Here is a 230,686-nt window from a genome sequence, read left to right as displayed (position 1 = left end):
GTGGGGCAGGAGTTCCGGGTTACTTTTGCAGACCTCAATTACGGGAATGATTTACGCAGAGCAATGTTAGGGCTGCTTCACCGGGTGCCAAGTATTCCGGTGATGGCGCTGGTGTCATCGATTCTGATTCAAAAGGAAACAGGTGGTGATCTGACCGAAATTCTTGAGCGGATTGGTAAGGTTATCCGGGAACGGTTTAAGTTCCAGCGACGGGTAAAAACCCTGTCAGCGGAAGGCCGGCTATCCGCCTGGATTCTGGCGCTGGTGCCCTTTGTACTGGTGGTGGTGGTGTCCTGGACCAGCCCTGATTATCTGCCTTTGCTGTTAGATGATCCGATGGGCATCAAGCTGATTGTCGTTGCCTTTGTTGGCATGGTGGTCGGTGTCTACTGGATTAACCGCGTATTGCGGATAGAAGTGTAGGAGGGTGCTGCTATGGATTATTTATATGGGATTATTAACAGCACGCTTGAGAACGCAACGGATGCACGGTTAGTGTTTCTTCTGCTTACCGGGTTAGCCGTGCTGGTTGTTTGTCTGGGGATCGGATTTATGGTGATGGGCCTATCGGACCCGTTACGCCTGAAAATGATGATGTTGCGTAAACAGGCCCACGGCAATGCAGGTAATTCTGCAAACGACCGGCTGATGGCAAAATCCTCGCGGACATCACTGTCAGAATCCATTGCGCCGAAAGAAGGTTGGCAGGATTCTAAAACACAGGTACGTCTGACCAATGCGGGATTCAGAAACTCCAGTGCCGTTGCTGACTACTATGCGATTCGTTTTTTACTCATACTGCTGCTGCCTACCATTGCGTTAGGGGTGACCCAGTTTATGCCGGAAATGGATGCCAATAAGATTGCCTCAGTACTGGTATTTGCCTTACTGATGGGCATTATTTTGCCCAGTTATGTTCTGGATAAACTGATTGCCCGGCGTCAGCGGGCATTGCGTAATGCCTTCCCGGATGCATTGGATATGCTGGTGGTCTGTGTTGAGGCAGGTCTGGGGTTACAGATGGCGTTACAGCGGGTGGCAGATGAAATTCATGTCAGCCATCCGGTGCTGGCAGACGAACTGCATCAGGTGAACAATGAAACCCGGGTCGGGATCGACCGGATCCAGGCGCTTCGTAATATGGCTATCCGGACGGGGCTTGAAGATATCCGCGGTCTGGTGGCATCACTGGATCAGAGTGTCCGGTTTGGTACCAGTATCGCCGATACACTCCGGGTCTATTCGGATGAGTTTCGGGATAAACGCCTGCAGCGGGCAGAAGAATTGGCTGCAAAAATTGCGACCAAGATGATTTTTCCGCTGACATTTTGCCTCTGGCCATCGTTCTTTTTAGTGATGGTCGGACCGGCTGTTCTGGGTGTTCTGGCTGTTTTAGCTACAAGATAACAAAAAAACAGCCATACTGATGTATACCGTCTGAAGTAACACGGCATTGGCATCAGCGACAAAGGGGGCTGAATCATGCGTACTTTTACCAGGCTGTACCGGAAGATCTTTAAGGGTGGTGTCTGTGCACTGCTGATACTTGGTGTTGCTGTGCTTACAGGCTGTGCTGGCAATCAGCAAAAGTCATCGGCAATGACCGAAGAGCAATCCGAATTATATGACGGCAAACCGATACTCGCGTATCTGGCTGCCAAACAGGCCAAAACGCCGGAAGAGGCGGTTCAGCGCGCCCGCAGTGCCATGGCGGAAAACAACCTTGATAAAGCGCTGTATGAATATATCCGGGCATATGAGCTGGATGGTAAACATACCCGGGCGTTGCTGGAAATCGGCAATATTCATTACCTGCGAAAGAACTATAAAACAGCCTATGTGGCCTTTCAGAAAGCACTCTCCATTGATGAAACTCTGGTTTCAGCCCATCAGGGAACCGGACTTATTCTGTTAAGGGAGAAGCAACACAGTGCAGCGCAGGAAGCCTTTCAAAAGGCGGTGAACTACCAGCAGGCATTAACCGCTGAACAGGACGCTGCCGGTGAGAATGCAACGGTTATTCGCCGCACTGCTGGTCTGGCACTGGAGTCTTATAATGGCCTTGGCATCATTTACGATATGCAGGGTAAGCTGGATGAAGCTCGTGAGCATTATCATGCGGGGCTTAAAATCTCCGGTAACAGTAAGGTAATACTGAATAACCTGGGGTATTCACACTATATGTCCGCCCAGTGGCCGGAAGCCGAAATGTATTTCAGTAAGGCATTGCAGACGGATAACCTGTATCAGCCGGCATGGAAAAACCTCGGTTTGGTATATGCCCGTCAGGAACGTTACCTTGAAGCGCTGGAAGCGCTTGAGCAGGTCATGGATACCGCACAGGCATATAACGACATTGGTTACATCTGTCTGTTATCGAAGCGCTATGTTGAAGCGGCAGATTTCTTTCAGAAAGCCATTACAGAGAATCCACGTTATTACAAAGTTGCACAGCAGAATCTGGTAAAAGTAAAACGTCTGCTGAAAAGCGGGCTGACACAAAATCAGGAAATCTGAAGAGCAGGCTGAGCAGCCTGACGACTGACGGTAAAAGCAGTGAGAAATGCGGTTCGTTTCTGACTGCTCTTAATGTTTAATCTTTGGGAAAAGGTGCGGGGTATTAAACCAGCCAGAGCAGTTCGGTTTCGCCCTCCAACTGACGGCCGGTTGGTGAAAAGTTTAATGGCAGGTAAAAGTTGAGCGCATTGCCTTCTTCCGAAGCCATGGTTGTTAAGCTCACGCCGCGTAATCCCAGAATGGTAGCCAGTTGCTGGCTGAACTGAACGGCATATGTGCCCAGCTGCCTGCCCTGATGAGCAGAATCAATCATCAGCCGGTATAGATACAGGCAGTCTGGCTGGAAGTGAGCATCTTCCTCATCCAGCGTGCGCGGATCGAAGACGGTGATCAGCCCCGCAGGTACATTCAGTTCATAGATGCCAAAAGACAGGCTGTCGCTGTCGGCAAGTACCTCGGCCAGCCAGAAGGCATTGGGGTCTATCAGGTGCTGTTGCTGCCAGTTAACTTTTAATGTGCTCAGCTCGCAAACATTGTGACTGTTTACTTTAATAAAGGATAAGGGATTCATGTGTACGTCCTTGTTGAGTTGCTTTAATCATCCTGATCAGCATTCAGGGTACAGGGGCGGATTTAAATAAGATATCCGCAATGAATGGCGGTTCAGACAGGCGCTTTGGCAGAGGGTATCGGAGATATTATGAGGTTTGATTGGGACGTGTTGAGGTGTCCTTTAGCCGCCGCAGGGTAAATGCGGCGGCTTTTTTATGGTTTATTCAGCGACTTGCCATTTCAGTTTCTTCTCTATCGCCTGAATCATCATCCCGGCAACATTTTTGCCGGTTGCCCCTTCAATGCCCTCCAGCCCCGGAGATGAATTCACCTCCAGTAACAGCGGCCCTTTGGCTGAACGGATAATGTCTACCCCCGCTACTTTCAGACCCATGCATTTCGCCGCTTTAATGGCGATGCGTTTTTCATCTGCCGTCGGGACAATAAGGCTGGCAGTACCGCCCTGATGGATGTTGGCACGGAACTCACCGGGTTCAGCTTCCCGCTGAATCGACGCGACCACTTTGCCGTCAACCACAAAGCAGCGGATATCCTTACCGGCGGCTTCTTTGATGAATTCCTGAACCAGAATGTCGGCCCGCAGGCTCTTGAATGCGTTGATGACCGACTCGGCGGCCTTTTTGGTTTCTGCCAGCACCACGCCACGGCCCTGAGTTCCTTCCAGCAGTTTAATTATCAGTGGTGCGCCGCCGACCATGTTGATCAGATCGGTGGTTTCCAGCGGAGAATTCGCAAAGCCGGTGATGGGAATTTCCACACCGCTTTCAAACAAGAGTTGAAGAGAATGCAGCTTATCCCGTGACTGGGTAATTGCTGCTGCAGTATTCAGACAGTAAACCCCCATCGATTCAAACTGGCGGGCAAGGGCACAGCCATAAAAGGTCATACTGGGCCGGATCCGGGGAATGACGGCATCCAGATCATTCAGCACGTTACCGCCCCGGTAGTGGACCTCCGGCGTATCCGCATCCATTTTCATGTAACAGTGCTTGATGTTAAGGAAGACCATTTCATGGCCGCGCTCTTCACCGGCTTCAATGATACGGCGGTTACTGTAAAGATTAGGGTTACTGGCCAGAACGCCAATTTTCATGCCCCGTTTAGGCGACTTTTTAGGGCGGTAAAGGTCCAGCAGTTCACTGTCTTCCAGTGTGCCGAACATGAACGACTCTTCCGGATCAACCAGCAAGCGGCCTTTCATTGCTTCCCGGCCCAGTAACATCCGGTAGCCCATGGCATCGCGGTTGGTGAGGGTCAGTTCTATATCCCAGCTCTGTTCTCCCAAAGCGATGCTGGTTTTGATGACGTAACGCTTTTCCGTGCTGCCACTGGAACTTTTAACGGTACGCCGGTCATGAATAGGCGCTTCACAGCTGATAACCGTTTTACGGTTGTCTTGCAGGGGATAAACATCGAAGCTGACCCATGAACTGCCGTTGCGCTGAAAAGTTTTGATATTGAGGGCGTGAATAGCAGACGTTCGTGCGCCGGAGTCAACCCGGGCTTTGATGGCAGGTATCGACAGGTCGATAAATTTGCACCATTCCTCGCTGCCTGTGATGAGTTTATTACTCTGATTAACCATAACAGGGTGTTCCTTATTTTTATTGTTATAGGGAACCCGGGGATGCAGCCGGCAGGCTTAAAATAAGGACCGGTTGCATTCGCTGATTCCTTAATCCTCTGGCTAAATAGTGTGCAGTTATTCGCGGTCTTATAGCAACCGTCCGTCGGTAACTGGCTGATAAATGAGCTGATTGTCGTAATAAGATAGTTTTTGTCAGTTTTTATTGAATAACGCTTGCCAACCCCCGATCTCGTATGTAGTATACGCCCCACGTTGATGCGGGGTGGAGCAGCCTGGTAGCTCGTCGGGCTCATAACCCGAAGGTCGTCAGTTCAAATCTGGCCCCCGCTACCAACGTAAAAAAGAGAGGCTTATCTTAAAAGATAGGCTTTTTTTATGCCTGAAATTTAAGATTTATATTCAGAGCAGCGTGGTAGCTCGTCGGGCTCAGCTCTTTATAACCCCGGGCGAAGGTCGTCAGCTAAGATCTGGCCCCCGCTACCAACGTAAAAAAGAGAGGCTTATCTTAAAAGATAGGCTTTTTTTATGCCTGAAATTTAAGATTTATATTCAGAGCAGCGTGGTAGCTCGTCGGGCTCGCTCTTTAAAAACCCGGGCGAAGGTCGTCAGCTAAGATCTGGCCCCCGCTACCAACGTAAAAAAGAGAGGCTTATCTTAAAAGATAGGCTTTTTTTATGCCTGAAATTTAAGATTTATATTCAGAGCAGCGTGGTAGCTCGTCGGGCTCAGCTCTTTATAACCCCGGGCGAAGGTCGTCAGCTAAGATCTGGCCCCCGCTACCAACGTAAAAAAGAGAGGCTTATCTTAAAAGATAGGCTTTTTTTATGCCTGAAATTTAAGATTTATATTCAGAGCAGCGTGGTAGCTCGTCGGGCTCGCTCTTTAAAAACCCGGGCGAAGGTCGTCAGCTAAGATCTGGCCCCCGCTACCAACGTAAAAAAGAGAGGCTTATCTTAAAAGATAGGCTTTTTTTATGCCTGAAATTTAAGATTTATATTCAGAGCAGCGTGGCAGCTCGTCGGGCTCAGCTCTTTATAACCCCGGGCGAAGGTCATCAGTGCATTTCTGGCCCCCGCTACCACTCAACGAAAGAGAAGGCTAACCGAAAGGTTGGCTTTTTTTTTGCCCAAAATTTAGGGGGCGTATTTGGTAGCTCGTCGGGCTCGCTCTTTATAACCCCGGGCGAAGGTCGCCAGCTAAGATTTGGCCCCCGCTACCAACGTAAAAAACAGAAGAGGCTAACCGAAAGGTTGGCTTTTTTCGTTTCTGGGGTAGGTGAAATTTAGAGAAGCATGATAGCTCGTCGGACTCAGCTCTTTATAACCCCGGGCGAAGGTCATCAGTGTATTTCTGGCCCCCGCTACTACTCAACGAAAGAGAAGGTTAACTGGAAGGTTGGCTGTTTTCGTTTTCGGTCTCTGTAACTGCGGTATTCAGCAGGTGGGGAGGCGTTTTTGTAGTCCGTAAAAAATGTTTTCAGTTTGGCAGGCTAAAAGGCCAGGTTTTTCAGGATGGTTTCAGGTTTCTTACTTACTCTCGGTGCGGATTTTGTTTGCCGGGCGAAATCGGTATCAGTTTCTGTAACTGACTGATTTATCAACAACCCGGTGCGACTGATATGACGGATGCTGTCACTGATGCTGAACCGATTAAACAGACTGATGATGCTTATATGCGCGCTGGTAACTTTGGTTGCCCAGACGTATAGCGTATCGTCTGTGGCCAGCATCACAGATTCGCCACTCAGGATGGAAACTGCCCACCATGTAAGTGCTGAGCCGGTGTCTAATCTGGCAATGCTTTGTCAGGATATGAACGCAGCCAACGCAATGGCATGTTGTGAAGACATGACAGCCGGCACATCCGCGCAATGCTGTGACTGCGATGCCAGCTGTGCATCGATGCAGTGTGCGTCTTCGGTGTTTACCGCCAGTTCGGCAGGCCTGAATATGATCAGGGAGCGTCAGCTATTGCCACAGCTTCGGCAGGATTTACCTGTTCAGGCATTAAGCTCTCTTTATCGCCCTCCAATAACTCACTAACGCTCAGGGTACCTCCCGGTACCGGTTGTTTAGTGAGTTGTCTCTGTCTGAACGGATTGTATAACTGTATCTGCTGTTATTACTGAGATTCAGCACAGCAGTTACCTAACGCCGTCAGGTGACAACTCCCGTGTTGGAATTACCCTTAGTGGGGGAGTTATGTTGTTAAAAAATAAACCTTTTATTTCTTCTTGTGGCACACGTTTTCTGTGCGGCGCATTGTTAAGTTTCAGTAGCGGTCTGGCACTGGCGGTAGACGCCGGCAATGTCACAGAAGATCGGTTTACCTTAGGTAAGGCGGTACAGATTGCCTTACAGCAGGATGCCTGGCAGGTGCAGAACCGTCTTCAGGAACAGGCCCTGATTTCCCAAGGTCAGGCGGCCGGTGAATTGCCGGATCCTCAGTTTTCTTTCGCGGTGGCAAATTTACCCACCGACAGTTTTGATTTTGATCAGGAGCGTATGACGCAACTGATTGCCGGTGTTTCTCAGATGTTGCCACGGGGGGAATCTCTGGCGCTGCGCAAACAGCAATTTCTTCAGCAGAGTGAACGGCATCCGTTACTGAGTCTGGACCGGCAGGCCCGGCTGGTGATGACGGTGAGTCAGTTATGGCTGGAGGCGTATAAAGTGCGTCAGAGCATTGCGCTGATCAGAAAGGACCGGGTGCTGTTTGATCAGTTGGTGGATATTTCACTGGCCAGCTATTCCGTCGCGCTGGGGCAGACTCAGCAGCAGGATGTGGTACGTGCTGAACTGGAGAAAACGCTGCTGGATGAACGTCTTACCGGGCTTTTACAGCGACAGGAGTCGCTGGAGAAGCAGCTTGATGAGTGGCTGTCGCCGAATATCCGTGCAGCCGCCTTTAATTATTCAGAAGATATGCCCAGGTTATCGCTACTGCAACCGGAGCTGGATGAAGCGGGAAACAATCCGGATAACGCAGAGCTTGGGCAGTTATTCCTCCGGCATCCTCTGGTGAAAACCCTCAACAAAAAACTGGCGATTCAGCAAACCGGTGTCGATCTGGCTAAGCAGGCATACGAACCGCAATGGGGTGTCAGGGCCAGTTACGGTTACCGGGCCAGCGACAGTAACGGTGCGGACCGGGCTGATCTGGTGACCTTCGGGGTCACGCTGGATATGCCGGTATTTTCTACCGTTAAGCAGGACAGCGGTGTGGAAGCGGCAGTTTACCGGCGTGAAGCGGTGAAAAGTGAGCGGGTTTTATTGCTGCGGAAAATGATCGCTGAATTCAGTGCTGCCCGGGTTCAGAGAGAACGCCTTGAAGAACGGGAAACACGGTACAGGAATCAGATACTGCCACAAATGCGTTTGCAGGCTGAGGCTGCGCTGAACGCTTATACCGCAGATAACGGTGATTTTGCCGAAGTCGTCCGGGCGCGGATTGCTGAGCTCAACGGCCGGATCGATGCGCTGGAAATTGCGGTTGATCAGCAAATACTGACCGCCCGGATGAACTATTTTCTGGCAACTGAAAAATTGCCGGTTCTGTTTGTTTTTGACGGAGCGTCCGCCGTCTCGCCTGTGGTACCGCCGGATTCAGATTTAGCCATTACTTTTTCACCCGCCAGTGTTTGGGAAGCAAAACTATGATGCGTGCAGTTAAAAATTTCAGTTTAGTGTTGGTGGGGGCGGTGCTCGGAACTGCCGCGGCCACGGCGGTGGTACCTTATGTGAAAAGTCAGTTCGGTATGGCTGATATGGCGGGAGATTCTTCCTCTGATACTCAGGAACCTTTGTACTGGGTAGCTCCAATGGACCCGAATTATCGGCGGGATAAGCCGGGGTTGTCTCCCATGGGAATGGAGCTGGTGCCGTTTTATGCAGAAGAGAAAACTTCGAAGCCTAAAGAGCCACTGTACTGGGTGGCGCCGATGGACCCTAATTTCCGGAAAGATAAACCGGGATTGTCTCCGATGGGGATGGATCTGGTGCCGTTTTACGGTGATGAAGGAGGCGGTGACAGCGGGCCGGGCACCGTCAGCATTTCATCTGAAGTGGTGAATAACCTGGGGGTGAGGACTGCATCAGCCATGGTATCGCCACTGGAGTTTAAGGTGAATACCGTGGGGTACGTGCAGTACAACCAGGATGAAATGGTCCATGTGCATCCCCGGGTTGAAGGCTGGCTGGAAAAAGTTTACGTGAAATCCGCCGGCGAAACGGTGGCAAAAGATCAGCCGCTTTATGAGCTGTATTCTCCGGAACTGGTTAACGCGCAGGAAGAGCTGCTGTTTGCCTTATCCCGAAAAGACCGGCGTTTAATCAGGGCTGCTGAACGGCGTTTAAGTGCACTGCAGGTGCCGGAGGCCGCGGTTAAGGTCCTGAAAAAGACCCGTAAGGTTGTGCAGACGGTGACCTTTCATGCACCGATGTCCGGTGTGGTGGAAAATTTTGCCATGCAGGAAGGCTTCTTCGTTAAACCCGGAAAGATGCTGATGTCCATTGCGTCACTGGATGAGGTATGGATTGAAGCAGAAGTGTTCGAACGTCAGGCGAATCTGGTGAAGCAGGGCGCACCGGTGACCATCCGGCTGGATTATCTGCCGGGTAAAATCTGGCAGGGGAAGGTGGATTACGTGTATCCGGCGCTGGATAAAATGAACCGGACCCTGCGGGTGCGGATTCGTTTCCCGAACCCGGACCTGCTGCTGAAACCGAATATGTATGCACAGGTTGTGATCGGAAACCTTGCGGATAAGCCGGTTCTGAACATTCCCCGTGAAGCGCTGATCCGTGTCGGGGACAGTGACCGGGTGGTGCTGGCGTTAGGGGAAGGCCGGTACAAGTCAGTGAATGTTGTCGCCGGTCGGAATGACGGTAACCGGGTAGAAATTCTGGAAGGTATCGGGGAAAACGAACAGGTGGTGACATCTGCACAGTTCCTGCTGGATTCCGAGTCCAGTAAAACCTCAGATTTCAAACGTATGCATCAGCCGGCCTCCATGTCGGCAGACATGAAAATGAACATGTCAAATGATGGCCAGACCATGCCAGTGAGCATGGTGTCTGAAGCGCCTGCCACAAAGATCTGGGCCACCGCCCGGGTGAATAAGCTGCTGGCGAACGGCCGCCGGGTCAATCTGAAACATGGCGCGGTTGAAAGCTGGGGCTGGCCGCCTGCCAACATGAATCTTGGTTTGGCTGAGACGGTGTCTTCAAAAGAGTTAAGTCCGGGAATGGACATCGCCATTGAGATTACCCGCACGGTCGCAGGGATCTATGTCATCACTGATGTTGAGCTGCCGGATAACATTGGCCTGCCAGTGGTTCAGGAGAAATAATGATGATAGAAGCAATTATTCGCTGGGCCGTGGGTAACCGGATGTTTGTGTTGCTGGCCACCCTGATGATTGTCGGGGGCGGTCTTTATTCACTGAAAAACACCCCGCTGGATGCGATTCCGGATCTGTCGGATGTACAGGTGATTATAAAAACCAGTTATCCCGGACAGGCCCCTCAGGTCATTGAAGATCAGGTAACGTATCCGCTGACAACGGCCATGCTGTCTGTGCCCGGGGCGGTTACCGTGCGGGGCTATTCATTTTTTGGCGACTCTTATGTGTATGTGATCTTTGATGATGATACGGACATGTACTGGGCTCGCAGTCGGGTGCTGGAATATCTGAACCAGGTATCCCTCCCGGAAAATGCCAAAGCGCAGCTGGGACCGGATGCGACCGGCGTGGGCTGGATATACCTTTATGCGCTGGTTGACCGCACCGGCCAGAATGACCTCAGCCAGTTACGCAGTCTGCAGGACTGGTTTCTGAAGTATGAGCTGCAAACCGTACCGGGGGTGTCGGAAGTGGCTTCACTTGGCGGCATGGTGCGCCAGTATCAGGTGCGGGTTGATCCGGATAAGTTACGTGCTTTCAATGTACCGCTGGCGCATATTCAGACGGCCATTCAGCGGGGCAATCAGGAAGTTGGCGCGTCGGTAGTTGAGATGGCCGAAGCGGAGTATATGGTCCGGGCATCCGGCTATATTCAGAACCGGCAGGATCTGGAAAACATTCCGCTGGGTATGAATGAGAACGGCACGCCACTGCTGTTAAAAGATGTGGCGGACATCGGTATTGGCCCACAAATGCGCCGTGGTGTCGTCGAATTGGACGGCGAAGGTGAAGTGGTGGGTGGCGTAGTGGTGATGCGCTTTGGCGAGAATGCTCAGCAAACCATCGATGGCGTGAAAGCCAAACTGGAATCCCTGCGTGGGAGTTTGCCTGAAGGGGTTGAAGTGGTGACCGTGTATGACCGTTCAGGGTTGATTGAACGGGCGGTGGATAACCTCTGGACCAAACTGATGGAAGAATTCGCCGTGGTGGCGCTGGTCTGCATGGTGTTTCTGTTTCATGTGCGCTCATCTCTGGTGGCCATTTTCAGCCTGCCGGTGGGCATTCTGGCGGCCTTTATTGTCATGTATATCCAGGGCATTAACGCCAATATTATGTCTCTGGGGGGCATCGCCATTGCCATTGGTGCCATGATAGACGGTGCCATCGTGATGATTGAAAATATGCACAAGCATATGGAGCGTACACCGCTGACGAAGGAAAACCGCTGGAAAATCGTGGCGGATTCAGCCAGTGAAGTGGGGCCGGCACTGTTTTTCAGCCTGCTGATTATCACGGTCAGCTTCGTGCCTGTGTTTACCCTGGAAGCGCAGGAAGGGCGGATGTTTGCCCCGCTGGCGTTTACCAAGACCTACGCCATGGCAGCGGCAGCGGCGCTGGCGATTACGCTGGTGCCGGTATTAATGGGGTACTTTATTCGTGGCAAAGTGTTGCCTGAGCATAAAAATCCGGTTAACCGGATACTCTCCGCGGTGTACCTGCCGGGGCTGAAAACCGTGCTTAACTTCCCTAAGCTGACGTTGCTGGTTGCGCTGGGCATCTGTGCGCTGGGCGTCTGGCCGCTGGATAAGATTGGCAGTGAATTTATCCCGCCACTGGATGAAGGGGACCTGATGTATATGCCGACGACCTATCCCGGGGTGTCTATCGGGCAGGCCCGGCAGATCCTGCAACAGACCGATAAGATGATCCGTACTGTGCCGGAAGTGAAGACGGTGTTCGGTAAGGTCGGCCGGGCGGAAACCGCCACGGACCCGGCACCGCTGACCATGATTGAAACCTTCATTCAGCTGAAACCTCAGTCTGAATGGCGTGAAGGTGTGACCACCGATAGCCTGAAGAAAGAGCTGGACAGCCTGATCAAGATACCGGGCATTACCAATGCCTGGGTGATGCCGATTAAAACCCGGATCGATATGCTGGCGACCGGGATTAAAACCCCGGTGGGGATCAAGATTGCAGGCCCTGAGCTGAGTGTGATTCAGGATATCGGCCAGCAACTGGAAGTGGTCATGAAGGACATCCCGGGGACCGCTTCGGTATATTCCGAACGGGTGGCCGGCGGCCGTTATATTAAAGTGGACATTCAGCGACAGAAAGCGGCCCGCTACGGGCTGAATATTGCTGATGTACAGCAGCTTGTCGCGGCGGCAATTGGCGGTATGAATGTTTCCCAAACGGTTGAAGGGCTGGAACGTTACCCGATTAATATCCGATATCCGCAGAGTTTCCGTGACTCACCGGAACAGCTGGCGTTACTGCCAATTGTTACGCCGATGGGACAACGGATTCCGCTGGGGGATATCGCCCGTATTTATATCGAAGAAGGCCCGCCGGGCATTAAGAGCGAAAATGCCCGCCTTAACGGCTGGACTTTCATTGATATTGAAGGCGTCGATGTCGGCAGCTATGTGGAAAAAGCCCGCAAGGTGGTTGCGGAAAATCTGGATTTACCGGCGGGTTATTCTGTCAACTGGTCCGGACAGTATGAGTACATGGAGCGGGCCAAGGAAAAACTGACCTATGTGATCCCGCTGACCTTGCTGATCATTGTGATTTTACTGTTCATTAATTTCCGTAACTTCGTTGAGGTGGCCATCATCATGGGAACCTTGCCACTGGCAATGGTAGGCAGTATCTGGCTGATGTATCTGGAAGGTTTTAACTTTTCAGTGGCGGTGGGGGTTGGCTTTATTGCGCTGGCCGGCGTCGCGGTGGAAATCGGCGTCATCATGCTGGTCTATCTGAATCAGGCGTATCAGGAGATGCTGGCTGACTGTCGTCAGCAACAGTGTATGCCCAGCGAAGCCTTGTTGCGCAGTGCCGTCATGCAGGGGGCGGGGCTGCGGGTCCGCCCGGTAATGATGACTGCTGCGGCGATTATTGCCGGCCTGTTACCGATTCTCTATGGCACCGGCACTGGTTCAGAAGTGATGAGCCGTATTGCTGCGCCTATGGTAGGAGGGATGATCAGTGCGGTTATCCTGACACTGATGGTGTTGCCGGTGGTGTATTTCCTGTGGCGCAAGCGGGCAGTGAACCGAATGCCGGCTGAGGCGTTTATCACAGATGCCCGCACGGCGGAGGTTACCGAGTCGCAATTGCTGGGTTAATTGCAGGGGAGATATAAAATAAAAACCGGGAGCAGGCTCCCGGTTTTTTTTGCTTTCGTTATGAAAAGCATCGCTGACGGTTATTCCGTTAACAGGTGTTCAGCAATCGCCCGGCGGTCTGCTTCACTCATAAAGCGGCTGCCGTACTTAATGACTTCACCCATTGTACCTCCCAGAGCATCACCGTCCGGTGTGAGGCCGGTTTTCAGGGCATAGGCGATGTCATCCGCTGTCCAGCCGTTTTCCCGTAACGCCTGAGCAGTAATGGCCGGAATGGCGTCGCTGTCATCCGTTGCTGCGGCCCCTGCTAACCAGCGGTCCTGTTGCAGCTCGCCAAACAGATTTCTGGGGGTGTGGCAGGCGGCGCAGTGACCGGCGGCTTCCACCAGATATTTGCCCCGTTCATTGGCAACATCTGCTTCCGGCGTTAGCTGGAAAAAGCGTTGCCACAGTGGCAATCCCTGTTTCAGGTTGTAGGGGAAGCTGAGCTGAGACGGCGGTGCAGGCTGGTTCACCGGCGGCACCGTCTGAAATGCTGCCCACAGGTCACGGATATCCTGGTCGCTTAGCTGAGCGAAAAACTCATAAGGAAACGCCGGATAATAGGTCTCTCCCCGGGGAGACACACCGTGGCGTACCGCCCGGTCAAAGTCATTCAGCGTCCAGCTGCCAATACCGGTTTCAGTATCGGTAGTCAGGTTGGGCGCATAGAATTGTCCGTACGGGCTGTCCAGTGGTGCACCGGCAACCAGCTTCCCTTTATTTTCGCTGTCGGTATGACAGGCAATACAGCCTGAAATACGGGCCAGATAGGCACCGTTGGCAACGTTGCCAGCCAGTGCAGAATCCTCTGCCAGTGTTTCGTCAGCAGCCATGGGTTGCAGCAGATAATAACCGGCCGCCACTGCTGCAAGCAGCAGTGCGGCAAGACTGATTGTTTTCATAATCAGGGGTTATTTTTTCTTTTTACGGAAAGTCGTATGGCATGACGAACAGGTGTCAGCCAGTTCCCGGAACAGGCTGTCGGCGGTATCGCCGGCGGCTGTTTCAGTCATCATGGCAGTATCCATCGTCATACTCATCGCGGCATCGCCGCCGTCGGATTCCCGGGAGTCCGCTGCGCGCTCCAGTGCTTCACTGATGCGTTTCAGTTCCGCGGAGAGAAGCTCAAACTTATCCCATTTTTGCCAGATTTCCGGTTTGGCTTCGCTGGCATGCTGCAGGCTGCCTTCAGGAAACAGCTTGGTCAGTGTCGTATCTGAATGTTTCGCAATGGTCCGGCTGTGCTGGCGGACAGCCTCGGCATCATAAGCGGTTTTTCCCTTGAACATGGCGGACATGGATTTCATGGATTTTTTCATAATATCCATCTGATCCATACGTTCCTTGACGATACCGGTTGCGCCCTGATGGGCAGAAACCGGTGTTGCCACTGTGATACCGATCGCTAATGCGGTGAAAAAAGATGTGATTAATTTATTCATAAATATCCCGTAAATACATCAAAAAAAGTGGTTAACTGTGTCGATCAGGCAATAACACTGTTTTTTCGGGGAGGCGGATTGTCCGGCGGGATATGCGGTGGGAAATATTGAATCGGGTTGTATTCAGCCGGCTCAGATGGATCGGCTTCAGGGCAGCAAAGGCGTGCCGGGCTGAGAAATAACTGGCTGAGGGTGCTGGCGGTGCCGTCGTGTAACTGTTGCAGATTCTGCAGGCTCAGATGATCGTTCCGGGTGTCTGAAATATCGTGACCATGGGCCTGATGAGATAGCTGATACCGTGTTTGGGATGTTTCGGAGAGTGCCGCAAGCGTACCGCCTGCCAGTGATGCCTGAGCAAACAGCACCGTTAAAACAGTAAAGATGATCAGTGGACTGATCAATGGCTGGCGTCGTTGGCTTTTAATCATAAGGAGATGCTAAAGAAACTGCATTTATAAGGCAACCGGGGCAGGTATCTGAAAGACAAGAAATTGGTTTCAATCAGAACAGCTCCAGCGTCCGGCCGGGCAGTTCAGCCCCTTCCAGTTTCAGCAACGTTTCTTTGGCCGGGAGGCCGCCGGCATAGCCGGTGAGAGAACCGTCACTGCCGATAATACGGTGGCAGGGGACGATAACGGATATTGCATTGGCACCGTTAGCGCTGGCCACCGCACGGATGGCTTTGGGATTGCCCAGTTGCTCCGACAGTTGCAGGTAGCTGTATGTTGTACCGTACGGGATGTTAATCAGTGCCCGCCAGACCTGCTGCTGAAAGTCGGAACCGGCCAGCAACAGCGGCAGATCAAACGCCTGGCGCTGATGGCTGAAATAGTCTTCTAACTGTTTAACCGTCTGATCGATGACCGGGTCGGCCTGTTCCCGGTATTCAGCGTTCAGGTATTTCTGCAGGCGGTTATCCACCTGATCCCGCATCCGCCGGTAACGCCAGTCACAGAGACATAACTGCCCTTCGCAGGCACCGATAATCAGCTCGCCAACCGGTGTCTCATAATACTGTGTGTGTATGGTTCTCAAATTACATCCCTGATATCCGGTTGATCAGCGTAACTGGCTGTCTTTACTGCCCCGGCGGTTGTAGCCTGCCGAGCTGGCCTGTTGCTTATCATATTCACTCTGGCAGTTAATGCACAGGTGCACCCCCGGCACGGCTTTGCGCCGTGCATCGGGAATCTTTGCATCACATTCTTCGCAGTATTCCAGGCTTTCGCCCTGATGCAATTGCTGACGTGCTTGAGCCACGGCGTCTTCGACGCTGGCATCAATCTGATCCTGAACGGCGCCGTCTTTTGCCCAGCCTCCGGCCATAGGTTTACTCCTGTTAATAATGCAGGCGGAATAAACAGTATAGATATCTGGTATTCGCCAGCTTGTGCGAACGCGTCACCGTTCAGCCTTTTTTATGATGACAGCGGCTGCCTTCCACATGACTGTTACTGGCTTTTGGCGTTTGCCAGTCACTGTTATCCGCTTCATCCAGTTTTTTCAGAATGCCGCAGTCACGGGCGGTGTGTACGGAGTGGCACTGGTTTCTGAGAATTTCCAGCTGGGACTCCAGTGCCTGTAATTCTTCAATGCGTGCCCGTACATGTTCCAGATGTTCGGCAATCAATTCGTTAATGCTGATACAGCTGTTATCCGGCTCTTCCCGGGCCTGCAGCAGTTGCTGAATCTCTTCGTGGGTCATTGCCAGAGCGCGGCAACGGCGGATGAACAGCAGCAGTTCCAGATGCTTCTGGCTGTAATAGCGATAGTTGTTTTCCTGACTGCGCATGGCTTTGGGCAGCAGGCCGACCTTCTCATAATAACGGATGGTTTCAACGGTACAGCCGGTTTCTCTGGCTAACTCACCGATTTTCATTTTTTTGATTCCAGTGTGTTGACCCTAAAGTCACTTCAGGGTGTTTAATGCCAAGCATAAGTTAAGTTCCGGAGAATCGCTATGACTAAATGCTGCGATCAAAACACATTGAATCCTGCGGCAGAAGCAGAAACTGCTGCAACTGTGCAGGATGTTTCTGCAGCTTGCTGCTCACCGGCAGCAGCGGCGAAGGTCGTCGCTGAAGAGCATGATCATGCCGGTGGGTGCTGCAGCGCGCCTGCGGTTGGCCTGACTAATGTTGGTGGTCAGGTGAAAGTGGAGGGGGGCGTTCAGACGTCGATGCGCATTATGCAAATGGATTGCCCAACCGAAGAGGGCATGATCCGTAAGAAGCTGGGGGCGATGGACTGTGTCAGCAGCATGGAATTCAATCTCATGCAGCGGGTACTGACGGTGGTGCATACCGAAGACAGTCTCGATGAGGTGTTGGCGGCGGTCCGCTCACTGGATTTTGATCCGGAGTTACCGGACGCCAGCGGCGAACTGGCCGCGGTTGAACAGGAAGAGAAGCCATGGTGGCCGCTGATTCTCGCCGGTATTCTGGCGGTTACATCAGAAGCAGTCGGCTGGACTGACAGCACACTGTTACCACAGTGGAGTGCTGCGGCACTGGCACTGGTTGCGATTGTTATGTGCGGTGGCACAACCTATAAAAAAGGCTGGGTTGCACTGAAAAATGGCAATATGAACATCAATGCGCTGATGAGCATTGCGGTGACCGGCGCGGCGATACTGGGTGAATGGCCGGAAGCCGCCATGGTGATGGTGCTGTTCACGATTGCTGAGCTGATAGAAGCCAAATCACTGGACCGGGCGCGCAATGCCATTGCCGGTTTAATGGAGCTGACACCGGAGCGGGTAACGGTCCGGCAGGCCGACGGCAGCTGGCTGGAGGTGGATGCCAAAGCAGTGGCCATTGGTGATGTGGTGCGGGTAAAGCCGGGTGAACGTATCGGCCTGGACGGTGAACTGGTTGCCGGCGCATCCAGTGTTAATCAGGCGCCGATTACCGGGGAAAGTCTGCCGGTGGATAAGGCCGTGGGAGATGCAGTATTTGCCGGCACGATTAATGCGTCCGGCTCATTTGAATATAAGGTGACTGCGGCGGCGGGTCAGACGACTCTGGCACGCATTATTCATGCAGTTGAGGAGGCGCAGGGGACAAAGGCACCAACGCAGCGTTTCGTGGATAAGTTTGCAAAAATTTACACCCCTATCGTGTTTATCGTTGCATTCGCCGTTGCTGTTCTGCCGCCTTTATTCATGGGTGGCGGATGGCAGGACTGGATTTACAAAGCGCTGGTATTACTGGTGATTGCCTGCCCCTGTGCACTGGTGATTTCCACCCCGGTGACCATCGTCAGCGGTTTGGCTGCGGCAGCCCGTCAGGGGATTCTGATTAAGGGCGGAGTGTATCTGGAGCAGGGGCGTTTACTGAAATGGCTGGCGCTGGATAAGACCGGCACCATTACCCACGGCAAGCCGGTGCTGACTGACTTCGAAGCCTGGAAAAACCCGATGCCGGTACAACAAATTCGCCTACTGGCAGCCAGCCTGGCGGGCCGTTCAGATCATCCGGTTTCGGTGGCGATTGCCAGTGATGCGGATATGCTCGGACAACATGCGCCGGTCTCAGACTTTGCCGCAGTACTGGGCCGGGGCGTACAGGGCACCGTTGACGGTGAACAGTATCACCTTGGTAATCTGCGTCTGATCGATGAGTTACAGCTTAACTGTGCTGACTTACAGTTCCGCCTGAATGAACTGGAGCAGCAGGGTAAAACCGTGGTGATGCTGGCGGATCAGAGCCGGGTTCTGGGGCTGTTTGCTGTTGCTGATACGGTAAAGGAATCCAGCCAGCAGGCCATCGCCGAACTGCATGCGCTGGGCGTGAAAACCGCCATGCTGACCGGTGATAATCCGCATACTGCCCGGGCAATCGCTGCCCAGGTAGGGATTGATGAAGCCCGCGGCAATCAGTTACCGGAAGATAAACTGAATGCCGTGAAAAGCTTTGCTGCAGACGGTGCGGTAGGCATGGTGGGTGACGGTATTAACGATGCGCCGGCACTGGCTCAGGCTGAAATCGGTTTCGCGATGGGGGCAATGGGCACGGATACCGCCATTGAAACTGCCGATGTCGCCCTGATGGATGATGATCTGCGCAAGATCCCGGCTTTTGTCCGCTTATCGCAGGGCACCCGCAGTATTCTGGCACAGAACATTGTGCTGGCGCTGGGCATTAAAGGCCTGTTTTTGGTGCTGACCATGATCGGACTGGGTACTATGTGGATGGCGGTGTTTGCCGATGTGGGCGCAAGCCTGCTGGTGGTGGCCAATGGCTTACGGCTGCTGAAAAAAGCATAACCGCCCGGGTGTAAAACCGGAAAAAATCACTGGCGAGGTGAACAAAGACCCTTTTGTGTGACGACTACAAAGGGGCCTTTTATTATCTGTGGCGGGTTATGTCAGAAACCTTGGCAAGTCTGCAATTGCCGGACAGCGTAACTGTTCCATTACCTGTTGCAGTTCACGCCGCAGCAGGTCTGCCGCATGATTAGCGCCGGCATTCCCTAAGCCCGCCACACCGTACATAAATGCCCGGCCGGCAAAGACCATATTGGCCCCGCAGGCCAGATAACGGGCAATGTCCACGCCGCTTTCCACCCCGCCGTCAACCATCAGTGCTGTATCCGGGCTGATGCTGTTGCGAATGCTTTTCAGGGCCTGCAGGCTGGGGACTGCCGCATCCAGCTGCCGGCCGCCGTGGTTGGAAATTATCAGCCCGTCGGCACCGGCGCTGATCGCCCGTTTGGCATCTTCAGCGGTCAGAATACCTTTAACAATAAGTTTGCCGTTCCACTGTTTGCGGATCGTTGTAAGGGTGTTCAGGTCGACCACTTTTTTCAGGGTGTTACGGATATAATGCGCGACGTTTTCCAGGTTGGCGTCCGCCGGTATATAGGGCTGCATGTTGGCAAACTGAGGTATACCGTGACGTAGGGTAGCCAGACTCCAGGCAGGCCTGCAGAGGCTCTGCCAGATATTCCCGGCGGAGATTTTCGGTGGCACCGCCAAACCGTTACGGATGTCTGCCGGGCGGTAGCCGGCGGTCGGTACATCAATGGTGACGACAAGATGTCTGCAGCCACTGTTCCAGGCCCTTTGCATTAAGTCGGTGCTGATCTCATCAACGGTCGGCGGGTAGAACTGAAACCAGAAGTTTTCCTGTGCCAGTTCCGCCGCCTGTTCAATGGAAATGCTGGCCAGAGAGCTCAGCACGAAGGGAATGTTGGCGAGTTTGGCGGCGTCTGCCAGGCTGGCGGATGCGCCGGGCCAGATCAGCCCGCTCAGCCCCACCGGCGCAACGCCGAAAGGTGCGGCATAGGTTTGTCCCATCAGTTCGCATTGCAGAGAGGTAGCGGGGCCGTCTGTGAGGTAGCGGGGATGCAGGTGCAGTGCGTCCAGAGCCTGCCGGTTGCCCGTGACAGCGCAATTGCTGTTACAGCCATTCACCAGGTACTCATAGGCAAATTTCGGCATACGACGCCGGGCCAGTTGTTTTAAATCCTCAATACAGGCGGCCTGTTCACTGAAGCTGCGGCGCATGGTGACTTCCCGTTTTAAGTGACTGTTTGTATTAGATGTTTTTAGCATTCTTAACCACAATTGCCAAAATCATAGTCGCCTGAATTACGTCTGCATGCAAGCAGGTCCAGCTATGCGAACAGGTCTCTGTGGCCCGGTGTTTTCATTTTTGTTTCAGGCTGACGTGCTGTAATTGACCGGCTAAGCTGCAGTTTCTGTGTGTATTGAATAGCGAGGCATGCCGGTGTCTGGCAGTTCAGCCGTCGCCAGACTGACCGGCATTCTCTAATCTCCGGGAGGGCAAGGTCATGAGGGTTAAACAACACGGATATCGCTGGTTGCTGGGAACAGTTGTGATGCTGGCAGGCATAGCAGCTCAGGCAGCCAGTTTTGGTCAGGAAGGCGGTATTAACTGGCAACCCTGGGATAAAGCTTCCTTTGATAAGGCCCGTGCAGAGAACAAGCTGATACTGGTGAACGTCGGTATGGAAGGCTGTACCGCCTGTAACCGTATGGAGCGGATAACTTATACCAACCCTGATGTCGTCGATGTGGTGAACCAGCATTTTGTCGCCATCGCTGTAGATGCTCAGGCGAGGCCGGATATCGGTGAACGGTATTCCGACTGGGCCTGGCCGGCAACGGCCTTTATGCAACCGGACGCCACCCAGGTGTTTGCCATGGCCGGCAACCGTTTGCCCCGCAATTTTATTCCTCTGCTAAATGATCTGGTTGAGAAGCAGGCCGCCGGTACCTTAAAGCCAGACCCGAATTCCCCTTATGCTGCAGCCCCTGAGCCGGTAGAAACCGAGCTGACCAGAATCCGTGATCAGGTGCGGTTACAGCTCGACCGGGCGCTGAATGATGGTTATGGCTGGTCCCGCTGGGGGCTGAATACTGAAATTGACGGGCCCCGTCTGGAGCATCTTTACTTCCGGGCACATCTTTATGATAACCAGAGTTTACGTGAGCTGGCACTGGCAACCAGCCGTGGATTCCTGGCAACACTGGATCCGGTCTGGGGCGGTGCCTATATCAAGAAAATCGTGGCGGGCAGTGAGGGCGTGCCGGCCCGTTTCAGCAAGCTGATGGCCATTCCTGAAAAGCGCATCAGTAATCAGGTGAATGCGATTACTGCCTTTGCCGAAGCTTACCGTATCACCGGGGATGAAGCGTTTCGCGACGGTATGCGCAATGTGGATATGTACCTGAATGACTGGATGCTGGACAGCAACAACGGCTATTACGCCAATCAGAAAGATGAGCCTGAAGGCTTACCTGAAAACTGGTGGCCACAGGATTACTGGTTACTGGATACCGCTGAAGAACGTCTGGCTTATGGTATTCCGCCAATTGATCATGCCATTTACACCGATAAAAACGGTGAGGTGATCCGGGCTTACGTTCTGGCTGGCCAGGCCTTTGGTAATCCTGAATATCTGAACAAAGCCATCGCAACTGCAGATTTTATTTTACAGGACCGTCAGCAACCGGAAGGCTGGTTACTGCAGTCCCGTGAAAATCAGGCGATGGCGGATGATCAGCGGGTACACCCGCATTCCGAAGAAGCCAGACCTTTCCTGCGGGCGCAGGCGAGTATGGGGCGGGCGCTGCTGGCACTTTACAGCGCCACCGGCGATGCGCAATGGCTTGATGCCGCGGTTGCGGTTGCTGACGGTACGCTGGCCACCTTGCTGGATGCGACCAGTAAAGGCTTTTACGGCACTGTACCGGACGCCACAGCTAGCCTTATTCCGCCCCGTAAACCCCTGGAAGATAATGCCCACGCCGCCAGCTTTTTCTATGACCTGTTTATCATGAGTAAGCTGCCACGGTTTGAAACGGTTGCCGAAGAGACGCTGCGGGCTGTTGCTGCGCCGCCAATTCTGGCCCGTGAAGGCCGGATAACCGGGCGTACCGGGCTGGCGCTGGAACAACTCACCGCGGCCTATGTAGAGTTTTCCGTGGTGGCTGAAAATGCCAACGAAGCGGCGCAGAAGTTATATGCCGCGGGAATTGATGCCTATCACCCCCGTAAGTTGCTGCACTTTGAAAAGCCGGGCCGCTATCCGCAACTGGGTGACGCCAGCATGTTTATCTGTAATCCGGATCGCTGTTCTTTGCCCCTGAGTAAGCCTGAAGAGGTGGCAGAGGTTGCTGAAGGTTTCCGGGAAGGGGCGGCGTCACTGTAAGATTTCCCTGCGTGCAGGTTGCACCGGCACCGGTTTCCGGTGTGGCCTGTTTGCTGTTCTGACAGTATCGGTGGGGACAGCGCCCGCAGCGGTTATTTGTGTCAGCAACATCAGACCTCCCAAAATGAGAGCAGAAGTGGTCGATTACGGTGACTTTTCATCGTAGCTTGTGGCACGTGTTTTATAAAAAGCGGCACGATTTTTTATAAAAAACTGTTTAGAAATATACTCTTAAACGTGACATGCCGGGCAATGTAAACGCTGCCTGTACGCGCGTTGAGATGCTGGCACGACAGGCAGTCGTCAATACTCAGGGAGCCCTGGAGGGGGAATATGGAACGTTGGAATCGCGTTAAGAGTTATCCGCTGCACATCCATATTTCGACTTTTGCACTGTTCCTGGTGTTTTGCCTGGGCGGTGTACTGACCTTCTATAACTACTATCAGGCCAGCCAGTTAATCCGCAGTGCCGCCAGCGACGTATTTGAACAGTCCCGCCAGAAAATAGAGCTGGATTTTCAGCGCAGTTACGCCCCTATTGCACAAACCGTTCATCTGTTAACCAAAACACCGCTGGTCAGCGCCACGACGTTTGAGCAGCGTATGGTGCAGTTACCGTTATTGATTACCGCCCTGCAGGACCAGCCGGAACTGGCTGCGCTGGAAGTGGCCTATCAAAACGGCGATTACTTCATTGTCCGGGTGATTAATGATCAGCACATGCGGGACGTTTTTGAAGCCCCGAAGGATGCCGCCTTTCTGGTGGATAATATTCAGTATGAAAACGCCGGCCGGGGCATTGAACGGGTATTTCTCAATGCCGATTCAGTTCAGGTCGGCAGCACACAGCTGATGCCGACGCAATATGACCCGCGGCTGCGGGACTGGTATACACAGGCGGCAAACGCGAATGCAGAAGGGCGTCTGACCGAGCCGTATCTGTATTTCTTTATCCGTAAAGTGGGGGTGACGTATTCCCAGTCCAGCCCGGACGGTAATGCGGTTGTCGCCGGTGATATCGCGCTGGATGTGTTGAGTGCATCGGTTCAGGAGCAGAAAATTACCCCCGGCAGTCATTTACTGATTCTGGATAAAACCCGCGGTGTGCTTGCCTATAACCGGCGGCCGGACCCGGTATACAGTGCCACCGATGAACGGGTCAGGCTGTTGCATATCAATGATTTACAACAGCCTTTACTGGAACTGGCAGCTACCCGTCTGGACGGTACTGAGAAACAGTTTGAGCTGACTTATCAGGATCAGACATGGCAGGGGTCTCTGAAGCTACTGGCGCCGATTCCTCAGGCACAGTTTCAGTTGCTGTTGCTGACACCTGAGCAGGAATTGCTGGCTGAGGCTTATGATATCCGCCGTTACAGCACCCTGATCGCGTTTGTGCTGCTGCTAATGTTTCTGCCACTGACCTGGTGGATTGCCCGCCGGGTAACGCTGGCGTTACAGCGGCTGGTCTGGCAAAGCCAGGAGATACAGCGTTTTCATTTGGGATATCAGATAGAAAACCGCTCCCGGATTAAGGAAATTGTTGAGCTGGCCACCGCCATGGGCGTGATGCAGCAAACTCTGCGCGTTTTCATTCGTCAGTTAGAGCAGCTTAATCAGCAGCGGCATCCGGACGGACTCACGGAGCTGCTAACGAAAGACTTACAGCAGATCACCGGGTATGAAGGGGTATTACTGTACCGCCCCCGGGATAAGCAACATATGTATCTGGCCGGAACCGGCTATAAAACCATTCCCAGTGCAGCGAACCTGCCGGTACAGATTCCGCTGGTGCTGGATTCAGTCATTGCCAGGGCGATCGACATGCACAGCAGCCAGTGTGCTGATTTGCGCACTGAAGATCCGCTGGTGTTCGGTGCGCTGTCGAATCAGTTTGCCGATGAGCTGCGTTTAACCGCGGTGCCTCTGATTTCCGGCCATATCCGCGGGGTGCTGGTGTTACTGGAAAAACACAGCGACAGCCGGGATCAGCAGCGGGCATTTGTGGAGGCACTGGCGGGTTTTGCAGCGCATTGTCTGGAACATGCGGATCATGAGAAACGGGTTACCGATTCGGCGTCATCCTGATCCGTTATACCGTTTCCTTTGTTTGTGTTTCTGGCGCGTTGTGATGGTTAACCGGAATACCGCAGGCGGGGGCTTGGCTGCTGTCTGATTGCGTACGGTTTCCCTCCCGCTGGCCTCATTTTGGGCAATACCTGACAGAAAAACTCTGATTTTCGACTACCTTTAACTAGCACGTTAAAAATACGTGACTAGAACCGTTGTTTGCCGGTCGGCCGGGAGCCTCTGGCAGTCAGTTTTACGGAAATAAGGGAAGAGATCTGTGCGCTGGGAATGTCGGGCTGTGATCTTCGATGAAAGGATTTCACCGCACGGGAGCACCTATATGAATTCCTGGCACAGGCTGCGACGCTGTCCTATACATTTGCATATATCCACGCTGGCTGTATTACTGGTGCTGATACTGGGCGGCAGTCTGGGGATTTATAATTATCACCAGACCCGTCAGTTGATTAACAGCGCCTCGGGGGACTACCTTGAGCAGCTCAGACTCAATGTGGAACTTGAGTTTCAGCGCAGTTACGCACCGGTGGCTCAGACGGTGAATTTACTCCTGCAAACCAAACTGACCACCGCCGGTAACATGTCTGCCCGGTTGCGCAGTCTGCCGTTGCTGGCCGCGGCATTGGAAAACCGTCCGGAGCTGACCGCCCTTGAAGTGGGCTATGCCAATGGCGATTTCTTCATTGTTCGGGTGATGAATGATGATCATATGCGGGATGTGTTCAGTGCCCCCAGACAGGCTGTCTATGCCGTGGACAACATTCGTTTCGCCCGCAGCCCGCGCCGCATTCAGCGGCTGTTTTTTGATGAAAATCTGGTGCCGCTCGGGCCGTCGGAATATTTACCCACTGAATACGACCCCCGTAAGCGGGGCTGGTTTGAGCTGGCCGTAGAAGGGCGGGGGGAAGGTAAACTCACAGATCCTTATCTGTACTTTTTTATCCGTAAAGTGGGTGTTACCTATACGCAGATTAATACGGTGGAGGCGGCGGTAATCGCCGGTGATATTTCCCTGGATATGCTCGCCAAGTCTGTGCAACAGCAACGCATCAGCCCTAATAGCCATTTACTGATTCTGGACAATAAGCAACAGGTGCTGGCCTATAACCGGTCAGATAATCTGATCAGCAGTGCCACAGATAACGAAGTGAAACTGAAGACTCTCGCAGAGTTACAGCATCCGTTAATGAGTCAGGTCAGCCATTTACCGGATGGTACTGACAAAATGTTCAGTGTCAGTTTTCAGGGGGAAACCTGGCAGGGGCAACTGAAGACCCTGACGCCGATTCCGGAGGCTGAGTTTCAGTTGTTGTTACTGACACCGGAGAATGATTTGCTGGCGGAAGCTTACCGGATTCGTAAAGAAGGCGGGGTGATCATTCTGGCACTGTTGCTGATTGCCCTGCCATTAACCTGGCTGATGACCCGGCGGCTGGCGTTACCGCTGGTGGATCTGATTGAGCACGGCCGGGAAATTAAGCGGTTTAAATTTAATAACCGTTTTTCGGATACAGGCATCGCGGAAGTGGATGATCTGCACCACGTGATGGATGAAATGCAGCACAGTTTTGATGACCTTTTCGGGTTACTGAAGCGAACCACCGCGTATCCGGACAGTAAAGTCCGCGCCGGTTATGTCTGCAGTGAATTACAGCGGCTGGTGCAGTGCGACGGTGTGATGATCTATCTGGCCCGTGATGAGCAGGATCTGACATTAGCGGCGGGGCACTTCCCCGGATTACGGGCCGCGCAATACCTTGAAACAGTCATTCCTTTACAGCTGGACAGCTTGCTGTCGCGGGTTTATTTGTCTGCAGGAACGCTGGAAGGCCCGTTGTCTGCTGAAGATCCGCTGGTGATTGGCGGTCTCAAAGCACACTTTAACTGTGAAATGTGCATGCTGGCTGTGCCCCTGTTAAATGTTAAGGGGGCGGCTGTCGGGGTGATGGCTTTACTGGCACCGCTGGATCAGGATACCTGTGTGGAAAAACTGTCGTTCTGTGAAGCGCTGGCAGGTTTTCTGGGGAGCATTCTGTTGCCGGAAAGGAGCCGGGATAAACCTGTTATTCGCCGTCGGTTAACCTCAGGATGAGTAATCGAACCGTTTTACCTGTCTATACTTAAATCAGCAGACGAAGGCTGATGAGACAACGGGGCAGTTTATGAAGCAGCAAACGGAGTATATCGCCAGACAACCGGATGATGCCGGCATTATTCATTACAGTGATGCTGAGAATGCCATCTGGAAGACGCTGATTACCCGTCAGATGGCCTGTATTCAGGATGCAGCCTGTGATGAGTTTTTATCCGGGCTGGAATTGCTGAACCTGCCGGATGACCGGATACCGCAGCTCCGCGAAGTGGATGAAGTGCTGGCGCCTGCAACCGGGTGGAAGACCGCGGCAGTGCCGGCGCTGATCGGTTTTGACCGTTTTTTTGAGCTGCTTTCTCAGCGGCGTTTTCCGGTGGCGACGTTTATCCGTTCCCGCAAGGATCTGGACTACATTAAAGAGCCGGATATTTACCATGAGATTTTTGGCCACTGTGCGATGCTGACTAATCAGCATTTTGCTGACTTTACCGCCCACTATGGCAAGCTGGGTGTGTCGGCAAGCCCACAGGAAAGGGTTTATCTGGCCCGGTTGTACTGGTTTACGGTTGAATTTGGCCTGGTACGTCATGGCAACAGTTTCCGGGTAATCGGTGGCGGTATCCTTTCTTCCCCCGGTGAGACCCGTTACGCCTTCAGCCAGGAAGCACAGATCAGCCCTCTGGAGCCTTTACAGGTGCTGCGAACACCCTACCGGATTGATATTATGCAGCCGGAATATTTTCTGTTGGATGATCTGGCGCATATGACTGCCCTGACCCGGCTGGACCTGATGGCGCTGGTGCATCAGGCCATGGAAATGGGGTTATTGCCGGCAAAATTCCCAGAGGCTGTGTGAAGATTTTAATACGTACTGAATATGTAATCTTTACTTTAAAAAATGATGATTTATCGACTTTAGAGTGAGTCGTAAACTGTGCAGCAGAATAAAGTAACTCCTTATTCTGATTATTTAACGGCATCTCTGTGCAGCAGAGGTGCCGTTTTTTTATCCGCTGAACGGTTTTGTCTGATCTGCCTGCGCTGCCATATGTTGCAGAAACGCTTTCAGCACCAGATTTTTGGGAGTGCTTTTGCGGGTAACGTATGAAAACCGTGTGTCGTAAAAATACCTCTGCGGTTCAATGGCGTGCAGGCGGCCTTCGTTCACCCAGGGCTGGGCAAAATGATCCGGCAGATAACCGATATAACGTCCGGTCAGAATCAAAAAGGCAATGCCTTCCCGGTCTGTGGCCGTCGCCGCCGCCTCAGTGCTGAGGCATTGCTGATGGGTTTTTATCTCGGCACTCTGTACGTAGGCGGGCAGTACGGCAGGCCACTGATCAAGCTGAGCATTGCCTTCAGCACGAAACAGCGGGTGGCTGGCTTCACAGTACAGTTCTGAACGTTCACTGTAGAGGTCATGATATTCCAAACCACTTATCTGCTTGGTTGTAGGCATAATTCCCACATGCAGGCGGCCTTTCAGAATGCCCAGTTCCACATCATTAGGGGGCATCATCCAGATATTGATTACCACATCCGGCCCCTGATCTTTCAGTAATGCCAGGCTGTTGGTAATAGTCATCTTTGGCATGCTCACCAAGGTATCAGTGATACCGATATTCAGCTCGCCCTTGAGCTGGGTATGTAAGCCGTTTATCTGGGTTTTGAAGTCTTCAATGGAAGAGAACAGCTGCAGGATATATTCATAGATTTCCCGGCCTTCTTCGGTCAGGGAAAAACCGGAACGGCCCCGCTGACAGAGGCGAAATCCCAGCCGGGTTTCCAGGTCGGATACGGCAACGCTGATGGCGGCGCTGCTGATATTGAGCACCACTTCCGCGGCGGAAAAACCGCCGGCTTCAACAATGACCCGGAAGATTCGCAGGAGACGAAGATCCACATCGCTTAACTGACCAATGACATGTTTATTCAAAGTAAATTTTGTTTCCTGTTAATTGTGTGTAACAAAAGCCGGATCTGATCACTACAGACCGGCCTTTTGCCGCTCAGTATCCGGCGGCAGATACCGCCGGATATCGGTGTATTTAATACAGTTTAGTAACCCAGCAGCAGTTTAGGTAAAAACAGCGACAGTTCCGGTATAAAGGTGACCAGCAAAACCATAGGTAAGTGGCCCAGGCAGAGGAATTTCAGCGTGGGTGTCAGGTACCTGTCCAGTGAGAGTTTACTGACCCCGCCTGCCATATACAGCATGGGGGCGCAGGGAGGGGAGACATTACCCAGCCCAAGATTCACCCCGACAATGGCGGCAAAATGAATCGGATCAATGCCCAGCGCGTTAACTACCGGCAGGAAGATAATCGCTGCGAGTACGCTGCCGGAAATATCATCGACAATCATACCGATCAGTAGCAGTAACAGGTTAATCAGCAGCAGAATCACGTACTTGTTTTCGGAGATCTGTAACAGGGTTTCTGCCAGTTCCTTAGGAATCTGCTCAAGAATCATCGCCCGGCTCATGATGAACAGGAAGAACAGTACCGCCATGATTGAGCCGGTCATGGTGACGGCACGAATCGTCACGCTGCCAAGGCTGCGCAGACTCAAACCTTTATAGATCAGCAGGCCAACCGGTATTGCATAAATGACGGCAATAGCTGCCGCTTCAGTAGGAGTGGCAATGCCACTGTATATAGCCCCCAGAATGATCAGCGGCATCAGCAGTGCGAATAACGCTTTGTAACCGGAAACAGCCACCTGTTTGGCGGCTGTTTTAAAAGGCACGGCTGGCGATGTCTGAATGTCCGGATTATCCTTCAGAAACCAGATGTTCAGCGCGCAGTAAATCAGGGTGAGCAGAATGCCGGGAATGATAGTCGACAGGAATGCCGCACCCACCGAGAGCCCACCGGTAATCGAAAAGATGATCATAGGTATACTTGGCGGAATCAACAGCGCCAGTACGGAAGAGCAGGCGACCAGAGCGGTTGCGTGGCCTTCCGGATAGCCTTCCCGGACCATGCGGGGAATCATGATCTGACCAACCGCTGCAATTGCTGCAGATGAGCTGCCGGAAATTGCGCCGAACAAGGCACAGGTCAGTACGGTGACAGCACCCAGCCCGCCTTTAATCCGGCCTACCAGCGAATTAACGAAATTCAACAGCCGTTCAGATATACCGCCTTCTGCCATCAGCAGGCCGGCCAGAATAAACAGTGGTAAGGCTAGCAGGGCAAAACCGCTGGCGGTTTTAAAACCATGGGGAATCAGAAATGAAATATCGTTACCCGTGCTGAAGACGAACAGCATTGCGCCAATGCCGAACGCGAAGGCAACCGGAATTTCAACCAGAATCAGGGCGACGATAATCAGCATCGCCAGTAAAAATAAAATCATTGTTGCGACTCCTGACGGGATGATTTCATGATCCGCAGTTCGCGGATCTGCCTGATAGCATTCAGCATGAAGTAACCCACCATCATGCCAAAGCCGACAATCATGCTGGTACTCCAGATGCCACGGGGCCAGCGCAGATTGATGCTCAGGCGGCCACGGTCAATTTCTTTCAGTGCGTATTTGCAGGCAAAGTAACCGAACACACAGGCGGCCAGCATGCATATCACTGAGCCAAAGAGACGGAATAACTGGGTTTTATAGGGATCTTTGACAACCAGAGAGAGGATGCCGCCATGAATATGTTCGTGTTGCCGGGTGGCATAGCCCATGCCAAGAAAGTACACCCATACGGCGAGCAAAATAGAGGCTTCTTCTATGCCGGTAAAAGGCGACTCAAGGACGTAGCGCATAATCACCTGAGCAAACATCAGCGCGGCGAGCATCAGGCCGGCGAAGAGCATCAGTGTTCTGAAGATATGGTTGAAGAGTGATTCAAAACCAATCAAACATTTTTTAAGGGGGCTGGGGGATTGGGTACCGGCAGGCTGGGGAGCCAGCGTGTCATTGCCGGACGACAGTATTTCGGGCGTTTGCATAACACTGATCCGTTCAGTTGGGCGTCGGTAACTACTGCCAGGCAGCTGGACCGGCGCGGCTGATCTGCGTCTCCGGTGCAGATGTGCCCCGGAGACTGTGTAAAAAAGCCCCGGACCCGGGGCAAGAAGTGCATGATCAGTTAATACCGGCGATCGCCCGCATCTTATTCATGATTTCAGTGCCAACAATTTCTTCCATGAACGGCCATTCTTTTTCATAAATGATACTTTTGGCTTTTTGCAGCTCAGCCGGTGACAGTTCGACCACGTTGATGCCATTTTCCTGTACTTTTGCCAGGAAGCCTTCATCAATGCTCTGCGCTTCAGCCCAGACCTTGGTCATGGTGACTTCTGCGGCATCACGGATTTTCTTCTGCTCTGCTTCAGGCAGGCTGTCCATCCAGGATTTATTGACCACCCAGAACGCATGTTCGAAGTAATCTTTGGTCAGGACGTAACTTTCCAGCACGTCACGCATCTGCCAGATTTCCACCGACGGACCGAATGCCCGGCCATCAACCGTGCCCAGCTGTAAGGCGGTGTAAAGTTCAGCAAACGGCATCGGAACCGCGGTGAATCCCCAGTTCTTGAAACGCTCGATGGCAACAGGTGCCGGCGGGACCCGCATTTTAAAGCCCCGGGCATCTTCCAGGAAGCTGGTCGGCACACGGTTGACCCCTTTACGGACCGCCAGGGAGCCGAAACCGGTAGGAATGGTGCCCAGGATCTCCAGATCCAGATCGCCGAGGATTTCGTTATAAACGTCAGTCATCTGACCGTTAGGGCCGTACACTTTGCGGGCATCGTCCCAGTTATCAACGACGTAGGCCAGCCAGGACAGATCCAGACGGGGATCATACTCAGAGGCACCGAAACTCATAGTCATCGGCACGACACCTTCCATGCTTTGCTCAAAAATGGATGCCCAGTCGCCCAGATCGCCACCCGGGTGATAGCTGACTTCCAGCCCGGAGTCATTGCTTTTCATTTCTTCAATGAAGGTTTCCGAAGCCATGTGGAAAATATGGTCGGCAGGGTATGCATGAGCCAGAATAAAATCATCACCGGCAGTGGCCTGAGTAGCCATTGGCAGTGATAAAACTGTTGCAGTTGTGCATGCTGCAACCAAAGACTTGATAGTAGTTTTTATCGTCATAACGACCTCTAATATTTTTTGTTGGTCTTGAAAAAGTTCAGACGTGTGCAGGACTGAACCGTCAGACGATTCTCAGTGATGACGGGAGCTGGATAAATTTCAAATAGGTTTAATTTAGTTAATTAAACGATTAAGTAAGGCGTAAGAGCGCCTAATTACAATGGTTTGGCAGGTCGCCTTTTGACAATTTTATTCTGCTTCGCAGGGCTGACAGTGATAATTACACCGGCAGAATGCCGGTGTGAAAGGGAAGTGAAGTGCTATTTTTCTTCAATTTGTTCGGCGTGGCTGTAAAGGCGGCTGATCAGTGTACTGAACTGTTGCTGTTCTTCTTCGTTAAAACATTCCAGTAACTTTTCTTCATAGGCAAAGGATACCGGCACGATTTCCCGGTAGACGTCCCGGCCGGTCTCAGACAGATTCAGCACTGAACGGCGCCGGTCATCGGCGTCGAACTCCCGCTCGATCAGCTTGCGCTGTAATAACTTGGCGATTGCCCGGCTGATGATCGACTTTTCAATCTGGGTTTTGACTGAGACAAAATCCGCCGATGCATCCGGGTATTCACCCAGTACAGCCATGATGCGCCATTCAGTGACGGATATACCGAACTTGCCCTCATAGGTTGCAGCGATGATGGTACTGACTTTGTTGGACAACACTGATAACCGGTAAGGCATAAAGTCTTCCAGCGTAATGATATCAGGGGTGTCGTGAGTATTTTTCATAGGCTCTTCCGGGTCAGGGCTTGACAATAGTTGCGCTCGCAACCAATAATTGTTGCATTAACAACTATTGATTCAGATCACTCTGTTTCAACTAATAATAATTATATCCGGAGCAAAACGCAGCGTCGCCGTACTTGTCGTTTTTCGTTCCGTTACCGGCAGGAGCATACCATGACCGATCTTTTTGAAAATCCTATGGGCCTGGATGGCTTTGAATTTGTGGAGTTTTCTGCCTCTGAACGGGGTCAGCTGGAACCGGTTTTCGAGATGATGGGCTTTACCTGCATTGCCCGTCACCGCTCCAAAAATGCGGTGCTGTTCCGTCAGGGAGATATCAACTTCATTATCAACTATGAACCGGGCAGTAACGCTCACTACTTTGCAGAAGAGCATGGACCGTCTGCCTGCGGTATGGCATTCCGGGTAAAGAACTCGCACCACGCCTACCATCGGGCGTTGCAGCTGGGGGCACAGCCGGTGGAAATTCCTACCGGGCCGATGGAGCTGCGTTTGCCGGCCATTAAAGGCATTGGCGGTGCGCCACTGTATCTGATTGACCGCTATCAGGCTGGCAGCTCAATTTATGATATCGATTTTGAATACATTGACGGTGTTGACCGCCACCCGGAAGGGTGTGGCTTTAAGGTTATCGATCACCTGACCCATAACGTCTACCGAGGCCGGATGGATTACTGGGCCGGCTTCTATGAAAAGATTTTTAACTTCCGGGAAATCCGTTACTTCGATATCAAGGGTGAGTACACCGGTCTGTTATCCAAGGCGATGACCGCACCGGACGGGCGTATCCGTATTCCCCTGAATGAAGAAGCGTCCCAGGGCGGCCAGATTGAAGAGTTTCTGATGGCCTATAACGGCGAAGGCATTCAGCACATTGCCTTTTCCTGTGACAACCTGCTGGAAGCCTGGGACAAGCTGAAAGCCCGGGGCGTTAGCTTTATGACCCCGCCACCGGCAACCTATTACGACATGCTGGAAGAACGTTTGCCCGGCCATGGAGAACCGGTGGATGAATTACAGACCCGGGGGATCTTGCTTGACGGCAGCACGGAAGGTGATGAACCCCGTCTGTTATTACAGATCTTTTCAGACACGGTCATCGGGCCGGTGTTTTTCGAATTTATTCAGCGTAAGCAGGATGACGGTTTCGGAGAAGGTAACTTTAAGGCCCTGTTTGAATCCATCGAACGGGATCAGGTTGCCCGCGGCGTGATCGATCAGTCAGACACCGCACCGGAACAGAAAGGAGCCTGAGATGAATATTCAGCGTATTCACCATGTGGCTTACCGCTGTAATAACGCCAAGGAAACCGTGACCTTTTACCAACAGGTACTGGGCATGGATTTCCAACTGGCCATTGCGGAAAACGAAGTCCCCTCCACCAAAGCGCCGGACCCTTACATGCATGTGTTTATGGACGCGGGTAACGGTAATGTTCTGGCATTTTTTGAAATTCCGAATTCCCCGCCAATGGGCAAAGATCCGAACACCCCGGCCTGGGTACAGCATATTGCCTTTGAAGTGGCAGACATGGATGCCCTGCTGGCGGCAAAACAAAAAGTGCTGGATACCGGGCTGGAGGTTATCGGCCCGGTGGAGCACACCATCTTTAAATCAATTTATTTCTTTGATCCGAACGGCCACCGCCTGGAAATTGCTGCCAATACGGCAAAGCCGGGCATGCTGGAAAAACTGCATGAAGTGGCCCCGGCTATGCTGGAAGAGTGGGATCAGACTAAACGGGCACCAAAACATGCAGCCTGGCTGCATGACGCTTCAGTATCAATGGATTAACAACAGGATAAGCTATGAAACTTGCATCTCTAAAGGGAGGGCGCGACGGTCGTCTGGTGGTGGTTAATACACAGATGGACCGCTGTATCGCCGTACCTGAAATCGCGGTAACCCTGCAGTCAGCACTGGATCACTGGAGCGAGTGTGCGCCGCAATTGGCTCGGGTATTTACCTCATTGGAAAACGGTGACATTCAGGGGGACGTTTTTCAGCCTGAAAACTGTGCATCACCTTTGCCGCGGGCGTTTCACTGGGCCGACGGTTCCGCCTATGTGAACCATGTTGAGCTGGTGCGTAAAGCCCGTAATGCTGAAATTCCTGACAGCTTCTGGGTTGATCCGCTGATGTATCAGGGTGGCTCAGATGCCTTTATCGGCCCGCGGGATGATATCGAAGTAGCGGATGAAGCCTGGGGTATCGATTTCGAGGCGGAAGTGGCGGTGGTGCTGGACGATGTGCCGATGGGTGTTTCGCCGGAAGCGGCTCTGCAGCACATCCAGCTGGTTATGCTGGTGAATGATGTCTCATTGCGGAATCTTATTCCGGGTGAGCTGGCGAAAGGTTTTGGTTTTTATCAGTCCAAACCGTCCAGCGCATTCTCACCGGTGGCGGTCACCCCGGGCATGCTGGGTGATGCGTGGCAGGCGGGCAAACTGCATTTGCCGCTGCGGGCAGTCCTCAACGGTGAGTTAGTGGGTGAACCTAATGCCGGTGTGGATATGACTTTTGATTTTGGCCAGCTGATTGCCCATGCCGCGAAAAGCCGGCCGCTGAGCGCCGGTACCATTATCGGTTCCGGGACGGTATCCAATAATGACCGTTCCAGTGGCTCCTGTTGTCTGGCGGAGGTACGCATGCTGGAAATTATCGCCGCGGGCAAGCCGGTAACTGAATTCATGAAGTTTGGCGACCGTATTCAGATTGACATGCAGGATGCTGCCGGGCATTCCATTTTTGGTGAAATTGATCAGCAGGTGAGCCGTTATGTTAACCCGTAACGGCCCGGAGCAGCCTTTTGCCGGACCTCTGCTGGGGCCTGCGGGAACGGTTGCTGAAGAAGATCCGATCTTCGCTCTGTTACAGGCCTACCGTCAGGATGACCGCACCGGCAAGGTGGATCTGGGTATTGGTGTTTACCGGGATTCGCTGAACCGTTCACCGGTGTTCCGGGCGGTTAAAGCGGCAGAGCAGTGGCGGGTGGATACCGAGGCGGATAAAGCCTATATAGGCCCGCTGGGGGATCAGGCGTTCTGTGAAGCCATTGCAGAGCTGGCGCTGGGGCAGCCGTTAGCGGATCAGCTGAGTACACGGCTGGCCTGTGCCCAGACCCCCGGGGGTGTGGGGGCCCTGCGGCTGGCTTTTGAATTACTGAAGCAGATGAATCCTGACGTTTGCCTGTGGCTGAGTGACAGCACCTGGCAGGTTCACCGTCCCATCGCTGAAGCCAGCGGTACCGGGCAGGGGACTTATGCGTATTATAATCCGCAGCAGGGGCGTCAGGGGTTTGATGTCATGCTGGCATCGCTGCAGGCGGCTAAACCGGGGGATGCGGTATTGCTGCAGGCCAGTTGCCATAATCCCACCGGGCTGGATTTATCCGCTGATGAGTGGCGCGAACTGGCGGTGTTCTGTCAGCAGCGTCAGTTGCTGCCCATCGTAGATATGGCGTATCACGGGCTGGGTAATGGTCTGGAAGCGGATGCAACCGGATTGCGGATTATGGCCCGGGAAATGCCGGAGCTGTTGCTGTGCTATACCTGCTCCAAGAACTTTGGCCTCTACCGTGATCGCACCGGCATGGTGGCGGCACTGGTGCAGAATGAAGCGCTGCGCCAACCGCTGATGCAGCAGTGGATGCAATTGGCGACCCGGCATTATTTTACGCCGCCAGCCCATGGCGCCATGCTGGTACGCCGGATCTTACAGGATGAAGACTTACGGGCAATATGGCAGCAGGAACTGGAGAAAGTAGATACCCGGTTACGCGGCGTGCGGGATGCGTTATACAGCGCCCTGAGTAAGGCAGTGCCACAACGAAACTGGCAATTCCTGCAGGACGGGCAGGGAATGTTTGCACTGTTTCCCCTCTCGGTCCGGGAAATTCAGCATCTGCAACAGGCGTATGGCGTCTATATTGTCAGTAACGGCCGGGTAAATTTATCAGGCTTTAACGACACCAATTTACCGACCATCGTTGCCCATATCGCTGCGACCGTCAGTGCGCTGGCATCCGGCAGTTATCAGGAGCAGGCATGTTAGAGCTTTACAGTTATTTCAGATCTTCCGCCGCATACCGGGTACGCATTGCGCTGGCCCATAAGGAGCTGCAGTGGGCGCAATTGCCGGTTAACCTGTTGCAAAGTGAACAGCAGGGAGCTGAGTTTCTGGAACTTAATCCGCAGGGGCTGGTACCGGCATTGCAAACCGGCCAACACCTGCTGACCCAGTCACTGGCGATTATTGAGTATCTGGAAGATGTCTATCCGCAGGCGGCGCTGTTACCGGTTGATCCGCTGGCAAAAGCCCGGGTTCGCAGTCTGGCGCAGCAAATTGCCGTCGATCTGCACCCGCTGAATAACCTGCGGGTGCTCAAATACCTGCAGAGTGATCTGAATGTGTCCGATGAGGATAAGATGAAGTGGTACCGTCACTGGATAGATGTGGGCTTCAGCGCGCTGGAGAAAAGCCTGCAGGCCGGCGACTGTAACGGTAAATTCTGTTTTGGTGACAATGTGACACTGGTGGACATTTGCCTGATTCCGCAGGTGTATAACGCGAAACGTTTTGAGTGCGATATGAGTGCTTATCCACTGGTTGAATCGGTTTGGAAACACTGTAACCGGCTGCCGGCTTTCAAGCAGGCCCGGCCGGAAGAACAGCCGGACTGCTTTAACTGATTAACATTGTGGTGGCCGTTTGTTTTTTCGATTAACGATAGGAAAAACCGTATCACTTGCAGTGCTAGTGTTTATGTCAGAATAAGTTTTTGTTTTCTAACAGCTCAGGCAAGAGGCGTTGTGCCTGAATACTGTTAAAACAGCCCTCAGGCAGAGGGCTGAATAGCTGAGTTATTTCGGACAAAAATTTATTCAGGCTACAAGCGATTGTGAATTAAATATTCTGGGCAATCATTTCTCCTGATATATAGTCGGCCTGTCGAATCGCCAAAGCAACGATGGTGAGTGTCGGGTTTTCAGCGGCGCCGGTAGTGAACTGACTTCCGTCAGAAATGAATAAGTTATCGATATCGTGTGTTTGGCCCCACTTATTCACAACGCCATCATTAGCATTTGCGCTCATTCGGTTGGTCCCTAAATTATGTGTGCTTGGATATGGAGGGACTTCGATGGTTTTTATTGCTCCAACTGACCGGTATACAGCGCTGCCCTGATTGTAAGCGTGGTCACGCATTGCGATATCATTTGGGTGGTCGGTTACGTGTACGTTAGCTACCGGGAGACCGTACTGATCTTTTTCCTCATGATTAAGAGTTATACGATTACTTGCCTGTGGCATATCCTCCCCAACTATCCACATTCCGGCCATATTTTCGTAACCATCAAGGTTGGCAGTGAATTCTTTCCCCCAGCCTCCGGGATTCAGGAATGAGGCGAGAAAGGGCAATCCAAGCGAGAGTGTTTCCATTTCATAGCCCCCCACAAAGCCCCGGCCAGGGTCATGTTTTGACTCGTCCTGTATTATGCCTGCCATTGTTGTACCGCGGTGCATGTTAACGGGGTTCTCGAATAATCCATATACTGAGCCTGTGACGTGCCGCATATAGTTTTTGCCAACTTCTCCGGAACTGTTGGCTAATCCGTCTTTAAATGCAGAGCTGGCTGAATTTAACAATAAACGGGGGCTTTCAATGGCGTTACCTGCGATGCAGACAATGCGTGCTTTCTGATGGTGTTGCTGACCTTTTGAGTCGGTATAAATGACACCGTCGACTTTGCCAGCCTGATTGTGAGTGATTCTCAGGGCATGTGCTTCGGGCCGAAGCTCAAAGTTGCCGGTACTTTCTGCTTTAGGAATTTCTGTGTATAAGGTTGACCACTTGGCCGCCAGCCGACACCCCTGAAAACAGAAGCCTAGCTGGCGACAGGCGGTCCGGCCGTCCCGGGGGACAGAATTGATTGCCATACGGCCGGTATTAACTTCTTTGTACCCCATACGTCTGGCACCAGCTTCCATGACCCGATAATTATTATTTCCGGGTAACCCCGGGATACCATTCGTGCGGGTTACTCCCATTTTGGTTTCAGCTTTAGCGTAGTACGGTTTGAGATCTTCCAGAGTTATAGGCCAGTCCAGAAGGCTCGCCCCCTTTATATGGCCGTACACTGATCGCGTTTTGAATTCATGCTCCTGAAAACGTAAGCTGGCACCAGCCCAGTGAAGAGTAGAGCCGCCGACAGTTTTACAAATCCAGGCGGGTAAGTTGGGGAAATCTTTTGCTACTTGCCAGCTTCCTGAAGATGTTCGTTTGTCTAGCCAGGCTTCTTTAAAAAACATCTTCCATTCGTCGTTGACGAAATCTGTTCTGAAATCAAGGCGTTTGCCCGCTTCCAGACAAACTACTTTAATTCCTTTCTGGGCTAGCTCGTTACCTAAAGTACCGCCTCCGGCACCTGACCCTATTATAACGGTCACACTCTCGTCATTAAGATTGAATTTTGTCATTGTTATTATCCTTGGCTTTCAGTTAGTGGGCAGCCAGCTGATGTCGTTGAAGCCACGGTCTAAATATCCGCCAAAAGGAAACGAAGGACCCTGATAACCAAAAAGTGGCCAAACTTCGGGATTGTTATATAAGGAAAAAACTACATGGCTTCTTATCGTGTTAAAGAAAGGTGTTCCCTGTATTTTCTCTACTGCCTTTAGTTGTTGTTCTGAACTGAGTTCAGTAAAAGGGGTGTTGAAAGCGGAATCTAACGTCATCACTCCATTGGCTAATAAGTTAAGAAGGCTTTTGTTATTACTGATTTTATTATCCAGAGTATCTATACAGGCATCATAATATTTGTCCGGTATAGTCTGGTGTGGGTAAAGTATCCGACTAAGTTGAGATAGTGATTTTTTGGTATGTTTATCAATTTTATCCGGTGATGTAGCCCAGGCATTTTCTCTGAGAGTGAGTCCTGAAAATAATAATGCAGCAGTACTTGCTACCGTTACTCCGCTGAGTTTAATAAAGTATCTTCGGTTTGAGTTTTTTATTAGCATTTGATACTCCAATATTTTTTAAATTATCTTATGAGTTCAGTAATATCATTACTTGTAGCGTCCCTGTTTTTCGAGAAACTCAATTTTGTAGCCATCGGGATCGGTAAGAAAGAAGAAGCGCGCCATCAGAATATTGTCTACATAGAATTCTTTAACAGCGGCAGGCTCAAATTTATTGGCTGTTAACTGCGCATGTGTGGCGTAAACATCTTCGACGCAGAACGCCAGATGTCCATATCCGGTTCCATGGGTGTAAGGTTCAGGCTGATTATGATTATGGGTTAGTTCCAGTTCGAAATCGTTTTCTTCGTTTCGAAGATAGACCAGCGAAAAGTTTTCAAAGTCGAACTGGTCTGCTATATCCAGGCTAAGAGCCTGTTTATAAAATGATATGGCCCGATTTAAATCGAATACCCGGATCATAGTGTGAATTGCTTTTGCCATTAAAAATTTAACCTTTCTTCGTGTGTCGGAGTACAGGTTAAATCTTTAAAAAGATAAGAGGTGGTACTGGAGTACTACATAAGCTAAGTGAGTCAGGCTGGGGGAGAAAACTGTTCGCTAACTGTTTTCATTACCGATTCCAGTTGTTCCATGTAGAGAACGCACGCGCAACGAAGCAATGAAGCAAAGTTCGGGACATCTTTATTAACCGTTAATGCTTCATCGTATATACAGGATAAGAACTGTGGTGTGCTCATCGTCTGTTCATGAGCTATTTTATCGAGTATTAGCCAGAATTTTGCTTCCAGCTTTACACTTGTTGAGTGACCGTCAAGGCGAATTGAACGGGTTATGAAGCGATAACTTTCAGGGTTTTGTCCTGCAAAAATGTGGCACATTAATAAAGTCCATTTTAAACATTTTTATATTTTTATAGTAACTTTAAGGTAACTTATAATTAATTTAGTCCTAAATCAAAAATATCAGCAGAAGGAAAAAAGGTGCTTGCAGGTTTTTATTAGCTGACGCTGGTTTTTAAACTTAATAGCTAAGAGCCCGCTGTCAGGTCAGGCTCTCAGTTATTTATATTAATTAACAGCAGGTACCGCTGGCGCAGGCGTTATCGGCGCTGTTGTTGCCCGGCTGGCACTTGCCCTGATTGCCCAGCCAGGTCTGGTCTGACAGGTAGAAGTCTGTGAATGCGGTTTCAAAGTCTTCTGCGACAGAGGCTTCCGCCAGCCCGGTTTTCATAACGGCTGTCTGCCACGCCTGTACCTTCGGGTAGCCGCTCAGCAGGTCATAGCCAGTATGTTCCCGGATAATGTCTGCCCGGTGCAGCAGGGGCAGCCAGGCAATGTCGACATTGCTCAGCCGGTCCCCTTTAAAGAAAGCACCGCTCCCCAGTTGCTTTTCTGCCTTGGCAAACGCCTTACCCAGCTTTTCAGTCCGCTCAGTCAGGGTGTCTTTATCACCGCTGCGCATGGTGCTGCACTGAACCAGATAGTGCTTGCTGGCCTGATAGCTCCAGGCACGGTCGAAGGCCCGCTCTTCCGGTGTCAGGCCAGCTTCCACCGGGGCAGAGATTTCGTCGATGTATTCGATGATCGCATCGGACTCAAACAGTGCCTTGCCTGATTCGGTAATCAGCATCGGTACCTGGCCGGTGGGTGAGATATCCAGAAACCATTGTGGTTTGTCTTTCAGGCTGATGTATTCCAGTTCATAAGGCATGTCTTTCGCCTCCAGTAAACCGGTGACGCGCTGAACGAACGGGCAGATTTTGAAGCTGACAATTTTGATCATGTGAATGTTTCCGTCTTGAATGAGTTTGCCTGTTAAGACGGAAGGGTTGTTGAAAAGACGATACGGCCTGAAAAAAACTCAACATTTTCTGCAGTGAGAGCCCTTCGGGGTGTATTCCATGATATTGCCCTGATGGTCCAGATTCAGGTGACAGCACTCTTCGAATAAGCCCCTGAGCAGGTTGCGGGATTTCTGCACCCGGGATTTCAGGGTGGAATAGGCAATGCCCTCTCTGGCGGCATAATCTTTCTGGGATTCACCCTGTATATCAATGGCCAGCAGCAAACGGGCGTTGTCTTCGGGCAGGGCCTTAATGAAAGGTTCAACGCAGTCTGCCATGGAAGGCTGGTCCGGGTGACTGTCTTCCGTTTCCCAGAGGTTTTCCAGATCGGGATGCTCTGCGTTGAATTCTTTACGGTTGCCTTTGCGGCGGTAGAAATCAATCAGGCTGCGGTTGGCGATCTGAAACAGCCAGGCTTTGATGCTGCTCTGTGACTGCAGTGAACTGAGGTTGCGGTAGCTCTTGATGAGAATATCCTGCAGCAGGTCATCGGCGTCTGCCGGATCATTAATCCGTGAATAAAGGAAGGCTTTCAGGCTGGCCTGATACTGGTTCCAGACGGTTTCTATATTCATACACAATTCCTGAGTGTGGGCTGCCGGGTGACACGGCAGCCTGATGCAATTTTCAGACTGACTATGTAGAGACGAAGGGTTTGCTGAAAAGACGATGATTTGAGAAAAACTTTGTTATAAAAAATACTAAACCTTTATTTTCAGCAAGATGTACCAAAAAGTACCCGGGTACTGAACAGTGCATACTTATCGTCGGCGCCGATAATGTTTAGGATAGCGGCAGATATGACTTGAGGATATATACATGCAGTTGAATGCCGATTTTACTCAGCCTGCCAGCGCCAGACCGGAAGACACGGACTGGATTGCATCACCGATGCCGGGGGTGGACCGCTGTATGCTGGACCGTCTGGGCCATGACGGTGCCCGGGCCACATCCATTGTTCGCTATGCGCCGGGCAGTGCGTTTTCAACCCATATCCATCACGGCGGCGAAGAATTTCTGGTGCTTGAAGGTGTGTTTCAGGACGAGCACGGTGATTATCCGCCCGGTACCTATGTACGCAACCCGCCAACCTCACAGCATACGCCGGGGGCGGCTGAAGGCTGTGTGATTTTTGTGAAGCTGGGGCAGTTTTCCCTGTCTGACCGGACATTTGCGCGTATCAGTACCGATAAAATTGGTGCCTTGCCGGATCCGCAGCGACAGGGCGTGACGGTGACCCCCTTATATAAAGACAGCCGTGAAACTGTACAGATGGAGTTCTGCGAATCGGGAACGGGTTTTGAGCTGGTGGCCGCAGGCGGTGTGGAAGTGCTGGTGGTGGAAGGTGATCTGACCTGTGAGACTGCCGGCGATGATTGTCATGGCCGTTATGGCCGCCACGGCTGGATACGGTTACCGGCCGGTCAGACGGCCCAGCTGACCGCCGGTGAGCAGGGGGCGAAACTCTGGGTTAAACGTGGTCATCTGACGGCAGCGGTTTTGCAGGATTCTGCTTTTACCCACCTGGAAGCCACCCGGAAAGCGGACCGGTGATTCAAACCGATATTGCCATCATTGGCGGTGGTATCAGTGGCTTGTATCTGGCGGCTGAACTGCAGGCTGCAGGGGCGGATTTCCGGGTATTCGAAGCCCGTGAACGCGTTGGCGGCCGGATTCTGTGTACCGGTGAGGCCGATTGTTTGCAGGGATACGACCTTGGCCCTTCATGGTTCTGGCCGGGTCAGCCACGAATGGCGGCGCTGCTCCGTGCCGCCGGTCTGAATGCTTATCCCCAGTACAGCCGGGGAGATCTGGTTTATGAAGAGATGCCAGGAGACGTCCGTCAGCTGAATTTTTCCACCATGGAAGGGGCCTTACGGGTAGAAAACGGAATGGGGTCGCTGATCCGTTATTTAAGTAGCCGGTCTGATACCCACAGGTTAACGTCCGCCACTGCCCTGAGTAAGGTTCGTCACCTGCCCGGTGAAGCGTATTGCTGGCAACTGACGCTGAACCGTGCCGGCGAGCAACAGTTGTTAAAAGCGAAAGCGGTGGTGCTGGCGGTTTCGCCCCGGGTAATTGCCAAAACCGTGCAGTTTGAGCCGCCGCTTGCGGCGCATGCTCTGCAAAGTTTGCAGGCAATTCCCACCTGGATGGGGCGTTTTACTAAGGTAATTGCTGAATATGAAACGCCGTTCTGGCGGGAGATGAACCTGTCCGGAGACGCAATCAGCCGGGCCGGACCATTACAGGAAATTCATGATGCCTCATTACCGGGCGCATCGGCGGGGGCGTTATTCGGTTTTCTTCAGCAACTGCCCCGTGACACTGAAAGTGAAGCACTGCAGCAGCAGGTGACCGGGCAATTAGTTAGGTTGTTTGGCCGGCAGGCGGCGAATCCTCTCAGCATCAGCTTCAGGGACTGGTCAGCACAACCGTATACCGCTACTGCTGAAGACTGGGCAGAAAGCCTGAGTGGCCATCCACAATACGGCTTGCCGGACAGCCTGAAAAGACTGTCCTCGCAGGGGCTGCTGTTCACCGCGACGGAGATGGCGCATCAGTCAGGCGGCTTGCTGGAAGGGGCGCTGGAGGCAGCTGATGCTGGACTGACGCACCTCAGAGCGCTGGGGCTGGTTAACTAAGTTATCGATTTTACTGGTGTTTTTGGGGAGCAGACCTAGCTGGGCTCTCTGCAGGAAGGAAGTTGATGGGCTACTGTGTAGAGCAGGACATCGTTGTGATGAATGCAGGCTACACGGAGCGCGTATATGAATGCAGACTTTCTGATGATTTTACTCGTGATTGCGATGGGGGCGGGGTTTGTTCTGGCTATCTTTAACCGCGGCCGCTCTGTTGGCAGGATCACCAACGCGGAGCACGAATATTTTACCCGCCTGTTTCTTCTGCCTCAGGGGGAACACACCCGCTGGGAAGCGGAGCAGGATGTGGTGTCCGGTCTGGCTGATGGTGTGGTCAGTGTGGTGGCGGAGGATAATTACCAGCTGATCCCGGATGCCTATCCGTCTGCCGCTGAAATTGCATTCAGTAAACGCTTTCTCGGCAATCTGAGTCTGTTACTGCCTTATGCGCAGGAAGGTGTCGCCCAGGGATGGCAGACCTGGTTTCAGGAAACGCTGCCGGATGACTGGCAGCGGTACTTTATTGTCGATGGTTTTACCGTGCCGGTTGAAGGGGATATCGACAAACCCTGGGAAATTACGCTCTACTGCGAACGTGCCGAGCAGTATTTCAGTGTATCGGTACGGGATGGCCGTTCAAAATTATTCAGCATTGATGGTTGAAAGGCTGTTAATCATGCTCCAGCCGTTTGCCCAGGCTGATAACCGGATCTTGCAGATAGCCGATGGCACGGTAAAACGCGATAACGTCACGGTTAGTGTCCCTGATCTGCAGGTTGATTTTTGGACAGCCAAGCTGCATTAGCCGGTCTTCAGCGTCCTGCATTAATTGTCGGGCGTATCCCCTGCGCTGCTGGGAAGGGTGCACCGCCAGATAGTTTATCCAGCCACGGTGGCCCTCATAGCCCGCCATAATGCTGGCAATAATATTGCCCTCAGGGTCGCAGCCAACCAGAAACAGTTCAGGCTGTATGCTGAGCTTGCGAAGGATATCTTTACCCGGATTGTTCTGGGGCTTCACCAGACCACAGTCGGTCCACAGCTGAATCACTGACAGCTGATCAGATGTGCGGAAAGTTCGGATGTTCATGGATTCTCTCAACTTCTTCCTTTAAGCCGAATGACGGTCAGTGACTCAGAAATCACGCTGCATGGGCTGGGAAATAATGCCTGCACTTTCTTCTAACTGCCCCGAGATATGAAAGCCATAGTGTTCGTAAGCCGGTATGGACGGAACCGATGCCCTGACGGTGACGGTATCCGCTTCACGGTGATCGAGTAACGCTTTGATCAGTGCCTTGCCGATTCCCCGGCGCTGAAACTGAGGTTCAACAAAGAGCAGACCAATATGCCGGCCTGCCCGGATGGCACCCAGACCGATAACCTGATGTTCTTCTTCTGCCACCAGTACTAACGCACCGTCTTGCTGATATTGCCGCAGTGAGTCTGCCGATACGATGTCCCTGAAGCTTTCAATTCCATGGCGGGGCAGGGTATGGGCAACCGTGTCAAAAAAAGCCGCCATAATCAGCTCGGATGCATAGTTTACTTCACTGATGTGCATAGGCCGTATGTTCATAACAGGATTTCTCAGGGGTAATCGCTAATCAGTTAACTTCAGTATCGCTGAGCGGACATGATCAGGCAATGTCAGACAGGCAGCGGCGATCAGGGATAAAGTTATAATCCCGAATATCGGTATTTGCATTGTAAATGTATTCATTAAAACTATTAACTTCTGTTATGTCATTCCCGCGCATAGTCTTGACGCAGTAACGAATAGTTACTCTTTAATTTTTCAGAACAAACCTGTGTACAGGTAATGACATAAGAATAAGAGGACTTAAGCATGCAGATGCCGCATACATTGCCAATTCCAAATGGTGACAAGGTTCGGCCAACCTTTTCTATGGAAGAAATGAACGCCCGCTTGCAGAAACTGCGTCAGCATATGGCAGCAAATGACATTGATGCTGTGTTGTTTACTTCATATCACAATATTAATTATTACAGCGATTTCGTTTACTGCCGTTTTGGCCGCGATTATGGTCTGGTTGTAACGCAGGACGATTTTACGACCGTGACGGCCAATATTGATGCCGGGCAGCCTTACCGCCGTAACTTACTGGGTGAGAACGTTGTTTATACCGACTGGCATAAAGATAACTTCTTCTATGCCGTTAAGCAGCTGATTAAAGACGGCGGTAAAGTCGGTATCGAATATGATCATATGCCACTGCAGAATCTGGAGAAGATGAAAGCCATTCTGCCGGAAGCATCGTTTGTGGATATCGGTGTGCCGACGATGGAGATGCGGCTGATTAAATCCCCGGAGGAAATTGCGCTGATCAAACAGGGCGCCCGGGTTGCTGATGTGGGTGGTGCTGCGATCCGTGATGCGATTGCAGTCGGCGTGCCTGAATATGAAATCGCGCTGGCAGGTGTGCAGGCGATGGTGCGTGAAATTGCCGGTACTTATCCTCATGGTGAATTAATGGATACCTGGGTGTGGTTCCAGTCCGGCATTAACACTGACGGTGCGCATAACCCGGTTACCAGCCGTAAAGTAGAAGCCGGCGACATTCTCAGCCTGAATACCTTCCCGATGATCGCCGGTTACTACACCGCGCTTGAGCGTACTCTGTTCGCTGAATATGCGTCGGACCGTCATCTGGAACTGTGGGAAATTAACTGTAAGGTTCACCGCCGCGGCCTTGAGCTGATCAAGCCTGGCGCCCGTTGCTGCGATATCGTTGCGGAGCTGAATGAAATCTTCCTGGAACATGATGTACTGCAGTACCGTTCATTCGGCTATGGACACTCCTTCGGTACTCTGAGCCATTACTATGGCCGGGAAGCCGGTCTGGAACTGCGTGAAGATGTGGACACTGTTCTGGAGCCTGGCATGGTCGTTTCAATGGAACCTATGCTGATGCTGCCGGAAGGCCTGGCCGGTGCCGGTGGCTACCGCGAACACGATATTCTGGTTGTGGGGGAAACGGCTGCTGAAAATATTACCCGCTTCCCGTTTGGTCCTGAACATAACATTATTAAAGGTTAATGAACGCACCTTGCGGTTCTGACCTGTTCTAAACCTCTCAGGTCGTGGTGTCTGTTCACTGCGACCTGATTCATTTCTTCCAACTTTCTTTACTGAGCGCATCGCGCTTTCCGGCCGTTCCTGCGCCAGTAAACATCTCCTGCCGTGTGTCTCTGAGACATGTTTTCGTGTGTGGATGTCGTTTTTGGTGTGCTTTTCAGTCCGCGTATCTCCGATTCTGCTCTGTCTTTAAATGTGCAGGTTTTTGCCTGTCTCTGAATGTCTGTGTGTATTCTAATCTTTTGTTTATAAAGAATTTAATTTTAATCTTTGTTTAATTTACAGCATTTTTTATAGCTGAAAAATGTCATTTGCAACATAAATGAAGGCATTGAAAGTATTGATTTTAATTATATGGCGGGGCGGTTTAGTCTGTTTACGACAGTTTGTTTTGGGGGCTTTCAGATGGCCCTGTAACGGCATTGGTTGTTACAGAGCGTTACAGGAGTGCTGTCTTAAGCCAGGCAAATGATCACTGTACGACGAATAAAAATAATACAGGAGGTCTCATGACCCGTTTTAAGAAAAAGGTATCTAAAGCGATTGCCGCGGTGGTAACTGCCGGCGCGCTGATCGGTGGTGTAGCAACGGCGGCACAGGCCGCCGGTAATGGTCATATTCTGGCGCATGTTATGCCAACTGATCATATTTTTAACAGTGTCTCTGAGCAGTTCATCAGTAAACTGGATGAGTTGTCAGGCGGGACTGTAAAAATTGAATATCATCCCGGTGGCGATCTGGGAGACTGGGCAACAATTACCGAGCAGGTTATGCAGGGCGCATTACCGATGACGATGGCATGGTCTAATTCTGAGTTAGATCCCCGTCTGGATATTGCCAACCTGGGCTATGTGGCTGAAGACTGGCCGGGCGCCATTAAAGTTTATGGCCCGGGCAGTAAAATGGATAAGCTGTTTGGCGAAATTTATGATGGCCTGAATGTTGAACTGCTGGGCACTTTACCGACGGACTTTACCGGTTATGTGGTCCGTAAAGGTGTAGAAGTACCGATAAAAATTCCGCAAGACTCCAAAGGATTCAAGATCCGCGTGCCTAACTACCCGATGGCGATTGACCGCTACAGCGCGTTAGGTTTCTCCGTTGTTCCGATGGCTTTCTCTGAAGTTCATACCGCGTTACAGACCGGTGCTATTGATGGCCGGGCTTTCTCTCCTCCGTATGAAGTACTGCTGTTCAAAGATGTACTGCGTGCGTTTGTGTACACCCGTGAATCCTTTGAGCCAACTTTCTGGATTGCCAGTAAAAGCTGGCTGGCCAGCTTAAGTGATCAGGAGCGTGCCTGGGTCCGTGAAGCCGCTGACTATGCCACTGGCTGGGCCTGGAATAATGCTGAGGAATTCAGCCAGGGCTGGCTGGATAAGATCCGTGCAGCGGGGATTGAAGTTCTCGAGCAGGATCCCGCTCAGGCAGCTGCATATAAGGCGACCGTTGAGAAAGTTGAATGGCCGATTATGGAAGGTCTGCTGGGTAAAAAGGTAATGGATGATCTGCGCCAGACGGCAGGTCTGTAAATAGTCTGAGTGTTCAGAAGCAGCCTTTGGGCTGTTTCGGTAACCGGTATGCCTTTGCAGAATGTTTCTGTTGAAGACAGGCATACCGGAATATGACATTCCGCCACGTTTCCCTGAGGAGATAAAGCAATGGCTATTGAATATACCCATCCGGATGCCAAGGTGGGACCGGATTATATTAATGCGGTACCTGAAGACCGGCCTGATACTCTGTTCTTCCGGCTGGAAGCCCGTTTAGCCCAGAGTATTTCAGTCATGATGGTGTTGTCCAGCATGGCACTGGGTTTACTGATGGCGGTCCAGGTTCTGATGCGTTATGGCCTGGAATCCCCATTTCTGGGTATCGAAGAGTTAGCCCCTATGCTCGCTTTGTGGGCGTATTTTCTCGGCATGATTTATGCCACCCGGGATCAGGATCATATATCCGGTGGCATTGTTGCGCTGCTGATTAAGAATCCTTATGCCATCAAACTGATTCGTTTTACGGGCAGTTTTTTATGTTTGTTTGCAACCGCCGTTTTCGGCTATTACGCCTGGAAATTCGCTCAGTTCAACATTGATCTCGGCCGTAAGAGCATTTACATGCGCTGGCCAAAATACATGTGGGATATCAGCATGGTGTGTGGCTTTGTGCTGATGGGCTTTTATTACTGTTTGCAGATAGTGGCGGAGTTTAAAGACCTGCGTCGCGATTATAAAAATAAGAAGGCTGCGTCATGACGATTTTCTTTCTCACCATCGCCATAGTCATTTTTCTGTTGTTATTTGAAGTTCCTGTTGCGTTCTCTTTCGGCCTGGGAGCACTGTTTTACGGGGTGCTGACCGGGACGGATATTTCGTTCCATGCCGGTTACGGTTATTCACAGATCGGTGCGTTTTCGTTGCTGGCGCTGCCGTTATTTGTTCAGGCCGGCACGCTAATGGGCACCGGGGGGATATCGGAACGGTTACTGGATTTTGTGAATGCTTTTGTTGGCCGTACCAAAGGTGGCCTGGGTGCTGTCACGGTGCTTAGCTGTGCGATGTTCGGGGCTATTTCCGGCAGTGCTTCGGCAGCCATTGCGGCAATTGGCAGAATCATGGTGCCCAGAATGATTCGTGAAGGCTATCCGGAAGGTCATGCGACCTCACTGGTGGCGGTGTCTTCAGTACTTGCCCTGATGATTCCGCCCAGTATACCGATGATCGTTTTCGCAATCGCTACCCGGCAGTCAGTGGCTAAAGTATTTCTGGCGACGATGCTGCCGGGCATTCTGTTAGCGCTTGTGTATTGCGCACTGAATTTCTTTTTCCTGCGTAATAACACCAGTATCAAGGTTGCACCTAAATTACCGCTGGGTGAGGTCGGCCGGGAAATCTGGACTGCGGGTAAGCGCGCCACGCTGGCGATCATTATGCCGTTCATCATCCTGGGAGGCATTTACAGTGGGGTGGCGACGCCTACCGAGGCCGGCGCTGTCGCGCTGGTGTATACCCTGTTTGTCGGCTTTGTTGTGTACCGCACGATGACGCTCCGTAACGTCTTCAACGCGAGTAAAGATGCTGCGATTCTGACCGGTTCGGTGATTATGGTGCTGTTCTTCCTGTTCATCATGAGCAGGGGCATGATACTGGCCCAGATACCGAATCAGTTTGCTGATTTATTGCTGAGTATTTCAGATAACAAAATCGTCCTGCTGCTGATAATCAACCTGCTGCTTTTGCTGATGGGCATGATTGTTGATGATGTTTCCGGCGGGGTGCTGGCGGCGATTATTCTGATGCCGGTGGTGCAAAAGATAGGCGTCGATCCTATTCACTTTGCGGCGATTGTCGGGACCAACCTGGGGCTGGGGAATATTTCTCCCCCCTGTGCACCCTTGCTTTATATGGCGGGCGGGGTGACCAAGTTATCGCTGGATAAGTATATCGGGCCAACGATGAAGTTCTTATTGCTGGGGCATTTACCTATGGTGTTTATCGTGACCTTTATACCGGAGCTGAGTCTGTATCTGCCCAGTTTGCTGGATGACTGATTAAGATAAGGGCTACTGATGCCGGATCAGTCCGGCATCAGATTAAAGGCACTTGGGTAATCCTGATTTTGTTTCAGGCCGTTACGCAGATGATCCAGCAGCAAGGCTGCCGCCGGAGACAGATTGTTCCGGTCGTAGTTAAAGCCGATGGTTACCTGACCCAGTTCCGGCAAGTGTTCGAAACCATGCTCAGGTACCAGGCTTTTGGGCATGGTGTTTATCGACAGAGCGCTGATGCCCAGGCCTGCTTTGATTGCAGATTTAATGCCCAGCAGGCTGGAGGAGCAATAGAGAATCCGCCATGGAATATTGGCTTTATTCAGTGCCTGGGTGATGTGTTGCCGGTAGATGCAGCCCTGCGGATACAGCACCAGAGGGACGGGCTGATCATGGGGTAAGCTGAAGGTAGGTCCGACAGCCCATGACAGGGGTTCAATGATGAAGTCATCTTTGGCGTATTCATGATTGGGATATTCGTCCATGGTCATGACGAAGTCATAGGTGCCTTTTTTATACTCTTTGCGCAGATTAATGCTGACATCCGAACGGACATCTAATGTGACATCAGGATATGCCCGGGAGAATTTAGATAGCAGGACTGGCAGAAATGACACTTCAAAATCATTGGGTGTACCCAGACGTACAGATCCGCTCAGACTGGGGGTGGATAAGCGGGAACAGACGGTGTCATTCATCTCGAGAATTTTACGGGCGTAGCTGTAAAGGATTTCACCTTCTTCGGTGAGTTTAAGCCCGCCGACCCGGTTGAACAGTGTCACCTCGAGCATTTCTTCCAGGCGCTTAATTTGCAGGCTGATCGCAGGCTGAGAGCGCCCCAGCAGGTCACCCGCCTGGGTGAAGCCACCAAGATCATTGATGGTGGTAAAAGTGCGTAGCAGGTCCATGGGAAGGTTTTTCATAGCAGTACTACCGATGTTTTCAGGGTGACAAAAGCGAACGCCGTTACCGGAACATAGCGTATTTTAAATAAGCAAGGCAAATGATAATTTGTCATTGATTTGAATTGTAAATGGCTTCTGTATTGTCAGTGGCCCGTTTACGGTTTCCCGCAGGAGGAAATGTATGAAGGCAGAGCACAGTCCTGCGGATGTCAGGAATGAACATATACAGACTAAAGACGCGGTCAGAGTCGGTTTTATTCTGCTGGAACACTTTAGCCTGCTCGCTTTCACTGCTGCGTACGATGCCCTGGTAACCGCTAATCTGGTGAGCCATGCCGATGATTGCAAAGAGCGGGGGCTCCGTTATGAACTGCAAAGTTATGGTGTACATCAACAGCAGGTTGTGAGTGATCTTGGCATTGAAATCAGTGCTGTTGATCAGTTGTCTGTGCTCAGCCGTCAGTTGCCGGACGTGTTAATTGTCTGCGGCGGTTTTCGCTGTGAGCTCAGTGAGGACAAAGGTGTATCGGCCATATTAAGGCGGGCCGCTAAGCAGGGGGTTATTTTAGGCGGCATCTGGAATGGGGTGGTCAGCATGGCGCATGCCGGGGTTTTACAGGAAACCGCCTGTACACTGCATCCTGATAATCATGCGCTGATGCGTGAAACGTTCCCGCTGATACCATTAACGGATAAACCTTTTCAGTTCGACAATAATATTCTGACCTGTGCCGGTGGGGCCAGCGCGCTGGATATGATGTTGCAACTTGTTAAGCATTTACAGGGCGATGCCATCACCAGGGCTGTCAGGGAGATTCTTAGCTGTGACCGCTTTTCCGAAACCGCCGCTCCGGGTGCGCAGAACGGAATCAGACTCGCTGATTGTAACGACTATCCGGATGCACTGCGGACGATGATTCAACTGATGCAGGGAAATATTGAAGAGCCGCTGGTAATAGACGAACTGGCGGCTCTGGCTGGCCTGTCCCGGCGTAAGACCGAACGGTTATTCCAGCAGCATCTTGATGTTTCGCCGTCCCGCTATTACATGCAGCTGCGCATTAAATATGCCAAATGTTTACTGTTGCAAAGCAGGGCATCTGTCACCGAGATTGCGGTCGCCAGCGGTTTTGTCTCTTCCAGCCATTTCAGTAATTGCTTCAAGGGATTCTTTGGCCTTGCGCCGTCTGATTTCCGGGAGCAGCAATTAAGGGGATCTGTGTAGTTACTGAATCAGCGGTACAGCTCTTCAGGGCTGTACCTGAGCTCCAGCGGTTGCCGTTGCTTGCGCGTCAGGCCTTTGACGACCAGCCCGTAGGAGCGGTCGATCATGCGCTGAACTTCACCCTCGGGCACAGAACCGTCGAGAATGACGGTATTCCAGTGGCGTTTATTCATGTGGTAGCCGGCTTTAACCGCAGGGAAAATATCCCGCAGCATCTGTGCTTCCTGCGGATCGCATTTCAGGTTCATGTGAGGCGCGGCAGAGCCGTTCTCTGCTTTATCCATTGAAAGGGTCGCGAACATCTTGCCGCATATTTTGAAGACGGCGACATCCGGGTAAAACGGAAAGTCTTCTGCGGCTTCCGGCCGGCTGAGCAGGTAATCGCGGGTTGTGTTGTAGTCCATCATCGCTTAGCTCCTTACAGTTATCCGGATAATAACCCAGACGCGTGCCGGCTGAACAGTTGCCGCTAACAGGCAAAATAGCCTTGCTGCTGCCGATCATGCCGGTTGTCGTATTCCTGCCTGTTTACGCCGTATTTCCTTTATGTATGCAGGGTTTTTCAGGGTATTTTCTTTGCTTTTTGTGACCTCTCTAAACGCTTAAGCGACACGCCCCCTGCGGCATCTTGCTTTGCTATTATTATTGAGGTATCTAGAAGCTTGTCAGCCTGGTGATGCCGGCTGATAAAAACGTTCTATGGCCTATTGCCGTTTTAATGCTGTGTTACAAGAGATAATTATAATGAAAATCGATGAGGCAATGATCGCTGAAGCCGACGGTGAACTGAAATCTGATGAGCAGTTGATTGCTGAAGCAGAGATGACACCCTGCATGGGCGTGTGTGTCGCAGATGGCGATACCGGCTGGTGCTTCGGTTGCGGTCGTACACAAGTTGAAATTGATGACTGGCAGATGTTCGATGCCACCCAAAAAACCACACTTGAAACCGAGCTGAAGGGCCGGGTTTCTGAGTTGCTGGAGCGGCGTAAGGCTGAACGTGCTGCAGGTGGTGCCAGTGGCCGCCGTGGCCGTAATCGCCGGTTAAAAGTGTAAGCGCTAACGCTTAATCCTTTTGGTCACGATATTTTCTTTGTCAGTGATGCATGCCAGGGCATCACTGCGTTCAATCCGTTTTGTTTGAATTCCTGCGTGGCGGCGGCTGTTTTCAGCCGGGCTGTGATGCGCCGGATGGACTATTTTTTCAGGGGTAAACTATGGCGTTTCGTTTAGGTATTGATACCGGTGGTACGTATACCGATGCGGTCATCATGAATGATCAGAATAAAATTGTGGCAACGTTTAAAAGCCTGACCACACGGCATGATCTGACCATTGGTATCGGCAATGCTATCTCTGGCCTGCCAAAAGAATATCTGACGGATGTCACCCTGATTGCGCTGTCCACAACCCTGACCACCAATTCGGTGGTGGAAGGACACGGAGCGCCGGTTTGTGTGATGTTGCCCGGTTATACCCAGAGTCAGGTCGATAAAAGCGGCCTGATGGATATGGTCAGTGACGATGCCGCTCTGTTGATGGCCGGTGGTCACGGCGCAACCGGTGATGAAGCGGAACCGCTGGACCTTGACGCGGCCCGGGAATTTATTCTGGAACAGCGGGACAAGGTTTCTGCGTTTGCTATTTCCAGTATGTTCGGCACCCGGAACGCCAGCCATGAGATTCAGTTACGGGATCTGGTCAATGAATTATCCGGTAAGCCGGTGGCCTGTGGTCATGAGCTTGCCAGTAGCCTGGGGGCACCTCAGCGGGCGCTGACAGCCGTGCTGAATGCCCGGATGGTGCCTTACATCCAGAAGCTGATTAACGCCCTGAAACAGATTGTCGGTGAGCACGAGATTGATGCGCCGCTGATGATCGTGAAAGGTGATGGCTCACTGGTCAACACCCAGACGGCCTTGCTGCAGCCGGTCGCGACGGTCCTATCCGGCCCGGCAGCCAGTGTGGTGGGGGCCTGTGCTTTAAGTGGCCTGAAAAATGCAGTTGTGGCGGATATGGGCGGCACGACCACCGATATCGCCATCGTTACAGATGGTAAGCCTGAGCTGTGTTCTGACGGTGCCCGGGTTGGCGACTGGCAACCTATGGTTGAGGCGGTGCGTATTTATGCCATCGGCCTGGGCGGCGACAGTGAAGTGGCATTCAGTACCAGTGAAGGCTTTGCAATCGGCCCGCGCCGGGTCGTGCCAATGTGTCTGCTGGGTAAAGAATATCCATGGGTTAAAGAACGTTTGCTGCACCAGCTGAATGCGTATCCGAATGCCCGGAACAACCGCTTTGTGATGCGTCTGGAAAGCAATGAAGAAATGCTGGCGAATCTGACACCGGATGAGGCCTACGCCTGGGAACGTCTGGGGGAAGGGCCGATCGAACTGGATGCTGCGGTGGAAGAAAACCGCCATCTTGCCCGGGCACTGGCGCGCCTGCAGCGGGCCGGTCTGGCGATCTACAGTGGTTTCACCCCGTCCGATGCATCCCATGTACTGGGGCTGAGTGACCACTGGTGTAAAGAAACCGCTGAAATTGCGGCTAAGATCTGGGCGAATCAGCTTCGCAATCTTTATGGTATGGGCACCTGGCCACCGGGAGATGCCCTGTCGCCGTGTAAGGAAGTGTATGAGCTGGTGATCAAGAAGATCAGCCATGTACTGATTGAGTCAGGCCTGCATCAGACCGGTAAGATGAGCGGTGCCAAGGCGAAAAGCCTGGCCGGTCTGCTGGCTGATCTGGTACTGGACGGCAATAAAGAAGAGTCCAGCAACCCGCTGTTTAAAGTGGACTTTGCCAGTGGATATCCGCTGGTGGCGGTGGGTGCGCCAGCTGCCAGTTATTATCCGAGCGTGGCGAAAAAGATCGGTCTGGATCTGCATCTGCCGGAGCATGGCAATGTAGCGAATGCCGTCGGTGCGGTGATGGGATCGGTGGTGCAGCGCGCCCACGTGACCATCTCTCAGCCGACTTTCGGGGTGTTCTGCCTATACCATCAGGGTGAGCCGAAACGGTTCAGTGATCTTGATAAAGCCGTTACCTGTGCGGAAGAGCTGGTGACTGATCTGGCAACCCGTCTGGCGCAGGAAGCCGGCGCTGAATCGATCGAGATATCCCTGAGCCGCAGCGATAACCACATTAAGCATGATATCGACGGGGAGCTGTTCCTGGACTGTGAGATTACTGCCACAGCCAGCGGCCGCCCTGACTGTAATGTGCTGGACCTGCCGGAGTCTCCGGAGGCCTGCAGCGCATAAATTCATCCGGCGTGAGGGCCGGCGGAGGTGCGTATGTCCGATCTGCAACAGCAGGTTGCTGAGCTGGGACTGAAAATACTGGGGGTGCTGGAGGTCGACGAAGAAGACCGGTTACCGGCATTGCCCGGGGGCTCTGTCGCCCGGCAATTGTTACTGATTGGCAATGCCGGCCAGGAAATGTGGCCGGTATTCAGCGCCTCTGCAGAGTATGCCGACGGTGAGGATAATCCGCTGGACCGCTGGAGTCAGCGGGTTGCTGAGCAACTGGCTGATGTCTTCGGTGTCACGCCGTTGTTTCCGTTTGGTGGCCCGCCGCACTGGCCGTTTGTCACCTGGGCTAAACGCGCCCGGGCCTGTCACAGTTCCCCGCTGGGAATGGCACTGCACCCCCGTTACGGGCTCTGGCATGCTTACCGTTTTGCCTTGCTGACGTCTGATACTGAAGCGGTTTCTGCTGAGGTGACGGCTGATGCATTTGCGTCTGCAGCGCCCTGTGGTGGCTGCGAAAAGCCCTGTCTCTCTGCCTGCCCGGTCGGTGCATTTACCGGCCAGGAGTATCTCTATAAAACCTGTGCTGCGTTTCTGGCCGCTGAGCCGGATCACCCCTGTAATCATTATGGTTGCGCAGCCCGGCGGGCCTGTCCGGTCGGGGAAGAATATCTCTATCCTGCTGCGCAGGCAGCTTTTCATACGGAAGTCTTTGTGCGGGTAAATACCGACTGATCTGCGTTGCGGGTCGCAACTGACTATCTCCGGATTCGCATCAGGGACAGATGCGGATATAAGCAGCCAGTATTCTGCTGGAGTGACTGGTGTTTTAGGGAGGAATAGCAGTGAGTTATCAACTATACAGTGCGCCGGACAGCGCCAACCTTGTAATTCAGATGATTCTGGAGCAGCTGGATGCGCCCTATGAGCTTTGCTGGCTGAGCCGGGGGCAGGGGGAGCATCGCAGCGACAGTTACCTGGCGCTTAACCCTCAGGGGCTGATACCCACGCTGGTGGACGGTGAGCATGCCGTATTTGAAACCGCAGCCATTGCACTGTATCTGGGGCAGAAGTATGGCCGCCTGGTACCGGCGACCGGGAATGCGCGGGCATATTCACGCTGTCTGCAGTGGATGTTCTATCTCTCCAATACCTTACATGCGGATCTGCGGGTGCAGTTTTATTCTGACCGGTACCGGCCGGAGGGGACTTCGCCGGACGCTTTTCTGAGTAAAATCAAAGCACGGGTATTCGGGCATTTTTCATTGCTGAATGATGAATTAGAGAAACATTCCTCCGGGGGTTGGTTGCTGGATGAAGCGTTGTCGGTCTGTGATTTTTATCTGGCGGGGCTGGCGCGCTGGTCAGTTCTGTATCCGCAGGGGCAGGCAATTGATGCAGAGCAGCTGCTGAGTCTGCCTGCGCTGAACGACTTTCTGATCCGCATGGAGCAGTTGCCCGCCGTCTCCAGAAGCATTGCCGATCAGTCGGTTTTTGGCGGGTTACTGCGCTATCCCGATCCGCCGGATTTACCCCCGGCGATGATTACCGGCTGAGGTGCTGCGGCGGAGCCTGTCTTTGGGGCAGGTCCGGTGCAAAAGCGAAAAATACAGCGAAAAACAGATGTTTGGATACGCTCAGGAGCAGGTTTGGGTAGTCGGTTGCAGATCATAAAGTGTCGCTTTTACGCTGCTTTATTTCGTGCATTTTTCAGCCAAAAATGGGTGCGACTTTCTGTGTCGCTTTCCAGTAACTTTGTGTCGCGAAAATATTAGCAGCAGCACAGCTGTGAACCTACTCTTAGCCCTTATATTGCCGACTGATTTGCCTGTTTGAGTCACATGGCTATTTGCGCAGGTCGTTTTATGACACGAAAAAGCGTTTTTCTTGTCAGGATGCTACGCAGAAAATGTTACAAAATCGGGTCTTGGTTTTATCCTTACAACAGGATTGCCGGAAACAGTTAACAGTACCGGAGCACCTGGCTCAGTACTGGGCAACATGAATATATAAATTCAGACCTCAGAGAAGGTCTGATACATACTAAAAAACTAATGTTATTGGGGTTAGCTGAATGTCTGAAGAATACTATGATGATGAAGAACTTGATCTGTCCACGCTGCCCGATGATGAGCTGGTAGAACAGTGTCACGATGACCTGTACAACGGTCTGATGGAAGAAGTTGTTGAAGCAACTGAAATCTTCCTGGAACGTGGCTGGGCCCCTGACCGTGTGCTGAACGAAGCACTGGTTGGTGGTATGACTATCGTCGGTGTTGACTTCCGTGACGGCATTCTGTTCGTACCTGAAGTACTGTCTGCAGCAAACGCAATGAAGGGCGGCATGGCTATCCTGCGTCCTCTGCTGGCTGAAACCGGTGCTGAGTCTGTGGGTAAAATGGTTATTGGTACCGTTAAGGGTGATATCCATGATATCGGTAAGAACCTGGTAGCGATGATGATGGAAGGTGCCGGTTTTGAAGTAATCGACATCGGTATCAACATCCCTGTTGAAGATTACCTGGCGGCTCTGGAAGAGCACAAGCCGGATATCCTGGGTATGTCTGCACTGCTGACAACCACAATGCCTTACATGAAAGTCGTTATTGACACCATGAAAGAGAAAGGCATCCGTGACGACTTCATCGTACTGGTAGGTGGCGCGCCGCTGAACCAGGAATTCGGCGATGCAGTGGGTGCATGTGGTTACTGCCGTGACGCAGCGGTTGCTGTTGATATGGCGAAAGAAATGATTGCAGCCAAGCGCGCTGCATAAGTTTCTGTGAAGTAAAAAACTGCCGGAGGGCTTTGCGATGCGGACGAGAAGGACCAGTCGTAGGCCAGCGAGACGGGCTAACCGGGTTGATGATTTTACCAGTTCATTTGAAAAGGTAATTGAAACCAGCGCCAATCAGCCAGACGCACCGGCAGTTGTTATTACCTGTTCCGCCCTGCTCAGGGAGATCACCATGATTTCCAAAGCAAATGGCTGGGAACATCTGCAGCCGCAGTGTATTACTGCTGAGTTGCATAACTACCCCGAGCAGATTACCGGGGCAGTTAAACACCTGATCGATATTGCCAAGTCAAAAGATCAGGAGATCTTCGTTGCTTATGGTGACTGTGGTACTGGCGGACAGCTGGATGCCATGCTGGAAGCAGAAGGGGTTGAACGGGTGCCGGGAAGTCATTGCTACGAATTCTTCAGTGGCGGTGAAATCTTTGAGCAATTTAATGAAGCGGAACTGGGTACGTTTTACCTGACCGACTTTCTTACCCGTCATTTTGACCGGTTAGTGATCCGCGGCATGGGGCTTGAAGATAAGCCTGAGCTGATGCCGATGTACTTCGGACACTACAAAAAACTCCTCTATATTGCCCAGACAAACGATCCCAAGCTACAGGAGATGGCCAGGCAGGCGGCTGATAAGCTGGGTCTGGAATACGAATATTATTATGGCGGCACCGGTGTTCTGGGTGACGCGCTGCTAAGCTTTAACCAGCGTATCGCGGTGGAGCTGAAAGATTAACTGTCAGGTTCCGTATGCGGATCTGGCTGGTCGGTTCGACTGAGCTGGCTGAATAGCAGGTAGCCAAAAGCTGTTTGCTGATCGTGTGAATGATGCCGTGATTGCGGCTTTACAATTAACTGTCGGGCATTTTTTTGATGGCGAGGCGCCCGGACCCGACAGTCTAAAAATTATCCCAGGAGATATTTGCAAGATGACCGATACTATTATCAGTTCCGCTACCCGAGAAGCCGTCATCGGTTTCGAGCGCCCGTTTACCATCATTGGTGAGCGCATCAACCCGACCGGTCGTAAAGTCCTGGCTGCGGAAATGAAAGAAGGTGATTACAGCCGTGTAGAAGCTGATGCGAAAGCTCAGATTGCTGCCGGTGCGCACATTCTGGATGTTAACGCAGGTATCCCTCTGGCGGATGAGCCACGTATTCTGGCTGAAGTTATTCAGCTGATTCAGGGTTTCACTGACATGCCACTGTGTATCGACTCTTCTATCGTTGAAGCACTGGAAGCCGGCCTGAACGTTTACCAGGGTAAGGCGCTGGTTAACTCTGTAACCGGTGAAGACGAGCAGATGGAACGTGTACTGCCGCTGGTTAAGAAGCACGGTGCAGCTGTTGTTGCGATCTCGAACGACGAAACCGGTATCTCTCAGGATCCTGACGTACGTTTTGAAGTGGCTAAGAAGATCGTTGAGCGTGCTGCTGATTACGGCATCCCGGCGTGCGACGTTGTAGTTGACCCGCTGGTTATGCCTATCGGTGCAATCAACTCTTCAGGTGTTCAGGTATTTAAACTGATTCACCGTCTGCGTACTGAGCTGAAAGTGAACACTACCTGTGGTGCGTCTAACATTTCTTTCGGCTTGCCAAACCGTAACGGTGTAAACGGTGCGTTCCTGTCTATGGCTATCCAGGCGGGTATGACCTCTGCAATTGCTAACCCAATGCATGACGAGATCATTGCCTCTACTCTGGGTGCAGACGTTATGATGGGCCGTGACCCGGATTGCGCTAACTGGATCAAGCGTTTCCGCGAAGCGCCTGCTGAAGGTGAAGGTCGTGGTCGTCGTGCCGGTGGTCGTCGTCGCCGTGCCTAATGTAGAGAAGACCGCTGAGATGGCGACGGTAGTATTTACCCCTACCGGGCTGCGCGGCGAGTTTCCTACCGGGACTTCAATCCTCCAGGCTGCTCAGCAGCTTGGGGTTGATCTGGAGTCAAGCTGTGGCGGCCGTGGTATCTGCGGCCGTTGTCAGATTCAACAGAGTGTCGGCGAGTTTTCCAAGCACGGCATCTCTTCTTTGGCGGAAAATATTACCCCGCCATCTCAGGTTGAAACCGAGAAACGAAAGTTCCAGAAGATGCTGCTCAAGGGCCGTCGTCTGGGTTGTTCGGCACAAATTCTTGGCGATATGGTTATTGATGTACCATCTGAGAGTCAGATGCACCAACAGCATATCGTTAAAGAAGCGGCCAACATCGACATTCGTCTCGATCCGGCAGTGAAACTTTATACCCTGACTGTTACCCCTCCGAATATGCACGAACCTGCTTCTGATCTGCGCCGTTTGCAGCAGGGGCTGTTCGAACAGTTCGATGTTCCGCATGCGAATGCTGAACTGGCTGTGATTCAGCAGCTGCAACCTGCGCTGGAAAGCGAAACCCGCGAAATCACCGTGGCGGTTCACCATCACGATGATGAACAGGCGGACATTGTCGCTGTCTGGAAAGGTAAGAAAGACAAAATTTATGGCCTGGCTGTCGACCTGGGCTCCACCACTGTGGCCGCACATATGTGCGATATGACCACCGGTGATGTGGTGTCTTCAGCGTCGGTAATGAATCCTCAGATCCGTTTCGGCGAAGATCTGATGAGCCGTGTTTCCTATGTGATGATGAATGAAGGTGGTGATAAAGACATGTGCCGGGTGGTACGTGAAGCTTTATCCGAACTGGCGGCGCAGGCGGCGAAAAAAGCCGGCGTACCGGTAGAAGATCTGCTGGAAATCACCATCGTCTGTAACCCGATCATGCATCACTTGCTGCTGGGCATTGATCCGACCCCGTTAGGCTCTGCGCCATTCGCGCTGGCGACTGACTGGGCGGTTTCCCTGAAAGCTGCAGAGCTGGATCTGGAAATGCATCCGCAGGCACGGGCATTTATTCTGCCGTGTATTGCCGGTCACATTGGCGCGGACACTGCCGGTGTTATCCTGGCGGAGCGTCCGGATATGGTTGATGACGTTACCCTGCTGGTTGACGTGGGAACCAACGCTGAAATCGTACTGGGTAACAAAGACCGTCTGCTGGCTGCTTCCAGCCCGACAGGTCCGGCTTTTGAAGGTGCGCAGATCAGCTGTGGTCAGCGTGCAGCGTCCGGTGCTATTGAGCGGGTACGTATCGATCCTGAAACGCTGGAACCGCGTTTCCGGGTAATCGGCAGCGAGCTGTGGTCCGATGAAGAAGGTTTTGCTGAAAGTGTCGCAAAGACCGGGGTAAGCGGTATCTGTGGCTCCGGCATTATCGAAGTCATCGCGGAAATGTTCCTGGCAGGCATTCTGGATGTTAACGGTGTGGTTGATCCTGCTATGGCTGAGAAGTCATCCCGGGTCATCCCTGAAGGCCGTACCTTCTCTTATGTGTTGCACGAAGGTGAGAAGACTCTGGCGATCACGCAGAATGATGTGCGGGCGATTCAGCTGGCGAAAGCTGCGCTGTATGCCGGTATCCGTCTGCTGATGGATCACTTCGGTGTGAAAACGGTTGATAAGATCGGTCTGGCCGGTGCGTTCGGTTCTCACATTGACGTTAAGTACGCCATGATCCTGGGTCTGATCCCGGACTGTGATCTGGAAAACGTTGGCCCGATCGGTAACGCTGCCGGTACCGGTGCGCGCATTGCGCTGCTGGATCGCTTCAAGCGTGATGAAATCGAACGGGTACTGCGCCGTGTTGAGAAGATCGAAACGGCACTGGAAGCTAAATTCCAGGATCACTTCGTCGCGGCCATGGCACTGCCACACGGCAGCGATGATTTTGCTGAGCTGAGCAAGGCGGTGAGTCTGCCTGAACGCAAAGTGGTTGATACCCAGGCGGGAGGCGGGCGTACCCGTGGCCGTCGTCGGGCTAAGCCACGTCCGGCAGCTGAAGCTGAGTGATCATGCAGATAAACAGTCTGTAACAGAAAACGCCGTCCGTTAAGACGGCGTTTTTTTTTGCCTGTTATAAAGTGTTGCTGCTATGAACAGTTTTGCGGGGGATAAACAAATCTGTCTGAAGGCTGTCAGGGTATACGGACTTAAGGGTAAATAAGAGAACGAACATGAGATTTTGGACAGGCCTGTTGACCGGAGTGCTGCTCTTCATGCTGAGCGGCTGCAGTAACGGTGAGAGCTCAATGGAAGTTACGGCGACTGCGTACACGTCCACCCCCGGAGAAACGGACAGTACGCCTTCTCTGGCGGCCTGGGGGGATACTTTAAAGCCTGGCATGAAGTCTATTGCTGTCTCCCGGGATTTAATCGCGGCGGGGCTGACGCATAAGACAATAGTGAGGATTGAAGGCCTTGAAGGGGAGTACCGGGTGCTGGATAAAATGAACCGGCGCTGGGAGAAGAAGATTGATATTTATATGGGTGAAGACCGTAAAAAAGCCCTGCAATGGGGGAAGCGGAAAGTGACGATTTTCTGGAAGGAAAATGACTGAAGGTATTTCTGAGCGGCTGTCGCCGGAAGTGTGTGTTGAGAGGAAGGGGAGAAAGAGGTTTTCGGACATCCTGTCCGGCAGATCAGATCCGTTGAGTGAGATTATTTACTGTTGCTGGCCTGTTTCAGATGGCGCTCACCCCGTGGCGGGATGCCGAAGAAATCACGGTAGCATTTGCTGAAATGCGGGGCTGATACAAAGCCGCAGGCCAGAGAGACGTCCACGATGGATTTATCGGTCTGCAGTAACAGGCGGCGGGCGCAATTCAGGCGCAGATCCATATAGTACCGGGTAGGGACGCAGTTCAGGTGTTTCTGGAACAGGCGCTCCAGCTGGCGGCGGGAGATGCCCACCAGTTTAGCCAGTTCATCGACACTCATCGGCTCTTCGATATTGGCTTCCATCAGGGTAACCGCTTCGATCAGTTTTGGCTGACCGGAACCCAGGTGGGCCTGCAGCGGGGTACGCTGGCGGTCATGCCGGCCACGGATGCGGTCACACATGAACTGTTCTGAAATATTGGCTGACAGCTTGCTGCCCTGAGAGTCGGCGATCAGCTTCAGCATCATGTCCATCGGCGCGCTGCCACCGGCGCAGGTGAAGCGGTCGCGGTCGATTTCATAGAGTTCGTCGCTGATCTGCATCTGCTGAAACTCTTCCCGCATACTGGCAATGTTTTCCCAGTGTACGGTACCACGATAGCCATCCATCAGGCCGGAGCGGGCCAGCAGGTATGTGCCGGTACACAGGCCCCCCAGAATGACCTTTTTACGGGCCAGGTTGTGCAGGACCTTTTGAATATCAGTGTTATACACACCGTTTACATCCACCCCTGAGCAGACAAAAACTATATCCAGCTCAGGAATGTCATTAAAGCCGCAGTCGGCTGCCAGCATCAGGTCGTTACTGGCCGGTTCCGGATTACCGTCGGCGGTAATGATGGTCCAGGTGAACAGATTTTTGCCCAGCAGGCGGTTTGCCATACGTAAGGGTTCGATTGCAGAACTGATCGCAATCATTGAGTATTTGGATACCAACAAGAAGCCGAAACGAGTCAGTGTGTCGGGGTATTGTTCAGATGTCATGCGTGCCTCTCTAACCGAACAAGTCAAATTGTTGCTATTCCCCAGTATGGCTTAAAAAGCCACATTTTGTTTTATTTGGTATGTGGGTTGGGGAAGGCGGTGCGCTAGTATTATCTTTTGTTTCACCCTTGTCGACGGGGTGGCGCATTTAGGCAAGTTAACTATGGTTTGGCGGTCAGATGCAACTAAAAACGACATTGTTAAGATAAGACTTTTTGATGACGCCATGAGAAAAACTGCAGGCAAGCCGGCTGTTTAGCTTTCGCTGTACCTGTCATATAAAAACGCCGCGCGGGTCGGTGACCGGCGCGGCGTTGGCAGCAACAGTTTCAGACGGTTACTTAGATGTTAGAGTCCGGGAACTCAGCCTTACGGCGTTCCATGTAGTCAATCAGTGCCTGATCGACTGCAGGATCAATTTCCGGCGCCTGGTATTCAGACAGCTGCTTCTTCCAGTAAGCGTTGGCACGCTGTTCCATGGTCTTGGAGCCTTCAGATTCCCACTGTTCAAAGCTGTTGTTGTCGGTCAGCGGTGACAGGTAGAACGCAGTCTTGAAGTTAGCCTGAGTGTGCGCACAGCCCAGGAAGTGGTTACCCGGACCTACTTCACGGATAGCGTCCAGCGCCTGACCGTTTTCAGACAGATCCACACCTTTCAGCAGGGTGCACATCATACCAGCCTGATCGGCATCCATGACGAACTTCTCGTAGCCCATTGCCAGACCGCCTTCCAGCCAGCCTGCAGTGTGCAGTGCAAAGTTAACACCGGCCAGCGTGGTTGGTACCAGAGTATTGGCTGCTTCAGATGCGGCCTGGGCATCAGGGATCTTGGAGCCGCAGAAGCCACCACCGGAACGGAAGGGTACACCCAGACGGCGTGCCAGGTTAGCCATGATGTAAAGAACCAGTGCCGGTTCAGGGGTACCGAAGGTCGGTGCACCTGACTGCATAGAAATGGAGCTTGCGAAGCTACCCATCACAACCGGTGCACCCGGTGCAACCAGCTGTACGAAGGCCATACCTGCCATCGCTTCAGCCAGAGTCTGTGCGGCAGTACCGGCAACCGTTACCGGAGACATTGCGCCGGCCAGGATGAAAGGTGTTACCACACATGCCTGGTTGTTACGCGCGTATACTTTAGCGGCACCCAGCATGGTGTCATCGAACGTCATCGGCGAGTTGGCGTTGATCAGGCTGGTCATGAAGGTCTTTGGCTTGCCGTTTTCATCGTAGAAATCGTCGCCAAACAGGATCTTACACATATCGACACTGTCCTGAGCACGCTCAGGGGCAGTTACAGATCCCATGAATGGCTTGTCGGAGTATTTCATGTGCGTGTACAGCATGTCGAAGTGACGCTTGTTTACCGGCAGGTCAACAGGCTCACAGATGGTACCGCCGGACAGGTGCAGGCTGGGTGCCATGTAGGCCAGTTTTACGAAGTTCTGGAAGTCTTCGATGGTCGCGTAACGGCGGCCTTTGTCCATGTCGTATACGAACGGAGAACCGTAAGCCGGAACGAATGCAGTGTTCTTACCGCCAACCACTACGTTACGGGCAGGGTTACGTGCATGGTGAACGTACTCGCTCGGAGCAGACGCCTGAATGATTGAACGACACATGCCTTTAGGGAACTTAACCAGTTCGCCTTCAACGGTGGCACCGGCATCACGCCAGATCTGCAGCGCTTCTTCGTCATCACGGAATTCAATGCCGACTTCTTCAAGAATTGTTTCAGCGTTGGCTTCGATCAGCGCCAGGCCTTCTTCATCAAGCACTTCGTAGTAAGGAATGTTACGGGTGATGTACGGTACGATCTCTGCCGGAGCACCTCCTGCAGCACGACGACCCGCACGGCCTCCACCACGACGACTTTTACGTGCTTTAACTGGGCCTTCTGAATCGCTCATGTATTTACTCCAAATTCGGATTATGCTGGATTACGTGAGCTGACATGCCTTCACCGTGCAGGCATTAAATGGCGCATTAGGGCGGGTTATGTCAGCTATCTAGAAATTTCATATCTTAAGCGGGAGTATGGTTTGCGACCCGGTTACGGGCTGACCTGATCGCGACATGCTCGTGTTTGAGCGCGTCATTGTCTATCCCACAGACGACCAGGAGTAGCACTATTACGAAATAAAATGCTCCGCCAAAAGCCTGATTTCTGTAGGGATCAGACCGGTTTAGGTGAATATGTCGTTTTTGTGCAGGCGGTTACATCAACGCTTCAGCGGTGAGTTTCAGGCCAACAATAAACAGGAAGAAGTAACAAAAGCGGTAAAAGAGGTCAGCATCCAGCACATGGTGTAACCGGGTGCCGAGTCTTACCCCGGCAATCGCCAGCGGCATCAGCACAAGAGAGGTGAGCAGGTGCTGGCTACTGAACAGCCCGAGCATTGAATAGGGAATCAGTTTCATACCGTTTACACAGGTAAAGAAAATAATACTGGTGGTGACAAAAACGGTTTTATTAAGCCGTTGGGGTAGCAGGTAAAAACTCAGCGGCGGCCCGCCGGCATGGATGCTGAAGCTGGTAAAACCGGCCAGGGTGCCCCAGAAAGCACCGCGTCCAAAATGCGCCGAACGGGGAGCCGGGGTTTGTTTACGCAGGGCGTGCAGGAGGGCATTGCCACAGAACAGCAGGGACGTTACCCCGATAATCAGTTTCAGATGGTTGTCACTTAAATGCTGAAAGCTCAGCGTACCGATGCCGATTCCCACTGCCGCTGCCGGTAGCAGGATTTGCAGATTGCGTTTGTCAAAGTGCTGCCGGAAACGCCACAGGGCCTGAATGTCCATGGCGAACAGAATTGGCAGCATGATGGCTGCGGCGACAGGAGAGGCAACCGTGAGGGTAAGCATGGGCACAGCAATCATACCCAGTGAGCCGCCAAAGCCGCCCTTGGATATGCCAACGATCAGTACAGCCGGAATGGCTGCCAGGTAGAACAGGGGATCAGTCAGCATCTGTGCATAACCGGCTCGGGAATGTGAAGTAAACAATGCGCTGATACTAAGCCAGGGGGAACCGCAGTGCCAGCATTTACACGTGATCTGTCGGGGAAACGCATAATCTCGCATCGAATTATTCGATATTAGTCAGCTGTATTATTCGTTTTACTTCTGAAGTCAGGTGCAGAAAATAGTCACTAAGATGTTTTCACCGCTGATGGGAAAGGGCATGGCAATTCTGCTGAACAACCATGGTTATGACAATGCCAGCTGGCAGGCCGCACTGGCGGAGCTGTTACCTGAACAACAGGTCTATCTGTTATCGGATATGACACCGGCCCGCCGTCAGCAGGTTGAATATGCACTGGTATGGGATCACCCGCCGGGCGATCTTGCCGGGTATCCCAACCTGAAAGCGATACACCTGCTGGGTGCCGGTACTGAAGCGCTGGATGCCGATCCGGCAACACCGGATGTCCCTGTGCTGCGGCTGGTTGATCCACAGGTGCTGGAGGATATGGCCCGCTATGCGTTGTACTGGGTATTACATTTTCACCGGCGTTTCGGGCTCTATGCACAGCAGCAAAGCCAGGCACATTGGGAGCGGCATAACCTGTGTGCCAGTGATGAGTTTAGGGTGCTGGTGCTGGGGCTGGGGATGGTAGGAAAAACGGTGGCCAGCCGCCTTGCCGCAAACGGCTACCAGGTGCTGGGCTGGGACCGGAATCAGGCAGCGTTAGCGGGGGTGGAGTGTTACGGTGGCGGTGATTTACCGCTGGCACTGCCGCAGGCAGATGTGATCATTAACTGTTTGCCGCTAACCCCTGATACCCGTCATATGATTGATGCCAGTCTGTTGCGGCTACTGCCTGACGGTGCCGTGCTGGTCAATATCAGCCGGGGGGAAGTGCTGGTGGATACCGATGTGATTGATGCACTGGCCTGCGGGCGGTTATCACAGGCCGTGCTGGACGCTTTCTCTACCGAACCTTTACCCGCGGAGTCTCCTCTGTGGCATCACCCTGATATTCATATTACTCCCCATATGTCCGGCGCAACCTATGCCCGGTCGGCGGCTAAACTGGTGGTAGACAATATTCACAGAATTGAGCAGGGCGGGCAGCCGTTTCCGCTGCATCAGCCCGGCCGGTTCACCGATAACAATAAAATGTGAGATGACTATGAGCGAACTGACATTGGAACAGCAACAGGAACAGGTGCGGATTGATCTGGCAGCCATGTTCCGTCTGACCCATTATTTTGGCTGGGATGACACCATCTGGAACCATATCACCGCCCGGGTGCCCGGTTCTGATCATCACTTTTATATGCACCGTTTTGGTCTCTATTACGATGAGGTTTGTGCGTCTAACCTGATCAAAGTGGATGAAGAGGGCAATGTGCTGGAAGGTCCGGAAGATGTGAACACTGCCGGTTTTATCATTCACGGTGCGGTTCACCTGAGTGACAGCCATAAAGATAACCGTTTTGTGTTCCATGCCCATCCTAAATCCGCCAGTGCGGCCACCGCATTTAAAGAGCTGCCGTTTCTGATTCAGGATTCTTCAATGTTGTACGGCAAAGTTGGCTTCCACGACTGGGAAGGCCTGTCGGTTGATCCGGATGAGCGCTTCCGGATTGCTGAAAACCTGGGGGATAACAGCTGTCTGGTGATGCGAAATCACGGTTTTCTGACGGTAGGTGCCACCGCCGGTGAGTGTTTTATGAATATGTATTATCTGGTGCGGCTGTGTGAAGTTGCCCTGCAGGCGACGGCTTCCGGTTATGAGCTGGACCCCGGCCCGACCGAGCTGTGGGAAAAAGCATCCAAACAGTACGAAGCTTTCCCGCCGGGTAAGTATGAATGGCCGGCACTGCTGCGCAAGTGCGACCGGCTGGATCCATCTTACAAACAGTAACCGGGTGATACAGGTAAAAGGCTATGAAAATAGGCTTCATTGGTCTGGGCAATATGGGCTCAGGTATGGCGGCAAACCTGTTGGAACACTGTCGCGGGAATGGATATGAATTACAGGTGCTGGATCTTAATCCTGCCGCCGTACAGCGGTTAGTGGATAAAGGCGCTGCAGACGGAGAGTCGGTTGCCCGGATGGCTACTGACTGTGACGTACTGTTTACCTCGTTACCCAGCGCGGTTCAGGTGAATGAAGTGGCATTTGGTCCGGACGGCATTCTGGAGAACGCCCGGGAAGGTTGTTGCTGGTTTGAAACCAGCACCAACGAACTGGCGCAATGGCAACAGGTGCTGGCGGGGGCACCGGCGCATATGATCCTGATTGACGCACCGGTCACCGGCGGGAGTGAAGGGGCGGCGCAAGGCCGGCTGACGATGTTGTTGGGGGCAGAGCCTGAAGCGCTGCTGCCCTATCAGGATGTACTGGCCAGTTTTACCCAAAAAGCTGTCCGTATGGGGCCTGCCGGGGCTGGCTATGTGACTAAGCTCAGCCAGTTGCATCTGAATTATCTGGTGGCACAGGGTATCGGTGAAGCCTTAATGCTGGGCGCTAAGGCCGGGCTGGATTTGCATACCCTGAGCGATGTGCTGAGTCACAGTTGTGCCCAGAGTTATGTGGTGGATAACTATATCCCGAAAGTACTGGATGGCAGCTATGATGAGTCCTTTGCGCTGGGCCTTGCTACCAAGGATATGCGTCTGATTACCGAGCTGGGCAGCCACCTGAATGTGGAGCTGGCGTTAGCGGATAAAGTCTATGCGACCTATCAGCAAGCCATTGATGCCTATGGGCCGCAGGTGCCGCACCTGAATGTGGTCCGTTTGCTGGAGGAGCGCAGCGGTCAGGTGCTGCGCTGAGCGAATCTGTATCGGCAAGCCCGTTATGCCTGCCGGTGCGGTCTGGCATAACGGGCTTTTTTGTCAGCTGTCAGTGTTGAGGTTCCAGTTGTAGTCATAACTGATCTTCAGGTCCGGTGTGCTGAGGATCCCGGGGCTGACTGCGCCCTGTTGCTGCAGGTAATCGAGCAACTGGTTTTCGTTCGCGGCAAAATCAACCTGATACCAGTTAAAGATGCTGGAAAGCTGCAGAGTGTTTGAACCGGGCTGCCATAAAACCGCCCGGTTATTGCGCAGGAAGTCCTGTTCGGCAGCATCCAGTTGCTGATCCAGCGTCTCCACCCGGTAAATCTGTGTGGCCAGATTAGGGCAGCCAACACTGGCGCAGTTCAGGGCAAAGTGCAGCCGGCGGTCCGGCCATATGGGGCGCAGGATGCGGTGTTCAATATCATTCAGAGACAATTCCTGGCCGGTGACACTGAGGGTCTTATCTTCCCAGGGGCCACCGTTAAACAGGCTGCTGAAACTCAGGCGTATATCCCGGATTGAATCCAGCGGATAGTGATCCAGCACCAGTGAAACCACCGCCAGATTATAGGTATTTATCCAGAAGGTTTTTTGGGTGGCCGGCCCCCAGCCCCGCGGGTCTGTGGTGGACAGTTGTTCCAGCAGGGCTTTTAACTGTGCTTTATCTGCCGGGGTGACGCTGGCGTAATCCACCCGGTTCAGACCGTCGGCATACCTGCGAACATACTGACTGAGGAAGTTTTCCCAGTGTTTAAAGTCCGGTACAGCGGACTGCCCGGTGGCAACTGTCGGTTGCCATAATGGCCAGAGTTCTGCTTTGGGCGCCGCCTGCACCTGGCCGGAGTTCAGGCCAAGCAACAGAAGGCTCAGTATAAAAGGCAGCAATTGTGTCAGCCGGTTGCGGGAGTATGTGGCCAAAGTGGGTTCCTCAGATCAGTGCGGATTCATAGACTGGGTCACTGAAACCGGTGGGGAAGTTCACCCACAGGCTGGATTTTTAAGGCATTTGCTTATACCCGGAGGATGTAAATAATTCCTTTGTCCTGTAGCCAAGTGTGGTATTTTAGCAAAAAAGTTATCGGGTTCCGGTTGCGTAGAACAGCATTACATATAACAACTGCAGCTGAGCCATTCGGAACGTAACGTTCGAGCGAGAGTGCATGTCAACGGATTCAACCACGGCGAAGCAGCCGTCAGCAGATATCAAAGAGTCTATCTACCAGCGCGTCAGTAATATGGCGATCAAGTTTCAGTTTCGCCCTGGTGAGCGGATCAACGAGGGCAAGCTGGCCAAACAGCTGGATGTCAGCCGTACCCCGCTGCGCGAAGCCATGCAGCAACTGGTGTCTGAAAAGTTATTACGCTGGGAACGGAATAAAGGTTTCTTTTGCCGCGAACTGGATGAAAAAGAAGTATTTGATCTGTACGAATACCGGCAGTTACTTGAAGAACAGGCGGTGCGGCTGGCGTGCCGCCGGGCAACCGATGAGCAGTTGCAGGAATTTGCTGACTTTTATGCCGGTATACACGGGATTTACCAGCAGGATAAAACCGTCTCTAATCTGAAGATTGACCAGAAGTTTCATGAAACCCTGGCACGGTTGTCGGATAACGAAGAGATTGTTAATGCCCTGTGTAATGTTAATCAGCGGATTTATTTTATGCGCTGGATAGATGTTACCTCTGAGAAGGTCTTTGAGCCGAGCCATAAGCGCATTGTTGAAGCGGTTGTGGCCCGCAATGAAGAAGAGGCTGTCAGCTTGATTGGTGAGCATGTCAGCCGTCGCCGGGAAGAAATTTCAGTGTCTATCCGTCAGGCTTACGGGCTGATCTACACTGGCCAGATGCCCATCGAGTAATCTTTTTCAGGCATGCAGGCTGCTCAGCCTGCATGCGCTGTATCTCTGCTTATCTGAATCAGTTCCCGCTGACAGACCGCTTCCGTTAGACGTTTTCACCATTTTGCTGTTTTTGGCAGTCAGATTCGTCTGTACTGTTCCAGGCTTATTTATCAGCTGTTTTATATTGCCTGTGAAAGGGATCAGGGATTGAGAAACTTTGGTATATAGTGTTATATTTTTTTCTGTATACAGTTTTAAATACGAAAGATTCTAATAACAACGACAGAGATTTTGCAGCGTGACAGTGCTTACCTGTCTGCGATGACAATGGCAGACATGACAGGGCAGTAAGTGTTGTCCGGGCAAAGCTCGCCACACGGTGAAGACCCATGATAAGAAAAAAAATACTCAATCAAGTTTGTTCAGCGGCGATTGCGCTGGGTGTGTCAGTAAGCGCAAATGCTGAAGTGCTGGAGTGGACCTCAGGTCAGCTGGGTGGCGGCTGGTTCACCATGGCGTCCGGGGTGTCTAACCTGGTGAAAGATGCCTATCCTGATCTGACCCTTAAAATTGTACCGGGTGGTGGTACCACGAACCCGACCAAGATTGACCGTGGCATCAGCCAGTTTGGCTGGGGTCTGGACACTTTTTCGTATCAGGCCAGCAAAGGTGTGGTGCTGTATAACAACAAGCCCCATGAAAACCTGATGATGGTTGGCATGAGCTTCTCGGATATTTTCTACCACATGGTGGCCAGCGAGAATGCTAAATATAATTCCATTGAAGACCTGCTGAAGAACGGTAAAGACGTAAACATTGCGGTTGTTAAGCGTGGCTCTTCCGGTGAGCAGGCGTTCCGCTGGATGATGGAACAGTTTGGCACCAGCTACGATGACCTGAAAGACCGGGGCTTCAAGATTAACCACGGTAACTTCAGCGAGATGAGCTCCCAGTTCAAAGACGGTCAGGTTGATTACGTCTTCGGCGGTCAGGGCCTGCCGGGTGCTGCAATGATCGATATGGGTCAGGCCCGTAAGATGCATCTGGTGAACTTCTCAGACAAAACCCTGAAAGGCCTGAACGAAAAGTACGGTTTCCTTAACGGTACGATTCCTGCTGATACCTATGAAGGTGTGGCAGCGGCCAATACCATTAAAATGGCGACGACTTTGCTGGTAGGTAAAAATGTTAGCGAAGACACGGTGTATAAGGTGACTAAAACCCTGTGTGAGAATAACGCTAAATTGTCCAGCATTCATGCTTCCATGAAGGCGTTTGATTGTGCCACCGCATTCAAGAATGCGCCGGCTCCGGTTCATCCGGGTGCTGCCAAGTACTACAAAGAAGCGGGTTACATGTAAGGGGGCAGCCTATGCATAACCTGTTTGCGGCCGGGTATTTGCCCGGCCGTTTTATCTCCACCGTCTGTTGATTCCTCCGTGCAACCACACCGCCGGTTTATGCTGTTAAGCGGTATAATGGCACGGTCAACGGGTACGCTTTAGGGTGATGTTATGTTTTCTAATCTGACTGCGCCGGACAGCCGTTATGCTGTCTGGATGCTGCGATTTATTGCGCTGTGGGCATTTGCGGCCAGTGTCTTCCATCTTTATACCGCTTATATCGGATTTCTGGAGCCGCGGACCCAGCGTTCCCTGCATCTGATGTTTATGCTGCCGCTGGTGTTTCTGATGTTTCCGCGCCGGCGCAATCAGGTCAGTGTGGATCATCCTTTTATTCCCGGGCCAACGGCAATCGTGCTGTTTATCCTGTCGATTTTGCCTTTTCTGTATTCCTGGCTTGAAGCCGACCGGATCAACCTGCGTCTGGAAGGCATTGATGAAGTGCTGCCGGTTGAGCTGTGGATGGGCACGCTGGCAACGGTGCTGTTGCTGGAAGCCCTGCGCCGTTCGGTATCGCCGATTTTGGCGGGGCTGGTTACCGTTGGGATCAGTTATCTGTTTCTGACCGAGTATATGCCCGGCATCTTTAATTACCGGGATATGCCGTATTACGAAATTATTGAAACCCTTTACCTGTTTAACGGCCAGGGCATGTTTGGCTCGATTACCGGCATCGCGGCGACTATGGTGGCGATCTTTATTGCCTATGGTGCGTTCATGGAAGCCAGCGGTGTGGGTAAGTTATTCACCCAGGGCGGACAACTGATTGCCGGCCGTTACAGCGGTGGTCCGGCGAAGGTTGCAGTGGTGACCTCGGCATTCTTTGGCACCATGAGTGGCTCTGCCTCGGCCAACGTATTTACCACCGGCTCGTTTACCATTCCGATGATGAAGCGTATCGGTTTCCGGCCGCAGGTTGCCGGCGGCATTGAAACCGCCGCCAGTGTGGGTGGTCAGAGCGCGCCGCCGATCATGGGGGCAGGGGCCTTCATCATGTCGGAAATTACCAATACGCCGTACAGTGAAATCATTGTCGCGGCTATATTAGGTTCGTTGTGTTTCTTTACACTTATTTTCGTATCAGTGCATTTTGAAGCCCGTAAGCATGGTCTGAAAGGGATGGATGCCAGCGAGCTGCCAACCACGGCCGAAGTGCTGAAAAAACTCTATCTGCTGATTCCTATCGTGGTATTAATCGTGTTGCTGATGTTGCGTTATTCTCCGCATATGTCGGCCCTGTATTCGATTATAGCCACGCTGGTCGTGGTTACCCTGACCTCGGAGCGGTTCAGCCCTAAGAAGCTGTTTGATGTGCTGGTGACGGCCGGGCGTAATACCGTGACCATTGCCGTGGCCTGTGCCGGTGCCGGTATCATTGTTGCGGTGCTGACGAAAACCGGTCTGGTTGTTTCTATCGGTTCCATTGTGACTGATATTGCCAACGGCCAGATGTGGGTGGCGGCTATTGCGCTGATGTTTGTCACGCTGATAATGGGCATGGGGGTGCCGACGACGCCTGCGTACGTGATTACCTCGGCAATCGGTGCGCCGTTGCTGATTAATGAATTCGGTGCGCCGGTGCTGGCTGCGCATATGTTTATTTTCTACTTTGCCATTCTGGCGGATGCTACACCACCGGTATCCATTGCTTCATATGCGGCGGCGTCTATTGCCCGCTGTAATCCGTTGCTTACCGGCTTGCATGCTTCGCGGATGGCGATTGCCGGTTATGTGGTGGGCTTCAGTTATCTGTTTGTGCCGGAAATGCGCATGGAAGGCAGTTTTATCAGCATCATTGCCCATCTGACGGCCATTGTCGGCGGGTTGTCATTGCTGGCAGCGGGAATAGCCGGCTATTTCTCCAGCCATCTGAATATTCTGGCCCGGCTGTTGTTAATTGGCTTAGGTATCGGTATCGCGCTGTTCTCCTGGATTGATGTGTATCTGCGTGATGCTGCTGTGCTGGGGGTATTCCTGCTGCTGTATCTGTTTTCAAAAAGCCGGGCTTCCCGGGCAGAGGCTGTTTCCTGACAGTTGTTTTTCCTTTTAGTAACAAGCCCTCTGTATGAGGGCTTTTTTTTGTCTGCAACTGCTTGCCGGAGCTGACCGTTTTCTGAATAGGAAAAGCTGTGGAGTGGGCACCGTTTATTGTATTGAGTGGGGCTTAATTATCAGCATATTGCGGTTTATGCTTGGACGCTGGTGGCTGTTAAAGTCTGGGTGATTAAGAGGGAACCGGCCTGAGTGTCTGTTGCTGAAAGTAAAACGGATGTGGAAAAACGATGTTACCTGAGTTCCTGAGGAACCTGCTATCTGCGCGGTCAGGCTGTGGGCCATGCTGAGAGTTGTCTGGCTGGGGGGCGCGCAGATGAGCGCCTGGGGCTGTTTGCTATACAGCTTTCCCATGCTGGCCGAAGCCTTGCTGGCTGAGTATGGCTGGTCCAGATTTGAAGTCTATGCCGCTGGCAGCGTGGCGATGGCAGTGGCTGCGGTCAGTGCCTATCCGGTGGGGAGGTGGATTGATCTGGGCTACGGCCGGGCGGTGATGTGTCTGGGCGGGCTGTTAGGCGCCGGTGTGCTCTGTGGTCTGTCACAGGTTGAGGCGGTCTGGCAATTATACGCGCTGTACGTACTGATGGGGATGGCACTGGCGGCCAGCCTGTATGAGCCGCTGTTTGCCTGTGTGACCTTTTGTTTCGGCGTGGAGCAGGCCCGTTACATCATCCCGCGGCTGACCCTGTGGGCAGGCTTTGCCAGTCTGGTTTTCATGCCGTATACCCAGTTGTTGATTGATACCTTTGGCTGGCGCATGGCGATGCCGGTGTTAGGGCTGACCTATGTGCTGATTGCCCCGGGTATCTATTGCTGGCTGCTTAAGCCGCCTGAAAAACTGCCTGAGGTGCGTAAACCGGCGTCGCAAACCGTGGACGGTGTGCTCAGGCTGAGTGTTTTCTGGTATCTGGTGGTTGCATTTGTGGGCTACGGCCTGATTCAGGCCGGGCTGAATTTTCATCTGTTTGCCATCCTGCTGGAAAAGCAGTTAGGCGTTGCAACGGCAATCTGGCTGGTGGCGATGCTAGGGCCGGTTCAGGTTGCCGGCCGTATTTGGCTAATGCTGCTACTGCGTTCCCGGGCGGCTACCGGTGCCGCTGTCATGCTGACCCTGTTTCAGCCGCTGGTTTTACTGGCAATGTACTTAAGCAGTGCGCTTGTGCCTTTATGGGTGGTGATCATCGTGTTTTACGGTTTACTCGGCGGCAGTCTGATCATCGTGAAAGGCATTGTCATTATTGATTATTTCCCTGATCAGCCATACGGACGGGTGAATGCCTTGCTGACGGCACCCTATAATCTTGCTCAGGCGGTCGCACCTCTGGTGGGGGCTGCCCTGTGGCTGCTGGGCAGTTCCTATGACAGTTATCTGTGGTTGCTGTTTGGCGTAAGTTTGCTGATTCCGCTGAGTTTTTATCTGGCGCGGCGTGGGCATGAAAGAGGCAATTCAGAGGCGGAGCGGGTTGTGTGAAGGCAGGAATGTTACGGCTGATTACTCGCGGGTGCCGGTCTGCAGGTACTGAAAGCCCTGCGGCGGTGCCGCAGGGCTGATGGTCACTTATATTGTGCGAAGGCTTTACGGTTTTTGCTGTCGATGTAATCTGCCACGGATACCGCCGGGTATTTGGCCGCTTCATTCGCCAGTTTTTTAAAGTCCCGGGAATCGATAATGGCATCCGGATCCGGATCAAAGAAGATCGGCATTGAAAAGCGTTCGTGGCCGGAGCGGTTAATCACCCGGTGCAGGTTGGAAGACAGGTGGTTATTGGTCCAGCGATGCAGCAGGTCGCCAATGTTGCAGACAAAGGTGCCGTCAATGGGCTGAGCTTCGACCCATTCATTCTGCTTGTTCAGCACCTGCAGGCCGCCATTGTTGTCCTGCAGTAACAGGGTAATGACACCAAAGTCAGTATGTGCGGCAGCACCGAAACGTTCCTGAGCTTCGTCTTCTGAGCTGGAGCGTGGATAGTACACCAACTGGCCCCGGCCGAGTGGGCTGGTATAACGTTTGGCGAAGAAGTCGGCTTCCTCACCCATGCCAACGGCGATTGCTTTGAGTACCTGATGGCCAAGCTGACAGACGGCATCATAATAAGGCACGACGTTATCTTTGAGGGCCGGGTAAAATTCTGGCCACAGGTTATCGGCGATCAGGGGAATCTGGGCTTTTTTAGCGATAAGGGCATCGGACCACTGTTCCGGACCGGTAAAGAAAATTTCTTTCAGATCGTGGGTTTTAGCGCCTTCCAGGGTTGCCATTCCCGGTGCCAGCCAGCCCCGCTGTGAGGTGTTTACAGCCACTGCCTGTTTTTGTTCCGCAGGCAGGCGGAAAAATGCTTTTGACGTTTCCAGTGCATTGTCGATAAGTCGCTGATCAATACCATGATTTTTAATATAGAAAAAACCGGTATTCAGTGCAGCTTCCATGAGCGGCTGGCTAACGGCTTCGATATCGCCATTCTGAATCAGCGGAGCAAAGTCGATCACGGGAATATCTTCCGGTGATAAAGCTTTAGCGGCAGCGTAATCCTGGTTGTTCGCTTGCATATGCAGAAGTCCCGAATTCAGACGCACACATGCAGAAGACAGTATGCCTGCGCCGGATGTTTTTATTATGAACGGCGCAGAATAATGCTGTGCCGGATTTTGAATATAGTACTTTATACCAATCTGTATACAGTTTTTGAATAGCCAGAACGCCTCAATTTACCGATAACCTGAGAGATTTGCCTAAATGCCTGCAGGGCGCCGATGGGCGTATCAGAGCGGAAGTCTGACTATGCGGCGTAAACGGAATGGCTCAGCAGGGGATATCCTGCTGAGAGGTTTCAGGAGAAGCGGTTTGGGCTGAAGGCTTGCGGGGCAATGTCGGTATCCTGTCCTGACATGAGTTGTGCCACAAGCTGGCCGGTTGCCGGGCCAGTGCTGAAACCGATGTGGTGGTGGCCGGTTGCCAGCCATAACCCCGGACACTCTTTAACTTCCCCGATAGCCGGCAGCGCATCCGGCAGTGTCGGCCGTCGCCCAAGCCAGGGCTGATCGAGGGGCTGCCCCAGCGGGAATGCCTGGCGGGCACTGGGGATGATGGCTTCAAGCTGCACCGGACTGGCGGGGGCATCCCGCTCCTTAAGTTCAACACCTGACGTGAGCCGGTAGCCCTGTTCCATCGGGGTAAGTACATAGCTGCCATCCACATCATGCACGGGCCGGCTGAGGGGCTGTTCAGCAGTGCTGCTGAAATGCTGATGGTAGCCCCGTTCATAGGCCATTGGCAGTTTGCAGTTCAGCGCTGACAACAGATCATTACTCCAGGGGCCCAGTGCGACGACCAGCTTTTCACAGCTGAGCTCAGTGCTGGCGGTGGCTAACTCAAACCCCTGTGATGTCTGCCTGACGTTGCGGATATCAGCAACCCGGAACTGACCGCCGGCGGCAATGAAGAGTTGGCGGTAGGCGAGGGTGACCTGCGCGGGGTTATCCACGCTGGCAGCATCACGGACCCAGGTTGCCCTGTGGTAGGTCTGTTGCAGCCCCGGTTCGAGCTGCTGCAGTTCCTCAGTGCTGAGAATTTGCATATCGACCCCGGCATCCTGCAACATGCGGCGTTCATAAGCGGCAGCATTAAAGCTTTCCGGGGTTCTGTAGAGCTTCAGCCAGCCGGTGGCACGCAGGCGCTGCTGACTGTCGGCCTGTGTCAGCCACTGTTGATGCAGTTCAATACTTTTGCGTACCAGTGCACTGAGTGCGGTGATCCGGTAGCTGTCAGATGCTTCATTGGCATGGGTCATGAAGCGTACCATCCAGCCGCAATTACGCAGCAGGTAACCGGTCTGATAACGCAGGGAAGGAGACTTCCCCGTGAGCATGGGCAGCAGGGATTTCCACAGCCGGGCATTATTCATGGGCAGTACTGAACTGGTGGCCAGTACGCCGGCATTACCGTAGGAGGTTTCGATAACCGCTTCGCTGCGGTCGAGCAGCGTTACCCGGTAACCCTGACGTTGCAGTTCGAGTGCGCAGCTGACGCCGACAATGCCGGCACCCAGTACACACACAGAAGGCTTATGGCCTGCGGAATTCGGAGCTTGATCTTGCAGCATGGGATGAACGTATCTTCCGGTCTTTAGCGTTATAGTTATGGTAGACGTTTTAGTCTACAGTATTGTATACAGTTTTTTTGAGATCACCTAGTGTCTCAGATATCGGAATGAATGGCTGAACAGGTTTTAAATTAAGTAATGGCTGAAGTGGATAGTTTTAAAGTTGGGGTGCTCATGCTGAACACCCGGTTTCCCCGTTTACCCGGTGATATCGGCAATCCGGATTCACTGCCCTGTGAGGTGATCATCCGGCGGGTGGATGCGGCCCGGGTGGATAATGTGGTGGGCAGTGAGGCTCCGGAAGCAGCCCTGCAGCAGATTCTGTTACAGGCCGGCGATGAGTTACAGGCACAGGGTACTGACTTGCTGGTGACGTCCTGTGGTTTTCTCAGTTGCATGCAGGATGCGCTGGCGGCACGGTATCAGGTGCCGGTTATTGCCAGCTCGCTGGTGCTGATGCCATTCCTGCGCACGGTTTACGGGCCGGCGGAAATCGGTGTGCTGACCTTCGACAGCCGTAAACTGACCGCACTGCATTTTAATGGCTGGTTTGATGAGCAGATCGGCATTGCCGGTATCGAGCAGGGAAAGGAGCTGTACCGGGTGATCAGCCAGGATGAAACGGAACTGGATGCGGAACAGGCTGAGCAGGATGTTCTCATGGCGGTGGATGCTCTGCGTCAGCGACAGCCGGGTATCAGGGTGCTGGTGCTGGAATGCACGAATTTATCCCCGTACAGAGCGGCAATTAAGCGGCACACCGGCTTACCGGTATACGATCTGATGACCGCTGTTAACTGGGTCAGAAACGCCCATTTATAAGTATTTGGGCGAAGGTTAGCGATACTTTTCTCCTGTATGTGAAAAGTTTTTTCCACTTTATTGTCCTCCCGGTAAGATCCTGAAACAGGCAGGAGCTGTGGCGGTGCCTCCGTATGTTTTTGTGCTCTATATTATTGATTCCGTTATTGTATTTGCTTTGATAAGGGGTATTCATAATGCCTATACGGAATGTGTATACGCATTATGCATAGGGGGCACATACGTATCCTGTATAGGGGTAGTTAGTATTTCGATTGGTGAAAGTCAGGGGCTTGGTTAGGCTGTATTGCTAGACAAGAAGGGGTTAACCCCACGGGGCCGGTGGTCGGCTCCATAAGAATAACAACGAAACCTTGATAGGATTTTTTCCCATGATGAAGAGAACAGCAAGTTTACTTGCCGGTGCATTGCTAAGCATGTCTGCAACTGCGCTGCAGGCTGAAACCCTGAAGATGGCATATGATGCTGACCCGGTAACGCTTGATATTCACGAGCAGCTTTCTGGCGGTATGCTGCAGCTTTCCCACATGGTGTATGACCCGCTGATTCGCTGGGACCGTAACCTGGGCTTTGAGCCACGCCTGGCTGAGAGCTGGGAGCGTATCGACGATAAGACAATGCGTTTCAAACTGCGTGAAGGTGTGACGTTTCATTCCGGTAATCCGCTGACTGCGAAAGATGTCCAGTTTACCTTTGACCGTCTGCTGAACTCCCCTGATTTTAAAGGCATTTTTTCCAAGTTTGAGTCGGTCAACGTTGTTGACGATTACACCTTTGATCTGGTGACTAAAGAGCCGTTCCCGCTGGTTCTGAACAACGCGACTTACATCTTCCCGATGGACAGCAAGTTCTATTCCGGTCAGGACGCGAACGGTAATGCTAAAGATATGCTGGTTAAGTTCGGTAATTCTTTTGCGTCAACCAATGTGTCCGGTACAGGTCCTTATACGGTTACTTACCGTGAGCAGGGCGTACGTACTGAGTTTGCCCGCAACCCGAATTACTGGGATAAAGATTCCAAGGGTAACGTTGATAAAATTGTTCTGACGCCGATCAAAGAAGCACCCACCCGTGTTGCCGCGCTACTGTCCGGCGATGTGGACTTCATGATGCCGGTACCGCCAACCGATCATAAGCGTATCGATGGCAGTGACAAAGTTGATCTGGTGACTATGCCGGGTACCCGTATTATCACGTTCCAGATGAACCAGAACCGTGTCGAAGCACTGAAAGACGTTCGTGTTCGTCAGGCAATCGTTTACGCGATCAATCAGGAAGGTATCGTTAAGAAGATCATGCGTGGTTTTGCGACCCCTGCTGCGCAGATGAGCCCTGAAGGTTATCTGGGTTTCAACCCGGATCTGAAACCGCGTTACGACCTGAAGAAAGCTAAAGCGCTGATGAAGGAAGCCGGTTACGAAGACGGTCTGAGCCTGACGATGATGGCGCCAAACAACCGTTACGTGAACGATGAAAAGATCGCTCAGGCGGTGGTTTCCATGCTGGCTAAGATCGGTATTAAGGTTGACCTGAAAACGATGCCTAAAGCACAGTACTGGCCAACCTTTGACGAGCGTGCAGCAGATATCATGATGATTGGCTGGCATGCAGATACTGAAGATTCCAACAACTTCTATGAGTTCCTGTCTGCCTGTCCGGATGCCGATACAGGTCTGGGTCAGTACAACAGCGGTAACTACTGTAACCCTGAAGCTGACAAACTGATGGCGCAGGCTAACGTTGAAACCGATCCGGCCAAGCGTGCTGAGCTGATGCAGCAGATTGAACAGATGCTGTATGACGACGCCGCTTTCATCCCACTGCACTGGCAGAACCTGGCGTGGGCATCTGCGAAAGGTGTCGAAATCGAGCCGGTTGTTAACAAGATGAACTTCCCTTACCTGGGTGACCTGGTAATCAAGCGCTAAATCGCTGTCTGCAGCCTTCGGGCTGCAACCGGGGGCTCAGTTCGCCAATTGACCTGAGCCCTTCATTCCTGATCAGATAAACGACTGAATTATAATTACTCGCTAGCCGGGACGGGTATCCTGTACCCGACCGAAAATACTTATGTTTGCAGGCTGAATTCTATGTTCGCTTTTTTAATCAAACGCTTAGCACAAGCTATCGTGGTGATGTTTGTGATCAGCATCATCAGTTTTTCGATACAGGACAACCTGGGTGACCCGTTGCGGGAACTGGTGGGGCAGTCGGTATCGGAAGAGGAGCGTCATGCGCTTCGTGAGGAAATGGGACTGAATGACCCGTTTCTGGAACGTTATCTTCGGTTTGCTGAGAATGCTGTCCAGGGTGACCTGGGGACGTCTTACTTCTTTAAAGAACCTGCCCTGCAGGTGATTCTTGCCAAACTGCCGGCCACACTGGACCTGGTATTTGGTGCGACCCTTATTATTATCGGTTTTTCTGTACCGCTGGGGGTTTACGCGGCCATCAAGCCCCGCAGCTGGTTCTCTAAACTGGTTATGGGCTTCAGTACCGTGGGTATTTCGATTCCGGTATTCCTGACAGCCATTGGCCTGATCTATCTGTTTTCTATTGAGCTTGGCTGGATGCCGTCATATGGCCGTGGCGAAGCGGGGCATATCTTCGGTTGGGATACGGCGTTTGTGACCGCCGACGGGCTGATGCATCTGATACTGCCATGTATTACGCTGGCGTCGATTATGTTGCCGCTGTTTATCCGTCTGATCCGTTCGGAAATGATGGAAGTTTTGCAGTCTGAGTACGTCAAGTTTGCCCGGGCGAAAGGCCTTTCGCCGACCCGTATTTATTTTTTACATGCTTTGAAAAATACCATGCTGCCGGTCATTACCGTGGGTGGTGTGCAGATTGGTACCATGGTGGCCTATACCATTCTGACGGAAACGGTGTTCCAGTGGCCGGGCATGGGCTTCCTGTTCCTGGAAGCGGTAAACCGGGTAGATACGCCACTGATCGTCGCTTACTTAATAGTCGTTGGTGCGATTTTCGTCATCACCAACACCATTGTTGATTTGATTTATGGTTTGGTGAATCCAACCGTGAAACTGTTTGGGGGCAAATAATCATGACTCAGACATCTTCTGCACTGGCGGATGAAGCGCCAACCATGATGCAGCGATTTGTGAAATCGCATTTCTGGCACAGTTTTAAAATTGACCGTGTGGCTCAGCTGAGCTTCATGGTATTCATGGCCTACGTGCTGATGGCGTTACTGGCGCCACTGCTGGCTCCGTTTGATCCGTACGATCCGGCCAGTATCGATATTATGAACTCTGAACTGCCGCCGAGCTGGCAGGAAGAAGGGGAAGCTTCGTTCTGGTTGGGCACCGATGCACAGGGCCGGGATCTGTGGTCGACCATTCTTTACGGTACCCGGGTGTCGCTGACAATCGGTATCTGTGCGGTGCTGCTGCAGGCTTTACTGGGCATCTGTATCGGTCTGGTGGCCGGTTATGTGGGCGGTAAAGTCGACAGCCTGCTGATGCGGATGGCAGACGTACAGCTGTCCTTCTCAACCATGATGGTGGCGATTATTGTACTGGCGGTATTCCAGGCAACCTTTGGCACTCAGCTGTATCAGGATCTGGCGATGGTGATGCTGATTCTGGTCATCGGTATCGCGGAATGGCCGCAGTATGCGCGGACCGTCCGGGCGTCTGTACTGGCGGAAAAGGAAAAAGAGTATGTGGATGCTGCCCGGGTCATGGGCCTGCGGGCGCCGCGGATCATGTTCCGTCATATTCTGCCGAATACCCTGTCGCCGATTCTGGTTATCTCAACGGTACAGATCGCCAATGCGATTATTTCTGAGGCCGCGCTGTCCTTTCTTGGGCTGGGTATGCCGGTGTCTCAGCCGTCACTGGGATCGCTGATCTCAAGTGGTTTTGAATTTATCTTCTCCGGTATCTGGTGGATCACTGTGATTCCGGGCGTGGTGTTAGTGGTGCTGGTGCTGGTCATGAACTTACTGGGCGATTGGCTGCGTGATGTACTGAACCCGAAGCTTTATAAGGGGTAAGCCAATGGCATTATTAGAAGTTAACAATTTAGAAGTCAGTTTTGGTCTGCGCAGCGGTGCAGTAAAAGCCCTGCGGGATATCAACTTTTCACTGGAACGCGGCGAGCGGATCGGTGTGGTGGGTGAGTCCGGTGCCGGTAAGTCGGTTCTGGGATTCTCTATCCTGAACCTGATTTCCCAGCCGGGATGGATCTCCGGAGGCGACGTCCGTTTTGAAGGCAAGAGCCTGCAGAATCTGGAAGACAAGGATATGCGTACCATCCGTGGTAACCGTATCGCAATGATCTTCCAGGACCCGATGATGACCCTGAACCCGGTGCTGACCATCGGTGATCAGATGGTTGAGTGTCTGCTGGCCCACCGTGAGATCAGTAAGGCCGCCGCCCGTAAGATTGCCCTGCAGAAACTGATGCAGGTACAGATTCCGTCTCCGGAAACGCGGCTGGATCAGTATCCGCATGAACTGTCCGGTGGTATGCGTCAGCGGATCGTCATCGCGATTGGACTGCTGATGGACCCGGACCTGATCATTGCCGATGAGCCGACCACCGCACTGGATGTAACCATTCAGGCGGAGATCATGGAGCTGATGCTGGAGCTGTGTGAGCGTAATAACGTTGCTCTGATCCTGATCACCCACGATCTTGGGGTGGTGTCTCAGGTTACCCAGCGCACCATGGTGATGTATGCCGGCCGGGTCATCGAGCAGGGGCCAACCAAAGAAATTATCAATGATGCTCAGCATCCTTATACCCAGGGCCTGATTAATGCCCTGCCACAGATGGGCGTACGCGGTGAACGTTTGCAGCAGATTCGCGGCTCCATGCCGACCCTGCAGGCGATCCCGAAAGGCTGTGCGTTCAGTAACCGTTGCGACTATGCCACAGAGCGTTGCCGGGTGATTCCGGAATTTACCCGCTCCGGCGGATGTCTGGTGGCATGCCACATGGTTGAAGAGTTGGTTGCGCAGTCCGAAAACAAGGCGCAGGAAGGGGGATCATAAGGTGTCAGCACAAGAATCAAAGCAGTCATTGCTGCAGGTCCGGGACCTGTATAAACGCTTTTCTATTTCCGGCGATTTTCTGGATCAGTTGCGTTTCGAAGGCGGTAAGATCAAGCGCCATCAGGAATTTGTTCACGCCATCAATGGTGTGGATCTGGATATTTTTAAAGGTGAAGCCCTGTGCGTGGTCGGTGAATCCGGCTGCGGCAAGTCTACCGTTGCCCGTACGGTGATGGGCCTGCTGGAGCCCAGTGGCGGTACCGTCAGCTATGATGGCCAGCGGATTGATAACCTGTCGGCGCAGCAGATGCTGCCTTACCGTAAAAAGATGCAGATGATCTTCCAGAATCCTTTTGCATCCCTTAACCCGCGAATGACGATTACCGAAACCCTGTCTGAGCCGGTGAAGTTTCACAACCCTAAGTGGTCCCGTATGGAAGTGCGGGACAAGGTGCATGAGGTGATGCATTCTGTGGGGGTTGATCCGAGCTGGGGCGTGCGTTTCCCCCACGAGTTTTCCGGCGGTCAGCGGCAGCGGATCAGTATCGCCCGTGCACTGGCGGTCGACCCTGAATTCATCGTTGCAGATGAGCCGATTTCGGCACTGGATGTATCCATTCAGGCGCAGGTGCTGAACCTGATGATGGATGCACAGGAACAGCGCGACCTGACCTATATGTTTATCACCCACGATTTATCCGTGGTGGAACATTTTGGTACCCGGGTAGCGGTTATGTATCTGGGCACCCTGTGTGAAATCGGTGACAGCCATACGGTATTTGATCAGCCACGGCACCCTTATACCAAGGCGCTGTTGTCGGCAATTCCGAAACTGGCGGATCACCGTCCGAATCACATTAAGCTGCAGGGTGAGGTATCCACACCGGTTAATCTGCCAAGCGGCTGTGTATTCCATGGCCGCTGTCCTTACGCGAATGACCGCTGTCGGGAAGAAAAGCCACAACTTATGTCAACAGAGGGTGGCATTAAGGTTGCGTGTCACGCCGTAGAAGAGCAGCGTATCGATTAATACGTCATAATGCTTATTCTTAAGTACGTATATCACATTCGAGCCTAGCCAAAGAGAATAACGAATATGCTTACCGTTAGCTGCGCGTTTGATGCGGGTAATATTGAGGTAGTGGATCAGCGTAACCCTGCGGATATTCAGCTGAATATCCGTAAGGATCATCAGTCTGATTTTTTTCAGTGGTTTTTTTACCGTGTTCAGGGGGCCGCCGGCCAGCAACTGCGCATGCGCTTGCTGAATGCTGATCAGGCCGCCTATGTGGATGGCTGGGAAGATTATCAGGCCGTGGCTTCCTATGACCGGGAGCACTGGTTTCGGGTACCCACCCGGTACGAAAACGGCGAACTGGTGATTGAGCACCAGCCGGAAACCAACAGCCTGTATTACGCCTACTTTGCGCCGTACAGCTATGAACGCCATCTGGACCTGCTGGCCTGGGCCGAACAGCACAGCAACTGTCGCAGTGTCCGGTTAGGGCAAACCCTGGATGGCCGGGATCTGGATCTGCTGGTGGTCGGTAATCCGGCGGTGGCCAAAGCGGCTGTCTGGGTGACCGCCCGGCAACATCCCGGTGAAACCATGGCAGAATGGCTGGTGGAAGGTTTTCTGGAGCGTCTGTTCGATAATGACGATGCCCAGGCCCGCCGCCTGAGCCAGCAACTGGTGTTTTTCGTGGTGCCAAATATGAATCCGGATGGTTCAGTCCGGGGACATTTGCGGACCAATGCAGCCGGAGTGAACCTTAACCGGGAGTGGATGACACCGTCCATGGAACAGAGCCCGGAAGTATATCTGGTCCGTCAGCAAATGGCCCAGACCGGGGTGGACTTACATCTGGATATCCACGGCGATGAAGCCTTGCCGTGTAATTTCATTGCCGGTCAGGAAGGCATTCCGGACACTTCGGCAGCGATTCTGGCGGCAGAGCAGCGTTTCCAGGAAGTGCTGATGACGGCCAATCCAGACTTCCAGATGGAACGGGGCTATGAGCCGGGTGTCTTTGGGGAAGAGACCCTGACCATGTGTTCCAACTGGGTGGGGCAGCATCACAACTGCCCGGCCATGACGCTGGAAATGCCGTTCAAAGATTACGACCTGCAGCCGGACCCGGTGCAGGGCTGGTCAGCAGGCCGCTCTGCAAAATTAGGGGCAAGCCTGTTAGATCCGATCGCAGACTGGTTGCAGAACCGTGACCGGACTGAGTCCGGGGACGCCTGCTAAATGGAAATTCGCTGGCTGGAAGATTTTATTGCCCTGGCGCGTACGCGGAATTTTTCCCGTGCCGCGGATGACCGTAATGTTACCCAGCCTACTCTGAGCCGCCGGATTAAACTGGTGGAAGAGGAAATGGGCGTCACGCTCATTGACCGTAACACGCTGCCGCTGTCGTTAACGGCAGCGGGAGAAGTGTTTCTGGCCTCGGCGGAACAGATCTCCCGCATTCATCATGATGCCAAAAGCCGCTGTAAAGATATTCTGGAGCAACAGAGTAACCGGCTGACATTCGCGGCTACCCAGTCTTTGTGTCTGGGTTTCTGGAAGTCCTGGCTGATGCCGCTGGCCGGCGATCTCGATGTTGATATGGTGCACAACCTGAAATCTACCACCTGGATGGGGGCGGATTTTGTGGAGGCACTGAGTAATAACGAATGTGATTTGGTGTTGTGCTACTGGCACCCGACCATCGATTTTTTACAGCCACTGGCCGATGAGCGTTTTGAGCATATTCTGGTGTGCCAGGAACAACTGGTGCCGGTAACTGCACTGGATGACGACGGCAAACCTCTGTATCAGTTACCTGGCAGCAAGCGCCACCCGGTGCCGTTTATCGGCTATCACGATAATGCTTTTCTGAAGCCGGTGATCCGCAGCTTTCTGCAGCGCCGGGAGCCTGCGCCGCACTTGCTGACCATGAACGAGAACGTCAACTCGGTCAGCGCCAAGGCCATGGTGAAGGAAGGGTTTGGTCTGGGCTGGTTGCCCACCACCTTGCTGGAAGATAACTTCCGCTATAACCGTCTCGATTTTGCTGCCGATCAGAGCTGGAATATTCCAGTGGAGATCCGCCTGTATCGCTCGCGGCTTAATCAGAATCAACAATTACAAAAACTCTGGCCCCATTTACAGCGCACCCTGCCGTTAGAAAAGGTATCGCTGGCGGTGGGAGATGACCATAAGGTGTCGGTTAATTCATGAATCAACAGGCCTATTTTTCCCACCTGAACAGATTACAGCAAACCACAGAAAACCTGCTGGCGGATGCCGGGTTCGACGGTTTACTGATCGGCTCAGGCGGTTCCTCCCTGCGTTTTCAGGACGATTACAGACATACCTATAAAGCCAATCCGAATTTTGTGCACTGGCTGCCGTTTCTGACCCAGCATCCGGGTTGCTGGCTGCTGGTTCAGCCGGGTAAAAAGCCGGTTCTGTATTTCGTGATGGCCGATGACTTCTGGCATGTGACCCCGGAACTGCCGGCTGACTGGTGGGCCGAAGCGTTCGACGTGGTAGCGATCAAAGACAGTGCTCCGGTCAGCCAGGATAATCTGGCTGTGATTACCGAGCACATGCCGGCGTTTGCCCGCGACAGCTGGACGCATAATCCACAGGCGCTGATCCAGGAGCTGCACCGGGTGCGCCGGGTTAAGTCTGAATGGGAACATGATTGCTTGCGCGAAGCGAATATTCTCGCCGTGCAGGGGCATTTGCGGGCTGAGCAGGGCTTCCGTGCCGGTGAGTCTGAGTATGAGATTCATCAGGGCTATCTGGCGGCGATCGCACATAACGAAAAACAACTGCCTTATGACAACATTGTCGGTCTGAATGAACATGCTGCGGTGCTGCATTATCAGTGGCAGGACCGCAGCCTGCCGGATCAGCACCGTACCTTGCTGATCGATGCCGGGGCGAACTATCTTGGCTACGCGGCGGATATTACCCGTACCTACGCCGCTGAGGCCGGTGTGTTTGCCGACTTGCTGGCGGCCATGGAACAGGCGCAGCTGGAAACGCTGAGCGAGATGCGGGCAGGTGTCAGCTATGTGGATCTGCATCTGGGTATGCATCGTAAGATTGCCGGCATTCTGCAGCAGGCCGGTATTGTCCGGGCTTCGGCGGATACTCAGCTGGAAGAAGGTGTGACCCGGGTATTCTTCCCGCATGGTCTGGGGCATCTGTTGGGCATTCAGGTGCATGACGTAGGCGCCTGGCAGCATGACCAGTTGGGCACTGAACCTGCGCCACCGGCGGAACATCCCTTCCTGCGTTATGCCGGAGACCTGGAAGCCGGCAGCGTGTTAACCGTTGAACCGGGTCTTTATTTTATCCCCAGCCTGTTACAAACCTTACGTCAGTCACCGGTCGCAGAGCTGATCGACTGGGCACTGGTTGAGCACCTGCTGCCATTTGGCGGCATCCGGATTGAGGACAATGTGCTGATTACTGCGCAAGGGATTGAAAACTTTACCCGTGATGCGTTTGTCGCAGCACAGTAAAACTGCCGTTAAAATACCGCCGGGACTTGGATGCTGGCAGCGCTCATATTATAGTGCAAGTGATGTAGGGCCATTTGCGGCCTGCTATGCAGGCCGGCATAACAACGGTCTGTTTCCCTGATGTGCCACCGGAAAGACCGGCCACACAGAGCATTTTTTGTAGGATCTTATATAGATGCGTGAGCAAGATAATCTGGAAGTCCCGAGTTTCGGACCGGCTGATCCCAGTCTGGTGAAACAATCCCCTGAAACTAAGCTGGGTGACGGCGTGATTGCCCAGTCTGTCAATGCCGAGCAGGCAAAAAAGGGTAAGGGTTTTATCCTGATGGTCGTACTGCTGCTGGCAGCCGTGGTTGCCGGTCTGGGCTATTGGGGGAAGTTGCAACAGGACCAGATCCTGCAACAACAGGCGTTACTGGCTGCGCAGTCAAAACAGGTTGAAGATTTATCCGGGCAGATCGTCCAGTTACAGCAATTACTCAAGAGCGCGGAAAGCAGTGTCGAGCAGTCTGATGAATCCCTGCTTGAATGGGTAAACAACCGGGCTGCAACAGCAGATCAGAAGATTCAGGCGCTCGCTGAACAGCTGACATCCTTACAGGCAAAAGTAGATAAACAAACCACAGAACAACTTAGCCAGCAGGCAACAACGCTGGATAAACTGAATGCCGGTTCGGCGGAGCAGGCTAAGTCGCTGAATAGCCTGACAACCCGTCTGGTTGCAGTGGAAACCCTGAGTGGTGAGCTGGAAGCGGTCAATAAGTCTGCGGCTTCCAGTCAGCAGAGCATTGATAAGCTGGGTAAGGATCTGGCCGGGGTTAATGCCGGTCTGGATAAGCAGATTAAGTCAGTCAGCACCAAGCTGGCCAGTCTGGAAAAGAGCCTTCAGGCACAGGATAAATCACTTAAGGCAGCCAATAAGAAAATCAGCGGCAGCAGCGGTGCTGACAGCAAACAGCTGGCGCAGGTGCGGGCTGATCTGGCAGCGCTGAGTGCGGATTACCAGATTTTATCTGAAGGTCAGGAGCTGCAGCGTGTGGCTTTATCCCAGCAGGGTAAAGATCTGAACCGCCGTATTGATCAGGTAGGTTCGCAGGGAAGTCAGGGCGGTGCAACTGCCGCGTCACTGGAACGCCGGGTTAAGATCAATGAACAGGCTGTTAAAGCGATTGACGGTTCCCGTCTGGTGCTGAACAAGGAACTTTTACGGATCCGTCAGCGTCTTAATAATCTCCAGTTACAGGTAGAAAGCCTGCAATAAATGCCGCGGGTACCGGGCACATTCTGATGAATGTGTTTTGCAGTGCCGCTAAACCCCGAGTAAGAATACCGAACCTGACATCCAGGGTGTCAGGTTCATAACACTGAAGGAAAATAGTACGTAATGGAAATTCGTGCCTTTTTTGCTTTACCGCTTCCCGGGGCTGTTGCCCGCTCTCTGGCTGATCATGCTGATACACTTTGTCAGTTTGATAAGCATGTAGAGGTTAACTGGGTCGATTCAGAATGTTATCATTTAACCCTATGCTTCATGGGGAATATAAGTCTCGAGCAAGTTGATCGTCTTGAACAGATAGCAGGTAAGCATCTTGCGGATTTCCGCTCTTTTCAGGTGCATATAAATACCTCCCAGTACTATCCGGTGAATAAGCATTTATCGCTGATCGCGGCCATGAGTCCTGAACATCAGGCGCTGAGCCAGTTGAATAAACTGATGATGCAGGTCGCGCAGGAAGCGGGCATTGCTTATACCGAAGAAGACTTTCAGCCACACATCACGTTAGGCCGCTTACCGGCAGAGAACCGGTTCAATGTACCTGAGCACTGGCCAGAGCTGGATCTTATCAGCCTGGCAGACGAAGTGATCCTGTACCAAAGTAAACCAGGCGAGCGTGGTTCGATCTATACCCCTTTATTTGAAATCCCTTTGCAGGATATGGCCTGATGTAAGCTCTGCTGATTCCGGCGCATCCTGCTAATAAGCAGAGACTTATGATGTTTAAGCCTGAATTACTTTCTCCGGCGGGTACGCTGAAGAATATGCAGTACGCTTTTGCCTACGGCGCCGATGCCGTGTATGCCGGCCAGCCCCGTTACAGCCTGCGGGTGCGTAACAACGACTTCAATCTTGAAAAGCTCGAGCAGGGCATCAACATTGCGCATCAGCAGGGCAAGAAGCTCTATCTGGCGAGCAATATCATGCCGCACAACAGCAAGCTGAAAACCTACATCAATGACTTGCGTCCGGTAATCGAAATGGGGCCGGATGCGCTGATCATGTCCGATCCCGGGCTGATAATGATGGTCCGTGAAGAATGGCCGGATGTGCCGATTCACCTGTCGGTGCAGAGCAATACCATGAACTGGGCCAGCGTGAAATTCTGGCATCAGGCCGGTGTTGAGCGGATCATTCTTTCCCGTGAGCTGTCGCTGGATGAAATCGAAGAAATCCGTGAGAAGTGTCCGGAAATGGAGCTGGAAGTGTTTGTGCATGGATCTTTGTGCATTGCCTATTCCGGCCGTTGTCTGCTGTCCGGTTATATCAATCACCGGGACCCGAATCAGGGAACCTGCACCAATACCTGTCGCTGGAAATATGATGCCCACGAAGCGGAGCAGGACGCCAGCGGTGATCTGATTCCGGTACAGAACTTCGATCCGGCTGGATCTGCTCAGCCTCAGCCTGATCTGGGCATGGGTAAGCCAACCGATAAAATGTACCTGCTGCAGGAAGAAACCCGTCCCGGTGAATTTATGCCTGCCTATGAAGACGAGCATGGTACCTATATCATGAACTCCAAGGATCTGCGGGCCATTCAGCACGTGCCCCGTCTGGCTAAAATGGGTGTTCACTCACTGAAAATTGAAGGCCGTACCAAGTCACATTATTACGTTGCCCGTACGGCTCAGGCGTACCGCAAAGCGATTGACGACATCGCTGCCGGCCGGCCGTTTGATATGGGGCTGATGGACACGCTGGAGAATCTGGCAAACCGCGGCTACACCGAAGGGTTTTACCGCCGCCATGTGCATGATGAATATCAGAACTATGAGAATGGCAGCTCTGTTGGGGTACACCAGCAGTTTGTCGGCGAGATTATCGGCCGTGATGAACAGCAGGGAACCATTGATGTTGAAGTGAAAAACCGCTTTGCCGTCGGTGACCAGCTGGAGCTGATGACGCCGTCCGGTAACCACACCTTTACGCTTTCACAGATGGAAAACCTTAAGGGCGAAGCGAAGGATACCGCGCCGGGCTCCGGTCACTTCATGCGGATTCCGGTGCATTTTGCTGCTGATATGGAATACGCACTGCTGATGCGCAACCTGCCGAATGCACCTGCATATAGCAGCGCTGAAGCATCCTGAGTCGCAGGGACATTTAATTTACAGGGACACTGACATCGCATGATTGCCATGGCAGAAAAGTATCGGACTGGCCGCGCACTGCGGCCATTTTCATTTGCGGTCGCCATGGTCACCTGCCTCACAGGCACCGTGGCAGCGGCCGGCGTTACCGATATCCACTGGTTACAGGCGCTTAGCCTGCTGAGTGCCGCGGTGCTGTTACAGGCCGGGGTGAACCTGATCAATGACTACAGTGACTTACCTCTGCTAGCCGGGGATGCACTCAGCCGCCGGCTGATCCGTAACAATGTCCGCATTGCTGTTGTGTGTTTTGCTGCAGCCTCAGCCGTTGCTCTGTATTTTATCCTGCTCAGGGGGTGGCCCGCGCTGTTGCTGGTGTTCATCGGCATGCTGGGTGCGCTGGGTTACACACTGGAGCCGCTTAACCTGAAACGCCGTGGCTATGCGGTAGCATCCGTGTTCTGGCTGATGGGTGTGCTGATGGTATGCGGCAGCTTTTATTTTCTCACCGGCCGGTTGGATGGCAGCATAATCCGGTTGTCGATACCGGTCAGCTTGCTGACCAGCCTGTTGCTGCTGGCCAATGAAATCCGGGATTTTGAAACCGACAGGGCGCAGGGCTGCCGAACCCTTACCGTACGGGAGGGGCTGGTGGCGGCTGTCAGGTTATACCGTCAGGGGTTGGCGCTGGTTGTGATCAGCTGTACGGCGCTGTATCTGGTGGGTGATTTGCAGATCATCTGGCCGCTGATAGTGTCTGCCCCTCTGGGCATTCCCTTATTCTTAATGGCCGGTTTGGGGCAGCACGCCCGGAAACAGCTGCCACCGGCCACCGGACGTTTTTTTCTGTTGTTCGGATTGCTTTACCTTACCACTTTGTGAACTTGCCGGTTGACCTGTGCTGATCGCCCCAATACCTTAGGGAGATAACAAATAAAAAATTTTCTAACAGCCTGATGTATAAGGTTGTTTATTGCAGTTCTCAGGGGTCTGAGCTTGATTGGTTTGCTACTGAAAAAATGGATGTTGATTGTGTTGGGAGTCGCACTCTCCGGCACGCTGCTGGCCGAAGATACGTTTATGCTCTCCCGGGAAGAGGAGCGCTGGCTGGAACAGCATCCTGACATCCGTTTTGCCCCGGCCCCCTATTATCCGCCGGTTGAATTCTTTGATGAAAATGATATTTACCGGGGGATCACCGCGGACTTTCTGAAAATTATGTCAGAACGTCAGGGGCTGGATATGAACGTTATTCAGTATACCAACTGGGATAAAGTGGTTGAGGCTGCCAGAAACCGCGATGTGGATGTCTGGGGCGCGGCGGCAATCACGCCTGAACGTCAGGAATACATGAGCTTTACCCGGCCATATATCCGCCTGCCGGCGGTGATTGTGGTCCGTAAGGATCTCGACGGGCCGCTCAATATGCGGGACCTTGATGGCCATAAGGTTGTGCTGATTAAGGGCTATGCATCCAGTGAATATGTGAAAGAGAATTATCCAAACCTCGACGTACTGGAAGTCCCGGATCTGGAAACCGGTCTGCGTATGGTGTCTTACGGCCTTTCGGATGCCATCATTGCCACCAATGCGGCGGCACTTTTTTATATTGAGCGTGACGGCCTGACGAATCTGCGGGTGGCCGGTGAGTCCGGCTTTGCCTGGCAGCTGCGCTTCGCGGTGCGAAATGACTGGCCGGAGCTGGTGACAATTATCCAGAAAGGGCTGGACAGTATCAGCGATGATGAGCTGCGGACGATTTTCCGTCGCTGGATTAATCTGGGATATGAAGGGCAGATACTGACCCCACAGTTGCTGCTGCAAATCGCGGGCGGTATTTTTGTGTTGCTGGCGATTATGGTGTTTGTCTGGAACCGCATGTTGCGGCATCAGGTCCGCGAACGTACTCAGGCGCTGAAGAAAGAACTGGAAGAACGTAAGGCGCTGGAAAGCAAGTTGCGGCGTCTGGCGACCACCGATGAGCTGACCGGTATTATGAACCGCCGCCATCTGTTTGATTGTCTGCGCCAGGAATTACGGCGTGCTGAACGCTATGACACATCGCTGGCACTGCTGATGTTTGATGTTGACCACTTTAAGCAGATCAATGATACCTATGGCCACGCCGCCGGTGATCAGGTGCTGAAAGCCGTGGTGGGAATCTGTCAGCAGGTATTACGGGAAAATGATCTGTTCGGCCGGATTGGCGGGGAAGAGTTTGTGGTTGCCTTGCTGGAAAGCGACCCTGCAACCACCATGAAGGTGGCGAACCGGATTTGCCAGTCCATTGCCAATACGCCCATAGCGCTGAGCAACGGTGAGTATTTAACCTCGACGATCAGTATCGGGGTGGTGCATTCCAGCCAGGACAAAAACCTGGAAGTATTGCTCAGTTACAGCGACCGGGCCATGTACAGCGCCAAGCAGAAAGGCCGTAACCGGGTTGAAGCCTTTGACTCACTGGAGTCGCCGCCGATTGTATTGTGAGCGCTTTCAGGAAAGACATTGCTGTTTTTATCAGACTAAGTTGTGAGGCCTGTCAGGCGTAATGTGTGTATAATCGGCGCACTTATAATTATGACAGGGAAATGCCTGATCCTTTACCGGCTGCTTCGGAGCCGGCGATCAGCCGTTTACCCGGTTAAACCCGAGCCTGATAGCGGAGCCAACTATGAGCGTTATTCGCCAAGACGACTTTATCAGCAGCATTGCTGATGCCCTGCAGTTTATCTCTTATTACCATCCGATTGATTTTGTTCAGGGCGTTCACGGCGCTTACCAGAAAGAACAGAATCCGGCGGCCAAAGACGCCATGGCTCAGATTCTGATTAACTCACGTATGTGTGCTGAAGGTCGCCGGCCGATCTGCCAGGACACCGGTATCGTGACCGTATTCCTGAAAGTGGGTATGAACGTCCGCTGGGATGCCACCATGAATGTGACAGATATGGTAAATGAAGGTGTTCGCCGTGCCTATATGCACCCGGATAACGTCCTGCGTGCATCTATTCTGGCTGATCCGGCCGGCGCCCGTAAAAATACCAAAGACAATACTCCGGCGGTGATTCACTATGAAATCGTCGAAGGGGATGAAGTGGATGTGCAGGTTGCAGCGAAAGGCGGCGGCTCTGAAAACAAATCCAAGATGGTGATGCTGAACCCGTCTGACAGCATAGTCGACTGGGTTGTTAAAACTGTACCGACCATGGGTGCAGGCTGGTGTCCGCCGGGCATGCTGGGTCTGGGCATTGGCGGTACTGCTGAGAAAGCAGCGGTACTGGCGAAAGAATCCCTGATGGACCCGATTGATATTCATGAAATCCGTGAGCGGGGTCCGCAAAACCGGGTTGAAGAACTGCGTCTGGAAATCATGGATGCGGTAAACGCGCTGGGCATCGGTGCACAGGGTCTGGGCGGTCTGACCACTGTACTGGATGTGAAGATTAAGGATTATCCGACCCACGCGGCTTCACTGCCGGTGTGTATGATCCCTAACTGTGCCGCAACCCGTCACGCACACTTCACCCTGAACGGTGAAGGCCCTGCAATTCTGACACCGCCGAGTCTGGATGAGTGGCCGGAAATCACTTTTGAAGTGGGTGAGTCTACCCGCCGGGTAAATCTGGATACTGTTACCCCGGAAGAAGTACAGAGCTGGCAGCCGGGTGAAACTGTCCTGCTGAACGGCAAGATGCTGACCGGCCGTGATGCGGCTCACAAGCGTATGGTTGAAATGCTCAACAACGGCGAAGAGCTGCCGGTTGATCTTAAAGGCCGCTTTATTTACTACGTGGGCCCGGTTGATCCGGTCCGTGACGAAGTGGTGGGGCCAGCCGGTCCGACAACGGCGACCCGGATGGATAAATTCACCCGTCAGGTGATTGAAAGCACCGGTCTGTTAGGCATGATAGGTAAGTCTGAACGTGGCCCGGTTGCCATTGAGGCCATCCGTGATAACAAAGCCGTTTATCTGATGGCTGTGGGCGGTGCGGCGTATCTGGTCTCCAAGGCAATTACCAATGCTGAAGTCCTGGCCTTCCCGGAAATGGGCATGGAAGCTATTTACGAGTTTGAAGTGAAAGATATGCCGGTAACCGTTGCGGTCGACAGCAGCGGTGAGTCTGTGCACACCACCGGCCCTGCCAAGTGGAAGCAGATCATCGCAGAACAGGTGTAATTACTGCGCAGTATTCACACCTTGTGTAGCATCGCTACTGACAGAACCCTGCCTTTTGGCAGGGTTTTTTATTTAAGGGGCTTTTATTTGAAGGGCTTTTATATGATGGGTTAGGCCCTATTTAGCTGTCGTTGCTCTGCGGTTTTTATCCGTGTATTGAATGGCGTTGGGCTGTCGGGAAATACCTATAGTCTGTTGTTCAGTAATCCGGTCGTCGCTGTGACCCGATAATACTTATGTGGCTGTTGGCAGGGTTTTCAGCATAACGCGTTGGTGTACTTGTTACTATAGTAGCCAGTGCTATGCTATGGACAGCAGATGAGAATCTTTAAAACGAAAGAGTTTAACAGGCTCGCCAGAAAAGAACGTCTCAGTGATGATCAGCTGTGTTTGGCTGTCAGGGAAATGGAAGCTGGTCTGATTGATGCGGACCTTGGCAGTAATCTTTATAAGAAGCGTATAGCGCAGGGCCACAGAGGGAAGCGCGGATCATTCAGAACCTTGCTTGCTTATAAGGAAGGTAACAAAATATTTTTCCTGTACTGTTTTACAAAAAGTGAGCGGGAAAATATAACCCCGGGAGAAAAGCTGGGGTTAAAGCTGATGTCTAAAGTGCTGCTTAACTACTCTGATACTCAGTTGGAAGAAGCGAAATCTGTCGGAGTTTTAGTCGAAATATCAGAAGGTTATAATGATGAGTAAGTTACTCAAATCTCTGCGGAATGACCTGATTGCCCTAAGTGATGCGGGCCTCGTAAGTGAGACAACTATGCGCGAGTTTAATGAAGCTTGTTTAACGGAAGTAACCCCTTTGTCTGCTGCTGAAATTAAGCAGATTCGTGCTAAAAATAATGTCAGTCAGCAAGTTTTCGCAAAGTATCTGAATATGTCTAAAGAAAGCGTCCAAAAGTGGGAGCGTGGTGAAAAGCATCCCTCCGGTGCTGCTCTGAAACTGCTGGTATTGGTGCGCGATAAAGGCTTAGAGGCGATAGCCTGATCATGCTATGAACCCGGTTATTCAACCGGGTTCTCTTGTCTTACGGTATTGGTTACGTCCGGCCGTTCAGAACCCCGGGTTGGGTGAATTTTCCTGGCTTACTTCAGCAAAAAACCTTTTTTCTGCAGAAAATCCAGCATGTGTGGGCGGGCTTCTTTACCCAGCATACCTGACATCTGGCCGCTCCAGGTCATGTCTTTGGTGCCGCCGGTGCGGGTCTGATAATAGGCCCGTACCGCCTGATCGTATTCGCTGATGATGCCGGCATCGTCCTGATCCTGATAGCTGTCCTGTTTAAGAACAACGGACACCGGCAGGCGGGGTTTTACTTCCGGGTTCTGATCCGGGTAGCCGATACACAGCCCGAATACCGGGTAGACCAGTTCCGGCAGGTTCAGCAGCTCACTGACGGCGGCAATGTTATTACGGATACCGCCAATATACACACAGCCCAGCCCCAGAGACTCAGCGGCTACGGTCAGATTCTGACTGAACAGGGCAACATCAGCGGTTGCGGTAATAAACTGCTCAGTAAAGCCTGACTGCATCGGTGCATCGTTGAGATCGCAGGCCAGCTGTAAACGGCGCATATCGGCGCAGCACACCAGAAATACCGGTGCCTCTGCCACATAGGCCTGATTCCCGGCAAATGCGGCAAGCTGCCGGCGGTTATCCCTATCATTCACCTGAATCAGGGTGCAGGCCTGAATAAAGCTCGATGTGGCGGCTGCCTGACCGGCTTCAACCAGTGTTTCCAGAGTGGCCTGCGGAACGGGCTCAGCGGTGAATTTACGGATAGAACGGTGGCTTTTCAGTAACTCGATTGTGCTGTTCATAGTGAGGTTATCCATTTCCGTGTGAATAGGTATGGCGGAACGTTAGGTTAATACGGGGGCCGATTTTACGGGCGGTTTTGGGCACGCTGTGCTGCCAGTAATGTTGTAACTGGCCGGACATAATCAGCAGGCTGCCAGCGGTCAGCGGGATCTCGATACTGGCTTTCTTACTGCCTTTGGGGCGCAGTAAAAAACGTCTTTCCTGGCCCAGGCTGACGGACGCAATGGTCGGATTGCGCCGCAACTCAGGCTCATCGTCACTGTGCCAGCCCATACTGTCCTGTCCGTCCCGGTAAAGGTTGGCCAGCACGGTATTAAAGCGGCACTGGCTGGCCGCTTCAGTTTGTTCTTTAAGGCTAAGCAGTTCCGGCAGCCAGGGCCGGGCTTTCATCAGCAGGTTTGAATAGGTGTATTCAATACCTGCATCCCCCAGAAAACTTTGCAGACGTGGTATCGACACCATCCGGCCAAACAGTTTCAGCTGATCCTGTTGCCAGCTGAGCTGTTGTTCCAGAAGGCTGAACAGGGCCTGCTGCTCAGCTGGCTGAATGAAGTCTTCAATCAGGATAAGGGAACCGTGATCTGCCGGGATGCTCTGGCGGTTGATAGTTTTTTCCTAAAATGATCATTTAATAAAAACAGTGTACGACGTCGCCGCGACCAAAACTAGCGACTATAGTGAATGTAAGGGAGCCGGCGAACAAGTCTGAAATGCCAGTTTCCGGGAGCAGATTCCTGCTTTTAACGGGTTCTGGATTGGAGGTGTATGATGCTGAGATCCGTACAGGCCAGTGACTATATGGCAACAAAGCTGGTTACCTTTCGCCTCACCGATGATCTTTTCTATGCGATCGGTATGCTGCTGGAGCACAAAATAAGTGGTGCGCCGGTGGTGGATGATACCGGTCAGCTGGTGGGGATGTTGTCTGAACAGGATTGCCTGAAAGCCATTTTAACGCTCACCTACCATGAAGAGGAAATGGGCGGAAAGGTCGCTGAATGCATGACGACAGAAGTCCATACCATCGGTTATGATGCCGACATTGTGCATGTCGCAGAAAAGATTATAAATCTTCACTGCAGGCGGCTTCCGGTGGTGAAAGATGGTAAACTGATCGGCCAGATCAGTCGCAGAGATGTACTGAAAGCCGTCGAGCGCTTTGCCCGCGACGGCTGAGCGCGAATGATCAACCGGCCGGCGCCACAGCGGTGCCGGTCAGATACAGCATATTTTTAGGGGCTGCTGTATCGCCGGCGTGGCAGTTGTCTGAGCGGTGCAGAAACCGTGCAGCTGCCGGTGATATGCCGGAAAGGCTCTGCAGTTCGCAGAAAAGCAAAGTTTTGATTCAGGTTGAATGTTGATATGGGCTTCCGCTTACCGGAAAAACCAGTTCTGTTTTATCCCTCACTGGCACGTCAGATCGGTACTGACGAAGCGTTACTGTACGCTATTTACGCAGACCGGCTTGAAGCTCGCGGAGAGCAGGATAGCCATGGCAATCTGAGTTTATGTCTCGACAGGAATGACTGGCTGCGGCTGGCCGACTTCTGGAATGAAACCCGGCTGGCGAACGTGACCCGCAGCCTTGTCAGCCACGGATTTATTCAGGCAACCTCCGGAGACGCGCGAATTACACTGACGCTGTTACCTCAGTTACCGGATTCTGTCTGTGAGGAACTGCCCATTGTTGAGCCTCTGGCTGATGCCTGTGAAGAACCGGCCGTGCCGGTGCTTGATGAGCGTGAGCCGGTCTCGGAACCCTTTGTTGTACCGGTCGCTGAAGAAGAACCGCCGGTGCTCTACCAGCAGGCTGATGCTGAATATGTACCTCCGGTGGCCGATGATCCGTATTACGCGTCGCCGTCAGCGCCACCGGTCACGGTGCAAAAGTTGCCTGTGATGGAGCAGCCTCCCAGCCGGGATGACCTGCGCCAGTTACGTCAGCATCAGGAAGTTCAGCCTCAGAACCGCGGGCCCGCGCCAACCTTTGGCGGCAGCATTGGCTGGTCAAAAAGCCGTCCACAACCTGGAGCCGGCAATCTGTTCGCCACTCAGCTGGATGAGCTGGAACAGAAGAACAAAAAACTGCATTCTATTTTTCTGGGCTGGCGGCCGTCGCAAATTTTATTTGATACCTTACCCCGGCACAGCATTCCGGCGGATTTTGCCGAACAGCTGATTGACGAGTTCGTGCTTTACTGGCTTGATAAAGACCGGAAAGAAACCAACTGGGATCAGAAGTTTCTGGCCTGGGTAAAACGTGAATGGGTACAGAAGCAAACCCGTGAAGCCCGTGAACAGCGCTATAAACAGGATGATAATTCCGGCGGCGTACAGCAGGGCCGGCCGGATGCCCGTCAGAAACGTCAGCGGGTGACGGCAGCTATAATGGATATTAAGGATACTGACTGGTAACGGGTCAGTGTTCTGAAGAGGTAAACAGATTGAAAACGCCCGGACAGATTCTTTCCACCCGACAGGGTGAGTTACCGCCACAGCGGGTTGATCCTTACCATGACCGGCGTCCGGTTAAGGAGGATGCTCAGTCACGTCCGGAAACCGCGACCATCACCACCGAAACCAAAACCATGGTGAATATGATATTCGCCCGGTTTATGGCGATTTACGGGCACAAGTTTAAAAGCTGTTTTGAAACCCAGGATGAAATCCGCATTGCCAAACGGGAATGGGCCCTCAGCCTGCAGTACTACTCTGAAGCGGAACTGGTGCGGGCGATAGACCGTTGTAAAGAAACTCTGGCCTGGATGCCCACGGTATCCGAGTTCTTGGCCATTCTGCATGACATGGGCGGTGACTATGGCCTGCCTGCTTCGCGCCAGGCGTATTATGAAGCCTGCCGTTTTGCGGATCGCCCCAGCCAGCGGCAGTGGAGTCATCCGGCGGTGTATCATGCGGGTAAAGCCACCGAGTGGTTCCGTTTGCGCAGCGAAGAAGAAGCCCGGGTCTTTCCTGAGTTTGATTACAATTACCAGATTATCTGCCGCCGGGTCCGTGCCGGTGAACAGCTGGATGAAGCGGTCCCTGTGGCACTGGAAAACAAGTCAGATAATACCCTTGCAGCGTTTATCCAGAGCTGGGGAGAGGCGCAGGGTATTACCCCGGAACAGGCAACAACACTGCTGTTCTATATGACCAAGCCTGCAGGCACCGCTATCCGCCAGCGGTTCAAGAAGGTCAGCGAAGACCGTGCCCGGCAGTGGGGCCTGACCCTGCAACTGCCAGACGACTATCAGTAATCATTCATAGCCTGTTATCTGTGCCAGTCTGGCTGCCTGAGTTAAGCGCAGCCCTGACTTATACAGCGGCGTTTTGTTCGTCCGGAATGGACCCCAGCGGGCGATTTCTTTGGGGGGATAGACCTCAGGATTCACCGGAAACTCCATGCTGAACCGGCTATAACGGGCCTGGGACCGGCGGGTTGTTAACCATTCCAGCAGATCTGTTGCCTGTTCTTTATCGGGGGCATGGGCGAGAACAGCTGCTCCGGTAATATTCGCATACCCACCTTTTTCAGCCTGATCTGACCAGAATATTCGCAGCTTTGTGTCGGGATGCTCCCTTGTTTCCCGGGCGAAATAATAAGAATTAATGATGCCAATATCACACTCTCCGGTGCCGATAGCCTGAAGAATGGCGTTGTCGTCAGGCAGTGGCGGGATCGCCATATTAGCAACCCAGCCATTCAGAATCGTCTGGCTGGCTGCTTCACCGTACTGCTCGATGAGGGCAGCGATCAGCATCCGGCTGTAATCCGCCTGTGAAGTTAGCAGGCATAGCTTTCCCCGCCATTGCTCAGTCGCCAGCCCGGCCAGCGTACCGAGGTTTTCCGGGTTCACAGTTGCGCTGTTATAGACAATGGTGCGAATCCGTTTTGATAAAGCAAACCAGCTGTTATCCGGTGCCCGGAGGTAGGCCGGAACATTGCTTTGCAGGGTGGTGGAATCCACCGGCGCAAGCAGTTGCCGGTTAGCCGCCCGGATAAAGTTTTCTGCCCCTGTCATGATCAGCAGAGCCGCCCTGCTGTTTTCACCCTCGACGGCCAGACGGGATAAAAGGGCGCTGGCCGGAGCGTTAACCAGTTGCACACTGAGGCCTGTTTCACGGCTGTATTCATTCAGCAACGGTTGTAAATAGTTGCTGTGGCGTGATGAATAAATGAGCAGCTCAGCAGCGCTCAGTGGCACGGCAGTGAAGAGCGCAGCGACTGCCAGCACAGATAAATATTTCATAGCGATAACCTCCTTGTCGTCAGTGATTTACGGTCAGGCGGGGACGGCCCACTGGCGGAGTAAATTATGGTAGGTGGCGCTGAGGGCCATTATTGCGGTATGTGATGCCCCCAGTTCTGCAGATAACCCCTGTATTGAACTGTCCAGTTCAAACAGTAATTCCCGTTGCTGGCTGTCCCGCACCATGCTCTGAATCCAGAAAAAAGAGGCAATCCGTGCCCCCCGGGTAACGGGAGATACCTGATGCAGGCTGGTAGATGGGTACAGCACCATGTCACCGGCTGCCAGCTTGACAACCTGTGCACCATATTGTGTTTCAATGGTCAGTTCTCCGCCTTCGTATTCCTCCAGTTCGGCGAGAAACAGGGTCGCTGAAAGGTCAGTGCGGAGCGTTTGCTGGGTGCCCGGGATTTGCATAAGCGAGCCATCAACATGGGTGCCATAATTTTCTGCCAGGTTATAGCGGTTGAATTTTGGGGGATAAATTTTTGCGGGCAGCGCTGCGGAAATGAATACAGGCTGTTGTGAAAGTGCCTGCAGAATATGTTTCCCCAGGCTGATAGCCGGCTCCTGAGTGTCATTCAGTTGTTGGTTGTTTTTAACCTGACGGGCAACAGGCCCGGCGGTTCCTGTGCCATCCTGCCAGGCGGCTTTATCCAGATGCGTTCTGAACTGCTCTACTTCTTCGGCACTCAGAACCTGAGGGATTGTAATAAGCATGGTTACCTCCTGTTGACGGGGTATAGGCGAGTATTTCTGATATCGGTAACGGTCGTACAGCCGGTCATGGCCATTGTTAATTCAAGCTCTTCGCGAAGCAGTTTCAGCATATGGGCGACGCCAAGTGCTCCGGCAACACTCAGTGCATACAGCGGTAAGCGGCCAACCATGACGGCATCCGCGCCCAGTGCCAGAGCTTTAAACGCATCCATACCTGAGCGGATACCGCTGTCCAGTAGCAGGGGATAGTGGCTGCCAACGGCGTCACGAATGGCCGGCAAGACGGATAAACTGGCGGGGGCGCCGTCCAGCGTGCGGCCCCCGTGGTTGGATACAATCGCACCGGATGCCCCCAGTGCTTTTACTTTCACGGCATCATCCGGGCTGAGTATGCCCTTTATCAGTACCGGAACCGGCGACTGGCTGATGACTTCAGAAATTCTGCTCAGGGTGGCAGCATTCTGCATGTATTCGGTAAAAATACTGCTTTGGGCCGTATCGGTTACTGCCGGTGCTTGTGCCTGCGCTGAGAGGTTGGCGGCAGTGATGTCATCGGGAAACCGGAACCCGGCTCTGATGGCGCGAAAGCTGGGAAGCTGGACGGCGGCATCCACCGTGAGCACGATCGCCTGATAACCGGCGTTAACCGCCCGGCTGATCAGCTCTGCGGTATCGGCAAATTGCGGCTGAAGATACAACTGGAACCAGCGGGCTTTACCGGCGTGTGACGCGATATCTTCCAGTGACAGTGACGACAGGGTGCTGGCAACGATACAGGTGTCGGTGGCTTTAGCTGCTCTGGCTGTCGCGGCTTCTCCTTCGGGGTGAACAAGTGTTTGGTAGGCTGTGGGTGCCAGCAAAACGGGGTGTATAAAAGTGTTGTTAAGTAACTGAATGCGGGTATGACCATCGCTGACATATTGCAGGGTACTGGGCACAACGGCATGGTCAGAGAAACCCCGCCGGTTTTGGTCCAGGGTGACATCATGGCCACTGCCGCCGGCAATGTATGCCAGACGGTCCGGGGGGATGTACTCAGGCGCTAACCGTGCGTAGTCACTGGCGCACAGGACCTCTCCGGGAATACCGTTCAGCGGTTTGCGAATGATTTTTGAATTATCCATTTCATTATTTCCGATACCACCGGCCGGATAAAGGGGAGCCCGGCCGGTGGTGGTTGCTTCAGCAGGTCAGAATTGATAATCCATAGTGAGCTGAATATTGCGTTTATCTCCGATATAAACGAATGATCCGGAACGGTAGCCGGCCAGGTAGTAGTCTTTATCGAAGACATTGCCAACATTGAGGCGGAAGGTCATATCACGGCTGGGTTTATAGGATGCAAAAGCATCAAATACGGTATATGAAGGTATGCCAAGATCTTCATTGGCGGCGCTGTCCGGCTGGCCGACAAAGCGTTTACTTTCGTAGGTGGCGGTACCGCCAAAGGCAAATTTTTGTGTTGCCTGATAGCGCAGATGCAGAGAGGCAGATTTATCGGCAAAGTTAGCCAGGGTGCCACCGACGCTGTCGGGGGTGACCGACTTCAGTACTTCGGATTCCATAATGGCCACGCCGGCTTGCACACTCAGTCGTGGCGTCAGGTTACCGGAAACCCCCAGCTCGAGACCTTCAACCCGGTTTTTACCGGTATTAAGCGACCCGAGCCTGCTGTAGGAATCACCGCTGGGGTTTTCCATGACATCATCTTTGGTGGTGCGGAACAGGGCCGCTGTGGCGAGCAGTTTGTTATCGTTGAAACGCCATTTAGTCCCCAGCTCAAAACTCTGGGTCTTTTCCGGGTCACCAAGATCACCGGGTCTGCTGGGGTCAACGCAGAGGCCACCGTAACCGCAGTTGGCGCCAAGATCAGATTCACCGCCGTTCAGGTTGGTGGAGGTGGACCAGGAAGCATAGACATTCGCACTGTCGGTGAGGTCGTAACCAGCGCCGAGGTGGCCGTTCCAGAAGCCGCTTTTATCTGTGTAATCGGTTTCAATTCCCCCGTTTTTAATCGTGTTTTTATAATTGTAATAGTCGTACCGCAGGCCGGAAAATACTGTCCAGCGATCTGTCAGATCAACGGTATCCATTACCGCCAGCGAGGTGGTTTTGATATTCCAGTCTGAATCCCAGTCGTCTTTTTCTACAGTACGTTTCAGCAGGGAGTTCAGGCCAGTCACCGCATTACCGTTCTTATCAATAATGCATCGGTCAATGCCAACCCGTGTAGATGTTTGGAAAGCCGAACAGTTTTCTTCCCCGGTTCTCTGATAGTTATACTCACCGTTGAGTACGCTCTGATCGCTGTATTCCAGACTGAAGACCAGTTCATGGTTTAAACCGAACAGTTCCTGATCAGTTATCAGGTTAAACTGGTTGGCAAAGTGTTCCACTTCCTGCCAGCCGTTGTGATCAGTGAGCAGGGCACTGGGATAGCGGGGGCTGGTCCACCATCCCGGATTACTCCAGTGGGGAAGGGCTGTGGTTGAGCGGGCTCCGCTGGCCAGATAACCATTGTTTGCTTTGCCGTAACGGCTCAGGTTCACAATGCGGGCTGCCGGGCTGATTTCATAGCCGATGCGTAAAGTACCGGTGTTTACTTCGGATTTAAGAAAGTCTTCATCCTGCACATAAGCAGGTATATTTTTGACGGGCTTATTTGTTTCGTTGTCGAAGTAAGTACCCAGGTCAGGGCTGTCTTTACCCTTAAAGTGATAATAATCTGCGGTGATTTCCAACTGATCGGTGGGGGCGTGGGACAGCGATAGCGCCAGGCCCCGGCGCTTACGGTCGGCGGGGGCACGATCGGGTACCTCTTCTTCCGCGTGAAGTAAGTTAGCCCGGATAGCGGTGTCGTAATTCAACACCTGATTGGTATCCAGCGTTAAACGGTGGTGGCCATCGGTGCCGATACCGGTGGACAGATTACTGAAGTCGTATTCCGTGCTGGCCCGTTTGGTGGCCGAGTTTACCGCGCCGCCGGTGGTACCCCGGCCGGCAAAGGTTGAGCTGGGGCCTTTGCTGATTTCCACCTGTTCAACGGCGAAGCTCTCCCGGATGGTCATCCCCGGATCACGTAAACCATCAATGAATACATCGCTCTGGGATTCATACCCCCGGATAATATAGCGGTCACCAAAGGCATTGCCGTTTTCCCCGGTGCCCAGCGTAATACCCGGCTGTGCATCGAGGACATCTTTCAGGTCACTGCGGCCGGTATCTTTAATTTCAGTGGCGGTCAGCACGGTAATGGTGCTGGGGGTTTCTGCCAGTGGCCGGGTGCGCCTCGGGTCAGACAGCCGTTCAGCAAGATAAGGTGAACCCGGCACGGCATAGGGGTTGGTATCCGGGCTCAGGGACTCTTCCACTTCCAGTGTCTCCAGTGGAATACTGGTTTCTTCAGCAACCGCGGGGGTGGCTAACAGTGCACCGGATATTGCCAGTGCCAGGCTGTTATTACTCCGCCAGGTGGCTTTGTTCCTGAGCCTTTGTATGGGGTGTTTTATCTTTGATTCAGACATCGTTTCTTCCTTAAAACAATTTTCTTTTTGGGGTGAGGGAGAACTCTATGGGTAAGCTGAGTTCGAGCCTGGCTTTATTGAGTTCGCTGGGTATCCGTGGAAAGGGGGCAGCCCTGAGTAATATTTGCAGGGCTTCTTTATCCAGCAGCTCGCTGCCTGAGCTGGTGAGCAGTACGGAGCTGTGCAGGCGGCCATTATCAGCAATCACAAACCGGACGGTTGCGGTGCCGGTAATGCCGTCTTTACGGGCCAGCCGGGGGTAGCGTTTTTCTCTGGCGATACGGGCGGTTATCTTGCTCAGATAGCTGCTGTACGCCGCAGGTTTACCGCCGGTTTCCAGCTGTGAGCCGACGCCGGTGGCGAGCGTTGCTGGCGGTGAGGTGTTTTTCTTTGGTGCTTCTTTTGCGCGCTGTCTGGCCGCTGGCACTGGGGGCTTTTCCCGGGCCGCCGATGTGGGTTTGGCAACAGGTTCGGGGGTTGGTTTAGGGACCGGCTTTGGTCTTGGCGCGGGCTCAGGCTCAGGCTCAGGCTCAGGCTCTGGTTCAGGCTCAGGCTCAGGCTCTGGTTCAGGTTCGGGTTCAGGCTCAGGCTCAGGTTCAGGTTCAGGTTCAGGTTCAGGCTCAGGTTCAGGTTCAGGCTCCGGTTCAGGTTCAGGTTCAGGCTCCTGTTCAGGTTGCGGCTCAGGCTCAGGTTCTGGTTCTGGTTCTGGTTCTGGCGCGGGCTCAGGTTCGGGTTCTGGATCTGCAGATGCCGCGGCCGTTATATCGGCAGAGGTATCGACCGCGGTTTCGGCTGCCTGGGTATAACTCCCTGCCAGACCGACGCTGATAAGGTAACCGTCCTGCCCGGCGGCGACGGCGCCGTCGGTGAGCCGTTGGGTGAGCATGACATACAGCAGCCCTGCGTGAAAAATCACCGCCAGAATCAGGCAGCTTATAACCTGGCCGGTACGAATCATGGTTGCCACCGGGTAGCGAGCTGCAGCTTGGGTATGCCCAGTTCACGTACACTCTGTAAAACCGTGTCCAGTACATGGGCCGGCAGGTCCGAGTGCGCATGGAGCAGTAATGTCTGAGCAGGTGGTATTTTTTCCCTGAGAAGCGCCTGGTGCAGCGTCCCTGATACTGCTTTGCGGTTCAGGTAGTAGGTACCGTTGGCGTCGATGTGTATCTCAGTGACGTTTTGTGACGGTGAGGCCTCGCTACGGGATTCAGGCAATACAAGCTGTCCGGTGGTGATTTCAATCTGGCCTGCAATCATGAAAAAAATCAGTAACAGAAAGACGATGTTAATCGCCGGAATCATGTTCTGATCCAGCCGGATACCGGCGGCCTGTGGCGGCGTCTTCAGGGTTTTCACAGGACTGATTTCCCTAGCCGGAGCGTGGCGATACCATGCTGTTTACCCAGATCAAGCAACTGCACAATCACCCGCACGGGAATGTCCTGTTTCGCATACACAGAGACCGCATCACGGGCATGGCTGAACCGGGTTAACTGCTGGCTGAGGCCGGCACTGTTGATGGCGTAGCTGATTTGACTGATGACAACCGTATCTTCAGCGGTGATCAGAATCTTCCGGGTCTGAGTATCCTGTTGTGCAGATGACTGGGCTGCGCCACGGATGCCGATATATTTTGTCTGCACAAAGGTAGAAGAGAGCATGAAGAACAGTAGCAGGATGAAGACCACATCGATCAGCGGCGTCATTGAAATCAGCTGTCTGTTGGCGGATGAGATGTCAGGCTGCATGGTCTTTCACCGCCGTGTGAGCGACACATTCAGGCCGGTTGGTTAACACCTGCGTGACAGCATCTGAAATTGTATGGTGGATACGCTCCGCTTTGCGTTCCAGCCAGCTATGGGCGGCCGCAACAGGAATGGCAACGGACAGGCCGACCGCTGTGGTTAGCAGTGCCTGCCAGATACCGCCGGACAGTACAGACGGATTGACCTGATTACCGGCGGCTTCCATCTGTTGGAACGCCAGGATCATGCCCAGTACGGTGCCCAGTAAGCCCAGTAACGGGCTGAGGCTGGCAATGATTTCCAGTGGCCGCAGTAAGGATCTGATCCGGTGGGTGAAGTCACTGATCCGGCGGCTCAGTTCCAGTTCCAGGACGGCGTTGTCCTGTTGCTGAACAGCTCCTTCCATCGCATGGGCAAGAATGGCTGCAACCGGGTGTTTTCTGTTCAGCGACAGAATTGCCAGCCGGTACTCCTGTTTGTGCCAGAGGCCGAGACTCTGCCGGATTACGGCGGTGTTCTCTGGTCTGAGACGGATCATTTGCCAGATTTTAAGCAGAATAATGGTGGTTGCGATGACTGATAACAGCCCCAGAATCGCAACGATGGGCCCGCCGGTTTCGGCCATTTGCCAGATCTGATGCAGTTCGGCCAGCAGTTGATCTGTAGTGCCTGCAGGTAAATCCGTCAGGGGCGGGGAGAGTTCGCTCAGGTTACTGCTATTGGCAGGAAGACTTTCCTGCATGAACTGATCATTGCCAGATATGGCAGCAGGTGCCTGCGAAGGGGAAATGTCTTCCGCGAGCGCCGGAATGTTGTCAGATACTGTCTGGGTGTCGGAGTCCGTGTTTTTCATGTTTTGTCTGTTGTGAATAAGATCAGCAAGTTTTGGTTAATAATCTTATTTGCCTGATTTTTATCTTTATTTTTCTGAATAAGATTCGTCTGGGTTAACAGGCTTCCCGGTTGTTTGAAGCCCGTATTCTTAATGCTAAAAACACCGGTTAATTTATTTACTTAACTGTATGGTTTAAATGCTATTAATAATGATTTTTATTTAAGATAAGGCATTCATCACAGACTCTGAAGTACCTTTCCGGAATACCCGTTATGCAAGAATCAGATACAGGCGACGCGAATTTAAACAGGAATTTGCTGACAATCCTGAACACGGTTTTAACTGTAAAACATGTATCAAGGGCCGCAGAAACACTGGGGGTGGGCCAGCCCAAAATTAGCCGGGATCTGAAAAAACTTCGGCAGATCTTTAATGATCCACTGCTGATCAGTACGCCTTCAGGCTATGTGCTGAGTCTCCGAGCTGAACAGCTGCAGGCCCCGGTAAAGCGGATCCTGCAATTGATGGAGGAGCTGTTTTGTGTTGAGGTATTCAGTCCGGAATCCTGCCAGGGGGTGCTGAATATATGTGGCCCGGTCTGGGACAGCAGTATTTTTTTACCGGAATCGTTTCGCCGCTTAAACCGTCAGGCTCCGGGCTTAAAGCTGAATATAACCGGTGCACTACCGCAGCAGTGTTTTCAGCGTCTGGGGGAGGGGAAGGCGCATTTTGCACTGAGTTGTGCCGCTCCGAAAGTGAATCAGGACCAGTTTCATTCAAAGTTAATTGCCGTGTCACCGCTTGTTTGCCTGTTAAGTCAGGGGCATTTACTGGCCGGCAGGGAATTGCAGTTGGATGATTATGTACAGGCTCGTCACGGATACCTGTCTCAGGACGGCGAAAAAAAGTCCCGGCTTGATGCTGTGCTTGAAAGTATGCAACTGGTTCGGCGCTTATCCGTGTGGTTTCCGGGCTATAGCGTCGCGGCAAGTTTTTGTGAACACAGTGATTTGCTGGTGACGCTTCCGGAGCTGATTGCCAGAGAGCTGATCCGTGGCCGGACGCTGGAATATCAGCCTTTACCTGCTCAGATACAGTTACCTGAGGTGGAATTCCGGCTGTACTGGCACGGCCGTTTTCATCATGATCCAATGTGTCAGTGGGTCAGAAGTTGTTTTTAGTATCTGATGGCAGGGGGATGTCTGGTCGGAATACAGACTTCCCCTTGCCGAAGGGAAGTCTCTATATAGCTGTGTGAGCGCTGTTTTATCGGTGTTTATTCGAATGATTCACCAAACAGACCACCAATGGCTTTGCCCAGTGCTTCGCTGCGGGTTTCGGAACGGAAGGCCTGTAATGAAAGCGCCCGCAGGGTCGGAATAAACATCAGGTCGGCCATGACCCGGTTGAAGCAGGCCTGACCGGCGTCATTAACCGCCAGTGTTTCCAGGAAGGGTGTTAACAGTTCCGGGTGCTGTAAGGTCATCCAGCAGCGGCTGGCAACGGCCGCGATGATCTCCGGATCTTTTGCGACCGGGCTGTTCACTACTTCAGTAAGTATTTTAACCTTGGTGGCTTCGTCTTTACTGTTGGACAGGCCCCGTACCAGTGCGCCGATGAGGTTAGGGCTGCTGTCTTTGTCATGCAGCGCGGTATGCAGGCGCTGGCTGATAGCGACAGTCAGGGCTGTGTCGGGTTCAGCATGTTCCAGCAGGCTGCAGACGGCTTCCAGCGGCGTTACGGGTAAGGTTGCCAGTTGCTGCGTCAGAGCCGCGGCGTTGTCTTCCTGATCCAGACGGACCACGAAGTCGGCAATGCCCTGAAAGCCCAGCCCGTCCCATTTTTCCGGGTCAGTCTGACCGGTGAAATAGGCCTGTGCGTGTTCATAGTAAGAAGAGGCGGGCTGACGGGTTGTCAGGGTTGCTTTGGCATGAAAGGCTGCCATCTTTTCCTGTTCAGGTTTGAACGAGAACGGGTTGTCTTTGAGGGCATCGCGGAAGCCTTCCGTGTTTTCCGATGCATCCATCACGCCCTGATTGTTCATCAGGTTTTCCATCAGACGGGCAAGAAAGTCGTCCCGGGCGGCCTGAACCAGATAACCCTGTTCATCCAGTGGCAGTTTTAAAAACCAGACAACGTTCTGATCCTGCTGTTTGGGATTCCACAGCAGTACGCCGATCCACGCCTGATGTAAGAATGGCAGGGGATAAGGAATGTGCCCGTTTTCAACTTTATGAAAGGTGTCTGCAGAGAGTTTGCTGACCCGGCGGCCCATATCAAAGATACGGAACTGGCCATCGGTCTGGCGGATAAAATCGGTCAGGGTTTCAAAGCGTTGCATGGGGCAGAATGATTCCGGTGTTGTAGGTTAACTGCACAATGGCTGATGCCACGCAGGAGGCGTATTTTATCAGGTCTGGGGGGGATATACAGCTGTCCGGAAACCGCCGCATACTGACCGTTGCAGACAGGGGTAATTTCAGCCCTGTATGCGCATTAGTCTTTAGTCGTATATGTATTGATTTATAAAGGTTTTAAGCACACTTTTGCAGGTTCCCGGGGCGTGATCTGCCGGTCATTTTTCCGGGCTGGTAGGTGAGTTTCCCCGTCAGTTGATTAAGCGCAATAAATGGCCGAAAAAAACCTTCGGTGATACTGAGCAGAAAGGGGTAGTTGCGTACAATATCTTTAATGGATAACAACTATTAATTAGAGGGAGCGGATTAAATTTGAATAGCGCTTTTCTTGCGTTGGGGCGGTCGATGCTGGGCAGTCTGAGGGATCTGTTACCAATTGTATTGGTCATCGGATTTTTTCAGATCGCTGTGTTGCAACAACCGTTACCGGACTTTATCGGGGTGATGACCGGGCTGCTGTGTGTGGTGGCCGGTTTAACATTTTTTATTTACGGGCTGGAGATGGGCCTGTTTCCCATCGGTGAGACCCTGGCCAATGCGTTTGCACGCAAGGGCAGCGTGTTCTGGCTACTGACCTTTGCGTTCGCACTGGGGTTCGGCACTACTGTGGCAGAGCCGGCGCTGATTGCTGTTTCTGCTGAAGCGGCCAAGGTGGCTGCTGAAGGCGGCATGATCCTGGCCAGTGATGAGGCGATGACAAGCTATGCATCCGGCCTGCGTTACACCGTGGCATTTTCGGTGGGTTTGGCCATTGTGTTAGGGGTGCTGCGCATTCTTAAAGGCTGGCCAATTCACTATATGATCGCGATGGGGTATGTGCTGGTAGTGATCATGACGGCATTTGCGCCACGGGAGATTATCGGCATTGCTTATGATTCCGGCGGTGTAACGACCTCGACCATTACGGTGCCGCTGGTGACCGCACTGGGTGTCGGACTCGCTTCGTCAATTGAAGGACGTAATCCGATGATTGACGGCTTTGGCCTGATCGCCTTTGCGTCACTGACGCCGATGATTTTTGTCATGGCATACGGGATGGTGATCTGATGGAACTGTTAGAACAACTGTTCAGTATTCTGTTTACCACGATCAAGGATGTCATTCCGATTGCGGCGATCATTTTTGGTTTTCAGATTTTCGTTATCCGCCGGCCAATTCCTAATCTGAAACGGGTTTTGTGCGGCTTTGCCTACGTCATCGTCGGGCTGGCGCTGTTCTTGCTGGGGCTGGAAAAAGCCCTGTTCCCGATCGGCCGTCTGATGGCGGAACAGCTGACTGATCCGCTGTTTCTCAGTGGCGGAGAGGCGGTGGCCGGCAGCCTGACCTGGGAAGATTACTACTGGGTCTATATTTTCGCCTTTGCGATCGGAGCCAGTACCACCATTGCAGAGCCTTCGTTAATTGCGGTGGCCATTAAAGCCAATGAAGTGTCAGGCGGGGCCATCGGGATCTGGGGGCTGCGTTTGGCGGTAGCGCTGGGGGTGGCGGTAGGCATCAGCCTGGGCACCTGGCGGATTGTTACCGGGTACCCGATCCACTGGTTCATTATCAGCGGCTATGTGTTCGTGGTCATTCAGACCTTCTTTGCACCCAAGCTGATTGTACCGCTGGCCTATGATTCCGGTGGGGTAACCACCTCGACAGTGACAGTACCGCTGGTGGCTGCACTGGGGCTGGGGCTGGCCAGTACCGTGCCGGGGCGCAGCCCGTTAATTGACGGCTTTGGTCTGATCGCATTTGCCAGTTTGTTTCCGATGATAACTGTTATGGGCTATGCCCAGATTACCGGTTGGCTGGCTGCCCGAAGTGCGCGTCAGCAACAGGCAGAATAAAAGGATAGGAAGGATTTATGCATTTTAAATTGCTGGTGGTTTTCGTTGAGGATGCACAAACCGATCAGGTCATGAAGGCCGCCCGTGATGCCGGCGCAACCGGTGCCACGGTGATCAATAATGCCCGCGGTGAAGGGGTAAACAAGACCAAGACTTTCTTCGGTCTTAACCTGGAAACCCAGCGGGATGTGCTGCTGTTTATTGTGGAAGAACATCTGAGCCGTAAAATTCTGGAGACCATTTCTGAGGTGGCCGGATTTGACAGTGCGCCGGGGCAGGGCATTGCGATACAGCTGGATGTGGAAGATGCGGTGGGGGTTGCCCACCAGATTGAAACCCTGACTAATGTGGTTGAGGAAGAGATATGAGCGAGCGTAAGCTGGTGCGTGTTAAGGATGTCATGGTTCAGGACTATGCGATTGTTGATGGCCTGATGACAGTAAAGGAAGCGATTGCCATCTATAAGCAGCGTAATGTGGCAGCGTTGCTGATTGATAAGCGCAATGATGATGACGAGTACGGTATCTTACTGTTGTCGGATATCGCCAAGCAGGTGCTGGCAAAAGACCGTGCCCCGGAGCGGGTGAATATCTACGAAATCATGACCAAGCCGGTAATTGCTGTGGAGCCGGAGATGGATATTCGCTACAGCGCCCGGCTGTTTGATAACTTCGGCCTGTCGATTGCGCCGGTAATTGACGCAGGCGAAGTGAAAGGGGTGGTCAGCTATAACGAGATTGTTCTGGCGGGGATTGCCGACTGAGCGGTTGAATTGAGAGAAATCAGGTTCTCAGTGAGTACCATTGAGAATCTGATCCAGACGGTGAAACAGAGTAATCAGCTGTGCGCCGTCGATACCTTCCTGTTGCACCGCTGTTTCTGCCATCGGGGCGATATTGCAGTTTGCCGGTAACGGCGCCTGCTGCTGAATCAGCGCTTCAAAGCGTGGCAGCATTATCCACTGTGTCCATTCAAAAAAACTCAGGGTCTCTACTGCAAAGGGTTGCTGGCTGGCCAGTGCTTCAGCAGAAGGTGGCTGGGATTGCCAGCGGTTGAGATGCTGCAGTTCTGCGCGGATATCGCTCAGAACTGCAGTCAGTTGCTGATGTTGCGGTGACATTAACGGCCGCGGGCCTGTTTCAGCGTATCGGCAATCAGGAACGCCAGTTCCAGTGCCTGGTCAGCGTTCAGACGCGGATCACAGTGGGTGTGGTAGCGGTCACCCAGACCTTCTTCCGTGATCTGGTAAGCACCACCGATACACTCGGTGACATTCTGACCGGTCATTTCAAAGTGAACACCGCCGGCGTAAGTGCCTTCAGCACGGTGTACTTCGAAGAAGCCTTTCATTTCCTTGAGAATGCTCTCAACACTGCGGGTCTTGTAACCGCTGCTGGCCTTAATGGTGTTGCCGTGCATCGGGTCAGAACTCCAGACCACGTTGCGGCCTTCTTCCTTCACCTTGCGGACCAGTGGTGGCAGAATTTCGGTAATGTTGTCGGCACCCATCCGGCTGATCAGTGTCAGGCGGCCCGGCAGGTTTTGCGGGTTCAGGGTATCGATAATTTCGATCAGTTCGTCCGGCTTCATAGTCGGGCCAACTTTCATACCGATCGGGTTTTCAACACCGCGCAGGAATTCAATGTGAGCGCCGTCCAGCTGGCGGGTACGGTCACCGATCCACAGCATGTGCGCCGAACAGTTGTACCAGTGCTCGGTAATGCTGTCACGACGGGTCAGTGCCTGTTCGTAGTTCAGCAGCAGCGCTTCATGGGAGGTGAACAGCTGGGTTTCTTTCAGCTGTGGCACATTGGTGCTGCGGATGCCACATGCTTCCATGAAGGCCAGCGCATCATCGATCTGTTTCGCCAGATGCTGATACTTCTCGCCCTGCGGGCTTTTCGCAACGAAACCACGGTTCCACTGATGAACCTTGTGCAGATCGGCAAATCCGCCCTGTGCAAAAGCACGTAACAGGTTCAGTGTCGACGTAGCCTGATTATACGCGTGGATCAGACGCTCCGGGTCCGGAGTCCGTGCTTCCGGGGTGAACTCAATATCATTGATGATATCGCCGCGGTAGCTTGGCAGCTCGATACCGTTGATGGTTTCAGTGCCGGCAGAGCGGGGTTTGGCGTACTGGCCGGCGATGCGGGCAACCTTAACCACCGGGCAGCTGCCGGCGAAGGTCATGACCACCGCCATCTGCATCATTGCCTGGAAAGTATCACGGATGTTAGTGGCGTTAAACTCGGCAAAACTTTCGGCGCAGTCGCCGCCCTGAAGCAGAAAAGCACGGCCGGCAGATACCTCTGCCAGTTGCTGATGTAAGGATCGAACTTCACCGGCGAATACCAGTGGTGGAAGTTCGGCCAGTTTCTGTTCTACACGTTTCAGTGCGGCAGTATCCTGGTATTCCGGCTGTTGCAGAATAGGCATGGATTGCCAGCTATCAGGGGTCCAGTTTTGCATTGTTTAACTCGATATGGCCATATTATATGAATAACGCTAAGGAGCCATAGTGTAGCCGTCCTGAGGCTAACAAGTAAGAGGCCCGCGGGGATTTATTTGCGTTCGCAACTGATATTCCGGCCGGTTTGTCCGGTGCAACATGCAGAACTGATTTGCAGCATGGTTAGACGGTGTCATTTCACGTAAAATCGTTGCCAATATTGTCTTAAGTGTACGGAGCAGCGCAGTGTTTGATTTGCCGAAAATCAGTTTGAAAGGAAAAGTCTCGGAACAGGAATGGCAGTTGCGGGTAGATCTGGCGGCCTGCTACCGTCTGGTGGCGGATCTGGGCTGGGACGATATCATCTACACACATCTTTCTGCCCGTCTGGAAGGGACGGATCAGTATCTGGTGAATGCCTTTGGTCTGGCCTTTGATGAGGTGACCGCTTCCAATCTGGTGAAGGTGGATCTGGACGGTAACATTCTGGATGACACGCCCTACGAAATTAACCCGGCCGGCTTTACCATTCACAGTGCCGTACATGCGGTGCGTGAAGATGCCCACTGCGTGATGCACCTGCACACCCCGGCCACCATTGCCGTGGCTACCCAGAAGGAAGGCTTGCTGCCGTACAGCCAGTATTCTATGTTCTCACTGTCGTCGCTGTCGTATCACGGTTACGAAGGTCTGGCGGTGAATGAAGATGAGAAAACCCGTTTGCAGAACGATCTGGGGGATACCAACCATATGCTGCTGGTGAACCACGGCGGTCTGACCCTTGGCTCAACAGTGGGCGATGCCTTTATGCGCATGTTTGATCTGCAGCGTGCCTGTGAAATTCAGCTGATGCTGCAGGCCAGCGGTCAGGAAGCGGTGAAAGTGCCGCAACCGATTCTGGATAATATTTATAAGCAGGCGAAAATTGTGAATACCGGTACCACCGGCGGTCAGAAGATCTGGCCGGCGATGCTGCGCAAAGCCTATAAGCTTGATCCGGGTTTCATGGAATAACCCCCACGTTTAAATGTCTGTGCTGTTATAGATTATAAAAGCTGCGTCTGTATGCAACGCAGCATTAAGAAATACGGAGATACATATGAAAGTTACTTCGGTTGAAGTATTTGATATTCACTGCCCTGAACGTCCGCCCTGGAATCCGGTATTTGTCCGTATTCATACAGATGAAGGAATTAACGGTGTGGGTGAAGCGGGTCTGGCCTATGACCTGGGTCACAGTGCGGCGGCGCACATGATTAAGGAAATGGCCGAAGCCTTCCTGATCGGTCACGATCCGTTCCAGACCGAAAAACTCTGGGCGCGGATGCTGCGTGAGTCTTTCTGGGGCCTGGGCGGCGGCCCGGTTGTTTATGCGGCAATGAGCGCTATCGACACAGCTCTGTGGGACATCAAGGGCAAGGCGCTGGGTCTGCCGGTGTACCAGCTGTTGGGCGGTAAGGTGAATGACAAACTGCGCACCTATGCCTCTCAGCTGCAGTTTGATTGGGACAGCGAGTTTAAAGCCCTGTCACAGCCTGAGCAGTATGCGGAAGCGGCGCTGAAGGCGATGGCCGAAGGCTACGATGCCGTGAAGGTTGATCCGATCATGTACGATAAGGACGGCAACACTTATTACGAGCGCACCAAGATTATCTCTAAAGCGGAGATGAAACTGTACCGCGCCCGGATGGCAGCGATCCGTGAAGCCGTGGGCGATGAAGTGGATATCATCTTCGAATGCCACTCACTGCCGGGGGCGACTACCGCCATCCAGCTGGGTGAAATCGCGGAAGAATTCGGCTGCATGTATTACGAAGAACCGGTGAACTACCTGAACCATTCGCTGCATGCCAAGGTGGCTGATAAGGTCGCTGTGCCAATCGCCGGCGGTGAGCGCCTGTATAACCGCTGGCAGGTCCGTCCGTATCTGGAAGATCAGAGTGTGGACGTGCTGCAGCCGGATATCGGTCTGTGTGGCGGTTTCACTGAAACTAAGAAAGTATGCGATTACGCAGACATCTTCGATGTGCGGATTCAGGCACACGTCTGTGGTGGCCCGGTAGCAACAGCGGCTTCACTGCATCTGGAAACGGCGATTCCGAACTTCCTGATTCACGAACACCACACCTATGCAATTAAGTCATGGAACCGTGAGCTGTGTATTCAGGACCCGCAGCCGGTGAACGGTTTCTTTGAAGTGTCAGAAGCGCCGGGTATCGGCATTGAGCTGAACGATGAAGTGGTGATGCGTTCACCGCGGATTGAAATCAAATAAGCCGATCTTAAAACAGAAAAACCGGGGCATGCCCCGGTTTTTTTATGACTGACAGTATCAGTGTCAGATCGTCGGTTCTGAAGAACCGGCAGTTTCTGCCTTAGCGGCCTTTGCCCGCAGGTGATCACGGATCAGTGCTTTGATCAGTGATGCGGCCATCAACGCCATAATGACTGAGAACGGCACCGCCGCGACAATCATGGCGGACTTAATCGCCCCCAGACCGCCGGCAACCATGAGTACTGCGATGACCGCAGTAAACATTACGCCCCAGATAATGATGTGGGTTTTGCCTTTGTTAGGAATCACACCAACAGAGTTAATGGTGTTTACACACAGGATTGCAGAGTCTGCTGAGGTCACCAGGAAGGTGGTCAGCAGTACCAGAATCAGCAGGGTCATGATCGGATAAACCGATTCAGATACCATCAGCTTCAGCGTCATGAACAGCTGTGCTTCCTGACCTGCCCCGCTGATCGCGCCGGCAGCCGCACCATTCAGTTCCAGATCAATCGCAGTACCGCCCAGGAAGGCGAACCATACGAAAGATACCAGGGTTGGCACAATCATCGCACCCAGAATGAATTCACGGACAGTACGGCCTTTGGAGATCCGGGCCAGGAACAGACCCACGAAAGGTGCAAAGGCAATCCACCATGCCCAGATGAACACTGTCCACCAGCCAGACTGCCAGGAGTACAGGCTCTTGGCCGGATCAGTATCGCCCGGTGACCAGTAGTTAAACAGCTGCTGCGGTACAAACGCCAGATATTCCAGCATGCCGCTGAACAGGGCATCCAGAGCGAACGCGGTTGCGCCGAAGATCAGGAAGAACAGTAACAGTGCGCCGGACAGACCCATGTTGAGGTTCGACAGCCACTTAATGCCTTTACCGACACCGGACAGGGCAGACACAATCGACAGCACCATGACAATCATCAGGGCAAACAGCATACCCGCGGTAGACGGTGAATTATCATCATTGATCAGCCACTCGAAGCCGAAAACTTCGTAGATGCCGGAGGCATACTGGCTGACACCAAAACCTACGGTAACCGCAACACCCAGTACGGTGGCCAGTACGGCAGCGATATCCACCAGATGACCCAGTGTACCTTCCAGGGCACGGCCGAATAACGGCGTCAGTGCTGAACGGATGGTCAGCGGCAGGCCACGGTTATAGCTGAAGAATGCCAGGCTGACACCGATGATGGCATAGCAGCCCCAGGCGCTCAGGCCCCAGTGGAAGAATGCCCACTTCATGGATGGCACGACGTTGTCGGCACTGTTTGCGGTTGCCTGGCCCAGAATGGTGTCCGGGTTATTGGCAAAGTGGTACAGGGGTTCTGCGGTGGCGAAGGTCATCATGCCGATACCGATACCGGCACCGAACATCATGGAAACCCAGGAAAAGTAAGAAAACTCCGGTTTGTCATCCGCCTTGCCCAGTTTGGCATTACCGATGCCCGGCATAATCGCCAGGAACAGACAGGCAACGACAAAAAAGCCCATGACGTAGATGTACCAGGCACCCAGATTAGCGAAAGACCAGCTCTGCAGTGAACTGAGCAGGCTACCGGCACCTTCCGGATCCATCGCCGCCCAGATCACCAGCAGGACAACCAGGATCTTGGCGCCCAGGGTGACAAACTGGTTGAAACCAGCATAGAAACCACCTTCAGAGGTGGGGATATTGAGGTCTGTTATTGCGTTTTTTATTTTCATAAGTGCGAAAACCTACTGCCCCCGGCAAAATTGCAGGAGGAAGACTCGTTGGTTTATGGATATGCCGCACCGGCCGGTGCGGCTTCGTTCAGCTTACCTAGCGCATCACAAAAGGATTACTCATGGGTTCGCTTGAAATGTTGATCCAGGTGGTTTTGGTACGGATGTAGTCAAAAATTCCCTGGATACCTGCTTCACGGCCATAGCCCGACTGATTAATGCCACCGAACGGGGCAATCGGAGAAATGGCGCGATAGGTATTCACCCAGCAGATGCCGGACTGAATCTTGCCGGATACCCGGTGCGCCCGCGCCAGGTTCTGGGTGAAAATGCCGGAGCCAAGGCCGTAGACGCTGTCATTGGCCATGGCGATAGCTTCTTCTTCGGTATCAAATACCACCACAGACATCACCGGACCGAACATTTCAGTGGTCAGGGTGGCGATGTCAGTATTCGGGCATTCAACCATGGTTGGCTTGAAGTAATGCTGGGAACCGCAGTCCGCGGCACGTTCACCGCCGAAACGGATGGTGGCACCCTGTTCAACAGATTTCGCCAGCGTACGCTCAATGTTCTCGATCTGAGCCATGGTGCACAGCGGACCGATATGGGTAGCATCTTCCAGTGGGTTACCGATCACGATATGGCCGGCTTTTTCAGCCACTTTAGCCACTACTTCGTCGTATACCGAGCGCTGAATAAATGCCCGGGAACCGGCCACACAGGACTGACCGGAAGCACCGAAGTTACCGGCGATCAGGCCGTTAGCAGCACTTTCCAGGTCGGCATCTTCAAAGACGATGATCGGTGACTTACCGCCCAGTTCCAGTGACGTAACTGCAAAGTTTTCTGCGGTATTACGGATCACGTGCTTGGCTGTTTCCGGGCCACCGGTAAATGCCAGACGGTCAATATCCGGATGGGAGGTCAGCGGGATGGCACAGTTCTGTGCATCACCGGTGATAACAGACACAACGCCGTCCGGGAAACCTGCTTCCTTAATCAGCTTCGCCAGTTCGAACATGGGCGCAGGGGCCAGTTCAGAGGCTTTCAGAATCACGGTACAGCCAGCAGCCAGTGCCGGGCCAAGCTTGGTGGCGGTGAGGAACATCTGGGCATTCCACGGCACTACTGCTGCGACCACACCGATTGGCTCAGGGGTGGTGTATACGTGCATATCCGGCTTGTCGATGGGCAGGGTGTTGCCTTCAACTTTGTCTGCCAGACCCGCGTAATAGCGGTAGTAGTTAGCCACATAACCGGTCTGCATGACGGTTTCTTTCGCCAGCTTGCCGCTGTCGGTGGTTTCCACCGCGCCGATTTTCTCAGCGTTGGCTTCGATCAGGTCTGCCAGTTTGTACAGCAGGGCACCGCGGGCGGTGGCATTCAGTTCAGACCATGGCCCTTCGTTAAGGTTACGGCGGGCGGCTTTTACGGTTGCATCCACGTCGGCAGGGGAGGCGCAGGCAAAGCTTGCCCAGTGCTCACCGGTCGCCGGGTTAGTACTGTGCATAACCTGAGCGTCGGAGCCTTCGCGCCACTGGCCGTCAATGAACAGTTGGTAGTGAGGTTGGTTCGTCATGTAAGACTCCTTAATCAGTTGAACGCCGGCATGACTTCATCAATGAAGCGGGCCAGGGAGGTTTCTTTTTCTTCCCGGGTCATGCCGGAATCGGACCAGTATGAAAACTCATCGTAGCCCAGATCTTCATAGTGCTTAAGCCGGTCAATAACCTGCTGGGACGTACCTATCATCAGGTCTTTACGGATCTGTTCCGCAGAGTAGAACGGATGAGCGGCAATGTCTTCCGGGGTCAGTTGCTGAATCAGCCCCTGATTAATTGGCCGTTCGTTTTTAAACCAGGCGCCGAAGTAGCAGTAAAACTCATTGAGTTTCGCCGCAGCACGGGCCAGTTCGTCTTCTGTCTTGCCAATGTAAGCGTGCTGCAGAATCATGATCTTCGGGCGCTTATCATAGGTGGCACAGGCGGAGTTGAATTTTTCCATCAGGCCTTCAACTTCTTCCAGCCCCTGCCATAAGGGTGTGACCTGCACGTTGCAGTCGTTTTCGACGGCAAATTCGTGGCTGTTAATGTCACGGGCAGCGACCCAGACCGGCGGGCCCTGTTCGGTGGTTGGCTTGGGAGCCGAGGTGGTCTTCGGGAAGCTGTAGTGCTTGCCTTCATGGCTGTGGTCGCCGGCCCACAGGCCGCGAATCGCAGGGATGATTTCCCGCAAGCGCTCGCCGGCGGCCCAGGCATCAATACCGCCGTCGACCATACGCTCATACTCGAATGAGTAAGCGCCACGGGCAATGCCCAGCTCCAGACGGCCGTCGGTCAGAATATCCGTCATGGCGGCTTCACCGGCCAGCTTGATCGGGTTCCAGAACGGTGCAACCACTGTGCCGGTGCCCAGACGGACATTCTTGGTACGGTGAGCAAGGTCAACCAGATTCAGGAACGGGTTCGGCGCAATGGTGAAGTTCATGCCGTGGTGCTCGCCGGTCCAGATGGTGGTCATGCCACCCTGATCCGCCATTTCACATAAAGACAGAAATTCATCATACAGTTGCTGCTGAGACTGACTTTCGTCAGTGCGCTCCATATGGGAGAAAAGTGAAAATTTCATCCTGTGGCTCCTTGCTAGTGAATGTTGCCGTGTTGCTGATCGCCGACGTAGAGCCGGAATACGCCGTGCTGCTTTTCATCAGCATAGCGGGTCATGACACTGGCGATATCTGCAGAGACATAATCCAGCTCCGCCAGCTTGCTGACTTCGATGTATTCACCCAGCCGGGTTTTGTCAGCCTGTTCGCTGCTGGCCCGGTAGAAACAGGTGTTCTGGCTGGCTTCAAGGTTCTCGTAAATTGAGTAAACCGCCCCCAGTTCACAGTTCAGACCGTTGCTCTTAAGATACTCGCGGACTGACTCAACCGAGCCTTTCTGTACATCGGCAGCCACCTGCGGCAGGGTGTAACCCTGGCTGGTGCGGCTCAGGAGGACGGTATCTTCATGTTCCACGATGGCACCGACAATGCTGCCCTGATGTTTGCTCAGCTGTTCGGCGCGGTGTTCCATGCCCAGGCTGAAGTAACCGCCTTTGGCGTAACCCAGACCCAGCTTATCGTTGGATGTGAAAGCACTGATCTCGCCGATCAGGATAATGTGATCGCCGGCGTCAATGCGGTTAAAGGTACTGCAGCTGAAGTGCGCGACGGCGTTATCGATCAGCGGGCTGCCATGTTCATCAGCGTGCCAGTCGATCTCGGCGAAGCGGTCACCTTTTGAGCTGGCGAAAGTATTGGAGATTTGCTGCTGGTCTTCCGCCAGAATATTAATGGCAAAGTGCTTGCAGCTGTTGAAGATCTCAAAACTGGACAGGTTCTTACCCGGGCACACCAGTAACAGCGACGGTTCAACCGATACCGAGGTAAATGAGTTAGCGGTAAAGCCAACTTTTTCACCGGATTCGCTGACCGCAGTAACCACGGTTACACCGGTCATGAAGGATCCGAAAGCGTTGCGTAATTCGCGGGGATCAAAATTACTCATGATGGACTCCTGATGGCTGTTTACAGGAGGAAATAAATTGCTCCAGCAGCGCATTAATTGCATCGGGATGGGTGAGTTGCAGCATATGCCGCGAGTTTTCAATGACTTCTGCGTGACCAAACCGGCAGCGTGCTGCCATCTGGCGGGACATTTCTGGCGATGAGTTCTGATCACCGTCACCGGTAATGAACCAGGCCGGAACTGTCAGGCTGTCCAGTTCGGCATCGCTGGGGCCGTCTTCTTCACTGAAGATTGTGTATGCAGTGGCATAACCTTCCGCAGGGGCGGCTTCCAGCCAGCTGGCACAGAGGTTTGCCATGGCAATTTCGTGATCATCGCCACTTAAATCAAACCAGCGCTCAATCGGCGCGGAAACACGGTCCTGTTCAGGGTGCTCCCACATTTGCCGGGCACGGTTCTGCACTGCGCTACGGGCGGCATCGGAACGCCGGTAAACCGCATTCAGCGCCACCACACCTTTACACAGGGTCGGATAGCGGGCAGCCAGCTGCACCGCGATCATTGCCCCCATGGAATGGCCCAGAACCATCGCCGGGCCGGAAAGGTTCGTTTCCAGCCAGCCGGCGATGTGATCGACATAGGCGGTCAGGCTCGGAGCCGTCCCGTTCAGCAGGGCACTGTCACCGTGGCCTGGCATATCCACTGCGAATACTTCGTGGTCACGGGTCAGTGCCGGTAACTGCTGAAACCAGGCTTCGGCCCGCAGGCCGACGCCGTGGATCAGCACGACGGGATCGCCGCTGCCGCTGCGGTGAAATGCCAGCCCGTTAGCGGAATCAGACCGCTGCAGGGTTTTCAATGTCATGGCCCAACTCCTTCAGTTCCTGATAACGGTCACCGATGCGGTGATGTGGCCGGCCACCGGTAGATGCACCCAGTACCACGACAACTTCGTCGGCACCCGGCGCATCAGGGATGTTGAACTGCAGTGTCAGATAGTGTGAACGGCGGCCGCCGTCATTCTTATCCATCATCGGTACCATAATAGGCGTATTTGCCGGGCCACGGGTGTTGGTGAATGACAGGAATGATTTGGCTTCAACCGCTTCACGGAAAATGTTGCCGAAGTGCAGGGTGTGAATCAGCGCGGATGCATGCTCCACTTCACCGTTCATACCGACGACCGCTGCTTTACCGAATGCTTCGATGTTTTCCGCACCGCCGGCCATAGCGGCGACTTTATCTGTCAGCAGCTGTCCCAGCACCGGTCCGAATGCGAGGATTTCCGGACGCAGGTTTTCAACAAAGCGTCCTGCCCAGGGGTTCTTAATAACAGCCGCAGCGGCGAACATCTTTACCGGGGTGTCACAGGCTTTAAAACCTTCGATCAGGGTTTCTTCTTCGTAGCAAACCACTTTGCGAATTTCAGGTGTCATGGCAGATCTCGTTGTCAGTTTCGTGTTTGTATTATGGTATACAATCATATAATATTCCGGCATGCAAACTAAAAATGAACACGGTTTGTGGGTTTTTTAACCGCAATCTCTGGCGAATCAGCGGCGATGGCTGCATTTAAAAGAGGCCGCAGGGAAAATTGATTGGGCTGAACTTCCTTTGGTAGTAACCTTGGTACCCTGAACTTAACAAGGCGGACAGTTATTCTGCTGCGCCGACAAGAAGTACATGGAACAGCCAATACATGCTTAAGGTAGACAGACCTAAGACCCTGAAAGAAAACGCCCTGGAGTCGCTGCGTGATGCGATTACCGCTGACTTACTGAAGCCGGGCGAACGCCTGGTGGAACGGGCTCTGTGTGAAAGCATGGGCGTCAGCCGGACGGTGGTACGTGAATGTATCCGTCATCTGGAAAGTGAGCGGCTGGTGGTGGGGATTCCCAATGCCGGTTATGTAGTCGCGACCATCGGGCGCGATGACGTTGAAGAGATCTATCAGATCCGCAGCATGCTTGAGTGTGCCGCTGTTGCCAGCTGTGCAACCCAGGCAACGGCAGACACCGTCAGCCAGCTGCGCCGCTTATGTGATGAGATTACTCAGTCACTGGAACGGCAGGACGTGTTACAGGCACTGAAAGTGACCTGTGAGTTTTACGAGGTGATTTTTACCACCGGCGGTAAAACCGTTTCCTGGGATCTGGTCGAACAGTTAAATGCCCGGATTTCCCGGTTGCGTGCCCTGACCCTGAGCCAGGGAGAACGGCGCACCCGGGGACCGGAAAATTTACGCAATATCGTTGATGCGATAGAGCAACAGGATGCCAGCCGGGCAGCCGAACTCTGTGCCAGTCATCTGGAAGGAGCGGCGCAGCTGGCATACCAATTAATCTGAGAGGTTAAGTGATGGATAAAGCACTGTTTGAGTTAGGTTTAGAGCGCCGTAAAGCGACCTTGGGCGACGCCTATGTTGAAAATAATCTGGCCAAAGCCGATGACTTTAACCGTCCGTTTCAGGAAGCCATGACTGAATGGTGCTGGGGCTTTGGCTGGGGGGACGATACCCTGGATGCCAAGACCCGTTCCCTGATGAACCTTACGATGATTGCCGCACTGGGAAAGATGCACGAATGGGAACTGCATTTACGCGGTGCGATCAATAATGGCGTCAGCGTTGCTGAAATCCGCGCCAGTATTCACGCCATTTCGATTTATTGTGGCGTACCTCAGGGTGTGGAGTGTTTCCGCATTGCCCGCCAGGTACTTGAGGAACAGGAACTGCTCTGAGCAGCCTGTTGCCGGGTGCCTGCGCCCTTAATCTGTAACTAAACTGTATGTCTGTTCTGAATGCCGGCCAGTGCCGGCAGGTATTCTATTGTCTGCGAGAAATGTTATGACAACTTTACAACTGAAAGATGCGGGTTTGCTGAAAACCCAGGCTTATGTGAACGGTGAATGGCTGGGTGCCGATAACGGCAATACCTTTGCTGTGACGAATCCTTCCACCGGCGAAGTGATCGCTCAGGTCGCTGACCTGGGGGCGGCTGAAACCAACCGTGCCATTGAAGCGGCTGAAACGGCGATGCAAAGCTGGCGTCAGAAAACCGCTAAAGAGCGCTCTGCTGTGTTGCGCAAGTGGCACGACCTGATGCTGGAAAACCAGGAAGATCTGGCCATTATCATGACCGCTGAACAGGGCAAGATTCTGGCGGAGTCCCGCGGTGAGGTGGCCTACGGTGCCTCTTACGCGGAGTGGTTTGCCGAAGAAGGTAAGCGGGTTTACGGTGATGTGATTCCGAACACCACCGCCGACCGCCGTTCTGTGGTGATCAAACAGCCAATCGGTGTGGTTGCAGCGGTGACGCCATGGAACTTCCCGAACGCGATGATTACCCGTAAAGCAGCACCGGCACTGGCGGTGGGTTGTTCTGTGGTCCTTAAACCAGCAGCAGAAACACCGCTGTCGGCACTGGCACTGGCAGAGCTGGCAGAGCGTGCCGGTTTACCTGCCGGTCTGTTTAACGTGGTCACCGGTATCAATGCACCGGCCATCGGCGAACAGCTGACCGGCAACCCGTTAGTGAAGAAATTCAGTTTCACCGGTTCTACGCCGGTAGGCAAGCAACTGATGGCGCTGTGTGCTACCACGGTTAAGCGTACCTCTATGGAGCTGGGCGGTAACGCGCCGGTACTGGTATTCGCGGATGCGGATCTGGATAAAGCGGTTGCCGGTGCCATCGGTACCAAGTTCCGTAACGCCGGTCAGACCTGTATCTGTGCTAACCGGATTCTGGTTGAAGACAGCGTTTATGATGCCTTTGTGGAGAAATTCACGGCCAAAGTCAGTGAGTTTGTGCTGGGTGACGGCTTTGCTGAGGGTACTCATATTGGCCCGCTGATCACGGATAAAGCCTCTGCTAAAGTGCAGGATCTGGTGGATGATGCGGTTGCCAAAGGCGCAGCAGTCACTGTCGGTGGTCAGGTTGATGCGCTGGGTGAGAATTTCTATCAGCCGACTGTTCTGGCGAATCTGAGCAATGATATGCGGGTATCAAAGGAAGAGATCTTTGGGCCGGTTGCGCCGATCTTCCGTTTCAGCGATGAAGCCGAAGCAGTGAAAATGGCCAACGATACCGAGTTTGGTCTGGCGGCGTATATGTTCACCGAAAACATGTCCCGTACCTGGCGGGTATCTGAAGCCCTTGAATACGGCATGGTCGGGGTTAACGAAGTGGCCATCAGCTCTGAGATGATTCCGTTCGGCGGTGTGAAAGAGTCCGGTCAGGGCCGTGAAGGTTCCAAGTACGGTCTGGATGACTACCTGGAAACCAAATACATCTGCATGGGCGGTATCTGACCGCCACCATGATCAGTCGCTTAGCCGGTACAGCCGGCGGGCGTTATCATGACACAGCAGTTGCAGCACCTCTTCGGGGAGCTGCAATTGCTGATACATTTGCCACAGCTCAGCATATTCTCTGCTGAACAGGCACAGGGGAAAGTTGCTTGCCAGCATGACCCGGCGTTCGCCAAACACTTCCAGCAAGGTATTCACCGTTTCACCGACCTGATCAGGCTGGTATTGCCGGTCCTGCATTTCCCAGCCAGAGGCTTTGACCGAGACACTGGGATAGTCGGCCAGACGTTGCAGGTTTTCCTGCCATGTGTGCCGGGCGGCCGGATCTGTCGGAGGAAAGCCGGCATGATTAATCATGATCTGCAGCGGATGTACTTTCAGCAGTGCTTCCAGTTCCCGGGTTGCCAGGGTATCCGTTAACGGGTACTGGCATTCAAAAATCCATTCCCGATCCGCCAGTTGTTGCAGGTTGTGAATAACCTGTGGCTGTCTGAGCAGCTGTTCGGCCTCATCATCCAGAATATGGCGGATGCCCGCAACGGAGCTGTGTTGTTCTGCCTGATCTAACAGTACAGTGAAAGCGGCCGTGCTGAGGGTCAGGTCCGCACAGACGATGCTGCGGAAGCGGTGTCCCTTTAAATGGCTTTCCAGCCAGCCGGTTTCCAGCCAGGGGGACTGATTATTAAAGCCAGCCTCAATGTGAACCAGCCCGCTGAGTTGCAGCGGCTCCGGCAGTCGCAGATCTTCGGCGCTGAAATTCCGGCAGATGCTGGCTTTGTCCGCCCAGAAGGGGGGGGTCTGCGGTTGTAACCAGTGGTATTCACCCTCTTGCAGGTTAAACAGGTGTAAATGAGGGTCGATGATTTTCATAATTAACGGGCCGTATAACCGCCATCAATGCTGTGCAGGCTACCGGTGATAAAACTGGCCTTATCGCTGGCCAGAAAGCAGGCCAGTTCAGCTACTTCTTCAGCCTGTCCCAGGCGGCCTAATGGCTGTTGGGCGGCTTCTTCTGCATGGATACTGGCTTTATCTGCCCCTGAACGTTCACAGTAATTATCGATAGCCTGATGATAAAGCGGTGTTTCAATGGTGCCGGGGCAAATTGCATTACTACGGATATTATAGGCGGCGTAGTCCAGTGCGGTGGTTTTGGTTATAGACGCCAGCGCGTGTTTGGTCAGGTTATAGGCAAAAGAGTTTTGTTTCCCCACCAGAGACTGATCGGACCCGACAATGACGATTGCGCCGCTTTTCTGTTGCTTCATTGTGGGCAGGCTGGCCTGAATGGCGGCAAAAGCCCCCTTAACGTTGATATCAAAGACCCGCTGGAGATCTTCTTCCCGGGTGTTTTCGATAGTGGCCGAAAAGTGGATGCCGGCGTTGCAGATCAGTACATCAAGGCGACCGGTGGTGTCTGCTGCCTGTCGGACGGCTGCCTGTACCTGTGCAAAATCGCGCATGTCGCAGGCGATATGCTGGCCGGATGTTCCCGGAGCAATGTCCAGATTGAAGACCTGATAATCTTCCTCAATCAGTTTTTCGATGATTGCCAGGCCAATGCCTTTACTGCCACCGGTCACAATTGCTGTTTTCTGCATCCGTTTAGATTCCGTCTTCATGTTTTGTTCATGGTGATTTTACTATAAGCATCCGTGCAATCCCCGTGGTTGGCATAATTTTTCTGCTGCAAACTGTAAAAAACCATTAATGGCGATGGGGCCGGTTGTGCAGGCTGGTGTTTTGCGGAGGGCTCCTATAAGTTGCTGATACTCCGTAAAGAGAGATAACAATAGTTTCAGGAAGCAGCATATGTCACAGCAGGATTATGAAAAAGGTTTGCAGGTTCGTACCGAGGTTATGGGCGAATTTTTTGTTCAGCGGGCCGTTGATAATACCACCGAGTTAACCCAGCCAGTACAGGACTGGATTAACGAACATGCCTGGGGATCAACCTGGCAGAGAGAAGGCTTGCCACGTTCCACCCGGTCACTGGTGACCATTGCCATGTTGGCGGCACTGAAAGCGCCACAGGAACTGAAGGGTCATGTGCGGGGAGCACTGAATAATGGTTGCAGCGTCGCCGAAATTCAGGAAGTTCTGCTGCATTCAATTGTGTATTGCGGCGCACCTGCCGCGCAGGAAGCGTTCCGGGCGGCGCAGGAAGTGATTGATGCCTGGCAGCAGGAGCAGTCAGCGGATCAGGTTTAGATGTTTTAGGGATAGCAGTGTATACACCGCAATGGTTAGCGAATGAATAGCCATTTGCGGTGCTGTTGTAGCACAATGAAATTTAAAACGGGGTGTTTTCAGTTTCGGGTCAGGAAGCTCTCTGGCACAGCACTTTAAGCTGTGCTGACCGGCTCATCAGCAGTTGGCACGGAGACAGACATCAGGGTAACGGTCGTTAACCGGCTTATGGTATTTGTCGTTCGCACAGGGGGCTGGATTTGTCTTTATTGAATGTATTTGCGCAACTGGAGCAGGCCTATATTTTACTGGGTGCTGATCCTTCTGAACCGTTACTGGTGAATGCTAAGGCAGCCCTGCTCACCGGGCTGGATATCAGCTCGCCCGCTGGCCTTGATACCTGGCAACAGGTTCTCTTACCGGCAATTGAAACCGCCCGTACCGTTAAAAATACTCAGGTATATCTGGGTGAAAAAGCGTTTCTGCTCTGCTGTTCTGATATCCAGGAAGAGGGCCGCAGTGTGCTTGCTGTCCATTTAAGTCGGCCGGAGCTCAGTGATAATGAGCGGCAGAACTTCTATGCCATGCTGGATAATCTTGGTGCCTACGTTTACTGCAAAGATGTGAATTACAACTACACCTACGCGAATAAACAGGTGTGTGAGCTGTTTAATCTTACGCCACAGGAGATTGTGGGCGCCAACGATTGCCAGCTGTTTGATGCTGAAACCGGGCAGAAAATGATCGAACAGACCGACAGCCAGGTCATTCAACGGGGCATTACGCTGGAGCTGGAAGAGCGTAATTACGTGCCGAATCATGATGAATACCGGGATTACCTCACCGTTAAGAAACCGCTTTATGATGATGAAGGCATGCCGCTCGGCCTGTTCGGTATCTCGATGGATATCAGTGAGCTCAAGGAAACCCAGAAACGGCTGTATATCAGCGAACAGCGGCTTTCCACCATTCTGGATAATGTGGGTGCCTATATCTTCATTAAAGATAAAGACCGCCGCTTTCAGTACGTCAATAAACAGACTGAAGCGCTGTTTCAGCTGCCTCAGGATCAGATCCTCGGCAAGAACAACTATGATTTACTCGGTGAGGTTCAGGGGGAGGAGTTCGACTGTACCGACCGGAAAGTGTTTGAAACCGGAGAGCGGGTGGATTGCCTCGAATCCTTTGCGACGCCCGAAGAGGTGTATTACTACTGGACGGTGAAAATTCCATTACGCAATGAAGCGGGCGAAATTGACAGTTATATTGGCCTGTCGACGGATATTACTGAACAGAAGCGGCTGGAAAATCAGGTGCGCAGTTATAATGATGCGCTGCAGACCAAAATCAAAGAAGTCACCGATCTTAAAGATACCCTTGAGTATCAGGCCACCCATGATGTGTTAACCGGGCTGTTTAACCGGCGGATGCTGGAAACCCTGAGCGAAGAGATTTTTGTGCCCGATAACCCGCAGCTTGTAGGCATGTTGATGCTGGATCTGGACCGCTTTAAACGGGTTAATGATGAGTTCGGGCATAAGCGAGGGGATGATGTTATCCGCCTGATTGCCCGCCTGATGGCGGATGAGTGCCGCAGCAGTGATGTCATCTGCCGTTATGGTGGTGAGGAATTTGTCCTGCTGATGCCCGGTGCGCTTCCCGGTAAAGCACGGGCGAAGGCGGAATGGTTACGGCAGCGTTACAGTGAGGTAGCGGCGCAGGCGTTTCCGGAAATGGGTATGCTGACCCTCTCGGTAGGTATTTCTGAAGCGCCGGCAAATAAAGTCAGTTTTGAGCAGCTGTATCTCGCTGCGGATAAGGCCCTGTATCAGGCGAAGGAAAATGGCCGTAACTGTTGTGAAGAAGGGGCTATACAGCCTTTACCGGAGATCGTTCCCGAGCGCTGAGCGCAGACAGTCAATCTGCCGGTTGGGAAACTGACGATAATCCGGATACGGGGTAAGAATCAGATTATCCCTGCGCCATAACACTGTGCTGTCATCCAGTGCAGTAAAGCCTGCGTCGGCAGGAGACTGGTCAGCCCGCACCAGCCCCAACCTTTCCCAACTGGCTTTTCCGGCGACCAGGTGAAGTGCCGCCCGGCTGTTCAGCTGGTTACTGAAGTCGATGGCTTCACTTTCTAGCAACCGGTTATCCCGGTGATATCGCCAGTCGTCTGTCTGTGCCACGATCTTAGAAAGAATAATCAGGATCTTCCGCCAGTGGTTGCCGTTCTGGCGCACAGTATCATCATAGCCCTGCCAGCCGTTTTCCAGTGCCGGCGGGGTGGGCAGATAAAGGCGTATCTCTGCATGCGGATTTCCCAGACTGGAAAGGCGCTCATTCATGCAGATTTAATGCCGCTGAGGTTTTTAAAGGTAATTTCCTTGGCGGTGCTGAGGAAGTCCAGCATGAAGTCAGCATCTTTCTGGTCATCACGGATGGCCGCATACAGGGTACACCAGACACCTTTTTCGCCCAGAGGCCTGGCGCTGATGTAGTTCTGTTCGATGTACTGATGTATTGCCCAGTTAGGCAGTGCAGACACACCGCGTCCGCTGGCGACCAGCTGCATGATCATCACGGTCAGTTCAGAAGTGCGGATGCTGGCCGGCTCAATATCTGCCGGTTCCAGAAAATGTTTGAAGACATCCAGCCGGTGGGATTCAACCGGGTAGGTGATCAGCACTTCGCTGGCCAGATCCTGTGGCTGGATATGCCGTTTGGCGACCAGACGGTGCTGCTTGGAAATGGCCAGCACAGATTCATAAGTGAACAGCGGAATGTAGGTAATGCCGTTACGCTCTTCCGGATCTGCAGTGATGACCAGGTCCAGGTCGCCCCGGGCCAGTGCCGGCAGGGGCAGAAAACTGAAGCCGGTAGACAGGTCCATCTCCACTTCCGGCCAGTTCTGGCGGAAATGATCAATGGTGGGCATCAGCCAGTCAAAGCAGCTGTGACACTCAATACAGATATTCAGCCGGCCGGCCTCTCCGCCCGCCAAGCGGGCGATATCCCGCTCAGCGTTGCGCACCATAGGTAACACTTCATCGGCCAGTGCCAGAATGCGCTGGCCGGCGCTGGTGAAACAGATAGGTTTGGTTTTGCGGATAAACAGGGAGCAGTCGAGGCGGTCTTCCAGATCTTTGATCTGATGCGACAGGGCAGACTGGGTGAGATGAATGCGGTCTGCCGCATCAACCAGACTTCCGGTGTCACGCAGTGCAGAGAGTGTTTTTAAATGACGAAGCTCGATCATACGCGGTTAACCTCAACTTCAACTTAGATATGAGTATAGTATGAACTGTCGTACCTTGACGGCATTGCCGTAGAGTAACCACTTACCCCTGCACTTTGTGACAGGGGTAAGGCGGTTAAGGAAGCAGATTACTGGCTGCCAACCATCAGCAGTTCCAGCAGCGCTTTCTGGGCGTGCAGGCGGTTTTCTGCTTCATCAAAGACAACGGAACGGGGATCATTGTCCATCAGCTCAGCGCTGACTTCCTCACCACGGTGTGCCGGCAGACAGTGCATGAACAGTGCTTCTTTATCAGCGGTATCCATCAGCGCAGAGGTAACCTGATAGCCGGTGAAGGCTGCTTCGCGTTCTTTCTGTTCTTCTTCCTGACCCATGGATGCCCATACATCGGTGACCACCAGGTGGGAGTCTTTGATTGCTTCTTCCGGCGTGCGGTAGATGCTGATGCGGTCTTTATTGGCAGCAACCAGCTCAGCATTCGGATCAAAGCCTTCCGGGCAGGCAATGTTCAGGTGGAAGTCGAACTGGCGGGCAGCGTTTATGTAGGAGTGACACATGTTGTTGCCATCACCTACCCAGGTCACTGTTTTGCCCTGGATGTCGCCACGGTGTTCGTAATAGGTCTGCATATCAGCCAGCAACTGACACGGATGGTAATCATCGGTCAGGGCATTGATAACAGGTACACTGGAATTAGCGGCGAAGGTTTCGACCGAGTCATGTGAGAAGGTACGGATCATCACCGCATCGCACATGCTGGAGATTACCTTGGCGCTGTCTTCAACCGGTTCACCACGGCCCAGCTGCGTATCGCGGGATGACAAGAAGAGTGCGTGGCCGCCAAACTGTGCCATGCCGGCCTCGAAAGATACGCGGGTACGGGTGGAGGATTTTTCAAAAATCATCGCCAGTACCTGGTTTTTCAATGGCTCGTAAATCTCACCACTGTTGCGAATTCGCTTCAGTTCCACCGCGCGACGGATCAGCGCTTTCAGTTCATCGGGCGTTAAATCTAGCAGGGTTAAGAAATGTCTTGTTGTCATAATAAAAAGGGCCTGACGAATCAGGCCTCCTTAATTTCGTTAATGAATCAGAGCTGGCGGTTATTCGTCAGCCATATAAACCTTGATGATGCGCGATACAGTGTTTACCAGCAGTTTGGCTTCGCTGTCGGTCATCGTCAGAGGCGGTAACAGACGTACCACTTTACCGCCACCGGTAATGTTCAGCAGTACACCTTTTACCTTCGCAAGCACTGCCAGTTCGGAACCGGCTTCGCTCAGTTCAATGGCAATCATCATGCCTTTGTTACGTACTTCCTTAACGCTTTCAGAACCGCCCAGCTGATCGCGGAAACCGTCGGCAATCTGGTCGCCCAGTTCCGCAGCCCGCTGGTCCAGCTTGTCATTGGTGATGGTATCGACCACCGCCAGTGCTGCGGCACAGCAAAGCGGGTTGCCACCGTATGTGGAGCCGTGGGTACCCGGAATCAGGATCTCAGCCGCTTTACCACGGGCCAGACAGGCACCGATCGGCACACCGTTACCCAGACCTTTAGCTGTGGTCACCACATCAGGAAGAATATTGTTTTGCTGGTACGCAAAGTAGCTGCCGGTACGGCCGTTGCCGGTCTGAACTTCATCCAGCATCAGCAGCCAGTCGTGTTCGTCGCAGATATCCCGCAACTGGTTCAGGTAATCATCAGCGGGGATAACCACGCCGCCTTCACCCTGAATCGGTTCAACCAGAATTGCTACAACGTTCGGGTTGTTGGCAGCAATCTTACGCACAGCGTCAACGTCATTGAACGGTGCCCGGACAAAACCGCTGACCAGTGGCTCAAAGCCAGCCTGGACTGCACGGTTACCGGTGGCGCTCAGAGTCGCCATCGTACGGCCATGGAAAGAACCGTCCATGACGATTGTGACCGGCTGATCGATGCCTTTACCGTGACCGTAGCGACGGGCCAGTTTAATGGCCGCTTCGTTAGCTTCTGCACCGGAGTTACCGAAGAAGACGCTGTCCATGCCGGAGATCTGGGTCAGACGGCGGGCCAGACGTTCCTGGTTCGGAATGGTGTACAGGTTTGAGGTATGAATAAGCTGGCTGGCCTGTTCGCTGATCGCGGTGGTAACCGCCGGGTGCGCGTGACCCAGACCGCAAACGGCAATGCCGCTCAGCGCGTCCAGATACTTGTGGCCATCGGTATCATACAGCCAGGAACCTTCGCCGTGATCAAAGGCGACGGACAGGCGTGCATAAGTGTTCATTATGGGCTGTGTAGACATAAAGTCCCTCTCTGCAACATGGACCCATCGCCAATAAAGAAGAAGTCTCGGCGTGGAAAAAACGCAAAAGTCTATTCAATCGACGCAAGTTTAGCAATCTTTGCCGTAATTTATCTGTTAATGAGGCTGTTTCGGACTTGAATTTATTGATCCGTGTCACAATGATTTATAAAGACAGGGATTAGCATAGACAGCTGCTCATTCGGGCAGACAGGCGGCCGAATATTTCTTGAGTAAATCACTCGGGTTTATGCTAGGCTTGCGTTTTTTTTAACGCCCCCGCAGAAACGGGCGAAAGTTTTGACAGGTTTAAAGGTGTACTTATGAGCGTCGTTGATACCATTAAAGAGCAGATCGAATCCAATGATATTCTGCTGTACATGAAGGGCACGCCCCGTTTCCCGCAGTGTGGCTTTTCTTCCCGCACAGTTGAAGCGGTGATGGAGTGCGGCGAGCGCTTTGCGTTTGTGAACATTCTGGAAAATCCGGAAATCCGCTCTGAGCTGCCAAAATACGCTAACTGGCCAACCTTCCCGCAACTGTGGGTAAAAGGTGAGCTGATCGGTGGCTGCGACATCGTTGCTGAAATGGCGGCAAGCGGCGAGCTGAAAGAACTGATTGCTGAAGCGGCTGCGGGTCAGGCTGAAAGCGAATAAGTCATAGTTGGATCAGCAGGCTGGTAATTAATATTCTTTATCGTTTTTATTGACGCGTTTAATTAGTCTAATAAGAACTATCTGCTATGCTGATCCGCACTTAATTTGTGCGCGGGAAACCGCTGTATTCTTTAATTCATTTAAGAGAGAACTAAACATGGCCGTATTAGTAGGTAAGAACGCTCCGGACTTTACAGCACCAGCCGTACTGGGCAACGGTGAAATCGTTGATGCTTTTACACTGTCTGAAGCAACTAAGGGCAAGAAAGCTGTAGTATTCTTCTACCCACTGGACTTCACTTTCGTATGTCCTTCTGAGCTGCTGGCTTTCGATCACCGTATCGAAGAATTTGCTAAGCGTGGCGTTGAAGTAATCGGTGTTTCTATCGACTCTCACTTCTCTCACAACGCATGGCGTAACACCCCTGTAGAGCAGGGTGGTATTGGTCCGGTTAAATACACGCTGGTTGCCGACATGACTCACAGCATCTGCAAAGACTACGACGTTGAGTCTGAAGGCGGCGTTGCTTTCCGTGGTTCTTTCCTGATCGACGAAGACGGTCTGGTACGTCACCAGGTTGTTAACGATCTGCCACTGGGCCGTAACGTTGACGAAATGCTGCGTATGGTTGACGCGCTGGCGTTCCACCAGAAGAACGGTGAAGTTTGCCCTGCAGGCTGGAGCGAAGGTGACGAAGGTATGGTTGCATCTCCTGAAGGTGTTGCAAGCTACCTGTCTGACAACGCTGACAAGCTGTAAGATTTAAGTATCTTAAAAAACCGCCTTCATGGCGGTTTTTTTGTGGCTGCCGTTCAGTGCCTGCGGTGTCGGCTGTATGTAAAAAATGCATGTGCTACATAGCGAATTAGAATGACCGGTTTTGTGCTGCTTGCGGTATGATAGCCGGTCTTTTCGTGTTTGCTGTCCGGGCTGTTCTGCCCCGGTGCTGTTGCTGATACTTTTCTTAATAACTTCATTAATGAATGAATGACGGGATGTCCTGTGCCGAATAAGTCTTTTGCGGGCGAAATGCCGTTCGCTGAATTTGTTACCCTGATGGCTATGATGATGTCATTGGTTGCCCTTGCTATTGATGCCATGTTACCGGCGCTGGCGCTGATGGGAGACGCGCTTCAGGTGACCGATGCGAATGATGTGCAACTGGTGGTTTCCGTCCTGTTTCTTGGCATGGCTGTGGGGCAGCTGTGTTATGGCCCCGCTTCGGACAGTTTTGGCCGCCGGCCGGTGATGTATGTGGGCTATGCACTCTTTATTGCTGGCGGGGTTTTGAGCATCGCCGCGCAGGATCTCGATGTGATGCTGCTTGGGCGGTTTTTACAGGGGTTTGGGCTGGCAGCCCCCAAGATACTCACGGTGGCGATTGTCCGGGATCAGTTTGCCGGACGTGAAATGGCCCGGGTGATGTCCTTTATTATGGTCATCTTCATTGTGATTCCGATGGTGGCGCCGGTGTTCGGGCAACTGATTCTCTGGGTGGCTGACTGGCGTTACATTTTTGTGGCGATTCTGCTGATCGGCCTGATCAGTCTGGTCTGGTTTCATCAGCGTCAGCCCGAAACCCATCCGGTTGACAAGCGGGTGCCATTTTCACTGAAGGCGATCAGCAAAGCATTCATCAAAGTATCAACCGACCGCTTTGCTATGGGGTATACGTTGATGGCCGGGATTGTTTCCGGTGCGTTTGTGGCTTATCTGAGTTCTTCTGCGCAGGTGTTTCAGCAGTTATATGGCCTGGGTGAGTGGTTCCCCCTGTATTTTGCGATGCTGGCTTTCGCCATTGGTTTTTCGTCTTACCTGAATGGCCGTCTGGTGATGCGGCTGGGAATGCAGCATCTGACCTGGCGGGCCTTACTGGTGCTGATGGTCAGCTCAGCCCTGTGTGTGGCTGGCAGCAGTTACTGGCAGGGGATGCCGCCGTTATGGCTGTTAACCCTGTATTTCATCGTGGCGTTTGCCTGTATCGGGATGCTGTTCAGTAATCTGAATGCGCTTGCCATGGAAGGGCTGGGTAAGTATGCCGGTATGGGGGCCGCAGTCGTGGGAGCGGTGTCTACGCTGTTATCCGCAGTGATCGGGGTGTTCATCGGTGGTCTGTTCAACGGCACGGTTATTCCGCTGGTGGCAGGGTTTGCCGTGTGTGCGGCTGCCGGTCTGGTGATGATGCGCTGGATTGAAGCGGGGCAACGGCAAACGGAAGTGTCCTGATACGAAAAAAGCCCTGCAGTGTCAGGGCTTTTTTATGGGGGCGTGTCAGACGCCGGTTATTCGTAGTGGTCCTGAACCATGCTCCAGCCGCCCAGATCTTTCCAGCGGTTGACGATGGTGCAGAACAGCTCGGCGGTTTTCATGGTGTCATACAGAGCCGAGTGTGCTTCTTTGCCGTCGAAGTCGATGTCGGCAATGTCACAGGCTTTCGCCAGTACGGTGTGGCCAAACGCCAGACCTGCCAGTGTGGCGGTATCGAAGGTGGAAAACGGGTGGAACGGGTTGCGTTTCATGTCGCAGCGGTTTGCGGCTGCCGTTACGAAACTGTGATCGAAGTGAGCATTATGCCCCACCAGAATTGCCCGTTTACAGTTATGGGCTTTGACGGATTTGCGGATCGGCTTAAAGATCTTTTCCAGTGCTTCCTGCTCGTCGATGGCACCGCGCAGAGGGTTGTACGGGTCAATGCCGGTAAACTCCAGTGCGGACTTTTCCAGATTGGCACCTTCAAACGGGTCTACGTTGAAGGAGTAGCTCTGGTCAATCAGCAGGTTTCCGTCGTCATCCATCGTCAGGGTAACGGCAGCAATTTCCAGAAGAGCATCTGTCTCGGCATTGAACCCGGCAGTTTCAACGTCGATTACCACTGGCAGGTAGCCCCGGAAGCGGGTGGACATCGGATGCTGATAGGCACTGTTATGTTTAGTCAAATGAGATCCTTAAAGGCTGTCTCTTCAGCCTGCAGTTGAGTATGAGGCCAGTGTATAATCTTGGCCGGCCGTTGTCATTGCTACGGAAGTATTTGCAGTACATTACTGCTAAGATGGATAGACACTGATCAGCGGTTAAATATCCCGGTATCTTCAGTAAAGTTTTAACTGCACCAGTCGATATCTGATACGTTGGTTTGGTATCTGTAAGGGTTTGATCTTTTTATGCGAATTATTCTGGGACTGTTGATAGCTTTTTGGATACTGCCTGCCGGGGCGGCAAGCTTCGTGGCGACCATCGATCAGTCCCGCTGGGATCTTGAGTCCTCCAAGTTTAACTGCCGTATGTCGCAAAAAATCCCCCTGTTCGGAGAAGCCGTATTCGATCATCAGGCTGGCGAGCAGATCCGTTTTGTTCTGAAACCGCTTCAGGGTCATGGCATGAAAGGGAAGGCGATGCTGATGGCAGAGGCTTCTCCCTGGCAGCCGGGTACCCCGCCGATGCGGATCGGAGAGGTGGAGTTCAACCAGTACAGTGGTGAGATCGAAGTGCTGAGCCCGCAGGCTCAGAATATGGTTGCCGCCCTGTATAAGGGCATGATGCCGACCTTTAAAGCCCGCAACTGGCTGGGGACCGGGGAAAATGTCCGGATAGGACTCTCAGCGGCCAACTTCCAGCCGGCGTTTGAAAGTTATTCAGGCTGTGTGGCCGGTCTGTTGCCGGTGAATTACCGTCAGATCGCCCGTACCGCGGTATTGTTCCCGTCGGCCACCTGGCGCTTGTCGGATGCCACCAAGGCCCGGCTGGATCTGATTGCAGTGTATGTGAATAATGATGAGGCGGTCAGCTCGGTTTACGTAGACGGCCACTCAGATACCCAGGGCCGGCGTCTGGCAAACCGGGATTTATCTAAGAAGCGTGCTGATGAAGTGACGGCGTATCTGATTACTAAGGGGGTTAATCCTGACGTGATTATTACCCGTTATCACGGCGAACGGTATCCGGTGGGGCAGAAGAACGACCGGGCAACCCGTGACCGCAGTCGCCGGGTAACCATCCGGCTGGACCGGGATCAGCCTTAACTTCAGTCCTCCGTCTGAGCGGTTGAATCGCCGGAACGTGCGTTGCCCTTTGAGATAGTGGGGATTTATCCCCGCTGTCTCTGTTCCTGCTGTGTATTCATGCTATAATTTTGCCCTTTCCTTTTTCAGGTAATACATCGGGTTGTCTGCCCGGTGGTAGATTTTCGTGTGGAGTTCTTTTATGTCCGACATTAATAAGGTTGTGCTGGCCTACTCCGGCGGCCTTGATACATCTGTAATCGTTCGTTGGTTACAGGAAACTTACAACTGTGAAGTCGTGACATTCACGGCAGATCTGGGCCAGGGTGAAGAAGTTGAACCTGCCCGTGCCAAAGCTGAAGCTCTGGGTGTAAAAGAAATTTACATCGAAGATCTGCGCGAAGAGTTTGTCCGTGATTTCGTATTCCCGATGTTCCGTGCGAATACTATCTACGAAGGTGAATACCTGCTGGGCACGTCAATTGCCCGTCCGCTGATTGCCAAGCGTCTGATTGAAATCGCCAATGAAACCGGCGCAGATGCTATCTCTCACGGTGCAACCGGTAAGGGTAACGATCAGGTTCGTTTTGAAATGGGTGCTTACGCACTTAAGCCGGGCGTTGAAGTTATTGCGCCATGGCGTGAGTGGGATCTGACATCCCGTGAAACCCTGATGAAGTACTGTGAAGAGCACAACATCCCGGTAGACTTCTCAAGCAACAAGAAGAAGTCTCCGTACTCGATGGATGCTAACCTGCTGCACATTTCTTACGAAGGCGACATTCTGGAAGATCCGTGGGCAGAAGCTGAAACGGATATGTGGCGCTGGTCCGTTTCCCCTGAGGAAGCACCGGACGAAGCTCAGTACATGGAGCTGACTTACGAAAAAGGCGATATCGTTGCGATTGACGGTGAGCCAATGTCTCCGGCAACTGTCCTGACTTACCTGAACAAGGTAGGTGGTGAGCACGGTATTGGCCGTCTGGACATCGTTGAAAACCGTTTCGTCGGAATGAAGTCCCGCGGTTGCTATGAAACACCGGGCGGCACCATCATGCTGCGTGCACACCGTGCCATTGAGTCAATCACGCTGGACCGCGAAGTTGCGCACCTGAAAGATGAGCTGATGCCACGTTACGCGAAAGTGATCTACAACGGTTTCTGGTGGTCTGAAGAGCGTAAGATGATGCAGGAGATGATCGATTACTCACAGCGTAACGTGAACGGTGATGTTCGCCTGAAACTGTACAAGGGTAACGTGACTGTTGTGGGTCGCCGTTCTGATGACAGCCTGTTCGATGAGAACATTGCTACTTTTGAAGATGACGCGGGTTCTTACGATCAGAAAGATGCTGCCGGCTTCATCAAGCTGAATGCACTGCGCATGCGCATTGCTGCCGGTAAAGGCCGCAATCTGCTGGAAGACTGAGCAAAGAACAGGGATTAATAACCTGACTTTTCTGAAAAACCCGTTATGGTGACATGGCGGGTTTTTTGCTGTTCAGGGGATGTGTCGGGAGTTCTAGTTGCTTGATAACTATGGTACTTTGAGCGCTGGTCTCTGATGTCGGTTTTATGGAAATAAATTATTCACAAAACAAAGTCCTGATTGTCGATAATCGTCTGGATGATCTGGCTGAGCTGAAAGCTGCGCTGACCCAGTTAGGCATCAAAACGATCCATGTGGCGTCATCAGTGAATATGGCTTTGGCGTTGTTGCGTGAAGAGACATATGACATATGTTTTGCTCTGTTTGATCTGGGTAAAACCGAGAAGAACGGTCTGCAGTTAATTCAGGAGGCCGGTGCCGAAGGCACAAAGCTGTATACCACCACCTTTATTCTGGTGGTTGATCAGGACCGCTCCAAACTGCTGTTCGGCTCCCTTGATACCGCGCCGGATACCTATATTTCCAAGCCCTATGATATTGCCAAGATCAGGGTGCGTCTGGAAAAAATTCTGCGCATTAAGTCAGTACTGCAACCGCTGGAGAAGCTGCTCAATCAGGGGCAGCTGTCTGAAGCACTGGAGCAGTGTGGCCGCTATATTCACTCTTATCCCGGGCTCGTTCTGTATATCCACCGTTTGGAAGGCGAGATCCTGTTGCGCCTCGGCCAGGAGACGCAGGCGGTAAAGCTGTTTAAAAGCCTGCTGAAACGGCGTGATTTACCCTGGGCCAGAGTGGGGCTGGGGGTTGCTCTGTCCCGGCTGGGGCGTGTGCAGGAAGCTATCCGGGTATTTAAAGGGGTTATTCAGGAAGCGCATTTATGCGTTGAAGCGTTTGTCGGGCTGGCCAATGCCCACCGGGCGGTGGGTGAGCGCCGGGTCGCACTGGACTTATTACGGCAGGCGACCCTGATTCAGCCGACCTCCCCTTTGTTGCAGGCGGCATTAGGTAAGATTGCCCTGCATGAAGGGGAGCACTCCATTGCGGCCAAAGCGTACCGTGAGGCTATCGAGTATTCCCGTGGTGGCTGCTTTGAACAGCACAGTTATTATGTTGGGCTGGTTGCCAGCCTGCAGGTAAAGGTGGACGGGTCTGATGATGCTGACTCGGTTCAGGCGCAGGAGTCGGCGGTAAAGGTACTGGAAGAGCTGATTCTGGCGTTCAGTGATCTGCCAACCCGCCTGATTGCACGGTTGTTCTGGACGGAACTGTACCGTGCCAGAGGTGCCGACCCTGAGTTCATGTCTGCCTGCCAGGCCGCGTTTGATGTCTATTGTCAGTGTGAACTCAGTGAGCAGGCTCAGTGGCAGGAGTTATTGCTGGACCGGATCCGGGGCAGTGACATTGAAAGCGAAGTCCAGCAGGTTAAGGAGCAACTGAACCGTCAGGTGCTTGAGCTGGACTGGGGCAAGCTCAATGTGCAGGGGATGCTGGCTTACCGTAAACAGGATTTTGCCAGAGCACAGGCGCTGTTTCAGAAAGCCAATCTGTGTTTGCCGGATAATCCCGGTGTGGTGCTGAATCTGGTTCAGGTGTATCTGGAAAGCCAGGGGCAGCGGGAAACGGTTCTGACCCGCGAGCTGGCTGAAATGGATGATTTACTCTGGGAACTGGATTTCAATGTGCTGAGCCGAAAACAGCAAAACCGCCATAAAAATATGGGTGAGCGTCTGGCCGCACTGTTTGTTGACGGCACTGTTTGTTAACGGGATTTTTTGTTTAGGGCGCTTTTTGTTTAGGGGGCTTCCGGCTGAATTAAAGGGTATCGTCGTCCAGCAGAATGGAGTTGTTGTTGCTTTGGGTCGGATCGTCACCCATCAGCAGGCTGCGGGCAGAGCGGGCCAGTTTACGGTTCATCAGTTTTTGCTGGGCTTCTTCCGGCAGGTCGGTGAAACGGATGGTGTTCTGGCTGATCAGCAGTTCGATAAGGTCTTCGAGAATACGGCCGATATTGCCGTCAGAATTATTCAGATACTGTTCCGGGGAATGGATTTTATTCTGGTTGTTCAGAAATTCCATGACATCCGGATCGCTGACATCCACCGGTACTGAACCGGTTTGCTCGTATTGCGAGATGGCCAATATATTTCCCTGATTGTCCTTCACTGCGTAAAGCATATCGATATCTTTTAATAACTCTAGTTTGATCATAAGCTGAAGTATGCGGCGCAGATGAATATTTAGTCAAGCGTGAGCGTGTCAATATGAGAGGTTAGATCGGGGGCCGCAAGGTGCTGATCTGGCAATGAATTCTGCCTGATCCGCCGGTGAGTTCCGTTCGGCTAATTGCATATTGGGCAGGGGGCCGATAAAATCCCGCCATCTTAAATTGGCTGACCCGGATGCGCCGGGTAGTGCTGGCTGCTAATCCGGCCGGAATCCTTCAATTTAGTACCATCTATATATTCAGTATAAAGCTTATGAAATCCCATAAAATTCAACAGGCGCCGATCCCTATGCGCTCGGTGGGCCCGCTTAAAATCTGCGGGCATATCCTGGAAGAAAAACTGATGGTCCCGCTGGCGACCTATGAAACACCACTGTGGCCTTCAGTTGGCCGTGGTGCGCGGATTTCTGCGCTGACTGATGGTATCCGTACGACAATTGTTGATGAGCGGATGTCCCGGTCGATTCTGCTGGAAGCCAAAGATGCGCTGGAAGCCGTACAGGCATTGCAGTCTATCAAGTCCCGGCAGGATGATCTGAATGCGGTGGTGGCGCAGACCAGCCGCTTTGCCAAGCTGATTGATATGCACAGCCAGGTGGTGGCCAACCTGATTTATCTGCGTCTGGAGTTCACCACCGGGGATGCGTCCGGTCATAACATGGTGACCAACGCGGCCGATAAACTGATTCCGTGGCTGCTGAATGAATATCCGCAGCTGGATTACTGTTCTATTTCCGGGAATTACTGTTCCGATAAAAAAGCCACCGCAGTGAATGGTATTCTGGGCCGTGGTAAGTACGTCGTCAGTGAGATTCTGATTCCCCGTGAACTGTGTGAGCGCCGTCTGAAAACCACGCCGGAAAAAGTGGTTGATCTGAACATCAAGAAAAATCTGATCGGCACCATGGTTGCCGGCGGATTGCGCAGCGCGAATGCCCACTATGCAAATATGTTATTGGCTTTTTATCTGGCCACCGGTCAGGATGCAGCGAATATCATTGAAGGTTCTCAGGGCATTGTGCACGCGGAAGTGCGGGATGGCGATTTATACTTCTCCTGTACCTTACCTAACCTGATAATGGGCAGTGTGGGTAACGGTAAGGGCATTGAGTTTGTTGAAGAAAATCTTAAAGCGCTGGGCTGTAAAGAAGACCGCGAACCGGGTGCAAATGCCCGCCGTCTGGCGGCGATCTGTGCGGCAACTGTGTTATGCGGTGAGCTTTCGCTGATGGCGGCCCAGACCAATCCCGGCGAGCTGATGGAATCTCATCTGAAGATGGAACGATAATGACCGATCAGACCAACGATCGCAAAATTGAACATATCCGCGCCATTGAAAAAGATGCTGCGACAGATCGTGACGGGCGTTATTTTGACCGTATCCACCTGCAGCACCGGGCGTTACCGGAAGTTGCCCTGGACCGGATTGATACCTCGGTTGAGTTTCTGGGTAAGACATTAAGTTTTCCGCTGCTGATTTCTTCCATGACCGGCGGTGATCATGAACTGATCCGCACCATTAACCGTAATCTGGCCATTGCGGCCGAACAGACCGGCGTTGCTCTGGCTGTCGGTTCCCAGCGGGTGATGTTTACCCAGCCGGGGGCACGGGTCAGCTTTGAGCTGCGCGAATATGCGCCCACTACGGTGCTGTGTGGCAATGTCGGCGCGGTTCAGCTGAACTACGGATTTGATGTTGCCAAGTGTCAGGAAGCGGTGGATTGCCTCGGCGCAGATGCCCTGTACCTGCACCTGAACCCGTTGCAGGAAGCGGTACAGCCGGAAGGGGATACTGATTTCTCCGGGCTGAGTGCCAAAATTGCTGAAGTCGCCGCTCAGTTAAGCGTGCCGGTGATGTTTAAAGAAGTGGGTTGTGGTCTGTCTCCGCAGGACATTGAAGCCGGTCTGAAGATGGGCATTAAGCATTTTGATCTGGCCGGTTGCGGCGGGACGTCGTGGAGCCGGATTGAGTATCACCGGGCGCGCAATAATAGCGATGATCTGGGGCTGAAGTTTCAGGACTGGGGTATCCCGACACCCTTAGCGCTGCGTCTTGCTGAGCCATATCAGCAACAGGCTGATTTCATTGCCAGCGGCGGCCTCAGGGATGGGATTGATATGATTAAATCTGTTATACTCGGCGCCTCGATATGTGGCATGGCAACTCCATTCTTAAAACCTGCCATGGAGTCTGCCGACGCGGTCGTCCAGGTTATCGAACAAATCCGGCGTGAATTTACCACTGCGATGTTTCTGCTGGGAATGTCGGATATAAACAGCGTATATATGAACCGGGCTCTAATATTGAGTGAGGGTGAGGATCGAAATTAGGTATGTCCGTCGGTATTGATGAAATCAGCTTCTACACCTCGAATTATTTTCTTGACCTCCAGCAGCTGGCTGAAGTGCATGATATAGATGTCGATAAGTACTACAAAGGCATCGGTCAGGAAAAAATGGGTATGCCTGCGCCAGACGAAGATATCGTTACTATGGCCGCCAATGCAGCATATCCTCTGATTGAGCGGGTCGGTGCAGAGTCTGTCAGCACGGTTATGTTTGCCACAGAAACCGGTATAGACCAGTCCAAGTCAGCAGGTGTGTATGTACACCGTTTGCTGGGGCTGTCGGCTAACTGCCGGGTGGTTGAACTTAAGCAGGCCTGTTACAGCGCCACTGCAGCGATTCAGATGGCCTGTGCACTGGTTGCCCGTCAGCCTGAAAAACGCGTACTGGTGATTGCCTCTGATGTTGCACGTTATGATCTGGATACGCCGGGTGAAGCCACTCAGGGATGCGGTGCCGTAGCGATGCTGATCACGGCGAATCCGCGTCTGGTGGAAATTGACCCTGAAGTGGGTAACTACACCGAAGACGTCATGGATTTCTGGCGTCCGAACTACCGTTCAACCGCACTGGTGGACGGCAAGTATTCAACCAAAATTTATCTGAAATCACTGAAACAGGCGTGGGAACATTTCTGCACCGCCAGTTCACTGGCGTTCAATGATTTTCAGCACTTTTGCTACCATCTGCCGTTTACCCGGATGGCGCAAAAAGCCCATAAGCATCTGGCTAAACTGAACCAGAGCGAGCTGAGCCCTGAAATGCTGGATTTGCAGGTGGAAGACACCCTGCTGTATAACCGGATTATCGGCAACAGCTATACCGCGTCTATGTATATCGGTCTGGTTTCGCTGCTGGAAAACTGCAAGCAGAACCTTGAAGGTAAGCGTGTCGGTTTCTTCAGTTACGGCTCCGGCTGTGTGGCTGAATTCTTCTCTGGCCGGGTTGTTGCCGGTTACGAGCAGTACCTGCACAGTGCCCGTCATAAAGCGATGCTGGCGGCCCGTAATGCGGTGTCCTATGAAGAATATCTGCGCCTGTATAACGAAGTGGAACCTACCGACGGAGGCGTTCATGAGCGCCGTCGTGAATCCACCGGCCGTTTCCGTTTAGCGAGCATTTCTCACCATAAGCGTGAGTATGTCGCTTGCTAATCAGGCGTCAGCGGTAAGTCTTGCCCCGGGCAAGCTGATCCTCAGCGGCGAACATGCCGTTGTCTATGGTGCGCCGGCACTGGCAATAGCCGTGGCGCGCCACATCCGCAGTCAGTGCAGTATCCGTCCGGATGCTGCCGCGGGTCTCTCCTGGTCATTACCGGACCTGCAACAGCAGGGTACCTTAAGCTGGGCTGATGTACGTGCTCAGCTTGCCTTGCTGGACAGCCGTCATGCTGACTTTGAAGCGGGTACGTTATCCGCTGCAGAGATCCTGCAATCTCCTCAGCAACTTGTATTGTATTGTCTGGCGCTGTGCCTGCCGGAAGCTGATCCTGATTGCCATCTGGAATTAAGTGTCTGTTCTCAGCTACCTGCCGGGGCCGGTATGGGATCATCAGCTGCCGCCGCTGCGTCGGTGTTGTCGTTAATATCGGCCCATTTCGGGCAGCCGTTAGCAAAACAAAAACTGTTTGAACGGACCCGCTACTGTGAGCGGCTTTGCCATGGCCGGGGCGGGCTTATCGATTCGGCCACGGTCAGCTTTGGCGGGCTGGTTGAAGTGCTTAACGGCGTGGCATCACCGGTACCGGATGCGGTACTCAGCGGTGACTGGTTTTATGTGAATACCGGCCGGCCAGTGAGCGGTACCGGCGAATGTGTCGAACAGGTGCGTCAGGGCTTTGCCGGTTCTGATATCTGGCAGGCATTCACCGCGGTAACTGAACAGATTAAAACCGCTGTACTGCATAAGCAGGACGCCCGCGCAGCGGTGCGCGAAAACCAGCGCCTGCTGGAAACCATCGGCGTGGTACCGGCCCGGGTTGCTGGTTTTGCCCGGGCGGTGGAAGCTGCCGGCGGAGCCGCTAAAATCAGTGGTGCGGGTGCAGTACGGGGTGATGGCGGCGGTGCCATGCTGGTATACGGTATCAGTGAGCCGGTGCTGGCCAGCCTGTGCGCCGGTTTTGATTATGAATTTTTTGCGATAGAAGAGGACAGCGACGGTGCTCGACTCAGTGATTAGAGCTTCAGCCCCCGGCAGCATTATGCTGATGGGGGAACACGCGGTGCTGTTTGGTGAACGTGCCCTGGCCTGCGCGGTAGATAAACATATTCATGTGACGCTGACCCCGCGGGATGACCGTGAGATAAATATTGATTCTGCGCTGGCAGAGTACAGTGCCAGCCTGGACGAGTTACAGCCGGACGACCGGCTAAGCTTTGTGCTGGCGGCGGTTGAGCAGCATCAGGGCGGTTTACACAAAGGTTTTGATCTGAAGATTGAAGCCGGTTTTGGCCATACTCTTGGGCTGGGATCATCCGCAGCGGTAACCGTTGCCACCACCGCCGTGCTGGACGCCTATTGTCAGCAAGCGTCCGACAGTTATGAGCTATTCCGTAAAGCGCTGGCCACTGTGCATAAAGTACAGGGACGCGGTTCCGGGACTGACCTTGCCGCCAGTGTATTCGGTGCATCGGTGGGGTATACGGTCGATCCCTGCCAGATTGAGCCGTTAGGACAGGTGCCGGAACTGAGCCTGTATTATGTGGGCTATAAAACCACTACCCCTGAGGTACTTCGACAGGTTGAGCAACATACTCAGACTCTGCCGGAGCTGTATCAGAAACTGTACTGGTTGATGGGGCAGTGTACTTTTGATGCTGAAGCCGCGCTGGCACGGCAGGACTGGTCAGCACTGGGTCAGTGTATGAATGTCTATCATGGGTTGATGGATGCGCTGGGCGTAAATGATCTGGCGTTATCGGATCTGGTGTACCGGTTACGGCAGTCGCCGGCTATTCATGGGGCGAAGATCTCCGGCTCCGGGCTGGGAGACTGCGTGCTCGCATTAGGGCGTGATCCTGAACTGGCGCTCGATTATCAGGAAATTCCGGTCAGTTTGTCACCACGGGGGGTGAATGTTGAAATTTACTAAGCAGCAGGTTGTCGCTGAATATCTGCCGGCAAGGGTTACCGCGCAAAGCATGGACGGTTTCAGCTTTGCCCCCAGTAATATTGCCCTGTGTAAATACTGGGGAAAGCGGGATGCGGAATTAAACCTGCCAATCAATTCCAGCCTGTCGGTTTCGCTGGCACATCTGGGCAGTAAAACCCGGATTCTGCTGGCGGATACCGAACAGGATCAGGTGGTGCTGAACGATGAATTGCTGGCTGCCGATAACAGTTTTGCGGTTAAGGTCATCGCCTTTATTGATATGTTCCGCCGGGGTGCCGACCATAAGGTACGGGTAGAAACGGTCAACAACATTCCTACGGCGGCGGGGCTGGCTTCATCGGCCTCTGGCTTTGCCGCGCTGATGCAGGCGGTGAATGAGTTTTACAGCCTGGAACTGGATTTCTCCCTGCAATCTGCATTTGCCCGGATGGGCAGCGGCAGTGCCAGCCGTTCGCTGTTTAACGGTTTTGTGGAATGGAACATGGGCCAGCGGGAAGATGGCATGGACAGTGTCGCGACGCCTTTAGCTACCACCTGGCCGGATTTACGTATCGGACTGATTAAAGTCAGCACCGCGCAGAAACCGGTGGATTCCCGCTCCGGCATGAACCGCACCGTTGCCACTGCGCACCTGTACCAGAGCTGGCCGATGCAGGCTGCGGCTGACCTGAGCCAGTTACATGCTGCAATCGAAAACCATGACTTTGAATTACTGGGGCAGACTGCAGAGCAGAATGCCCTGTCGATGCACGCCACCATGATCGCTTCCTGGCCGCCACTGCTGTACTGGCAGGCTGACTCTGTGACTGCGATGCATAAAATCTGGCAACTGCGGGCTGAAGGGCTAAACCTCTACTTCACCATGGATGCCGGACCTAACCTCAAGGTGCTGTTCAGCGCTGCCGATGAAGCCGCCGTGTGCGGGCAATTCCCTGACATGCAGGTAATCGCGCCGTTTGGCCACTAACGGTGACTGTATGGAAACCGCCGGGATGTCGTTAGCCACTGGCCGGGAAGGATTTATCCTTACCCGGCAGCAGTATGACGGCCGGGACGGGGTGGATTTCAGCTACTGGCTGAAAGATACCAGCGCTGCGTTCAACGTCACCATCAAAGGCCAGGAAGTGGTCTTTTTTGTGTTTGACGACGATGTTCCTGAAATACAGACCCTGCTGCACGATCTGCAGGGCTGGCGGCTGGCGGATCTGCCGTTAAAAGAGCTGGAGCAGCGGGGCGTTCACGGGCTGTATTGCCAGTCACTGGCGGTACAGCGGCAGGTGATTGAACGGCTGACCCGTGCCCATATCGGCATGATGGAAGAAGATATCCGGGGCGTTGACCGATATCTGATGGAACGTTTTATTCAGGCCGGTGCCCGGGCGATGATGACTGAACAGGGCATGCGGCTTCAGCCGGTGGACGTTAAGCCGCCGCTGAAAATGCTCTCGCTGGATATTGAAACCACGATGCGGGCGGATCATATCTTCTCCATCGGTTTCTATGCGGATGATTTCCGTCAGGTGGTAATGATCGGTGAGCCGCCTGCGGATACGCCAGATAATCAGCCCGCCGATGACTGGCTGACCTATGTGCCGGATGAGCGTCAGTTACTTAAAGCCTTTGACCGGATTACCCGGGAATACGACCCGGACATTTTCATTGGCTGGAACGTGGTCGGTTTTGATTTTCGGGTGATCTACGAACGGGCTCGGCTGCTAGGTGTGCGTCTGTCACTGGGGCGGGACAACAGCCCGCTGAATGTGATGCGTTCCGGGCAGGGTAAGTGGTTCTGCCGGATCGCCGGCCGGGTGGTCATCGACGGCATTGACACCCTCAAAGGGGCTACCTTTCAGTTCGAAAGCTTCTCTCTTGAATATGTCGCTAACCATTTGCTGGAACGGGGCAAGCTGCTTGGCCATCAGGTCGATGATGGCCTCAACCGTGGCGAAGAAATTCAGCAAACTTACCGGGACAATCCCCGCCTGCTGGCGGAATATAATCTGGAAGACTGTAAGCTGGTCTGGGATATCTTCGAAAAAGCCCAGTTGCTGCACTATCTGGTGGAGCGGGGCCGGTTAACCGGGCTGGCACTGGATAAAATCGGCGGTTCGGCGGCAGCCTTTGATAACCAGTATTTACCCCGGCTGCACCGTAAGGGCTACGTGGCCCGGGTGTATGCTTCCGGTGCAGACATGGGGGCCCCCGGCGGTTTTGTTATGGACTCGGTACCGGGGCTGTTTGAACATGTGCTGGTGCTGGACTTTAAGAGCCTGTATCCCAGTATCATTCTGACCTTTATGGTCGACCCCTATGGGCTGGCGCAGGGCACGGGTACCGAAGTGCCACCTGAGTACCTGATTCCCGGTTTTAATAACGGCGTATTCGACCGCCGTGACAGTATTCTGCCGTCGATTATTGAGACCCTGTGGTCTGCCCGGGATCAGGCCAAGGCCGAACAGAACGCGCCGCTCTCGCAGGCGATCAAGATCATCATGAACAGCTTTTACGGGGTGCTGGGATCTAATGTTTGCCGTTTCTTTGATTCCCGTCTGTCCGGTTCGATTACCCTGCGCGGTCATGAAATCCTTAACCGCACTAAAGACCGGATAGAACAGGCCTTCGGCCATAAAGTGATTTATGGCGATACCGACTCTGTGTTCGTCTGGCTGGGGAATGATTTCCCGGCAGATCAGGCGGCTGCGGAAGGCCGGCGGCTGGCCACGGAACTGAACCGCTGGTGGTGCGAGAACCTGCGGGAACGGTTTGATATCGACTGCCACCTGGAACTGGAGTTTGAGACGCACTACCAGCGTTTTCTGATGCCGACCATGCGCCATTCCGACAAAGGTACCAAGAAGCGCTATGCCGGCATTCAGTATCAGACCGATGGCAGTCACCGGATGGTTTTCAAGGGGCTTGAGAATGTCCGCTCTGACTGGACACCGCTGGCCCGGAGGGTGCAGCAGGAGCTGTATGAAAGAGTCTTTACTGACCAGCCCTATCTGGAATATCTGCAGGCGGTGCTGAAAGATTTACGGACCGGGTCAGTGGATGATGAACTGGTTTACCGCAAGCGCCTGCGCCGGCCACTGGCGGACTATCAGAAAAACAAACCGCCACAGATTCAGGCGGCACATAAGCTCTGTGAACAATTGGCGAAAGAAGGCAAGCCGGATCAGATATCCGCCGGTACCTACATTGAGTATGTGATCACTGTGAATGGCCCGGAACCTGCCCGCTACCGTACCTCGGCGATTGATTATCAACACTATGCCGACAAACAGCTGATGCCGGTGATCGATACCATTCTGGTGTTTCTTAATCAGGACTTTGAATCCCTGGCAACACCGCAGTTTCAGCTGTTCTGACGCCGGTTATTCTGGCAGGTCTTTGCTGTTAGAATGGCAACCAGTTGTTAAATCATCCTTTTTCGCCAGCAGGACCGCTTCAATGCTCAGTAATTCTCCGGTTTACCTTCAGGTTCGTGATCAGCTCTGGGAATGGATCACCGCCAACCGCCTGGGCAGCCAGGCCAGGTTACCGGCAGAACGTGAACTGGCAGAACGTTTTAAAACCACCCGGGTGACCCTGCGTCAGGCGCTGGGGCAGCTGGAAGCGGAAGGGCGCATCTACCGTTCTAACCGGCGTGGCTGGTTTGTCACGCCGGCACGGCTCAGCTATGAGCCCAGCCGTGATGCCGGTTTTACCTGCTATGTGGCTGAACAGGGCTTCGTGCCCCGTACCGAAACCCTTACCAAGATCATTACCGAAACCCCGGTCTGGCTGGCAGATCAGTGTGATATGCCGGCGGGCTCACCTATTTATCATTTCGTACGCCGCCGTTTTGTGGATGACCGCTGCCTGCTGGTGGAGCATAACTATGTTAACCCGCTGAAATGTCCGGGGCTGCTCAATCAGGATACCGACAGCTCCCTTTGGAAAATGCTGCGGGAAACCTACCAACTGGCCCCGGCTGAACGGAAAATTGAAGTCTGCTCACAGGCACTGGTGGGGGATGAAGCCAGTATTCTTAATGTCAATCAGGGCAGCACAGGCCTGTATCTGGAGCGGCTCTGTTATGACGAAAAGGGTGATTTTCTGGAGTTCGACCGGGAGTACTGGCTGCACGATGCGATTAAGCTGGTGGTGAATATTGACGGCTAGTTCTGAAGGGTTGCTTCAGGCACGTATTCTTCCTGATTTATCCCCAAAATGGTTCCAAGGCCAACCCTGTTGGCGCCCCGCGCCTTTTAACCTTGCTACTATGAGTGATCAGCGGTTACTCAGGTAGGTATATGGCTTTTTCAGATATAGCACTCGAAGTTAAAAGGCTGTCAGATGCCACGTCTGCAAAAATTGGCCAGGTGTATTTTGAGGCCCTGGTTGAATACCTCAGTGGTGTTCTGGAAGTGGACATCGTATTAATCGGCGAACTGGTTGAAAGCAATACCGCGATTCAGACTAAAGCGGTTTTCTCTAACGGTGAGCGGGCTGACAATATCGTCTATCAGTTATCCGGAACCCCCTGTGAAACGGTGGTCTGTAACGATGCCTGTGTGATCAGTAAGGATGCCCAGCTGGCCTTTCCTGAAGATCTGTTACTGCAACATATGAATGTTGAAGGCTATGTGGGAGTACCGCTTTTCTCTGTTGAGGGGGCACCTTTTGGCCTGATTATCGCCCTGAACAGTCAGCCGATTCAGAATGAAGACTTTATCCTGACATATTTTGATTTGGTTACGGGGCGAATCGCGGCCGAGTATGAACGCCTGCAGATCATGAAACTGCTGACCGATCAGGAAAAGAAATTCCGGGACATCGCCTACTGTTCATCGGACATCATCTGGGAAGTCAATGAACATCTGGAATACAGTTTTTCCTCAACCATCCCTGAGGGCATTTTAGGCTATCTGCCAGAAGAGCTGATTGGCAGAAAACCGTTCGATTTCATGCCTGAAAAAGAATCTCAAAGGGTGCAGGCGCTGTTTAAGCCCGTCTGGGATAACCGCGAGACATTTTCGGCCCTGGAAAACCTGAGCATTCATAAAGACGGCAGCCTTGTGTACCTGGAAACCAGCGGCGTGCCTATCTTTGACGCCAAAGGCGAGTTCCGTGGATACCGGGGGCTGGACCGCAACATTACCGAGCGTAAAGAGAAAGAACGGGAGCTGCAGTTAGCGGCAACCGTTCTGGAGACCGCGACCGAAGCGGTGATGGTTACGGATGTCGATAAAAAGATTATCAAGGTCAATAAAGCTTTTACTGAAATCACCGGCTACCAGCGGGATGAGGTGCTGGGTAAAACGCCAGCAGTGCTGACTTCCGGGCATCATGACGGGGCCTTTTATGTGGAGATGTTCAAGACACTTGAGCTGACCGGTAAATGGGAAAGTGAAATCTGGAACCGCAAGAAAAATGGCTCCATTTATCCCCAGTGGCTGTCTGTGTCTGCTATGTATGATGAACAGGGAGATTTAAATGGTTATGTTGCTTTGTTCAGCGACATTACCAAGCGTAAGGAGTATGAAGAAAAAATTGAGTATCAGGCAAACTATGACGCGCTGACCGGCCTTGCGAACCGGCATTTGTTAAAAGACCGGTTTGCCAGCGCAATTTACCGTTCCGACAGAAATAACAGCCTGGTCTCGTTACTGTTTATTGACCTTGACCGCTTTAAGCAGGTGAATGACAGCTTTGGCCATACCTTCGGTGACCGGTTACTCAAGCAGGTGGGGAAACGGATAAGCGGCCATGTCAGACAGTCTGATACGGTCGCCAGGCTTGGGGGGGATGAGTTTGCAGTTATCTTTCCTGATTTGCCTGATACCCATCATATGGAAGATACCATCAGAACCATACTGAATACCCTTGCTCAGCCATATCATATTGATAACAATGATGTTTATCTGTCAGCCAGCATAGGTATAACGGTTTATCCTGAAGACGGTAATACCATTGAAGAGCTGTTGAGAAATGCAGACAGCGCCATGTATAAAGCCAAAAACAGTGGCCGTAATACCTTTCAGTATTATTCTGCAGATATGCATCTGGAAGCACAGCAGCGTATCGAGCTTGAAAACGCGCTGCGAAAAGCCGCTGTCAGGCAGGAATTCGTACTGCATTACCAGCCGGTCATTGATGCCCGTACAAACTGCATCGTCGGAGCCGAAGCCCTGATACGCTGGCAACGTCCTGACGTGGGGCTGGTGTACCCCAATGATTTTATTGGCCTGGCGGAAGAGTGTGGGTTAATTACCGTCATGGGGGAGTGGGTGCTGCAGGAAGCTTGCTCTCAGATCGCGCACATACTGGACAGCTGCCCGGATGACTTCTTTGTTTCTGTGAACGTCTCATGTGATCAGTTTAAGAATGGAAACATGCCGGCGCTGGTGGCCGGCACATTGCAGGCAACCGGGCTGGCGCCGCACCGGCTGGTTCTCGAAATTACCGAGAGCATCATGCTCAACGATGATTGTCTGATTCTGGAACAGTTTGAAAAGCTGAGACGCTTAGGTATTGGCATTTCAATTGATGATTTCGGTACCGGGTATTCGTCACTGAGTTATCTGCATAAGTATCCGATCACCACGCTTAAAATTGACCGCTCCTTTGTCAACGAACTCAGCTCTGATAACCATGGCCATGCGCTGGTGACTGCCATACTGGCGATGTCTGACAGCCTGGGCCTTAAGGTCATCGCTGAAGGCATCGAACAGGAAAGTCAGGCGGGTATTCTTGCAAAGGAAGGGTGCATGTATTTCCAGGGGTATCTGTACAGCAAACCTTTAGCCTTTGAGGCATTTCAGCAGCTGGTGAGCGACTCGCATAGTATTTCTGACGGATAAATGCAGTATTAACCCGGTTTTGCACGGACTTAAGATATCCCGTGGCAGCTGCTGCGTAGCAAAGTAGGTTGCCCTGCGAGTCTGCTTTGGCAGTCCCCCCCCTGTCATTACAGCTGCCTGTCCCGGAGGTATTACTTCCCTTAAACACTCCCCCCAGCTTTTCTCCATCGACAGGATTGTCATTCCCCTGTAATATTTCGACCATACAATCTGGTCTATACCAGATTGAGTTGTAGTTTTTCTGCTTTCAATCGAGATGAGACTTTAAGCCATGGCGTTACGCATTTTTGACCTGGACGAAACACTGACCTGTTGCGATACCTCTTCGCTGTTTTGTGAATATCTGAAGGATACCGGTCTGGTGACTGATCCTGAATTTATAGCAGAAGAAGAACGGCTGATGGAGCAGTACACACAAGGGTGTATGTCGGTGCATGAATACATTGCGTTTCAGGTAAAGCCGCTGGCGCATATGAGTGTGGCGGAGATCGATCATCTCACTGAGAGTTTTGTCGCTGAAGTGATCGTGGCGAAGATTTATCCCCAGGCAAAGACATTGCTGAAGGAGCTGCGCAGTGCCGGTCACCGGTTAGTGATTGTCTCGGCGACAGCAGCCTTCATTGTACGGGCGGTGGCGAAGCAACTGGCTGTGGAAGATGTGCTGGCGATCGAGCTGGTGACGGAGAACAACCGTTATACCGGTGAGGTCGACGGGGTGCCAACCTATCAGGAGGGCAAAGTTACCCGGCTGCATGCATGGCTTGAAGCGGAGCAGGAGTCGTTGGAAGGCGCGGCGTTTTACAGCGATTCCATGAATGATCTGCCCTTGCTGGAAGTGGTGGAACAGCCCGTGGCGACCAACCCTGATCCGCGCCTGGCAGTAATCGCCGGAGAGCGCAACTGGCCACAACTTAACTGGACCATTTAGGCGGCGGTCAGAATTTCTGCCCGCCATTGTATGAAACCGGTTTTTCAGGTGAGAAGAAACCGGATAACTCTGACGGGCAGACCTATGTATCCAATCGTTAAACACATTACAGATTTGTTTGCTGCCGAAGGCAACCAGACCTACGGCGAAGACATTACACAAACCGAACATGCTGTGCAGTGTGCTGAGCTGGCGGTACGTGCCGGTGAATCTGATGAGCTGGTAACGGCAGCACTGTTACATGACATCGGACATTTGCTGGCAGCCACCGATCTTGCTTACGGCAATTACAAGCACGATGCCGTGGGGGCTGAGTTTCTGGCGGACTACTTCTCACCGGCAGTGACCGAGCCGATCCGTTTACATGCGCAGGCGAAGCGCTATTTGTGTTCGGTGGAGCAGGGCTATCTGGAAGGCCTGTCTGCAGCATCACTGGATTCATTCCACCATCAGGGCGGCCTGATGACCCCTGAAGAGCGGGATGCTTTTCTGGCTGAAACCTATTCTGAGTCTGCCATTAAACTGCGTCGCTGGGACGACGAAGGTAAGATTCAGGAGCTGAGCCTGCAGCCGTTTACACACTACCTGCCGCAGCTGCAGGCCAGCACTCAGCGAATGGAACAGGGGGCCTGATCATGTCTGCATTTAATAAAGACCGTTTTATGCGTCAGGGCTATATTGTGCTGGAACAGGGGCTGAATACCGGGGATATGCAGATGCTGGAAGCCGCCAGTGCTGACCTGTACGGTCATTCCGGTCAGTTGCTGGGACAGATACAGCAAAGCGGTGAAAGCCTGAATGACTTCTATCAGCAGAACCTTGCTGAGCTGATCGTTGTGCCTGAAATTGATGATCCGCTAAAGGTATGCCGCTACGAATATATTAAAGGCTATAACCCGGTTATCCGTGAGCAACTGGTGCCTAAGTTACAGGGGTTTATTAAAGCCCTGACCGGCGATGACTTCGTGTTGTTTAAAGATAAGTGCAACGCTAAAAATCCGGGCGGCGGCGCGTTCGAACCCCATCAGGATGTGATTGCCTACAATCACCTCAAACCTAATTTCCATGTGACCGTGGCGATCTTTCTGGATGAAGCAACCCTGGAAAACGGTTGTCTGTACTTCCCGGAAAATTACCGTCGGGATCTGGAAGGCCATGATTATGCATTACAGACTACACCGAACGGTGAATTGCCGATCCTGCCCAGCTATGACGGCGGCAGCAGCCACGGTGCGATTCAGCAGGAGGTGGTCGACCGGATTAAGTGGCAGCCGGTTGAAGCAAAACCCGGTGATGTGGTGATTTTCGATTCCTACGTACCCCATTATTCTGAGAAAAATGCTTCGGAAAAATCCCGCCGGGCGATGTTCTACACCTTTAATGCGCAGCATTTCGGCGATTTCTATGATGCGTACTACGACATGAAACACCGGGAGTTTGATAACCCGAGTTTTCACGTAGCCACACCTACCGCTCACAGTAAGTCTGCGCTGTAACGGCTGCAGGAAACGGCAGAGAACGGGATGCATTGCATCCCGTTTTTTTTGGTTTGTCGAATGTGAATCGTTTTGAATGCCGGCAGGGCCGTTCGCTGAAATTGTAAAAATTCCGTTATCTGGCTGTCACTTATCTGTCATTAACCGGCCTGATAATAATTTGGTATAGACCAGCTGCCGTGGCGTTTCCTGCCCGGGCTGAACAATAACAACGGCTTAGCCGTTACTTCTGTGCTGAACGAGGATTTAAAGATGAAACTGATGGCGAAAGTCCGTGTATTGGCGGCTGCACTGGGAATGGGCGCTGCACTGCAGGCTCAGGCACAAACCGATCTGACTGTATATACGGCACTGGAAGCCGATCAGCTGAAAAGCTATGCCAAAGCCTTTGAGAAAAATAACCCGGAGGTGAAGATCCGCTGGGTGCGCGATTCCACCGGTATTATCACCGCCCGTTTGCTGGCTGAAAAAGAAAACCCACAGGCCGACGTGGTACTGGGTCTGGCGGCGACCAGCCTGCTGGTGCTGAAAGATCAGGGGATGCTGCAGAGCTATAAGCCTGCCGGCGTTGAAAAACTGAGCAAGAAGTTTGTTGATGCCGATGCGACACCTTCATGGGTGGGGATGGACGCCTGGGTTGCTTCTATCTGTTACAACACGGTTGAAGCTGAGAAGCTGAACCTGCCTAAGCCTGCCAGTTGGCAGGATCTTACCCGGCCGGAATATAAAGGCCATGTGATCATGCCAAATCCGAACTCTTCCGGTACCGGCTTCCTGGACGTATCCAGCTGGCTGCAAAGCTTCGGTGAAGAGCAGGGCTGGGCCTTCATGGACAAGTTACACACCAACATCGACCGTTACACCCACTCCGGTTCCAAGCCTTGTAAGCTGGCGGCTGCCGGCGAGACGGCCATTGGTATTTCCTTCGCTTACCGCGGTGCCAAGCTGGTAAACAAAGGCGCGCCGATTGATGTGATTTTTCCGACTGAAGGACTGGGCTGGGACATGGAAGCCGCGGCGATTGTTAAAGGCACTGACAAGCTGAACGCTGCTAAAACCCTGATGGACTGGGCGGTTACCCGTCCGGCAAACGAGTTGTATAACGAAAGCTACGCTGTGGTTGCTATGCCAGGCGTTGCCAAGCCAATCAAAAACTACCCGGCCGATATTGCTGACCGCATGATCAGCAACGATTTCCAGTGGTCTGCTGTCAACCGCGCACGCATCCTGAAAGAGTGGCAACAGCGTTACGACAGCAAGAGCGAACCTAAGAAGTAAGCCAGGTTCCGTACTGAAAAGCGGCAGGTCTTTCCGTCTGCCGCTTTCTTTTATTTAGACGCCGTTTTAAGAATTAGCCAGGCCGCCTGAGACAGGATGTCAGCAGGTGACTGAAACTGGAGTGAGACACATGTCTGCTGCCCCGTATTTAAACATTCATCAACTGGAAAAGCGCTTTGGCGAATTCATCGCCCTGCAGGATATCTCGTTAGAGATTAAGGAAGGGGAATTTGTCTGCTTTCTCGGGCCGTCCGGTTGTGGCAAAACCACATTGTTGCGGACCATCGCCGGTCTGGAGCAGGCGCAGCAGGGGAACATTGTTCAGGCGGGTAAAGATATTACTTCCCTGCCACCTCAGCAGCGTGACTTCGGCATTGTGTTTCAGTCCTACGCATTATTTCCGAACCTGACCGTCAGCGATAACATTGCCTATGGTCTGGTGAATAACAAACTCAGCCGGCAGAACCGCACAGCGCGGGTGAACGACCTGCTGGAACAGATTGATCTGCCGGGCATTGGCGAGAAATATCCGGGGCAGCTATCCGGCGGTCAGCAGCAACGGGTTGCACTGGCGCGGGCGCTGGCGATTCAGCCGGGGCTGTTATTGCTGGATGAGCCTCTGTCGGCGCTGGATGCCCGGGTACGGTTGCACCTGCGTAAAGAAATCTGTGAATTGCAGCGGGCGCTGGGCATTACCACCATCATGGTCACCCATGACCAGGATGAAGCCCTGACCATGGCTGACCGTATCGTGGTGATGGATCACGGCACTATTGCACAGGTTGGCACGCCGGAAGACATATACCGGCACCCGGCCACTGCCTTCGTAGCACGTTTTATTGGCAGTATGAATCTGCTGCCGGGCCGGGTACTGGAAGGGCATAACCTGCTGATCGGTGATACGGAACTGTCTCTGCCGCTGATGCTTGATCAGAACGTGGAAGAGGGCTTACTGGGTTTCCGTCCGGAAATGATCCGCGTGTTACAGGGCCCTGAAGAAGTCAAAGCCGATACGCTGTTGTTACAGGGGGATGTTACCCAGGTGAACTTTATGGGGGCCTTTGTGCGGCTGGTGGTGACCATCGCCCGGGATACCGACATTGAAGTGGATATGCCGGTACAGCAACACGCCTTACATACCCCCGCCGTGGGTGAACGCCTGCAAATGGCAATTGAAGCGGACAATCTGCATTTTTATCCTGAACCTCCGACGGCTGAACCACCCCGGGTCAGCATCCGTCAGCCACAGCCTGCTGCCAGTCATGAACCGGTACTGGATGACATAATCGACAGCGTGATGGAGGCGCAGGCATGAGTACCATTGCTGCCCGCCGGTTAGTGCCTGTCTGGAATACTGAAGCGTTCGTCCAAAGGGCTTTGCTGTTGCTGGGTGTAGTGTTTCTGATTCTCGGTTTACTGGCGCCGCTGAGCACCATGTTGCTGAAGAGCTTGCAGGATCAGGCCGGTAATTACATTGGACTGGCGAACTACGCGGAGTATTTCACCAATCCGGCGTTGTTTGGCTCGATCATTAACTCGCTGATCATTGCCTGCTGGACCACAGTAATCGTGGTGACCTGTGCCTTTGTGACTGCCTATGCGCTGACCCGCAGCGGAATGGCCGGTAAAAAAGGTTTCCGGCTGATCAGCAGCCTGCCGTTATTTGCCCCTTCACTGCTACCCGCCCTGAGCATGATCTATCTGTTTGGTAATCAGGGCATTCTTAAAGACTGGTTGCCGGTAGATTCCATCTATGGCCCGGTGGGTATCGTCATGGGGTTATGTTTCTGGATCTTTCCCCATGCCCTGATGATTCTGATCACCGCGCTGTCGAACAGTGATGCCCGCCTGTACGAAGCGGCCAAAGCACTGAAAACACCGGGCTGGCGGGTCTTTCTGACCATCACTTTACCCGGTGTGCGGTACGGGCTGGTGAATACCGTATTTGTCTGTTTCACCCTGGCAATTACCGATTTTGGTGTCGCCAAGGTCATCGGTGGCCAGTACAACGTGCTGGCAACGGATATCTATAAGCAGGTGGTGGGCCAGCAGAATTTCCAGATGGGGGCGGTGGTCAGCATGATTCTGCTGTTGCCGGCCATTCTGTCATTCTGGATTGAACGCCGGGTGCAGAAACGCCAGACCGCGCAGGTAAGCGCCCGTGCCGTCGCTATTCAGCCAGAGTCTCAGCCGTTAAGGGACAGGCTGCTGATGCTGTTCTGTGGTGCTATCGCGGCATTTCTCCTGCTGGTGATTGGCATGGCAATATACGCATCACTGATTACATTCTGGCCGTACAATCTGACCCTGTCACTGGATAATTATCAGTTCGATATGATGGATGGCGGGGGCTGGGAGTCATACTTTAATTCCCTGCGGATGGCGTTCTGGGTGGCGATTACCGGCACGGCAGTCATCTTCATGCTGGCGTATCTGAACGAGAAAATTAAAGCCTTACCCCTGTTACGCAAAACCATGCAGTTTCTGGCGATGCTGCCCATGGCTGTACCGGGCATGGTGCTGGGATTGTCGTATATATTCTTTTTTAATTCGCCGACTAATCCGCTGAACTTTATGTACGGCACACTGGCGATTCTGGTGCTCAATACACTGGTGCATTTCTACACCGTGTGCCACCTCACGGCCAGTACCAGCCTGAAGCAGATTGACGGTGAGTTTGAATCGGTATCCGCCTCGCTGAAAGTGCCTTTTTACACCACGTTCCGCCGGGTAACCCTGCCGTTATGTCTGCCTGCAGTGCTGGATATTTCGGTGTATCTGTTTGTGAATGCCATGACCACAGTGTCGGCGGTGGTGTTTTTGTATTCCGCAGAGACCACGCTGGCCTCGGTGGCGGTGATTAATATGGATGAAGCGGGGGATACAGCACCGGCAGCGGCAATGGCCGTATTACTGATGTTTACTGCGCTGGGGATAAAAAGCTGCCACTGGTTTATCAGTAAGGAGCTGCTGTCCCGCAGCCAGCGCTGGCGCTACGCTTAAAATGTGTTTTGCCTGTCCGGTACCTGGGTCATGACGCATCGACTTAAGTACCGGATTTTTTTGATCTGGCTTCCTGTTTTCTGGTCTATACCAGATTGCTCCGTTATATCCTTCCTGTATAATTTCTGCTTCACTAATCCCACACGTATTGGGCCGCATCGGGCCTGTTGAGGTGAGTATGTACCGTTATTCCCGCCAGTATACCGGACCGGTTCAGGCCATTATTATGGACTGGGCAGGCACCACTGTCGATTTTGGCTCACGGGCACCGATTGAAGGTTTTCAGCGTTTATTTGCCAGCCGTGGTATTGAACTGAGCGAAGCGGAAGCACGGGGGCCAATGGGGACTGAGAAGCGGGAACATATCCGTCAGCTGTGTGAGTTGTCCCGTATCCGTGAGGCCTGGAAGGTGCAATTCGGTAAACTGCCGGACAGCCATGATATCGATGCGATGTTCGACGATTTCGTGCCGCTGCAGATTGAAGCCATTGCCGCAGCTTCAGACCTGATTCCCGGCGTTACTGAGTTGCTTGCATGGGCGAAGCGGCGGGATATCCGCATCGGTGCCAACACCGGTTACGCAGAGTCTATGGTGGCGGGGCTGTTGGAGCGCGCTGCGAAGCAGGGCTACCGTCCGGAAAGTATGGTGTGTGCCACACAGGTCAGCAAAGGCCGGCCCTATCCCTATATGAGCCTGCTTAACGTCATGGAACTGGGGGTTAAGAATCTGGCCGCCTGCGTCAAAATTGATGATACCCAGCCGGGCATCGAAGAAGGCCTGAATGCCGGTATGTGGACCATTGCGCTGGCCTGCAGCGGCAATGAAGTGGGGCTGAGCCTTGAAGCATGGCAGGCTCTGACGGCGGATGAACAGGAAGTGTACCGTCAGCCGGCCTGCGAAAAATTCCACAGAGGTGGCGCCCATTATGTGGTGGATACCATCGCCGATGCGGTGACCTGCCTTGAAGATATCAGCCGCCGTCTGGCGTCGGGAGAACAGCCTTGAGCGCCATGGCCATCGGTCTGATTCTGATCTCGACGTTATTACATGCCGGCTGGAACTCTATGGGTAAAAAATCCGGCACCAGTATTTCGTTTTATATGTGGGCAACCGCCTTTGGAATGCTTATTTTCAGCCCCTTTCTGCTGGAGGTCTGGCGGGATGTGGTGGCAATGCCGGCAAAATTCTGGTGGCTGATTCTGGCCTCAGGTATTTGCCAGACGGTGTATCTGGTGGGGCTGGCGAAAGCCTATCAGGGGGGCGACCTGAGCATTGTCTATCCGCTGGCCCGGGCGTTACCGGTGCTGATTGTCCCTCTGCTGGTGCTTGGCGCTTACGGACACAGCCTGTTATCTATTGAAGATATCGCTGCCATGCTGCTGATCTTTGCCGGGGCGATGGTGCTGCCGGTGCGGCGCTGGCGGGAATGGCACCTGCGGGCCTATATGACGCCGGCGGTAGGCTGGGCTATTGTTGCGGCATTAGGCACAGCGGGGTATTCATTTACCGACAGTGCAGCCGTTCACCTGATGCGTGAAGAAGGCTTTACGGCGTTCCAGGCGGGCAGTGCTTTTGCGGTGGTGCAGGCCGGTGGAATTGTGCTCTGTATGTTGCCGGTGTCTTTGCTCCTGTTTAAAGAATCCTTGTTCGGGACGGTGTTTAACCGTCCGGGGGCTGTTCGCTCAGTGGCCCTCACCGGGCTGTTCATTGTCGGCACCTATCTGCTGGTCCTTATCAGTATGTCGATGGTGACCGAAGTCAGTTACGTGGTGGCGCTGCGCCAGCTGAGCATTCCTATCGGGGTGGCCATTGGTATCCTGTGGCTGAAAGAGTCCGTCAGCATCAGCCGCATGCAGGGGGTCAGCATGATGCTGATCGGCCTGATCTTTGTGTCCCTGTAGCCGTCATGCTTCAGGGACGGTTATCAGCATATTTCCCTTCAAGCGGAATGATCAGCGGACAGCCTGCTTCCGGGTGGGGGTGTATCTGACAGCGAAGGTTAAATGTCCGGCTGATCAGTGCTTCTGAAACGGTTTCACCCGGGCTGCCCTGAGCGATGATTTTACCGGCTTTCATGAAAATCAGCTGATCGGCAAATTCGAATGCCTGATTAAGCTCATGGAGCACCACAAGGATGGTTTTCCGATGGTGTCTGTTGAGTTTTCTGATCAGGTTAAGCAGCTCATACTGATGGCTCAGGTCCAGATAGCTGGTGGGTTCATCCAGCATGAGGATATCTGTATCCTGAGCCAGCACCATCGCCAGCCACGCCCGTTGGCGCTGGCCACCGGACAGACTGCCCAGAGATCTGTCTGCCAATACTTCCAGATCGGTATCAGCCAGTGCTTTAAGGACAGCTTGCTTATCAGCTTCTGTCGGCGGCAGAAAACTCCGCCGGTACGGGTACCGGCCAAGCATAACCAGTTCGCTGACGGTGAGTGTCTCCGGCGCGGCAGGGTGCTGTGGCAAAAATGCCATCATCTGAGCAAGTTGTTTTAGCGGAATTGACTCCAGTGTCTGGTTGCCTATCCATATCTCACCGGCTTGTTTCGGGTGCAGGCCGGCAAGGGTACGCAGCAGGGTCGATTTACCGCAGCCGTTGGCGCCCAGCAATACCGTTATCTGTCCTTTTGGTATCCGGATCTGTGATTCGTTAATCAGTGTTGTTTGGCTGTAGCCTGCTCGCAGACAGTTGCTGCGGATGGCGGTTTCAGTCATGGATTCAGTGTCTCAGGATACGTTGCTGCCACAGCAGGATCAGAATAAAAACAGGGACGCCACCCAGTGCCAGCATAAGACCCGCCGGTATCTGTACCGGCGCGAACAGGGTTCGGCCGAGCGTATCGGCAAGCATGGTCAGTACCGCACCGTAGCAGAGGGTTGGCAGTGCCAGTTTTGCCGGCTGGGGAGGGTGGAGTTTTCGGGCAATATGCGGGGCCAGCAGGCCTGCGAAGCTCAGTGTGCCGGCAGCAGCCACGGCAATGGCACAAAGGGCACAGGCAGTCAGCAATGCCGCGCCTTCTATAAAAGGGGTTCTGCTGCCCAGCATTCGGGCGCTGTCATTGTCGAGTAACATCGGAGTGATCTGACGGCAGATTATATAGGCCACAGGCAGCAGCAGGAGGCTCCAGAAAAAACTGACCGACAGGGTCTGAGCATCGGTGCTGCTGAAGCTGCCAGCCAGCCAGGTCATGACCGTGGCCAGACGCTGGGTTTCTGTGAATACCAGCAGGCAGCCCGTCAGAGCACTCAGCAGGGTGCTTAATCCTATGCCCGTCAGAATCAGGGCAATGGGAGCCATACCGCGGCACAGCCACCACAGGGTGAGCGCGGTTAACACACCGCCGCCCAGTCCGGTCAGGGGCAGTAAGAGTCCGTTCACTTGCGGTTGCCAGATGACAGTACTGATGACGGCCAGTGCTGCCCCCTGATTGATGCCAATAATGCCCGGATCAGCCAGCTGATTACCGGAAACGGTTTGTAAAAGCAGCCCTGCAATGCCCAGACCCGCGCCGACCAGAGCCGCAACCAGTACCCGGGGGAGACGCAGCTCCAGCACTGTCTGGCTGAATATGTCCCATTGCAGGGTGTCGGTCAGCATTTGCCAGGATGAGTTACTCCCGTTCAGTAAACACAGAACCGTTACCGCCGGCAGGAGTATCAGATAAGGTGAACGTGTTACGACAGTCATTATGATACCCGGTACTTTTGCCGGATTTGCCAGATAAACCATGGCACGCCAACCGCTGCCAGAACGGTGCTTGGCGGTAAGCGGTCACTGGCATCCAGCCATTGCACGCCGGTATCGGCAAGTAACAGCAGCAGAGCTCCCAGTACGATACTGCCGGTGAGATGCCAGCTCAGTTGTTCTGACAGCCAGAGCCGGGCCAGATGTGGCACGACAAGGCCGATAAACATTATCGGACCGCATACCGCGACAGCCGCTGCGGTCAGCAGGAGGACGGTGGCACTGACCAGCAGCAGAATGTGGGTGGGATTGGCTCCCAGCCCCCGGGCGGTTTCCTGCCCGGTTTCTAACAGCTGTAATGGCCGGCACAGGCTGAACGCCAGCAGGATGCCCGCGATAACCTGAGCAGCCAGCCAGGGAAGGGTTTGTGGGTTAACCCCTGAGAGTGATCCGGCCAGCCAGAAACGGATCGCATCCAGTGCGTGCTGATCAAGTATGAGCGCCAGGCTGGTCAGCGCGGCGAATAACGTGCTGATCAGGGCGCCAAACAATAAAAGGCTGTCGGTTGCCAGGGCACCGGTTGCCAGCCGGACAATGACAAAGACTGCCAGCATTGCCAGCGTGGCACCTGAAAATGCGGCAATGAAACTCAGCACCGGGCTGAACGGTAGCGGTGAAATCAGCAGGAGTGCCAACGCCAGCGCGGCCCCCTGATTGAGCCCTATCAGGCCGGGGCTGGCCAGTGAATTGCGTGTCAGGCGTTGCAGCAGACAGCCGGCGCAGCCGAGCGCAGCCCCGGTCAGGATAGCTGTCTGAAGACGCGGTATGCGTAATTCGGTAATGATCAGAGTGGCCACCGGATCGGCATTTCCTGAAGGCAGCAGCCACTGCCATAACTGCTCCGGTGTGGGGCCGCTGTCACCGGTAACTAATGCTGCCGGTAGCAGAGCCAGCGCAATGGCGATGCCGGTTATCAGCCGAACCGGCAGGTGTTTTTCAGTTAACTGCATAGGTTTCCAGAATGTTCTGAAGGTCATTGAGAACGTTTTTTGCCGCGATCGGGCCGATGCCCAGCATCCAGTAACTGTCGTTCACCGGGTGTAATTTACCTTCAAGTAATCTCCAGAAAGGTGTTTGCTGCCAGCTTTGAATGAGTGATCCCTGAGTTTCGGAGTATTCACTCAGCAGAATCAGGGGGGCATCCAGCTGGGTAATTTTTCCGGGGGACCGTAGCCGTACAGCAAAGCCAGAGACGTTCTGGGATGGCGGCCGTCTGATGCTACAGCGCTGCAGAATGGAGCCAATAAAGGAATCAGTAAGATACAGGCGTATATGGGTTTGCATGGAGCGGACAACTGAGACCGGAGGACGTCCGGTGCGCGCATAGAGTGCGGTCACCCGGTCGCATTGCTGTGCAAACTGTTGCTGCCATTGTGTGGCTTTATCTGTGCGGTTCAGTGCGCTGGCAAACAGCTTCAGATTATCCATCCAGCTGGCGCCTATGGATTCACTGAATACTGTTGGCGCGATGGCGGAGAGTTGCTGATAGATTTTGCCGTGGCGCAATTTGCTGCCGAGAATCAGATCCGGCTGTAGCTGTAAAAGGCGTTCCAGATCCGGTTCCTGAACAATGCCCAGCGAGGCAATGCTGTTAGCCTGAACAGGCAGGTATGCGGGCAGATTACCCACCTGATAGGGTGTGGTTGCAGCAACCGGTAAAACGCCAAGCGCCAGAGCGGTGTCCAGCTCGCCGGTATCCAGCACCGCGACTCTGAGTGGCTGCAACGGGACACAGCTGTGTCCCATTGCGTGCTGAACCGGCCGACAGTTGTCGGCCGAAGAACTGAGCACGGGCAGCGCCAGTAATACGGCGCTCAGAATGAACCTTACCATGTGTACTGATAACTCATTGCCAGAGTCGCGCCTGACGCGGGAATGTGACTGGTGTTCTGAGTACCGCGTAATGCCTGACCGTAGACCGTGTGATACTGGTTGTTCAGCAGGTTTTCAATGCCAATATTGACCGTATGCTGGCCGTTTTCATAACGGGTCTGATAATCCAGCGTTGTGTAATCCGTGATCCTTGTGTACCGGCCAAACTGATTGTCATTGGTTCTGTCGTCATAGCCGGCATCCCGGTTGCCACTGTAGTTCACCTGCAGGCGGTGGAACCAGTAGCTGTCAGGGGTATAGCCCACATAGGCACGTAATTGCAGCGGCGGAATGCGCAGGTTATCCAGTGCTCTCCAGCGATTTAGGGTTTCATCGTATGTTTCGCCTTCCATCCACGTTGCCAGGCCGCCCACGGACCACTGATCGCTGATGCGGTGATCTGCTGTCAGCTCAATACCGTAAATGCGTTCCTTGGCCCGTGGCAGGAATATATTCAGCGCCGTGGCCTGCGGTTGCCCCAGATCCGAGGTGCTGTAGAACACCGCGGATGTCAGCTGAGTGTCGCCCCAGTCTGACCGGGTACCGATTTCATAATTATCGGTTTTGATCGGCTTCAGTTCTGAATCGGAGAGGGTGAAAGTGCTGGATGCATTATTCAGGCGGAGGCCGATATCCGGCAGTTCAAAACCCTGAGAAAAGTTTGCGTAAACTTCGCTGTATTCGCTGAAGCTATAGACGGCACCGGTGTTATACATGACATCATCAAAACTGATTTCGCCGCCCTGTACTCTGTTACCGGACATGGTCGTGAAAGTATCGAAAGATGCTTTAGAGTGCTGATAGCGGGCACCCAGTTCCCAGCGGAAGTTTTCGGTCAGGTTTTGTTCGTACTGGGCGAAAGCGGCTAAATCTTCCTGGGTCGCCGGGGGCCTGCCAATTCTGTCTCCGGTATCCGTGAATACCCTGCCGTCGCTGTTATCGTAATCTGTACGGTCGTAAGTGGACTGGGGGTTTTCATAATCTTCGTGATTGTAGTCGACGCCCCAGCGAATCAGGTTATCGTCATCAATGTCGGTATTGAATGTCAGGCGGGAACCGATGCTCTCGCTGTTCAGGAAGTACTGCTGAACCGGGGTGGACGCAAAGGGGAAGAAGCGTGCATGGTGGTCCCGGTAGTATACCTGCGCATCCATACTGCCCAGCGGTGTTGAGTCGACATTCCAGGCCAGGTTGAGCAGGCTGGTTTCGGTGCGCGGCTGTTTATCCAGCTGCAGCCCGGAAATTGCCTTTGCTTTAACCGATCCTTTTGGCGCGCTGTTGACTGAGGCATCAGAGGTATAGTCGGTATCCTGTTCAGCATCGAAATGGCTGGCCGACAGGGTGAGCATACTGCCCTCCAGGTGCCAGCGTAATTTGCCTGCCAGGCTGATACTGCCGGTATCGGACAAATCGCCCTGGCTGGGTTCCGGTGCAATGCGGTCGCCGTCAGCATCGAAGAAACCCTTTGTCTGCTCCCAGGCGACATTGAAGCCATAGTCAAAATCTTCGCTCTGGCCGCCGGTGTACTGCTCAAGTCGGTAGCGCAGGCTGTCACTGTCCAGATTGGATAATGAGGTTGTCAGGCCGACTTTGCTGATGGTCTCATCGACATTACGGCGGGTAATGATGTTCACCACGCCGCCCGCAGCCCCGCTGCCATAAACGGCGCTGCCGCCCCGTAACACTTCAATACGTTCAATGTTGCCAACGTCAATGCTCATGAGATCACGGCGGCTGTTCCGGTTGGAGTTCTGCGGAATACCGTCAATCAGAACCAGCATGTTCCGGCCCCGCAGGGTCTGGCTCCAGTTGGTCAGCGTCTGGCTGGCCGGTGCCATACCCGGTACCGTTTTGGCCAGTACCTCACCCAGATTTCTGGAGGTTTGCAGCTGGTTGTTTAACTGTTCCCGGTCAATGACGGTGACGGCATGCGCCAGTTCTTCCACAGCCATTCCCTGACGGGTCGCTGTGATGACCTGAGTATTCTCAGATAACTGTTGCCGGTCGGCAGTGTTATCGGCGTGTACAAAAGGGGAGATTATTGCCGCAGACACCGGAATGAATGACAGGGCGATAAGGGTTGATTTCATGAGGTATGCTAACCTAAAAAGTTAATATAAATGCTAATTGTTATCGTTTATGGTATTTATGTTAATCAAAATACCAATGTGAGTGCAATTAAAAATGTTCGGAAATTTTGAAACCGGTGCCACAGCCTTTTTCGCGAGCCAGTCGGACCAACGTTTCAGCTATTGTCTATATGTTCCAAAAAACATAGAAAATGACGTTAAATTACGGCTTCTTGTAGTTGTTCATGGGTCACGGCGTACCGCAGAGATGTATCGTGACCTGTGCCGTGAGTTTGCGGATGAGCAGAATATGCTTGTACTTTGTCCGCTTTTTCCAGTTGGTATCCCTACCCCTGAGGATACCGGCGGGTATAAGTTTCTTTTGGATAATGGCATCCGCTACGATCAGATCCTGTTATCAATGGTGGATGAGGTTGCCGGGAAATATCCCGTACAGACGGAGAAATTTTATCTTCATGGTTTTTCCGGTGGCGGGCAGTTTGCTAACCGTTTTTTGTATGTGTGGCCGCACCGGCTGGCTGCGTTGTCCGTTGGCGCGCCGGGGCTGGTTACGCTGATGAATGATGCTGACTGGTGGGTAGGGACCAGGGATATAGCCTCGGTTTTCGGCACCCAGATGGACCTGGCAGCGATATCTGAAGTGCCGGTTCAGATTCTGGTGGGGGAAGAGGATCTGGATAGCTCCGAAATTACCCTGACTGAGGCATCCCGTTACTGGGCAGTGGGTGCCAATGCCGCCGGTGAGAACCGGGTTGTCCGGGCACAGAGTCTGTATGACAACTGGAGGCCGGTACTGGAACAGCTGCAATTTGATCGCATTAACGGGGTTGGCCATAATGGCTTTGAAATCCTGCCGCAGGTATTTGATTTTTTTAGGGTGATGATGGATGACAGACGGGAAAGATAACGAAGACGGCAGTCCGGTACCGGTGCGTAAAGTGAACCCGCTACAGGCGGAGCTCAGCCATCAGATCATTGAACTGCTAAAGCGCAGTGGCCTGGAGCGCAAAAGTCATTTAACCGAGCGGGATCTGGCGGAGCAGTTAGGGGTATCCCGTTCACCGGTGCGCGCAGCGCTTAAGCTGTTAGAACATTTCAAGGTGGTCACACCGAGATCATCAGGTGGTTATTTGCTGGACTGTGACAGTGAAGATTTATATCGCCTGGAACTGGAGTTACCCCAGCCGCCTCTTGATGCGCTGTATGTCAGGATCGGGCAGGACCGGGTGCAGGGGCTGTTACCGAACCATGTGACAGAAGCTGATTTACTGCGCCGTTATGATGTGACCAAGGCCTTGCTGAGTAAGGTACTGGCGCAGTTAGCCAGTGAAGGCATGTTGCAACCGTCACAGGGGAAGGGCTGGAATTTTACAACGCTCATCGATAGCAGTGGCAGTAACCGGGAAAGTTATGAACTGCGGCAACTGATAGAACCGGTGGGCCTGCGCAGTGAGAGTTTTACTGTCGACAGTGCCAGACTGGGTGCCTGTGCAGAGCTGCATCACCGTCTGGTTGACGGTCTGGTCTTTGAGATTGCCCCGCACATGTTGCTGACTGTGAATGCAGAATTTCATCAGATGCTGGCGGACTTTTCCGGCAACCGGTTTTTTGCTGAAATTCTGCGCCAGCAAAACCGGATGCGGCGGTTTACTGAATCAGGCGCGGTGCTTTATCCGGAGCGGATGCAGAAATCCTGTCAGGAACATCTGGATATTATCAATTGTATTCAGCAGGGAGACCGGCACTGGGCGGCCAGTTTAATGGAACGCCATCTGCAGATTTCCTCAACCGGAGAGCTGGGAGTCCCCGGCCGTGAATAGGTATGTGAGCCGGGGCTGTATCAAAATACCGGCCTGATACCGCGGAACATTCAGCTGCGTTTCATCCGCCTGGGTATCCTGTCGCTAATGATGTCTTTCCACGATCATCGCCTGTAGGGTAAGCGGTGATTGTGAGAATCTGGCTTTAAACGGAAAAGGGAATATACAGATGGCAGCCGGAAGTTTATTAACACTTCTTGATGATATCGCCGCCGTACTTGATGACGTGGCAATACTGACCAAGGTCGCAGCGAAAAAGACCGCCGGGGTGCTGGGGGACGATCTCGCAGTGAACGCCGAACAGGTGGCGGGGGTTAAAGCTGAGCGGGAGATTCCTGTAGTGCTTGCCGTGGCCAAAGGCTCTCTGCTGAATAAGCTGATACTGGTGCCGGCGGCGCTGGCGATCAGTGCGTTTATTCCCTGGCTGATTACCCCGTTGCTGATGCTGGGCGGTGCTTTTTTATGTTTTGAAGGCGCCGAGAAAGTGCTGCATATGTTCAGTAAGTCCTCGAAACAGACCGATGATGACAAGGTTGAGGCTTTGCTGGCGCAGCAGGATACGGACTTTGAACAGCTGGAAAAAGATAAGATAAAAGGGGCGATTCGAACCGACTTTATTCTTTCTGCCGAGATTATTGCGATCGCACTGGGCACGGTTCAGGATGCCAGCTTCGCCATGCAGTCGCTGGTGATTTCTGTATTGGCGGTGCTGATTACCGTGTTTGTGTACGGGCTGGTGGCGATTATCGTTAAGCTGGATGATGCCGGGCTGTACCTGCTGAAAGACAAAGCAGAAGGGGCGTTTGCTGCGGTTAAGCGCAGCGTTGGCCGGGGGCTGCTGGCGTTTGCGCCCAGGCTGATGCGCACCCTGACCATAGTCGGCACGCTTGCCATGTTCCTGGTGGGCGGTGGCATCATTGTTCACGGTATCCCGCTGTTAGCCGAATGGGTGCATCATGTGCAGCGCCTGGGGGCGGATATCAGTATTTATGTGGCGCTGTTTGCCCCTTCAGTCACCGCCGGCCTGATGGGGCTGGTGCTGGGGCTGATACTGGCCGGTGGCATGAAACTGTTCAGTCGCTTTTCCGGTTCAGGCGTAGCCGCCTGATTTTACCCGCCTTCTGAAGTGCCGCATTCGCGGCATTTTTTATGCCTGTTTGTCAGCGGACAACCGGCTGCTTCCTGATGTTTTAATGACAGCGCATAAGCAAAGATTATCGAGACAAGCCGTGCCATAAAAATGTCACGAAAAATACCCAATCCTGTCGCATAAGTTACACATTCACAAATTAACCTGAATGCAGTTTAAGCAGGACCTGTTTGCAGCGTGATGCTGTGGCGCAGGTGTTGCCCGGTTAATGTCTGAGTTGGTGTATATGTCACAAAAAGTGATTCTGGTGGTGCTGGACGGCCTTGAGTACGGGGTTGGCGAGCAGTGTATGGGCTTCCTGCAGGCGCTGCGTGAGCAGGGGCAGGCGACACTGTATAAGCTGCAGTGCGAATTACCTTCTATGTCCCGGCCGCTGTATGAAGCCATTCTGACCGGCGTTGCGCCGGTTAACAGCGGCATTGTGCACAACGCGGTGTGCCGTCTTTCGACTCAGCAGAGTGTTTTCAGCCTGGCCCGTGCTGCGGGATTAACCACCGCCGCTGCAGCCTATCACTGGTTCAGCGAACTTTATAACCGTGCGCCTTTCAGTGCCAAACGGGATCGCCATACAGCTGATCCTGAACTGGCGATTCAGTACGGCACTTTTTATCACCAGGATCATTATCCCGACGATCATCTGTTCGCTGATGCCGAGGCACTGCGCCGGCAGCATGATCCGGATTTTCTGCTGGTTCACCCCATGAACATTGATGATGCCGGGCATAAAGCCGGCTGGGACAGCACGAAATACCGTAACACTGCCCGGCATGCAGATATGGCGCTGTCGGAATATTTACCGGACTGGCTGGCGGCCGGTTATCAGGTACTGGTGACTTCTGATCATGGCATGAATAACGATTTCAGCCACGGTGGCATTTTGCCTGAAGAACGTATGGTGCCGCTGTATGTGATGGGGCAGGGCTTTTCCCATCACGCTGAAGCCCGGCCACAGCAGTTAGAACTCTGTGGCGCGGTGTGTCAGCTGCTGGGTATTCAGGGCCACGGTAAGGCCTTCCCTAAAGATTTCTTACATGCTGATTTTTCAGGAGTGAACTGAGCATGGCGTTAGCGATTTTTGATCTGGATGAAACTCTGGTAGCGGGAGACAGCGCCTCACTGTTCTGTCGTTTTCTGGTTGATCACGGTTTTGCCGGTGATGACTTTGTGGCCGGCGACCGGGCGTTTTCCGAACAGTACAGCGCCGGCACGCTGGATATGCGTGACTACGTGCGTTTTCAGTTAGCGCCGTTAGCGCATCTGAGTACCCAGCAGGTTGATGCTCTGATGCCGGTGTTCATCAAAGAATATCTGGCACCCCGGGTATATACGGATGCCCGCGAACTGCTGGCGGCGTGCCGGGCGCAGGGTAAGCGTTTGGTGATTATTTCTGCAACGGCGGCGTTTATCGTCAGGGCCATTGCTAAGGAGTTGGGGGTTGAGGATGTCCTGGCCATCGAGCTGGAAGAAACCCCTGCAACAGAGGGAGCCGATACGGGCTACAGCGGTGAAGTTTCCGGTGTACCCAGTTTTAGGGAAGGCAAGATTATCCGGCTGAAGGCCTGGCTGGAAGAACAGGGAGAGTCCATGGACGGTGCGTATTTCTACAGCGACTCAATGAATGATCTGCCGCTCCTTGAGCTGGTGGAGCATCCGGTTGCGACCAATCCTGATCAGTCACTCAGTGAGCTGGCACTTTCCCGTGGCTGGCAACTGATTCGCTGGCCGGCACCTGCCTGTGCAGCGCCGGTCTGATTTGAATTTTCACTAATTTTTTAGCAGGAACTGAATGATGAATAAGTTGTTAATCGCAGGCGCAACCGCGCTGATGGCAAGCAATGTGTTGGCGAGCTGCCCGGCTGTGACCGGTCCGGATGCCGGCGGTAAATACCCGCATATTTTTGAGCGTGCTGAATATGAAGCACAGCAGGGCTGCAAGCTGAGCTTTGCAGAGAACCCGGCCATCAAAGCGCTGAACGCCCGTATCGCCGGTAACCCGGCATTGATGCCACTGGCTAAACGTATTCCGACAGAGCCTTTAGTGGTAGCCCCTTATCAGCAGATCGGTATTTACGGCGGTGTGCTGGACGGTATTTCCAAGGCGACGGAATCCGGTACTTCAGACCTGCTGTCGGTGCGCCACGTTAACCTGGTGCGTTTCAGCGATGATCTGGCGACTGTGGTGCCTAACGTGGCTAAGTCCTGGGAATGGAATGCGGACTTTACCGTGCTGAAAGTAAGCCTGCGTGACGGTCACAAGTGGTCTGACGGTGCGCCGTTCACCGCTGCAGATGTCGCCTTCTGGTACAACGATCTGCTGATGAACAGTAATGTAATCGAAAAACCTAAAGACCGTTTCCTGTCGGCCGGTAAGCCGGTAAAGGTTGAAGTACTGAATGACACCACGGTGCAGTTCACCATGAACGAATCCACCCCGGGTTTCCTGGATAACTTTGCTCAGGATTACGCCCAGCCATTCCAGCCGAAGCACCTGCTGGCACAGTTCCACCCGGAACTGAATAAGGATGCCGACAAGAAAGCTGAAGAACTGGGCTTCGAGAACGGTTATGCGGTCATTAACTTCTACTACGGTCAGTCTGACTGGAAAGATGTGCCGACCCCACTGCTGAAAGATAAATCGGCTTCTGACCGTCTGGTGGCGGCCGGTCTGACAGCTATCGCACCGAGCCTGGAATCCTATCTGGTGGTAGAAGAGTCGCTGGAAGGTCGCCGTCTGGTGGCTAACCCGTATTTCTTCCAGGTGGATACCGCCGGTAACCAGCTGCCGTACATCAACGAAATCCGCGAAGTGTTTATCGGTGATGAAGATATCCAGACCGCCAAGCTGATTGCCGGTGAAGTGGATTACAAGGCGCAGGCGGTTAACCTGCCACAGGCACCGGTACTGCTGGAAAACAAGGATCAGGGTAAGTATGAAATTGCCCTTCGCCCGACCATTGCGCAAACCACCATCGCCTTTAACCTGACGGATAAAGACGAAGAAAAGCGTGCGGTGTTCAATGATGTGAACTTCCGCCGGGCCATGTCGGTAGCGATGAACCGTGATCAGATTAACGAAATTGCTTACTTTGGCCTGGGTAAACCGACTCAGTACACCGGTTTCGATGCGGATACTACACCGTTCATTACGGAAGATCTGAAGACCCGTTTCACCCAGTACGATCCGAAAATGGCCGCTGAATTGCTGGACAAAGCCGGTGTTGTGGATAAAAACAACGATGGCCTGCGTGATCTGCCGTCCGGTAAGAAGTTCGAACTGAACATCCAGTATGCGACTCAGGGCACACCGACTGAGCTGGTAGAAATCATTGCCAACAACTGGACTGAAGTGGGCGTGAAAACCACCATCAAGGAAGTGACCTCTGATGAGTACCGCAACTCCCAGACCGCAAACGACCTGAGTGTCCTGAGCTGGGTAATGGGCCGCCCGCTGGCAACGCTGGCCAGCAACACTGAAACCCTGCTACCACCGTATGGCAGCTTCTTCGACCTGCGTACCGGTATGCTGTGGGCACAGCACCGGGATACCAACGGCGCGGAAGGTGTACAGCCGCCGTCCACGGTTGCAGAAATGAAGCAACTGACCGACCGTTTCGTGACGCTGCAGGCCGGTACTGAAGCCTCCGATACGCTGGGAATGGAAATCGCTGAGCGGGTGGTGGATGACCTGTACATCATCGGCACTGTAAAGGCGGTTTCGCCGGTATACCGCAGCCGTTCACTGGGCAACTTCGAAGTACCGAAGACCTCTTCTTACGAGTTCTACCGTATGTATCCGTATCTGGCTACTCAGTGGTATCTGGGTGCAGAAGGTATGGCTCAGAACTGATAATCCGGGCGCCCCTGACTGTACGGAAGGGCGCGCAGAAAGGGGGCAGCGTTGTGCTGCCTCTTTTTTTCTTCTTTGGTTTTTTTCTTTTTTCAAACAATAAAAAGAAGGCCTGTTATCAATGCTTTTTCCCCGCAGGGAATGGCTGAGAAGGCACTGGTAACAGGTTTTGAGGATGTGCGTGTGATTGCAGATTTTATTGGCAATACCTGGCTGCTGTGGATCCTGCTGGGCGTTGGTGGATATCTCTACTGGCGGGGCAGGAACAGCCAGTATTTTAATTATGTATTTAACCGTTATGTGCTGGCACTGATCACCCTGCTGATCGTCAGCGGCATTGTGTTTTCCCTGATGGAAGTGCTGCCGGGTGACTGTGCTGAAAAGTACATCGCCTATAAGAATACCCAGGGTGAAACCATTACTCAGGCGGACATTGACGCCGAGCGGGCGCGGATGGGGCTGGACCAGCCGCTGGCGGTACGCTGGGCAAGCTGGGTAACGGATCTGACCCTGAAAGGGGATCTGGGCTTTAGCTGTGCCAAACGTCAGTCGGTGAATCTGGCTTTAGGTGAGCGTTTCTGGATGAGCTTTATGTTCTGTATCGCCGGTCTGGTATTTGCCTACATCATTGCTGTGCCATTTGGCATTTTGTCGGCGTTTACCATCAATAAAGACTGGAAAGATACCAACCCTCAGCACACTAAAGCTGAGCGTTTTGTAAACACCCTTGGCCTGAGCTTTAACAAATTGCTGGATTTACAGCTGCGCATCATCAGCTACCTGGGGCTGGCGCTGCCGAACTTCCTGTTAGCCCTGAGCATTATTCTGCTGTACGTATTCGCCGGCGAGCCTACGCCAACCGGGCTGTTTTCCGATGAATGGAAAAGCGTGCCCTGGTTTGGTGATAACGGTTTTGAGTTTGGCAAGCTGCAGGATTTTCTGGGGCACATCTGGTTACCGATTTTTGTCATCGGCTGGTCGGCGACGGCGCTGCAGTTACAGACTGTCCGGGCACTGGTGGTGGATGAATCCAACAAGCTCTATGTGGATGCTGCCCGTGCCCGTGGCGTAGATGGTATGGCACTGTGGGCCGGTTATCCGGTACGTCATTCCATCAGCCCACTGTTTAACAGTGTCGGTTTCGACTTCCAGCGCATCTTTAATGATCTGCCGATTGTGGCAGTGGTGATCGGCCTGACCGATGCGGCCGCTTTGCTGATCGAAGCGCTGGCACAGACCAATGATCAGGAGCTGGCCGCCGGTATTTTATTTCTGGTGGCGCTGGTGGTTATTTCCATGAACTTTATGACTGATGCGGTACTGGCGGCGATTGATCCGCGGGTACGCAAAAGTGTGCTGGGGAGCTGAAAATGGCAATCGGAAGTATGCTGGCCCGGTTCGGGCGTAAAAAAAACGTGACCGCGGACGATGCCTATTACACCGCCGGTCAGATGGCGCTGATCAAAGCCCGCTTTAAACGCAAAACCTCCGGTATGGTTGCGGCCTGGATTCTGGGGGCGCTGGTATTCATGGGCTTTTTTGCCGGCTTCTTTGCGCCGGTTGATCCGACCATTGCCGGAGCGGATAAAGACTATCGCCGGGGGGCACCGCAGGCGGTGTATTTCTGGGATCAGAATGGTTTTTCATTCCGCCCCTTTACTTATACCTATGCAAAAGAAAAAGCCAAAATTGACCTCAAGGCGCTGGCCGGTGGCGGGTTGGATGCCCTGGATGCACTGACGTCCAGCGGCGCGCTGAGTTCATCCAGCCAGAATAAGTTTACGGTGGATGAAGACAAACGCCGTTATCTGCAGTTTTTTGTGAAGGGCTGGGAATACAGCCTGATTGATCTGAGCGTCGGTGATCTGGATCTGGATATTCGCTGGGACCGGCATTTGTTCGGCGTAGAGCATGGTCAGGTTCACCTCATGGGCACCGATGAAGACGGCAAGGATGTCTTCAGCCGCACCCTGCATGCGGTGTGGATTACCATCAGCATCGCCATTGTGGCCTTAGTCGTGAAACTGTTTACATCCCTGTTAGTCGGCGGTGTCAGCGGCTATTTTGGCGGTAAGGTGGATACCGTGATGATGAGCATCACTGAAGCGGTCCGGGTGATTCCGCCGATTCCGATTTATCTCGCCTGTGCGGTGGCACTGGCACAGATTGATCTGACGTCCGTGCAGCGGTATTTCGCCATTGCGGTGGTCATCGGCATGCTGGATTTTGCCACCCTGGGCCGGCGCCTGCGGACTCACATTCTGACCGAGCGTAATCAGGATTATGTACTGGCGGCGCAGCTGTGCGGCTCCGGCACCTGGCGGATCATCTGGCGGCATCTGGTGCCGAGCTTTGGCAGCTACATCATTGTCGATACCCTGATCAACTTTCCGTACGTCATTCTGGCGGAAACCAGCCTGAGCTTTCTGGGGCTGGGGCTGACGGAACCGGTAAACAGCCTTGGGGTACTGCTGCAAAAAGCGCAGGATCCGGATATTCAGCAGAATATGATCTGGCAGTTTTTCCCGGTGGCGGTATTCGTTGCCCTGATTATGGCCTTTGTATTTGTCGGCGATGCGTTACGTGATGCCGCAGATCCGTATGCGGAGAAGAAGTAACATGAAAATGCACAGCGATGCCGGCAACCTGCTGGAAATCCGTGATCTGAGTATCGACTTTAATACCGATGAAGGCCGGGTGCGGGCGGTGAATAACGTCAGTCTGGATATTAAACCGGGTGAGGTGATGGGCTTAGTAGGGGAGAGCGGTTCCGGTAAATCTGTCACCGCCAAGACCATCATGCGGCTGATCCCCGGCAATGCAATTATTCACCCGGGCAGTTCAATTCATCTGCGCCATCAGCAGCAGGATGTGAATGTGCTGAAGCTACGCGGTAAAGACATGCGGCTGGTGCGGGGGGATGCCGTCTCGATGATCTTTCAGGAGCCGATGGCCAGCTTTGCGCCGGCGATCCGCATCAGTGATCAGATCATTCAGACTATGCAGATTCATCTGGGTGTTTCCCGTGAAGCAGCCCGTAAGGCAGGCATTGAGCTGTTTGACCGGGTGGGGATTCTGGAACCGGAAAAACGTTTTGATCAGTACGTTTTTGAACTGTCCGGGGGGATGCGTCAGCGGGCGATGATTGCCATGGCGTTATCCACCAAACCGAAATTGCTGATTGCCGATGAGCCAACCACCGCGCTGGATGTGACCATTCAGGCCCAGGTACTGGAGCTGATGCTGGAGCTGCGGGAGCAGTACGGCATGGGCATGCTGTTTATTACCCATGATCTGGGAGTGATTTCAAAAATTGCCGACAGGGTGACGGTCATGAAGAAAGGGGAAGTGGTGGAAGCCGGTGAGGCTGACAGGGTGCTGTTTGCCCCTGAGCATGCCTATACAAAACGTTTGCTGGATGCATTGCCACACCTTGATGAGCTGCCTGAACCGCCGGCGAAAATCCCCAGAGCAATGGTATCTGTTGAAAATCTGTCGGTGACCTATCAGGTGGCCAGCGCCGCCCGTCAGCAGGAAAGCTTTACGGCGGTGAATAATATCTCCCTGGAGTTGCCCAAGGGGCAGATCATTGGTCTGGTCGGTGAGAGCGGCTCCGGGAAAACCTCGCTGGGTAAAGCTTTGCTGGGGGCTGCGCCGGTCAGCAGCGGCAGTGTTAAATATAACCGTAAGAAGCATCCGGTTGAGTTTGGCGCGCATAAGCCCCTGAAACGAAAGGACCTGGCCCGCACTGCACAACTGGTATTTCAGGACCCTTACAGTTCGCTGAATCCGCGGATGACGGTGCGGGATATCATTGCGGAACCTCTGGAGGCGATGAAACTGACCAAAAGCCGCGAAGAGACCGATAAGAAGGTCATCGCCATTGCTAAACGCTGTCACATTGATGTGACCCATTTACGGCGTTTTCCCCATGCTTTTTCCGGCGGTCAGCGGCAGCGGATCAGCATTGCCCGGGCACTGGTCTGCAAACCGAAGTTTATTGTGGCGGATGAGTCCGTGGCGGCGCTGGATGTATCTATTCAGGCGGAAATTCTGGCCCTGTTGAAAGAGTTGCGTGATGAGCTGGGGCTGACCATTCTGTTCATTTCCCATGATCTGAGCGTCATTGCCAACCTGTGTGACTGGGTCTGTGTGATGAAACACGGTGATCTGGTGGAGCAGGGCAATGTCCGGGATATTTTTCTGAATCCTCAGCAGCCGTATACCCGGCAACTGATCTCGTCGATACCCTTGCTGGAGCGCCGGGAGGCGTCGGCAGATGTGCCTGAGTCAGCCTCTCTGCCCATTAACGGTGCCGTCACGGAAGCTGCTGCGGTGACGGTTGTCTGAAAAGCCGGATGCGGCGGGTATCCGTTAACCGCGTTACGGATCACTGTAGCTGTAAGTATTCAAAGATGAGAGGCTGATGGATATTACCCTGAATGAAATCCGCACTTTTAATGCGGTAGTACGGGCCGGCAGTTTTACCCGGGCTGCTAAACTGCTGGGGGTCAGCCAGCCGGCGGTTACCGCGCAGATTCGTAAACTGGAATCGCGCTGTGAGTTTCCGTTACTTGAGCGGTTCAGTAAAGAAGTGCGCCCGACCCGGCTGGGTAAGCAACTGAATCAACTGAGCTGTCAGTATCTGGATCTGGATCTGGCGGTTGCTGCACTGCTTGAGCCTGAAGAGCGTACTGAAAATTTCCGGCTGAAACTGGCCACTGCTTCGCCGCTGATTTTCATGCCACTGATGGCCGCTTTTAAAAAACAGTATCCCAATGCCCGGGTGCAGGTAATTGCCGGTACCACCCATGAGTGCCGGCAAATGATCATTGACCGGGAGGCGGATATTGGCCTGTTTCCCTTGCCAAATCCGCCTGCCGGCTTGTCGCGGCTGGCGTTTCACTGCCATGGTCTGATGGCAATTCTGCCGCATAAGCACCCGCATGCCGGTGCTGAATCTGTCACTGCCCGTGATCTGATCGGTGATTCACTGATTGCCTATAAAGACAATTCATTCACGCAGGAGTATGTCAGGAATATATTCAGCAGTGAGCATTTACAGCCCCGCTTTGAAATGATGATGAGTACTTCGGAACATGTCAGTAATGCGGTGGTGCAGGAACTGGGGGTCGGCTTTGCGCTGAGTGATGATATCCGTCCGGATCCGCGCTATGCGCTGGTACCGGTGGCAGGTACTGAAATGGATGTCACTGAGCATGTGGTCTGGCTGAAAACCCGCAGTCAGCAACAGGGGATCAGGGAGTTTGTTGAGATGGCGCTGATGCAGCGAAAAATGGCTTAGAGAACCCCATTGTTTTGCATACCATTTATGGTTGCAAATGGCTATCAGTTTTTGCTTCTGGCACGCATTTTGAGTAAATATACTTACCATTCTGGGTCTTTGGCGTGCTATATTGGACACTTGTGTTTTGGGTGTCTAAAACCTTTAGTACCCTCATTTTAAAATTGTGTGAGACTGAAGGATTAGCAATGCTAGATATTGATCAGCTTCAGACGCCGGTTTGGATATACGATATCGATAATTACCGTATCCACTGGGCGAATGAAAGTGCACTGACTTTATGGCACTCACCCAACCTTGAAGAACTTACTTCCCGGGACTTCCAGGAAGGCACCTCCGATGCTGTACAGCATACACTTCTTAATTATCTGGATGATTTCGCGTTAGGTAAACGTATCTGCCACTGGTGGCAACTGTCACCAAAAGGCGAAGCTAAAGATGTTTACTGTCAGTTTTCCGGCATCCATCTCGAAGATGGCCGGCTGGCGATGCTGGTGGAAGGTCTGCATGTTGAACGTGCAGAGATCGCCGCGCTGGTCAGCGGCACGATTATGATCTGTCTGTTCAGTGAACAGTTCGAATTAATCAGTTCGAACCCTTCTTTCCGGCAGCAGTTTGGGACAGATATCCACAATCTGGCTGATCTGATTCCTGTCGATGAGCTGGTAAAGATTGACCGTCAGCTGGCCGGTAAAGATAAGTATTATGAGCAAGATGTCTGTTTACAGTGTGCCGATGGCAATCGCTGGCACAGTATTGAAGTGCGTCTGAGCGAAACCACCGAGGGAGATTTTGTTGTCAGCCTGCAGGATATTCATGAACGTAAAAGCCGTGAGCTGGAATTACAGCAAATGGCGACGCATGATGTGCTGACCGGTGTTTTCAACCGTAAAGGGCTGTTTCAGCGCATGCAGCGCTTACACAGCACCCAGACCCCATTCTCGGTGTATTACATCGACCTGGATGGCTTTAAACCGATTAACGATGGCTTTGGTCATGCGGTGGGTGACAGCCTGCTATGCCAGGTTGCCAGCCGTCTGAGACGCTGTACCGGTGATGACGGAGACATTGCCCGTATCGGTGGTGATGAGTTTGTGGTCATTTTACCGGAAGCCTGTGTGGATGATTACTTTGATGTGTTTGCCACCGCGCTGGTTCAGAGTCTTTCCGGGCAATATAAGATTTCCGATGATATCCCGCCGGTTGTTCTGTCGGTCAGCGTGGGGGTGGCCAGTTATCCCCGTGATGACGAAGACCTTGATTTGTTACTGGCGGATGCGGATGCGGCGATGTATATGGCCAAGGGCTCTGGCCGCCGTTGCTGGATTCAGTACCGCCAGGGGATGCGCGAACAATTATTAAGACGTACCCAGATTTCCCAGCGTATCGGTGCAGCGCTGCTGAATGATGAGTTTGAGATGTGCTACCAGCCGGTGTTCGATATGCATGACTCCCGGGTGGTCATCGTTGAAGCGCTGGTGCGCTGGCCCGGCTCTGAACTGGCTGAGGTCAGCCCGGATGAACTGATCGATGTGGCCGAGCACTGCGGATTGATTGGCGAACTGAGCAGCTGGATCTTTTATCAGGCCTGTCAGGAGTTTCGTTCAATACGGCAGCGCTTTGGCAAACAGGTATTGCTGTCGCTGAATGTATCCGGGCTACATATCCAGCAGGGCAGGCTGATCAGTGATCTTGAATATGCGATTAACTCTGCCGGTCTGCTGCCTCAGGATGTGGTGCTGGAGCTGACGGAACGGGTGATTATGCCTGATTCCAAAGAATACTCATCGACCATCGATCAACTGATTGGCTACGGCTTCAGCTTTGCAATCGATGATTTCGGTACCGGGTTTTCTTCACTGGCGTACCTCAACAGTATCCCTGCCAAATGGGTCAAGCTGGACCGTGAATTCGTTGCCCGGCTGGATAAAGGGGTGGAAACGGTCACCTGTATCCATAAGCTGGTCAGCGCGCTGGGCATGAACCTGATTGTGGAAGGGGTGGAAAAACGCTGGCAGGTTGAGAAGCTGAAAGAGCACCAGATCTTTTATCAGCAGGGTTATTATCATTTCTCGCCGGCCAACCTCCGCGACCTGCTGTGCGATCAGTCGGAACTGAAATGGGTCAACGTTGGCTGATCAGACAGCTCAATAAAGTGTTCTGTCAGGCGAATCATCAATTCTTTCTGAGCCGGCGCACTTTCGGCAATCATAAGCGTTAATGCTACCAGCGTATTATCATTGATCATCCGTTCAGTGGGCTTTGCCAGCAGGTGCATTTTTCATGAGGCCGGTATCAATATGTTTCATAATGGAACATATGCTGTTTTCTTATCATCCACTGATGGATAACTTATCTTTCAGCCGTCAGATGTTCTTCTGAGTGAATTGCCGAGCAATCCTCGGTAGTTGTATTAGTTGTTAATTTATACCTTGCAGTTTTCGTCTACGTGGATGCTGTTAGCAGCTGGTACGCGTGGCAGACCAGGCCACTGGAGCCGTGATGGCGTTCTTTGACATCATATGCCTGGTTATCGCTTTTCGTAAGGCATAAAAAACGGCGCTTAAAAGCGCCGTTTTCATTTAGTCATAAATGACTAAGGCTTAGAACAGACCCTGGATCAGGCCGTCTTCGTCAACGTGGATGCTGTTAGCAGCCGGTACGCGTGGCAGACCAGGCCAATGCTGCCATGATGTCACCGACATCATATGCCTGGTTTTTGCTTTTCTTCAGACATAAAAAAATGGCTCCCGAAGGAGCCATTTTTAGACGTTAGCAACTAAGTTGCCAAAGCTTTAACTAAAGCTTAGAACAGACCCTGGATCAGGCCGTCTTCGTCTACGTGGAAGCTGTTAGCAGCCGGTACGCGTGGCAGACCAGGCCAATGCTGCCATGATGTCACCGACATCATATGCCTGGTTTATCATGCTTCAGACATAAAAAAACGGCGCTAAAAGCGCCGTTTTTATTTAGTAATAAATTACTAAAGCTTAGAACAGACCCTGGATCAGGCCATCTTCGTCTACGTGGATGCTGTTAGCAGCCGGTACGCGTGGCAGACCTGGCATGGTCATGATGTCACCACATACTGCAACGATGAACTCAGCACCGGCAGACAGACGTACTTCACGAACAGTTACTGTGTGATCGCTTGGCGCGCCACGCAGGTTCATGTCAGTAGAGAAGCTGTACTGGGTCTTAGCCATACATACAGGCAGGTTACCGAAACCTTGCTCTTCGAACTGGTGCAGACGGTCACGGACAGTCTTGTCAGCCGCTACATCGCCAGCACCGTAGATGCTCTTAGCGATTGTTTCGATCTTGTCGAACAGTGGCAGGTCCAGGTGGTACAGAGGAGCGAACTGCGCAGAACCGCCTTCGATCATCTCAACAACTTTAGTTGCCAGTTCTTCAGTACCTTCAGAACCGTTCGCCCAGTGGCTTGCCAGAATAGCTTCTACGCCTTCTTCAGCAGCAGCAGCTTTAACAGCAGCGATTTCTGCATCAGTGTCGTGGATGAACTGGTTGATAGCAACAACAACAGGTACACCGAACTTCTTAACGTTCTGGATGTGACGTGCCAGGTTTGCACAACCTTTCTGAACAGCTTCAACGTTTTCGCCGGTCAGTTGGTCTTTAGCAACACCGCCGTGCATCTTCAGAGCACGTACAGTTGCAACGATTACAGCTGCTTCTGGCTTCAGGCCAGCTTTACGGCACTTGATGTCGAAGAATTTCTCAGCACCCAGGTCAGCACCGAAACCTGCTTCAGTTACAACGTAGTCAGCCAGTTTCAGGGCCGCTTTAGTTGCAATTACAGAGTTACAGCCGTGTGCGATGTTCGCGAACGGGCCACCGTGGATGAATGCTGGGTTGTTTTCCAGCGTCTGAACCAGGTTAGGGTTCAGTGCGTCTTTCAGCAGAGTCGCCATTGCGCCGTCTGCATCCAGCTGCTTAGCACGGATTGGAGTACGTTCACGGGTTTCAGCAACGATGATGTTACCGATACGCTCACGCAGATCGTTCATGTCAGATGCCAGGCAGAAGATAGCCATGATTTCAGACGCAACAGTGATGTCGAAACCGTCGGTACGGGAGTAACCGTTACCTGGGCCACCCAGGCCGTTAGCGATTTCACGCAGTGCGCGGTCGTTCATGTCGATTACACGCTTGTACGCGATACGACGGCTGTCGATACCCAGATCGTTACCCCAGTAAATGTGGTTATCGATCAGAGCAGCCAGCAGGTTGTGTGCAGCACCGATAGCGTGGAAGTCGCCGGTGAAGTGCAGGTTGATATCTTCCATTGGTACTACCTGAGCTTTACCGCCGCCGGCAGCACCGCCCTTCATACCAAAACATGGGCCCAGAGAAGGCTCACGCAGTGCCATGATGGCTTTTTTACCGATACGGTTCAGGCCATCGCCCAGACCAACGGTAGTCGTTGTTTTACCTTCACCAGCCGGAGTCGGGCTGATTGCAGTAACCAGGATCAGTTTGCCGTCTGGACGATCCTTTAGAGTTTCGATGTAGTCGAGGTTAACCTTGGCTTTATCGTGGCCGTAAGGGCTAATATGCTCGTTTGGGATTTCCAGTTTCGCAGCAATTTCGCTGATGTGCTGTTTTTTTGCTGCGCGAGCAATATCGATATCAGTATTCACCTTTTATACCTCTGTTAGAGAATCACGTTTTGGCGAGAGCGCCGGTATTTGTATGTAATCATTCAGAATGATTGGGTCGTTAAGCGCAGCATTCTAATGTGTTGCGTCTTAGCAAGAATCTCCAAAGCAAAAAGCAGCGATATAATGCATATCCTGAGGCAATTTTTCAATGGCTACAGGCAATATGCACTAAGTAAAACTGCGTTTACTCCCGTGAACAGAATGCGACGACTCCAATGGGTGTAGTCAATCATTTTCAGGGCAGGGGAATTTATCTCTTTTAGCCACCGGCTTGTGTATCTGCGACACCCTGATAAAAAACAGTCTCTGTGACGACAAATGTGCCGAAACTTTGAGCAGTTCAGGAAACTTATGTGACCAAAAAGAAAATTGCCGCGCACTGATTCTGAACAGGGCGCGGCAATTGTGTCAGTGGCTGTCCGGCTTAGTGCCAGCCTTCCACACCTGTCATGTCAGGCAGCTGGTGAGCGATACCTTTGTGACAGTCAATACAGGTTTTTTCACCGGATGCCAGCGCAGTGGAGTGCTGCTTGGCGGCCCGGCCGGCCTGCAGGGTGAAGTCCATGCTGTCGAACTCGTGACAGTTACGGCATTCCAGCGAGTCATTCGCTTTCAGACGTGTCCATTCGTGTTCGGCCAGTTCACGGCGTTTAGCTTCAAATTTCTCCGGAGTGTTGATAGTCCCGAAGATCTTGCCCCACACTTCTTTAGATGCCTGCATCTTCCGGGCGATCTTGTCAGTCCAGTTATGTGGTACGTGACAATCCGGGCAGCTGGCCCGTACGCCTGAACGGTTTGAGTAGTGAATGGTTGGCTTCAACTCTTCAAACACGTTGTTCCGCATTTCGTGACAGGACACACAGAACTCTTCGGTGTTGGTCATTTCCAGTGCGGTGTTAAAACCACCCCAGAAGATGATGCCGGCTACAAAGCCACCAATGGTCAGGAACCCCAGGCTATAGTGTACGGCTGGGCGAGTCAGGGTGCGCCAAATCGATTTGATTAACTGCATGGCTGTGCTCCTTACTCGCCGGCTGCGCCGGCAGGCTCAAAAGTATTTTCAACCAGTGGTGGTGCCTCTACCTGAGGAACGTGGCACTGCTGGCAGAAGTAGCGGCGTGGGGATACATCAGTCAGTTCTACACCGTCACGGTTTTTGAAGTGAGTGATACTGATCTTGGTTGCGCCGTACTTTTTGTAGTTCTTGAAGCTGTGGCAGCTTAAGCACTTGTTAGAGTTCTTGTTCACCTGATAACCGCGGATTGAGTGCGGGATCAGTGGTGGCTGCTGAACGTAATCCAGTTGCAGGCCGTCATGCTCTTTCGGGTAGTTTTTCAGCTCTGCGGTGGCTGACTGGCTTTCCAGATCGTGGCTGCGCAGTGAACCGCCCAGATCGCCAAACTCATCAGCAACAACAGGGGCAGACAGGAAGGCAATTAAAGATAGTAGCAATAGGTTTTTCATTTTTTGTTCTCCACCTCAGTGGTAAATCGGGTATTGATTTCAAATACAGACTCAGCGCATACATCGATGCAGCGGCTGCAATTTGTACAATCAGAGGCAAAAATAATCGGGCTGACGCCATTGGCAGCGCCTTTTAATACCGGTTTCAGAATCTGAGGTTCAGGGCAGACTTTGTAACAGTCCATGCAATCATCGCAGCGTTCACGGTGCCGGGCATTGATCCGGATCACGCTAAGCTTGCCTATCAGACCGTAGAAGGCGCCCATCGGACACAGGTGGCTACACCAGGCCCGCTGGCTGATAAGTAAGTCCAGCAGAAAGATCATGGCAATCAGTACCCAGCCACTGCCCAGACCGAAGATCAGTCCGCGCTGTAACAGGGATACAGGATTCACCAGTTCCCAGATCAGCAGCCCGCCAGCTACCGGTAACAGCAGGGATAAACCCAGTAGCCAGTAGCGCAGGCTGTTGGATATCCGGGTTGTTTTGCTGATACCTAAACGCCGGCGTAACCAGCTGGCTGTGTCGGTGACAATGTTCACCGGACACACCCAGCTGCAGTAACTGCGCCCGCCGACCAGCATGTAGAACAGCAGGACGATTGCACCGCCCAGTAACGCTGTTTCTGCCGGCCAGTGACCACTGGCGATGAGCTGTGCGAGTACAAACGGATCGCTTAACGGCACTGTATTCAGCACTGTGGAGCTGCTGAGGTTGCCTTTAAGGATATCCAGTCCGTACAGAGAACTGGCGGCAAACAGGGCCAGAATGCTCAGCTGGCTGAACCGGCGCAGTACCAGAAAACGGTGCGCGTGCCACCATCCCAGTGTTGCGGCCGCTTCAGCACCGACGCGGCTGTTAGCCTGACGTTCAGTTTGCATTGCTGTTCTCCGGTCTGCGGATTTCCAGTTTTAACTGTTCCGGTACCAATGAGCCGCCATTGCGGGCCTTTTCTTCCCAGCCCAGCCGGTAGTGCTGGCCAAGGGTGCCACTGGCGAGTTCCAGTGGCAGGACCTTTATAGCGGTTTCATCCAGTACGCAGGCTTCTTCACATTTACCGCAGCCGGTGCAGGCATCGGACTGAACGGTCGGAATGAATAACGCATGCTTGCCGGTACGACTGTTACGCTGCCGCTCCAGAGTAATGGCCTCGTCAATTAACGGGCATACCCGGTAGCAGACATCGCAACGCAGGCCCTGAAAGTTCAGGCAGTTCTTTTCATCGATCAGCACCGCGGTGCCCATGCGGGCGTCGTCGATATTCTTCAGTGCAGGGTCCAGCGCGCCACTGGGGCAGGCGGCTACACAGGGAATATCTTCACACATCTCGCAGGGTACTTTTCTGGCTTCAAACCAGGGGGTACCGCTGGGGGCCGGATCGAATAAAGTTGCCAGCTTCAGGGTGTCGTAAGGACAGTCTTCCACGCACAAACCACACCGCAGACAAGCATTCAGGAAGTCATCGCCGGACAATGCGCCGGGTGGGCGGATTGCCTGAGGATCACTGCGCTTTGCGCTGCTTGCCCAGGCGGTAAGGCCCAGGCCAATCATGCCGGCAGCAGAGGCACCGCGGGCGACGTCAGTGAAAAACTGACGTCTTGCCGGTGCCTTGCTGGCGGATGATTCAGAGCGGCGCTGCTTGTCCATGGTCTGCTTCATTAATCAGATTCTTAACGCGCCAGGCGTTAAACCTTCTCGATGCGCACAGCGCACTTCTTGTAGTCAGTTTCTTTTGACAGCGGATCAGTTGCATCCAGTGTCAGACGGTTAACTAACTGCTTGGCATCGAAGAATGGCATGAATACCAGACCTTCCGGCGGACGGTTACGGCCACGGGTTTCAACCCGGGTAGTAATTTCGCCACGGCGGGAGGCCACCCGAACTTCATCACCACGGCGCAGTTTGCGCTTCTTGGCGTCTTCCGGGTGCATGTATACCACGCTGTCCGGGAAGGCCCGGTACAGCTCAGGTACCCGGCGGGTCATGGTGCCAGTGTGCCAGTGTTCCAGAACCCGGCCAGTGGACAGCCACAGGTTGTATTCTTCATCCGGAGATTCTGCAGCAGGTTCGTAAGGCAGGGCGAAGATGATCGCACGCTTGTCTTTCTTCTTACCGTAGAACTGTACTTCGCTGCCGGCTTCCACGTACGGGTCGTAACCTTCACGGAAACGCCACAGGGTTTCTTTGCCGTCAACTACCGGCCAGCGCAGACCGCGGGCTTTGTGGTACATGTCGTAAGGTGCCAGATCGTGGGCGTGGCCACGGCCGAACTCTGCGTATTCTTCGAACAGACCTTTCTGTACGTAGAAACCGAAGTCGTAAGCTTCATCGTTGATCTGGCCTTCCGGCAGATCAGACAGCGGGAATTTATCAACCTGGCCGTTCTTGTACAGGATGTCGTACAGGGTCTTGCCGCGGTATTCAGGCATGGCTGCCAGCAGGGCATCAGGCCATACTTCTTCAACCTTGAAGCGCTTGGAGAACTCAACCAGCTGCCACAGGTCGGATTTAGCTCCGTCTGCAGGCGGTACCTGCTGGTACCAGGTCTGGGTACGGCGTTCAGCGTTACCGTATGCACCTTCTTTCTCTACCCACATAGCCGTTGGCAGAATCAGGTCAGATGCCTGTGCAGTCACCGTTGGGTACGGGTCAGATGTCACGATGAAGTTAGCCGGGTTGCGGTAACCTGGCAGGCCTTCTTCATTCATGTTTGGTGCTGCCTGCATGTTGTTGTTACACATGACCCAGTAGCAGTTCAGCTTGCCGTCTTTCAGCATGCGGTTCTGCAGGACAGCGTGGTAACCGACTTTTGCAGGCACGGTGCCTTCAGGCAGTTTCCAGATCTTCTCAGCGATATCACGGTGCGGCTTCTTCTTCACAACCATGTCTGCTGGCAGACGGTGTGCGAAGGTACCTACTTCACGGGCAGTACCGCAGGCAGAAGGCTGGCCGGTCAGAGAGAACGGACCGTTACCCGGCTCAGAAATCTTACCGGTCAGCAGGTGGATGTTGTACACCAGGTTGTTGGCCCATACACCGCGGGTGTGCTGGTTGAAGCCCATAGTCCAGTAAGACACAACCTTACGGTTCGGATCAGCATACAGCTTGGCCAGTTCTTCCAGGTTCTTCTGCGGAACACCGGACAGCTCGGAAGTGTATTCCAGAGTGTAAGTGCTGACGAATTCTGCGAACTCTTCAAACGTGATCGGGTCGGAACCGCCTTTACCCGGGTTCTTGGCCGCTTTTTCCAGCGGGTGAGTCGGACGCAGACCGTAGCCGATGTCAGTCACACCTTTACGGAAGTTGGTGTGCTTCTCAACGAAGTCTTTGTTTACTGCATCATTCTGGATGATGTAGTTCGCAATGTAGTTCAGGATCGCCAGATCAGTCTGTGGAGTGAAGATGATCGGGTTATCAGCCAGTTCAAAACTGCGGTGTTTGAAGGTAGACAGAACAGCAACTTTAACGTGATCAGCGCTCAGGGCACGGTCAGTCAGACGGGACCACAGGATCGGGTGCATTTCCGCCATGTTGGAGCCCCACAGCACGAATGCGTCGGCCTGTTCCAGATCGTCGTAGCAACCCATAGGTTCATCGATACCGAAGGTACGCATGAAGCCACCCACAGCAGATGCCATGCAGTGACGGGCGTTCGGGTCGATGTGGTTAGTACGGAAGCCGGCCTTCATCAGCTTGGATGCCGCGTAGCCTTCCATGACAGTCCACTGCCCTGAACCGAACATACCGACGGCAGGCATTTCTTCAGAGTTGCGGGTCTTGGCGATGGATTCTTTCCATTTTTCCGCCATGATGTCGAATGCCTGATCCCAACTGATCGGGGTGAACTCGCCGTTCTTGTCGTAGCGGCCGTCAGTCATCCGCAGCAGCGGTGTATTCAGACGGTCTTTGCCGTACATGATTTTTGACAGGAAGTAGCCCTTGATACAGTTCAGACCACGGTTTACCGGAGCTTCCGGATCGCCCTGTGTGGCTACTACTTTACCGTTCTGGGTGCCGACCAGTACTGAACAGCCGGTGCCGCAGAAACGGCATGGCGCTTTATCCCACTTCACTTCAGTCTCGGAAGACTTAGTGATGAGGTTAGTCGCCTGGCTGGGCAGGCTGATGCCGGCCGCAACAGCTGCAGCAGATGCTGCCTGCGCTTTTACAAAGTCACGTCTGGATACCTTCATGGTGATCCTCTCTTGTTTACCTGTGTTTATTCTTTTGGCCCTGTCCCGTCTGGCGGGAACCGGGTCACTCTTGTCTTTGCGGCGAACCGCGGTATTCGGTATTGCGATTCAGTGTCACGCGATGTGGTGGTACACCAGTGACGCTGAAAGAATGTGATCTGATCCCTGGATGTGATCGATCCGGTCCAGTAACTGGGCCTGATCGTCAGCTTCCAGCACGACGACCATTTTTCCCTCTGGCGTGGAGTTAGGAATTTCCGTTCCGGGGATACTGCAAATCTTGTCTTGTACCTGTTGCAGATGATCGGGGTGGCTCATGACGACCAGACTGGCGATATGCAGGTCCTTGTCGTCGTGATACGAATCATCCTGTTGCGCGTTCATAGCTGGACTCCATGATTGATTGTGATGGCATTGCCGGGGCAGGTGCGGATGCAGGCGCCACAGCCGTTACATTGGTCGGTGTCGATCTGAGGGGGACTGACCTGGCCCCGCCGTGGGCGGAAACTGATGGCGTAAGGTTCACAGCTGTCTTCACAGCTGCGGCATTCTACGCCGCTGTTGGTCAGGCACTTGGCACCGATTTCTATGGTTTGTGTCCAGGGCTGTTCTGTTTCCGGCCAGAAAAGTGGCTGGTCACAGGCGCTGGCGCACTGATAGCAAAAGGTGCATTCGCCGCGGCTGAAATCGATTGTCGGGAAACCGCCGTCACCCCGTGTAATGATCTGGGTTTCGCACTGTTTGATGCAGGCGTCACAGCGGTGACAGTCGGCAAGGAACAGCTGCTCATCCTTGATCCAGGGAAGGTTCTGGCGAAGAGGCTTTCCGGCTTGATCTCTGGACACTCTACCTCTGAAGAGTGCCCGACGGCTCAGATCGACCATAGGGTTAACTTCCCGGAGGTCCGGTCAGGATCTGGGAAATCCAGACAATGAATCCGTAACCGACAACAACGGATACGGCCACCGCTGGTGCGATAACCCCGGTTAAAAACAGAAACGCCCGGGTCTCTGCAAACTGAGAACTTTCTTCTCCGCGGGACTGTTCCTGCGGTGTAGTACTTGTTGCTTCTTTCATCGTTTTGGCTTCCAAGAAAAATGCGTAAAACCATGCTAGCAGAAGGGTCATTGGGGGTCTTGACGTGCATCAACGGTTTCAGACGGGAAACTTGATCTGGGTCAATTGTTGCAACTTAAGTATGAGGCTGCGGGAATTATCAGTGGAATCAGACACTTCTGAGCCCTGTCAGCGGGAAGCTGATACACTTACAGACAGCAATATTTTTATGAGCTTTTTATGTGTTTCAGGTGCCGGATACAGCAGCCCGGACACAGCTTAAAAACTTCAGTATAGGACAGGTAAGTGTTTACAGAACTGGGATTGCATCAGGTATTGGCGGATACCCTTCACGAACGGGGATATGCGCAGCCAACAGCGGTACAGACAGCGGCCATTCCCCTGATTCTTGACGGGCAGGATGTGATGGCCGGTGCCCGTACCGGCACCGGTAAAACGGCGGCATTTGTGTTGCCGCTGGTGCAGCGGTTAATGGCACAAAACAGCTCAGATAAGCGCGGTGATACCATGCCGGCCGTACTGATTCTGACGCCGACCAGAGAGCTTGCCCAGCAGGTGTTTAAGAGCGCCAGGGACTACGGGGCAGGCACCGGTGTTCGCAGTTGTCTGGTGTATGGCGGTGCCAGCCTGAATGTGCAGATAGCAGCGCTGCAGGAAGGTGTCGATCTGCTGGTGGCGACCCCCGGGCGGTTGCTGGATCTTATCTACAAAGGGGCGGTGGATTTAAGCCGGGTAGAAAGCCTGGTCTTTGATGAAGCCGACCGGATGCTGGACATGGGATTCATCGGTGAAATCCGTCAGTTGCTGAAAAAACTGCCAGAACAGCGCCAGACCCTGCTGTTTTCTGCCACCTTTGATGATGCCATTTTCAAGCTCAGCAAGAGCTTACTGAACGATCCTGAAATTCTCCAGATTGATACCCGTAACAGCCCGGCAGAGGGCGTGGAACAGAAAATTTATGAAGTGGATGCGGAGAAAAAGCACCCACTGTTGTCATATCTGATTGGCAGCAATAACTGGCAACAGGTGCTGGTGTTTACCCGTACCAAACAGGCGGCGGATTATCTGGCCCGGGAGCTGACCGCGGACGGCCTGAATACCAAAGCCGTGCACGGAGATAAGTCCCAGGGGGCCCGGGAGCGGGAGCTGGAGGCCTTCCGGGAAGGTGACGTACGGGTGCTGGTGGCAACCGATGTGGCCGCCCGGGGGCTGGATATCGACAGCCTGAATTATGTGGTTAATTACCAGTTGCCCCACAATGCAGAGGATTACATTCACCGCATAGGCCGTACCGGACGGGCCGGCAGGGAAGGGCTGGCCGTTACCCTGATGAGTCAGGATGAACTTCATCTGCTGGAACCGATCGAAATCCTGCTGGATGAAAAGCTTAACCGGCAGTGGTATCCGGGGTTTGAGCCGGATCTGAATAAACCGGCGATTGAAAAGACACGCCGTCCGCCATCGAAAAAACAGGCGCGGGCTGAGGCGCTGGGGCTGAAACCCAAAGCTTCAGGCAAACGCCGCGGACGCCGTCGCTGAGCAAAAGCTGCACCTGGGTGCCCGCCGGGAATTGCTGCAGATCAGCAAGTGGGTGAATCCGTTTGCGCTGCGCATAACCGGCTGATATATCTGGCCCGGAATGATTAAAGGCAAAGAGTGTAAGAGATGTTTTTCAGACAGCCCTGCAGGCTAAAATTCAAGCTGAGTCCCTTGTGCTGGCTGCGTAAGCAGCGTGGTTTGGGAGAGGTGTCTCTGCTGGGCTGGATGAGTGCTGTCTGTTTGCTGACTGTGCTGGTGGTTTATGCCGGATTTGCGTTTTTACGGCCCATGAACCTGGATGATATCTGTTCGGTTCTGGATGCCCGTGAAGGCTGGTATGAGGCGGTGCAGAAAAGCCACAGCCGCTGGGGAACGCCCATTCCGGTGATGATGGCGATTATGCATCAGGAATCTAAGTTTGTGGCTGATGCGCGGCCCGGTTACAAATGGTTTCTGGGGGTGATTCCCTATGCGCGTCAGTCCACCGCCTTCGGCTATGCTCAGGCGCTGGACGGGGTGTGGGGGGATTATCGCAGCCGCACCGGTAATGATCAGGCCCGGCGGGATAATTTTGCCGATGCAGTGGATTTTGTCGGCTGGTATACCCGGGATACGGAACGGCTTACCGGGGTCCCCCGCAGCGATGCCTATGGTCAGTATCTGGCCTATCACGAAGGGCGCAGCGGTTACCGGCGGGGCAGTTATAACCAGAAGCTCTGGTTGCTTGGGGTGGCGGCCAAGGTAGAGCGCCGTATGGTGATGTACAGTGAACAATATACGCGTTGCTCAGCAATCTGACAGTAAGATGAATTCTTTTCATTCAGAATTTTGGGGGCGTCGGTAAAGTCCCGGCGGTTGTGGCCGTTAACCTTCACGTGCCTTTTCACCAGAGGATAAAATCATGGAACTCTCTGCCGCTTCAATATCCGCTTATCAGCAACAGAATATTCAGGCTGAGGTGGGTGTCGAGATGACAGCGAAAGCGATAAAGCAGATCGAAGATGAAGGTCAGATGGCCCTGCAGCTGATCAACAGCACGGTCATGCCAACGGATCCGACGTCATCGCTGGGGCAAAATATCAATGTGTATGCCTGAGGGCATCGTCCGGAAAGATCCCTGCCATTGCAGGGATTTTTTATGCCCGGAATTTGACTACATTGTACTTTATACAGGGTTAGCCGGGCATTTCAGCCGCCTCGATAATCCAGTCCCGGAAAGCCCGTAAGGCCGGGTTATTCAGTGCGTTGGCCGGATACACCAGAAAGTAGCCATACTCCGGCATGCTGATGTCCGACAGCCATTCCAGCTGGCCACTGTTCAGCTCGGCTGAAATCAGGTCGTCATATAGCCCCACGCCCTGACCATCTATCATCGCCTGCACCCGGACGTTCGGGTCCTGAATCACCAATCCGCCCTGTTTGGCGTGGTAGGGTTCATCTGCCCGCTGATGCCATTCCTGCCAGGCAGGGCTGTTCTCCCGGTCGTGCAGCAGTGTCAGTGTATTCACCCATTCATGGGGCGGCTGGCCTGCCAGTCCAGCAGCGGTTTTTGTGCCGGTTGCCGGTCGCACCGGAGCCTGCCGCAGCAGTTCCACATGCATGCCGGGCCAGTGGCCTTTACCCCAGCGAATTGCCATATCAATGTTTTCTGTATGAAAGTCCGAAAGGTCAATCATTGGCTGTAACCGCAGGCTGATGTTGGGGTGTTCAGCCATAAAGTTCATCAGCCGCGGAGACAGCCAGCGAGAGGCAAAGTAGGTCGACATGCCCACGGTGATCCGGCTGGTGTCATCTTCTCTCAGTTGGGTAATTAAGTTCTCCAGATCGTGAAAGGCCGCCTGAGATGTATGCCAAAGCTGCTTACCTTTGGGGGTGAGCAAAATGCCTTTGTGTTTGCGGATAAACAGGCTGAATCCCAGTGCTTCTTCCAGCCGGGTGATCTGATAGCTCACCGCCCCTTTGGTCAGGTGCAGTTCCTCAGCGGCCTGAGTGAAGCTCAGGTGGCGGGCGACCACATCAAACAGGCGCAGGCTGTCGTAGTGTCTGAAGCGCATAATATCAACTCATAACAGGTGGGTTTCAGGTTCAAATTATTTGAACAGACTGAGCAAATCTTTTGCATTGTGCCGGTTAAATTACCGGTGATACCTTAATTTACATCAAAGATAACAGAGAGTCGGCGCATTTTGCATGTGTGTGGTCAGGTCAGGATCAATAATTTTGATTCTGTGCTCGGCCCGCGGGGCTTTCATTGTTTCTATTACGTTCATTAAGAGGGTATGCGGATGTTGCATTCAGAGAACGCTAAACAGGCCGGCCGGCCAACCCGGCGTAACCGCCGTCCGGGCAGGATTACGCAGCGGGGAAATCCACTGCCGAAGGTGCACCTGATTGACCGTAAAACACCGCTGTATAACCTGCTGGATGACGCCGCACTGGATGCACTGGAAGATCAGGCCGACTGGATCCTGGAAGATATCGGCATTGTGTTTAAAAACGATGAAGAAGCGCTGGCACTGTTTGCCGCTGCCGGAGCATTGGTCGACGGCGACCGGGTGCGTTTTCCTCAGGGGCTGGCCCGGCAGTTGTGTCAGACAGCGCCCCACAGGTTTAACCTGTACGGCCGCAAGCCGGATTATGTGGTGCCGGTGGGGGGTAAATCGGTGGTACTTACCCCGGCTTACGGCTCCCCCTTTGTGACGGATCTGGATAATGGCCGGCGTTATGCCACCCTGAATGACTTTGAAAATTTCGTCAAACTGGCGCAGCAGACACCCTGGCTCCAGCACTCCGGTGGCACTGTCTGTGAACCGGTGAACATTCCGGTGAACAAGCGCCATCTGGATATGACGTACGCCCATCTGCGGTATTCTGAAAAGCCCTTTATGGGCGCGGTGACCAGTGCCGAACGGGCAGAGGATTCTATCACCATGGCCCGGCTGGTCTACGGGCAGGAGTACATGGATACGCACTGTGTGATTCAGGGCAATATCAATGTGAATTCGCCGCTGGTATTCGATGACGTGATGACAGGTTCCCTGAAGGCGTATGCCCGGGCGAATCAGGGCATTGTGTTATCGCCCTTTATTCTCGGTGGTGCGATGGGCCCGGTGACCCAGCCGGCCCTGATTGCCCAGGCCCATGCGGAAGCTATGGTGGGCATTGCGCTGGGGCAACTGGTGCGGCCCGGCTCCCCGGTGGTATATGGCAATTTTCTCACCACGATGAATCTCAAGAGCGGCGCACCGACATTCGGTACGCCTGAAGCCAACCTGTCTGCGCTGGCGATTGGCCAACTGTGCCGCCGGCTGGGCCTGCCGCTGCGGTGCGGCGGGCACTTAACTGCTTCTAAAGTGGCAGACGGACAGGCTATGCAGGAATCCTCCGACAGCATGAATGCGGGGCTGCTGGCCGGGGGCAATTATATTCTCCATGCCGCGGGCTGGCTGGAAGGCGGGCTGACCATGGGCTATGAAAAATTTGTTATGGATCTGGACCGCTGCGGCATGATCCATACCCAGCTGGCCGGGCTGACCATTGATGCCAACAGCCTGGGGACCCAGGCCTATTTGCAGGCCGGCCCCGGCGAAAACTTCCTTGCCACCGAGCACACCATGGCGAACTTCCGCGAGGCGAATTATCTCTCTGATCTGGCGGATACCAATTCTTTTGAGCAGTGGCAGGAAGACGGCAGCCTGACGATCGAACAGCGTGCCAATGCCCGCTGGAAAGCCATGCTGGCTGACTACCGGCCACCGGAATTTGATGCCGCCAAAGACCGCGAACTGAAGGCCTTCATTGAAGACCGCAAAGCCTCCATGCCGGATCAGTGGTACTGAGCTGTTCACTGCAACCGGTTAAAACCTCCCACAGAGCAATCTGACTTTCTGAAACAATAAGGAAAACAGTTATGAGCGAATCTACACGACACTCCGTACTGGCCAGCCGTCACCGGGCGTTAGGGTCTGAACTGGAAGACTGGAACGGCATGGGCACCGCCTGGACATATGCCAGTGACCCCTGTGCGGAACATGATGCGGTCCGTGGCGCGGCCGGGCTGTTTGATATGTCGCCGCTGAAGAAAGTGTATCTGCGCGGCCCGGATGCCCTGAAAGTGGCCGACCATGTCATCACCCGTGATATGACAGGTATTTATCCCGGAAAATCGGCCTACGGTGCCATTCTGACACCACAGGGAACGGTCTGTGACGATGCCATCATTGCCAACAACGGTGCAGATGAATGGCTGTTCTGCCATGGCTCGGGGGAGAGCATGGCGTATCTGCAGGAATCCGCTGAAGGGCTGAACGTCAGCATTGAACTGGATGATGCCCTGCATAATCTGTCGTTGCAGGGGCCAAAGGCGCTGGCGCTGTTAAACCGTTTCTGTTCGGCGGATCTCAGCGGGATGGCGTATTTTCATCATCAGGCTGCAGAGCTGTTTGGTCACCCCTGCCGGATATCCCGTACCGGTTATTCCGGCGAGCGGGGCTATGAAATTCTGGTGGATCAGGCATGGGCCGGTGATATTTGGGATAACCTGCTCAGTGAAGGGGCCGGGGACGGTGTCATGCCCTGTTCCTTTACGGCGCTGGATAAAGTCCGTATTGAAGCCGGGCTGTTATTCTATGGCTATGATATGACCACCGAACATACCCCCTGGGAAGTGGGGCTGGGGTTTACGGTCAGCCGCAACAAAGGCTCCTTCCGGGGTAAGGATGCATTGTTTGCTGCAGAACAGTCACCGAGGATTTTGCCGGCAGGATTCGTCTTTGATCACAGCGACAGCCTTGCCGGTGGCGAGGTTCTGAAACTGGACGGTGAAACAGTGGGCGTGGTGAACAGCCCCTGCTGGTCCCACCGGATGAATCAGTCACTGGCGCTGGGCCATGTGTCTCCGGCGGCAGCATCACCGGGAACGGCGCTGGTCGCGGTTGCCGAAGACGGTAGCGAATATCTGGCAAAAGTAAGCACCATGCCGTTTTATGATCCGCAAAAGCGGCGCACCCACGAAGGCTGATATCGGTGATGTCCGGTCAGGCCTGTGCGCGCAGGCCTGAACAAAAATATATCTGAACAGGGCGGCAGAGAGTCAGGTAAATGTCCGGGCAATAACCATTGGTGGCAGTGGGTATCAGGCTGGCGGCTTATCCGGATAATTCGCTTCCGCCCAGTCGGCAATTGAATCCAGCACCGGATACAGTGATTTACCCAGGTCGGTCAGGCTGTATTCCACTCTGGGTGGTACTTCCGGATAGGCTGTTCGGCGTATAAACCCTTCCGCTTCCAGCTCTTTCAGCTGTGCGGCTAACACTTTCTGCGAAATGCCCGTGACCAGATGGTTCAGCACACTGAACCGCACCACTTCCTCGCTTTTAATGCTGGCGATTATCAGCAGTTTCCATTTGCCGCCAACTGCCTCCAGCGTTCGCTGAACAGGGCATTTTCTGTAACCGTCTGATTCCATTTAAAACTTACCTGAAAGTAACCAATTAACCTGAAGGTATCTGCTTACAAAAGCAGCGACCAGCGAATATAGTCTGCATCACTCGAGTCGTGAATGCCATGGTAAGTCTTTTAATTTAAACCATTAATTTTAAGGATATGGCTATGTCGCCAGTTAAAAAAACAATGATTTCAGCACTGCTGCTGTTTGCGTCGGTGCAACCCCTTTACGCACAGACACCGGCAGAAATAATGCAGACATTTTATCAGGTAGCCGACAGCCGGCCGCTGGATCAGAATAAGCTGGCAGGCTTCTTTGCCGACAGTTTCACGGATCATGATCCGCAGCCGGGCCACGCTGACAGTAACGGAGAAATGATGGCAGCCTTCTACGACCTGCTGCTGGCCGCTTCGGAGGATGCTGTCCATGAGATCACCTTCATTGAACCGGTAGGTGGGAATAAAGCGCTGGTGCGCTGGAAATGGAAAGGCACACATACCGGTGATTTATTCGGTGTGCCGGCCTCCGGAAATCGCTTCGACATTGCCGGTATGGAACTGTGGGAATTCAATGACGCAGGAAAAATAACCGGCCTCTGGCATGTGGAAGATGTGGCTAAGCTGTTTGCCCAGATCGGACAACAATAGCCGGCGCGGATCAGGCAGCGCTACCCGGTAGCGCTGCTTTTCTATATGGGGGCCGGCTTGACAGAACCCCACCGTCTGATACATTACCCCTCCTGAATAACTTATCTCACGCCGGAGGGTACTCATGATTGTAGTCAACACCTTCCGGGCAGTAAGCTGAAATCGACTTAACCTGATTTCGCTGCCCGGTTTTTAAACCGGGGCGTCTTTGCCCCCGATGAATCATTTATCGGACGCTGCCTATTGCATGCGTCAGGGGTTCCTATGACTACAGTTTTTACCCTGTCCCAACTGGGATGGAGCGCGTTTTTTCAACAACAACTTTCACTCGAAGAATGTACCGCCCAGGTACCCGCCAGAATCGTTGCACAGCACCGGTCCTGTATTGATGTTTTAACCGAACAGGGCCCGAAAAGGCTGATGGCCGGGCCGGCAATTCCGGCGGCACTGACACTGACAACCGGTGACTGGCTGCTGCTGAACCCGGACGGAAGCTTTTACAGGATGCTGCAACGCCGCTCCTGCTTTTCCCGTAAGGCTGCCGGCAGCAGGGTGGCTGAACAGCTGATCGCAGCGAATGTTGATACGGTGTTCGTGGCAACGGCACTGAATCATGACTTTTCACTGAACCGCACTGAGCGCTATCTGGCATTAATCCGTGAAGCCGGAGCGGATGCCGTGGTGGTGTTAACCAAGGCCGATCTTTGTGATGATCCTGCCGGCTATCAGCGTCAGGTTCAGGCACTGGACCCGCGGCTGGTGGTCGAAACCGTTAACGGGCTGGATGCTGCCAGCGTGGCAACTCTGCAACCATGGTGCCGTGCCGGCAGTACTGTCGCGGTACTGGGGTCGTCCGGGGTCGGGAAATCCACCCTGATCAACACCCTGCTGGGGCAGTCAGCTCTGCTGACGGGTGAAGCCAGAACGTCCGACGATAAGGGCAGGCACACCACCACAGCCCGTACGCTGCACCTTATGAATGACGGGGGAATCCTGCTGGATACCCCCGGCATGCGCGAGTTGCAGCTGGCGGACTGTGAAACCGGTGTGCAGGAGACCTTTGCTGATATTACAGAGCTGGCAGAGCGATGCCGCTACAGTGATTGTCAGCATCAGTCGGAACCTGGCTGTGCGGTGACTGAAGCGTTACAGGCTGAAAAGATTGATGCCCGCCGTCTGGCGAACTATCTCAGCCTGATGCGTGAACAGGCACATAATGCAGCCAGTCTGGCAGAGAAAAGAGCCAGAGACCGCTCAAAAAGCCGCTATTACCGTTCCGTGCAAACTGAAGCACGGCAGCGTAAAAAAGGGCGTTAGTCGTCTGGCTGACAGTTAAACGGGCAGGCGCTGAACACTGGTAATGCGGTGCTCAGCGCCTTTCAGAGAAAGATGAAAATGATGAATATACACATACGAAATGAGTTGCCGGGCGATGAGGCCAGTGTAGAAGCCGTAACCCGGCTGGCGTTTGAGGGCGTGCCTTATAGCAGCCATACCGAACAGTTTATTATCCGTGACCTGCGCAATGCCGGGCAACTGACAGTCTCGCTGGTGGCGGAATGGCAGGGGAGTGTGGTTGGCCATGTGGCAGTTTCGCCGGTCACTTTAAGCGACGAAGCACCTGGCTGGTATGGCCTGGGGCCATTGTCGGTATTGCCGGAGCATCAGGGGCAAGGCATCGGCTCGATGTTGATGAGGGCAGCGTTGGCTGCGCTTGAAGCAATCGCTGCGGATGGCTGTGTGCTGCTAGGCGAGCCTGAGTATTATGGCCGCTTCGGCTTTACCGCCGATCCCCGCCTGGTACTGGCGGATGTCCCGCCGGAATACTTTCTGGCGCTGCGGTTTAATGACAACAGTGCAGTCGGAGAAGTTACTTACAACCGGGCGTTTTCAGCACAGGCATAATTTTTAAGCTGGCCGGTACTTCGCCTTTTAATAAAGTGAAGTACCGATAATGACTGAACCGCTTCATTCGGTGATTATCTTTTACCTGCATTCTCAGGATGCGCGTATCAGATAAACGGAGGCAGTAAATTTGATTGTACAGGTTTTTGTACATATGATGATCAGAAGTGATCTCAGCCGAATGTTTAATTACAGCAAGTGAACGAATATGAATGTAATCTCATACAGCGACGCCCGGGCCAGCTTAAAAACGGTGATGGATACCGTATGTGATTCCCACGAGGCGACTGTTGTTACCCGGCAAAAAGGTGATGACGTGGTTATTCTGTCCAAGAGTGATTATGACAGTGTTATGGAAACACTCTACCTGCTGAGCAGCCCGGCTAACGCCAGCCGCTTGCTGGATGCGATCGCTGAAGTAAAAGCGGGCCAGACTCAGGAACGAGAGCTAATTCAGGATGAAGAAGACTAGCAAACTGGCTGTAAAGTTTGCGGGGAATGCCTGGGAAGACTATCTGTATTGGCAGACTCACGATAAAAAACAGCTTAAACGGATTAACCAGCTGATCGGTGATATACGCCGAAATCCTTTTGCCGGATTAGGGAAGCCAGAGGCATTAAAAGGTGATCTGGCCGGATTCTGGTCCCGGCGAATCGACCGGGAGCACCGGCTGGTATATGCCATTCTGAATGATGATCTGGTGATTGTTCAGTGCCGCTATCATTATGGCTGATCATTATTTCCGTAACCGTAAGTTGCCGCGTATAGCCGTCTCATTTCCACGGTGTCATTTTTGCTGACCACTTTATCCGACTCAGATCAACGAACCGTTCTGTTTAGCGAACAGCTTTTTTCTCAGCTGCTAGTATCAGGGCTTATTATTTCCCGGTGAGCAGCAGTCATGACAGAAACACTCAAAAAGAAAAAAGGCATCTTTCAGAAGACCTCTATGGTGATGGGCGTGCTCAGTGAACTGATCGCGTTAGTTTGTCTGGTAATGACCTATCTGAAATCCCAGACTCTGGGCATGGAAGATGTGATAACCGCCAGCTTTATGGCTTCGACCTTTTTCTTCTTCATGAGCGGAGTTGTGATGATCATCGTCGGCAAGGCAGATCTGCCTGATCTCAGTATGTCCAGCCTGATGGACGATAAATAATCCTGCAGTTTCACTGCTGATAGCTGCAGCTGTCCGGCTGCAGTATCACTGCTTTTCTGATGTTTTAGGTGCTTTCCTCTCATTTCCTTTTCTCTCAGTTCCTTTTTTCTCAGTTATTTTCTCTCTGTATTTTTTCCTTTGTTTTAGGCCGGTATCTTTAGTGGTTAATGCATAACTGTCTTTTGTGGCGGGTAGGTTTTCCGGCTCCTTCTTTACAGCATTTTATTAGTCTCCTTCACTGAGCTTGATATATATCAAGTAACTATATCTGGTGTCAGGTTTAGTATCGCTGCACTAGATATGCTGTTTTGTTGTATGTCGGATATTACTGTTAATTACTGCCCCATGGAGTAGCTGTGCATGAAAACCCTGCAACCTGAATGTGAAACGGATTTAACCCAACTGGCCCTACAGGCGGCCTCACAGGACATCTGGGACAGTAAATACAGGTTGCGATCGAAACAGGGGGACGTCATAGACCATACCCCGGATGACACCCTGAAAAGGGTCGCCCGGGCGCTGGCCGCTGTCGAGCAGGGAGATCAGTTACAACAATTATGGTATGACAAGTTTCTCGAAGCGCTACGTAATGGCGCAGTCCCTGCCGGGCGGGTGATTGCCAATGCCGGGGCGCAGCAACATAAACCTGCAACCTCGACCATCAACTGCACGGTCTCCGGCAGCATTGGCGATTCGATGGACGATATTCTTGGCCGTAACCACGAGGCCGGCCTGACCCTTAAGGCCGGCTGCGGCATTGGTTATGAGTTTTCTACCTTACGTCCGGCCGGGGCATATGTGTCCGGTGCGGGGGCGTATACTTCCGGGCCGTTGTCGTTCATGGATGTGTTCGACAAAATGTGTTTTACCGTCTCTTCGGCCGGTGGGCGTCGTGGTGCCCAGATGGCGACCTTTGATATTGGCCACCCGGATGTGCTGTCGTTCATTAAGGCCAAGCGCGAAGACGGCCGTCTGCGGCAGTTTAACCTTTCTCTGCTGATTACAGATGCGTTTATGCAGGCCGTGGATGCCGATGCTGAGTGGCCGCTGGCATTTCCTATCAGTCTGAAAAGCCAGCAGCGCGAGCCGCTGGATCTGGACGATGCCCGGCGGGTTATCTGGCGCGAATGGCCGCTGCATGAAGGCTATGTGGTGAATGAATCCGGGCTGGTGGCCTGTGAGATCAGTAAATGGGTGAAGGCAAAAGGGCTGTGGAATTCAATCATGAATGCCACGTACGATTTTGCTGAGCCAGGCTTTATTCTCATTGATAAAGTAAACGAGCAGAATAATAACTGGTTCTGCGAAACCATCCGTTCAACCAACCCTTGCGGTGAGCAACCATTACCGCCCTATGGCAGCTGTCTGCTGGGGTCTGTGAATCTGACCCGTTTTATCCGTCAGCCGTTTACCGCTGAAGCCCGGTTCGACTGGCAAAGCTTTAAAGAAACCGTCGCGGTGTTTACCCGGATGCTGGATAACGTGGTGGAAATTAATGGCCTGCCACTGGAGCAGCAGCGCCGGGAAATTACTCAGAAGCGCCGACATGGCATGGGGTATCTGGGGCTGGGGTCCTCAATCACGATGCTGGGCTACAAGTACGGTGATCCGGCATCGCTGGCATTCACCGAAGAAGTCAGCAAGGTGATGGCGATTACCGGTTGGCAAACCGGTCTGGGGCTGGCCCGGGAAAAGGGCGCGGCACCGATACTGGATGAAGTTTTTACCGTGACCCCGGAAATGTTGCGCAAACGCCCGGAAATGGCCGATGACGGCTATAAGGCCGGTGATGAACTGCCGGGCCGGGTACTGCATGCCCGCTACAGCCACTATATGCAGAAGATCGCCAGCGAAGAGCCGGAGCTGGTGGAGCAGCTTGCCCGCTACGGTTGCCGGTTTACCCATCACAGTTCGATTGCACCGACCGGTACCATTGCCCTGTCGCTGGGGAATAATGTGAGTAACGGCATCGAGCCGAGCTTTGCCCACCATTACAGCCGCAACATTATCCGTGAAGGTCGCAAGACCAAAGAAAAAGTCGATGTGTTTTCCTATGAATTGCTGGCATACCGGAAGCTGATTAATCCTGAAGCGGTGCCATTCAGTGACGCAGCGGAACAGAAACTGCCGGATTACTTCATCTGTGCGGATGACATTCACCCGCAGCAGCATGTGGATGTACAGGCAGCGGCCCAAAAATGGATTGATTCGTCGATTTCAAAAACGGCCAATGTGCCGACCGATTATCCCTATGAAAAATTTAAGCACATTTACCATTACGCCTGGCAGCAGGGGCTGAAGGGCTGCACCACATTCCGTTTTAACCCGGAAGCGTTCCAGGGCGTGCTGGTAAAAGAGCAGGATCTGGCGAACACCCGTTACCGCTTTACCCTGGAAGATGGCAGTACCGTTGAACTGGCGGGGAACGAAACCGTGGAATATGACGGTGAAATCCATACCGCCGCCAACCTGTTCGATGCACTGAAAGAAGGCTATTACGGCCGTTTGTAATTACTGATCAGAATATAGGAGTCACAGAATGTCACAGAATATGTCGTCCGGTCAGGCGTCTGCAAACGCCGCCATCCGCCAGAAAATTATTGCCTGCGAAGTTGTAAAGGAAGAACAGGCTGCAGACACTGCCGTTGAGCAGGCAGCAGACACCCCAGCTGAACTGACGATGGAGCGGGTTCATGAGAATCTGGACCGTCCGGAACGGTTGCTCGGTTCAACCTATAAAATCAAAACGCCGGTATCGCCTCATGCGCTGTATATCACCATCAATGATGTCCTGCTGAATCAGGGCACTGAATTTGAACAGCGCCACCCGTATGAGATCTTCATTAATTCCAAAAATATGGACCACTTTATGTGGGTGGTTGCCCTTACCCGGGTTATATCAGCGGTATTCCGCAAAGGGGGTGATGTCGTCTTCATGGTGGAAGAGCTCAAGGCGGTATTCGATCCCAAAGGCGGTTACTTCAAAAAAGGTGGCCGTTATATGCCCTCGCTGGTGGCGGAAATCGGCTATGCCATCGAGGACCATCTGCAAACCATTGGCTTGCTGGAAGGGGAACAGCTGGATGAAGGTCAGCGCCAGCTGCTGGCAGACAAACGGGCAGAATATGAGCAACGCAGCGCTGTCACATCCGGTGACAGCGCCGGAGATTTTCCTGCCGGTGCGCAACTGTGCACCAAGTGTAATGTAAAGGCCGCGATCCTGATGGACGGCTGTTATACCTGCCTGAACTGTGCCGAAAGTAAATGCGGCTGAACAGTTGAGTTGGCGTTTTCTGTTACAAATGTGGCGTGAAAATCCTATGTAGTTCGCTGTTTTTTGCTGGAAAGGCGGCGTTGCATATGACCTGGTGAGGAGGGCGGAATGATTACAGATATCCGGTTGAAGCGTATTTTGATCTGGCGAATGAGCGACTGTGATTATTCCTGATAATACCCCTCCTCGTTTCTACGATCGGCATTGTGACTGAACAAATGATGTTTAAAGAAAGGAGTGAGAGCAAACAGTTTATTACGTCATGGTCAACGGATGGTGTGAAACACGCTAAAAATACTTAAAGCAATTGTTAAGTCGGCCGAATCTATTCCAGATAAGACTAGGAATATATGGGATTTGAGACGTTTCGATGGCTTTAGTAATTAACAGTAACCTGGCATCTCTGAATGCACGCAGACAACTGGCTGAAAATGCCAGTGATCTGAGCAGTGCAATGGAGCGGTTGTCTTCCGGGAAGCGCATAAACAGTGCTAAGGATGATGCAGCAGGTCTGGCAATTGCAAACAGGATGACATCACAGATTCGGGGGTTGAATCAGGCTGTCAGAAACGCCAATGACGGTATCTCCATGCTACAGGTTGCTGATGGTGCGCTCGACCAGAGCACCGGTGTTTTACAGCGTATGCGGGAGTTATCTGTACAGTCCGCCTCGGGAACATATTCAAGCGGAGACCGGAACGCAATTAACGCTGAGTTCCAACAACTGGTAAGAGAGCTTGACCGGATCTCAGAAACAACAAGCTTTAATGGTCAGCCATTACTTGACGGTTCAACCTCTGAAGTTTCATTGCAGGTTGGTTCGGATGCCGAACAGTCTATCTCTTTTGATCTTAAATCAGTTGATTCAAAGAGTTTGGGGCTGGCACAGGGCGCTGAGGGGCTGACCGGAGCGCAGATTAATATTGACAGCGATACCGGTAAATTAGCGGTTGATCTTAGTCATGCGGTTAAGATTAACGGCCAGAGTATAGGCACTGTTAACCAGGGCGATAGCCTGAAAAGCCTGGTTGATCATATCAATAATGATATTGAGGGAGTGTCGGCCAGTACCGTCCTGGGAGCAACAGCAACATCAGTTGGCACTGGGGTTCTCAGCAGTTCCGACACCCTTACTCTTAAAGTATTTGATACTGAGGGTAGTGCTGTTACCTATACAGTGAATTCGACAAACTCGCTGGAAGAGCTGGCTGAAAAGATTACCACGAAAACCGGCGGCAGATTACAGGCCTCATTAGATGAGAGCGGCAAGCTGGCGATTAGCAGTGATACTGCTTCTACTATGCTGATCCAGGATTCAACTTCTGGAAGTGCCAGTGGGTTTAACACGACCAGTATCAGTAATCAGGATATTGCCAATATCGTGGAAGGTCTGAATAACTACTGGATCAGTGAAGCTGAGGACCGCATTGAGCAGTTTTTCGGTATTAAAGGCTCCGGGGAAGATATCAGTCTTAATTTATTTACGGATGCCCCTTCAGGCCAACTGGCTTCAGTAAGTTGGACCATGGTTAATCCGGCCACAGGTGAGGCCCTTGATCTGTCCCTGAATATCGATCTGGCGGACTATGTCGGCATTACTTTGCCGGATGGCGGCAGCAGCAGTATTAATCTTGAGCGGGTTATCGCTCATGAAATGGTACATGCCGTGATGGCCGTTACCATGGACCTGACCGACGTCGGAGGCGGTACGCGGATAACCGGTGGTGCATCGTTGCCCGGCTGGTTCACCGAAGGTACTGCCGAGCTGATACATGGTGCTGATGCCCGGGTCGTTTCTGAAAACAGTTATATCGATACGGAAGCTGAGTTTCAGACATTATTCGATTCAACCACAGCCAGTGGTTCGCCTTCGGATCCGGGAGGCTATTCAGTCGCTTATCTGGCGGCCAAAATGTTACAGGATGATATCTTTGCCAATGACAATGACGGTATTAAACTGCTGTTTGATGAGCTTGAAACCGGCGACACATTGGATCAGGCAATACAGGATCTGAACGCTGCGGGTAAAACCCAGTTTACGGATCTGGCAAACTTTGAAGCTTACTTCCGTGCCAATGGTTTTGAATATTCCACCGGTGCAGGACCGTTTGCCAACTCGACGCTGAACCTGGGGGATTCTGATACAGGTTCTATCGGCGGGTCAGACTATGGCAATCCTGCGCTGGATGATACCGGCGTTTTTTCTAACACGGCGAATCAGCCTGCTCAGGATTTTAATCTGATCATTCCGGATCAGTATTCCGGTACGTATTTCACGGTAGATGCTCAACTGGTGTTATCTGCTGATGATGGCAGTGCAGTCACCGTGACGAAAGCCGCGAGCGGCACTGATCTTGATCTGGCTAATCTCGGTTTCAGAGAAATAGCCGCTCTGGGTGAAGTGGTGTCTGAAGGTCTGAATTCGACAGAGCAGCAAACGGCGCTGGCGAACGGGGATCTGATTATTAACGATGTTGAAATCGCTCCGGTAGAAAGCAGTGCCGGACTGCAGGGAAAAATTGATGCGATCAATGCGGCCACCGGTGAGACGGGAGTTGTCGCAAGTGTCGTTTCAGACGAATCTTTTACACTGAATAGCGCAGCGACGAAGGCCTATACGACGGCTGCCGCCGGCATCAGTGTTGTCAATAATGGTGCATTTGGTATTAACGGTGTTGGCATGCTGATCAACGCTAATGATACAGCTGCAGATATTGCTGAGACGGTTAACAGCTACACTTTCGCACATAATACCAGTGCATACGTGAGTGATGACGGTAAGTTACATCTCTTTTCTGATACTGTGATTAATCTTGGAGACAGTGTCGGCGGAGCACTGGTTACTGAGCTTGGTTTTCTTGATACAGGAGCAGCAGGCAACGGGTCCTTGAAGATCAGAGGGCAGGAAGTTGCGTTGTCTGATTTAGGTAATACTCAGACCATTATCGATGAATTAAACGCAGCGAGTGGCAATACAGGTGTTACTGCCAGTTCGGATGAAAATGGTCAGCTCAGGTTGCGTGGTAATACCGCAGTGCAGATTTCACTGGGCGATACGAACGGGTTACAAACACTGAATGCGCTGGGAATCAGTTTTGGTGTTGCGGGAGATGAAAATCTGACGGATGCTGATGGCGACAAGTTGCTTGAAGATGAAGTGTTTGTGCTTGAGTCGAGAATTAAACTGTCTTCTGTTGAAGGTAATCCGATCAGTGTGGATGTTACCGAAAATGGTAAAACAGCGACCGGGCTGGCAGATCTGAATGTTGGCTCAGGCGGCGCGTTCGGAGGCTCACTTTCAGGTCAGAATTTGCTGACCGCCAGTGCAGCACAAAAGGCTATCGGAGCGGTCGATAATGCGCTTGATGGTATCAGTGAGATCCGGTCAGAGCTGGGCGCAGTTATTAACCGTCTGGATTTTACTATCTCAAATCTGAGTAATTTATCGGAAAACGCCGCTGCTGCACGGTCACGTATTCTGGATGCTGACTTTGCAAGTGAGTCGGCTAAGTTAAGCCGGGCTCAGATCATTCAGCAAGTGGGCACCGCCATGCTTGCTCAGGCTAACGCCGCCCCGCAGCAGATACTCAGTCTGCTGCAATAAAGTAAACATCGGACTTCTTGTTTCGGGCTCTGCAGGGCCTGGTATGTTATTTCCTTCCCGTTTTTAGGCCGCCTGCTACCACGACTGAATATTCTGTAATCTTCGCTTTGCTTTTTGCAGGAAGGTTCTCCCTTTCTTGTTGAATGGGTGAGGTGTGACAGCCGTTTTCCTTTCGGCAGGGCGAGCCTGACAGCCAAATGAAAGTAAACGTTTTCTCTGGTGTAAGCCGGATTACGCACAGTTTTGCTGTCCGGCTCACATTGCTGCACTGCTAGTATTTAAGCGTTACGACAGCTGTTGTAGCGCTTTTTCATACTGATATGGAGTGTTAGCACATGAATACATTTTCGAAGCCTGTTAACGGGCTATCTGCTGCTTTTTCTACCGCTTTAATCCAGTTCCAACCGGCATCTGTTGATATCTGGGATACTAAGTACCGGTTACGTAATGCCGACGGTATTCCACTGGACCAGAGCATGGATGATACCTTCATCCGGGTCGCGAAAGCGCTGGCCGACGTGGAGGCTGACGACGCTACCCGGGCTTTCTGGTACGGGCGGTTTCTCTGGGCGCTTCGTAACGGCGCGGTGCCGGCGGGCAGAATCATGGCCAATGCCGGTGCCCAGCAGGCCAAGAAGGCAACCTCAACGGTGAACTGCACCGTGTCCGGCCCGATCAGTGATTGCATGACGGATATTCTGGGGCGCAACCAGCAGGCGGGGCTGACCCTGAAAGCTGGTTGTGGCATCGGCTATGAATTTTCAACCCTCAGGCCCAGTGGCAGTTTCGTAGCCGGGGCCGGGGCGCTGACCGGCGGCCCGCTGTCGTTCATGGATGTGTTTGATAAAACCTGTTTTGCGGTCTCTTCTGCCGGCGGGCAGCGGGGCGCGCAAATGGCGACCTTCGACGTGGGGCATCCGGATGTGCTGGCGTTTATCGGGGCCAAACGGGAAGACGGGCGCTTACGGCAGTTTAATTTGTCACTGCTGATCACTGATGAGTTTATGGATGCGGTGCAACGGGGCAGCGAATGGCCGCTGGCGTTCCCCATCACGCAACAGCAGCAGACACAGCAGCCGCTGGATCTCAACGATACAGCGCAGGTGATCTGGCGGGAATGGCCGCTGCACCAGGACTATGTCAGCAATGATGCCGGGCTGGTGGCCTGTAAAATTACCGAGCGGTTACCGGCCCGGGAATTGTGGGATGTGATCATGCAGTCCACCTACGATTTTGCGGAACCGGGCTTCATTCTGATCGATCAGGTGAATGAGCAGAACAATAACTGGTTCTGTGAAAATATCCGTTCAACCAACTCCTGTGGCGAACAGCCACTGCCGCCGTTCGGCAGCAGCCTGCTGGGGTCCGTTAACCTGACCCACTTTGTCCGTAATCCCTTTACCGCCCGGGCCAGTTTTGACTGGCAGAGCTTTACCGATGTGGTGGCTGTATTCACCCGGATGCTGGACAACGTGGTGGAGTTACACGGCTTGCCACTTGATGAACAGCGCCATGAAATCGAGCACAAGCGCCGTCATGGTATGGGCTATATGGGGCTGGGATCAGCCGTGACCATGCTGCGGATGAGTTATGGCGATGAGCAGTCGGTAGCCTTTACCGAAGCGGTCACCAAGCGTCTTGCGCTGACCGGCTGGGAAGTGGGGTTGGAACTGGCGCGGGAAAAGGGGCCGGCACCGGTGATGGAGCAGATGTTCACCGTGACTGAGGCCATGCTGTGTAAACGTCCGGAAATGCGCCGCGACGGTCACCGGCCCGGCGACCGCCTGCCGGGGCGGATTTTACATGCCCGCTACAGCCGTTATATGCAGAAAATAGCCGCCGAGAAACCGGAGCTGGTCAGCCAGCTTGAGGAGATTGGCTGCCGGTTCAGCCATCACAGTTCGGTGGCACCGACGGGCACCATTGCACTGTCATTCGGTAATAACGTCAGCAATGGCATCGAGCCGAGTTTCGCCCATCAGTACAGCCGGAATGTGCAGCGTGAAGGTAAGAAGAGCAAAGAAAAGGTCGAGGTGCTCTCTTATGAATTGCTGGCGTACCGGGAGCTGATCAGCCTGGATGTTGCCGAAAGTGAACTGCCGGATTACTTCATCAGCGCGGATGATATTCATCCCAAACAGCATGTGGATATTCAGGCGGCGGCGCAGAAATGGCTGGATGCGGCCATTTCCAAAACCGCCAATGTGCCCACCGATTACCCCTATGCCAAATTCAAGGATATCTATCTCTACGCTTACCGCCGTGGCCTGAAAGGCTGCACCACCTTCCGGTTTAATCCGGAAGCGTTTCAGGGCGTGTTAGTTAAGGAAGATGACCTGAAAAATACCCGCTATCAGTTCACCCTGTCCGATGGCCGGGAAGTAGAGCTGGCGGGGGATGCGCAGGTGGAATATGACGGTGAACTGCACACCGCCGCCAACCTGTTTGATGCGCTTAAGGAAGGGTATTACGGCCGTTTATAAGTGATGTTTCAGACCATACAACTGAATACATTTCTCTTATCAGGAACAAAGGAAACACGGATATGTCAGTTAAAACAACTCAGCCTGTTCAGGCACACACTCTTACGGCTAACAGCCAGACAACCACTGTTATTGATGCGCCAATCGTGGGCTTCAAGGTACTTAAACATGTGGCGGAAATTCCCGATATTCTGGCGTTGGATACCGCCGGTTTAAGCCGTCCGCAAAGCCTGTCGGGTACTACTTATGAGGTCATCACGCCCCGTTCAGAGCACCCGCTTTATGTCACTATTAATGATCTGATACTGAACCCGGGCACCGATGCTCAGGTAAATTATCCCTGGGAGATCTTTGTGAATACCCGCAACATGGATCATTTCATGTGGATAACCTCCCTGAATCAGATCATTTCCGGCGTGTTCGATAAGCCGGCTCCGCTGGGTGAGCGTTTACGTGAACTGCACGGGCTGTTTGATCAGCACAGCCAGCATCTGAAACAGGGCGGGCGCTTTACGCCAGCGCTGGCTTCGGAACTGGGTGAGGCTATTTTTGGGCATTTCAAAGCCGTGGGTTTACCTGAAGTTGACTATGGCCAGCCGGCAGCAACGGGAAAAGTCAGCACTTTGCCCAACCGCAGGCACACCGCAGAAGAGCCTTCGGCCACTTCAGATGAGCCTTCGTTCATTTCAGGGAAAAACTCAGCCGGTAATGATAAACAGGCTGTATAGGAGGTATAAACATCAGGAAATTCTGTGAAATTGACATCAAACCACACTGATATAGGATTTATGGACAGTACTCAGGGAGGAGTCGGTTTGATGCCTGAAGACATACGTACCCGTAAAAAATGTGATCTCTCCGTATACGGGAACATACATATTACAGCAGTAAGATACATCGCAGATTATCGTCTCTGGGTTGCTTTTGATGACGGTACTGGCGGTGAAGTGGACTTGTTCCCTTTACCTGACGGACCTGTATTTGAACCCCTTAAGGATAAACAGTTCTTTGCCCGGGTGATTGTTGATGATGAGCTGGAGACACTTGTTTGGCCAAGCGGAGCAGATCTTGCGCCAGAATACGTGAAAGCCTTACAACAGGCTCAGTGTGGGAGTGAGTGTTAAGGTGAACAACCCGCTGGGGGACGTTGGCGGGTGTTCGTTGCTTTCAGCAAGGATCATCAAACCTGCCGAAAAGGGTACTGATCCCGGTTTTCAGAATCAGTGTTTAACCAGAAAGATCACCAGCCGTTTCGGACCGTGGGCACCCATTAACAGGGTTTGCTCAATGTCGGCGCTGCGTGACGGGCCGGTAATCATGTTGATGGTTCGCGGCATTTTCAGCAGGCCATCGTCGGTCTGGCAGTGGCTGCGCAGCTTTTTCCAGGCCTCTTCGTAGACACCCAGAATATCTTTCTCGTGCAACACCACCAGATGATTATCGGGCAGGAAGTTAAGGGTGGTGGGGCTGTCGGCACGGGAATAAAGCATCAGGGTGCCGGTTTCGGCAATGCCGGCAAAACTGGTGGTCAGGGCGGCCATGTCACCCACCCGGGCAACCCGCTCTTCTTTAGTCGCCTTAATGCCTGTCCAGTCCAACCCGGCAAGTTGCGGATCGCTGGCGCAGATAAACTCATTCAGATTCTGGGTTGCCAGCCAGTTATCGCAAGCCGCAGGGAGTTGCTCAATATTATCCAGTTCGATCAGCTCAGCGGCCGCTTCGGTGGCCATGGTTCTGAACAGCTCAACCTGTTGTGGCTGCGGCAGCTGTGCCCGGGCCGGAATAATGTTATCTGCTTTGGCGCGCAGGCGGTTCTGTACCGTCTGGCGCTGTTCGTCCGTGGGCACTTCACGGCCCAGACCCCGGCGGATATTGGCAAAGATTTCAGCGCGACTCATGAGCTTTCTCCATCAGTCTGAGCAGCGTTCTGGCGTTGTTTCCATTGCTGCATAAAGGTATCCCCCTGTGGGGCCGGCATGTTGCGGAAGTCCGTCCAGCCACCGGCCAGCGGAATGCTTTCCAGCGTCCCTTTTTTGCCACCGAAGGGGCTGTTAGCCAGCAGCTTCAGGCCCCAGCTGGATAGCCTGGTGAACTGTTTGTACAGGGTTGGCCGTTTGGCCAGAAACGCCCAGCTGCCAAGGCCGTAGCGGGCGGCTTTTGGGGTCAGGTGTTTGCTGAACTCATCTTCCCGCCAGTGGCGCATCAGCTTCGGCAGGGGAATCCGTACCGGGCAGACCGACTCGCACTTGCCACAGAAAGTGGAAGCATTCGGCAGGGCGGCACCTTTCTCGATACCGATCATTTTCGGCGTCAGCACGGAGCCCATCGGGCCGGGGTATACCCAACCGTAACTGTGGCCGCCCACTGCACCGTATACCGGGCAGTGGTTCATACAGGCGGAACAGCGAATGCAGCGCAGCATTTCCTGGAACTGGCTGCCGACCATTTCACTGCGGCCGTTATCCACCAGTACCACGTGGAAGTTGTCCGGGCCGTCCTGATCCCCTTCCCGGCGCGGGCCGGAAGAGAGGGTGTTGTACACGGTGAATTCCTGCCCGGTGGCCGAGCGGGCCAGCAGGCGCAGGAACAGGGTCATATCTTCCAGTGTCGGCACGACTTTTTCGATAGACGTAATGACAATGTGGGTCTTGGGCAATGTCTGGGTCAGGTCACCGTTACCTTCATTGGTGACAATGATAGTGGAACCGGTTTCGGCAACGCAGAAGTTCGCGCCGGTGATGCCCACATCAGCGACTACGAATTTTTCCCGCAGGGCTTCGCGGGCTTCCTGCATCAGGGTTACCGGATCATCAGACTTTGGCTTGTGATGATGCTCGTGGAAGGCTTCGGAGACGTCTTCCAGGTTCAGGTGAATGGCCGGCGCGATGATATGGCTGGGGTGATCACCGCGCAGCTGCAGGATATATTCGCCCAGATCTGTTTCCACCGGCTGGATGCCATTTTTTTCCAGATAGTCATTGAGCCCGGTTTCTTCGGACACCATCGACTTACCCTTGGTGACGGTTTTGGCATTCACCTGCTGGCAGATATCGAGAATAATCTGATTGGCATCTTCACCGGTACGGGCCCAGTGTACATGGCCGCCGTTTTCCGTGACCCTGCTTTCGAACTGTTCCAGATACAGATCCAGATGTTCAAGAATATGGTTTTTCAGATCCCGGCCCTGATCCCGCAGCGCGTCAAATTCTGGCATGCGTTCCACGGCGATGGCGCGTTTATGGGGGAAACCCTGTTTCAGGTTGCCCAGCGCCTGTTGCAGGTTGGCATCCTGAAGCGCTTCGCTGGCACGGGCTTTAAAAAATGGCGTATTAATATCCATGGTATTTTTTACCTCAGTCAGCTTCAGCGCGTGGTTTCAGATTGTGCGGCAGAACTTTTAAGTTCTGTGCCCAGTGCAAAGTCTGCAGACAAATCTGCAGACAAATCTGCAGAAGAGCTGGCCGCTTGCAGACGGCGCACATCCTGCTCGCCAATGCCCGGTGTGTCGAGCATATCGGCGAGGATCTCCACCACGTGGCGGGCTTCAACCAGTGTGTCCGGATTATCTTTCCCCAGCCGTTGCAGTTTGCCGGCCATGTTCAGCAGGCAGCCCAGATCACCGCCGACCAGGGTGTCGGCACCGCTGCCGTTAATAAACTCAGATTTATTGCTGACCATCCGGTTGGATATTTCCGGGTATTTCACACAGAAGGTACCACCAAAGCCACAGCAGGTTTCGGCTTCGGTCATTTCTTCAATCTGCAGGCCGTTAATCTGTTTCAGCAATTCACGGGGCTGTTGCTTAATGCCTAACTGACGCAGGCCGGAGCATGAGTCGTGATAGGTGACGGTGCGGGGAATGGTCAGTTGTTGCAGTTGTTGCTGCAGGGCCTCAATGCCGATGACATCGAACAGGAAGCTGGTGATTTCATAACTGCGATCCGCCAGTGCCTGAGCCTGTTGCTGATACGGGTCTTCGGCGTCGAATAGTTCCGGGTAGTACTTAATCATGCCAACACAGGAGCCGGACGGGGCCACCAGATATTCATAGCCCGCAAAGGCATCGATGGTCATCCGGGCGATTTCTGCACTGGTGCGGCGGTCACCGGTGTTATAGGCCGGCTGGCCACAGCAGGTTTGCTGCTCCGGTACGCTGACCCGGCAGCCGGTCTGTTCCAGCAGTTTAACGGTGGCAAAACCGATGCTGGGGCGGAACATATCCGCCAGGCAGGTGATGAACAGACCCACATTTGGCGATGCGGTCTGCGGGGTGTGTTGCTGAGACATATGGCACTTCCCCGATAATGACGGTGGCCAGTGTGGCGGCCAGTATTCCGTTTATCGTTTTCTTGTTGTTGGCGCTTGTCGGTCCGGTCATGTTGCCGGCCTTTTGAGCACGATAGTAAAGGGGATGTTAAAAAGATATGATATCCGGGAAACCGGTCTGACCAATTTGGGTCCCGGATTTTCCACATATTGCTGGCCGCCAGACGAAAGCCGGCGGATTCTGCTTTGAAATCAGGACAATACACCCATGGCGATATTGCGCAGCGAGCAACTGGTTCAGGATATCAAGCAAGCCTTTTTCCGGGGCGAATACCTGCCGGGGCAGGCGCTGACGTCACAGCGGAGCATGTCTGACTCATTGGGTTTGTCCCGTTCCACCGTGCGCGAAGCCATGGGACAGCTGGAAAGCGAAGGCTTTATCAGCGTACGTCCGGGGGGCAAAACCTACTGCAATAACCTACTGGAAGTTTGCTTTGATATGCCGCTGGAAGGGCTGGGGGATAATCCGGAGTTTCAGCAACAGGTGCTGGAAGTGCGTGCCATGCTGGAGGGGGAAGCGGCCTATTATGCGGCGCTGCGGGCAACCGATGAACAGCTGGCCCGGGTGGACCGGGAATATCAGCAGCTACTGAAACGGGATAAAGGTGAAACCACGCTGGCCAAGGCGAAAGAGGATCTGCGTTTTCATATGCTGATCGCCGAAGCGTCGCAGCATTTGTTGGTGGTGTCTTTCAGTGAGATTTTCTACAGCCGGTTCTTTAACGCGATTTACGGGGTGCTGTCACGCACCCTGAAAAAGCGTGGCCGCTATCCGGACGGCATCCGGGCCCAGCATGCCAGCATCCATCAGGCGGTGATGGCCCGTGACCCGGACGCCGCCCGGGAAGCCGCGACCAATCATATTCTCTATACCCTTAAACAACTCAGTGCCAATGAGTAATCCAGCCCCGCTCGCCTGACAGTCCGGCAGCGATCTGCAACCCGCAGCTATTTTCAAGCCGCAGCGCTACCGGGTGGGGTACAGCCTTTAGCTGTTCCGTTTCAGCGGGCAGCTGCTGAAACCGAACAGGGAATACAGCGGGCAATAACCGATGGCGGCGGTCAGCAGGCCGACAACGCCGATCCAGCCCCAGGGTGTTTGCGGGCCAATGAATACCAGGCTGATTAACACCAAACCGGCAATTAACCGCAGGCTGCGGTCCAGACTTCCAAGGTTCTTACACATGCGCTTCTCTCCTTTAAGTGTTGCCGGCAGTGTAAGGCTGGGCGCAGGAGAGATCTGTGACTTAGTCACACAGGGGCTATTTCACCAGTTTATTGCACAAATCGATCATTTGCCGGGCTTCTGTTTCGCTTAATCCGGTTTCGCAGAATGCCTGAGTGGTAATGGCTTTGCTTTGAGTAGATATCTCCCGGCCCTGCGGGGTCAGGATGATCTGTTTTTGCCGTTCACTGGTGGCGCTCATTTCACGACGGATCAGATCTTTCTGCTCAAGCCGTTTCAGCAGCGGTGTCATGGTTGCTTTTGTCAGACCGGCCCGGCTGGCCAGTTCGCTGATAGAAATGCCGTCTTCTTCCCAGAGTGCCATCAGCACAATGAACTGCGTATAGGTCAGATCCAGCGGCTCGAGTAACGGCCGGTAGATGGCTGTCATATGGCTGGAAGCAGAATAAAGAGCAAAGCAAAGCTGGTCGTCTAACTTAGCGGCGGACACGTTTTTTCCCCAGAAGGACCCTAAGAGCTGGCTATTCTGATCACTAATGAATAGACATGCAATATTTGCTGGCATATAGTTAGTGAGCGAACTATAAGTGAGCTAATATTTTGTGCGTAATAATGGTGAGGTGAATTATGCTTAAACAATACAGTTATCTGGGGGCGGCGGTACTCCTGAATGTTTCTTTACCGGTTGTTGCCGGGTCAACGGCGGTTAAAACCGTCGACGCGTTCGAAAAGGTGTTTGGGGTGACGGCAGGGGAGCGGCGAAATCACACCAAAGGTTTTTGCTTTTCGGCAACGTTGAGCCCGGTAGATAACGGCATTCAACAATATTCTGTCAGCCCTTTGTTTACGGGTGAATCGGAGGTGATCGGGCGGCTGTCACATAAAGGTGGGAATGCAAAGGCGGCGGATAATGTGCCGGCTGAATACGGTATGGGGCTTTCAGTTAACCTGAGCGATGGCACCAATCACCGGATGTCGATGAATACACTGGACTTTTTCCCGGTATCTACGCCGCAGGCCTTTGCCGATCTGATGGTGGCAAAGGCGCAGGGCAAAGCGGCGGTGAAAACGTTCAAGGCGGCCAACCCGGATTTACAACGCTTCAGTGCACACAATAAACAGAAAACGAAACAGCTGACCTCTTATGAAGGTACTACCTATAACAGTATTAACAGTTTTTATCTGGTGGATGCGCAGGGGCAGAAAACCGCTGTCAGGTGGTCGTTCGTGCCGGTTGTAAAACAAGGTATTACGGTTGCTCAGGGGCAGGACTTCTTCTACAGCAATATGGTGCAAAACCTCGATGCGGGGCCGGTTGAGTGGAACATGGTGGTGACCCTTGCTAATCCGGAGGATGTCGTCGCCAATGCAGCCCTGCCGTGGGAAGGGGAGCATCAGGAAGTTGTTGCTGCCAGGCTCAGTGTAAACGCGATTAGTGCCACGGGGGCGTGCGACAACATTAACTATGACCCGCTGATTCTGTCCGCAGGTTTTGAACCCTCAGAAGATCCTTTATTACAAGCCCGGCGTGATGCCTATGCGGTTTCATTCGGGCGTCGCCTGTCGGAGCAATAAGTTTTAGCCGTCGAAAGCTTCCAGCAAATTCTAATAACAGACAGAGAGCCCCAAGATGCAAACACAATGGTTAAGCAGTTTGAAAACAGACGACCCGCAAGCCGGTTACGAGCTGGCGATTAAAATGGCCCGTATGGGGGTGAAATACACCCAGCCCAAAGATGAAGTACGCCAGAAGTTGCGGCCGGTCTATGAGCAGGATGCCAACAGTCTGATCGCCTCTTCGCAGGTAATCGCAATTAACTTTCAGACCGTGGCGATGGCGAATAATTACTGGTCGTAAGCGGAGGGTCACATCCTGGGAGGTGTCTCAGCTTTCCGGGAGCATCGCGCTCAGCTCTGCCTGCCTGAGTACTTCAATACAACCACGCTGAAGGCGAATCAGCCCCTGTTTTTCCAGGCTTTTCAAATGGCGGCTAACCACTTCACGGGCGCTGCCGATTTCAATGGCAATGTACTGATGGGTGGCATGCAGTTGTTGCTTATGGTCGGCATTGCTGAGCAGATAACGGAGCAGACGCTGGTCGACGCTGGCCAGAGTGATGCTTTCCAGCTGTTGCATCAGGTTGGCGAGGCGCTGGCTGAAACCGTCGAAAACAAATTCCCGGAAACCTTCAGACTCACCCAGCAAACGGCGAAAATCCTGCAGGGGAATGACCCGGGCAGTGACAGCTGTTTCACTGATGGCCTCTGCCGGAAAGCTGTCGTTGCTGAGCAGGCAGGCGGTGGTGAGTACGCAGATTTCGCCGCTGTTGATCCGGTACAGCACCAGCTCCCGGCCTTCGGCGGAGCGGCCAAACACCTTTACACAGCCCTGGGTGATGACGAAGCAGTTTTCACAATGCTGCCCCTGAGACAGCACCGTCTGGTCAGCCGGTACCTGCATTTCAGGATACCGCTGAAGAATCTCCGGCAGCATAAGGTTACTCGGCGGTTTGGTGGCGCAGAATAATATCGACGACTTTTTCCAGCCCTGCCACATCCCCTTTGGTGAAACGGGCTTTGTCCGGGCTGTCCACATCCAACACGGCAATCAGCTTACCGTTACGGACGATGGGAATCACCACTTCAGAATTAGACTCTGCATCGCAGGCGATATGGCCGGGAAATTCGTGCACATCCATGACCAGTTGTGATTCAAGGGTTGCCGCGGCGGTACCGCATACGCCCTTGCCAATCGGGATACGCGTACAGGCCGGCTTACCCTGAAACGGGCCGAGCACCAGTTCGTCATCTTTGCGGATATAAAAGCCGACCCAGTTGATGTCCGGCAGGTACATCCACAGCAGGGCAGAGGTATTCGCCAGGTTGCTGATCCAGCTGGTTTCGCCCTCAAGCAAACCATCCAGTTGCATATGTATATCCTGATAAACGGGGTTCACGGGCGTACCTCTGTGGCTGTTAATAAAGGCCTGATCATAGTGGTTTTGGCCGCTTAGTGCAGCACGTGCAGCGTGATTTTGAAAAACGGGTTTTACCGGCTGGTCAGTAATTTCCTGAAATGCTGAGGGAAATCATAAAAAATCCCCGTCAGGCTGCCTTTACAGGCTACCTCTTTAGAGAACAATCACGTACAATTCCGCGTTCATTTTTAGATACCGTACTGTCGTGTGGGTATGTCGGCTGGCTTCCTGCCATTCCGCCGTGCTGCACCCCTGTGCTTAAGTGGCCTCTGGTATGGGCCACCACTGAGAAAAAAAGGAAATTCAATGCCTATTATTACGCTTCCTGATGGCAGCAAACGTGAGTTTGCTAACCCGGTTACTGTATTAGAAGTTGCTGCTGATATTGGCGCTGGCCTGGCGAAAGCCACGGTTGCCGGCCGTATTAACGGTGAACTGGTTGACGCCTGCGAACTTATCACCACGGACGCTGAAGTTGCTATCGTAACCCCTCGGGATGAAGACGGCCTGCACATTATCCGTCACTCTTTTGCGCACCTGTTAGGGCATGCTATGAAGCAGCTCTACCCGGATGTAAAGATGGCGATCGGTCCGGTTATCGACAATGGTTTCTACTACGACGTATCCAGCGAGCACCACTTCACACCGGATGATCTGGTAGTACTGGAAAAACGCGTTCAGGAACTGATCAAAAAAGATTACGACGTTGTTAAGAAGATGACGCCGGTTGCTGAAGCACGTCAGATTTTTGCTGACCGTGGTGAAGTGTTCAAGGTTGAGCTGATTGACGGTCTGGATGAGTCCGTGACTGAAGTTGGCCTGTATCACCACGAAGAATACATCGACATGTGCCGTGGCCCGCACGTGGCAAACACCCGTGTCCTGCGTTCTTTCAAACTGATGAAGGTTGCCGGTGCTTACTGGCGCGGTAACTCTGAAAACGAAATGCTGCAGCGTGTATACGGCACAGCATGGCGCGATAAGAAAGAACTGAAAGCCTACCTGCACCAGCTGGAAGAAGCTGAAAAGCGTGACCACCGTAAACTGGGCAAGCAGCTGGACCTGTTCCACCTGCAGGAAGAAGCACCGGGCATGGTGTTCTGGCACCCGAACGGCTGGAAGCTGTATCAGACCATCGAACAGTACATGCGCATCAAGCAGCGCCAGCACGGTTACGACGAAATCAAAACCCCGCAGGTCGTTGAACGTACCCTGTGGGAGAAGTCCGGTCACTGGGACAAGTTCTCAGAAGAGATGTTTACTACGCACTCTGAGAGCCGTGACTTTGCGGTTAAGCCAATGAACTGCCCGTGCCACATTCAGGTATTCAACCAGGGCCTGCGTTCATACCGTGATCTGCCACTGCGTCTGGCTGAATTCGGTTGCTGCCACCGTAACGAACCGTCTGGTGCGTTGCACGGCATTATGCGTGTCCGCGGTTTCGTACAGGATGATGCTCACATCTTCTGTGCTGAAGATGCAATTCAGGAAGAAGTAGCCCGTTTCATCGACTTCCTGCACGAAGTGTACGCTGACTTCGGTTTCGACGAAGTGATTTACAAACTGTCTACCCGCCCTGAACAGCGTGTGGGTTCTGACGAAGTGTGGGACAAGGCTGAAAAAGCACTGGGCGACGCGCTGGACGCGGCCGGTCTGGACTGGGCTGAACTGCCGGGTGAAGGTGCCTTCTACGGCCCTAAAGTTGAATTCTCACTGAAAGACTGCCTGGGTCGTGTATGGCAGTGCGGTACTATTCAGGTGGACTTCTCAATGCCGGGCCGTCTGAATGCCCAGTTTGTGAACGAAGCGGGTGAGCGTGAAACGCCGGTTATGTTACACCGTGCGATTCTGGGTTCATTTGAACGCTTTATCGGTATTCTGATTGAAAACTCGGCCGGTGCATTACCGACCTGGTTAGCACCTGAGCAGGTCGCAATTATGAATATTACCGATAAACAGGCCGATTATTGCCGTGAAATCGAAGAAAAGTTACAAGATCTTGGATTCTTTGCTAAAGCGGACTTGAGAAATGAGAAAATCGGCTTTAAAATCCGCGAGCACACAATATCTAAGGTTCCTTATTTGCTGGTTGTCGGCGATAAGGAAGTTGAAACCGGCACCGTGGCAGTTCGTACCCGGACCGGTGAAGATCTCGGCACTTTGTCGATTGCAGAGTTTTGTGACCACCTTGGCCAAGATGTTGCCAGCAAAGGTCGCAAGGTTTAGTTAATTTTTACGGAGATACCACTATCAAGCGCGATAACAGAAGAGGGCGCAATGAGCGGTCCAAGCCGCCGATTAATGAGAACATCAGCGCCCGCGAGTGTCGATTGATTGGTCCCGATGGAACACAGATAGGCGTAGTGCCTCTCAAGGACGCTTTAGAAGCGGCCCAAGAAGTTGAACTTGACCTGGTTCAGATTTCTGATTCTGATCCGATCGTATGTAAGGTTATGGACTACGGTAAATACCTGTACGAGAAGAAGAAAGAAGCAAATGCACAGAAGAAAAAGCAAGTGCAGATGCAGGTCAAGGAAGTGAAGTTCCGTCCGAATACGGAAGATGGGGATTATCAGGTAAAACTACGCAACCTGATACGTTTCCTGGAAGGTGGCGATAAGGCCAAGGTAACCCTGCGTTACCGCGGCCGTGAAATGGCACACCAGGAGTTAGGTATGAAGCTGTTGAATCGGGTCGAACAGGACCTGATTGAGCTTGGTACCGTTGAGCAGCGTCCAAAAATGGAAGGCCGCCAACTGACTATGGTCATAGCTCCGAAAAAGAAAAAGTAATCTCGGTTACTTCATTAAGGCCCGTACCACCTCTTCGGAGTCGGTGCGGGTTTTGTGTTGTCTGAGACGAAACATAACTAACGAATGCGTGGGGATTTAGTAATGCCTAAAATGAAATCTTGCAGCGGTGCTGCGAAACGTTTTAAGAAGACCGCGAACGGCTTTAAGCACAAGCAGTCTTTCACAAGCCACATCCTGACTAAAAAGTCTACTAAGCGTAAGCGTCAGCTGCGTCCATTACTGCAGGTTCATGCAGCGGACACCAAGCTGATCAAGCGTATGTTGCCTTACATCTAAGCTCGTAGTAGTCACAATTTTTAATTAGGAAGAAATATCATGGCACGTGTAAAACGTGGTGTAGTAGCACACCGTCGTCACAAGAAAATCCTGAAAAAAGCAAAAGGTTACTACGGCGCTCGCAGCCGGGTATTCCGCGTTGCTAAACAGGCAGTAATCAAAGCAGGTCAGTATGCATACCGTGACCGTCGTCAGCGTAAGCGTCAGTTCCGCGCGCTGTGGATCGCTCGTATCAACGCTGCTGCCCGCATCAATGGTTTGTCCTACAGCCGCTTTATCGCTGGTCTGAAGAAAGCATCTATCGAAATCGATCGTAAGGTGCTGGCTGATCTGGCTGTACACGAAGCGCAGGTTTTTGCTGCGATCGTCGAAAAAGCTAAAGCTGCACTGTAAGACACCTTTAACTAAGCAACGCTTAGTTGAGCATTGAATGTGTAATAGGGGAAGGGTGCAAGCTCTTCCCCTATTTTTATTTGGAGCCATAAATGGAAAACATTGAAATCCTGTTAGCAGAAGGCAAAGCAGCTGCTGAACAGGCCACAAGTACTCAGGACCTGGATCAGGTGCGTGTTCAGTATCTGGGTAAGAAAGGTCATCTTACCCAGCTATTGAAAGGCCTTGGCGCATTATCGGCCGAGGAACGCCCACAGGCGGGTGCTAAAATCAATGAAGCAAAACAGGCCCTGCAGGACGTGCTGAACAGCCGTAAGCAGAACCTGGAATCCGCCGCTTTGGAAGCAAAGCTGGCAGAAGAAACGATCGACGTAACCCTGCCGGGCCGTGGTCAGTCGCAGGGTGGTTTGCACCCGGTGACCAAAACCCTGGAACGGATCGAATCGTTTTTTGCCCGTATCGGCTACAGCGTGGCTGAAGGCCCTGAAATCGAAGATGATTATCACAACTTCGAAGCACTGAACATTCCGTCGCATCACCCGGCGCGTTCTATGCACGACACCTTCTTCTTCAATGCAAACACCCTGCTGCGTACCCACACCTCCGGTGTACAGGTGCGGACCATGGAAAGCCAGAAGCCGCCTATCCGTATTATCTGCCCGGGCCGTGTATACCGGAACGATTACGACCAGACCCACTCGCCGATGTTCCACCAGGTAGAAGGCCTGATTGTGGATAAAAACATCAGCTTTGCGGACCTGAAAGGCACCCTGGAACAGTTCCTGCGTGAATTCTTTGAAGAAGACGTGAAAGTACGTTTCCGTCCTTCATACTTCCCGTTCACTGAGCCATCTATCGAAGTGGACATCGACCGCGGCGACGGCAAGTGGATGGAAGTACTGGGTTGCGGCATCGTCCACCCTAAAGTCTTCGAACACTCTGGTATCGACCCTGAAGAATATACCGGCTTTGCCTTCGGTATGGGCGTAGAGCGTCTTGCGATGCTCCGCTACGGCGTTAATGACCTGCGCCTGTTCTTCGAAAATGACTTGCGTTTCCTCGGCCAGTTCAACTGAGCCTGAGTGACTTTATTACGCTTACAGATATCGGAAAATTACTATGAAATTCAGTGAAAAGTGGTTGCGGGAACTGGTTGATCCTGCAGTAGATACCCAGGGCATTGCTGACCAGATCACCATGGCAGGCCTTGAAGTTGATGACATCCTTTCGGTTGCCGGTGAATTCAGCGGCGTGATCGTGGGCGAAATCATCAGCGCCGAACAGCACCCGAACGCCGACAAGCTGCGTGTGTGCCAGGTGAATAACGGCAACGAAACTGTTCAGGTAGTCTGCGGTGCGCCTAACGCCCGTGCCGGCCTGAAAACAGCCTTTGCTACTGTAGGATCCGTACTGGCTGGCCCGGATGGCAAAGACTTTAAAATCAAGAAAGCTAAACTGCGTCAGGTTGAATCTTTCGGCATGCTGTGTGCCGCAAATGAACTGAACATCTCTGAAGACGCTGCCGGCATCATGGAACTGGCGGCCGATGCGCCGGTGGGTACCTGCCTGCGTGAACACCTGTCGCTGGATGACAAAATCATCGACGTCGACCTGACACCGAACCGCGGTGACTGCCTGTCGATCACCGGTATGGCCCGTGAAGTGGGTGTACTGAACAAGGTACCGGTTAACTTTGTCGAAGTAGACGCCGTTGCCCCAGCGATTGACGACACCTTCAGCATTGAGCTGGAAGCGCCGCAAGCCTGCCCGCGTTACCTGGGCCGAGTGATCCGCAATGTGGACATGTCTGCCAAGGCACCGCAGTGGATGGTTGAACGTCTGGAACGTTTCGGTTTCCGCAGCATCGACCCTGTGGTTGACGTGACCAACTACGTACAGGCTGAACTGGGCCAGCCGATGCACGCCTTCGACCTGAACACCCTGAAGGGTGGCATTGTTGTCCGTTACCCGGAAGCCGGCGAAAAGCTGACCCTGCTGGACGGCAGCGAAGTTGAGCTGACCACCGATACTCTGATCATTGCCGACAAAGAACGCGTGGTTGCCATGGCCGGTATCTTCGGCGGTCAGGACACCGGTGTAACCGCTGACAGCAAAGACATCTTCCTGGAATGTGCCTTCTTCGACCAGATCGCCATTGCCGGTAAAGCCCGTTCTTACGGCCTGCACACCGATGCCTCCCACCGCTACGAGCGTGGTGTAGACTGGCAGCTGCAGCGCAAAGCCACCGAGCGTGCCACTCAGCTGTTATTAGACATCGTCGGCGGTGAAGTTGGCCCGGTTATTGAAGCCGTTAGCGAAGCTGACCTGCCAAGCGCCCGCCAGGTAACCCTGCGCCAGAGCAAGGTTAACCAGCTGCTGGCCTTTGAAATGCAGGTAGAAGAAATTGAAGAAATCCTCACCCGTCTGGGTCTGGAAATTGTTGAGCGTGGCGAAGGCACATGGACATTCGCAGTGCCTTCCTACCGTTTCGACATCAGCATCGAAGTGGATCTGATCGAAGAACTGGCGCGGGTATACGGCTACAACAACCTGCCGGTTAAAGTACCGACTGCTGAACTGAGCATCATTGCCGATGATGAATCCCAGCTGGATCTGCACGACGTGCGCCGTCAACTGGTAGCTCGCGGTTATCAGGAAGCGATCACCTACAGCTTCATCGAAAAGAACCTGGCAGCACAGTTTGACGACCAGCACGAAGCCGTTGCACTGGCGAACCCGATCTCTGCAGAAATGGCGGTCATGCGGACCACCATCATGCCGGGCCTGGCGAAAGCACTGCAATACAACCAGAACCGTCAGCAGAGCCGTGTACGCCTGTTTGAAACGGGTCAGCGCTTCCTGCCTAACGGTGAAGAACTGATTCAGGAAAACGTCATTGCCGGTATTATCAGCGGCTCGCGTCTGGCAGAAGGCTGGGCAAGCGATGCGGCACCGGTGGATTTCTACGACCTGAAAGGCGACGTCGAATCCATTCTGGCACTGGGTGGCTCCCCTGAAGCGTTCAGCTTCGTTGCAGCACGCCATGTGGCGCTGCACCCCGGTCAGTCAGCGGCGATCCAGCGTAACGGTGAAACCGTCGGTTACATGGGCGCGTTGCACCCTGAACTGGTGAAATCTCTGGGCCTCAACGGCGCTGTGTTCGTATTTGAGATCAATCAGGCCTCAGTACTGGACGGCAAACTGCCACGCTTTGACAGCCTCTCCAAGTTCCCTGAAACACGTCGCGACCTGGCGCTGCTGGTTGATGAAAAAATCAACTTTGAGTCAGTGCGGGAAATTGCCCGCCAGCAGGGCGGTGAATTCCTCAAATCGGTGACTTTGTTTGATGTTTACCAGGGTAAAGGCGTAGAACCGGGGCAAAAAAGCTTGGCTCTCGGCTTGACGTGGCAGCATCCATCGCGCACTCTTAATGATGAAGAAATCAACGAAGTCATTGATTTTGTTGTGTCTGAACTGCAGAAACAGTACGGTGCTACATTACGAGAGTAATCGATAGGGGTAAGTTTTATGGGTTCTTTAACGAAAGCTGAAATGGCCGAACGCCTGTATGAAGAACTTGGCCTGAACAAGCGCGAAGCTAAAGATATTGTCGAAGCATTTTT

General features: G+C 53.1%; 215 protein-coding genes, 1 tRNA gene and 1 pseudogene (2 of these 217 only partly in view). 135 read left to right on the top strand and 82 right to left on the bottom strand.

The window, feature by feature from the left end; genetic code table 11:
• From PCI15_RS18190 to PCI15_RS18180, 3 genes are all read left to right on the top strand, one after another.
• Positions 1–423 carry the final stretch of a type II secretion system F family protein gene (locus tag PCI15_RS18190; RefSeq protein WP_271271341.1) on the top strand. The gene continues 552 nt to the left of window position 1, outside the view, so only the last 423 of its 975 coding nucleotides appear in the window; the start codon falls outside the window, past its left edge; its stop codon occupies positions 421–423.
• A gap of 12 nt (positions 424–435) precedes the next feature.
• The gene (locus PCI15_RS18185) at positions 436–1,407 is read left to right on the top strand and encodes a type II secretion system F family protein (protein WP_271271340.1); all 972 of its coding nucleotides are present in this window, start codon (positions 436–438) and stop codon (positions 1,405–1,407) included.
• 75 nt (positions 1,408–1,482) lie between these two features.
• Positions 1,483–2,517, top strand: coding sequence for a tetratricopeptide repeat protein (locus PCI15_RS18180; RefSeq protein ID WP_271271339.1), 1,035 nt, complete (start codon positions 1,483–1,485; stop codon positions 2,515–2,517).
• Positions 2,518–2,620: 103 nt separating this feature from the next.
• Here PCI15_RS18180 and PCI15_RS18175 read toward each other — a convergent pair whose 3' ends face one another.
• From PCI15_RS18175 to PCI15_RS18165, 3 genes and pseudogenes are all read right to left on the bottom strand, one after another.
• A complete protein-coding gene (locus tag PCI15_RS18175) occupies positions 2,621–3,088 on the bottom strand; it encodes a GNAT family N-acetyltransferase (protein ID WP_271271338.1) in 468 nt (155 codons plus the stop codon).
• Between the two features lie 201 nt (positions 3,089–3,289).
• A complete protein-coding gene (rimK, locus tag PCI15_RS18170) occupies positions 3,290–4,183 on the bottom strand; it encodes a 30S ribosomal protein S6--L-glutamate ligase (protein ID WP_271274653.1) in 894 nt (297 codons plus the stop codon).
• A 78-nt stretch (positions 4,184–4,261) separates the two neighbouring features.
• Positions 4,262–4,675: pseudogene (locus PCI15_RS18165) on the bottom strand (ATP-dependent zinc protease family protein); the annotation flags it as partial.
• Positions 4,676–4,934: 259 nt separating this feature from the next.
• Between PCI15_RS18165 and PCI15_RS18160 the strand changes: the two are divergent.
• The 5 genes from PCI15_RS18160 to PCI15_RS18140 all read left to right on the top strand — a co-directional run bounded on the left by PCI15_RS18160 (position 4,935) and on the right by PCI15_RS18140 (position 13,213).
• Positions 4,935–5,011 (top strand) — tRNA-Met (locus PCI15_RS18160).
• 1,304 nt (positions 5,012–6,315) lie between these two features.
• Positions 6,316–6,720 (top strand): hypothetical protein, encoded by a 405-nt coding sequence (locus PCI15_RS18155; protein ID WP_271271337.1) that lies wholly within the window; start codon positions 6,316–6,318, stop codon positions 6,718–6,720.
• Between the two features lie 159 nt (positions 6,721–6,879).
• On the top strand, positions 6,880–8,337 hold the full coding sequence (locus PCI15_RS18150) for a TolC family protein (RefSeq protein WP_271271336.1): 1,458 nt from the start codon (positions 6,880–6,882) through the stop codon (positions 8,335–8,337).
• Positions 8,334–10,028, top strand: a complete 1,695-nt coding sequence (locus PCI15_RS18145) for an efflux RND transporter periplasmic adaptor subunit (RefSeq protein WP_271271335.1) — start codon at positions 8,334–8,336, stop codon at positions 10,026–10,028. Before PCI15_RS18150 ends, PCI15_RS18145 begins: the two co-directional genes overlap by 4 nt.
• Positions 10,029–10,030: 2 nt before the next feature.
• Entirely contained in the window at positions 10,031–13,213 is a 3,183-nt protein-coding gene (locus tag PCI15_RS18140) for an efflux RND transporter permease subunit (protein WP_271274652.1), read from the top strand.
• An 80-nt stretch (positions 13,214–13,293) separates the two neighbouring features.
• Here the strand turns inward: PCI15_RS18140 and PCI15_RS18135 are convergent, their stop codons facing one another.
• From PCI15_RS18135 to cadR, 6 genes are all read right to left on the bottom strand, one after another.
• A complete protein-coding gene (locus tag PCI15_RS18135; protein ID WP_271271334.1) occupies positions 13,294–14,157 on the bottom strand; it encodes a c-type cytochrome in 864 nt (287 codons plus the stop codon).
• 9 nt (positions 14,158–14,166) lie between these two features.
• The gene (locus tag PCI15_RS18130; protein ID WP_271271333.1) at positions 14,167–14,697 is read right to left on the bottom strand and encodes a c-type cytochrome; all 531 of its coding nucleotides are present in this window, start codon (positions 14,695–14,697) and stop codon (positions 14,167–14,169) included.
• Positions 14,698–14,741: 44 nt separating this feature from the next.
• Positions 14,742–15,125: a hypothetical protein gene (locus tag PCI15_RS18125; protein ID WP_271271332.1), complete on the bottom strand. Its 384-nt coding sequence runs from the start codon at positions 15,123–15,125 to the stop codon at positions 14,742–14,744.
• 73 nt (positions 15,126–15,198) lie between these two features.
• Positions 15,199–15,732 carry a methylated-DNA--[protein]-cysteine S-methyltransferase gene (locus PCI15_RS18120; protein ID WP_271271331.1) on the bottom strand — a complete coding sequence of 178 codons (534 nt, stop codon included), beginning with the start codon at positions 15,730–15,732 and terminating at the stop codon, positions 15,199–15,201.
• A gap of 24 nt (positions 15,733–15,756) precedes the next feature.
• Positions 15,757–16,023 (bottom strand): DksA/TraR family C4-type zinc finger protein, encoded by a 267-nt coding sequence (locus tag PCI15_RS18115; protein WP_271271330.1) that lies wholly within the window; start codon positions 16,021–16,023, stop codon positions 15,757–15,759.
• A gap of 82 nt (positions 16,024–16,105) precedes the next feature.
• Entirely contained in the window at positions 16,106–16,576 is a 471-nt protein-coding gene (cadR, locus tag PCI15_RS18110; RefSeq protein ID WP_271271329.1) for a Cd(II)/Pb(II)-responsive transcriptional regulator, read from the bottom strand.
• A gap of 81 nt (positions 16,577–16,657) precedes the next feature.
• On the opposite strand from cadR, the gene PCI15_RS18105 reads away from it, so the two are divergent.
• On the top strand, positions 16,658–18,964 hold the full coding sequence (locus tag PCI15_RS18105) for a heavy metal translocating P-type ATPase (RefSeq protein ID WP_271271328.1): 2,307 nt from the start codon (positions 16,658–16,660) through the stop codon (positions 18,962–18,964).
• A 96-nt stretch (positions 18,965–19,060) separates the two neighbouring features.
• On the opposite strand, the gene PCI15_RS18100 is transcribed toward PCI15_RS18105, so the two are convergent.
• Entirely contained in the window at positions 19,061–20,206 is a 1,146-nt protein-coding gene (locus PCI15_RS18100) for an alpha-hydroxy acid oxidase (RefSeq protein ID WP_271271327.1), read from the bottom strand.
• 287 nt (positions 20,207–20,493) lie between these two features.
• On the opposite strand from PCI15_RS18100, the gene PCI15_RS18095 reads away from it, so the two are divergent.
• From PCI15_RS18095 to phhA, 4 genes are all read left to right on the top strand, one after another.
• On the top strand, positions 20,494–22,377 hold the full coding sequence (locus tag PCI15_RS18095; protein ID WP_271271326.1) for a DUF255 domain-containing protein: 1,884 nt from the start codon (positions 20,494–20,496) through the stop codon (positions 22,375–22,377).
• Positions 22,378–22,710: 333 nt separating this feature from the next.
• The gene (locus PCI15_RS18090) at positions 22,711–24,465 is read left to right on the top strand and encodes a PDC sensor domain-containing protein (RefSeq protein WP_271271325.1); all 1,755 of its coding nucleotides are present in this window, start codon (positions 22,711–22,713) and stop codon (positions 24,463–24,465) included.
• 322 nt (positions 24,466–24,787) lie between these two features.
• Positions 24,788–26,557, top strand: coding sequence for a cache domain-containing protein (locus tag PCI15_RS18085; RefSeq protein ID WP_271271324.1), 1,770 nt, complete (start codon positions 24,788–24,790; stop codon positions 26,555–26,557).
• A gap of 70 nt (positions 26,558–26,627) precedes the next feature.
• Complete coding sequence (phhA, locus tag PCI15_RS18080) at positions 26,628–27,413, top strand: phenylalanine 4-monooxygenase (protein ID WP_271271323.1); 786 nt, start codon at positions 26,628–26,630, stop codon at positions 27,411–27,413.
• 150 nt (positions 27,414–27,563) lie between these two features.
• Here the strand turns inward: phhA and PCI15_RS18075 are convergent, their stop codons facing one another.
• From PCI15_RS18075 to PCI15_RS18055, 5 genes are all read right to left on the bottom strand, one after another.
• Positions 27,564–28,493, bottom strand: coding sequence for a LysR family transcriptional regulator (locus tag PCI15_RS18075; RefSeq protein ID WP_271271322.1), 930 nt, complete (start codon positions 28,491–28,493; stop codon positions 27,564–27,566).
• Between the two features lie 122 nt (positions 28,494–28,615).
• On the bottom strand, positions 28,616–29,917 hold the full coding sequence (locus tag PCI15_RS18070; protein WP_271271321.1) for a TRAP transporter large permease: 1,302 nt from the start codon (positions 29,915–29,917) through the stop codon (positions 28,616–28,618).
• Positions 29,914–30,513 (bottom strand): TRAP transporter small permease, encoded by a 600-nt coding sequence (locus PCI15_RS18065; RefSeq protein WP_271271320.1) that lies wholly within the window; start codon positions 30,511–30,513, stop codon positions 29,914–29,916. The genes PCI15_RS18070 and PCI15_RS18065 overlap by 4 nt, the downstream gene beginning before the upstream one ends.
• Before the next feature lie 136 nt (positions 30,514–30,649).
• Positions 30,650–31,669, bottom strand: coding sequence for a TRAP transporter substrate-binding protein DctP (gene dctP / locus PCI15_RS18060; RefSeq protein ID WP_271271319.1), 1,020 nt, complete (start codon positions 31,667–31,669; stop codon positions 30,650–30,652).
• Between the two features lie 260 nt (positions 31,670–31,929).
• The gene (locus PCI15_RS18055) at positions 31,930–32,397 is read right to left on the bottom strand and encodes a MarR family winged helix-turn-helix transcriptional regulator (protein WP_271271318.1); all 468 of its coding nucleotides are present in this window, start codon (positions 32,395–32,397) and stop codon (positions 31,930–31,932) included.
• Positions 32,398–32,568: 171 nt separating this feature from the next.
• Here PCI15_RS18055 and hppD point away from each other — a divergent pair, with 171 nt between their 5' ends.
• The 5 genes from hppD to maiA are packed head-to-tail and all read left to right on the top strand — an operon-like array spanning position 32,569 to position 37,107.
• Positions 32,569–33,669, top strand: coding sequence for a 4-hydroxyphenylpyruvate dioxygenase (gene hppD / locus PCI15_RS18050; protein ID WP_271271317.1), 1,101 nt, complete (start codon positions 32,569–32,571; stop codon positions 33,667–33,669).
• 1 nt (position 33,670) lies between these two features.
• Positions 33,671–34,210: a VOC family protein gene (locus PCI15_RS18045; RefSeq protein ID WP_271271316.1), complete on the top strand. Its 540-nt coding sequence runs from the start codon at positions 33,671–33,673 to the stop codon at positions 34,208–34,210.
• 14 nt (positions 34,211–34,224) lie between these two features.
• Entirely contained in the window at positions 34,225–35,208 is a 984-nt protein-coding gene (locus PCI15_RS18040) for a fumarylacetoacetate hydrolase family protein (protein ID WP_271271315.1), read from the top strand.
• Positions 35,195–36,469 carry an amino acid aminotransferase gene (locus tag PCI15_RS18035; RefSeq protein WP_271271314.1) on the top strand — a complete coding sequence of 425 codons (1,275 nt, stop codon included), beginning with the start codon at positions 35,195–35,197 and terminating at the stop codon, positions 36,467–36,469. Before PCI15_RS18040 ends, PCI15_RS18035 begins: the two co-directional genes overlap by 14 nt.
• Positions 36,463–37,107 carry a maleylacetoacetate isomerase gene (maiA, locus tag PCI15_RS18030; RefSeq protein ID WP_271271313.1) on the top strand — a complete coding sequence of 215 codons (645 nt, stop codon included), beginning with the start codon at positions 36,463–36,465 and terminating at the stop codon, positions 37,105–37,107. Before PCI15_RS18035 ends, maiA begins: the two co-directional genes overlap by 7 nt.
• A gap of 214 nt (positions 37,108–37,321) precedes the next feature.
• Here maiA and PCI15_RS18025 read toward each other — a convergent pair whose 3' ends face one another.
• The 6 genes from PCI15_RS18025 to sigZ form a co-directional block, all read right to left on the bottom strand.
• Positions 37,322–38,893, bottom strand: a complete 1,572-nt coding sequence (locus PCI15_RS18025; RefSeq protein ID WP_271271312.1) for a GMC family oxidoreductase — start codon at positions 38,891–38,893, stop codon at positions 37,322–37,324.
• Positions 38,894–38,911: 18 nt separating this feature from the next.
• Entirely contained in the window at positions 38,912–39,436 is a 525-nt protein-coding gene (locus tag PCI15_RS18020) for a gluconate 2-dehydrogenase subunit 3 family protein (protein WP_271271311.1), read from the bottom strand.
• Between the two features lie 48 nt (positions 39,437–39,484).
• A complete protein-coding gene (locus tag PCI15_RS18015) occupies positions 39,485–39,880 on the bottom strand; it encodes a VOC family protein (protein ID WP_271271310.1) in 396 nt (131 codons plus the stop codon).
• Positions 39,881–39,972: 92 nt separating this feature from the next.
• Complete coding sequence (locus PCI15_RS23765; protein WP_376787824.1) at positions 39,973–40,278, bottom strand: ribbon-helix-helix domain-containing protein; 306 nt, start codon at positions 40,276–40,278, stop codon at positions 39,973–39,975.
• Between the two features lie 193 nt (positions 40,279–40,471).
• A complete protein-coding gene (locus PCI15_RS18010; RefSeq protein WP_271271309.1) occupies positions 40,472–41,182 on the bottom strand; it encodes a glutathione S-transferase family protein in 711 nt (236 codons plus the stop codon).
• Positions 41,183–41,260: 78 nt separating this feature from the next.
• Positions 41,261–41,818, bottom strand: coding sequence for an RNA polymerase sigma factor SigZ (gene sigZ / locus PCI15_RS18005; protein WP_271271308.1), 558 nt, complete (start codon positions 41,816–41,818; stop codon positions 41,261–41,263).
• 244 nt (positions 41,819–42,062) lie between these two features.
• On the opposite strand from sigZ, the gene PCI15_RS18000 reads away from it, so the two are divergent.
• The 3 genes from PCI15_RS18000 to PCI15_RS17990 all read left to right on the top strand — a co-directional run bounded on the left by PCI15_RS18000 (position 42,063) and on the right by PCI15_RS17990 (position 44,548).
• Positions 42,063–42,797: a cupin domain-containing protein gene (locus PCI15_RS18000; protein ID WP_271271307.1), complete on the top strand. Its 735-nt coding sequence runs from the start codon at positions 42,063–42,065 to the stop codon at positions 42,795–42,797.
• Positions 42,794–43,888 (top strand): flavin monoamine oxidase family protein, encoded by a 1,095-nt coding sequence (locus PCI15_RS17995; protein ID WP_271271306.1) that lies wholly within the window; start codon positions 42,794–42,796, stop codon positions 43,886–43,888. The genes PCI15_RS18000 and PCI15_RS17995 overlap by 4 nt, the downstream gene beginning before the upstream one ends.
• A 126-nt stretch (positions 43,889–44,014) precedes the next feature.
• Positions 44,015–44,548, top strand: coding sequence for a hypothetical protein (locus PCI15_RS17990; RefSeq protein WP_271271305.1), 534 nt, complete (start codon positions 44,015–44,017; stop codon positions 44,546–44,548).
• A 7-nt stretch (positions 44,549–44,555) separates the two neighbouring features.
• Here the strand turns inward: PCI15_RS17990 and PCI15_RS17985 are convergent, their stop codons facing one another.
• Both PCI15_RS17985 and PCI15_RS17980 read right to left on the bottom strand, forming a co-directional pair.
• Positions 44,556–44,975, bottom strand: coding sequence for a GNAT family acetyltransferase (locus PCI15_RS17985; RefSeq protein WP_271271304.1), 420 nt, complete (start codon positions 44,973–44,975; stop codon positions 44,556–44,558).
• A 45-nt stretch (positions 44,976–45,020) separates the two neighbouring features.
• The gene (locus PCI15_RS17980; protein ID WP_271271303.1) at positions 45,021–45,464 is read right to left on the bottom strand and encodes a GNAT family N-acetyltransferase; all 444 of its coding nucleotides are present in this window, start codon (positions 45,462–45,464) and stop codon (positions 45,021–45,023) included.
• A 270-nt stretch (positions 45,465–45,734) separates the two neighbouring features.
• On the opposite strand from PCI15_RS17980, the gene PCI15_RS17975 reads away from it, so the two are divergent.
• The 4 genes from PCI15_RS17975 (at position 45,735) to PCI15_RS17960 (ending at position 50,532) form a co-directional block, all read left to right on the top strand.
• Positions 45,735–46,946 (top strand): M24 family metallopeptidase, encoded by a 1,212-nt coding sequence (locus PCI15_RS17975; RefSeq protein ID WP_271271302.1) that lies wholly within the window; start codon positions 45,735–45,737, stop codon positions 46,944–46,946.
• A 548-nt stretch (positions 46,947–47,494) separates the two neighbouring features.
• Positions 47,495–48,517 carry a TRAP transporter substrate-binding protein DctP gene (gene dctP, locus PCI15_RS17970; RefSeq protein WP_271271301.1) on the top strand — a complete coding sequence of 341 codons (1,023 nt, stop codon included), beginning with the start codon at positions 47,495–47,497 and terminating at the stop codon, positions 48,515–48,517.
• A 129-nt stretch (positions 48,518–48,646) separates the two neighbouring features.
• The gene (locus PCI15_RS17965; RefSeq protein WP_271271300.1) at positions 48,647–49,237 is read left to right on the top strand and encodes a TRAP transporter small permease; all 591 of its coding nucleotides are present in this window, start codon (positions 48,647–48,649) and stop codon (positions 49,235–49,237) included.
• The gene (locus tag PCI15_RS17960) at positions 49,234–50,532 is read left to right on the top strand and encodes a TRAP transporter large permease (protein ID WP_271271299.1); all 1,299 of its coding nucleotides are present in this window, start codon (positions 49,234–49,236) and stop codon (positions 50,530–50,532) included. The genes PCI15_RS17965 and PCI15_RS17960 overlap by 4 nt, the downstream gene beginning before the upstream one ends.
• Positions 50,533–50,558: 26 nt before the next feature.
• Here PCI15_RS17960 and PCI15_RS17955 read toward each other — a convergent pair whose 3' ends face one another.
• Positions 50,559–51,452, bottom strand: coding sequence for a LysR substrate-binding domain-containing protein (locus PCI15_RS17955; RefSeq protein ID WP_271271298.1), 894 nt, complete (start codon positions 51,450–51,452; stop codon positions 50,559–50,561).
• A 163-nt stretch (positions 51,453–51,615) separates the two neighbouring features.
• Here PCI15_RS17955 and PCI15_RS17950 point away from each other — a divergent pair, with 163 nt between their 5' ends.
• Complete coding sequence (locus tag PCI15_RS17950; protein ID WP_271271297.1) at positions 51,616–52,659, top strand: GlxA family transcriptional regulator; 1,044 nt, start codon at positions 51,616–51,618, stop codon at positions 52,657–52,659.
• Positions 52,660–52,667: 8 nt separating this feature from the next.
• Here PCI15_RS17950 and PCI15_RS17945 read toward each other — a convergent pair whose 3' ends face one another.
• Complete coding sequence (locus tag PCI15_RS17945; RefSeq protein ID WP_271274651.1) at positions 52,668–53,063, bottom strand: MmcQ/YjbR family DNA-binding protein; 396 nt, start codon at positions 53,061–53,063, stop codon at positions 52,668–52,670.
• A 340-nt stretch (positions 53,064–53,403) separates the two neighbouring features.
• Between PCI15_RS17945 and PCI15_RS17940 the strand changes: the two genes are divergently transcribed.
• The 9 genes from PCI15_RS17940 to PCI15_RS17900 all read left to right on the top strand — a co-directional run bounded on the left by PCI15_RS17940 (position 53,404) and on the right by PCI15_RS17900 (position 63,143).
• The gene (locus PCI15_RS17940; protein ID WP_271271296.1) at positions 53,404–53,715 is read left to right on the top strand and encodes a DUF1289 domain-containing protein; all 312 of its coding nucleotides are present in this window, start codon (positions 53,404–53,406) and stop codon (positions 53,713–53,715) included.
• A 161-nt stretch (positions 53,716–53,876) separates the two neighbouring features.
• Complete coding sequence (locus PCI15_RS17935; protein WP_271271295.1) at positions 53,877–55,925, top strand: hydantoinase/oxoprolinase N-terminal domain-containing protein; 2,049 nt, start codon at positions 53,877–53,879, stop codon at positions 55,923–55,925.
• A 33-nt stretch (positions 55,926–55,958) separates the two neighbouring features.
• Positions 55,959–56,648, top strand: a complete 690-nt coding sequence (locus PCI15_RS17930; protein ID WP_271271294.1) for a hypothetical protein — start codon at positions 55,959–55,961, stop codon at positions 56,646–56,648.
• A gap of 110 nt (positions 56,649–56,758) precedes the next feature.
• A complete protein-coding gene (locus PCI15_RS17925) occupies positions 56,759–57,469 on the top strand; it encodes a glutathione S-transferase family protein (RefSeq protein WP_271271293.1) in 711 nt (236 codons plus the stop codon).
• 518 nt (positions 57,470–57,987) lie between these two features.
• On the top strand, positions 57,988–58,689 hold the full coding sequence (locus PCI15_RS17920; RefSeq protein WP_271271292.1) for a cobalamin B12-binding domain-containing protein: 702 nt from the start codon (positions 57,988–57,990) through the stop codon (positions 58,687–58,689).
• A gap of 193 nt (positions 58,690–58,882) precedes the next feature.
• Positions 58,883–59,443, top strand: coding sequence for a DUF1638 domain-containing protein (locus PCI15_RS17915; RefSeq protein ID WP_271271291.1), 561 nt, complete (start codon positions 58,883–58,885; stop codon positions 59,441–59,443).
• A 193-nt stretch (positions 59,444–59,636) separates the two neighbouring features.
• Positions 59,637–60,536 carry a dihydropteroate synthase gene (locus tag PCI15_RS17910; RefSeq protein WP_271271290.1) on the top strand — a complete coding sequence of 300 codons (900 nt, stop codon included), beginning with the start codon at positions 59,637–59,639 and terminating at the stop codon, positions 60,534–60,536.
• Complete coding sequence (locus PCI15_RS17905) at positions 60,499–62,595, top strand: ASKHA domain-containing protein (RefSeq protein WP_271271289.1); 2,097 nt, start codon at positions 60,499–60,501, stop codon at positions 62,593–62,595. Before PCI15_RS17910 ends, PCI15_RS17905 begins: the two co-directional genes overlap by 38 nt.
• Before the next feature lie 164 nt (positions 62,596–62,759).
• A complete protein-coding gene (locus PCI15_RS17900; RefSeq protein WP_271271288.1) occupies positions 62,760–63,143 on the top strand; it encodes a 3D domain-containing protein in 384 nt (127 codons plus the stop codon).
• Positions 63,144–63,244: 101 nt separating this feature from the next.
• Here PCI15_RS17900 and PCI15_RS17895 read toward each other — a convergent pair whose 3' ends face one another.
• The 3 genes from PCI15_RS17895 to PCI15_RS17885 form a co-directional block, all read right to left on the bottom strand.
• Positions 63,245–64,228, bottom strand: a complete 984-nt coding sequence (locus PCI15_RS17895) for a GlxA family transcriptional regulator (protein WP_271271287.1) — start codon at positions 64,226–64,228, stop codon at positions 63,245–63,247.
• A 341-nt stretch (positions 64,229–64,569) separates the two neighbouring features.
• Complete coding sequence (locus tag PCI15_RS17890) at positions 64,570–66,138, bottom strand: trimethylamine methyltransferase family protein (protein WP_271271286.1); 1,569 nt, start codon at positions 66,136–66,138, stop codon at positions 64,570–64,572.
• Between the two features lie 307 nt (positions 66,139–66,445).
• Positions 66,446–67,198 (bottom strand): sulfite exporter TauE/SafE family protein, encoded by a 753-nt coding sequence (locus tag PCI15_RS17885; protein WP_271271285.1) that lies wholly within the window; start codon positions 67,196–67,198, stop codon positions 66,446–66,448.
• A gap of 214 nt (positions 67,199–67,412) precedes the next feature.
• On the opposite strand from PCI15_RS17885, the gene PCI15_RS17880 reads away from it, so the two are divergent.
• From PCI15_RS17880 to PCI15_RS17870, 3 genes are read left to right on the top strand one after another with little or no spacing between them, the layout of a single operon-like run.
• Positions 67,413–68,357 carry a 2-hydroxyacid dehydrogenase gene (locus tag PCI15_RS17880; protein WP_271271284.1) on the top strand — a complete coding sequence of 315 codons (945 nt, stop codon included), beginning with the start codon at positions 67,413–67,415 and terminating at the stop codon, positions 68,355–68,357.
• A gap of 7 nt (positions 68,358–68,364) precedes the next feature.
• Positions 68,365–69,102, top strand: coding sequence for a class II aldolase/adducin family protein (locus tag PCI15_RS17875; protein ID WP_271271283.1), 738 nt, complete (start codon positions 68,365–68,367; stop codon positions 69,100–69,102).
• 23 nt (positions 69,103–69,125) lie between these two features.
• Positions 69,126–70,016 (top strand): NAD(P)-dependent oxidoreductase, encoded by an 891-nt coding sequence (locus PCI15_RS17870; protein WP_271271282.1) that lies wholly within the window; start codon positions 69,126–69,128, stop codon positions 70,014–70,016.
• Between the two features lie 63 nt (positions 70,017–70,079).
• Here the strand turns inward: PCI15_RS17870 and PCI15_RS17865 are convergent, their stop codons facing one another.
• Positions 70,080–70,940: a DUF547 domain-containing protein gene (locus PCI15_RS17865; protein WP_271271281.1), complete on the bottom strand. Its 861-nt coding sequence runs from the start codon at positions 70,938–70,940 to the stop codon at positions 70,080–70,082.
• A gap of 242 nt (positions 70,941–71,182) precedes the next feature.
• Here PCI15_RS17865 and PCI15_RS17860 point away from each other — a divergent pair, with 242 nt between their 5' ends.
• The 4 genes from PCI15_RS17860 (at position 71,183) to PCI15_RS17845 (ending at position 76,789) form a co-directional block, all read left to right on the top strand.
• Entirely contained in the window at positions 71,183–71,881 is a 699-nt protein-coding gene (locus PCI15_RS17860) for a GntR family transcriptional regulator (RefSeq protein WP_271271280.1), read from the top strand.
• Positions 71,882–72,252: 371 nt separating this feature from the next.
• On the top strand, positions 72,253–73,224 hold the full coding sequence (locus tag PCI15_RS17855; RefSeq protein WP_271271279.1) for a TAXI family TRAP transporter solute-binding subunit: 972 nt from the start codon (positions 72,253–72,255) through the stop codon (positions 73,222–73,224).
• 153 nt (positions 73,225–73,377) lie between these two features.
• A complete protein-coding gene (locus PCI15_RS17850) occupies positions 73,378–75,297 on the top strand; it encodes a TRAP transporter permease (protein ID WP_271271278.1) in 1,920 nt (639 codons plus the stop codon).
• Between the two features lie 304 nt (positions 75,298–75,601).
• The gene (locus PCI15_RS17845; RefSeq protein WP_271271277.1) at positions 75,602–76,789 is read left to right on the top strand and encodes an MFS transporter; all 1,188 of its coding nucleotides are present in this window, start codon (positions 75,602–75,604) and stop codon (positions 76,787–76,789) included.
• An 83-nt stretch (positions 76,790–76,872) separates the two neighbouring features.
• Here PCI15_RS17845 and PCI15_RS17840 read toward each other — a convergent pair whose 3' ends face one another.
• Together PCI15_RS17840 and PCI15_RS17835 are read right to left on the bottom strand one after the other, a co-directional pair.
• Positions 76,873–77,865 carry an isopenicillin N synthase family dioxygenase gene (locus PCI15_RS17840; protein ID WP_271271276.1) on the bottom strand — a complete coding sequence of 331 codons (993 nt, stop codon included), beginning with the start codon at positions 77,863–77,865 and terminating at the stop codon, positions 76,873–76,875.
• Between the two features lie 281 nt (positions 77,866–78,146).
• Positions 78,147–79,418, bottom strand: coding sequence for an NAD(P)/FAD-dependent oxidoreductase (locus PCI15_RS17835; RefSeq protein ID WP_271271275.1), 1,272 nt, complete (start codon positions 79,416–79,418; stop codon positions 78,147–78,149).
• A gap of 138 nt (positions 79,419–79,556) precedes the next feature.
• On the opposite strand from PCI15_RS17835, the gene PCI15_RS17830 reads away from it, so the two are divergent.
• The 17 genes from PCI15_RS17830 to PCI15_RS17750 all read left to right on the top strand — a co-directional run bounded on the left by PCI15_RS17830 (position 79,557) and on the right by PCI15_RS17750 (position 98,331).
• A complete protein-coding gene (locus tag PCI15_RS17830; RefSeq protein ID WP_271271274.1) occupies positions 79,557–80,240 on the top strand; it encodes an aspartate/glutamate racemase family protein in 684 nt (227 codons plus the stop codon).
• A 374-nt stretch (positions 80,241–80,614) separates the two neighbouring features.
• Positions 80,615–82,168, top strand: a complete 1,554-nt coding sequence (locus PCI15_RS17825) for an ABC transporter substrate-binding protein (protein WP_271274650.1) — start codon at positions 80,615–80,617, stop codon at positions 82,166–82,168.
• 162 nt (positions 82,169–82,330) lie between these two features.
• Positions 82,331–83,305, top strand: coding sequence for an ABC transporter permease (locus tag PCI15_RS17820; RefSeq protein WP_271271273.1), 975 nt, complete (start codon positions 82,331–82,333; stop codon positions 83,303–83,305).
• Between the two features lie 2 nt (positions 83,306–83,307).
• On the top strand, positions 83,308–84,261 hold the full coding sequence (locus PCI15_RS17815) for an ABC transporter permease (RefSeq protein ID WP_271271272.1): 954 nt from the start codon (positions 83,308–83,310) through the stop codon (positions 84,259–84,261).
• Positions 84,262–84,265: 4 nt separating this feature from the next.
• Positions 84,266–85,264 carry an ABC transporter ATP-binding protein gene (locus PCI15_RS17810; RefSeq protein WP_271271271.1) on the top strand — a complete coding sequence of 333 codons (999 nt, stop codon included), beginning with the start codon at positions 84,266–84,268 and terminating at the stop codon, positions 85,262–85,264.
• 1 nt (position 85,265) lies between these two features.
• On the top strand, positions 85,266–86,294 hold the full coding sequence (locus tag PCI15_RS17805) for an ABC transporter ATP-binding protein (protein WP_271271270.1): 1,029 nt from the start codon (positions 85,266–85,268) through the stop codon (positions 86,292–86,294).
• A 66-nt stretch (positions 86,295–86,360) separates the two neighbouring features.
• Positions 86,361–87,515 (top strand): M14 family metallopeptidase, encoded by a 1,155-nt coding sequence (locus PCI15_RS17800; protein ID WP_336296715.1) that lies wholly within the window; start codon positions 86,361–86,363, stop codon positions 87,513–87,515.
• Positions 87,516–88,490 carry a LysR family transcriptional regulator gene (locus PCI15_RS17795; protein ID WP_271271269.1) on the top strand — a complete coding sequence of 325 codons (975 nt, stop codon included), beginning with the start codon at positions 87,516–87,518 and terminating at the stop codon, positions 88,488–88,490.
• Entirely contained in the window at positions 88,487–89,788 is a 1,302-nt protein-coding gene (pepQ, locus tag PCI15_RS17790; protein ID WP_271271268.1) for a Xaa-Pro dipeptidase, read from the top strand. Before PCI15_RS17795 ends, pepQ begins: the two co-directional genes overlap by 4 nt.
• A gap of 175 nt (positions 89,789–89,963) precedes the next feature.
• On the top strand, positions 89,964–91,049 hold the full coding sequence (locus tag PCI15_RS17785) for a coiled-coil domain-containing protein (protein ID WP_271271267.1): 1,086 nt from the start codon (positions 89,964–89,966) through the stop codon (positions 91,047–91,049).
• A 123-nt stretch (positions 91,050–91,172) separates the two neighbouring features.
• Positions 91,173–91,733 (top strand): RNA 2',3'-cyclic phosphodiesterase, encoded by a 561-nt coding sequence (thpR, locus tag PCI15_RS17780; RefSeq protein WP_205657997.1) that lies wholly within the window; start codon positions 91,173–91,175, stop codon positions 91,731–91,733.
• A 50-nt stretch (positions 91,734–91,783) separates the two neighbouring features.
• Positions 91,784–93,157 (top strand): prephenate-dependent tRNA uridine(34) hydroxylase TrhP, encoded by a 1,374-nt coding sequence (gene trhP / locus PCI15_RS17775; protein WP_271274648.1) that lies wholly within the window; start codon positions 91,784–91,786, stop codon positions 93,155–93,157.
• A gap of 39 nt (positions 93,158–93,196) precedes the next feature.
• Entirely contained in the window at positions 93,197–94,039 is an 843-nt protein-coding gene (locus PCI15_RS17770; protein WP_271271266.1) for a prenyltransferase, read from the top strand.
• Positions 94,040–94,153: 114 nt separating this feature from the next.
• On the top strand, positions 94,154–95,644 hold the full coding sequence (locus tag PCI15_RS17765; RefSeq protein ID WP_271271265.1) for a transporter substrate-binding domain-containing diguanylate cyclase: 1,491 nt from the start codon (positions 94,154–94,156) through the stop codon (positions 95,642–95,644).
• Positions 95,645–95,828: 184 nt separating this feature from the next.
• Positions 95,829–97,334, top strand: coding sequence for a fumarate hydratase (locus PCI15_RS17760; RefSeq protein ID WP_271271264.1), 1,506 nt, complete (start codon positions 95,829–95,831; stop codon positions 97,332–97,334).
• Positions 97,335–97,652: 318 nt separating this feature from the next.
• A complete protein-coding gene (locus PCI15_RS17755) occupies positions 97,653–98,036 on the top strand; it encodes a type II toxin-antitoxin system RelE/ParE family toxin (protein WP_271271263.1) in 384 nt (127 codons plus the stop codon).
• Complete coding sequence (locus PCI15_RS17750) at positions 98,026–98,331, top strand: helix-turn-helix domain-containing protein (RefSeq protein WP_376787823.1); 306 nt, start codon at positions 98,026–98,028, stop codon at positions 98,329–98,331. Before PCI15_RS17755 ends, PCI15_RS17750 begins: the two co-directional genes overlap by 11 nt.
• Before the next feature lie 98 nt (positions 98,332–98,429).
• On the opposite strand, the gene nfsA is transcribed toward PCI15_RS17750, so the two are convergent.
• Complete coding sequence (gene nfsA, locus PCI15_RS17745) at positions 98,430–99,167, bottom strand: oxygen-insensitive NADPH nitroreductase (protein WP_271271262.1); 738 nt, start codon at positions 99,165–99,167, stop codon at positions 98,430–98,432.
• A 7-nt stretch (positions 99,168–99,174) separates the two neighbouring features.
• Positions 99,175–99,729 carry an alpha-ketoglutarate-dependent dioxygenase AlkB family protein gene (locus PCI15_RS17740; RefSeq protein ID WP_271274646.1) on the bottom strand — a complete coding sequence of 185 codons (555 nt, stop codon included), beginning with the start codon at positions 99,727–99,729 and terminating at the stop codon, positions 99,175–99,177.
• Between the two features lie 204 nt (positions 99,730–99,933).
• Between PCI15_RS17740 and PCI15_RS17735 the strand changes: the two genes are divergently transcribed.
• From PCI15_RS17735 to PCI15_RS17725, 3 genes are all read left to right on the top strand, one after another.
• Positions 99,934–100,344, top strand: a complete 411-nt coding sequence (locus PCI15_RS17735) for a CBS domain-containing protein (RefSeq protein WP_336296714.1) — start codon at positions 99,934–99,936, stop codon at positions 100,342–100,344.
• A gap of 186 nt (positions 100,345–100,530) precedes the next feature.
• Entirely contained in the window at positions 100,531–101,583 is a 1,053-nt protein-coding gene (locus PCI15_RS17730) for a DnaT-like ssDNA-binding domain-containing protein (RefSeq protein ID WP_271271261.1), read from the top strand.
• Positions 101,584–101,612: 29 nt separating this feature from the next.
• Positions 101,613–102,425, top strand: a complete 813-nt coding sequence (locus PCI15_RS17725; RefSeq protein ID WP_271271260.1) for a replication protein P — start codon at positions 101,613–101,615, stop codon at positions 102,423–102,425.
• Here the strand turns inward: PCI15_RS17725 and PCI15_RS17720 are convergent, their stop codons facing one another.
• The 8 genes from PCI15_RS17720 to PCI15_RS17685 form a co-directional block, all read right to left on the bottom strand.
• Positions 102,426–103,418, bottom strand: a complete 993-nt coding sequence (locus PCI15_RS17720; protein ID WP_271271259.1) for an extracellular solute-binding protein — start codon at positions 103,416–103,418, stop codon at positions 102,426–102,428. It abuts the gene before it with no gap.
• A gap of 33 nt (positions 103,419–103,451) precedes the next feature.
• Entirely contained in the window at positions 103,452–104,138 is a 687-nt protein-coding gene (locus tag PCI15_RS17715; RefSeq protein ID WP_271271258.1) for a Fe2+-dependent dioxygenase, read from the bottom strand.
• Between the two features lie 2 nt (positions 104,139–104,140).
• Positions 104,141–105,262 (bottom strand): alpha-hydroxy acid oxidase, encoded by a 1,122-nt coding sequence (locus PCI15_RS17710; protein ID WP_271271257.1) that lies wholly within the window; start codon positions 105,260–105,262, stop codon positions 104,141–104,143.
• A gap of 66 nt (positions 105,263–105,328) precedes the next feature.
• Positions 105,329–107,662, bottom strand: coding sequence for a TonB-dependent receptor (locus tag PCI15_RS17705; protein ID WP_271271256.1), 2,334 nt, complete (start codon positions 107,660–107,662; stop codon positions 105,329–105,331).
• Between the two features lie 10 nt (positions 107,663–107,672).
• Positions 107,673–108,620 carry a TonB family protein gene (locus PCI15_RS17700; RefSeq protein WP_271271255.1) on the bottom strand — a complete coding sequence of 316 codons (948 nt, stop codon included), beginning with the start codon at positions 108,618–108,620 and terminating at the stop codon, positions 107,673–107,675.
• Positions 108,617–109,021, bottom strand: a complete 405-nt coding sequence (locus PCI15_RS17695) for an ExbD/TolR family protein (RefSeq protein ID WP_271271254.1) — start codon at positions 109,019–109,021, stop codon at positions 108,617–108,619. The genes PCI15_RS17700 and PCI15_RS17695 overlap by 4 nt, the downstream gene beginning before the upstream one ends.
• On the bottom strand, positions 109,018–109,413 hold the full coding sequence (locus PCI15_RS17690) for an ExbD/TolR family protein (protein ID WP_271271253.1): 396 nt from the start codon (positions 109,411–109,413) through the stop codon (positions 109,018–109,020). The genes PCI15_RS17695 and PCI15_RS17690 overlap by 4 nt, the downstream gene beginning before the upstream one ends.
• Positions 109,403–110,263 carry a MotA/TolQ/ExbB proton channel family protein gene (locus PCI15_RS17685; RefSeq protein ID WP_271271252.1) on the bottom strand — a complete coding sequence of 287 codons (861 nt, stop codon included), beginning with the start codon at positions 110,261–110,263 and terminating at the stop codon, positions 109,403–109,405. Before PCI15_RS17685 ends, PCI15_RS17690 begins: the two co-directional genes overlap by 11 nt.
• Before the next feature lie 254 nt (positions 110,264–110,517).
• Between PCI15_RS17685 and PCI15_RS17680 the strand changes: the two genes are divergently transcribed.
• Complete coding sequence (locus PCI15_RS17680) at positions 110,518–111,426, top strand: LysR family transcriptional regulator (RefSeq protein WP_271271251.1); 909 nt, start codon at positions 110,518–110,520, stop codon at positions 111,424–111,426.
• A 95-nt stretch (positions 111,427–111,521) separates the two neighbouring features.
• On the opposite strand, the gene PCI15_RS17675 is transcribed toward PCI15_RS17680, so the two are convergent.
• Entirely contained in the window at positions 111,522–112,586 is a 1,065-nt protein-coding gene (locus PCI15_RS17675; protein ID WP_271271250.1) for a DUF3549 family protein, read from the bottom strand.
• A gap of 421 nt (positions 112,587–113,007) precedes the next feature.
• On the opposite strand from PCI15_RS17675, the gene PCI15_RS17670 reads away from it, so the two are divergent.
• From PCI15_RS17670 to PCI15_RS17655, 4 genes are read left to right on the top strand one after another with little or no spacing between them, the layout of a single operon-like run.
• Positions 113,008–113,709 (top strand): DUF1538 domain-containing protein, encoded by a 702-nt coding sequence (locus PCI15_RS17670; RefSeq protein ID WP_271274644.1) that lies wholly within the window; start codon positions 113,008–113,010, stop codon positions 113,707–113,709.
• Positions 113,709–114,494, top strand: a complete 786-nt coding sequence (locus PCI15_RS17665) for a DUF1538 domain-containing protein (RefSeq protein WP_271271249.1) — start codon at positions 113,709–113,711, stop codon at positions 114,492–114,494. The genes PCI15_RS17670 and PCI15_RS17665 overlap by 1 nt, the downstream gene beginning before the upstream one ends.
• Positions 114,495–114,511: 17 nt before the next feature.
• Positions 114,512–114,862, top strand: a complete 351-nt coding sequence (locus PCI15_RS17660) for a P-II family nitrogen regulator (RefSeq protein ID WP_271271248.1) — start codon at positions 114,512–114,514, stop codon at positions 114,860–114,862.
• Entirely contained in the window at positions 114,859–115,257 is a 399-nt protein-coding gene (locus tag PCI15_RS17655) for a CBS domain-containing protein (protein WP_271271247.1), read from the top strand. Before PCI15_RS17660 ends, PCI15_RS17655 begins: the two co-directional genes overlap by 4 nt.
• A 27-nt stretch (positions 115,258–115,284) precedes the next feature.
• Here the strand turns inward: PCI15_RS17655 and PCI15_RS17650 are convergent, their stop codons facing one another.
• Positions 115,285–115,614 carry a YqcC family protein gene (locus tag PCI15_RS17650; protein ID WP_271271246.1) on the bottom strand — a complete coding sequence of 110 codons (330 nt, stop codon included), beginning with the start codon at positions 115,612–115,614 and terminating at the stop codon, positions 115,285–115,287.
• The gene (locus PCI15_RS17645; RefSeq protein ID WP_271271245.1) at positions 115,614–116,966 is read right to left on the bottom strand and encodes a class II 3-deoxy-7-phosphoheptulonate synthase; all 1,353 of its coding nucleotides are present in this window, start codon (positions 116,964–116,966) and stop codon (positions 115,614–115,616) included. Before PCI15_RS17645 ends, PCI15_RS17650 begins: the two co-directional genes overlap by 1 nt.
• A 226-nt stretch (positions 116,967–117,192) precedes the next feature.
• Here PCI15_RS17645 and PCI15_RS17640 point away from each other — a divergent pair, with 226 nt between their 5' ends.
• Positions 117,193–117,960: a class II aldolase/adducin family protein gene (locus tag PCI15_RS17640; RefSeq protein WP_271271244.1), complete on the top strand. Its 768-nt coding sequence runs from the start codon at positions 117,193–117,195 to the stop codon at positions 117,958–117,960.
• 85 nt (positions 117,961–118,045) lie between these two features.
• Positions 118,046–119,221 carry a mandelate racemase/muconate lactonizing enzyme family protein gene (locus PCI15_RS17635; RefSeq protein ID WP_271271243.1) on the top strand — a complete coding sequence of 392 codons (1,176 nt, stop codon included), beginning with the start codon at positions 118,046–118,048 and terminating at the stop codon, positions 119,219–119,221.
• Between the two features lie 63 nt (positions 119,222–119,284).
• Here PCI15_RS17635 and PCI15_RS17630 read toward each other — a convergent pair whose 3' ends face one another.
• From PCI15_RS17630 to PCI15_RS17605, 6 genes are all read right to left on the bottom strand, one after another.
• The gene (locus PCI15_RS17630) at positions 119,285–120,946 is read right to left on the bottom strand and encodes a BCCT family transporter (protein ID WP_271271242.1); all 1,662 of its coding nucleotides are present in this window, start codon (positions 120,944–120,946) and stop codon (positions 119,285–119,287) included.
• Positions 120,947–121,043: 97 nt separating this feature from the next.
• Positions 121,044–122,528 carry an aldehyde dehydrogenase gene (locus tag PCI15_RS17625; RefSeq protein WP_271271241.1) on the bottom strand — a complete coding sequence of 495 codons (1,485 nt, stop codon included), beginning with the start codon at positions 122,526–122,528 and terminating at the stop codon, positions 121,044–121,046.
• Positions 122,529–122,542: 14 nt separating this feature from the next.
• Positions 122,543–123,577 (bottom strand): LLM class flavin-dependent oxidoreductase, encoded by a 1,035-nt coding sequence (locus PCI15_RS17620; protein ID WP_271271240.1) that lies wholly within the window; start codon positions 123,575–123,577, stop codon positions 122,543–122,545.
• 14 nt (positions 123,578–123,591) lie between these two features.
• Positions 123,592–124,500 carry a flavin reductase family protein gene (locus PCI15_RS17615; RefSeq protein WP_271271239.1) on the bottom strand — a complete coding sequence of 303 codons (909 nt, stop codon included), beginning with the start codon at positions 124,498–124,500 and terminating at the stop codon, positions 123,592–123,594.
• Positions 124,493–125,326, bottom strand: coding sequence for an alpha/beta fold hydrolase (locus tag PCI15_RS17610; RefSeq protein WP_271271238.1), 834 nt, complete (start codon positions 125,324–125,326; stop codon positions 124,493–124,495). Before PCI15_RS17610 ends, PCI15_RS17615 begins: the two co-directional genes overlap by 8 nt.
• A complete protein-coding gene (locus PCI15_RS17605; RefSeq protein ID WP_271271237.1) occupies positions 125,298–125,897 on the bottom strand; it encodes an amino acid synthesis family protein in 600 nt (199 codons plus the stop codon). Before PCI15_RS17605 ends, PCI15_RS17610 begins: the two co-directional genes overlap by 29 nt.
• A gap of 263 nt (positions 125,898–126,160) precedes the next feature.
• Here PCI15_RS17605 and PCI15_RS17600 point away from each other — a divergent pair, with 263 nt between their 5' ends.
• From PCI15_RS17600 to PCI15_RS17590, 3 genes are all read left to right on the top strand, one after another.
• On the top strand, positions 126,161–126,808 hold the full coding sequence (locus PCI15_RS17600) for a GntR family transcriptional regulator (protein WP_271271236.1): 648 nt from the start codon (positions 126,161–126,163) through the stop codon (positions 126,806–126,808).
• A gap of 11 nt (positions 126,809–126,819) precedes the next feature.
• Positions 126,820–127,200 (top strand): carboxymuconolactone decarboxylase family protein, encoded by a 381-nt coding sequence (locus tag PCI15_RS17595; protein ID WP_271271235.1) that lies wholly within the window; start codon positions 126,820–126,822, stop codon positions 127,198–127,200.
• A 106-nt stretch (positions 127,201–127,306) separates the two neighbouring features.
• Positions 127,307–128,770, top strand: coding sequence for an NAD-dependent succinate-semialdehyde dehydrogenase (locus PCI15_RS17590; protein ID WP_271271234.1), 1,464 nt, complete (start codon positions 127,307–127,309; stop codon positions 128,768–128,770).
• A 12-nt stretch (positions 128,771–128,782) separates the two neighbouring features.
• On the opposite strand, the gene PCI15_RS17585 is transcribed toward PCI15_RS17590, so the two are convergent.
• Both PCI15_RS17585 and PCI15_RS17580 read right to left on the bottom strand, forming a co-directional pair.
• Positions 128,783–129,640 (bottom strand): amidohydrolase family protein, encoded by an 858-nt coding sequence (locus PCI15_RS17585; RefSeq protein ID WP_271271233.1) that lies wholly within the window; start codon positions 129,638–129,640, stop codon positions 128,783–128,785.
• A gap of 2 nt (positions 129,641–129,642) precedes the next feature.
• Positions 129,643–130,392 carry an SDR family NAD(P)-dependent oxidoreductase gene (locus PCI15_RS17580; RefSeq protein WP_271271232.1) on the bottom strand — a complete coding sequence of 250 codons (750 nt, stop codon included), beginning with the start codon at positions 130,390–130,392 and terminating at the stop codon, positions 129,643–129,645.
• 190 nt (positions 130,393–130,582) lie between these two features.
• On the opposite strand from PCI15_RS17580, the gene PCI15_RS17575 reads away from it, so the two are divergent.
• Together PCI15_RS17575 and PCI15_RS17570 are read left to right on the top strand one after the other, a co-directional pair.
• Positions 130,583–130,981, top strand: a complete 399-nt coding sequence (locus PCI15_RS17575) for a carboxymuconolactone decarboxylase family protein (protein ID WP_271271231.1) — start codon at positions 130,583–130,585, stop codon at positions 130,979–130,981.
• A gap of 239 nt (positions 130,982–131,220) precedes the next feature.
• Positions 131,221–132,867 carry a sensor domain-containing diguanylate cyclase gene (locus PCI15_RS17570; RefSeq protein ID WP_271271230.1) on the top strand — a complete coding sequence of 549 codons (1,647 nt, stop codon included), beginning with the start codon at positions 131,221–131,223 and terminating at the stop codon, positions 132,865–132,867.
• On the opposite strand, the gene PCI15_RS17565 is transcribed toward PCI15_RS17570, so the two are convergent.
• The 4 genes from PCI15_RS17565 to PCI15_RS17550 all read right to left on the bottom strand — a co-directional run bounded on the left by PCI15_RS17565 (position 132,841) and on the right by PCI15_RS17550 (position 136,507).
• Complete coding sequence (locus PCI15_RS17565; RefSeq protein ID WP_271271229.1) at positions 132,841–133,308, bottom strand: DUF6942 family protein; 468 nt, start codon at positions 133,306–133,308, stop codon at positions 132,841–132,843. The two genes, PCI15_RS17570 and PCI15_RS17565, sit on opposite strands and share 27 nt — an antisense overlap.
• Positions 133,305–134,219 carry a LysR family transcriptional regulator gene (locus PCI15_RS17560; protein WP_271271228.1) on the bottom strand — a complete coding sequence of 305 codons (915 nt, stop codon included), beginning with the start codon at positions 134,217–134,219 and terminating at the stop codon, positions 133,305–133,307. The genes PCI15_RS17565 and PCI15_RS17560 overlap by 4 nt, the downstream gene beginning before the upstream one ends.
• Before the next feature lie 128 nt (positions 134,220–134,347).
• Positions 134,348–135,262, bottom strand: a complete 915-nt coding sequence (argF, locus tag PCI15_RS17555; RefSeq protein WP_271271227.1) for an ornithine carbamoyltransferase — start codon at positions 135,260–135,262, stop codon at positions 134,348–134,350.
• Between the two features lie 60 nt (positions 135,263–135,322).
• Entirely contained in the window at positions 135,323–136,507 is a 1,185-nt protein-coding gene (locus tag PCI15_RS17550) for an aspartate aminotransferase family protein (RefSeq protein WP_271271226.1), read from the bottom strand.
• Between the two features lie 323 nt (positions 136,508–136,830).
• Between PCI15_RS17550 and grxD the strand changes: the two genes are divergently transcribed.
• The 3 genes from grxD to PCI15_RS17535 all read left to right on the top strand — a co-directional run bounded on the left by grxD (position 136,831) and on the right by PCI15_RS17535 (position 139,390).
• The gene (gene grxD, locus PCI15_RS17545) at positions 136,831–137,163 is read left to right on the top strand and encodes a Grx4 family monothiol glutaredoxin (protein ID WP_271271225.1); all 333 of its coding nucleotides are present in this window, start codon (positions 136,831–136,833) and stop codon (positions 137,161–137,163) included.
• 157 nt (positions 137,164–137,320) lie between these two features.
• On the top strand, positions 137,321–137,923 hold the full coding sequence (locus PCI15_RS17540) for a peroxiredoxin (RefSeq protein WP_205658029.1): 603 nt from the start codon (positions 137,321–137,323) through the stop codon (positions 137,921–137,923).
• 243 nt (positions 137,924–138,166) lie between these two features.
• Positions 138,167–139,390, top strand: a complete 1,224-nt coding sequence (locus PCI15_RS17535) for a multidrug effflux MFS transporter (protein WP_271271224.1) — start codon at positions 138,167–138,169, stop codon at positions 139,388–139,390.
• A 56-nt stretch (positions 139,391–139,446) separates the two neighbouring features.
• On the opposite strand, the gene rnt is transcribed toward PCI15_RS17535, so the two are convergent.
• Complete coding sequence (rnt, locus tag PCI15_RS17530) at positions 139,447–140,067, bottom strand: ribonuclease T (protein ID WP_271274643.1); 621 nt, start codon at positions 140,065–140,067, stop codon at positions 139,447–139,449.
• Positions 140,068–140,325: 258 nt separating this feature from the next.
• Here rnt and PCI15_RS17525 point away from each other — a divergent pair, with 258 nt between their 5' ends.
• The 3 genes from PCI15_RS17525 to PCI15_RS17515 all read left to right on the top strand — a co-directional run bounded on the left by PCI15_RS17525 (position 140,326) and on the right by PCI15_RS17515 (position 144,315).
• The gene (locus PCI15_RS17525) at positions 140,326–141,183 is read left to right on the top strand and encodes a flagellar protein MotY (protein ID WP_271271223.1); all 858 of its coding nucleotides are present in this window, start codon (positions 140,326–140,328) and stop codon (positions 141,181–141,183) included.
• Between the two features lie 181 nt (positions 141,184–141,364).
• Positions 141,365–142,591 carry an argininosuccinate synthase gene (locus PCI15_RS17520; protein ID WP_271271222.1) on the top strand — a complete coding sequence of 409 codons (1,227 nt, stop codon included), beginning with the start codon at positions 141,365–141,367 and terminating at the stop codon, positions 142,589–142,591.
• Positions 142,592–142,737: 146 nt separating this feature from the next.
• Positions 142,738–144,315, top strand: coding sequence for a tetratricopeptide repeat protein (locus PCI15_RS17515; RefSeq protein ID WP_271271221.1), 1,578 nt, complete (start codon positions 142,738–142,740; stop codon positions 144,313–144,315).
• Positions 144,316–144,364: 49 nt separating this feature from the next.
• Here the strand turns inward: PCI15_RS17515 and PCI15_RS17510 are convergent, their stop codons facing one another.
• Positions 144,365–144,691, bottom strand: a complete 327-nt coding sequence (locus PCI15_RS17510) for a hypothetical protein (protein WP_271271220.1) — start codon at positions 144,689–144,691, stop codon at positions 144,365–144,367.
• Between the two features lie 338 nt (positions 144,692–145,029).
• Between PCI15_RS17510 and PCI15_RS17505 the strand changes: the two genes are divergently transcribed.
• The 17 genes from PCI15_RS17505 (at position 145,030) to PCI15_RS17425 (ending at position 165,686) form a co-directional block, all read left to right on the top strand.
• Positions 145,030–146,064, top strand: a complete 1,035-nt coding sequence (locus PCI15_RS17505) for a hydroxymethylglutaryl-coenzyme A reductase family protein (protein ID WP_271271219.1) — start codon at positions 145,030–145,032, stop codon at positions 146,062–146,064.
• Complete coding sequence (gene fni / locus PCI15_RS17500) at positions 146,064–147,107, top strand: type 2 isopentenyl-diphosphate Delta-isomerase (protein ID WP_271271218.1); 1,044 nt, start codon at positions 146,064–146,066, stop codon at positions 147,105–147,107. The genes PCI15_RS17505 and fni overlap by 1 nt, the downstream gene beginning before the upstream one ends.
• Before the next feature lie 2 nt (positions 147,108–147,109).
• On the top strand, positions 147,110–148,276 hold the full coding sequence (locus PCI15_RS17495; RefSeq protein ID WP_271271217.1) for a hydroxymethylglutaryl-CoA synthase: 1,167 nt from the start codon (positions 147,110–147,112) through the stop codon (positions 148,274–148,276).
• On the top strand, positions 148,263–149,300 hold the full coding sequence (locus tag PCI15_RS17490) for a mevalonate kinase family protein (RefSeq protein ID WP_271271216.1): 1,038 nt from the start codon (positions 148,263–148,265) through the stop codon (positions 149,298–149,300). Before PCI15_RS17495 ends, PCI15_RS17490 begins: the two co-directional genes overlap by 14 nt.
• Positions 149,293–150,213: a mevalonate kinase family protein gene (locus PCI15_RS17485; protein ID WP_271271215.1), complete on the top strand. Its 921-nt coding sequence runs from the start codon at positions 149,293–149,295 to the stop codon at positions 150,211–150,213. The genes PCI15_RS17490 and PCI15_RS17485 overlap by 8 nt, the downstream gene beginning before the upstream one ends.
• Positions 150,197–151,201: a diphosphomevalonate decarboxylase gene (gene mvaD, locus PCI15_RS17480; protein ID WP_271271214.1), complete on the top strand. Its 1,005-nt coding sequence runs from the start codon at positions 150,197–150,199 to the stop codon at positions 151,199–151,201. The genes PCI15_RS17485 and mvaD overlap by 17 nt, the downstream gene beginning before the upstream one ends.
• Before the next feature lie 25 nt (positions 151,202–151,226).
• Positions 151,227–153,602 carry a DNA polymerase II gene (locus PCI15_RS17475; RefSeq protein ID WP_271271213.1) on the top strand — a complete coding sequence of 792 codons (2,376 nt, stop codon included), beginning with the start codon at positions 151,227–151,229 and terminating at the stop codon, positions 153,600–153,602.
• 82 nt (positions 153,603–153,684) lie between these two features.
• Positions 153,685–154,398: a UTRA domain-containing protein gene (locus tag PCI15_RS17470; RefSeq protein ID WP_271271212.1), complete on the top strand. Its 714-nt coding sequence runs from the start codon at positions 153,685–153,687 to the stop codon at positions 154,396–154,398.
• 131 nt (positions 154,399–154,529) lie between these two features.
• Positions 154,530–157,079: a sensor domain-containing protein gene (locus tag PCI15_RS17465; RefSeq protein WP_271271211.1), complete on the top strand. Its 2,550-nt coding sequence runs from the start codon at positions 154,530–154,532 to the stop codon at positions 157,077–157,079.
• Between the two features lie 271 nt (positions 157,080–157,350).
• Complete coding sequence (locus PCI15_RS17460; protein WP_271271210.1) at positions 157,351–158,007, top strand: HAD family hydrolase; 657 nt, start codon at positions 157,351–157,353, stop codon at positions 158,005–158,007.
• A gap of 84 nt (positions 158,008–158,091) precedes the next feature.
• The gene (locus PCI15_RS17455) at positions 158,092–158,640 is read left to right on the top strand and encodes an HD domain-containing protein (protein ID WP_271271209.1); all 549 of its coding nucleotides are present in this window, start codon (positions 158,092–158,094) and stop codon (positions 158,638–158,640) included.
• Between the two features lie 2 nt (positions 158,641–158,642).
• On the top strand, positions 158,643–159,503 hold the full coding sequence (locus PCI15_RS17450) for a phytanoyl-CoA dioxygenase family protein (RefSeq protein WP_271271208.1): 861 nt from the start codon (positions 158,643–158,645) through the stop codon (positions 159,501–159,503).
• 261 nt (positions 159,504–159,764) lie between these two features.
• The gene (locus PCI15_RS17445) at positions 159,765–160,781 is read left to right on the top strand and encodes a putative 2-aminoethylphosphonate ABC transporter substrate-binding protein (RefSeq protein WP_271274642.1); all 1,017 of its coding nucleotides are present in this window, start codon (positions 159,765–159,767) and stop codon (positions 160,779–160,781) included.
• Positions 160,782–160,911: 130 nt separating this feature from the next.
• The gene (locus PCI15_RS17440; RefSeq protein ID WP_271271207.1) at positions 160,912–162,096 is read left to right on the top strand and encodes a putative 2-aminoethylphosphonate ABC transporter ATP-binding protein; all 1,185 of its coding nucleotides are present in this window, start codon (positions 160,912–160,914) and stop codon (positions 162,094–162,096) included.
• On the top strand, positions 162,093–163,784 hold the full coding sequence (locus PCI15_RS17435; protein ID WP_271271206.1) for a putative 2-aminoethylphosphonate ABC transporter permease subunit: 1,692 nt from the start codon (positions 162,093–162,095) through the stop codon (positions 163,782–163,784). The genes PCI15_RS17440 and PCI15_RS17435 overlap by 4 nt, the downstream gene beginning before the upstream one ends.
• 178 nt (positions 163,785–163,962) lie before the next feature.
• The gene (gene phnX, locus PCI15_RS17430) at positions 163,963–164,790 is read left to right on the top strand and encodes a phosphonoacetaldehyde hydrolase (protein WP_271271205.1); all 828 of its coding nucleotides are present in this window, start codon (positions 163,963–163,965) and stop codon (positions 164,788–164,790) included.
• A 5-nt stretch (positions 164,791–164,795) separates the two neighbouring features.
• On the top strand, positions 164,796–165,686 hold the full coding sequence (locus PCI15_RS17425) for an EamA family transporter (protein ID WP_271274641.1): 891 nt from the start codon (positions 164,796–164,798) through the stop codon (positions 165,684–165,686).
• 10 nt (positions 165,687–165,696) lie between these two features.
• Here the strand turns inward: PCI15_RS17425 and PCI15_RS17420 are convergent, their stop codons facing one another.
• The 5 genes from PCI15_RS17420 to PCI15_RS17400 form a co-directional block, all read right to left on the bottom strand.
• On the bottom strand, positions 165,697–166,503 hold the full coding sequence (locus PCI15_RS17420) for an ABC transporter ATP-binding protein (protein WP_271271204.1): 807 nt from the start codon (positions 166,501–166,503) through the stop codon (positions 165,697–165,699).
• A gap of 4 nt (positions 166,504–166,507) precedes the next feature.
• On the bottom strand, positions 166,508–167,476 hold the full coding sequence (locus PCI15_RS17415) for a FecCD family ABC transporter permease (RefSeq protein WP_271271203.1): 969 nt from the start codon (positions 167,474–167,476) through the stop codon (positions 166,508–166,510).
• Positions 167,476–168,483, bottom strand: a complete 1,008-nt coding sequence (locus PCI15_RS17410; RefSeq protein WP_271271202.1) for a FecCD family ABC transporter permease — start codon at positions 168,481–168,483, stop codon at positions 167,476–167,478. The genes PCI15_RS17415 and PCI15_RS17410 overlap by 1 nt, the downstream gene beginning before the upstream one ends.
• Positions 168,470–169,279 (bottom strand): iron-siderophore ABC transporter substrate-binding protein, encoded by an 810-nt coding sequence (locus PCI15_RS17405; RefSeq protein ID WP_271271201.1) that lies wholly within the window; start codon positions 169,277–169,279, stop codon positions 168,470–168,472. Before PCI15_RS17405 ends, PCI15_RS17410 begins: the two co-directional genes overlap by 14 nt.
• Positions 169,280–169,359: 80 nt before the next feature.
• A complete protein-coding gene (locus PCI15_RS17400; protein ID WP_271271200.1) occupies positions 169,360–171,495 on the bottom strand; it encodes a TonB-dependent receptor in 2,136 nt (711 codons plus the stop codon).
• A 247-nt stretch (positions 171,496–171,742) separates the two neighbouring features.
• Here PCI15_RS17400 and PCI15_RS17395 point away from each other — a divergent pair, with 247 nt between their 5' ends.
• The 11 genes from PCI15_RS17395 (at position 171,743) to PCI15_RS17345 (ending at position 185,755) form a co-directional block, all read left to right on the top strand.
• Positions 171,743–172,402 carry an alpha/beta hydrolase family protein gene (locus PCI15_RS17395; protein ID WP_271271199.1) on the top strand — a complete coding sequence of 220 codons (660 nt, stop codon included), beginning with the start codon at positions 171,743–171,745 and terminating at the stop codon, positions 172,400–172,402.
• Positions 172,383–173,315, top strand: coding sequence for a GntR family transcriptional regulator (locus PCI15_RS17390; RefSeq protein ID WP_271271198.1), 933 nt, complete (start codon positions 172,383–172,385; stop codon positions 173,313–173,315). Before PCI15_RS17395 ends, PCI15_RS17390 begins: the two co-directional genes overlap by 20 nt.
• A gap of 169 nt (positions 173,316–173,484) precedes the next feature.
• On the top strand, positions 173,485–174,423 hold the full coding sequence (locus tag PCI15_RS17385; protein ID WP_271271197.1) for a DUF808 domain-containing protein: 939 nt from the start codon (positions 173,485–173,487) through the stop codon (positions 174,421–174,423).
• Positions 174,424–174,673: 250 nt separating this feature from the next.
• Complete coding sequence (locus tag PCI15_RS17380; RefSeq protein WP_271271196.1) at positions 174,674–175,522, top strand: alkaline phosphatase family protein; 849 nt, start codon at positions 174,674–174,676, stop codon at positions 175,520–175,522.
• 2 nt (positions 175,523–175,524) lie between these two features.
• Positions 175,525–176,217, top strand: a complete 693-nt coding sequence (locus tag PCI15_RS17375) for an HAD family hydrolase (RefSeq protein WP_271271195.1) — start codon at positions 175,525–175,527, stop codon at positions 176,215–176,217.
• Between the two features lie 37 nt (positions 176,218–176,254).
• Positions 176,255–178,312, top strand: coding sequence for an ABC transporter substrate-binding protein (locus PCI15_RS17370; RefSeq protein WP_271271194.1), 2,058 nt, complete (start codon positions 176,255–176,257; stop codon positions 178,310–178,312).
• A 141-nt stretch (positions 178,313–178,453) separates the two neighbouring features.
• Entirely contained in the window at positions 178,454–179,680 is a 1,227-nt protein-coding gene (locus tag PCI15_RS17365) for an ABC transporter permease (protein ID WP_271271193.1), read from the top strand.
• Positions 179,681–179,682: 2 nt separating this feature from the next.
• Positions 179,683–180,930, top strand: coding sequence for an ABC transporter permease (locus PCI15_RS17360; protein WP_271271192.1), 1,248 nt, complete (start codon positions 179,683–179,685; stop codon positions 180,928–180,930).
• Position 180,931: 1 nt separating this feature from the next.
• Positions 180,932–182,662, top strand: coding sequence for a dipeptide ABC transporter ATP-binding protein (locus PCI15_RS17355; RefSeq protein WP_271271191.1), 1,731 nt, complete (start codon positions 180,932–180,934; stop codon positions 182,660–182,662).
• Positions 182,663–182,738: 76 nt separating this feature from the next.
• Positions 182,739–183,617, top strand: a complete 879-nt coding sequence (locus PCI15_RS17350) for a LysR family transcriptional regulator (RefSeq protein ID WP_271271190.1) — start codon at positions 182,739–182,741, stop codon at positions 183,615–183,617.
• Positions 183,618–183,805: 188 nt separating this feature from the next.
• Entirely contained in the window at positions 183,806–185,755 is a 1,950-nt protein-coding gene (locus PCI15_RS17345; RefSeq protein ID WP_271271189.1) for a putative bifunctional diguanylate cyclase/phosphodiesterase, read from the top strand.
• Here the strand turns inward: PCI15_RS17345 and PCI15_RS17340 are convergent.
• The 10 genes from PCI15_RS17340 to PCI15_RS17295 all read right to left on the bottom strand — a co-directional run bounded on the left by PCI15_RS17340 (position 185,722) and on the right by PCI15_RS17295 (position 195,033).
• Positions 185,722–185,895, bottom strand: coding sequence for a hypothetical protein (locus PCI15_RS17340; protein WP_271271188.1), 174 nt, complete (start codon positions 185,893–185,895; stop codon positions 185,722–185,724). The genes PCI15_RS17345 and PCI15_RS17340 overlap by 34 nt on opposite strands.
• A 712-nt stretch (positions 185,896–186,607) precedes the next feature.
• Positions 186,608–188,278 carry a formate--tetrahydrofolate ligase gene (locus PCI15_RS17335; protein ID WP_271271187.1) on the bottom strand — a complete coding sequence of 557 codons (1,671 nt, stop codon included), beginning with the start codon at positions 188,276–188,278 and terminating at the stop codon, positions 186,608–186,610.
• A gap of 445 nt (positions 188,279–188,723) precedes the next feature.
• Positions 188,724–189,311, bottom strand: coding sequence for a cytochrome c3 family protein (locus tag PCI15_RS17330; protein ID WP_271271186.1), 588 nt, complete (start codon positions 189,309–189,311; stop codon positions 188,724–188,726).
• An 11-nt stretch (positions 189,312–189,322) separates the two neighbouring features.
• Positions 189,323–189,763 carry a nitrate reductase cytochrome c-type subunit gene (locus PCI15_RS17325; RefSeq protein WP_271271185.1) on the bottom strand — a complete coding sequence of 147 codons (441 nt, stop codon included), beginning with the start codon at positions 189,761–189,763 and terminating at the stop codon, positions 189,323–189,325.
• Positions 189,760–190,644 (bottom strand): quinol dehydrogenase ferredoxin subunit NapH, encoded by an 885-nt coding sequence (gene napH, locus PCI15_RS17320; protein WP_271271184.1) that lies wholly within the window; start codon positions 190,642–190,644, stop codon positions 189,760–189,762. The genes PCI15_RS17325 and napH overlap by 4 nt, the downstream gene beginning before the upstream one ends.
• Positions 190,634–191,422, bottom strand: a complete 789-nt coding sequence (gene napG / locus PCI15_RS17315; RefSeq protein ID WP_271271183.1) for a ferredoxin-type protein NapG — start codon at positions 191,420–191,422, stop codon at positions 190,634–190,636. Before napG ends, napH begins: the two co-directional genes overlap by 11 nt.
• Before the next feature lie 26 nt (positions 191,423–191,448).
• A complete protein-coding gene (gene napA, locus PCI15_RS17310; protein ID WP_271271182.1) occupies positions 191,449–193,956 on the bottom strand; it encodes a nitrate reductase catalytic subunit NapA in 2,508 nt (835 codons plus the stop codon).
• A 114-nt stretch (positions 193,957–194,070) separates the two neighbouring features.
• Positions 194,071–194,340 (bottom strand): chaperone NapD, encoded by a 270-nt coding sequence (locus PCI15_RS17305; protein WP_271271181.1) that lies wholly within the window; start codon positions 194,338–194,340, stop codon positions 194,071–194,073.
• Complete coding sequence (gene napF / locus PCI15_RS17300; RefSeq protein ID WP_271271180.1) at positions 194,337–194,840, bottom strand: ferredoxin-type protein NapF; 504 nt, start codon at positions 194,838–194,840, stop codon at positions 194,337–194,339. Before napF ends, PCI15_RS17305 begins: the two co-directional genes overlap by 4 nt.
• 4 nt (positions 194,841–194,844) lie before the next feature.
• Entirely contained in the window at positions 194,845–195,033 is a 189-nt protein-coding gene (locus PCI15_RS17295) for a nitrate reductase (RefSeq protein ID WP_271271179.1), read from the bottom strand.
• 285 nt (positions 195,034–195,318) lie between these two features.
• Here PCI15_RS17295 and PCI15_RS17290 point away from each other — a divergent pair, with 285 nt between their 5' ends.
• The 3 genes from PCI15_RS17290 (at position 195,319) to PCI15_RS17280 (ending at position 197,668) form a co-directional block, all read left to right on the top strand.
• Entirely contained in the window at positions 195,319–196,572 is a 1,254-nt protein-coding gene (locus tag PCI15_RS17290; RefSeq protein WP_271271178.1) for a DEAD/DEAH box helicase, read from the top strand.
• Positions 196,573–196,743: 171 nt separating this feature from the next.
• Complete coding sequence (locus PCI15_RS17285; RefSeq protein ID WP_271271177.1) at positions 196,744–197,370, top strand: transglycosylase SLT domain-containing protein; 627 nt, start codon at positions 196,744–196,746, stop codon at positions 197,368–197,370.
• A 103-nt stretch (positions 197,371–197,473) separates the two neighbouring features.
• Positions 197,474–197,668: a putative motility protein gene (locus PCI15_RS17280; RefSeq protein ID WP_271271176.1), complete on the top strand. Its 195-nt coding sequence runs from the start codon at positions 197,474–197,476 to the stop codon at positions 197,666–197,668.
• Positions 197,669–197,747: 79 nt separating this feature from the next.
• Here the strand turns inward: PCI15_RS17280 and PCI15_RS17275 are convergent, their stop codons facing one another.
• On the bottom strand, positions 197,748–198,626 hold the full coding sequence (locus PCI15_RS17275; RefSeq protein WP_271271175.1) for a LysR substrate-binding domain-containing protein: 879 nt from the start codon (positions 198,624–198,626) through the stop codon (positions 197,748–197,750).
• Between the two features lie 231 nt (positions 198,627–198,857).
• Between PCI15_RS17275 and PCI15_RS17270 the strand changes: the two genes are divergently transcribed.
• Positions 198,858–200,411 carry a trimethylamine methyltransferase family protein gene (locus tag PCI15_RS17270; protein WP_271271174.1) on the top strand — a complete coding sequence of 518 codons (1,554 nt, stop codon included), beginning with the start codon at positions 198,858–198,860 and terminating at the stop codon, positions 200,409–200,411.
• A gap of 71 nt (positions 200,412–200,482) precedes the next feature.
• Positions 200,483–201,592 carry an aminomethyl transferase family protein gene (locus tag PCI15_RS17265; RefSeq protein WP_271271173.1) on the top strand — a complete coding sequence of 370 codons (1,110 nt, stop codon included), beginning with the start codon at positions 200,483–200,485 and terminating at the stop codon, positions 201,590–201,592.
• A 114-nt stretch (positions 201,593–201,706) separates the two neighbouring features.
• Here PCI15_RS17265 and PCI15_RS17260 read toward each other — a convergent pair whose 3' ends face one another.
• Positions 201,707–202,039, bottom strand: coding sequence for a winged helix-turn-helix transcriptional regulator (locus tag PCI15_RS17260; RefSeq protein ID WP_271271172.1), 333 nt, complete (start codon positions 202,037–202,039; stop codon positions 201,707–201,709).
• A gap of 143 nt (positions 202,040–202,182) precedes the next feature.
• Between PCI15_RS17260 and PCI15_RS17255 the strand changes: the two genes are divergently transcribed.
• The 12 genes from PCI15_RS17255 (at position 202,183) to PCI15_RS17200 (ending at position 216,215) form a co-directional block, all read left to right on the top strand.
• On the top strand, positions 202,183–202,665 hold the full coding sequence (locus PCI15_RS17255) for an ester cyclase (RefSeq protein ID WP_271271171.1): 483 nt from the start codon (positions 202,183–202,185) through the stop codon (positions 202,663–202,665).
• Positions 202,666–202,929: 264 nt separating this feature from the next.
• Complete coding sequence (gene rsgA / locus PCI15_RS17250; protein WP_271271170.1) at positions 202,930–203,982, top strand: ribosome small subunit-dependent GTPase A; 1,053 nt, start codon at positions 202,930–202,932, stop codon at positions 203,980–203,982.
• Positions 203,983–204,060: 78 nt separating this feature from the next.
• A complete protein-coding gene (locus tag PCI15_RS17245) occupies positions 204,061–204,570 on the top strand; it encodes a GNAT family N-acetyltransferase (RefSeq protein WP_271271169.1) in 510 nt (169 codons plus the stop codon).
• 208 nt (positions 204,571–204,778) lie between these two features.
• A complete protein-coding gene (locus PCI15_RS17240) occupies positions 204,779–205,042 on the top strand; it encodes a type II toxin-antitoxin system Phd/YefM family antitoxin (RefSeq protein ID WP_271271168.1) in 264 nt (87 codons plus the stop codon).
• The gene (locus tag PCI15_RS17235) at positions 205,029–205,304 is read left to right on the top strand and encodes a Txe/YoeB family addiction module toxin (protein WP_271271167.1); all 276 of its coding nucleotides are present in this window, start codon (positions 205,029–205,031) and stop codon (positions 205,302–205,304) included. The genes PCI15_RS17240 and PCI15_RS17235 overlap by 14 nt, the downstream gene beginning before the upstream one ends.
• A 168-nt stretch (positions 205,305–205,472) precedes the next feature.
• The gene (locus PCI15_RS17230; protein ID WP_271271166.1) at positions 205,473–205,730 is read left to right on the top strand and encodes a hypothetical protein; all 258 of its coding nucleotides are present in this window, start codon (positions 205,473–205,475) and stop codon (positions 205,728–205,730) included.
• A 360-nt stretch (positions 205,731–206,090) separates the two neighbouring features.
• Entirely contained in the window at positions 206,091–208,241 is a 2,151-nt protein-coding gene (locus PCI15_RS17225; RefSeq protein WP_271271165.1) for an adenosylcobalamin-dependent ribonucleoside-diphosphate reductase, read from the top strand.
• Positions 208,242–208,269: 28 nt separating this feature from the next.
• Complete coding sequence (locus PCI15_RS17220) at positions 208,270–209,004, top strand: TSCPD domain-containing protein (protein ID WP_271271164.1); 735 nt, start codon at positions 208,270–208,272, stop codon at positions 209,002–209,004.
• Positions 209,005–209,374: 370 nt separating this feature from the next.
• The gene (locus PCI15_RS17215; RefSeq protein WP_271271163.1) at positions 209,375–212,608 is read left to right on the top strand and encodes a flagellinolysin; all 3,234 of its coding nucleotides are present in this window, start codon (positions 209,375–209,377) and stop codon (positions 212,606–212,608) included.
• Between the two features lie 335 nt (positions 212,609–212,943).
• On the top strand, positions 212,944–215,091 hold the full coding sequence (locus PCI15_RS17210; RefSeq protein ID WP_271271162.1) for an adenosylcobalamin-dependent ribonucleoside-diphosphate reductase: 2,148 nt from the start codon (positions 212,944–212,946) through the stop codon (positions 215,089–215,091).
• 62 nt (positions 215,092–215,153) lie between these two features.
• Positions 215,154–215,819: a hypothetical protein gene (locus PCI15_RS17205; protein ID WP_271271161.1), complete on the top strand. Its 666-nt coding sequence runs from the start codon at positions 215,154–215,156 to the stop codon at positions 215,817–215,819.
• A gap of 24 nt (positions 215,820–215,843) precedes the next feature.
• Positions 215,844–216,215: a DUF2442 domain-containing protein gene (locus PCI15_RS17200; protein WP_271271160.1), complete on the top strand. Its 372-nt coding sequence runs from the start codon at positions 215,844–215,846 to the stop codon at positions 216,213–216,215.
• 96 nt (positions 216,216–216,311) lie between these two features.
• Here PCI15_RS17200 and PCI15_RS17195 read toward each other — a convergent pair whose 3' ends face one another.
• The 3 genes from PCI15_RS17195 to PCI15_RS17185 are packed head-to-tail and all read right to left on the bottom strand — an operon-like array spanning position 216,312 to position 219,378.
• On the bottom strand, positions 216,312–216,989 hold the full coding sequence (locus PCI15_RS17195; protein WP_271271159.1) for a LutC/YkgG family protein: 678 nt from the start codon (positions 216,987–216,989) through the stop codon (positions 216,312–216,314).
• Complete coding sequence (locus tag PCI15_RS17190) at positions 216,986–218,431, bottom strand: LutB/LldF family L-lactate oxidation iron-sulfur protein (RefSeq protein ID WP_271271158.1); 1,446 nt, start codon at positions 218,429–218,431, stop codon at positions 216,986–216,988. The genes PCI15_RS17195 and PCI15_RS17190 overlap by 4 nt, the downstream gene beginning before the upstream one ends.
• Before the next feature lie 23 nt (positions 218,432–218,454).
• Positions 218,455–219,378 (bottom strand): (Fe-S)-binding protein, encoded by a 924-nt coding sequence (locus PCI15_RS17185; protein ID WP_271271157.1) that lies wholly within the window; start codon positions 219,376–219,378, stop codon positions 218,455–218,457.
• A 247-nt stretch (positions 219,379–219,625) separates the two neighbouring features.
• On the opposite strand from PCI15_RS17185, the gene PCI15_RS17180 reads away from it, so the two are divergent.
• The gene (locus PCI15_RS17180; protein ID WP_271271156.1) at positions 219,626–220,318 is read left to right on the top strand and encodes a FadR/GntR family transcriptional regulator; all 693 of its coding nucleotides are present in this window, start codon (positions 219,626–219,628) and stop codon (positions 220,316–220,318) included.
• 87 nt (positions 220,319–220,405) lie between these two features.
• On the opposite strand, the gene PCI15_RS17175 is transcribed toward PCI15_RS17180, so the two are convergent.
• A complete protein-coding gene (locus tag PCI15_RS17175) occupies positions 220,406–220,603 on the bottom strand; it encodes a YgaP family membrane protein (protein WP_271271155.1) in 198 nt (65 codons plus the stop codon).
• A gap of 76 nt (positions 220,604–220,679) precedes the next feature.
• Positions 220,680–221,093, bottom strand: a complete 414-nt coding sequence (locus PCI15_RS17170) for a MarR family winged helix-turn-helix transcriptional regulator (RefSeq protein WP_271271154.1) — start codon at positions 221,091–221,093, stop codon at positions 220,680–220,682.
• 137 nt (positions 221,094–221,230) lie between these two features.
• On the opposite strand from PCI15_RS17170, the gene PCI15_RS17165 reads away from it, so the two are divergent.
• Together PCI15_RS17165 and PCI15_RS17160 are read left to right on the top strand one after the other, a co-directional pair.
• Complete coding sequence (locus tag PCI15_RS17165; protein ID WP_271271153.1) at positions 221,231–222,178, top strand: catalase family peroxidase; 948 nt, start codon at positions 221,231–221,233, stop codon at positions 222,176–222,178.
• A gap of 55 nt (positions 222,179–222,233) precedes the next feature.
• Positions 222,234–222,461, top strand: coding sequence for a hexameric tyrosine-coordinated heme protein (locus PCI15_RS17160; RefSeq protein WP_271271152.1), 228 nt, complete (start codon positions 222,234–222,236; stop codon positions 222,459–222,461).
• A 27-nt stretch (positions 222,462–222,488) separates the two neighbouring features.
• Here PCI15_RS17160 and PCI15_RS17155 read toward each other — a convergent pair whose 3' ends face one another.
• Entirely contained in the window at positions 222,489–223,097 is a 609-nt protein-coding gene (locus PCI15_RS17155; RefSeq protein ID WP_271271151.1) for a Crp/Fnr family transcriptional regulator, read from the bottom strand.
• Between the two features lie 4 nt (positions 223,098–223,101).
• Complete coding sequence (gene msrC / locus PCI15_RS17150) at positions 223,102–223,533, bottom strand: free L-methionine (R)-S-oxide reductase MsrC (protein ID WP_271271150.1); 432 nt, start codon at positions 223,531–223,533, stop codon at positions 223,102–223,104.
• Between the two features lie 354 nt (positions 223,534–223,887).
• On the opposite strand from msrC, the gene thrS reads away from it, so the two are divergent.
• The 7 genes from thrS to ihfA all read left to right on the top strand — a co-directional run.
• A complete protein-coding gene (gene thrS / locus PCI15_RS17145) occupies positions 223,888–225,807 on the top strand; it encodes a threonine--tRNA ligase (RefSeq protein ID WP_271271149.1) in 1,920 nt (639 codons plus the stop codon).
• 23 nt (positions 225,808–225,830) lie between these two features.
• Positions 225,831–226,373, top strand: a complete 543-nt coding sequence (gene infC / locus PCI15_RS17140; RefSeq protein WP_271274640.1) for a translation initiation factor IF-3 — start codon at positions 225,831–225,833, stop codon at positions 226,371–226,373.
• 102 nt (positions 226,374–226,475) lie between these two features.
• Entirely contained in the window at positions 226,476–226,670 is a 195-nt protein-coding gene (gene rpmI / locus PCI15_RS17135; protein ID WP_271271148.1) for a 50S ribosomal protein L35, read from the top strand.
• Between the two features lie 39 nt (positions 226,671–226,709).
• Entirely contained in the window at positions 226,710–227,063 is a 354-nt protein-coding gene (gene rplT / locus PCI15_RS17130; RefSeq protein ID WP_205658109.1) for a 50S ribosomal protein L20, read from the top strand.
• 92 nt (positions 227,064–227,155) lie between these two features.
• Entirely contained in the window at positions 227,156–228,139 is a 984-nt protein-coding gene (pheS, locus tag PCI15_RS17125; protein ID WP_271271147.1) for a phenylalanine--tRNA ligase subunit alpha, read from the top strand.
• A 43-nt stretch (positions 228,140–228,182) separates the two neighbouring features.
• The gene (gene pheT / locus PCI15_RS17120; RefSeq protein WP_271271146.1) at positions 228,183–230,573 is read left to right on the top strand and encodes a phenylalanine--tRNA ligase subunit beta; all 2,391 of its coding nucleotides are present in this window, start codon (positions 228,183–228,185) and stop codon (positions 230,571–230,573) included.
• A gap of 18 nt (positions 230,574–230,591) precedes the next feature.
• Positions 230,592–230,686: the beginning of an integration host factor subunit alpha gene (gene ihfA / locus PCI15_RS17115; RefSeq protein ID WP_205658112.1), read on the top strand. It continues 202 nt past the right edge of the window; the window shows 95 of its 297 coding nt (coding positions 1–95); the start codon lies at positions 230,592–230,594; its stop codon lies beyond the right edge, outside the window.

The sequence above is a fragment of the Aliamphritea hakodatensis genome (genome assembly GCF_024347195.1).
Lineage (GTDB): Bacteria > Pseudomonadota > Gammaproteobacteria > Pseudomonadales > Balneatricaceae > Amphritea > Amphritea hakodatensis.
The sequence above is the reverse complement of the archived record's forward strand: the minus strand, read 5'-3'. Positions and strand labels throughout refer to the sequence as shown.

Coding starts and splice junctions, on each gene's coding strand:
- PCI15_RS17895 (WP_271271287.1), bottom strand. CDS start 64,228: ATGACATCTGAACAATACCCCGACACACTGACTCGTTTCGGCTTCTTG.
- PCI15_RS17685 (WP_271271252.1), bottom strand. CDS start 110,263: ATGAAAAACACGGACTCCGACACCCAGACAGTATCTGACAACATTCCG.
- PCI15_RS17960 (WP_271271299.1), top strand. CDS start 49,234: ATGACGATTTTCTTTCTCACCATCGCCATAGTCATTTTTCTGTTGTTA.
- PCI15_RS17915 (WP_271271291.1), top strand. CDS start 58,883: ATGATTTCCAAAGCAAATGGCTGGGAACATCTGCAGCCGCAGTGTATT.
- PCI15_RS17630 (WP_271271242.1), bottom strand. CDS start 120,946: ATGAAAATAAAAAACGCAATAACAGACCTCAATATCCCCACCTCTGAA.
- PCI15_RS18180 (WP_271271339.1), top strand. CDS start 1,483: ATGCGTACTTTTACCAGGCTGTACCGGAAGATCTTTAAGGGTGGTGTC.
- PCI15_RS17160 (WP_271271152.1), top strand. CDS start 222,234: ATGCAAACACAATGGTTAAGCAGTTTGAAAACAGACGACCCGCAAGCC.
- PCI15_RS18115 (WP_271271330.1), bottom strand. CDS start 16,023: ATGGCCGGAGGCTGGGCAAAAGACGGCGCCGTTCAGGATCAGATTGAT.
- PCI15_RS17405 (WP_271271201.1), bottom strand. CDS start 169,279: ATGGGACACAGCTGTGTCCCGTTGCAGCCACTCAGAGTCGCGGTGCTG.
- PCI15_RS18145 (WP_271271335.1), top strand. CDS start 8,334: ATGATGCGTGCAGTTAAAAATTTCAGTTTAGTGTTGGTGGGGGCGGTG.
- PCI15_RS17910 (WP_271271290.1), top strand. CDS start 59,637: ATGACCGATACTATTATCAGTTCCGCTACCCGAGAAGCCGTCATCGGT.
- PCI15_RS18140 (WP_271274652.1), top strand. CDS start 10,031: ATGATAGAAGCAATTATTCGCTGGGCCGTGGGTAACCGGATGTTTGTG.
- rsgA (WP_271271170.1), top strand. CDS start 202,930: ATGACTACAGTTTTTACCCTGTCCCAACTGGGATGGAGCGCGTTTTTT.
- PCI15_RS17825 (WP_271274650.1), top strand. CDS start 80,615: ATGAAGAGAACAGCAAGTTTACTTGCCGGTGCATTGCTAAGCATGTCT.
- PCI15_RS17380 (WP_271271196.1), top strand. CDS start 174,674: ATGTCTGAGTTGGTGTATATGTCACAAAAAGTGATTCTGGTGGTGCTG.
- PCI15_RS17340 (WP_271271188.1), bottom strand. CDS start 185,895: ATGCACCTGCTGGCAAAGCCCACTGAACGGATGATCAATGATAATACG.
- PCI15_RS17710 (WP_271271257.1), bottom strand. CDS start 105,262: ATGGATAATTCAAAAATCATTCGCAAACCGCTGAACGGTATTCCCGGA.
- PCI15_RS18055 (WP_271271318.1), bottom strand. CDS start 32,397: ATGAAAAATACTCACGACACCCCTGATATCATTACGCTGGAAGACTTT.
- PCI15_RS17215 (WP_271271163.1), top strand. CDS start 209,375: ATGGCTTTAGTAATTAACAGTAACCTGGCATCTCTGAATGCACGCAGA.
- PCI15_RS17875 (WP_271271283.1), top strand. CDS start 68,365: ATGAGCGAACTGACATTGGAACAGCAACAGGAACAGGTGCGGATTGAT.
- PCI15_RS17605 (WP_271271237.1), bottom strand. CDS start 125,897: ATGACACCTGAAATTCGCAAAGTGGTTTGCTACGAAGAAGAAACCCTG.
- PCI15_RS23765 (WP_376787824.1), bottom strand. CDS start 40,278: ATGTGCCACATTTTTGCAGGACAAAACCCTGAAAGTTATCGCTTCATA.
- PCI15_RS17655 (WP_271271247.1), top strand. CDS start 114,859: ATGAGCGAGCGTAAGCTGGTGCGTGTTAAGGATGTCATGGTTCAGGAC.
- PCI15_RS17450 (WP_271271208.1), top strand. CDS start 158,643: ATGTCTGCATTTAATAAAGACCGTTTTATGCGTCAGGGCTATATTGTG.
- PCI15_RS17980 (WP_271271303.1), bottom strand. CDS start 45,464: ATGAACATACGGCCTATGCACATCAGTGAAGTAAACTATGCATCCGAG.
- PCI15_RS18090 (WP_271271325.1), top strand. CDS start 22,711: ATGGAACGTTGGAATCGCGTTAAGAGTTATCCGCTGCACATCCATATT.
- PCI15_RS18035 (WP_271271314.1), top strand. CDS start 35,195: ATGTTAACCCGTAACGGCCCGGAGCAGCCTTTTGCCGGACCTCTGCTG.
- PCI15_RS17850 (WP_271271278.1), top strand. CDS start 73,378: ATGTTTTCTAATCTGACTGCGCCGGACAGCCGTTATGCTGTCTGGATG.
- PCI15_RS17400 (WP_271271200.1), bottom strand. CDS start 171,495: ATGAAATCAACCCTTATCGCCCTGTCATTCATTCCGGTGTCTGCGGCA.
- PCI15_RS17455 (WP_271271209.1), top strand. CDS start 158,092: ATGTATCCAATCGTTAAACACATTACAGATTTGTTTGCTGCCGAAGGC.
- grxD (WP_271271225.1), top strand. CDS start 136,831: ATGAGCGTCGTTGATACCATTAAAGAGCAGATCGAATCCAATGATATT.
- PCI15_RS17470 (WP_271271212.1), top strand. CDS start 153,685: ATGCTCAGTAATTCTCCGGTTTACCTTCAGGTTCGTGATCAGCTCTGG.
- PCI15_RS17880 (WP_271271284.1), top strand. CDS start 67,413: ATGGCAATTCTGCTGAACAACCATGGTTATGACAATGCCAGCTGGCAG.
- PCI15_RS17440 (WP_271271207.1), top strand. CDS start 160,912: ATGTCTGCTGCCCCGTATTTAAACATTCATCAACTGGAAAAGCGCTTT.
- rpmI (WP_271271148.1), top strand. CDS start 226,476: ATGCCTAAAATGAAATCTTGCAGCGGTGCTGCGAAACGTTTTAAGAAG.
- PCI15_RS17325 (WP_271271185.1), bottom strand. CDS start 189,763: ATGAAAAACCTATTGCTACTATCTTTAATTGCCTTCCTGTCTGCCCCT.
- rnt (WP_271274643.1), bottom strand. CDS start 140,067: ATGTCCACCCGCTTCCGGGGCTACCTGCCAGTGGTAATCGACGTTGAA.
- PCI15_RS18010 (WP_271271309.1), bottom strand. CDS start 41,182: ATGATCAAAATTGTCAGCTTCAAAATCTGCCCGTTCGTTCAGCGCGTC.
- PCI15_RS17185 (WP_271271157.1), bottom strand. CDS start 219,378: ATGTCTCAGCAACACACCCCGCAGACCGCATCGCCAAATGTGGGTCTG.
- nfsA (WP_271271262.1), bottom strand. CDS start 99,167: ATGAACAGCACAATCGAGTTACTGAAAAGCCACCGTTCTATCCGTAAA.
- PCI15_RS17395 (WP_271271199.1), top strand. CDS start 171,743: ATGTATCGTGACCTGTGCCGTGAGTTTGCGGATGAGCAGAATATGCTT.
- PCI15_RS17600 (WP_271271236.1), top strand. CDS start 126,161: ATGCTTAAGGTAGACAGACCTAAGACCCTGAAAGAAAACGCCCTGGAG.
- PCI15_RS17205 (WP_271271161.1), top strand. CDS start 215,154: ATGTCAGTTAAAACAACTCAGCCTGTTCAGGCACACACTCTTACGGCT.
- PCI15_RS17255 (WP_271271171.1), top strand. CDS start 202,183: ATGTCGCCAGTTAAAAAAACAATGATTTCAGCACTGCTGCTGTTTGCG.
- phhA (WP_271271323.1), top strand. CDS start 26,628: ATGAAGCAGCAAACGGAGTATATCGCCAGACAACCGGATGATGCCGGC.
- PCI15_RS17680 (WP_271271251.1), top strand. CDS start 110,518: ATGCAAGAATCAGATACAGGCGACGCGAATTTAAACAGGAATTTGCTG.
- PCI15_RS17415 (WP_271271203.1), bottom strand. CDS start 167,476: ATGACTGTCGTAACACGTTCACCTTATCTGATACTCCTGCCGGCGGTA.
- PCI15_RS17750 (WP_376787823.1), top strand. CDS start 98,026: ATGATGAGTAAGTTACTCAAATCTCTGCGGAATGACCTGATTGCCCTA.
- PCI15_RS17235 (WP_271271167.1), top strand. CDS start 205,029: ATGAAGAAGACTAGCAAACTGGCTGTAAAGTTTGCGGGGAATGCCTGG.
- PCI15_RS18125 (WP_271271332.1), bottom strand. CDS start 15,125: ATGATTAAAAGCCAACGACGCCAGCCATTGATCAGTCCACTGATCATC.
- PCI15_RS17465 (WP_271271211.1), top strand. CDS start 154,530: ATGGCTTTTTCAGATATAGCACTCGAAGTTAAAAGGCTGTCAGATGCC.
- PCI15_RS17520 (WP_271271222.1), top strand. CDS start 141,365: ATGTCCGACATTAATAAGGTTGTGCTGGCCTACTCCGGCGGCCTTGAT.
- fni (WP_271271218.1), top strand. CDS start 146,064: ATGACCGATCAGACCAACGATCGCAAAATTGAACATATCCGCGCCATT.
- PCI15_RS17785 (WP_271271267.1), top strand. CDS start 89,964: ATGCGTGAGCAAGATAATCTGGAAGTCCCGAGTTTCGGACCGGCTGAT.
- PCI15_RS17230 (WP_271271166.1), top strand. CDS start 205,473: ATGACAGAAACACTCAAAAAGAAAAAAGGCATCTTTCAGAAGACCTCT.
- PCI15_RS17490 (WP_271271216.1), top strand. CDS start 148,263: ATGTCGCTTGCTAATCAGGCGTCAGCGGTAAGTCTTGCCCCGGGCAAG.
- PCI15_RS17610 (WP_271271238.1), bottom strand. CDS start 125,326: ATGACATTGAAAACCCTGCAGCGGTCTGATTCCGCTAACGGGCTGGCA.
- hppD (WP_271271317.1), top strand. CDS start 32,569: ATGACCGATCTTTTTGAAAATCCTATGGGCCTGGATGGCTTTGAATTT.
- PCI15_RS17515 (WP_271271221.1), top strand. CDS start 142,738: ATGGAAATAAATTATTCACAAAACAAAGTCCTGATTGTCGATAATCGT.
- PCI15_RS18015 (WP_271271310.1), bottom strand. CDS start 39,880: ATGGCAAAAGCAATTCACACTATGATCCGGGTATTCGATTTAAATCGG.
- PCI15_RS17675 (WP_271271250.1), bottom strand. CDS start 112,586: ATGCAACGCTTTGAAACCCTGACCGATTTTATCCGCCAGACCGATGGC.
- PCI15_RS17565 (WP_271271229.1), bottom strand. CDS start 133,308: ATGAATGAGCGCCTTTCCAGTCTGGGAAATCCGCATGCAGAGATACGC.
- PCI15_RS17900 (WP_271271288.1), top strand. CDS start 62,760: ATGAGATTTTGGACAGGCCTGTTGACCGGAGTGCTGCTCTTCATGCTG.
- PCI15_RS17575 (WP_271271231.1), top strand. CDS start 130,583: ATGTCACAGCAGGATTATGAAAAAGGTTTGCAGGTTCGTACCGAGGTT.
- PCI15_RS17420 (WP_271271204.1), bottom strand. CDS start 166,503: ATGACTGAAACCGCCATCCGCAGCAACTGTCTGCGAGCAGGCTACAGC.
- PCI15_RS17975 (WP_271271302.1), top strand. CDS start 45,735: ATGCAGATGCCGCATACATTGCCAATTCCAAATGGTGACAAGGTTCGG.
- PCI15_RS17715 (WP_271271258.1), bottom strand. CDS start 104,138: ATGCTTATTACAATCCCTCAGGTTCTGAGTGCCGAAGAAGTAGAGCAG.
- napA (WP_271271182.1), bottom strand. CDS start 193,956: ATGAAGGTATCCAGACGTGACTTTGTAAAAGCGCAGGCAGCATCTGCT.
- PCI15_RS17940 (WP_271271296.1), top strand. CDS start 53,404: ATGAAAATCGATGAGGCAATGATCGCTGAAGCCGACGGTGAACTGAAA.
- PCI15_RS18000 (WP_271271307.1), top strand. CDS start 42,063: ATGCAGTTGAATGCCGATTTTACTCAGCCTGCCAGCGCCAGACCGGAA.
- PCI15_RS17540 (WP_205658029.1), top strand. CDS start 137,321: ATGGCCGTATTAGTAGGTAAGAACGCTCCGGACTTTACAGCACCAGCC.
- pepQ (WP_271271268.1), top strand. CDS start 88,487: ATGAATCAACAGGCCTATTTTTCCCACCTGAACAGATTACAGCAAACC.
- PCI15_RS17460 (WP_271271210.1), top strand. CDS start 157,351: ATGGCGTTACGCATTTTTGACCTGGACGAAACACTGACCTGTTGCGAT.
- pheS (WP_271271147.1), top strand. CDS start 227,156: ATGGAAAACATTGAAATCCTGTTAGCAGAAGGCAAAGCAGCTGCTGAA.
- PCI15_RS18065 (WP_271271320.1), bottom strand. CDS start 30,513: ATGCAAACGCCCGAAATACTGTCGTCCGGCAATGACACGCTGGCTCCC.
- PCI15_RS17595 (WP_271271235.1), top strand. CDS start 126,820: ATGGATAAAGCACTGTTTGAGTTAGGTTTAGAGCGCCGTAAAGCGACC.
- PCI15_RS17225 (WP_271271165.1), top strand. CDS start 206,091: ATGAAAACCCTGCAACCTGAATGTGAAACGGATTTAACCCAACTGGCC.
- PCI15_RS18150 (WP_271271336.1), top strand. CDS start 6,880: ATGTTGTTAAAAAATAAACCTTTTATTTCTTCTTGTGGCACACGTTTT.
- PCI15_RS17275 (WP_271271175.1), bottom strand. CDS start 198,626: ATGCGCTTCAGACACTACGACAGCCTGCGCCTGTTTGATGTGGTCGCC.
- PCI15_RS17305 (WP_271271181.1), bottom strand. CDS start 194,340: ATGAACGCGCAACAGGATGATTCGTATCACGACGACAAGGACCTGCAT.
- PCI15_RS17625 (WP_271271241.1), bottom strand. CDS start 122,528: ATGACGAACCAACCTCACTACCAACTGTTCATTGACGGCCAGTGGCGC.
- pheT (WP_271271146.1), top strand. CDS start 228,183: ATGAAATTCAGTGAAAAGTGGTTGCGGGAACTGGTTGATCCTGCAGTA.
- PCI15_RS17180 (WP_271271156.1), top strand. CDS start 219,626: ATGGCGATATTGCGCAGCGAGCAACTGGTTCAGGATATCAAGCAAGCC.
- thpR (WP_205657997.1), top strand. CDS start 91,173: ATGGAAATTCGTGCCTTTTTTGCTTTACCGCTTCCCGGGGCTGTTGCC.
- PCI15_RS17635 (WP_271271243.1), top strand. CDS start 118,046: ATGAAAGTTACTTCGGTTGAAGTATTTGATATTCACTGCCCTGAACGT.
- PCI15_RS17345 (WP_271271189.1), top strand. CDS start 183,806: ATGCTAGATATTGATCAGCTTCAGACGCCGGTTTGGATATACGATATC.
- PCI15_RS17550 (WP_271271226.1), bottom strand. CDS start 136,507: ATGTCTACACAGCCCATAATGAACACTTATGCACGCCTGTCCGTCGCC.
- PCI15_RS17720 (WP_271271259.1), bottom strand. CDS start 103,418: ATGAAATATTTATCTGTGCTGGCAGTCGCTGCGCTCTTCACTGCCGTG.
- PCI15_RS17690 (WP_271271253.1), bottom strand. CDS start 109,413: ATGCAGCCTGACATCTCATCCGCCAACAGACAGCTGATTTCAATGACG.
- PCI15_RS17870 (WP_271271282.1), top strand. CDS start 69,126: ATGAAAATAGGCTTCATTGGTCTGGGCAATATGGGCTCAGGTATGGCG.
- PCI15_RS17885 (WP_271271285.1), bottom strand. CDS start 67,198: ATGCTGACTGATCCCCTGTTCTACCTGGCAGCCATTCCGGCTGTACTG.
- PCI15_RS18175 (WP_271271338.1), bottom strand. CDS start 3,088: ATGAATCCCTTATCCTTTATTAAAGTAAACAGTCACAATGTTTGCGAG.
- PCI15_RS17245 (WP_271271169.1), top strand. CDS start 204,061: ATGATGAATATACACATACGAAATGAGTTGCCGGGCGATGAGGCCAGT.
- PCI15_RS17820 (WP_271271273.1), top strand. CDS start 82,331: ATGTTCGCTTTTTTAATCAAACGCTTAGCACAAGCTATCGTGGTGATG.
- PCI15_RS17210 (WP_271271162.1), top strand. CDS start 212,944: ATGAATACATTTTCGAAGCCTGTTAACGGGCTATCTGCTGCTTTTTCT.
- PCI15_RS17435 (WP_271271206.1), top strand. CDS start 162,093: ATGAGTACCATTGCTGCCCGCCGGTTAGTGCCTGTCTGGAATACTGAA.
- PCI15_RS17935 (WP_271271295.1), top strand. CDS start 53,877: ATGGCGTTTCGTTTAGGTATTGATACCGGTGGTACGTATACCGATGCG.
- PCI15_RS18040 (WP_271271315.1), top strand. CDS start 34,225: ATGAAACTTGCATCTCTAAAGGGAGGGCGCGACGGTCGTCTGGTGGTG.
- PCI15_RS18070 (WP_271271321.1), bottom strand. CDS start 29,917: ATGATTTTATTTTTACTGGCGATGCTGATTATCGTCGCCCTGATTCTG.
- phnX (WP_271271205.1), top strand. CDS start 163,963: ATGTACCGTTATTCCCGCCAGTATACCGGACCGGTTCAGGCCATTATT.
- PCI15_RS17845 (WP_271271277.1), top strand. CDS start 75,602: ATGCTGAGAGTTGTCTGGCTGGGGGGCGCGCAGATGAGCGCCTGGGGC.
- PCI15_RS17800 (WP_336296715.1), top strand. CDS start 86,361: ATGCTTACCGTTAGCTGCGCGTTTGATGCGGGTAATATTGAGGTAGTG.
- PCI15_RS17860 (WP_271271280.1), top strand. CDS start 71,183: ATGTCAACGGATTCAACCACGGCGAAGCAGCCGTCAGCAGATATCAAA.
- dctP (WP_271271319.1), bottom strand. CDS start 31,669: ATGACGATAAAAACTACTATCAAGTCTTTGGTTGCAGCATGCACAACT.
- PCI15_RS17295 (WP_271271179.1), bottom strand. CDS start 195,033: ATGAAAGAAGCAACAAGTACTACACCGCAGGAACAGTCCCGCGGAGAA.
- PCI15_RS17330 (WP_271271186.1), bottom strand. CDS start 189,311: ATGCAGTTAATCAAATCGATTTGGCGCACCCTGACTCGCCCAGCCGTA.
- PCI15_RS18025 (WP_271271312.1), bottom strand. CDS start 38,893: ATGACAAAATTCAATCTTAATGACGAGAGTGTGACCGTTATAATAGGG.
- PCI15_RS17385 (WP_271271197.1), top strand. CDS start 173,485: ATGGCAGCCGGAAGTTTATTAACACTTCTTGATGATATCGCCGCCGTA.
- PCI15_RS17705 (WP_271271256.1), bottom strand. CDS start 107,662: ATGTCTGAATCAAAGATAAAACACCCCATACAAAGGCTCAGGAACAAA.
- PCI15_RS17280 (WP_271271176.1), top strand. CDS start 197,474: ATGGAACTCTCTGCCGCTTCAATATCCGCTTATCAGCAACAGAATATT.
- PCI15_RS17445 (WP_271274642.1), top strand. CDS start 159,765: ATGGCGAAAGTCCGTGTATTGGCGGCTGCACTGGGAATGGGCGCTGCA.
- PCI15_RS17475 (WP_271271213.1), top strand. CDS start 151,227: ATGTCGTTAGCCACTGGCCGGGAAGGATTTATCCTTACCCGGCAGCAG.
- PCI15_RS17350 (WP_271271190.1), top strand. CDS start 182,739: ATGGATATTACCCTGAATGAAATCCGCACTTTTAATGCGGTAGTACGG.
- PCI15_RS18130 (WP_271271333.1), bottom strand. CDS start 14,697: ATGAATAAATTAATCACATCTTTTTTCACCGCATTAGCGATCGGTATC.
- PCI15_RS17425 (WP_271274641.1), top strand. CDS start 164,796: ATGGCCATCGGTCTGATTCTGATCTCGACGTTATTACATGCCGGCTGG.
- PCI15_RS18185 (WP_271271340.1), top strand. CDS start 436: ATGGATTATTTATATGGGATTATTAACAGCACGCTTGAGAACGCAACG.
- PCI15_RS17650 (WP_271271246.1), bottom strand. CDS start 115,614: ATGTCACCGCAACATCAGCAACTGACTGCAGTTCTGAGCGATATCCGC.
- PCI15_RS18085 (WP_271271324.1), top strand. CDS start 24,788: ATGAATTCCTGGCACAGGCTGCGACGCTGTCCTATACATTTGCATATA.
- PCI15_RS17965 (WP_271271300.1), top strand. CDS start 48,647: ATGGCTATTGAATATACCCATCCGGATGCCAAGGTGGGACCGGATTAT.
- PCI15_RS17620 (WP_271271240.1), bottom strand. CDS start 123,577: ATGAAATTTTCACTTTTCTCCCATATGGAGCGCACTGACGAAAGTCAG.
- argF (WP_271271227.1), bottom strand. CDS start 135,262: ATGACAACAAGACATTTCTTAACCCTGCTAGATTTAACGCCCGATGAA.
- PCI15_RS17175 (WP_271271155.1), bottom strand. CDS start 220,603: ATGTGTAAGAACCTTGGAAGTCTGGACCGCAGCCTGCGGTTAATTGCC.
- PCI15_RS17810 (WP_271271271.1), top strand. CDS start 84,266: ATGGCATTATTAGAAGTTAACAATTTAGAAGTCAGTTTTGGTCTGCGC.
- maiA (WP_271271313.1), top strand. CDS start 36,463: ATGTTAGAGCTTTACAGTTATTTCAGATCTTCCGCCGCATACCGGGTA.
- PCI15_RS17665 (WP_271271249.1), top strand. CDS start 113,709: ATGGAACTGTTAGAACAACTGTTCAGTATTCTGTTTACCACGATCAAG.
- PCI15_RS17370 (WP_271271194.1), top strand. CDS start 176,255: ATGAATAAGTTGTTAATCGCAGGCGCAACCGCGCTGATGGCAAGCAAT.
- PCI15_RS17950 (WP_271271297.1), top strand. CDS start 51,616: ATGAAGGCAGAGCACAGTCCTGCGGATGTCAGGAATGAACATATACAG.
- PCI15_RS17660 (WP_271271248.1), top strand. CDS start 114,512: ATGCATTTTAAATTGCTGGTGGTTTTCGTTGAGGATGCACAAACCGAT.
- PCI15_RS17890 (WP_271271286.1), bottom strand. CDS start 66,138: ATGAGCGATTCAGAAGGCCCAGTTAAAGCACGTAAAAGTCGTCGTGGT.
- PCI15_RS17830 (WP_271271274.1), top strand. CDS start 79,557: ATGGCTGAAGTGGATAGTTTTAAAGTTGGGGTGCTCATGCTGAACACC.
- PCI15_RS17355 (WP_271271191.1), top strand. CDS start 180,932: ATGAAAATGCACAGCGATGCCGGCAACCTGCTGGAAATCCGTGATCTG.
- PCI15_RS17410 (WP_271271202.1), bottom strand. CDS start 168,483: ATGCAGTTAACTGAAAAACACCTGCCGGTTCGGCTGATAACCGGCATC.
- PCI15_RS17560 (WP_271271228.1), bottom strand. CDS start 134,219: ATGATCGAGCTTCGTCATTTAAAAACACTCTCTGCACTGCGTGACACC.
- PCI15_RS17755 (WP_271271263.1), top strand. CDS start 97,653: ATGAGAATCTTTAAAACGAAAGAGTTTAACAGGCTCGCCAGAAAAGAA.
- rplT (WP_205658109.1), top strand. CDS start 226,710: ATGGCACGTGTAAAACGTGGTGTAGTAGCACACCGTCGTCACAAGAAA.
- PCI15_RS17735 (WP_336296714.1), top strand. CDS start 99,934: ATGATGCTGAGATCCGTACAGGCCAGTGACTATATGGCAACAAAGCTG.
- PCI15_RS17840 (WP_271271276.1), bottom strand. CDS start 77,865: ATGCAAGCGAACAACCAGGATTACGCTGCCGCTAAAGCTTTATCACCG.
- PCI15_RS18155 (WP_271271337.1), top strand. CDS start 6,316: ATGCTGAACCGATTAAACAGACTGATGATGCTTATATGCGCGCTGGTA.
- thrS (WP_271271149.1), top strand. CDS start 223,888: ATGCCTATTATTACGCTTCCTGATGGCAGCAAACGTGAGTTTGCTAAC.
- PCI15_RS17375 (WP_271271195.1), top strand. CDS start 175,525: ATGGCGTTAGCGATTTTTGATCTGGATGAAACTCTGGTAGCGGGAGAC.
- PCI15_RS17760 (WP_271271264.1), top strand. CDS start 95,829: ATGAGCGTTATTCGCCAAGACGACTTTATCAGCAGCATTGCTGATGCC.
- PCI15_RS17855 (WP_271271279.1), top strand. CDS start 72,253: ATGATAAGAAAAAAAATACTCAATCAAGTTTGTTCAGCGGCGATTGCG.
- PCI15_RS17195 (WP_271271159.1), bottom strand. CDS start 216,989: ATGAGTCGCGCTGAAATCTTTGCCAATATCCGCCGGGGTCTGGGCCGT.
- PCI15_RS17930 (WP_271271294.1), top strand. CDS start 55,959: ATGTCCGATCTGCAACAGCAGGTTGCTGAGCTGGGACTGAAAATACTG.
- PCI15_RS17360 (WP_271271192.1), top strand. CDS start 179,683: ATGGCAATCGGAAGTATGCTGGCCCGGTTCGGGCGTAAAAAAAACGTG.
- PCI15_RS17365 (WP_271271193.1), top strand. CDS start 178,454: ATGGCTGAGAAGGCACTGGTAACAGGTTTTGAGGATGTGCGTGTGATT.
- PCI15_RS17260 (WP_271271172.1), bottom strand. CDS start 202,039: ATGGAATCAGACGGTTACAGAAAATGCCCTGTTCAGCGAACGCTGGAG.
- PCI15_RS17220 (WP_271271164.1), top strand. CDS start 208,270: ATGTCACAGAATATGTCGTCCGGTCAGGCGTCTGCAAACGCCGCCATC.
- PCI15_RS18020 (WP_271271311.1), bottom strand. CDS start 39,436: ATGCTAATAAAAAACTCAAACCGAAGATACTTTATTAAACTCAGCGGA.
- mvaD (WP_271271214.1), top strand. CDS start 150,197: ATGTTGAAATTTACTAAGCAGCAGGTTGTCGCTGAATATCTGCCGGCA.
- napG (WP_271271183.1), bottom strand. CDS start 191,422: ATGAAGCAGACCATGGACAAGCAGCGCCGCTCTGAATCATCCGCCAGC.
- PCI15_RS18105 (WP_271271328.1), top strand. CDS start 16,658: ATGACTAAATGCTGCGATCAAAACACATTGAATCCTGCGGCAGAAGCA.
- napH (WP_271271184.1), bottom strand. CDS start 190,644: ATGCAAACTGAACGTCAGGCTAACAGCCGCGTCGGTGCTGAAGCGGCC.
- PCI15_RS17505 (WP_271271219.1), top strand. CDS start 145,030: ATGAAATCCCATAAAATTCAACAGGCGCCGATCCCTATGCGCTCGGTG.
- sigZ (WP_271271308.1), bottom strand. CDS start 41,818: ATGAATATAGAAACCGTCTGGAACCAGTATCAGGCCAGCCTGAAAGCC.
- PCI15_RS17240 (WP_271271168.1), top strand. CDS start 204,779: ATGAATGTAATCTCATACAGCGACGCCCGGGCCAGCTTAAAAACGGTG.
- PCI15_RS17190 (WP_271271158.1), bottom strand. CDS start 218,431: ATGGATATTAATACGCCATTTTTTAAAGCCCGTGCCAGCGAAGCGCTT.
- dctP (WP_271271301.1), top strand. CDS start 47,495: ATGACCCGTTTTAAGAAAAAGGTATCTAAAGCGATTGCCGCGGTGGTA.
- PCI15_RS17700 (WP_271271255.1), bottom strand. CDS start 108,620: ATGATTCGTACCGGCCAGGTTATAAGCTGCCTGATTCTGGCGGTGATT.
- PCI15_RS18095 (WP_271271326.1), top strand. CDS start 20,494: ATGAGGGTTAAACAACACGGATATCGCTGGTTGCTGGGAACAGTTGTG.
- PCI15_RS17155 (WP_271271151.1), bottom strand. CDS start 223,097: ATGCTGCCGGAGATTCTTCAGCGGTATCCTGAAATGCAGGTACCGGCT.
- msrC (WP_271271150.1), bottom strand. CDS start 223,533: ATGCAACTGGATGGTTTGCTTGAGGGCGAAACCAGCTGGATCAGCAAC.
- PCI15_RS17585 (WP_271271233.1), bottom strand. CDS start 129,640: ATGAAAATCATCGACCCTCATTTACACCTGTTTAACCTGCAAGAGGGT.
- PCI15_RS17590 (WP_271271234.1), top strand. CDS start 127,307: ATGACAACTTTACAACTGAAAGATGCGGGTTTGCTGAAAACCCAGGCT.
- PCI15_RS17815 (WP_271271272.1), top strand. CDS start 83,308: ATGACTCAGACATCTTCTGCACTGGCGGATGAAGCGCCAACCATGATG.
- PCI15_RS17835 (WP_271271275.1), bottom strand. CDS start 79,418: ATGCTGCAAGATCAAGCTCCGAATTCCGCAGGCCATAAGCCTTCTGTG.
- PCI15_RS17795 (WP_271271269.1), top strand. CDS start 87,516: ATGGAAATTCGCTGGCTGGAAGATTTTATTGCCCTGGCGCGTACGCGG.
- PCI15_RS18045 (WP_271271316.1), top strand. CDS start 33,671: ATGAATATTCAGCGTATTCACCATGTGGCTTACCGCTGTAATAACGCC.
- PCI15_RS17525 (WP_271271223.1), top strand. CDS start 140,326: ATGCGAATTATTCTGGGACTGTTGATAGCTTTTTGGATACTGCCTGCC.
- PCI15_RS17390 (WP_271271198.1), top strand. CDS start 172,383: ATGACAGACGGGAAAGATAACGAAGACGGCAGTCCGGTACCGGTGCGT.
- PCI15_RS17920 (WP_271271292.1), top strand. CDS start 57,988: ATGTCTGAAGAATACTATGATGATGAAGAACTTGATCTGTCCACGCTG.
- cadR (WP_271271329.1), bottom strand. CDS start 16,576: ATGAAAATCGGTGAGTTAGCCAGAGAAACCGGCTGTACCGTTGAAACC.
- PCI15_RS18100 (WP_271271327.1), bottom strand. CDS start 20,206: ATGCGCCGCAGCTTCAGTGAACAGGCCGCCTGTATTGAGGATTTAAAA.
- PCI15_RS17615 (WP_271271239.1), bottom strand. CDS start 124,500: ATGAGTAATTTTGATCCCCGCGAATTACGCAACGCTTTCGGATCCTTC.
- napF (WP_271271180.1), bottom strand. CDS start 194,840: ATGGTCGATCTGAGCCGTCGGGCACTCTTCAGAGGTAGAGTGTCCAGA.
- PCI15_RS17730 (WP_271271261.1), top strand. CDS start 100,531: ATGGGCTTCCGCTTACCGGAAAAACCAGTTCTGTTTTATCCCTCACTG.
- PCI15_RS17670 (WP_271274644.1), top strand. CDS start 113,008: ATGCTGGGCAGTCTGAGGGATCTGTTACCAATTGTATTGGTCATCGGA.
- PCI15_RS17645 (WP_271271245.1), bottom strand. CDS start 116,966: ATGCAAAACTGGACCCCTGATAGCTGGCAATCCATGCCTATTCTGCAA.
- PCI15_RS17770 (WP_271271266.1), top strand. CDS start 93,197: ATGATTGCCATGGCAGAAAAGTATCGGACTGGCCGCGCACTGCGGCCA.
- PCI15_RS17265 (WP_271271173.1), top strand. CDS start 200,483: ATGAGCGAATCTACACGACACTCCGTACTGGCCAGCCGTCACCGGGCG.
- PCI15_RS17990 (WP_271271305.1), top strand. CDS start 44,015: ATGAATGCAGACTTTCTGATGATTTTACTCGTGATTGCGATGGGGGCG.
- PCI15_RS17580 (WP_271271232.1), bottom strand. CDS start 130,392: ATGAAGACGGAATCTAAACGGATGCAGAAAACAGCAATTGTGACCGGT.
- PCI15_RS17945 (WP_271274651.1), bottom strand. CDS start 53,063: ATGGACTACAACACAACCCGCGATTACCTGCTCAGCCGGCCGGAAGCC.
- rimK (WP_271274653.1), bottom strand. CDS start 4,183: ATGAAAATTGGCGTTCTGGCCAGTAACCCTAATCTTTACAGTAACCGC.
- PCI15_RS18135 (WP_271271334.1), bottom strand. CDS start 14,157: ATGAAAACAATCAGTCTTGCCGCACTGCTGCTTGCAGCAGTGGCGGCC.
- PCI15_RS17270 (WP_271271174.1), top strand. CDS start 198,858: ATGTTGCATTCAGAGAACGCTAAACAGGCCGGCCGGCCAACCCGGCGT.
- PCI15_RS17955 (WP_271271298.1), bottom strand. CDS start 51,452: ATGAAAAACCTTCCCATGGACCTGCTACGCACTTTTACCACCATCAAT.
- PCI15_RS17495 (WP_271271217.1), top strand. CDS start 147,110: ATGTCCGTCGGTATTGATGAAATCAGCTTCTACACCTCGAATTATTTT.
- PCI15_RS17985 (WP_271271304.1), bottom strand. CDS start 44,975: ATGAACATCCGAACTTTCCGCACATCTGATCAGCTGTCAGTGATTCAG.
- PCI15_RS17165 (WP_271271153.1), top strand. CDS start 221,231: ATGCTTAAACAATACAGTTATCTGGGGGCGGCGGTACTCCTGAATGTT.
- trhP (WP_271274648.1), top strand. CDS start 91,784: ATGTTTAAGCCTGAATTACTTTCTCCGGCGGGTACGCTGAAGAATATG.